This window comes from Microbacterium sp. IEGM 1404, assembly GCF_030056775.1.
GTDB lineage: Bacteria > Actinomycetota > Actinomycetes > Actinomycetales > Microbacteriaceae > Microbacterium.
Map to the genome: position 1 here is coordinate 718,338 of NZ_JASHKP010000002.1, position 224,208 is coordinate 942,545.

221 protein-coding genes, 1 tRNA gene, 1 pseudogene and 2 riboswitches (2 of these 225 running past the window's edge) are annotated in these 224,208 nt (G+C 71.1%); of the genes and pseudogenes, 103 read left to right on the forward strand and 120 right to left on the reverse strand.

The genetic code is table 11. The features are described from left to right. Together QM517_RS08995 and QM517_RS09000 are read left to right on the forward strand one after the other, a co-directional pair. Positions 1–736, forward strand: partial view of a family 1 glycosylhydrolase gene (locus tag QM517_RS08995; protein ID WP_283286779.1) — the 3' portion only. Its footprint begins 503 nt before the window's first position; only the last 736 of its 1,239 coding nucleotides appear in the window; its start codon lies beyond the left edge, outside the window; its stop codon occupies positions 734–736. Between the two features lie 197 nt (positions 737–933). Beyond that, positions 934–3,030, forward strand: coding sequence for an RICIN domain-containing protein (locus tag QM517_RS09000; RefSeq protein ID WP_283286782.1), 2,097 nt, complete (start codon positions 934–936; stop codon positions 3,028–3,030). Positions 3,031–3,085: 55 nt separating this feature from the next. On the opposite strand, the gene QM517_RS09005 is transcribed toward QM517_RS09000, so the two are convergent. The 3 genes from QM517_RS09005 to QM517_RS09015 form a co-directional block, all read right to left on the reverse strand. Further along, positions 3,086–4,099, reverse strand: coding sequence for a LacI family DNA-binding transcriptional regulator (locus QM517_RS09005; protein WP_283286784.1), 1,014 nt, complete (start codon positions 4,097–4,099; stop codon positions 3,086–3,088). Between the two features lie 104 nt (positions 4,100–4,203). Next, positions 4,204–5,214, reverse strand: a complete 1,011-nt coding sequence (locus tag QM517_RS09010) for a LacI family DNA-binding transcriptional regulator (protein ID WP_283286787.1) — start codon at positions 5,212–5,214, stop codon at positions 4,204–4,206. A 475-nt stretch (positions 5,215–5,689) separates the two neighbouring features. After that, positions 5,690–9,301, reverse strand: coding sequence for a proline dehydrogenase family protein (locus QM517_RS09015; protein ID WP_283286789.1), 3,612 nt, complete (start codon positions 9,299–9,301; stop codon positions 5,690–5,692). Positions 9,302–9,502: 201 nt separating this feature from the next. On the opposite strand from QM517_RS09015, the gene QM517_RS09020 reads away from it, so the two are divergent. Further along, positions 9,503–10,492 (forward strand): acetylxylan esterase, encoded by a 990-nt coding sequence (locus QM517_RS09020; protein ID WP_283286791.1) that lies wholly within the window; start codon positions 9,503–9,505, stop codon positions 10,490–10,492. 68 nt (positions 10,493–10,560) lie between these two features. Here the strand turns inward: QM517_RS09020 and QM517_RS09025 are convergent, their stop codons facing one another. Then, entirely contained in the window at positions 10,561–11,121 is a 561-nt protein-coding gene (locus QM517_RS09025) for an acyl-CoA thioesterase (RefSeq protein WP_283286794.1), read from the reverse strand. Between the two features lie 23 nt (positions 11,122–11,144). After that, on the reverse strand, positions 11,145–12,044 hold the full coding sequence (locus QM517_RS09030; protein ID WP_283286796.1) for a DUF817 domain-containing protein: 900 nt from the start codon (positions 12,042–12,044) through the stop codon (positions 11,145–11,147). Between the two features lie 108 nt (positions 12,045–12,152). On the opposite strand from QM517_RS09030, the gene QM517_RS09035 reads away from it, so the two are divergent. Together QM517_RS09035 and cofE are read left to right on the forward strand one after the other, a co-directional pair. Further along, a complete protein-coding gene (locus tag QM517_RS09035; protein WP_077049759.1) occupies positions 12,153–12,659 on the forward strand; it encodes a GNAT family N-acetyltransferase in 507 nt (168 codons plus the stop codon). 1 nt (position 12,660) lies between these two features. Further along, positions 12,661–13,428, forward strand: a complete 768-nt coding sequence (gene cofE / locus QM517_RS09040; protein WP_283286798.1) for a coenzyme F420-0:L-glutamate ligase — start codon at positions 12,661–12,663, stop codon at positions 13,426–13,428. 310 nt (positions 13,429–13,738) lie between these two features. Here the strand turns inward: cofE and QM517_RS09045 are convergent, their stop codons facing one another. The 5 genes from QM517_RS09045 to QM517_RS09065 are packed head-to-tail and all read right to left on the reverse strand — an operon-like array spanning position 13,739 to position 17,822. Further along, the gene (locus QM517_RS09045; protein WP_283286799.1) at positions 13,739–14,335 is read right to left on the reverse strand and encodes an energy-coupling factor transporter transmembrane component T family protein; all 597 of its coding nucleotides are present in this window, start codon (positions 14,333–14,335) and stop codon (positions 13,739–13,741) included. After that, positions 14,329–15,018: an energy-coupling factor ABC transporter ATP-binding protein gene (locus QM517_RS09050; RefSeq protein WP_283286802.1), complete on the reverse strand. Its 690-nt coding sequence runs from the start codon at positions 15,016–15,018 to the stop codon at positions 14,329–14,331. Before QM517_RS09050 ends, QM517_RS09045 begins: the two co-directional genes overlap by 7 nt. Continuing rightward, positions 15,015–16,115 carry a thiolase family protein gene (locus tag QM517_RS09055; protein ID WP_283286804.1) on the reverse strand — a complete coding sequence of 367 codons (1,101 nt, stop codon included), beginning with the start codon at positions 16,113–16,115 and terminating at the stop codon, positions 15,015–15,017. Before QM517_RS09055 ends, QM517_RS09050 begins: the two co-directional genes overlap by 4 nt. Next, on the reverse strand, positions 16,108–17,226 hold the full coding sequence (locus tag QM517_RS09060; RefSeq protein ID WP_283286807.1) for a class I adenylate-forming enzyme family protein: 1,119 nt from the start codon (positions 17,224–17,226) through the stop codon (positions 16,108–16,110). Before QM517_RS09060 ends, QM517_RS09055 begins: the two co-directional genes overlap by 8 nt. Beyond that, positions 17,223–17,822 carry a biotin transporter BioY gene (locus QM517_RS09065; protein WP_077049764.1) on the reverse strand — a complete coding sequence of 200 codons (600 nt, stop codon included), beginning with the start codon at positions 17,820–17,822 and terminating at the stop codon, positions 17,223–17,225. The genes QM517_RS09060 and QM517_RS09065 overlap by 4 nt, the downstream gene beginning before the upstream one ends. Positions 17,823–17,877: 55 nt before the next feature. On the opposite strand from QM517_RS09065, the gene QM517_RS09070 reads away from it, so the two are divergent. Further along, positions 17,878–18,453 (forward strand): TetR/AcrR family transcriptional regulator C-terminal domain-containing protein, encoded by a 576-nt coding sequence (locus tag QM517_RS09070; RefSeq protein ID WP_283286812.1) that lies wholly within the window; start codon positions 17,878–17,880, stop codon positions 18,451–18,453. Between the two features lie 615 nt (positions 18,454–19,068). On the opposite strand, the gene QM517_RS09075 is transcribed toward QM517_RS09070, so the two are convergent. After that, a complete protein-coding gene (locus tag QM517_RS09075) occupies positions 19,069–20,034 on the reverse strand; it encodes a cytochrome b/b6 domain-containing protein (RefSeq protein ID WP_283286816.1) in 966 nt (321 codons plus the stop codon). A 136-nt stretch (positions 20,035–20,170) separates the two neighbouring features. Here QM517_RS09075 and QM517_RS09080 point away from each other — a divergent pair, with 136 nt between their 5' ends. Then, positions 20,171–20,698, forward strand: a complete 528-nt coding sequence (locus QM517_RS09080; protein WP_283286818.1) for a MarR family winged helix-turn-helix transcriptional regulator — start codon at positions 20,171–20,173, stop codon at positions 20,696–20,698. Positions 20,699–20,704: 6 nt separating this feature from the next. Here the strand turns inward: QM517_RS09080 and QM517_RS09085 are convergent, their stop codons facing one another. The 3 genes from QM517_RS09085 to QM517_RS09095 all read right to left on the reverse strand — a co-directional run bounded on the left by QM517_RS09085 (position 20,705) and on the right by QM517_RS09095 (position 23,532). After that, positions 20,705–21,493, reverse strand: a complete 789-nt coding sequence (locus QM517_RS09085) for an enoyl-CoA hydratase-related protein (protein ID WP_283286819.1) — start codon at positions 21,491–21,493, stop codon at positions 20,705–20,707. A 71-nt stretch (positions 21,494–21,564) separates the two neighbouring features. Next, positions 21,565–22,728, reverse strand: coding sequence for an acyl-CoA dehydrogenase family protein (locus QM517_RS09090; protein WP_283286821.1), 1,164 nt, complete (start codon positions 22,726–22,728; stop codon positions 21,565–21,567). Between the two features lie 81 nt (positions 22,729–22,809). Then, complete coding sequence (locus QM517_RS09095) at positions 22,810–23,532, reverse strand: VIT1/CCC1 transporter family protein (protein ID WP_077049769.1); 723 nt, start codon at positions 23,530–23,532, stop codon at positions 22,810–22,812. Positions 23,533–23,699: 167 nt separating this feature from the next. Here QM517_RS09095 and QM517_RS09100 point away from each other — a divergent pair, with 167 nt between their 5' ends. Next, complete coding sequence (locus QM517_RS09100) at positions 23,700–27,191, forward strand: choice-of-anchor I family protein (protein WP_283286825.1); 3,492 nt, start codon at positions 23,700–23,702, stop codon at positions 27,189–27,191. Between the two features lie 119 nt (positions 27,192–27,310). Here QM517_RS09100 and QM517_RS09105 read toward each other — a convergent pair whose 3' ends face one another. Beyond that, positions 27,311–28,501 carry a thiolase family protein gene (locus tag QM517_RS09105; protein ID WP_283286827.1) on the reverse strand — a complete coding sequence of 397 codons (1,191 nt, stop codon included), beginning with the start codon at positions 28,499–28,501 and terminating at the stop codon, positions 27,311–27,313. Between the two features lie 65 nt (positions 28,502–28,566). Between QM517_RS09105 and QM517_RS09110 the strand changes: the two genes are divergently transcribed. Together QM517_RS09110 and QM517_RS09115 are read left to right on the forward strand one after the other, a co-directional pair. Then, entirely contained in the window at positions 28,567–29,460 is an 894-nt protein-coding gene (locus QM517_RS09110) for an ABC transporter ATP-binding protein (RefSeq protein WP_283286830.1), read from the forward strand. Then, complete coding sequence (locus tag QM517_RS09115; RefSeq protein WP_283286833.1) at positions 29,457–31,079, forward strand: ABC transporter permease; 1,623 nt, start codon at positions 29,457–29,459, stop codon at positions 31,077–31,079. The genes QM517_RS09110 and QM517_RS09115 overlap by 4 nt, the downstream gene beginning before the upstream one ends. 4 nt (positions 31,080–31,083) lie before the next feature. Here QM517_RS09115 and QM517_RS09120 read toward each other — a convergent pair whose 3' ends face one another. Then, positions 31,084–31,662: a TetR/AcrR family transcriptional regulator gene (locus QM517_RS09120; protein ID WP_283286835.1), complete on the reverse strand. Its 579-nt coding sequence runs from the start codon at positions 31,660–31,662 to the stop codon at positions 31,084–31,086. Between the two features lie 69 nt (positions 31,663–31,731). Between QM517_RS09120 and QM517_RS09125 the strand changes: the two genes are divergently transcribed. Next, entirely contained in the window at positions 31,732–32,706 is a 975-nt protein-coding gene (locus QM517_RS09125) for a zinc-binding dehydrogenase (protein WP_283286838.1), read from the forward strand. 105 nt (positions 32,707–32,811) lie between these two features. On the opposite strand, the gene QM517_RS09130 is transcribed toward QM517_RS09125, so the two are convergent. From QM517_RS09130 to rlmN, 6 genes are all read right to left on the reverse strand, one after another. Continuing rightward, positions 32,812–33,276 carry an NUDIX domain-containing protein gene (locus QM517_RS09130; RefSeq protein WP_283286841.1) on the reverse strand — a complete coding sequence of 155 codons (465 nt, stop codon included), beginning with the start codon at positions 33,274–33,276 and terminating at the stop codon, positions 32,812–32,814. Beyond that, on the reverse strand, positions 33,276–34,922 hold the full coding sequence (locus QM517_RS09135) for a DUF4407 domain-containing protein (RefSeq protein WP_283286843.1): 1,647 nt from the start codon (positions 34,920–34,922) through the stop codon (positions 33,276–33,278). The genes QM517_RS09130 and QM517_RS09135 overlap by 1 nt, the downstream gene beginning before the upstream one ends. 112 nt (positions 34,923–35,034) lie before the next feature. Next, complete coding sequence (locus QM517_RS09140) at positions 35,035–36,048, reverse strand: aldo/keto reductase family protein (RefSeq protein WP_077049776.1); 1,014 nt, start codon at positions 36,046–36,048, stop codon at positions 35,035–35,037. A 60-nt stretch (positions 36,049–36,108) separates the two neighbouring features. Beyond that, positions 36,109–36,630, reverse strand: coding sequence for a hypothetical protein (locus tag QM517_RS09145; protein ID WP_283286847.1), 522 nt, complete (start codon positions 36,628–36,630; stop codon positions 36,109–36,111). Further along, complete coding sequence (locus QM517_RS09150; protein WP_077049778.1) at positions 36,627–36,854, reverse strand: hypothetical protein; 228 nt, start codon at positions 36,852–36,854, stop codon at positions 36,627–36,629. The genes QM517_RS09145 and QM517_RS09150 overlap by 4 nt, the downstream gene beginning before the upstream one ends. After that, on the reverse strand, positions 36,854–38,152 hold the full coding sequence (gene rlmN, locus QM517_RS09155) for a 23S rRNA (adenine(2503)-C(2))-methyltransferase RlmN (RefSeq protein ID WP_175627539.1): 1,299 nt from the start codon (positions 38,150–38,152) through the stop codon (positions 36,854–36,856). Before rlmN ends, QM517_RS09150 begins: the two co-directional genes overlap by 1 nt. Before the next feature lie 157 nt (positions 38,153–38,309). Between rlmN and QM517_RS09160 the strand changes: the two genes are divergently transcribed. Next, positions 38,310–39,155 carry a Cof-type HAD-IIB family hydrolase gene (locus QM517_RS09160; protein WP_283286853.1) on the forward strand — a complete coding sequence of 282 codons (846 nt, stop codon included), beginning with the start codon at positions 38,310–38,312 and terminating at the stop codon, positions 39,153–39,155. Positions 39,156–39,294: 139 nt separating this feature from the next. On the opposite strand, the gene QM517_RS09165 is transcribed toward QM517_RS09160, so the two are convergent. From QM517_RS09165 to QM517_RS09180, 4 genes are read right to left on the reverse strand one after another with little or no spacing between them, the layout of a single operon-like run. Then, positions 39,295–40,128, reverse strand: coding sequence for an SDR family oxidoreductase (locus tag QM517_RS09165; RefSeq protein ID WP_283286854.1), 834 nt, complete (start codon positions 40,126–40,128; stop codon positions 39,295–39,297). After that, positions 40,125–40,901, reverse strand: coding sequence for an enoyl-CoA hydratase/isomerase family protein (locus QM517_RS09170; RefSeq protein ID WP_283286857.1), 777 nt, complete (start codon positions 40,899–40,901; stop codon positions 40,125–40,127). Before QM517_RS09170 ends, QM517_RS09165 begins: the two co-directional genes overlap by 4 nt. Then, positions 40,898–41,659 carry an SDR family NAD(P)-dependent oxidoreductase gene (locus tag QM517_RS09175; protein ID WP_283286860.1) on the reverse strand — a complete coding sequence of 254 codons (762 nt, stop codon included), beginning with the start codon at positions 41,657–41,659 and terminating at the stop codon, positions 40,898–40,900. Before QM517_RS09175 ends, QM517_RS09170 begins: the two co-directional genes overlap by 4 nt. A gap of 45 nt (positions 41,660–41,704) precedes the next feature. Beyond that, the gene (locus QM517_RS09180; RefSeq protein ID WP_283286863.1) at positions 41,705–42,673 is read right to left on the reverse strand and encodes a hypothetical protein; all 969 of its coding nucleotides are present in this window, start codon (positions 42,671–42,673) and stop codon (positions 41,705–41,707) included. Between the two features lie 133 nt (positions 42,674–42,806). On the opposite strand from QM517_RS09180, the gene QM517_RS09185 reads away from it, so the two are divergent. Both QM517_RS09185 and QM517_RS09190 read left to right on the forward strand, forming a co-directional pair. Next, entirely contained in the window at positions 42,807–43,292 is a 486-nt protein-coding gene (locus QM517_RS09185; protein ID WP_283286866.1) for a GNAT family N-acetyltransferase, read from the forward strand. Next, positions 43,289–44,023, forward strand: a complete 735-nt coding sequence (locus QM517_RS09190) for an aminoglycoside 3'-phosphotransferase (protein WP_283286869.1) — start codon at positions 43,289–43,291, stop codon at positions 44,021–44,023. Before QM517_RS09185 ends, QM517_RS09190 begins: the two co-directional genes overlap by 4 nt. A 10-nt stretch (positions 44,024–44,033) precedes the next feature. Here the strand turns inward: QM517_RS09190 and QM517_RS09195 are convergent, their stop codons facing one another. The 3 genes from QM517_RS09195 to QM517_RS09205 form a co-directional block, all read right to left on the reverse strand. Continuing rightward, positions 44,034–44,822, reverse strand: a complete 789-nt coding sequence (locus QM517_RS09195; RefSeq protein WP_283286871.1) for an energy-coupling factor transporter transmembrane component T family protein — start codon at positions 44,820–44,822, stop codon at positions 44,034–44,036. Beyond that, a complete protein-coding gene (locus tag QM517_RS09200; RefSeq protein WP_283286874.1) occupies positions 44,819–46,270 on the reverse strand; it encodes an ABC transporter ATP-binding protein in 1,452 nt (483 codons plus the stop codon). The genes QM517_RS09195 and QM517_RS09200 overlap by 4 nt, the downstream gene beginning before the upstream one ends. Further along, the gene (locus QM517_RS09205; protein ID WP_283286876.1) at positions 46,270–46,899 is read right to left on the reverse strand and encodes an ECF transporter S component; all 630 of its coding nucleotides are present in this window, start codon (positions 46,897–46,899) and stop codon (positions 46,270–46,272) included. Before QM517_RS09205 ends, QM517_RS09200 begins: the two co-directional genes overlap by 1 nt. Then, positions 46,890–47,001: riboswitch (TPP riboswitch) on the reverse strand. It overlaps the preceding gene by 10 nt. Positions 47,002–47,038: 37 nt before the next feature. Here QM517_RS09205 and QM517_RS09210 point away from each other — a divergent pair. The 6 genes from QM517_RS09210 to QM517_RS09235 all read left to right on the forward strand — a co-directional run bounded on the left by QM517_RS09210 (position 47,039) and on the right by QM517_RS09235 (position 53,783). Continuing rightward, entirely contained in the window at positions 47,039–48,577 is a 1,539-nt protein-coding gene (locus QM517_RS09210; protein WP_283286880.1) for a D-alanyl-D-alanine carboxypeptidase family protein, read from the forward strand. Between the two features lie 143 nt (positions 48,578–48,720). Further along, positions 48,721–50,058, forward strand: coding sequence for an HNH endonuclease (locus QM517_RS09215; protein ID WP_283286882.1), 1,338 nt, complete (start codon positions 48,721–48,723; stop codon positions 50,056–50,058). A 69-nt stretch (positions 50,059–50,127) separates the two neighbouring features. Beyond that, positions 50,128–50,793, forward strand: a complete 666-nt coding sequence (locus QM517_RS09220) for an SDR family oxidoreductase (protein ID WP_283286884.1) — start codon at positions 50,128–50,130, stop codon at positions 50,791–50,793. Between the two features lie 38 nt (positions 50,794–50,831). Further along, positions 50,832–50,923, forward strand: a riboswitch (TPP riboswitch). Continuing rightward, a complete protein-coding gene (thiM, locus tag QM517_RS09225; protein ID WP_283286886.1) occupies positions 50,915–51,697 on the forward strand; it encodes a hydroxyethylthiazole kinase in 783 nt (260 codons plus the stop codon). It overlaps the preceding riboswitch by 9 nt. Then, positions 51,694–52,335: a thiamine phosphate synthase gene (gene thiE, locus QM517_RS09230; RefSeq protein ID WP_283286888.1), complete on the forward strand. Its 642-nt coding sequence runs from the start codon at positions 51,694–51,696 to the stop codon at positions 52,333–52,335. Before thiM ends, thiE begins: the two co-directional genes overlap by 4 nt. Beyond that, positions 52,332–53,783, forward strand: coding sequence for a bifunctional hydroxymethylpyrimidine kinase/phosphomethylpyrimidine kinase (locus QM517_RS09235; protein WP_283286890.1), 1,452 nt, complete (start codon positions 52,332–52,334; stop codon positions 53,781–53,783). Before thiE ends, QM517_RS09235 begins: the two co-directional genes overlap by 4 nt. Before the next feature lie 79 nt (positions 53,784–53,862). On the opposite strand, the gene QM517_RS09240 is transcribed toward QM517_RS09235, so the two are convergent. From QM517_RS09240 to QM517_RS09265, 6 genes are all read right to left on the reverse strand, one after another. After that, the gene (locus QM517_RS09240) at positions 53,863–54,045 is read right to left on the reverse strand and encodes a DUF5302 domain-containing protein (protein ID WP_076493352.1); all 183 of its coding nucleotides are present in this window, start codon (positions 54,043–54,045) and stop codon (positions 53,863–53,865) included. 56 nt (positions 54,046–54,101) lie between these two features. Beyond that, positions 54,102–55,619 carry an SPFH domain-containing protein gene (locus tag QM517_RS09245; RefSeq protein WP_283286893.1) on the reverse strand — a complete coding sequence of 506 codons (1,518 nt, stop codon included), beginning with the start codon at positions 55,617–55,619 and terminating at the stop codon, positions 54,102–54,104. A 103-nt stretch (positions 55,620–55,722) separates the two neighbouring features. Further along, a complete protein-coding gene (locus QM517_RS09250; protein WP_283286895.1) occupies positions 55,723–56,646 on the reverse strand; it encodes a DnaJ domain-containing protein in 924 nt (307 codons plus the stop codon). Positions 56,647–56,758: 112 nt separating this feature from the next. Further along, a complete protein-coding gene (locus tag QM517_RS09255) occupies positions 56,759–57,280 on the reverse strand; it encodes a hypothetical protein (protein WP_077049810.1) in 522 nt (173 codons plus the stop codon). Beyond that, entirely contained in the window at positions 57,277–58,119 is an 843-nt protein-coding gene (locus QM517_RS09260; RefSeq protein WP_077049811.1) for an LssY C-terminal domain-containing protein, read from the reverse strand. The genes QM517_RS09255 and QM517_RS09260 overlap by 4 nt, the downstream gene beginning before the upstream one ends. Before the next feature lie 7 nt (positions 58,120–58,126). Then, positions 58,127–59,191, reverse strand: a complete 1,065-nt coding sequence (locus tag QM517_RS09265; RefSeq protein WP_283286898.1) for an enoyl-CoA hydratase/isomerase family protein — start codon at positions 59,189–59,191, stop codon at positions 58,127–58,129. Positions 59,192–59,278: 87 nt separating this feature from the next. Here QM517_RS09265 and QM517_RS09270 point away from each other — a divergent pair, with 87 nt between their 5' ends. Together QM517_RS09270 and QM517_RS09275 are read left to right on the forward strand one after the other, a co-directional pair. Next, positions 59,279–60,442, forward strand: a complete 1,164-nt coding sequence (locus QM517_RS09270; protein WP_303655467.1) for an ABC transporter ATP-binding protein — start codon at positions 59,279–59,281, stop codon at positions 60,440–60,442. Continuing rightward, on the forward strand, positions 60,439–61,257 hold the full coding sequence (locus tag QM517_RS09275) for an ABC transporter permease (RefSeq protein ID WP_303655468.1): 819 nt from the start codon (positions 60,439–60,441) through the stop codon (positions 61,255–61,257). The genes QM517_RS09270 and QM517_RS09275 overlap by 4 nt, the downstream gene beginning before the upstream one ends. A 22-nt stretch (positions 61,258–61,279) precedes the next feature. Here the strand turns inward: QM517_RS09275 and QM517_RS09280 are convergent, their stop codons facing one another. Next, a complete protein-coding gene (locus QM517_RS09280) occupies positions 61,280–61,669 on the reverse strand; it encodes a hypothetical protein (RefSeq protein ID WP_077049815.1) in 390 nt (129 codons plus the stop codon). Positions 61,670–61,786: 117 nt separating this feature from the next. Here QM517_RS09280 and cofG point away from each other — a divergent pair, with 117 nt between their 5' ends. The 6 genes from cofG to QM517_RS09310 all read left to right on the forward strand — a co-directional run bounded on the left by cofG (position 61,787) and on the right by QM517_RS09310 (position 69,248). After that, positions 61,787–64,279 carry a 7,8-didemethyl-8-hydroxy-5-deazariboflavin synthase CofG gene (cofG, locus tag QM517_RS09285; protein WP_283286902.1) on the forward strand — a complete coding sequence of 831 codons (2,493 nt, stop codon included), beginning with the start codon at positions 61,787–61,789 and terminating at the stop codon, positions 64,277–64,279. Further along, the gene (locus QM517_RS09290; RefSeq protein WP_139340579.1) at positions 64,276–65,766 is read left to right on the forward strand and encodes a flavin-containing monooxygenase; all 1,491 of its coding nucleotides are present in this window, start codon (positions 64,276–64,278) and stop codon (positions 65,764–65,766) included. The genes cofG and QM517_RS09290 overlap by 4 nt, the downstream gene beginning before the upstream one ends. Then, positions 65,763–66,773: a glucose-6-phosphate dehydrogenase (coenzyme-F420) gene (gene fgd, locus QM517_RS09295; RefSeq protein WP_283286905.1), complete on the forward strand. Its 1,011-nt coding sequence runs from the start codon at positions 65,763–65,765 to the stop codon at positions 66,771–66,773. Before QM517_RS09290 ends, fgd begins: the two co-directional genes overlap by 4 nt. A 115-nt stretch (positions 66,774–66,888) precedes the next feature. Beyond that, complete coding sequence (gene cofC / locus QM517_RS09300) at positions 66,889–67,527, forward strand: 2-phospho-L-lactate guanylyltransferase (RefSeq protein WP_077049817.1); 639 nt, start codon at positions 66,889–66,891, stop codon at positions 67,525–67,527. Positions 67,528–67,606: 79 nt separating this feature from the next. Then, the gene (locus QM517_RS09305; RefSeq protein WP_238592325.1) at positions 67,607–68,188 is read left to right on the forward strand and encodes an RNA polymerase sigma factor; all 582 of its coding nucleotides are present in this window, start codon (positions 67,607–67,609) and stop codon (positions 68,186–68,188) included. Next, positions 68,181–69,248, forward strand: coding sequence for a CU044_5270 family protein (locus QM517_RS09310; RefSeq protein WP_283286908.1), 1,068 nt, complete (start codon positions 68,181–68,183; stop codon positions 69,246–69,248). The genes QM517_RS09305 and QM517_RS09310 overlap by 8 nt, the downstream gene beginning before the upstream one ends. A gap of 58 nt (positions 69,249–69,306) precedes the next feature. On the opposite strand, the gene cofD is transcribed toward QM517_RS09310, so the two are convergent. The 12 genes from cofD to hemE all read right to left on the reverse strand — a co-directional run bounded on the left by cofD (position 69,307) and on the right by hemE (position 79,931). Then, a complete protein-coding gene (gene cofD / locus QM517_RS09315; protein ID WP_283286909.1) occupies positions 69,307–70,272 on the reverse strand; it encodes a 2-phospho-L-lactate transferase in 966 nt (321 codons plus the stop codon). Positions 70,273–70,310: 38 nt separating this feature from the next. Next, the gene (locus QM517_RS09320) at positions 70,311–70,787 is read right to left on the reverse strand and encodes a DUF2231 domain-containing protein (protein ID WP_283286912.1); all 477 of its coding nucleotides are present in this window, start codon (positions 70,785–70,787) and stop codon (positions 70,311–70,313) included. 263 nt (positions 70,788–71,050) lie between these two features. After that, positions 71,051–72,391: a glutamate-1-semialdehyde 2,1-aminomutase gene (hemL, locus tag QM517_RS09325; RefSeq protein ID WP_283286914.1), complete on the reverse strand. Its 1,341-nt coding sequence runs from the start codon at positions 72,389–72,391 to the stop codon at positions 71,051–71,053. Between the two features lie 140 nt (positions 72,392–72,531). Continuing rightward, positions 72,532–73,515, reverse strand: coding sequence for a porphobilinogen synthase (gene hemB / locus QM517_RS09330; RefSeq protein WP_283286917.1), 984 nt, complete (start codon positions 73,513–73,515; stop codon positions 72,532–72,534). After that, entirely contained in the window at positions 73,512–74,315 is an 804-nt protein-coding gene (locus QM517_RS09335; RefSeq protein WP_077049823.1) for a uroporphyrinogen-III synthase, read from the reverse strand. Before QM517_RS09335 ends, hemB begins: the two co-directional genes overlap by 4 nt. Then, positions 74,312–75,310, reverse strand: coding sequence for a hydroxymethylbilane synthase (hemC, locus tag QM517_RS09340; RefSeq protein WP_283286919.1), 999 nt, complete (start codon positions 75,308–75,310; stop codon positions 74,312–74,314). Before hemC ends, QM517_RS09335 begins: the two co-directional genes overlap by 4 nt. Next, the gene (hemQ, locus tag QM517_RS09345; protein ID WP_283286921.1) at positions 75,307–75,978 is read right to left on the reverse strand and encodes a hydrogen peroxide-dependent heme synthase; all 672 of its coding nucleotides are present in this window, start codon (positions 75,976–75,978) and stop codon (positions 75,307–75,309) included. Before hemQ ends, hemC begins: the two co-directional genes overlap by 4 nt. Positions 75,979–76,190: 212 nt before the next feature. Beyond that, entirely contained in the window at positions 76,191–76,469 is a 279-nt protein-coding gene (locus tag QM517_RS09350) for a hypothetical protein (protein WP_077049826.1), read from the reverse strand. After that, complete coding sequence (locus QM517_RS09355; protein WP_077049827.1) at positions 76,459–76,869, reverse strand: phage holin family protein; 411 nt, start codon at positions 76,867–76,869, stop codon at positions 76,459–76,461. The genes QM517_RS09350 and QM517_RS09355 overlap by 11 nt, the downstream gene beginning before the upstream one ends. A gap of 3 nt (positions 76,870–76,872) precedes the next feature. Further along, complete coding sequence (locus QM517_RS09360; protein ID WP_077049828.1) at positions 76,873–77,274, reverse strand: hypothetical protein; 402 nt, start codon at positions 77,272–77,274, stop codon at positions 76,873–76,875. A gap of 117 nt (positions 77,275–77,391) precedes the next feature. After that, the gene (gene hemG, locus QM517_RS09365; protein ID WP_283286925.1) at positions 77,392–78,897 is read right to left on the reverse strand and encodes a protoporphyrinogen oxidase; all 1,506 of its coding nucleotides are present in this window, start codon (positions 78,895–78,897) and stop codon (positions 77,392–77,394) included. Further along, positions 78,894–79,931: a uroporphyrinogen decarboxylase gene (gene hemE / locus QM517_RS09370; RefSeq protein WP_303655469.1), complete on the reverse strand. Its 1,038-nt coding sequence runs from the start codon at positions 79,929–79,931 to the stop codon at positions 78,894–78,896. Before hemE ends, hemG begins: the two co-directional genes overlap by 4 nt. A gap of 100 nt (positions 79,932–80,031) precedes the next feature. On the opposite strand from hemE, the gene QM517_RS09375 reads away from it, so the two are divergent. The 9 genes from QM517_RS09375 to QM517_RS09415 all read left to right on the forward strand — a co-directional run bounded on the left by QM517_RS09375 (position 80,032) and on the right by QM517_RS09415 (position 88,261). Beyond that, complete coding sequence (locus QM517_RS09375) at positions 80,032–81,354, forward strand: glutamyl-tRNA reductase (RefSeq protein ID WP_283286929.1); 1,323 nt, start codon at positions 80,032–80,034, stop codon at positions 81,352–81,354. A gap of 190 nt (positions 81,355–81,544) precedes the next feature. Then, entirely contained in the window at positions 81,545–81,826 is a 282-nt protein-coding gene (locus tag QM517_RS09380; RefSeq protein WP_077049832.1) for a hypothetical protein, read from the forward strand. Between the two features lie 19 nt (positions 81,827–81,845). Continuing rightward, a complete protein-coding gene (locus QM517_RS09385; protein ID WP_077049833.1) occupies positions 81,846–82,418 on the forward strand; it encodes an HhH-GPD-type base excision DNA repair protein in 573 nt (190 codons plus the stop codon). A gap of 122 nt (positions 82,419–82,540) precedes the next feature. Next, positions 82,541–82,879 (forward strand): hypothetical protein, encoded by a 339-nt coding sequence (locus QM517_RS09390; RefSeq protein ID WP_283286932.1) that lies wholly within the window; start codon positions 82,541–82,543, stop codon positions 82,877–82,879. Between the two features lie 14 nt (positions 82,880–82,893). Beyond that, positions 82,894–83,205, forward strand: coding sequence for a pore-forming ESAT-6 family protein (locus QM517_RS09395; protein ID WP_076493299.1), 312 nt, complete (start codon positions 82,894–82,896; stop codon positions 83,203–83,205). Positions 83,206–83,301: 96 nt separating this feature from the next. After that, on the forward strand, positions 83,302–83,646 hold the full coding sequence (locus tag QM517_RS09400; RefSeq protein ID WP_077049835.1) for a DUF6507 family protein: 345 nt from the start codon (positions 83,302–83,304) through the stop codon (positions 83,644–83,646). Next, the gene (locus tag QM517_RS09405; RefSeq protein WP_283286935.1) at positions 83,646–87,347 is read left to right on the forward strand and encodes a glycohydrolase toxin TNT-related protein; all 3,702 of its coding nucleotides are present in this window, start codon (positions 83,646–83,648) and stop codon (positions 87,345–87,347) included. The genes QM517_RS09400 and QM517_RS09405 overlap by 1 nt, the downstream gene beginning before the upstream one ends. Continuing rightward, on the forward strand, positions 87,344–87,910 hold the full coding sequence (locus QM517_RS09410) for a hypothetical protein (protein WP_283286937.1): 567 nt from the start codon (positions 87,344–87,346) through the stop codon (positions 87,908–87,910). The genes QM517_RS09405 and QM517_RS09410 overlap by 4 nt, the downstream gene beginning before the upstream one ends. Before the next feature lie 69 nt (positions 87,911–87,979). Then, on the forward strand, positions 87,980–88,261 hold the full coding sequence (locus QM517_RS09415) for a YrhB domain-containing protein (protein WP_283286938.1): 282 nt from the start codon (positions 87,980–87,982) through the stop codon (positions 88,259–88,261). On the opposite strand, the gene QM517_RS09420 is transcribed toward QM517_RS09415, so the two are convergent. After that, the gene (locus tag QM517_RS09420; protein ID WP_283286939.1) at positions 88,258–88,692 is read right to left on the reverse strand and encodes a hypothetical protein; all 435 of its coding nucleotides are present in this window, start codon (positions 88,690–88,692) and stop codon (positions 88,258–88,260) included. The genes QM517_RS09415 and QM517_RS09420 overlap by 4 nt on opposite strands. Positions 88,693–88,751: 59 nt before the next feature. On the opposite strand from QM517_RS09420, the gene QM517_RS09425 reads away from it, so the two are divergent. The 8 genes from QM517_RS09425 to QM517_RS09460 all read left to right on the forward strand — a co-directional run bounded on the left by QM517_RS09425 (position 88,752) and on the right by QM517_RS09460 (position 93,071). Further along, positions 88,752–89,396 (forward strand): TNT domain-containing protein, encoded by a 645-nt coding sequence (locus QM517_RS09425; protein WP_283286941.1) that lies wholly within the window; start codon positions 88,752–88,754, stop codon positions 89,394–89,396. A 35-nt stretch (positions 89,397–89,431) separates the two neighbouring features. Beyond that, on the forward strand, positions 89,432–90,034 hold the full coding sequence (locus QM517_RS09430) for an SseB family protein (RefSeq protein WP_283286942.1): 603 nt from the start codon (positions 89,432–89,434) through the stop codon (positions 90,032–90,034). Positions 90,035–90,296: 262 nt separating this feature from the next. Further along, the gene (locus QM517_RS09435; RefSeq protein ID WP_283286944.1) at positions 90,297–90,698 is read left to right on the forward strand and encodes a hypothetical protein; all 402 of its coding nucleotides are present in this window, start codon (positions 90,297–90,299) and stop codon (positions 90,696–90,698) included. Continuing rightward, the gene (locus QM517_RS09440; RefSeq protein ID WP_077051325.1) at positions 90,695–91,006 is read left to right on the forward strand and encodes a YrhB domain-containing protein; all 312 of its coding nucleotides are present in this window, start codon (positions 90,695–90,697) and stop codon (positions 91,004–91,006) included. The genes QM517_RS09435 and QM517_RS09440 overlap by 4 nt, the downstream gene beginning before the upstream one ends. Beyond that, positions 90,993–91,253: a hypothetical protein gene (locus QM517_RS09445; RefSeq protein ID WP_283286946.1), complete on the forward strand. Its 261-nt coding sequence runs from the start codon at positions 90,993–90,995 to the stop codon at positions 91,251–91,253. Before QM517_RS09440 ends, QM517_RS09445 begins: the two co-directional genes overlap by 14 nt. Continuing rightward, complete coding sequence (locus QM517_RS09450; protein WP_283286948.1) at positions 91,250–91,684, forward strand: hypothetical protein; 435 nt, start codon at positions 91,250–91,252, stop codon at positions 91,682–91,684. The genes QM517_RS09445 and QM517_RS09450 overlap by 4 nt, the downstream gene beginning before the upstream one ends. Before the next feature lie 587 nt (positions 91,685–92,271). Beyond that, positions 92,272–92,886, forward strand: a complete 615-nt coding sequence (locus tag QM517_RS09455) for a hypothetical protein (protein ID WP_283286949.1) — start codon at positions 92,272–92,274, stop codon at positions 92,884–92,886. Beyond that, positions 92,883–93,071, forward strand: coding sequence for a hypothetical protein (locus tag QM517_RS09460; protein ID WP_283286951.1), 189 nt, complete (start codon positions 92,883–92,885; stop codon positions 93,069–93,071). The genes QM517_RS09455 and QM517_RS09460 overlap by 4 nt, the downstream gene beginning before the upstream one ends. An 8-nt stretch (positions 93,072–93,079) precedes the next feature. Here the strand turns inward: QM517_RS09460 and QM517_RS09465 are convergent, their stop codons facing one another. Next, positions 93,080–93,511: a hypothetical protein gene (locus tag QM517_RS09465; protein ID WP_283286953.1), complete on the reverse strand. Its 432-nt coding sequence runs from the start codon at positions 93,509–93,511 to the stop codon at positions 93,080–93,082. 9 nt (positions 93,512–93,520) lie between these two features. On the opposite strand from QM517_RS09465, the gene QM517_RS09470 reads away from it, so the two are divergent. The 8 genes from QM517_RS09470 (at position 93,521) to QM517_RS09505 (ending at position 102,626) form a co-directional block, all read left to right on the forward strand. Continuing rightward, positions 93,521–93,748: a hypothetical protein gene (locus QM517_RS09470; RefSeq protein ID WP_283286955.1), complete on the forward strand. Its 228-nt coding sequence runs from the start codon at positions 93,521–93,523 to the stop codon at positions 93,746–93,748. Between the two features lie 95 nt (positions 93,749–93,843). Continuing rightward, a complete protein-coding gene (locus tag QM517_RS09475; protein WP_077051321.1) occupies positions 93,844–94,614 on the forward strand; it encodes an FHA domain-containing protein in 771 nt (256 codons plus the stop codon). After that, positions 94,611–95,684 (forward strand): DUF6177 family protein, encoded by a 1,074-nt coding sequence (locus tag QM517_RS09480; RefSeq protein ID WP_283286957.1) that lies wholly within the window; start codon positions 94,611–94,613, stop codon positions 95,682–95,684. Before QM517_RS09475 ends, QM517_RS09480 begins: the two co-directional genes overlap by 4 nt. Continuing rightward, complete coding sequence (locus tag QM517_RS09485) at positions 95,684–95,950, forward strand: hypothetical protein (protein ID WP_077051319.1); 267 nt, start codon at positions 95,684–95,686, stop codon at positions 95,948–95,950. Before QM517_RS09480 ends, QM517_RS09485 begins: the two co-directional genes overlap by 1 nt. Further along, the gene (locus QM517_RS09490) at positions 95,947–97,296 is read left to right on the forward strand and encodes an EsaB/YukD family protein (RefSeq protein WP_283286960.1); all 1,350 of its coding nucleotides are present in this window, start codon (positions 95,947–95,949) and stop codon (positions 97,294–97,296) included. The genes QM517_RS09485 and QM517_RS09490 overlap by 4 nt, the downstream gene beginning before the upstream one ends. Then, positions 97,293–98,117 carry a hypothetical protein gene (locus tag QM517_RS09495; RefSeq protein WP_283286962.1) on the forward strand — a complete coding sequence of 275 codons (825 nt, stop codon included), beginning with the start codon at positions 97,293–97,295 and terminating at the stop codon, positions 98,115–98,117. The genes QM517_RS09490 and QM517_RS09495 overlap by 4 nt, the downstream gene beginning before the upstream one ends. Next, positions 98,114–102,274 carry a type VII secretion protein EccCa gene (gene eccCa, locus QM517_RS09500; RefSeq protein WP_283286963.1) on the forward strand — a complete coding sequence of 1,387 codons (4,161 nt, stop codon included), beginning with the start codon at positions 98,114–98,116 and terminating at the stop codon, positions 102,272–102,274. The genes QM517_RS09495 and eccCa overlap by 4 nt, the downstream gene beginning before the upstream one ends. Next, on the forward strand, positions 102,264–102,626 hold the full coding sequence (locus QM517_RS09505) for a hypothetical protein (RefSeq protein WP_283286964.1): 363 nt from the start codon (positions 102,264–102,266) through the stop codon (positions 102,624–102,626). Before eccCa ends, QM517_RS09505 begins: the two co-directional genes overlap by 11 nt. 161 nt (positions 102,627–102,787) lie before the next feature. Here QM517_RS09505 and QM517_RS09510 read toward each other — a convergent pair whose 3' ends face one another. Both QM517_RS09510 and QM517_RS09515 read right to left on the reverse strand, forming a co-directional pair. After that, positions 102,788–104,479, reverse strand: coding sequence for an amidase (locus QM517_RS09510; RefSeq protein WP_283286966.1), 1,692 nt, complete (start codon positions 104,477–104,479; stop codon positions 102,788–102,790). Then, positions 104,476–105,510, reverse strand: coding sequence for an agmatine deiminase family protein (locus QM517_RS09515; RefSeq protein WP_283286968.1), 1,035 nt, complete (start codon positions 105,508–105,510; stop codon positions 104,476–104,478). The genes QM517_RS09510 and QM517_RS09515 overlap by 4 nt, the downstream gene beginning before the upstream one ends. 200 nt (positions 105,511–105,710) lie before the next feature. Here QM517_RS09515 and QM517_RS09520 point away from each other — a divergent pair, with 200 nt between their 5' ends. Beyond that, on the forward strand, positions 105,711–106,742 hold the full coding sequence (locus QM517_RS09520; protein WP_283286970.1) for a LacI family DNA-binding transcriptional regulator: 1,032 nt from the start codon (positions 105,711–105,713) through the stop codon (positions 106,740–106,742). Between the two features lie 127 nt (positions 106,743–106,869). Continuing rightward, positions 106,870–109,701 (forward strand): ATP-binding protein, encoded by a 2,832-nt coding sequence (locus tag QM517_RS09525; RefSeq protein ID WP_283286972.1) that lies wholly within the window; start codon positions 106,870–106,872, stop codon positions 109,699–109,701. On the opposite strand, the gene QM517_RS09530 is transcribed toward QM517_RS09525, so the two are convergent. The 6 genes from QM517_RS09530 to QM517_RS09555 form a co-directional block, all read right to left on the reverse strand. Beyond that, entirely contained in the window at positions 109,698–110,501 is an 804-nt protein-coding gene (locus QM517_RS09530) for an ABC transporter permease (protein ID WP_283286974.1), read from the reverse strand. The two genes, QM517_RS09525 and QM517_RS09530, sit on opposite strands and share 4 nt — an antisense overlap. Further along, positions 110,498–111,508: an ATP-binding cassette domain-containing protein gene (locus QM517_RS09535; protein WP_283286976.1), complete on the reverse strand. Its 1,011-nt coding sequence runs from the start codon at positions 111,506–111,508 to the stop codon at positions 110,498–110,500. Before QM517_RS09535 ends, QM517_RS09530 begins: the two co-directional genes overlap by 4 nt. A gap of 68 nt (positions 111,509–111,576) precedes the next feature. Beyond that, the gene (locus QM517_RS09540; protein WP_283286978.1) at positions 111,577–112,701 is read right to left on the reverse strand and encodes an Imm61 family immunity protein; all 1,125 of its coding nucleotides are present in this window, start codon (positions 112,699–112,701) and stop codon (positions 111,577–111,579) included. 229 nt (positions 112,702–112,930) lie between these two features. Beyond that, positions 112,931–113,518 carry a hypothetical protein gene (locus QM517_RS09545; protein WP_283286980.1) on the reverse strand — a complete coding sequence of 196 codons (588 nt, stop codon included), beginning with the start codon at positions 113,516–113,518 and terminating at the stop codon, positions 112,931–112,933. A gap of 83 nt (positions 113,519–113,601) precedes the next feature. Next, entirely contained in the window at positions 113,602–114,402 is an 801-nt protein-coding gene (locus QM517_RS09550; protein WP_283286982.1) for a hypothetical protein, read from the reverse strand. Between the two features lie 451 nt (positions 114,403–114,853). Then, positions 114,854–115,363 carry a hypothetical protein gene (locus QM517_RS09555; protein ID WP_283286983.1) on the reverse strand — a complete coding sequence of 170 codons (510 nt, stop codon included), beginning with the start codon at positions 115,361–115,363 and terminating at the stop codon, positions 114,854–114,856. Between the two features lie 75 nt (positions 115,364–115,438). Here QM517_RS09555 and QM517_RS09560 point away from each other — a divergent pair, with 75 nt between their 5' ends. Together QM517_RS09560 and QM517_RS09565 are read left to right on the forward strand one after the other, a co-directional pair. Continuing rightward, a complete protein-coding gene (locus tag QM517_RS09560; RefSeq protein ID WP_283287315.1) occupies positions 115,439–116,026 on the forward strand; it encodes a DUF6177 family protein in 588 nt (195 codons plus the stop codon). Then, positions 116,026–116,379: a hypothetical protein gene (locus tag QM517_RS09565; RefSeq protein ID WP_283286985.1), complete on the forward strand. Its 354-nt coding sequence runs from the start codon at positions 116,026–116,028 to the stop codon at positions 116,377–116,379. The genes QM517_RS09560 and QM517_RS09565 overlap by 1 nt, the downstream gene beginning before the upstream one ends. Before the next feature lie 9 nt (positions 116,380–116,388). Here the strand turns inward: QM517_RS09565 and QM517_RS09570 are convergent, their stop codons facing one another. Genes QM517_RS09570 through menC form a run of 5 tightly spaced genes read right to left on the reverse strand, consistent with a single transcriptional unit; the run spans position 116,389 to position 122,011 of the window. Continuing rightward, entirely contained in the window at positions 116,389–117,438 is a 1,050-nt protein-coding gene (locus QM517_RS09570; RefSeq protein ID WP_283286986.1) for a tetratricopeptide repeat protein, read from the reverse strand. A 1-nt stretch (position 117,439) separates the two neighbouring features. Further along, on the reverse strand, positions 117,440–118,729 hold the full coding sequence (locus QM517_RS18655) for an ATP-binding protein (RefSeq protein WP_283286987.1): 1,290 nt from the start codon (positions 118,727–118,729) through the stop codon (positions 117,440–117,442). Between the two features lie 4 nt (positions 118,730–118,733). Then, complete coding sequence (locus tag QM517_RS09580; RefSeq protein WP_077051303.1) at positions 118,734–120,122, reverse strand: glycine--tRNA ligase; 1,389 nt, start codon at positions 120,120–120,122, stop codon at positions 118,734–118,736. A gap of 57 nt (positions 120,123–120,179) precedes the next feature. After that, positions 120,180–120,881 (reverse strand): hypothetical protein, encoded by a 702-nt coding sequence (locus QM517_RS09585; RefSeq protein ID WP_283286989.1) that lies wholly within the window; start codon positions 120,879–120,881, stop codon positions 120,180–120,182. Beyond that, positions 120,878–122,011, reverse strand: coding sequence for an o-succinylbenzoate synthase (menC, locus tag QM517_RS09590; RefSeq protein ID WP_283286991.1), 1,134 nt, complete (start codon positions 122,009–122,011; stop codon positions 120,878–120,880). The genes QM517_RS09585 and menC overlap by 4 nt, the downstream gene beginning before the upstream one ends. Before the next feature lie 153 nt (positions 122,012–122,164). Here menC and QM517_RS09595 point away from each other — a divergent pair, with 153 nt between their 5' ends. Beyond that, positions 122,165–122,974 carry an SDR family oxidoreductase gene (locus tag QM517_RS09595; protein WP_283286993.1) on the forward strand — a complete coding sequence of 270 codons (810 nt, stop codon included), beginning with the start codon at positions 122,165–122,167 and terminating at the stop codon, positions 122,972–122,974. A gap of 4 nt (positions 122,975–122,978) precedes the next feature. Beyond that, on the forward strand, positions 122,979–123,188 hold the full coding sequence (locus QM517_RS09600) for a multidrug transporter (RefSeq protein ID WP_077051299.1): 210 nt from the start codon (positions 122,979–122,981) through the stop codon (positions 123,186–123,188). Position 123,189: 1 nt separating this feature from the next. Here the strand turns inward: QM517_RS09600 and QM517_RS09605 are convergent, their stop codons facing one another. After that, a complete protein-coding gene (locus tag QM517_RS09605) occupies positions 123,190–123,882 on the reverse strand; it encodes a GNAT family N-acetyltransferase (RefSeq protein ID WP_283286996.1) in 693 nt (230 codons plus the stop codon). A gap of 255 nt (positions 123,883–124,137) precedes the next feature. Here QM517_RS09605 and QM517_RS09610 point away from each other — a divergent pair, with 255 nt between their 5' ends. Next, the gene (locus QM517_RS09610; RefSeq protein ID WP_283286998.1) at positions 124,138–124,542 is read left to right on the forward strand and encodes a hypothetical protein; all 405 of its coding nucleotides are present in this window, start codon (positions 124,138–124,140) and stop codon (positions 124,540–124,542) included. 9 nt (positions 124,543–124,551) lie between these two features. Here the strand turns inward: QM517_RS09610 and QM517_RS09615 are convergent, their stop codons facing one another. Continuing rightward, positions 124,552–125,868, reverse strand: coding sequence for an MFS transporter (locus tag QM517_RS09615; RefSeq protein ID WP_278102925.1), 1,317 nt, complete (start codon positions 125,866–125,868; stop codon positions 124,552–124,554). A 158-nt stretch (positions 125,869–126,026) separates the two neighbouring features. Here QM517_RS09615 and purU point away from each other — a divergent pair, with 158 nt between their 5' ends. Next, a complete protein-coding gene (purU, locus tag QM517_RS09620) occupies positions 126,027–126,914 on the forward strand; it encodes a formyltetrahydrofolate deformylase (RefSeq protein ID WP_077051419.1) in 888 nt (295 codons plus the stop codon). Between the two features lie 166 nt (positions 126,915–127,080). On the opposite strand, the gene QM517_RS09625 is transcribed toward purU, so the two are convergent. From QM517_RS09625 to QM517_RS09645, 5 genes are all read right to left on the reverse strand, one after another. Then, positions 127,081–127,968, reverse strand: coding sequence for an FHA domain-containing protein (locus QM517_RS09625; RefSeq protein ID WP_283287001.1), 888 nt, complete (start codon positions 127,966–127,968; stop codon positions 127,081–127,083). A 14-nt stretch (positions 127,969–127,982) separates the two neighbouring features. Then, the gene (locus QM517_RS09630; protein ID WP_077051292.1) at positions 127,983–128,258 is read right to left on the reverse strand and encodes a hypothetical protein; all 276 of its coding nucleotides are present in this window, start codon (positions 128,256–128,258) and stop codon (positions 127,983–127,985) included. A gap of 102 nt (positions 128,259–128,360) precedes the next feature. Then, complete coding sequence (locus tag QM517_RS09635; RefSeq protein WP_283287003.1) at positions 128,361–129,302, reverse strand: 3-hydroxyacyl-CoA dehydrogenase; 942 nt, start codon at positions 129,300–129,302, stop codon at positions 128,361–128,363. Continuing rightward, positions 129,299–130,570, reverse strand: coding sequence for an iron-containing alcohol dehydrogenase (locus tag QM517_RS09640; RefSeq protein ID WP_283287005.1), 1,272 nt, complete (start codon positions 130,568–130,570; stop codon positions 129,299–129,301). The genes QM517_RS09635 and QM517_RS09640 overlap by 4 nt, the downstream gene beginning before the upstream one ends. Beyond that, positions 130,567–132,060 carry an NAD-dependent succinate-semialdehyde dehydrogenase gene (locus QM517_RS09645; protein ID WP_283287007.1) on the reverse strand — a complete coding sequence of 498 codons (1,494 nt, stop codon included), beginning with the start codon at positions 132,058–132,060 and terminating at the stop codon, positions 130,567–130,569. The genes QM517_RS09640 and QM517_RS09645 overlap by 4 nt, the downstream gene beginning before the upstream one ends. A gap of 107 nt (positions 132,061–132,167) precedes the next feature. Here QM517_RS09645 and QM517_RS09650 point away from each other — a divergent pair, with 107 nt between their 5' ends. Next, positions 132,168–132,875 (forward strand): GntR family transcriptional regulator, encoded by a 708-nt coding sequence (locus tag QM517_RS09650; RefSeq protein ID WP_283287009.1) that lies wholly within the window; start codon positions 132,168–132,170, stop codon positions 132,873–132,875. 133 nt (positions 132,876–133,008) lie between these two features. Further along, positions 133,009–134,730, forward strand: coding sequence for a sigma-54-dependent Fis family transcriptional regulator (locus QM517_RS09655; RefSeq protein WP_283287011.1), 1,722 nt, complete (start codon positions 133,009–133,011; stop codon positions 134,728–134,730). 180 nt (positions 134,731–134,910) lie between these two features. On the opposite strand, the gene QM517_RS09660 is transcribed toward QM517_RS09655, so the two are convergent. The 4 genes from QM517_RS09660 to QM517_RS09675 form a co-directional block, all read right to left on the reverse strand. After that, a complete protein-coding gene (locus QM517_RS09660; RefSeq protein ID WP_283287013.1) occupies positions 134,911–135,969 on the reverse strand; it encodes an ABC transporter permease in 1,059 nt (352 codons plus the stop codon). Continuing rightward, entirely contained in the window at positions 135,966–138,533 is a 2,568-nt protein-coding gene (locus QM517_RS09665; protein WP_283287015.1) for an ATP-binding cassette domain-containing protein, read from the reverse strand. The genes QM517_RS09660 and QM517_RS09665 overlap by 4 nt, the downstream gene beginning before the upstream one ends. 24 nt (positions 138,534–138,557) lie before the next feature. Beyond that, positions 138,558–139,277, reverse strand: coding sequence for an SDR family NAD(P)-dependent oxidoreductase (locus tag QM517_RS09670; protein ID WP_283287017.1), 720 nt, complete (start codon positions 139,275–139,277; stop codon positions 138,558–138,560). Positions 139,278–139,346: 69 nt separating this feature from the next. After that, positions 139,347–140,507 (reverse strand): ABC transporter substrate-binding protein, encoded by a 1,161-nt coding sequence (locus tag QM517_RS09675; protein WP_283287019.1) that lies wholly within the window; start codon positions 140,505–140,507, stop codon positions 139,347–139,349. 250 nt (positions 140,508–140,757) lie between these two features. On the opposite strand from QM517_RS09675, the gene QM517_RS09680 reads away from it, so the two are divergent. The 4 genes from QM517_RS09680 to QM517_RS09695 all read left to right on the forward strand — a co-directional run bounded on the left by QM517_RS09680 (position 140,758) and on the right by QM517_RS09695 (position 144,429). Beyond that, positions 140,758–141,681, forward strand: a complete 924-nt coding sequence (locus QM517_RS09680) for an alpha/beta hydrolase (RefSeq protein WP_283287022.1) — start codon at positions 140,758–140,760, stop codon at positions 141,679–141,681. Positions 141,682–141,707: 26 nt separating this feature from the next. Continuing rightward, positions 141,708–143,366 carry a flavin-containing monooxygenase gene (locus QM517_RS09685; protein ID WP_283287023.1) on the forward strand — a complete coding sequence of 553 codons (1,659 nt, stop codon included), beginning with the start codon at positions 141,708–141,710 and terminating at the stop codon, positions 143,364–143,366. A gap of 62 nt (positions 143,367–143,428) precedes the next feature. Next, positions 143,429–144,199 (forward strand): SDR family NAD(P)-dependent oxidoreductase, encoded by a 771-nt coding sequence (locus QM517_RS09690; RefSeq protein ID WP_283287025.1) that lies wholly within the window; start codon positions 143,429–143,431, stop codon positions 144,197–144,199. After that, positions 144,196–144,429, forward strand: a complete 234-nt coding sequence (locus QM517_RS09695; protein ID WP_283287027.1) for a glutaredoxin family protein — start codon at positions 144,196–144,198, stop codon at positions 144,427–144,429. Before QM517_RS09690 ends, QM517_RS09695 begins: the two co-directional genes overlap by 4 nt. A gap of 3 nt (positions 144,430–144,432) precedes the next feature. Here QM517_RS09695 and QM517_RS09700 read toward each other — a convergent pair whose 3' ends face one another. Both QM517_RS09700 and QM517_RS09705 read right to left on the reverse strand, forming a co-directional pair. Then, complete coding sequence (locus tag QM517_RS09700) at positions 144,433–145,395, reverse strand: serine hydrolase (protein ID WP_077051291.1); 963 nt, start codon at positions 145,393–145,395, stop codon at positions 144,433–144,435. 48 nt (positions 145,396–145,443) lie between these two features. Then, the gene (locus QM517_RS09705) at positions 145,444–147,417 is read right to left on the reverse strand and encodes a M13 family metallopeptidase (protein WP_283287030.1); all 1,974 of its coding nucleotides are present in this window, start codon (positions 147,415–147,417) and stop codon (positions 145,444–145,446) included. Between the two features lie 73 nt (positions 147,418–147,490). Here QM517_RS09705 and QM517_RS09710 point away from each other — a divergent pair, with 73 nt between their 5' ends. From QM517_RS09710 to QM517_RS09720, 3 genes are read left to right on the forward strand one after another with little or no spacing between them, the layout of a single operon-like run. Then, positions 147,491–148,819 carry an MATE family efflux transporter gene (locus tag QM517_RS09710; protein WP_283287032.1) on the forward strand — a complete coding sequence of 443 codons (1,329 nt, stop codon included), beginning with the start codon at positions 147,491–147,493 and terminating at the stop codon, positions 148,817–148,819. A 42-nt stretch (positions 148,820–148,861) separates the two neighbouring features. Beyond that, positions 148,862–149,404, forward strand: a complete 543-nt coding sequence (locus QM517_RS09715; RefSeq protein ID WP_283287034.1) for a hypothetical protein — start codon at positions 148,862–148,864, stop codon at positions 149,402–149,404. 49 nt (positions 149,405–149,453) lie between these two features. Next, on the forward strand, positions 149,454–149,798 hold the full coding sequence (locus tag QM517_RS09720; RefSeq protein ID WP_283287035.1) for a hypothetical protein: 345 nt from the start codon (positions 149,454–149,456) through the stop codon (positions 149,796–149,798). On the opposite strand, the gene QM517_RS09725 is transcribed toward QM517_RS09720, so the two are convergent. Continuing rightward, positions 149,779–150,828, reverse strand: coding sequence for a hypothetical protein (locus QM517_RS09725; protein ID WP_283287038.1), 1,050 nt, complete (start codon positions 150,826–150,828; stop codon positions 149,779–149,781). The genes QM517_RS09720 and QM517_RS09725 overlap by 20 nt on opposite strands. A gap of 98 nt (positions 150,829–150,926) precedes the next feature. Beyond that, entirely contained in the window at positions 150,927–151,577 is a 651-nt protein-coding gene (locus tag QM517_RS09730; protein WP_077051285.1) for a TrmH family RNA methyltransferase, read from the reverse strand. Positions 151,578–151,652: 75 nt separating this feature from the next. Here QM517_RS09730 and QM517_RS09735 point away from each other — a divergent pair, with 75 nt between their 5' ends. The 3 genes from QM517_RS09735 (at position 151,653) to QM517_RS09745 (ending at position 154,082) form a co-directional block, all read left to right on the forward strand. Next, positions 151,653–152,930 (forward strand): Nramp family divalent metal transporter, encoded by a 1,278-nt coding sequence (locus tag QM517_RS09735; protein ID WP_283287040.1) that lies wholly within the window; start codon positions 151,653–151,655, stop codon positions 152,928–152,930. Between the two features lie 9 nt (positions 152,931–152,939). Further along, positions 152,940–153,575, forward strand: a complete 636-nt coding sequence (locus QM517_RS09740) for a metal-dependent transcriptional regulator (RefSeq protein WP_283287042.1) — start codon at positions 152,940–152,942, stop codon at positions 153,573–153,575. Between the two features lie 75 nt (positions 153,576–153,650). Beyond that, positions 153,651–154,082, forward strand: a complete 432-nt coding sequence (locus QM517_RS09745; RefSeq protein WP_283287044.1) for a hypothetical protein — start codon at positions 153,651–153,653, stop codon at positions 154,080–154,082. Here QM517_RS09745 and QM517_RS09750 read toward each other — a convergent pair. Further along, entirely contained in the window at positions 154,031–156,523 is a 2,493-nt protein-coding gene (locus tag QM517_RS09750) for an HAD-IC family P-type ATPase (RefSeq protein WP_283287045.1), read from the reverse strand. The two genes, QM517_RS09745 and QM517_RS09750, sit on opposite strands and share 52 nt — an antisense overlap. Before the next feature lie 42 nt (positions 156,524–156,565). Continuing rightward, positions 156,566–157,513 (reverse strand): SDR family NAD(P)-dependent oxidoreductase, encoded by a 948-nt coding sequence (locus QM517_RS09755; protein ID WP_283287046.1) that lies wholly within the window; start codon positions 157,511–157,513, stop codon positions 156,566–156,568. 188 nt (positions 157,514–157,701) lie between these two features. On the opposite strand from QM517_RS09755, the gene QM517_RS09760 reads away from it, so the two are divergent. The 4 genes from QM517_RS09760 to QM517_RS09775 all read left to right on the forward strand — a co-directional run bounded on the left by QM517_RS09760 (position 157,702) and on the right by QM517_RS09775 (position 159,529). After that, positions 157,702–157,872 (forward strand): CsbD family protein, encoded by a 171-nt coding sequence (locus QM517_RS09760; RefSeq protein WP_077051280.1) that lies wholly within the window; start codon positions 157,702–157,704, stop codon positions 157,870–157,872. Between the two features lie 96 nt (positions 157,873–157,968). After that, complete coding sequence (locus tag QM517_RS09765) at positions 157,969–158,799, forward strand: HAD-IIA family hydrolase (RefSeq protein ID WP_077051279.1); 831 nt, start codon at positions 157,969–157,971, stop codon at positions 158,797–158,799. A gap of 1 nt (position 158,800) precedes the next feature. Next, positions 158,801–159,376: a YdeI/OmpD-associated family protein gene (locus QM517_RS09770; protein ID WP_077051278.1), complete on the forward strand. Its 576-nt coding sequence runs from the start codon at positions 158,801–158,803 to the stop codon at positions 159,374–159,376. Positions 159,377–159,388: 12 nt separating this feature from the next. After that, positions 159,389–159,529 (forward strand): hypothetical protein, encoded by a 141-nt coding sequence (locus QM517_RS09775; protein WP_283287050.1) that lies wholly within the window; start codon positions 159,389–159,391, stop codon positions 159,527–159,529. 229 nt (positions 159,530–159,758) lie between these two features. Here the strand turns inward: QM517_RS09775 and pyrE are convergent, their stop codons facing one another. After that, complete coding sequence (gene pyrE, locus QM517_RS09780; protein ID WP_076493192.1) at positions 159,759–160,337, reverse strand: orotate phosphoribosyltransferase; 579 nt, start codon at positions 160,335–160,337, stop codon at positions 159,759–159,761. Positions 160,338–160,444: 107 nt separating this feature from the next. On the opposite strand from pyrE, the gene QM517_RS09785 reads away from it, so the two are divergent. The 4 genes from QM517_RS09785 to QM517_RS09800 all read left to right on the forward strand — a co-directional run bounded on the left by QM517_RS09785 (position 160,445) and on the right by QM517_RS09800 (position 163,402). Continuing rightward, positions 160,445–161,290 (forward strand): exodeoxyribonuclease III, encoded by an 846-nt coding sequence (locus QM517_RS09785; protein ID WP_283287053.1) that lies wholly within the window; start codon positions 160,445–160,447, stop codon positions 161,288–161,290. Between the two features lie 82 nt (positions 161,291–161,372). After that, a complete protein-coding gene (locus tag QM517_RS09790) occupies positions 161,373–161,606 on the forward strand; it encodes a hypothetical protein (protein ID WP_283287055.1) in 234 nt (77 codons plus the stop codon). Between the two features lie 132 nt (positions 161,607–161,738). Next, positions 161,739–162,167 carry a YciI family protein gene (locus QM517_RS09795; RefSeq protein ID WP_022878177.1) on the forward strand — a complete coding sequence of 143 codons (429 nt, stop codon included), beginning with the start codon at positions 161,739–161,741 and terminating at the stop codon, positions 162,165–162,167. After that, the gene (locus QM517_RS09800; RefSeq protein ID WP_283287058.1) at positions 162,164–163,402 is read left to right on the forward strand and encodes an RNA polymerase sigma factor; all 1,239 of its coding nucleotides are present in this window, start codon (positions 162,164–162,166) and stop codon (positions 163,400–163,402) included. The genes QM517_RS09795 and QM517_RS09800 overlap by 4 nt, the downstream gene beginning before the upstream one ends. Before the next feature lie 129 nt (positions 163,403–163,531). Here the strand turns inward: QM517_RS09800 and QM517_RS09805 are convergent, their stop codons facing one another. Beyond that, positions 163,532–164,104 carry an NADPH-dependent FMN reductase gene (locus QM517_RS09805; RefSeq protein ID WP_283287059.1) on the reverse strand — a complete coding sequence of 191 codons (573 nt, stop codon included), beginning with the start codon at positions 164,102–164,104 and terminating at the stop codon, positions 163,532–163,534. A gap of 144 nt (positions 164,105–164,248) precedes the next feature. Here QM517_RS09805 and QM517_RS09810 point away from each other — a divergent pair, with 144 nt between their 5' ends. Both QM517_RS09810 and QM517_RS09815 read left to right on the forward strand, forming a co-directional pair. Continuing rightward, the gene (locus tag QM517_RS09810; protein WP_283287060.1) at positions 164,249–165,520 is read left to right on the forward strand and encodes a sensor histidine kinase; all 1,272 of its coding nucleotides are present in this window, start codon (positions 164,249–164,251) and stop codon (positions 165,518–165,520) included. Further along, a complete protein-coding gene (locus QM517_RS09815) occupies positions 165,513–166,184 on the forward strand; it encodes a response regulator (RefSeq protein ID WP_283287062.1) in 672 nt (223 codons plus the stop codon). Before QM517_RS09810 ends, QM517_RS09815 begins: the two co-directional genes overlap by 8 nt. A gap of 323 nt (positions 166,185–166,507) precedes the next feature. Here QM517_RS09815 and QM517_RS09820 read toward each other — a convergent pair whose 3' ends face one another. Beyond that, positions 166,508–166,960, reverse strand: coding sequence for a hypothetical protein (locus tag QM517_RS09820; RefSeq protein ID WP_283287063.1), 453 nt, complete (start codon positions 166,958–166,960; stop codon positions 166,508–166,510). A gap of 244 nt (positions 166,961–167,204) precedes the next feature. On the opposite strand from QM517_RS09820, the gene QM517_RS09825 reads away from it, so the two are divergent. Together QM517_RS09825 and QM517_RS09830 are read left to right on the forward strand one after the other, a co-directional pair. Then, positions 167,205–168,089 carry an ABC transporter ATP-binding protein gene (locus QM517_RS09825; protein ID WP_077051269.1) on the forward strand — a complete coding sequence of 295 codons (885 nt, stop codon included), beginning with the start codon at positions 167,205–167,207 and terminating at the stop codon, positions 168,087–168,089. Beyond that, complete coding sequence (locus QM517_RS09830; protein WP_283287064.1) at positions 168,086–169,204, forward strand: ABC transporter permease; 1,119 nt, start codon at positions 168,086–168,088, stop codon at positions 169,202–169,204. Before QM517_RS09825 ends, QM517_RS09830 begins: the two co-directional genes overlap by 4 nt. 84 nt (positions 169,205–169,288) lie before the next feature. On the opposite strand, the gene QM517_RS09835 is transcribed toward QM517_RS09830, so the two are convergent. Genes QM517_RS09835 through QM517_RS09850 form a run of 4 tightly spaced genes read right to left on the reverse strand, consistent with a single transcriptional unit; the run spans position 169,289 to position 172,926 of the window. Further along, positions 169,289–169,669, reverse strand: coding sequence for a VOC family protein (locus QM517_RS09835; RefSeq protein ID WP_077051267.1), 381 nt, complete (start codon positions 169,667–169,669; stop codon positions 169,289–169,291). Positions 169,670–169,684: 15 nt separating this feature from the next. After that, a complete protein-coding gene (locus QM517_RS09840) occupies positions 169,685–170,365 on the reverse strand; it encodes a hypothetical protein (protein WP_283287065.1) in 681 nt (226 codons plus the stop codon). Positions 170,366–170,404: 39 nt separating this feature from the next. Then, the gene (locus QM517_RS09845; RefSeq protein ID WP_283287066.1) at positions 170,405–171,115 is read right to left on the reverse strand and encodes a hypothetical protein; all 711 of its coding nucleotides are present in this window, start codon (positions 171,113–171,115) and stop codon (positions 170,405–170,407) included. A gap of 41 nt (positions 171,116–171,156) precedes the next feature. Next, positions 171,157–172,926, reverse strand: a complete 1,770-nt coding sequence (locus QM517_RS09850) for a glycoside hydrolase family 15 protein (protein WP_283287067.1) — start codon at positions 172,924–172,926, stop codon at positions 171,157–171,159. Positions 172,927–173,040: 114 nt separating this feature from the next. On the opposite strand from QM517_RS09850, the gene QM517_RS09855 reads away from it, so the two are divergent. Together QM517_RS09855 and QM517_RS09860 are read left to right on the forward strand one after the other, a co-directional pair. Further along, the gene (locus QM517_RS09855) at positions 173,041–174,408 is read left to right on the forward strand and encodes a glucose-6-phosphate dehydrogenase (protein ID WP_283287068.1); all 1,368 of its coding nucleotides are present in this window, start codon (positions 173,041–173,043) and stop codon (positions 174,406–174,408) included. A gap of 98 nt (positions 174,409–174,506) precedes the next feature. Beyond that, the gene (locus tag QM517_RS09860; RefSeq protein WP_077051263.1) at positions 174,507–175,091 is read left to right on the forward strand and encodes a nitroreductase family protein; all 585 of its coding nucleotides are present in this window, start codon (positions 174,507–174,509) and stop codon (positions 175,089–175,091) included. Positions 175,092–175,245: 154 nt separating this feature from the next. Here the strand turns inward: QM517_RS09860 and QM517_RS09865 are convergent, their stop codons facing one another. From QM517_RS09865 to QM517_RS09875, 3 genes are all read right to left on the reverse strand, one after another. After that, a complete protein-coding gene (locus QM517_RS09865) occupies positions 175,246–176,538 on the reverse strand; it encodes a cation:proton antiporter domain-containing protein (RefSeq protein ID WP_283287069.1) in 1,293 nt (430 codons plus the stop codon). A gap of 13 nt (positions 176,539–176,551) precedes the next feature. After that, positions 176,552–177,019 (reverse strand): ribonuclease E activity regulator RraA, encoded by a 468-nt coding sequence (gene rraA / locus QM517_RS09870; RefSeq protein WP_283287070.1) that lies wholly within the window; start codon positions 177,017–177,019, stop codon positions 176,552–176,554. A gap of 370 nt (positions 177,020–177,389) precedes the next feature. After that, positions 177,390–179,591 (reverse strand): ATP-dependent Clp protease ATP-binding subunit, encoded by a 2,202-nt coding sequence (locus QM517_RS09875; protein WP_303655471.1) that lies wholly within the window; start codon positions 179,589–179,591, stop codon positions 177,390–177,392. Positions 179,592–179,719: 128 nt separating this feature from the next. Here QM517_RS09875 and QM517_RS09880 point away from each other — a divergent pair, with 128 nt between their 5' ends. Continuing rightward, positions 179,720–181,096: a DUF2252 domain-containing protein gene (locus QM517_RS09880; RefSeq protein WP_283287071.1), complete on the forward strand. Its 1,377-nt coding sequence runs from the start codon at positions 179,720–179,722 to the stop codon at positions 181,094–181,096. A gap of 20 nt (positions 181,097–181,116) precedes the next feature. On the opposite strand, the gene QM517_RS09885 is transcribed toward QM517_RS09880, so the two are convergent. Continuing rightward, complete coding sequence (locus QM517_RS09885; RefSeq protein WP_283287072.1) at positions 181,117–182,103, reverse strand: GlxA family transcriptional regulator; 987 nt, start codon at positions 182,101–182,103, stop codon at positions 181,117–181,119. An 85-nt stretch (positions 182,104–182,188) separates the two neighbouring features. Here QM517_RS09885 and QM517_RS09890 point away from each other — a divergent pair, with 85 nt between their 5' ends. After that, positions 182,189–182,464, forward strand: coding sequence for a hypothetical protein (locus tag QM517_RS09890; protein WP_283287073.1), 276 nt, complete (start codon positions 182,189–182,191; stop codon positions 182,462–182,464). Here the strand turns inward: QM517_RS09890 and QM517_RS09895 are convergent. The 4 genes from QM517_RS09895 to QM517_RS09910 form a co-directional block, all read right to left on the reverse strand. Then, positions 182,437–183,669, reverse strand: a complete 1,233-nt coding sequence (locus tag QM517_RS09895) for a glycosyltransferase family 4 protein (protein WP_283287074.1) — start codon at positions 183,667–183,669, stop codon at positions 182,437–182,439. The genes QM517_RS09890 and QM517_RS09895 overlap by 28 nt on opposite strands. A gap of 4 nt (positions 183,670–183,673) precedes the next feature. Continuing rightward, positions 183,674–184,882, reverse strand: coding sequence for a glycosyltransferase (locus tag QM517_RS09900; protein ID WP_283287075.1), 1,209 nt, complete (start codon positions 184,880–184,882; stop codon positions 183,674–183,676). Between the two features lie 233 nt (positions 184,883–185,115). Next, complete coding sequence (locus QM517_RS09905) at positions 185,116–187,140, reverse strand: ABC transporter ATP-binding protein (RefSeq protein ID WP_283287076.1); 2,025 nt, start codon at positions 187,138–187,140, stop codon at positions 185,116–185,118. Beyond that, positions 187,137–188,864 carry an ABC transporter ATP-binding protein gene (locus QM517_RS09910; protein WP_283287317.1) on the reverse strand — a complete coding sequence of 576 codons (1,728 nt, stop codon included), beginning with the start codon at positions 188,862–188,864 and terminating at the stop codon, positions 187,137–187,139. Before QM517_RS09910 ends, QM517_RS09905 begins: the two co-directional genes overlap by 4 nt. Positions 188,865–189,005: 141 nt before the next feature. On the opposite strand from QM517_RS09910, the gene QM517_RS09915 reads away from it, so the two are divergent. Further along, positions 189,006–189,599 (forward strand): hypothetical protein, encoded by a 594-nt coding sequence (locus QM517_RS09915; protein WP_077051254.1) that lies wholly within the window; start codon positions 189,006–189,008, stop codon positions 189,597–189,599. A gap of 37 nt (positions 189,600–189,636) precedes the next feature. Here the strand turns inward: QM517_RS09915 and QM517_RS09920 are convergent, their stop codons facing one another. Then, positions 189,637–190,359, reverse strand: a complete 723-nt coding sequence (locus QM517_RS09920) for a potassium channel family protein (RefSeq protein ID WP_283287078.1) — start codon at positions 190,357–190,359, stop codon at positions 189,637–189,639. A 179-nt stretch (positions 190,360–190,538) separates the two neighbouring features. On the opposite strand from QM517_RS09920, the gene QM517_RS09925 reads away from it, so the two are divergent. Beyond that, a complete protein-coding gene (locus QM517_RS09925; protein WP_160897629.1) occupies positions 190,539–191,546 on the forward strand; it encodes a GlxA family transcriptional regulator in 1,008 nt (335 codons plus the stop codon). Positions 191,547–191,553: 7 nt separating this feature from the next. Here the strand turns inward: QM517_RS09925 and QM517_RS09930 are convergent, their stop codons facing one another. After that, a complete protein-coding gene (locus QM517_RS09930; protein ID WP_077051251.1) occupies positions 191,554–192,450 on the reverse strand; it encodes a helix-turn-helix transcriptional regulator in 897 nt (298 codons plus the stop codon). Positions 192,451–192,592: 142 nt separating this feature from the next. Here QM517_RS09930 and QM517_RS09935 point away from each other — a divergent pair, with 142 nt between their 5' ends. Then, a complete protein-coding gene (locus tag QM517_RS09935; protein WP_283287081.1) occupies positions 192,593–193,189 on the forward strand; it encodes a TetR/AcrR family transcriptional regulator in 597 nt (198 codons plus the stop codon). Between the two features lie 25 nt (positions 193,190–193,214). Here QM517_RS09935 and QM517_RS09940 read toward each other — a convergent pair whose 3' ends face one another. The 7 genes from QM517_RS09940 to QM517_RS09970 all read right to left on the reverse strand — a co-directional run bounded on the left by QM517_RS09940 (position 193,215) and on the right by QM517_RS09970 (position 201,503). Continuing rightward, the gene (locus QM517_RS09940) at positions 193,215–194,261 is read right to left on the reverse strand and encodes a helix-turn-helix domain-containing protein (RefSeq protein WP_283287082.1); all 1,047 of its coding nucleotides are present in this window, start codon (positions 194,259–194,261) and stop codon (positions 193,215–193,217) included. Positions 194,262–194,405: 144 nt separating this feature from the next. After that, the gene (locus tag QM517_RS09945) at positions 194,406–195,242 is read right to left on the reverse strand and encodes an alpha/beta fold hydrolase (RefSeq protein ID WP_077051415.1); all 837 of its coding nucleotides are present in this window, start codon (positions 195,240–195,242) and stop codon (positions 194,406–194,408) included. Positions 195,243–195,434: 192 nt separating this feature from the next. Then, positions 195,435–195,878, reverse strand: a complete 444-nt coding sequence (locus QM517_RS09950; protein WP_077051248.1) for a heat shock protein transcriptional repressor HspR — start codon at positions 195,876–195,878, stop codon at positions 195,435–195,437. Positions 195,879–195,945: 67 nt separating this feature from the next. Further along, positions 195,946–196,938 (reverse strand): DnaJ C-terminal domain-containing protein, encoded by a 993-nt coding sequence (locus QM517_RS09955; RefSeq protein ID WP_077051247.1) that lies wholly within the window; start codon positions 196,936–196,938, stop codon positions 195,946–195,948. An 8-nt stretch (positions 196,939–196,946) separates the two neighbouring features. Beyond that, a complete protein-coding gene (gene grpE / locus QM517_RS09960) occupies positions 196,947–197,555 on the reverse strand; it encodes a nucleotide exchange factor GrpE (protein ID WP_077051246.1) in 609 nt (202 codons plus the stop codon). A 12-nt stretch (positions 197,556–197,567) separates the two neighbouring features. After that, positions 197,568–199,436, reverse strand: coding sequence for a molecular chaperone DnaK (gene dnaK, locus QM517_RS09965; RefSeq protein WP_283287084.1), 1,869 nt, complete (start codon positions 199,434–199,436; stop codon positions 197,568–197,570). 321 nt (positions 199,437–199,757) lie between these two features. Then, positions 199,758–201,503, reverse strand: a complete 1,746-nt coding sequence (locus QM517_RS09970; RefSeq protein WP_077051244.1) for a DEAD/DEAH box helicase — start codon at positions 201,501–201,503, stop codon at positions 199,758–199,760. 138 nt (positions 201,504–201,641) lie between these two features. Between QM517_RS09970 and QM517_RS09975 the strand changes: the two genes are divergently transcribed. Next, positions 201,642–203,024 (forward strand): MFS transporter, encoded by a 1,383-nt coding sequence (locus tag QM517_RS09975; protein WP_283287087.1) that lies wholly within the window; start codon positions 201,642–201,644, stop codon positions 203,022–203,024. 171 nt (positions 203,025–203,195) lie between these two features. On the opposite strand, the gene QM517_RS09980 is transcribed toward QM517_RS09975, so the two are convergent. Beyond that, complete coding sequence (locus tag QM517_RS09980) at positions 203,196–203,711, reverse strand: MarR family winged helix-turn-helix transcriptional regulator (RefSeq protein WP_283287088.1); 516 nt, start codon at positions 203,709–203,711, stop codon at positions 203,196–203,198. Between the two features lie 111 nt (positions 203,712–203,822). Here QM517_RS09980 and QM517_RS09985 point away from each other — a divergent pair, with 111 nt between their 5' ends. Further along, positions 203,823–204,593: a MarR family winged helix-turn-helix transcriptional regulator gene (locus QM517_RS09985; protein WP_283287089.1), complete on the forward strand. Its 771-nt coding sequence runs from the start codon at positions 203,823–203,825 to the stop codon at positions 204,591–204,593. 201 nt (positions 204,594–204,794) lie between these two features. On the opposite strand, the gene dcd is transcribed toward QM517_RS09985, so the two are convergent. After that, positions 204,795–205,400 carry a dCTP deaminase gene (dcd, locus tag QM517_RS09990; RefSeq protein ID WP_283287091.1) on the reverse strand — a complete coding sequence of 202 codons (606 nt, stop codon included), beginning with the start codon at positions 205,398–205,400 and terminating at the stop codon, positions 204,795–204,797. A 181-nt stretch (positions 205,401–205,581) separates the two neighbouring features. Here dcd and QM517_RS09995 point away from each other — a divergent pair. From QM517_RS09995 to QM517_RS10005, 3 genes are all read left to right on the forward strand, one after another. Further along, a tRNA-Gly gene (locus QM517_RS09995) sits at positions 205,582–205,655 on the forward strand. 244 nt (positions 205,656–205,899) lie between these two features. Continuing rightward, positions 205,900–206,628, forward strand: coding sequence for a hypothetical protein (locus QM517_RS10000; RefSeq protein ID WP_283287093.1), 729 nt, complete (start codon positions 205,900–205,902; stop codon positions 206,626–206,628). Further along, on the forward strand, positions 206,625–207,500 hold the full coding sequence (locus QM517_RS10005) for a DNA-processing protein DprA (RefSeq protein ID WP_283287095.1): 876 nt from the start codon (positions 206,625–206,627) through the stop codon (positions 207,498–207,500). Before QM517_RS10000 ends, QM517_RS10005 begins: the two co-directional genes overlap by 4 nt. Here the strand turns inward: QM517_RS10005 and QM517_RS10010 are convergent. The 4 genes and pseudogenes from QM517_RS10010 to QM517_RS18785 all read right to left on the reverse strand — a co-directional run. Then, entirely contained in the window at positions 207,472–208,620 is a 1,149-nt protein-coding gene (locus QM517_RS10010; RefSeq protein ID WP_283287097.1) for a tyrosine-type recombinase/integrase, read from the reverse strand. The genes QM517_RS10005 and QM517_RS10010 overlap by 29 nt on opposite strands. A 148-nt stretch (positions 208,621–208,768) precedes the next feature. Further along, positions 208,769–209,344 carry a recombinase family protein gene (locus QM517_RS10015; RefSeq protein WP_283287099.1) on the reverse strand — a complete coding sequence of 192 codons (576 nt, stop codon included), beginning with the start codon at positions 209,342–209,344 and terminating at the stop codon, positions 208,769–208,771. Positions 209,345–209,835: 491 nt separating this feature from the next. Beyond that, entirely contained in the window at positions 209,836–209,991 is a 156-nt protein-coding gene (locus tag QM517_RS10020) for a hypothetical protein (protein ID WP_156496150.1), read from the reverse strand. A gap of 288 nt (positions 209,992–210,279) precedes the next feature. Next, positions 210,280–210,381: pseudogene (locus QM517_RS18785) on the reverse strand (DUF2510 domain-containing protein); the annotation flags it as partial. A gap of 87 nt (positions 210,382–210,468) precedes the next feature. Between QM517_RS18785 and QM517_RS18790 the strand changes: the two are divergent. Both QM517_RS18790 and QM517_RS10025 read left to right on the forward strand, forming a co-directional pair. Next, positions 210,469–210,762: a helix-turn-helix transcriptional regulator gene (locus tag QM517_RS18790; RefSeq protein WP_063259101.1), complete on the forward strand. Its 294-nt coding sequence runs from the start codon at positions 210,469–210,471 to the stop codon at positions 210,760–210,762. A 425-nt stretch (positions 210,763–211,187) separates the two neighbouring features. Beyond that, positions 211,188–211,361, forward strand: coding sequence for a hypothetical protein (locus QM517_RS10025; RefSeq protein WP_197462679.1), 174 nt, complete (start codon positions 211,188–211,190; stop codon positions 211,359–211,361). Positions 211,362–211,631: 270 nt separating this feature from the next. On the opposite strand, the gene QM517_RS10030 is transcribed toward QM517_RS10025, so the two are convergent. From QM517_RS10030 to QM517_RS10050, 5 genes are all read right to left on the reverse strand, one after another. Further along, entirely contained in the window at positions 211,632–211,979 is a 348-nt protein-coding gene (locus tag QM517_RS10030) for a hypothetical protein (protein ID WP_283287104.1), read from the reverse strand. Between the two features lie 41 nt (positions 211,980–212,020). Then, complete coding sequence (locus tag QM517_RS10035; protein ID WP_283287105.1) at positions 212,021–212,503, reverse strand: hypothetical protein; 483 nt, start codon at positions 212,501–212,503, stop codon at positions 212,021–212,023. 15 nt (positions 212,504–212,518) lie between these two features. Next, on the reverse strand, positions 212,519–213,121 hold the full coding sequence (locus QM517_RS10040; protein WP_283287107.1) for a hypothetical protein: 603 nt from the start codon (positions 213,119–213,121) through the stop codon (positions 212,519–212,521). Between the two features lie 337 nt (positions 213,122–213,458). After that, the gene (locus QM517_RS10045) at positions 213,459–213,731 is read right to left on the reverse strand and encodes a hypothetical protein (RefSeq protein WP_283287108.1); all 273 of its coding nucleotides are present in this window, start codon (positions 213,729–213,731) and stop codon (positions 213,459–213,461) included. Between the two features lie 275 nt (positions 213,732–214,006). Next, positions 214,007–214,222 (reverse strand): helix-turn-helix domain-containing protein, encoded by a 216-nt coding sequence (locus QM517_RS10050; protein WP_283287110.1) that lies wholly within the window; start codon positions 214,220–214,222, stop codon positions 214,007–214,009. A 243-nt stretch (positions 214,223–214,465) separates the two neighbouring features. Here QM517_RS10050 and QM517_RS10055 point away from each other — a divergent pair, with 243 nt between their 5' ends. Continuing rightward, entirely contained in the window at positions 214,466–215,146 is a 681-nt protein-coding gene (locus QM517_RS10055; protein WP_283287111.1) for an SGNH/GDSL hydrolase family protein, read from the forward strand. Between the two features lie 24 nt (positions 215,147–215,170). On the opposite strand, the gene QM517_RS10060 is transcribed toward QM517_RS10055, so the two are convergent. The 5 genes from QM517_RS10060 to QM517_RS10080 are packed head-to-tail and all read right to left on the reverse strand — an operon-like array spanning position 215,171 to position 221,567. Continuing rightward, a complete protein-coding gene (locus QM517_RS10060; protein ID WP_283287112.1) occupies positions 215,171–216,433 on the reverse strand; it encodes a metal-dependent hydrolase family protein in 1,263 nt (420 codons plus the stop codon). Next, complete coding sequence (locus tag QM517_RS10065) at positions 216,433–217,230, reverse strand: ABC transporter ATP-binding protein (protein WP_283287114.1); 798 nt, start codon at positions 217,228–217,230, stop codon at positions 216,433–216,435. The genes QM517_RS10060 and QM517_RS10065 overlap by 1 nt, the downstream gene beginning before the upstream one ends. After that, positions 217,227–218,924, reverse strand: coding sequence for a dipeptide/oligopeptide/nickel ABC transporter permease/ATP-binding protein (locus QM517_RS10070; RefSeq protein WP_283287116.1), 1,698 nt, complete (start codon positions 218,922–218,924; stop codon positions 217,227–217,229). The genes QM517_RS10065 and QM517_RS10070 overlap by 4 nt, the downstream gene beginning before the upstream one ends. Further along, positions 218,911–219,939, reverse strand: a complete 1,029-nt coding sequence (locus QM517_RS10075) for an ABC transporter permease (RefSeq protein WP_283287118.1) — start codon at positions 219,937–219,939, stop codon at positions 218,911–218,913. The genes QM517_RS10070 and QM517_RS10075 overlap by 14 nt, the downstream gene beginning before the upstream one ends. A 17-nt stretch (positions 219,940–219,956) precedes the next feature. Beyond that, entirely contained in the window at positions 219,957–221,567 is a 1,611-nt protein-coding gene (locus QM517_RS10080) for an ABC transporter substrate-binding protein (protein WP_283287120.1), read from the reverse strand. A gap of 76 nt (positions 221,568–221,643) precedes the next feature. Here QM517_RS10080 and QM517_RS10085 point away from each other — a divergent pair, with 76 nt between their 5' ends. From QM517_RS10085 to QM517_RS10095, 3 genes are all read left to right on the forward strand, one after another. Then, positions 221,644–222,666 (forward strand): Lrp/AsnC family transcriptional regulator, encoded by a 1,023-nt coding sequence (locus QM517_RS10085; protein ID WP_283287122.1) that lies wholly within the window; start codon positions 221,644–221,646, stop codon positions 222,664–222,666. A gap of 115 nt (positions 222,667–222,781) precedes the next feature. Next, on the forward strand, positions 222,782–223,090 hold the full coding sequence (locus tag QM517_RS10090; protein ID WP_283287124.1) for a helix-turn-helix domain-containing protein: 309 nt from the start codon (positions 222,782–222,784) through the stop codon (positions 223,088–223,090). Further along, positions 223,083–224,208, forward strand: the 5' portion of a protein-coding gene (locus tag QM517_RS10095) for a type II toxin-antitoxin system HipA family toxin (protein WP_283287125.1). 59 nt of this gene lie beyond the right edge of the window; the window shows 1,126 of its 1,185 coding nt (coding positions 1–1,126); its start codon is at positions 223,083–223,085; its stop codon lies off the right edge, out of view. Before QM517_RS10090 ends, QM517_RS10095 begins: the two co-directional genes overlap by 8 nt.

Here is a 224,208-nt window from a genome sequence, read left to right on the forward strand (position 1 = left end):
CCTCCGTGGGATCACCCGCGGCATCGTCGAGACCCAGACGGCGATCGCTCAGACCGTCGCGGACGCCGACTTCCTGCACGTGGAGGCGTCGTTCCGTTTCGCGGGCGACGTCGAGGCCCATGCCGAGACCCACCGACACCTCCAAGACAGGAGATTCCTGATCCAGGACCTGGTGATGGGGCGAGTCGGCGAGGAGCACCCGCTCGTCCCGTACCTGCGCGAGCACGGGTTCCGCGACGACGACCTGGACTGGGCGCGTACCCACACCGCGCAGCCGGACGTCGTCGGGGTGAACTACTATCCGCAGCACTCGACCGAGGTGTTCGAGCGCGGGGTCACGCGCTCCGGGGGGCCGCGCGACCTTCGACCGCGCCTCGATGCGGGAGTCGAGGGGATGAAGGACGTCCTGCGATCCTTCGCGGAGCGCTACGGCAAGCCCGTCTTCCTGACCGAGACGAGCTACACCGGCACGGTGGAGCAGCGGATCTCGTGGATGCAGCGTTCCGCCGCGGGGGTCCGGGAGTTGCGAGCCGAGGGAGTCGACGTCGTCGGCTACACCTGGTGGTGCATCACCGACATGATCGAGTGGACCTACCGCACCGGTGACAAGTCGGCGATGGAGTACCTGCTGCCGATGGGCCTGTGGGCACTGGAAGAGGACCCCGACGGGACGCTCCGCCGCGTGAGGACACCCGTGGCGGACGCCTTCCGCGAGCTCGCGACGGGACACATCTGAGTCCTCGGGATCGGCACTGTGGAGCATGCACTCGCTCTGTTTGTACAACGTTGTATATCTACCAATCCGCTTGAAAGGACGCAATGATGCGACACACCCACACCCACTCCGCCGCCGGTAGACGGGCGGGCACCCTCGCGCTGGCGACGACTCTGATCCTCCTGGGGTCAGCTCTGACAGCCGCACCTGCGCACGCGGTGACCACCGGGAACGGATCGCTCGTCTACGCGCCGCCCGATGGATCGTCGTTCAATGACGAAGGCGGCGACGCGACCGGCACGGCGTATGCCAAGATCGTCGCGCTCAAGCACAGCGGGTCGGCCAACGGCACGCTCGTCGTGACCTTCGACGACGGCCGGCTGATCAAGGACGTCAGCCCGAGTTCCAACCCGACCACTGACACCCAGGCATGCCTGGCTACCCCGAGTCTCCCCTGCCATCAGGAATGGCCGATCTTCCGTAGCTCCGATGGAGGCGCGTCGTGGACGAAGATCGCCGCGGTGAATCCTGGGCTGCAGTTCCCCGGGATCCCGGGTCAGGAGGATCTGACTCAGCTCGACCGCCTCGCCCAGCCGTTCCTGTACGAACTTCCCCAAGCCACCGGCGGTCTCGCCGCCGGCACCCTGTTGCTCACGGGCCAGATCCGCCCCGCAGACCGCGACGACCCGGCCTCGATCACCAAATTGGTCGTCTACAAGAGCACCGACCAAGGGGCGAACTGGACCTATCTGAGCACGATCGACAGTGGCGGCCCGGCCGTGTACGACCCGTCATCCTCGTCGACGACGACGACGGTGTGGGAACCCACGCTGATCGTTGACGGAAACGGAGGGCTGACCGCCTACTTCTCAGACGAGCGGCAGAAAGCGAACAACGTCCTCCAGGCGGTTTCGTATCGACGCTCGACAGACGGCGGGCTGACCTGGGGTGCACTGTCCAACGTGTCGGCTCCGACAGACAAGCGGCACCGCCCCGGCATGATCACTGTGACAAAGCTTCCCGACAACAGCTATCTCGCGACCTATGAGGTCGTGAATGCCGCCGGCTACGCGTTCGCCAATGCCTCCCCCGTCTTCTACAAGAAGTCGCCGGACGGGTTGAACTGGGGCACGACGACGTCGTTGGGTACGCCGGTCGAGTTGGCCGACGGGCGCGGGATCGGGTCTTCCCCCACCGTGACCTGGGTCCCCACGGGCGGCCCTCAGGGCATGGTCGTCGTGGCGTCGAAGTGGGGGCTCGACCCCGCCGGCAACCTGACCAGCGGTCAGAACTTCTTCGTCAACTACAACCTGGGAGTGGGGCCGTGGGAACGACTCCCATTCGCCACGACGTTCGACGGCCAAAGTTCGATCACGGGGTTCGCTCAAGGCATCGACTACAGTCCGGACGGTCGAACCCTCTATCAGGCGACGAACGTCGACAACTACCGGCCCGGCAATCTCTACAACGACATCCGCGTGGGCACCATCCCCCTCAATGCCACGACCTATGAGGCGGAGAACGCCACCCGGGTGAATGCGTCGCTCGTGACGCACGCGGATGCCACGAATGGGTCGAAGGTCGGCAACATCAACTACTCGAACAGCACCGTCACGTTCACCGTCAGGGTTCCCGCTGCCGGCACCTACACGATGAACGTCCGTTATGCGAACGGCACGACCGGCACCAGCGCTCACGACGTTTCAGTGAACGGAGCATCCGCGACGTCCATCAGTTACCCGCGGACGGCGGACTGGGGTCGCTATCTCTGGGCGCAGAAGAGCGTCTCATTGAACGCCGGCACCAACACCATCCGGTTCTCCTACACGGGAACGTACGCCGAGCTCGATGCGATCCAGGTGTTCGACGCGTCGACCACTCCTGCCCCTGAGTTCCGAATCGTGAACCGGAGCAGTGGGAAGCTGCTCGAGATCTTCTCCGCGGCGACCGCCGACGGGGCAGCCGCCGGGCAGTGGGGACCGACGGGCAACCCCACCCAGATCTGGCAGGTCACGACGGCTGCGGGAGGGACCTTCTCACTGATCAACAAGAACAGCGGCAAGCTGTTGGAGATCCCCAGCGCCTCTCTGGCCGACGGCACCGATGCGGTCCAGTGGGGACCGACCGGCAATGCAACGCAGAGGTGGAATCTCACCCCCAACGCGGCCGGGTACTGGGCGATCACGAACGCCAACAGCGGGAAATACCTCGAGATCGCGTCCTGCGCCAGCGCCGACGGGGCCGTCGCTCAGCAGTGGGGTCCGACGAGCGGACTGTGCCAGCAGTGGCGACTGGTCAAGGAGGGTATCCAGTAGCGGATGCCGTCGGGGCGGGCCGTCATCGGCGCCCGCCCCGACGCCACGCGCCACGCTAGGCCGGAGTCGACTCGCGCACGACCAGATCGAAGGAAGCCGTCTCCGTCGCGGGCCGAGACGGCCTGCTCTTTCCCGACTCGATCCGCTGAACGAGCAGATCGACAGCCCGCTGGGCGATCTGGTCCCTCCCGGGATCGATCGTCGTCAGGCTCGGCACCGCGTATTGCGCTTCCTCGATGTTGTCGAAGCCGACCACCGCGACATCCACCGGAATCCGTAAGCCCGCCTCCTGCAGGGACCGCATCGCCCCCAGGGTGAGCGCGTCATTGAGACCGAAGAGGGCATCGAACACCACTCCCTCGTCGATCATCTCGCGGGTGGCGTCCGCACCGTTCGCTCGATGCCACAGGGTGGTCGCTCTCACGAGCGCCCGATCAACGTCGATACCCGCGGTCTCCAGAGCCTCCTCGTAGCCTCGAAGACGGAGCGCTGCCGAGCCGAGTTCCTCGTCCGGATGGGCGCCGATCAAAGCGATCCGGCGGCGACCCGAAGCCAGCAGGAAATCCGTGGCAGCGCGGGCGGCCTCCACGTTGCGCATCGTCACGTGGTCCACGGGCCCGTCGAAGATCCGCTCTCCGAGGAGAACGAGAGGGAAGTCCACCTCGAGCAGAGCGGCATCCTCCTGCCCCATTCCCAGCGGGCTGAAGATCACACCATCCGTCATCCTCATCCGGGGACTGGAGAGCGCGGCGAGCTCCCGCGCGCGGTCCGCGCCGGTCCGCTCGACGATGACGACCAACCCGTGGCTCTCGGCGCGGGTGATGACGGCGTCCGCGAGCTCCGCGAAGTAGCTCAGACTGAGCTCGGGGAGAACGAGACCGATGACACCGCTACGACCCGAGCGGAGACTACGGGCGGAGAGGTTGGGCTGGTACCCCAGCCGGTCGATGGCCGCTTGCACGCGCTCACGCGTGGCCGGGCGCACGTGAGGGTAATCGTTCACGACGTTCGATACGGTCTTGATCGAAACGCCCGCCAGCCGGGCCACGTCATGGAGCGTCGCAGCCATGGACCCCCCTCTCCGCCGACGACGCCTCACACTACAACCGCAACGGCGATCCACGGCGACAGATCACGCGCTCCCTCTCCCGCCCTGCGCCGACGAGTCGCGATTCACGACCGCGTCGACTCGCGCTCCACGAGGTGGAAATCGGCCAGGAACTCCCGCGGAGCGATCTCGCCGGCACCCGTGATGCGTTCGACGAGAAGGTCCACCGCCACTCGGGCGATCTCCGACCGCCCGGGGTCGATCGTCGTCAACGCGGGCAGCGAATACCGCGTCTCGTCGAGGTCGTCGAAGCCGATGATCGCCACCTCTTCGGGAATGCGCACCCCGCGCTCCAACAGCACCCTCATCGCGCCGAGGGCGAGGGAATCGTTGAAGCCGACGACCCCGTCGAACTGCACCCCCGAATCCAGGACGGCACGCATGGCCTCCGCGCCGTCGATCCGGTGCCATCGGTCCACCGGCACGACGAGCCTCGGGTCGAGCTCGCGCCCCGCCTCGGCCAGGGCCGCTTCGTAACCGCGAAGACGCAGCCCCGCCGAGCCGACGACCTCACCAGGGTGCGACCCCAGCGCGAGGATGCGTCGGCGTCCGGTCGCGATCAAATGAGCCGTCGCGGCGTACGCGGCTTCGGTGTTCCGCATGGTGACGTGGTCGTGCGCGGAGTGGAAGATCCGCTCCCCCAGCAGCACCATCGGCATCCCGACCTCGTCCAAGAGAGCCGCATCGTCCTCACCGAGCGAGAGCACCGAGTAGAGCACGCCGTCAAGGCCTCGGCGTCGCGCGCCGCGCAGGGCCGCGAGCTCGCTGTCGCGCTCCGCGTCGAACTGCTCGATGAGCACGGAGAAGCCGTGCGCGCGCGCCGCGCGCATGACGTCGTCCGCCAATTCGGCGAAGTAGGGGTTCCGCAGATCCGGGACGATGAGCCCGATCATGTCGGCCCGGCCCGACCGGAGGCTCCGCGCCGCCTGGTTCGGGCGGTACTGCAGTTCGTCGATCGCGGCCTCGACCCGCTCGCGGGTCGCCGACCGCACGTGCGGATAGTTGTTGATCACGTTCGAGACCGTCTTGATCGACACCCCGGCCGCGCGTGCCACATCGTGCAGCGTTGCGCTCATGGCATCCCTCCCCCACCTCTGTGCGCCGACTCTACAACGTTGCAGACGCGGGCGCCCGCGCCGCCGTGCGCCCAGATCACGCGACCTGGCCGAGATCACCCGGTGCAAACGCGCCACGGCGGGTGCGCTCGCCCAGATCACGCGACCTGGATGCCGGCCCGGCGGCCCGGGCCCGCCGAGCGCACACGATCCGGCCGAGCGCGCACGTTCCGGACGCCCGGATCATGTGCGTTCGACCGGATCGTGTGCGCTCGGCGACGGGCAGGCGGTCGGGGGCGGGCGCGCGCGAGGGGCGCGAGATCACGCGACCTGGCCGAGATCAGCCGGCGCAAGCGCGCCACGGCGGGTGCGCTCGCCCAGATCACGTGAACTGGATGCCGCGATGCACCGGCCACGGCGCCGCCCGCGCCGACACCGGCCACGGCGCCGCTCACACCGGCCGCCACCCGCGCCGCCCCGCCCCGCCCCGCGGGCGTCAGATGACCTCGGCGCTCCAGGGGTCGGGGCGGCCGAAGCGGAACGCCTCGATCGAGATCGCCTGCTCGCGCAGGAACGGCAGCAGCTCGATGCGGCCCGCGGTGGTGACCTCGCCGGAGTACATCGTCAGGGACGGGTCGCCGCCGAGCGCTTCGACCAGCGCGACGCGCAGAGTCTCCGCCGTATCGGCCGTGCCGACGAGCCGCACGCGCGACGGTCGCGGCGGAGGGGAGATCACCGCATCGCCGGCAGGCTCGGCATCCGGGATGCCACCCGCCATACGCTGCAGCCACTCCTCGTCGGTCTCGACCGAGACGGGCACCGCGCTCTCGCCGAGCAGGTGCCGTACCGCGGCGGGGAGCCCCACCGGCGTACTGAGGCTGAAGTCGGAACCCGAGCGCACGGCCGCGACGAGCACGCGGAGCACCGCCTGCCACGGGGCGTCGGCGGTGGCGCGGATCGCGACGTCGGTGGGGCGGTAGCGCAGCAGGTTCCGCTCGAGGCCGAGGCGCGAGGCGTCCTTCACCCGTGCGAAGTCGCGGTCCCACGCGACGGCGTCCGACAGCGCGCCGCGCCGCAGCCACTCGAACGCGGCGTAGTCGAGCGTCGGCTGCGCCGCTTCGATGAGCGACGAGATACGCGTGTCGAGGCCGCGCAGATGCAGCGTCGACGACGCCGGACCCCCCGACGACGGCCGCCACGACCCGAGCGCGACGAGTCGGTTCGGGCCGCCCGACATCGCACCGGGGCCCACGCCCGAAACACCCCGACCGCCGAGGGGCTCGCGCTGCACGACCCCGCCCGTCGTGGGGCGGTTGACCCGCAGCACGGCGGCATCGACGGTGTCGAGCCAGAGGTCGAGGTCGGCGGCGTCGCGGGTGTGGAGGCCCGCCACGAACCCGGACCCGACGACGTTCTGCAGTTCGATCGCCCGGCCCAGGGTCGGCGCGTGCAGGATGCCGAGCACCGGCGCCGCCACAGCGGTGCGGGTCAGGTGCGAACCGGCGTGGACGCCCGTGCGGACGCCCGGGGTCCAGAAGCGGCCCGCCGTCTCGGGACCGAGGTCGAGTTCGCGCGGCTCGACGAGCCAGCGCTCCCCGTCGGCGAGGACGGTGAGGGCGCGGCGCACGTCGCCCTGCGGCTCCTCGACGAGCGGTCCGACGTCGGAGAGCGGGTCGTCGGCGGGACCCACGCGCAGCGACGCCACGGCATCCTTCAGCTGTTCCAGGAAGCGTGTCGACCGCGCCGCAGCGCCGACGAGGATCACCAGTGACGATGCGGTCGCGGCCTGCCCCGCTCGGGCGAAGGCCCCGGCCACGATGTCGGCGACGGCGCGGTCGAGGTCGGCCGACGGGGCGACGACCACCGCGTTGCGGCCGGCCGTCAGCGCCTGCAGGGGCAGGCTGGGGCGCCATTCGAGGAACCGTTCGGCGGTCGCCCGCGCGCCCGCGAGCAGCACTCGGTCGACGCCGGGGTGCACGAGGAGCGCCCGACCGGATGCCTCCTCGTTCAGATCGACGTAAGCGAAGGCGTCCCGCGGAACCCCCGCCGCCCAGAGCGCCTCGGCCACGACCGCGCCCGCCCGCCGCGCGCGCGGCGACGGCGTGAGGATGACACCCGAGCCGGCGGCGAGCGCCGCGAGCGTCTCGGCGGCGCAGAGACCCACCGATGAGTTCCACCGGGGGGCGACGACCGTGAGACGGTCCGGCACGAACACCGCACCGGCGACCCGGTCGAGCTCCTTCACGGTCAGCGCGTAGTACGCGGCTGCGTCGACGGCCTCGTCGACCTCGGCGTCCGCCTCGGTGAACAGCGCACCGCCCTCCGACGCGAGCACCTCGACCAGCTCGGCGCGGCGTTCGGCGAGCGCGCGGGATGCCGCCTCGATCACCGCTGCGCGCTCGGTCGCCGCGCGGCTCCCCCACTCCTCCGCGGCCTCGCGGACGCGCGAGACGACGGCATCCAGGCCGGCCTCGTCGTCGATGCGACCGGCCGCGGCCGTCGCGTCTCCAGCGGTGGAGCGGCTCACCGCGGCGAGGACGTCATGGGCCCAGGCCCGGTCCGCGGCGACGGTGGGATCGGCGGCCGAGGTGTTGCGGAACCCGGGGGCGGCTCCCGAGAGCTCGGCGGTCTCGCGCACCGAGAACACCGCGGTGTCGACGAACGCCTGCCCGCCGAAGAGCATCTGCTGGACGTCGGGGCCGAGGGCCTGCGTGTCGCCGGGGGCCGCGTCGCGGGCGATGCCGAGGACGGCCTGCGTCAGACCGGGCTCGGGTGAGTCGTCGGCGGCGGGCTCGCGCAGGATCGGGGGCGTCGGGACGGTTCCGCGCTGCGGCTCGCGCGGCGGGGCCGGTGAGAGCTCGGGCGTCGCGAGGGCCGTCGTCACCCGGGCGTGGACGTCGTCATCGGACGCGCGTCGCTCCGCCGCCTGCGCGGCGAGCGGTGCCACCACGGCATCCGCGTCGTCCGGGTGCACCACGGGTGCGAGCACGATGTGGGCACCCTCCACGCTCCAGGCCACGCCGAGCGGCAGGGCGAGGTCGATCGGGACGTCGGCGGTGTCGGCCAGGACCCGCACGATCGCCGCCCGTACCGGATCGCCCGTCGCGAAAGCGACGCGCAGCCCTTCGGCGGCCCGGCGGCCGAGGGCCTCGCGCACGGCGGCGACGGCGAGCGCGTCGAGGTCGGCGGTCGCGGTGACGGCGGGGGCGCGCCAGCCGTGCCGCGCGGCGCGGAGCGCGTCGTCGGTGGCCGGGATCGCGTCGTCGAGGCGCACCGCGAGGGGCGCTCCCCCGGCGGCGACCCGCACCCGCGCCCAGGCGGCGAGCTCGCGCAGGGCGCCGAGCGCCTCGGGGACGGCGATCGGCAGCGCGATGCCGGCGTCGGCGGCCGACAGGCTCGACTCCTCGAGCACACGGGTCAGAACGGCGACGGTGAGGTCGAGGTCGTCGCGCCCCTCGGCGACGAGCGTGACGCGCGTGCCCGCGCCGGCGGCATCCCGGAAGAGCGGCAGCAGCCGCTCCGCGGCGTGCTCGACATCCGCCTCGAACGCCCACCGCGAGAGCCCGGTGACGACCTCGCGCACCGCGACCGAGACCCGGGCGACGTCGTCGCGGGCGGCGAGGGCGCGGATGCCGTCGAGCCGGTGCCGTGCGGCCGACTCGCCCCGGACGGTCGGTGCCGTGAGCCGCAGGTCGGCGACGGCATCGGCACCGAGCCCGGCGAGCGCGGGGCCGAGACGATCGGTGCGCGCGTCGAGGGACAGGGGCGAGAGCGCATCCGAGAGGGCACGGCGGGCGAACGGCACCGCCGGGCTCGGGAGCACGGGAGCGATCGCACCGCCCAGCTGGACCGCACCACGCACCCTCCACGGGAGCGCCGCCGGGACGTCGCCGGCGAGGCGGTGCAGTGCGGCCGCGGGCGCCGTCGTGCCCTCCGGTCGCAGCACGCCGTCCGCGGCGCGCGCGAGGAAGTCCAGGGCCTCGGGGGACGCGACGGGCGACGAGAGGGTCGGGGTGGAGGCGGCGAAGATCGCGGCCAGGGCCGTGGCGCGCTCGACCGCGTCGGCGGAGAGCAGGGGACCGTGCGCGTGCGGGTCGTTCTCGCTCATGCTCCACAGCCTAGGCACGGCACCCGCGAGCCCCGGGCGGCCCCGCCGCGCGGCCCCGAATCGACACGGAAAGGGGCCGGCCGCGCGTCATGCCGTGGGACCCATGTCCCACCGTGTCACGGTGGCCCCGCGCCCCATTCCTCGCGCGAGCGCTCTTTCGCTACTGTCGATTCGCCCCGACACCTGGAGGACCCCGTGGCCGTGAACTTCACCGACATGCCCCTCGAGCTTCTGCGCGAGTACCGCCCGGAGCTCGTCGAGCCCGACGGGTTGGACGCGTTCTGGTCCGACACGCTGGCCGAAGCCCGTGCCGCCGCGCGGCCCGCGACGCTGACGCGCGTCGACGGACCGGTGCGCGCTCTCTCGATCCAGGACCTCACGTTCACCGGATTCGCCGGCGACGAGATCCGCGGCTGGGTCGTGCGCCCGCACGGCGGCGAACAGCTCCCGGCCGTCGTCGAGTTCATCGGCTACGGCGGCGGTCGCGGGCTCCCCGGCGACAAGATCGCCTGGGCGGCCGCCGGCTACGTGCACGTCATCATGGACACGCGCGGCCAGGGATCCGGCTGGAGCATCGGCGACACCCCCGACCCCCACGGCTCCACCGCCGCCTACCCCGGCGTGATGACCCGCGGCATCCACGACCCGCACGAGTACTACTACCGCCGTCTCTTCGCCGACGCCGCGCGTCTGGTCGACGTGGTCCGCGAGCTCTCCGGGGTGGATGCCACGCGCATCGCCGTCACCGGGGGCAGCCAGGGCGGTGCGCTCGCGATCGCCGCCGCGGCACTGTCGGGCGACGCGGTGGCCGCGGTCCTCCCGGACGTGCCGTTCCTGTGCGACATCCCGAACGCCATCGTGCGCACGCCCTCCGCCCCGTTCACCGAGATCACGCGATGGCTGTCCATCCACCGCGACGACACCGCCGCGGCGCTGCACACGCTGTCGCACATCGACGGGGCGATCCTCGCCCGCCGCATCCAGGCGCCGGCGTTCTTCTCGGTCGCGCTGATGGATGACATCGTGCTGCCGTCGGGGGTGTTCGCGGCGTTCCACGCCCTGGCATCCGAGGATGCCGCGATCGAGGTCTACCCGTACAACGGCCACGAGGGCGGGGGCACGCGCCACTGGGCGCGTCAGGTCGCGTGGCTCGACGCGCGCTTCGGCGTTTCGGACGCCCCGAACGCGTGAGTCGCCACGATTTGTCGCCTGGCCGTGGCCCGAGGCGACAAATCTTGGCGACTCACGCAACAGGCGGCTCAGCGCCAGTCGCTGGGCGCAGGGCGCTTCGTCGAGGGCAGCGCGGAGGCCGCGGCCCAGTCGTGCACCCACGGCTCGACGTCGGGCACGCCCTCGGGGCGCCCGACCGCGGCGAACAGCTCCTCGTGCGGCACGGTTCCGCCCGAGCGCCGCAGGATGCGCGCGCGGATGATCGCCCGCGCGAAGATCTCGCCGTCGACCACCGCGCGGTGTTCGAGGTAGACGGCGCGATCGTCGTGTCCGAGCAGCCGCGTCTCGAGCTCGAACCGCTGCCACAGCTCCAGCGAACGGCGGAACGTGATCGTCTCGGCGGCCACCACGGCGTACCAGCCGTGCGAGGTCATCGCACCCGCGATCCCGGTGCGCGTCAGCAGATCCCATCGCCCCAGATCGAACAGCGACAGGTAGCGCCCGTTGTTGAGGTGGCGGAGCAGGTCGATGTCGGTGGGGAGGACGCGCAGTCGCATCCGCCCGACCGCGTTCGGATCGAGGGGGCCTTCGCGACGCAGTCGCCGCCGCGCGCGGAAGAGGACCAGCAGGGTGCGCCACAGAACGTTCACGACCGGCGAGCGTAGTGATCTTCCTATGGAACGACGATTTGTTTGTCCCCTGCCGACAATGCGACGGCGTCCGGCTCGCGCGGCGGATACACCCAGGTCACCAGGACGACCGAGACGATCATCAGCAGGAACCACGACGACAGCTTCGACGCGTCGACCGGCTGCCACCCGCCCACCTGCGACGGGTAGAGCCACGCCCCGGCGTACGTGGCGATGTTCTCGGCGAGCCAGATGAACACCGCGACGCCCGCGAACGCCAGGAGGAGCGGCATCCGGAACGTCCCCCGGAAGAAGCGGAACCGCATCGTCGTGCGCCCCCAGAGGACCACGACCGCCACCACCAGCGCCCAGCGGAGGTCGACGATCCAGTGGTGGGTAAAGAAGTTCGCGTAGATCGCGGCGGCCACGATCGCGGTGAGCCACCGCCGCGGATAGCGCGAGAACCGCAGGTCGAACAGGCGGTACACCCGCACCATGTAGCTGCCGACCGCGGCGTACATGAAGCCGCTGTAGAGCGGGACGCCCCCGATCCGCAGCACTCCGTCGGCCGCGTACATCCAGGAGCCGACGTCGGTCTTGAACAGCTCCATGACCGTGCCGACGACGTGGAACAGCACGACCACGCGCAGTTCGCGCAGCGTCTCGAGCCGCCCGGCCACCATGACGACCTGGATCACCACGGCGGCGATCGTCAGCGCATCGTTGCGGGCCAGTGCGGCGTCGTCGGGGTACCAGAGCTTCGCGGCGACCACGACAGCGAGGAACGTCGCCCCGAAGACGCACGCCCACGCCTGCTTCAGCACGAACACGGCGAACTCCACCAGGCGCGCCCGCGTCCCGGTCGCCGGCGCCGAGCGGAGGAGGCGGTTCGCGAAAGCGTCGATGCGCGCCTCGACCGAGGTGAGGGCGGGGCGCGCGATCATGCCCGGGATCGTGGCACGCGACCCTGGCAGGATGCCGGGGTCCTACCGCATCGCCGGGTCGTCCGAGGTCGATTTCCCGGTGGCGGAAGGGCCGCGTAGAGTCGCGCCATGACTGCGGAAACCCGAACCGACATCGTCGTCCGTCCGGTGCGAGATGTGGATGCCGAGGCCCTCGGCCGCGTGCACGCGACGTGCTGGCACGAGACGTACGACCACCTGATCAGCACGGCCGCCCTCGAGGCGGTCTCCCCCAAGCGCATGGCCGAGCTCTGGACCCACTGGGCCGCCCAGGGCGATGACTACCGCATGAGTGCGGCCCTCGTCGACGGCGAGATCGTCGGCTTCGTCGGCTCGGGCCCTGCCCGCGACGAGGACGCCCCGCGCCCGCGCGAGCTCTACTTCATCTACCTGCTCGACCAGTTCCACGGCACGGGCATCGGGCAGCAGCTCTTCGACGCCGCCGTCGAAGGCGACGAAGGCCTGTACCTGTGGGTCGCCGAGGACAACCCCCGCGCGCACCGCTTCTACGCGCGCAACGGGTTCGCGCTCGACGGCGCCTCGCACGTGGAGCCCTTCCTCGGTGAAGAACTCACCGAGGTGCGTTTCGTCCGCTGACGTGCTGCAGATCTGGGCCCTCGCCGGCATCGGTGAGATCTCGCCGGGCGCAGACCTGGTCGAGGTGATCGCGGATGCCGCCGGAGACACCCTGCGCGACGGCGACATCGTCGTCGTCACCAGCAAGATCGTGTCCAAGGCCGAGGGCCGCATCCTCCGCGCCGACGACCGCGAAGACGCGATCACGCGCGAGACCGTGCGGCTCGTGGCATCCCGCACCTCCCCCGCCGGACACGTGACCCGCATCGTCGAGAACCGCCTCGGCATCGTGGCGGCCGCGGCCGGAGTCGACGCCAGCAACACCCCCGAGGGCACGGTGCTGCTGCTGCCCGAGGATCCCGACGCGTCGGCGCGCGCGATCGCCTCCGGGCTCCGCCTCGCCACCGGCGCGCACGTCGGCGTGCTCATCACCGACACGCTCGGCCGCGCCTGGCGCGAGGGCCAGACCGACCACGCGATCGGCGCCGCGGGCGTGCACGTGTTCGAAGATCTGCGCGGAACGACGGATGCCGAGGGCCGCCCCCTCGTCGTGACCCTGCCGTGCGTCGCCGACGAACTGGCGGCGGCCACCGACCTCGTAAAAGGCAAGGCGGCGCGTTTGCCCGTCGCGATCGTGCGCGGCCGTGCCGACCTGGTGGGCGACCTCGACCTCCCCGGCGCCCGCTCGATCGTGCGCCCCGCGGAGCGCGACATGTTCGCCCTCGGGTCCGACGAGGCGTATGCCGCCGGGTTCGCCGCGGGCCGCGCGGCCGGCGACTCCGCCGGCTGAGCGGTGGCGTCCCCTCGTCCCACTTGTGGCGGCGCATGTCCCAGTACTGGCTGTTCAGGCGGCCGCTGAGCGACAAGAAGTGGGACATGGTTCTCAGCGGCGGCGCGCGGCCTCGCGATTGGAGAGCCTCGGCAGTCAGCGGCGCAGCGCACCCTCGTCCCACTTGTGGCGGCCTGCGTCCCAGTAGTTGCTGGCGAGAGGGCCTCTGAACGACCCGAAGTGGGACATGGTCGCGCCTCGTGGACACGGTCGCGCCTCGTGGCCGTGGCGCGCTTCGCAGCCGTGGCGCACGGGACACAGGACCCCGCGCTCAGCGGACGCCGCGGGCCGCGAGCGCCTCGCCCAGCTGGTCGGCGTGGCGGAGCGACAGCACGACGAACGGGATGATCCCCGCGCGCAGCGACGGGCGGGCACCCCGGGCGCGCTGCGCCTCGCGCACCTCGGCGGCCAGTCGCGCGAGGACGGGGATCGTCGTGATCGTCACCGCCAGCAGGAGCGCGGCGCGCTCGGCATCCACCCCGATCCTCCGGAGCGGCCCGAGGCCGCGTTCGAGAGCGTCGAGCATGTCGTCCACGCGGGTGGTGAGCGGGAGCAGGGCGGCGACGAGGAGCGCCGCCGCGACGCGCGCCGTGTTCGCCAGGGCGGGTTCGGGGCCGAGGAAGACGAGCTGGCCGATCACGGTGATCGCGAGGATCCAGCGGAGCCCCCATGCCTGCCGCCCCAGCTCGCGCACGCCGATGCCCGACACGACGTAAGCGAGGAGCACGGCCACCCCGCAGACGGCCGCCACCCACGCGGCGGTCGGCAGCGCCGCCAGCCCGACCGCGACGACCGCGAGCAGCAGCATCTTGGGGCCCGCCGGCATCCGGTGCAGGAGCCCGTCACCGGGGCGGTACAGGGTCAGCACCGCAGGGCCCGTTCGTAGGCGTCGACGACGTCGGATGCCGCACCCGCGGCGCTCACCACACCGTCGGCGAACAGCACGGCGGCGTCGCAGCGCCGCGCGAGGGCGAGGTCGTGCGTCACGAGGAGGAGCGCGTGGCCGGTGTCGGCGAGGAGGTGGTCCGCGACGCGGCGCGCGTTGCGCGCGTCGAGGTACGCCGTGGGCTCGTCGGCGACGACGAGGTCGGGGGCGCGGACGAACGCCCCGCACAGGGCCAGCAGCTGCTTCTGCCCGCCGGAGAGGTCGTGCGCCGGCCGCTCGGCGAGCTCGGTGAGCCCGAACCGATCGAGGGCGCGCGCCACCCGCTCGGCACGCTCCGCTCTGGGCAGACGCTCCGCGCGCAGCGAGAATCCGACGTCGTCGCCGACCACCGGCATCACGATCTGCGCGTCGGGGTTGCTGAGCACCAGGGCGACGCGACGCCGGAGATCCGCGGCATCCCGGTCGGGGTCGAGGCCCAGAACCTCGACGTCGCCGGCGTCTCGACGGACGAGACCGGCGACGACCCGCGCGAACGTCGACTTGCCCGACCCGTTGTCACCGATCACCGCGATGGTGCGAGCGTCCAGGTCGAGATCGACCCCGCTCAGCACGGCGCGTCCATCGAGCCGCACGGTCAGGTCGCGGCAGCGGAGCACTCCGGTCATCGGACCACCTCCACGAGCGCGGCGACCCCCATACCCCCGCCGATGGATGCCGCGGCGACACCCATCGTCCCCGCCGGCGCCCCGCCGCGCACCAGGCGCGAGAACAGGCGCACCACCGCGACGGCGCCGCTCGCTCCCCACGGGTGGCCGAGCGCCAGGGCCCCGCCGTCCGCGCACACGCGCGGGTCGTCGTCGGCGATCCCCAGCCGCGAGAGCACAGCGATGCTCTGGGCGGCGAACGCCTCGACGAGCTCGATCGCGGCGATGTCGTGGATCGAGGCCCCCGCCGCAGCCAGGACGGCCTCGATCGCCGGCGCGGCACCGATGCCCGGGAGCGCCGGATCGACCCCCACCACGGCGCCCGCGCGGATCGCGAGTCCGGGCCCGGCCGCGGCCACGACGACCGCGGCGGCGCCGTCGCCGATGCGGGTCGACGTCCCGGCGGTGACCGTGCCCCCGGCGAACAGTGCGGGCAGCCGTTCCCGCACGGCCGCGTTCGGTGCGATCGCGTCGTCGCGGCGCGCGGCGCCGATCGCCACGATCTCGGCGTCGAAGCGTCCGGCCGCGACCGCGGCCGCGGCGCGGAGGTGGCTGCGGGCCGCGTGCGCGTCCTGGCGCGCGCGGTCGATCCCGTCGCGGGCGGCGAGGTCCTCCGCCGCGCGGAGCATGTCGGGGTCGGCGAAGCCGGGCGGGGTGAACGGCGCACGCGTGTAGGCGACGCCGTCGCGCGAACGCTCGGGCGCCGTGGATGCGCTCTCGACTCCCCCGGCCACGCGCGGCCTCCCGTCGGCGCGGACGGACGCCGCGGCATCCAGGATCGCCGCCAGCCCGCTGCCGCACTGGCGGTCGACCGTGCCGCCGGGCACCGCGGGTCCGAGCCCGGCGGCGAGCGCGGCGATGCGTCCGGGGTTGCCGCCCGGCCCCACGCAGTTGCCGAGCACCACGTCGGCGATGGCACCGCCGTGCGCGAGACCGGCATCGGCGACGACCGCGGCCACGACCGCACCCCCGAGCACCCCGACGTCGGCACCGGCGAGCGCCCGTCCGCGCAGCGCGAGGGGCGTACGCCGGGCGGCGACGATCACCGGATCAGGCATGACGGGTCCCTCGGTCGAGGATCTCGGTCGCGAGACGCACCGCGTCGGCGCGGGCGGGCTTTCCAGACGGCGTGCGCGGCAGCGCACCCGTCACCCAGCGACGGGGTCGATGCGCGGGTCCGAGCCCGCGCGCGACCGCGGCGCGCAGCGGCTCCGGGACAGTACCGCTCGTCGGCACGCCGCCGACGGAGGAGTCGTCCAACTCGACGAACGCGGCGACGAGGGCTCCGACCCCGGGATGCGGCATCCCGAAGACGACCGCGTCGCGCACACCGGGGATCGATCGCAGCGCGCGCTCCACCTCGTCGGGGATGACGGTCGCCGACGCGGTGAGGATCGCGTCATCGGCGCGCCCGCGCAGGACGAGGCGGCCGTCGCGCACCTCCGCGCGGTCGCCGACGCTCGCCCACGCGCCGTCCCGTCGCAGGGGTCCTCCGTCGCCCAGATACCCGGATGCCACGAACCCCGACCGCACCCACACCTCACCGTCGCGCACCTCGACGTCGACGCCGGGGAACGCGCGCAGTCCGTCTCCCTCGTCGACCGCGACGAACGAGAGTTCCGCGGCCCCGTAGTACGACACGACCCGGATGCCGGCGGACTCGGCGCGGGCGCGCAGTGCCGGGCCGAGGTGCGATCCGCCCACGAGCGCGGTGCGCAGGGCGGGCGGGGCTCCGCGATCGAGGAGCGCGTGCAGAGCCTCGGGCGTGCCGTGGAAGCAGGTCGCGTCCGAGAAGTCGTCGCGGGCGGGGCGCGGACCGCCCGCGAGGGCGTGAGCCAGCGAGAACAGCGTGATGGACGCGGCGGGCGGGGCGGGGAGCGCGACGACGGCGCCCGGACCGGCGCCGAGGAACCCGGCGACCGCGGCGAAGGATTCCGCCCAGGAGGCGGCAGACCGCAGCACGATCCGCGGCGCGCCGCTGCTGCCGGAGGTGAGCGCCGCCCACGCCGTGTCGTCGGGCACCTCGGCCCGCCCGGCCGTCCGCCGAACGGCCGCGAGCTGCTCGGCCGACCACCGCGGATCGGTCACGAGCGGTACGGCACCCGCGGTCCGCAGCTCGGCCAGGTGCGCAAGCAGGTCGGGCCGGTCGCCGTCGACGACCGCGATCACGCGGAGACGGTGGCCGGTTCCGCGGCGGGCGCCCGCCACTGGCGGCGGAAGCCGCGCGGATACGACCGCACCAGCAGCGTCACCACGATCGTCGCGATCGCCGCCTTGATGAGGTCTCCCGGGACGAACACGAGGCTCGTCAGCGCGGTCTCGGCGAGCGGCAGACGCGTCACGAGACTCTGGACCGGGATGCCGAGCGCGTAGATCGCCACGATCCCTCCCGCGACCATCGCGATCGCCGTGCGCCACCACACGGGGCGTCGATTGCCGGCGTGCACGATGAGGCCGATGACGATCGCGCCGAGGATCCACCCGATCGCGTACCCCGCCGACGGGCCGAGGAACACCGCGAAGCCGCCGCGCCCGCCGGCAAGGAGCGGCAGCCCGACGGCGACCAGAACGAGCAGGACCGTCACCGACAGCGCACCGAGCCACGGACCGAGGATCGCACCCGCGAGCATGACGCCGAGCGTCTGCGCGGTGATGGGCACGCCGCCGAAGAGCGAGAATCCGCCGGGCAGGCCGAGCACCGCGATCAGTGCGGCGAAGACGGCCACGCGTGCGAGGTCGGTGGCATCCGGAGTGCGAGCGGTCATGTCGATCCTTACCTGAACAGCGTTCACCTGAACGGTGTTCACTATAGTCAGAACCGTGACTCCTCCCGCACGCGGCCGCGGCCACTCCGCCGACGACGTCGCGCGGACCGCCCTGCGCATCCTCGACGACGACGGCCTCGCCGACCTCACCATGCGTCGGCTCGCGACGCGGCTCGACGTGCAACCGAGCGCGCTCTACTGGCACTTCCCGAACAAGCAGTCGCTGCTCGCCGAGCTCTCCGACCGGATCGTCGGGGGAGCGGCATCCCTCCTGCACGGGTCGGGGGTGGTCGCCGAAGCACGCGCGCTGCGCGACGCCCTGCTCGCCTACCGCGATGGCGCCGAGGTGGTCTCCAGCACCCTCGCGCTCGGCCTCGGCTCGCCCGCGGCACTCGACCGCCTGACCGCCGCGGTGGCCGCCGAGGGATTTTCGCCCGACGTCGCGACCCGCGCGGGGACGACGCTGCTGCACTTCGTCCTGGGGCACGTGTGGCACGAGCAGCAGCGACTGCAGTACGACAGCGTCGGTGTCGTCGCCCCGGGCGCGACCCCTGTCTCCGATGCCGACTTCGCCTTCGGCGTCGACCTCATCCACCGCGGGCTGCACGCGTCCGCCTCGCGCCCGACGTAGGCCGCGGCGCGTCCGGCGTAGGCCGCGGCGTCCGGCGTAGGCCGCGGCATCCTGCGCCATTTCACGTGATCTGGCCGAGCGCGCACAATCCGGCCGAGAGCACACGTTGGGGACGACCGCAGCGTGTGCGTTCGACCGGATCGTGTGCGCTCGGCGGCAGCGGGGCTCGGCGGGCGCGGCACCGAGCGCTCGGCGGGCAGCGGGCGTCGGGTCGCGGCCCGAACATGGGACGGCACGGTCGCGACGGCCCGAGAGGCGGGACCGCGGCCGTTGGGACCGCGGCGGCAGCCCGGCGTAGGCCGCGGCATCCTGCGCCATTTCACGTGATCTGACCGAGCGCACACGATCCGGCCGAGAGCACACGTTCGGGACAACCGCAGCGTGTGCGTTCGACCGGATCGTGTGATCTCGACGCCCGCGGGGCTCAGCGGGCGCGGCGCCGGGCTCGGGCGGACACGGCGGCGGACACTGCGCCGGGCGCTCGGCGGGCAGCCCGGCGCCGGGCGCTCGGCGGGCAGCCCGACGCCGGGCGCTCGGCGGGCAGCCCGACGCCGGGCGCTCGGCGGGCAGCACGGCGGCGGCGCGGGCACGGCGCCGGGCGCGGGCAGACCCGCGTCAGCGCTGCTTCACGTCGCCGAAGAGGCGCGCCACCGGAATGAGCAGGCTCGGGCGCGCGGCGATCCACGCGGCCGCCATCACCAGCAGGGATGCCGCGAACAGCAGCAGCCCGGTCGGGTCGGCGGCGAAGGCGTCGGGGTCGACCGAGCCACGGGCCGCGTACATGTGATTGAGGTTGCGCAGCGCCCCCGTGGCGAGCACGAGGAACACGTGCACGGCGATGAACGCGACGAAGAACAGCATCACCGGGAAGTGGATGCGACGCGCCCACTCCGCGGGGAACGCGCGGTTCAGGCGCGCGGCGTCCTTCGGCCAGACCCCCGACAGCCGCACGCCCGTGACGATCGCGAGGGGGGCGGCGACGAACGTGATCGCGAAGTACGACAGCTGCTGCAGGCTGTTGTAGTTGACCCAGCCGTTCTCGGTCGGCCAGTCGAGCGCGGCGTACTGCAGCGCCGCGGACACCGCGTTCGGGAACACGTCCCACGATGTCGGCACGACCCGCGTCCACTGCCCCGTCGCGAACAGCAGCACGATGTAGATCACGCCGTTGGCGATCCAGAGCACGTCGATCGCCTGGTGGAACCACAGCGCCAGGCTGATGCGGCGCCGCTTGTTGCCCCGCGGCGACCAGAAGGCATCCGGTCGCTTCTGACGACGGAACTGCAGCCCCGAGCGGATGACGAGCAGCAGGAACAGGCTGTTGAGGAAATGCTGCCAACCGAGCCACGCCGGGATGCCGACGGGCGCCGCCGCGGGCAGCTCGGACGACCCGGGGTAGACGTCGAGGAAGCCCCGGACGGGCCCGAGCGACACGAGCACCCGTGCGATCAGCACGATGAAGACCGCCAGCACGAGCGCCGCGAAGCCCAGCAGCAGCACGGAGCCGAGCCATTGCGCGGGAGTCAGCGCGCCGAAGAGGCGCGACGACCCGCGCTGCGGGGTGCGGGGTGTGGACGCCATCAACTTCTTCGGGCCGGAGCGAGGACTGACCTCCCGACGATACCGAAACCGGCTGTCCTTCGACCGCGCGCACCACGCGCTTGGTCGACGACCCGCAGGATGGTAAGCCCGGTACGGTGAGGCGGGAGGAGGACGGATGCCGAGACGCCTACCGGTCGACCCGATCGCCGAAGCCAAGCGCCAGTGGATCGCGCACGGCTGGGACGACGCCGCCGATGGCATGACCGTGGTGACGTCGGTGATCCGCGCCCACCAGTTGCTCACGGCATCCATCGAGCACGCTCTCAAGCCGCTGGACCTGTCGTTCTCGCGCTTCGAAATGCTGCGGCTGCTGGCATTCACCCGGGAGGGACGGATGCCGATGGCCAGCGCCATCGCCCGACTCCAGGTTCACCCCACCAGCGTCACGAACACGGTCGAACGTCTCGCTCGCGACGGTCTGCTGTCGCGCGAACCCCACCCGACCGACGGGCGCGCCGCACTGCTCGTGCTGACGGAGGCCGGCCGCCGTCGCGTCGACGACGCCACGGACGCGCTGAACGCCGTCTTCCGCGACCCGGGGCTCGCCGCCGACGACGCGACCGAACTCGTGCGGATCATCGCCCGATTCCGCAAGGCCGCAGGCGACTTCGCCGACCCGTCGCCGACGCCCGAGCCGCTGTGACGCGACTCAGCGGTTCGTGAAGTTCGGCGGCCGCTTCTCGCGGAACGCCGCCATGCCCTCTTTCTGGTCGGCGGTGTCGAACAGCGCGAAGAACGCCTGCCGCTCGAATCGGAGCCCTTCGGCGAGCGTCGACTCGAGTGCGACATCGAGCGCCGCCTTCGCCGCGTACAGCGCGGGAAGGGGCTTCTCGGCGATCGTCCGGGCCACGGCATCCGCCTCGTCGAGGAGGTCGGCGGCGGGCACCACGCGTGAGACGAGTCCTACCCGCTCGGCCTCGGCCGCGTCGATCATGCGTCCGGTGAGCACCAGCTCGGCGGCTTTGTAGTACCCGAGCGCCCGCACGAGGCGCTGCGTGCCGCCCATGCCGGGGATGACCCCGAGCTGGATCTCGGGCTGCCCGAACTTCGCGCGATCGGAGGCCAGGATGATGTCGCACATGAGGGCGAGCTCGCACCCGCCGCCGAGGGCGTACCCCGACACCGCGGCTATCACGGGCGTCCGCACCGCGGCGAAGCGGCCCCACGCCCCGAAATGGTCGGAGAGCGACATCTCGAGCCCGGACTTGCTCTCCATCTCTTTGATGTCGGCCCCCGCGGCGAACGCTTTCTCGGAGCCCGTGACCACGATCGCCCCGACGTCGGGGGCGTCGTCGAACGCCGTCGCCGCGGCCACGACCTCGGTCATGGACCGCGTGTTCAGCGCGTTGAGCGCCTCGGGCCGGTCGAGGGTGATCCACCCCACCCGCCCGCGCTGCTCGACCCGGATCGTCTCGTACTCGACGGCGTGATCGGCCATGCCGCTCCCCTCGTGGTGTCCTTCCAGCATCGTCGCACGCGTCCCCGACATCGCCGAGGGGGTTCCGGGCCTCAGGCCGCCAGCACGCTCCGCCCGACGATGAGCCGCATGATCTCGTTCGTGCCCTCGAGGATCTGGTGGACGCGCAGGTCGCGCACGACCTTCTCGATGCCGTACTCCTGCAGGTACCCGTAGCCGCCGTGCAGCTGCAGCGCCTCGTTCGCGACGCGGAAGCCGACGTCGGTCGCGAAACGCTTGGCCATGGCGCAGCGGGTCGCGGCGTCGGGGGCTTTGGCATCCAGGTGCTCCGCCGCCGAGTGCACGAGGAGCCGCGCCGCCTCCAGCTCGGTGGCCATGTCGGCGACGGCGAACACGACCGACTGCTTCTCGGCGAGCGGTTCGCCGAACGTGAAGCGCTCATGTACGTACGCGACCGCGCGTTCCATGGCCCAGCGCGCCCCGCCGAGCGAGCACGCGGCGATGTTGAGGCGACCGCCGTTGAGCGCCGCCATCGCGATCCCGAAACCGCGGCCCTCGCCGCCGAGCAGGTTCTCGGCAGGCACGCGCACCTCGTCGAGCACGACCTGCCGCGTGGGCTGGGCGTTCCAGCCCATCTTCTTCTCGTTCGGCCCGAACGACAGTCCCGCAGCGTCCGCCGGAACGAGGAATGCACTGATCCCCCGCGCCCCGGGCTCGCCCGTCCGTGCCATGACGACATAGACGGATGCCTCGCCGGCACCCGAGATGAACTGCTTGACGCCCGTGAGCACGAACGTGTCGCCGTGCCGGATGGCCGAGGTGGTGATCGCCGCGGCATCCGATCCGGCGCCCGGCTCGGTGAGGCAGTAGGCGCCGAGCTGCTCCATGGCGGTGAGCCCCGGGAGCCACCGCTCGCGCTGGGCGTCGTCGCCGTACGCGTCGATCATCCACGCGACCATGTTGTGGATCGTCAGGTACGCGGTGACCGTCGGGTCGCCCGCGGCGAGCTCCTCGAAGATCTCGACGGCGAAACGGCGAGGGAAGCCGGCGCCGCCGGACTCCTCGCGGACGCACATGCCCCCGAGGCCCAGCTCACCGGCGCGACGCAGGACGTCGCGCGGGAAGTGCTTCGCGGCATCCCACTCCAGGGCGTGGGGGGTCAGCTCGGTCGCGGCGAACTCGCGGACGGCGTCGAGGATGGCGGCGCGGTCGTCAGCGGTCAGAGCGTCGAGCGCGGGGGCAGGGGTGGCGTCCATGCGGCTCTCCATTTCGGCGACGTCGTCGTCGCGAGAGCGATTTTAGTTGGACGTCCTTGTAATTACTAGGATGCCGAAGAATCAGCCCGCCGCGACCCCGAACAACGCACCCACCGCGTACGTCGCGCCGAGCGCGAGCGCACCGCCGATCACGGTCCGCAGGATCGCGCGACCGCGGCGCGCGCCCCCGATCCACGCCGCGAGATACCCGGTGACGGCGAGCGCGATGAGCACCGCGACGAAGGTGAGCGGCACGCGCACCTCGACCGGCGCGAGCAGGATCGTCAGCATCGGCAGGATCGCGCCGACCGTGAACGCCACGGCCGAGGCGAGTGCCGCCGCCCACGGGCTGACCACGTCGTCGGCGTCGATGTTGAGCTCGACGGCGAGGTGGGCCTTGAGGGCGTCGGATGCGGTGAGCTCGGTCGCCACGCGCGTCGCGGTGTCGCGGCTGAGCCCCTGCGCCTCGTACAGCCCGACGAGTTCGGCGAGCTCCGCCTCGGGGTCCTCCGCGAGCTCGCGCCGCTCCTTCTGAATGAGCGCGTGCTCGCTGTCGCGCTGGCTGGACACCGAGACGTACTCCCCCAGCGCCATGGAGATCGCGCCACCGACGAGAGCGGCCAACCCGGCGATGAGCACGGGTCCGACCTCGCTCGTCGCCCCCGCGACACCGACGACCACGGCGGCGGTCGACACGATGCCGTCGTTCGCGCCGAGCACGCCGGCGCGCAGCCAGTTCAAGCGCTGGGCGAGTCCCTGGCGGTGCGGTTCATCGGGGTGGGCTCCGGCGGGCGAATCGGTCACGCCGCAAGGTTAGCCCCGTGCGCGGGGGGACGGATCGCCAGGTGAGATCGGCGACACAGCACCCCGTGTCTTCCCACCCCGTTCACCGGACCGTCACCGCCGATCGACAGAGTGGCGGGGATCCGCGCCCCCGCACGGATCCTCTCCCGACACCCGAGGACACAGCCATGCCTTCGTCGTTCCTTCGCCGCGCCGCTGCGTTCACCGCGACGACCGCGGCGGTGTGCGCGCTCGCCCTCACGAGCGCGACGGCGGCTTCCGCCGCCATCGTCCCCACGCCCGTCTCCGACAGCGCGCCCGGCGCGGCCATCGGCCTCACCCCGGTGGGCTCCTACGACACGAACGTGTACAAGGAGTCCGCCGCGGAGATCGTGCAGGCGTACCGCGACCGCCTGTTCGTCGTCAACGCACAGGCAGGCACCGTGACGGTGCTCGACAACAGCGACCCGAAGAACCCGACGAAGCTGTTCGAGATCGCCTCGGACGGCGTGGCGAACTCGGTGGCGGTGCGCGACGACGGCCTGGGCGTCGTGGCCTTCGAGGCGGAGGACAAGACCTCCGCCGGCCACCTCGTGTTCTTCGACGCCAATAAGGACGACGCGGCGAGCGCCACCCTCGGCGAGGTCACGGTCGGAGCACTGCCCGACATGGTCACGTTCTCCAAGGACGGCACCTACGCCGTCGTCGCCAACGAGGGCGAGCCGAACGACGCCTTCACCGTCGACCCCGAGGGTTCGGTGAGCGTCGTCACGCTGGCATCCACTGTCTCGGCTCCGGCGCAGACCGCCGTCAAGACCGCCGGGTTCCGCGCGTTCGAGCAGGGCGGTTCGAAGACGCTCGACCCGAAGGTGCGCGTGTTCGGCCCCGACGTCGCCGCGCCCGACCAGGGCTCCACGCCCCTGTCGGCCAACCGCGTCTCGCGCAACCTCGAACCCGAGTACATCACCGTCGACGGGACGGTCGCGTATGTCGCGCTGCAGGAGGCCAACGCCATCGCGACGGTCGACCTGACCAAGGCCGAGGTCACCGGCATCCTCCCCCTCGGCTACAAGGACTGGGGCGCGAGCGCGCTGGACACCAGCGACAAGGACGGCGGGATCAACATCCGCAGCGTCGCCGGCCTGAAGGGCCTGTACATGCCCGACGGCATCGCGTCGTACTCGGCGAGCGTCGCCGGCAAGGCCACGACCTACCTCGTCACCGCGAACGAGGGCGACGGCCGCGAGTGGGGCTCGTTCATCGACGAGGCCCGCATCAAGGACCTCGGCAAGAAGGACCTGGCCCCGATCTGCGAGACCTCGCCGCTCGCGGGTCGCTCGGCGGATGCCGACCTCGGACGCCTCAAGGTCGTCACCGACCTCGGCACGACCGCCGACGGCTGCTACAGCGAGCTCTATGCCTACGGCGGCCGCTCGTTCTCGATCTGGGACACCAAGGGCGCGCTCGTCTTCGACTCCGGCGACGACTTCGAGCAGAAGCTCAAGGAGGTCGCCCCCGAGCTGTTCAACGTCTCGAACGACAACAACACCGTCGACGACCGCAGCGATGACAAGGGCCCCGAGCCCGAGGGCGTGGCCATCGGCGTGGTCGACGGCCGCACCTACGCCTTCATCGGCCTCGAGCGGGCCGGCGGCGTGATGGTCTACGACATCACCGAGCCGACCAACGCGACGTACGTCACGTACGTGAACAACCGCGACGCCTCCGCCGACGTCAAGACGGTCGCCGCGGGCGACCTCGGCCCGGAGGGCATCACGTTCGTCTCGGCGCTGCGTTCGCCCACCGGCATCCCGCTGCTGATCACCGGCAACGAGGTCTCGGGCTCGACCACCGTCTTCGAGGTGCGTCCGACGCAGCCGAAGACCCCTGACCTGCAGATCCTGACGATCAACGACTTCCACGGGCGCCTGCTGCAGGAGTCCGGCGGCGTGGCGGGCGCGGGCGTGCTCGCCGGTGCGGTCGAGAAGTACCGCCAGCAGAACCCGAACACGCTGTTCGTCTCGGCCGGCGACAACATCGGTGCGAGCGCGTTCGAGTCGTTCATCGACCAGGACACCCCGACGATCAAGGCCCTCACGGCCGCGACGCTCGACGTCAGCACGGTCGGCAACCACGAGTTCGACCGCGGCTTCGCCGATCTGACCGACCGTGTCATCCCCGAGTACGAGGGCGACCCGGATGCCGACCAGTTCAGCGACTTCGCACTCGGCGCCAACGTGTACGAGAAGGGCACGAAGACCCCCGCCCTGAAGCCGTACACGATCAAGGACGTCAACGGCACGAAGGTCGCTTTCGTCGGCACCGTCACGGAGCAGACGGCCGGAATGGTCGACCCGTCGAAGATCACGTCGATCGAGTTCGGCGACCAGGTCGAGGCGGCCAACCGCGAGGCGAAGAACGCCCGGGCGGCCGGCGCCGACATCGTCATCCTCCTCGCCCACGAGGGTTCGGAGGGCACCGACTGCACGAAGATCGCCACGGAGTCGGGAGACTTCGGCGACCTCGTCCGCAACGCCTCGAGCGACGTGGATGCCATCGTCTCGGCGCACACGCACCAGAAGTACGCGTGCGAGATCGGCGGACGCTCCGTCATCCAGACCGGCCAGTACGGCACGAACCTCGGCACGCTCGACATCGACCTCGACGGAGCCGGAAAGCTCGTCTCGATCACGCCGGGCGTGCGTGCGCTGTACGACTCGACCGTCTCCCAGTGGGTCGCGTACCCGCAGACGCAGGTCGCGAAGATCGTGGCGGATGCCAAGGCAACCGCCGACGTCAAGGGTCAGGTCGAGGTCGGCACGATCACGACCGACATCAAGCGCGCCGTCAACGGTTCGGGCGGCGAGGACCGCGGCGCCTACTCGACGCTCGGCAACACCGTCGCCGACGTGTACCTGTGGGCCGCGAGCGAGAACCCCTCGTTCAACGGTGAGGACGCGCAGATCGCGTTCATGAACCCCGGCGGACTGCGCGCCGACCTGCTGTACGGCACCGACGACGGCTCGGTCTCGTACCGCGAGGCGGCGAACGTGCAGCCGTTCGGCAACACGCTCGTGACGCTTTCGCTCACGGGTGCGCAGCTGAAGTCGGTGCTCGAGGAGCAGTGGCAGCCCGCGGAGGCGTCGCGTCCGGTGCTCGCGCTCGGTGTGTCGAAGGGCTTCACCTTCGAGTACGACCCGACGGCGGCGAAGGGTTCGCGCATCGGCGCCATCGCGCTGAACGGTACGCCGATCGACCCGGCCGCGACCTACCGCGTCGTGACCAACTCGTTCCTCGCGGCGGGCGGAGACAACTTCTTCACCTTCGCGCAGGGCACGGGCAAGGCCGACTCGGGCCAGATCGACCTGCAGGCCACGGCGGAGTTCTTCGCCGCGAAGGGCACGGTCGCACCGTCGCCGCTCGGCCGTGCGTACCTGAAGGGCACGCAGCCGGTCGACGAGGGCACCGGCCCCACGCCGACGCCCACCCCGACGCCGACCCCGACCGCGACGCCGACCGAAACGCCGGTCCCTGCGCCGTCGTCGAGCGCGGGCGCCGGGTCGCAGGGAGCACTGGCCACGACGGGTACCGAGGTTCCGTGGGGCCTCGCCCTCGGCGGCGCGTTCCTGCTGGTCGCCGGTGGTCTGGCCTTCGCTCTGCGCAAGCGCCGCACGGTCTGACCCTCCGCCCCGGCAACGGCCCTCACCCTTTCGGGTGGGGGCCGTTGCCTTTCGCGTGAGATGCCAGGACTTGTCGCTCGGAGACGGCCCGAGGCGACAATTCCTGGCGACTCACGCGGCTAGAAGCGCCGCAGCAGCGCGGCCAGCGCCTGTCCGCCGCCGATGCACATCGTCACCACGGCGTACTCGAGGTCGCGGCGTTGCAGGTCGAGGGCGGCGCGGACGGTCAGGATCGCGCCCGTCGCCCCGACCGGGTGCCCGAGCGCGATCGCGCCGCCGTACGGGTTGACCCTCTCGGGGTCGAGGCCGGCGTCGCGGATCACGGCGACGGCCTGCGCCGCGAACGCCTCGTTCAGCTCGACGACGTCGACGTCGGCCGGCGTCAGCCCGGTCCGCTCCCAGAGCCGTTGCAGCGCGAGGACGGGGGCGTACCCCATGATCTCGGGGTCGACACCCGCGGTCGTCACGGCTTCGAGGGTGGCGAGGCCGGTGAGCCCGCGCTCGCGCACGTCCTCCTCCCGCATGAGGACGGTCGCGGCGGCGCCGTCGTTGATCCCCGAGGAGTTGCCGGCCGTGACGGACCCCTCTGCGGCGAACGCGGGACGCAGCCCGGCGAGCACCTCGAGCGTCGTGCCGGGACGCGGGTGCTCGTCGACCGACACCTCGATCGGTCGCTTGCCGCCGGTGGTCACGGGCACGATCTCCTCCGCGAACGCCGCACGGCTGGCATCCAGGGCGGCCCTGCGCTGACTCTCGACGGCGAAGGCATCCTGCTCGGCCCGGGAGACGGAGTACCGGGATGCCACGGTCTCGGCGGTCGTGCCCATGTGCCGGCCGCTGAACGGGTCGGTGAGGATCGCGAGCGTGCCGTCGAGGAGCGTCCGGTCGCCGAGCCGGGCGTTGCCGCGCGCGCCGTAGTCGAGGAACGGCGTGCGCGACATGCTCTCGTCGCCGCCCGCGACGACGACGTCGACGCCGCCCCAGCGGAGCTCCTGAGCGCCCGACCAGATGGCCTGGAGCCCCGACCCGCACAGGCGGTTCACGGTGAAGGCAGGGACCCGGGTCGGCAGCCCCGCGGCGAGCGCGACGCGGCGGGCGTTGTACGCGTCGGGTCCGTTCTGCGCGATGCAGCCCATGACGACTTCGTCCACGGCATCCTTCGGCACGCCCGCGCGCTCGAGGGCGGCTGAGACGGCGACGGCGCCGAGTTCGTGCGCGTCGACGCTCGACAGCGCGCCGCCGAAGGAGCCGATCGGGGTGCGCGCGCCCGCGACCAGGACGATGCGGGACTGTGCCGGGGCGACCGTCATGGGGATCCTCCAGGGGTGGAACGGAAGGGTGGCAACGGTACGCCGCGGGGCGTAATCTCCGCCACATGGACGCGGTGATCCGCACGGTGGGGCTGCGCAAGTCCTACGGTCGCACGAATGCCCTCGACGGCCTCGACCTCGAGGTCGGGCCGGGCGAGATCCACGGCTTCCTCGGCCCGAACGGCGCCGGGAAGTCGACGACGATCCGCATCCTCCTCGGGCTCGCGCGGTCCACCGGGGGGACGGCCGCGGTGTTCGGCGCCGATCCGTGGCGCGACGCGGCGCGGCTGCACCGGCGGATCGCCTACGTCCCGGGCGACGTGAACCTGTGGCCCGGCCTCTCGGGCGGGGAGGCGATCGACCTGCTCGCGCGCCTCCGCGGGGGCGGGCGGACCGTCGCGTATCGCGCGGAGCGTGCGCGGCTCCTCGAGGCGTTCGAACTCGATCCGCGCAAGAAGGGCCGCTCGTATTCGAAGGGCAACCGGCAGAAGGTGGCGCTGGTCGCGGCGTTGTCCGTCCCGGCCGATCTGCTCGTGCTCGACGAGCCGACGAGCGGCCTCGACCCGCTCATGGAGGTCGTCTTCCAGCGCGAGGTGCGACGCGCCCGCGACCGCGGTGCGGCCGTGCTGCTGTCCAGCCACATCCTGTCCGAGGTCGAGCAGGTGTGCGACCGAGTGAGCATCATCCGCGCCGGTCGCATCGTCGACGACGGCACCCTCGACGACCTCCGGCACCTCACCCGCACCCAGGTCTCGTTCGCCGACCCCGGCGGCGACCTCCCCGTGCTCCCCGGCGCGCACGAGGTCGAACGCCGCGACGGGCGCGTGCACCTCACCGTCGACACCGCCGAGGTGGCATCCCTCCTCCCCGCGCTCGGCGCCGCGCGCGTCACGTCGCTCCGGATCGAACCGGCCTCGCTCGAGGAACTGTTCCTCCGGCACTACGGAACGCAGCCGTGAGCGGCTTCGGGCCCGTCCTGCGGGCGCGATGGCGACGGGATGCCGTGCAGCTGACGATCTGGATCGTCGGCGCCCTGCTGCTCGCCGCCTCGGCGGTCACGGGGGTGCGGGGGACGTTCCCGACCGAGACCGACCGCGCGACGCTGCTCGCGACGGCCGTGGCGAATCCGGTGGTGCTGCTCTTCCGCGGCCTGCCGTCGGGGACGGACGAAGCAGCGTTCACCGCGTTCCTCATCCTCCCGTTCGTCGCGCTGCTGGCCGCGCTCATGAGCACGTTCCTCGCCGTGCGGCACACCCGCGGCGACGAGGATTCCGGGCGCGCCGAGCTCATCGCCGCCACCCCCGCGGCGCGGACCGTTCCACTGGCCGCGACGGTGGTGCACGGCATCCTGGCCAACGCCGTCCTCGGCGCGCTCGTGATACTGACGTACGTCGCGATCGGGTTCCCCCCGACCGGGAGCGTCCTGATGGGCGCCGCTTCGGCGCTGACGGGCATCGCTTTCCTCGGCGTCGGACTCGTCGCCGCGCAGCTGGCGGCATCCGCGCGGACGGCGAACGCGATCGGCGTTTGGGCCGTGCTGCTCACCTACCTCGCGTGCGGGCTCGGCAACGCCCTCGGAACGCCCAGCGCGGACCTGCGACGGATGACGAGTGCGCCCCTGGCGTGGGTGTCGCCGTTCGGGTGGGCCGAGAACACGCGCCCGTACGACTCGGATGCGGCGGGCACACTGGTCCCGTTCGCCGGACTGATCGTCGTCACCCTCGTGCTCGCGTTCGTCCTCTCGGGCGCGCGGGACGTGGGCGGCTCACTCCTGCCCGCACGCCGCGGGCGAGCCGTCGCGAGCGTCGCCCTCTCTGGGCCGATCGGACTCGTCTGGCGCGAGGCCCGAGGATCCCTCCTCGGGTGGGCGGTGGGCGGAGCGATCGTCGGCGTGATGTCGACGCGCCTCGCCGCGGCGATCTCACAGATCGGCGACACGATCCCCTCGGTGCAGGCCCTGCTGCAGTCCCTCGCGTCTCAGGGGTCGCTCGCGCAGGGAGCCATCGAGGTGTTCTTCACCCTGGCCGGGGTGCTCGCCGCGTGCGCCGGCATCCAGACCGTCCTTCGCGCGCGGCAGGACGAGGCCGCCGGCCTCGCCGAACCCGTGCGCGCGGCGGGAGTCGGCCCGGTGCGCTGGGTGGGGGCGTACCTGGTCGTGGCCGTGGGGGCCGTGCTCGCGTGCCTCGCCGCCGCGACGGCGGGGGCGACCGCCGGCCAGCTCGCGACCGATTCGTCGAAGACGGACCTCATCCGGGATGCCGCGGTGGCGGCGGCCGGGCAGGCGGTCGCCGCCGTGACGCTCGTGGTCATCGCGACGCTGGTCGTCGTGATCGCGCCCCGACTGTCGCTGCCCGTCGGGTGGGCCCTCGTCGGCGTCGCGACCGTCGTCGGATTGTTCGGCCCGTTGCTCGGACTCTCGGATGCCGCCGTCCACGTCTCGCCGTTCGCGTCGGCGCCGCGCATCGACGGCGATGCCCTCGACCTGCGCGGCGGCGTGTGGCTCGTGGTCGCGGTCGCCGCCGCCGCCGCGCTCGCCGGCGTGGCGGCACGGCGCCGCGAGCTCGCGCCGGAGCGCTGAGGCCCTACCCCCAGGACTCCAGCGTCGCCGGGACGGATGCCAGCGTGGCCACAGCCGCGTCCCGATCGGCGCGGGCGAGGGTCAGCGCCGCCACCACGAGCGATGCGCACACCGCGGACAGGGAGTCCACGGCATCCGGGGCGAGATCCGGCCGCCGGTCGGCCACGGCCGCGCGGATGGCGGCGCGCATCTCGGCGGCGTAGCCCGACACCAGGCTGCGCACGTCGGCGTCGTCCGACGCGAGCGGGGACGATCCGGCGTTCAGCAGCAGACAGCCGAGACGGGCACGGGGGCTGTCGGCCGCGATGGCGGCGCGCATGTCTTCGACGTACGCCTCGAGAGCGCTCGGGTCGCCGCCGCCGAGGGGGCGGAGGCGCGTGCGCACGATGTCGTCGAGATACTGCGCGAGCACCGCGTCGAAGAGCCCGCGCTTGCTGCCGAACGCGTTGTAGAGGCTCGAACGGGTGAGTCCGGTGGCCTCCTCCAGCTCGGTGATGCCCGCCTCGGCGTACCCGCGCTGCCAGAACACGTCACGAGCGGCGTCGACGACGGCGCGGCGGTCGAACGTCGGCATCCTGCCCATGGGTTTCCTTCTTCCCGGTCCAGGACTATATTAGACCGGTCGTTACAAAATAACCACGCAAGGAGAGACATGCGCGCGATCGTGCACCCCCGATTCGGCGAACCGACCGACGTCCTCGACGTCGCCGAGGTCGAGACCCCCGAGCCCGGCCCCGGCCAGGTGCGGCTGCGCATCCTCCTGTCGCCGATCCACAACCACGACCTGTGGACCATCCGCGGCACCTACGGCTTCAAGCCCGAACTCCCCGCCCGCGCCGGAACCGAGGCCGTCGGCGTCATCGACGCGCTCGGCGAGGGCGTCGAGGGGCTCGAGGTCGGCCAGCGCGTCGCCACCGGCGGAACCTTCGGCGTGTGGGCCGAGTACGTCGTCACCCCCGCCGCGGGTCTCATCCCCGTCGCCGACGCGCTCCCCGACGAGATGGCCTCGCAGCTCGTCTCCATGCCGTTCAGCGCCATCAGCCTGCTGCACTCGCTCGACCTGCAGGCCGGCGACTGGCTCGTGCAGAACACCGCCAACGGCGCCGTGGGACGCATGGTCGCGCAGATCGCGAAGGCCCGTGGCATCCACGTCCTGGGTCTGGTCCGTCGTCAGAGCGCCGTCGACGAGCTCGCGCAGCAGGGCATCACGAACGTCGTGTCGACCGACAGCAGCGACTGGCGCGAGAAGGCCCTCGCGATCATCGACGGCGGACGCGTCGTCGCCGGCGTCGACTCGGTCGGCGGATCGGCAGCGAACGATGTGCTGTCGCTGCTCTCCGAGAACGGCACGCTCGTCATCTTCGGCTCGATGGGCGACGCCAAGCTCGAGCTGTCGGCGGGCGACATCATCTTCCGCCAGGCGACCGTGAAGGGATTCTGGGGCAGCGTCGTCAGCAAGACGATGGATGCCGAGACCCGCGGCGCCCTCTTCGGCGAGCTGTCCCGCTACCTCGCCGACGGCACCGTGACCCTTCCCGTCGCCGCGACCTTCGCCCTCGAGGACGTTCGCAACGCCGCCGCCGCGAGCTTCTCGCCGCGCGTCGGCAAGGTGCTGCTGCGCCCGTAAGCCCCTCCCGCTCAAGTGTCCAAGACACGCCGTTGCGCCCCACCCGCATGCGGCGTGTCTTGGCCACTCGGCGTTTCGGGGCGGGGGCAGCGAGGCGGCGCAGCCTCAGGCGAGCAGGCGCTCCAGCGCGTCGAGCACGGGGCGCTGACCCTTCACGAGGCGTTCGCGGGCGGTATCCAGGTCCGTCCACTCGGCCCGGTCGACCTCGGGGAACGCGGCCGTGCGACCCGACCGCGGCGGCCATTCCATCTCGAACTCGCCGAACACGAATCCGGATGCCTCGAACCCGGTGCCGTCGCCGGCGAACACGACGAGCTTCTTGCTCGAGGTCGCCGCGAACGTCCCGAGCTCGGCCCACTCGCCCGTCGGGGGTTCGAGCCCGAGCTCCTCGACGAACTCGCGACGGGCGGCGTCGCGCGGCTCCTCGGCGCCCGGCTCGAACTCGCCCTTCGGGATCGACCATGCGCCGGAGTCCTTGCGGGCCCAGAACGGTCCGCCCATGTGCGCGATGAGCACCTCGAGCGCGGGATGCCGCCGGTACAGCAGCAGTCCCGCACTCCAGGCGACCATCAGGCGCTCGCCGGGACGCGCGCGGCTTCGTCGGCGATCACGTCGGCGCGCTTGCGGAACGTGCGGGCGGTGACCCGGTCGAGCGCGATCTGACCGCGCATGCGCTCGGCCTTCTCGTACAACGAGGGGCCGCCGAACCCGGTGAGCACCTTCACGAGCACCGGCAGCAGCTCGATCATGAAGAACAGCGCCGCGATGAGCCAGTGGGCCCAGCGGAGCGTCGGCTCACGCTCGGACAGCCGCTCGAGCGCCGAGATCTGGCTCAGCAGACCGACCGCTCCCGCGTTGCCGTCGGCCACGGAAGCGGCGCGTTCGTTGTAGGCCGCGAGCGCCGCCTCGTACTGGGCGCGGGCCGCGGGAAGCTGGTCCTCGGCCTGCTGCTTGTTCTGGTCGGCCGACGCAGCGGCGGCGTCGGCGCCGGCGGAGTTGGCCGCGGCCAGCGACGACTGCGCCTGCTGCAGCTGCGCCGCGAGCGCGTCGTACGACGACTGCGCCTGCGCGAGCTGCGCCTGCGCGGCCTCGGAGCTCGCACCGTCGCCGGCGACCCCGGTGCATCCGGCGACCTCCCCGGCGCCCTGGCCGGTCAATTCGCACTGGTACACCGCGCGTGCCTGGTCGATGACGGCCTGCTGGGCGGCGAGCTGCTGCGTCAGCTGATCGACGGTCTGCTGGGCGGCTGCGGCTTCGGCCGACGTCGACGAGGTTCCGGCCACGATCCCGGTGGCCGCCTGGTTCTCGAGGGCCGCGACCTGAGCGCTCGCGGCATCCAGGGCCTGCTTCTCGGGACCGTTCGTCACGGCATCCTGATCGGTGAGCGCCTGCGTGACGTTGGTGGAATTCACCTCGCGGTTGATGTCGTTCTGGAACACCTGCAGCACGAGCGGCTCGGCCACGACGATGCCGATGAGCGCCGCCATGATGATGCGGGGGAAGGCCAGACCGAGCAGCCGGAAGATGTTCTTCGTCGACCGCATCGTGGATGTCAGGAAGCGGTCCAGGTTGAAGATGATGAGGCCCCACACCAGCGCGAGCGGGATCGCCAGGAAGATGCTGATCCGCACACCCGTGAGCAGCGCGAACATCATCGACAGCGCCGAGACGAGCGCCGTGCCGGCCAGCACGAGGAACATCTGAACGAAGCGCGGCACCTCTTCGGGCACCTCGTCGAGGACGTCGTTGTCGGCGCCGCCGAGCACGGCCAGGCGCCGCACGAGCGACAGGCTGGGGCGCCGGGGGTCGGCACGTCGCAGCCGGGGCGGACGGGGATCGGATGCCACGGGCGCGGGGAACGGCGCGGCTTCGGGCACCACGCGCTCGGGCTCGGGCTCCGGGGCGGGCTCGGGCTCCGGCTCGGGCTGCGGCTCGGCGGAAGCCTCGGGCTCCGGGGCGGGCTCGGGCTCCGGGGCGGGCTCGGGCTCGAGGTTCTCGGGCCACTCGAACGGAGCGGTGTCGTCATCACCGGCGGGCGGTGCACCCCAGGGCTCGGTGGGGTCGTCGAGCGTCACGGCGTCGGCCGACGCGTCGGCGTCGTCACGCTGCTGGGCGAGGATGTCGTCGAGGTATTGAGGCTCGCGATCGTCGTCCGTCGTGAACTCGATACGGCCGTCGGAGCCGAAGCGACCCGGCCGGTGAGCGGAAAAAGACATTCGCACAGGGTACGACGTGAGTCCTACCCGCTCCTGAGCGGGGCCTGTGGCCTGGCCGAGGCCCCGCTCAGCGCCGGCCTGTGGCCTGGCCGAGGCCCCGCTCAGCGCCGGATCAGACCAGACGTGCCTTCGGCGACACCTCGTAGGTGTTCTCGGGGTCGGAGAAGACCGCGTCGCCGAGAGCCGTGTCGATCGCGGCGAGCGTGTCGGCATCGAGCGTCACACCGGACGCCTTGACGGTGTCGGCGAGCTGCTCCGGACGCGACGCGCCCACGAGCGCGGCCGCGATGTTCGGGTTCTGCAGCACCCACGCGATCGCGAGCTGCGGCATGCTCAGCCCCGCCTCTTCGGCGATCGGCTTCAGTCGCTGGACGGCCTCGAGCACGTCGTCGCGGAGGAACCGCTTGATGAAGTTCGCCCCGCTCTTCTCGTCGGTCGCGCGCGAACCGTCGGGCACCGGCTGACCCGGCAGGTACTTGCCGCTGAGCACGCCCTGCGCCATCGGCGACCAGACGATCTGCGAGATGCCGAGCTCCTCGCTGGTCGGCACGACCTTGCCCTCGATGACGCGCCACAGCATCGAGTACTGCGGCTGGTTCGAGATGAGCTGGATGCCGAGCTGCTTCGCGAGCGCGTGTCCTTCGCGCAGCTGCTCGGCGGTCCACTCGGAGACGCCGATGTAGAGCGCCTTGCCCTGGCGCACGATGTCGGCGAACGCCTGGAAGGTCTCTTCGAGCGGGGTCTCGTAGTCGAAGCGGTGCGCCTGGTACAGGTCGACGTAGTCGGTGCCGAGGCGCTTCAGGGAGCCGTTGATCGAGTCGAGGATGTGCTTCCGGCTGAGACCGGTGTCGTTGGGGCCCATGGGGCCGGTGGGGAAGTAGACCTTGGTGAAGATCTCGAGCGACTCGCGCCGCTGCCCCTCGAGGGCCTTGCCCAGCACCGTCTCGGCCGCCGTGTTGGCGTACGTGTCGGCGGTGTCGAACGTCGTGATGCCCGCGTCGAGCGCGGCGTGCACGGTTTGGATCGCGGCGTCGTCACCGACCTGCGAGCCGTGGGTCACCCAGTTGCCGAGGGTGATCTCCGAGATCTTGAATCCACTGTTTCCGAGGTAGCGATAACCGACCATGACTCAACGCTATCGGCGGCATCCGACATCGAGGGCCGCTCGGGTCGGACGACCCACCCGTCAGACGTCGGTGGGGCGGCCCTCCGCGAGGGCCCGGTCCAGGAGCGCGATGGAGCGGCGCACCATGGACTGCGCGGACCCGAATTCGCGTGCGCTCCACGCGGGGGCGCCATCGGCATCCGCGAACGCCCAGGGCACCGCCGCGGCGACGAACCGGCGGTACGCCCCCCGATGGGCACCCACGCGTGGATCCCATGACCGACCGGTCGAGGCGGCGACGTCGATGGCCATGTTGACCACGCCGAGGGCCTCGGCGAGATCGATCGTCGGTGTCGCGCGGTCTAGCCACGGGCGCACGGCATCCAGGTCGACGACCTCGGTCTCGGCCCGCTCGTCGCGCGACGAACCGGCTTCGCCCGCCCACGCCAGGCACGACTCCGGCGACGCGAACAGGAGCACCCGCGACTCCACGGCCGCGACCCGGTCCATGCCCTCGGCACCGGGTCCCCACCACACGAACGCCGTCGCGCCCCGCGAGCGGATCCCCTGCGGCGAACCGACGGGGATCCGAGGAACGCTCACGCGTCCTCGGTGAGGTGGTCCAGGCATCCGTCGTCCGGGTGGTGACGGAATCGCAGCTCGGTCGCCAGGGCGTTGACCGTGCGCTGCAACGCGGTGGGAGCCTGCTGTCCGAGCTCACCGAACTCCAGCCAGCCCTCTTCCGCGGCCTGCTCGACGACCTCGTGCGCGAGCGTCTCGATCAGACGCAGGTACTCGATCTCGGTCGGACGCCGGGGAGCGGACATCAGCCGACCGGCGTCTCCGCGGCGGCCGCTTCGTCTTCCTCGGTCGCGACGAGCTGACCGCACGCCCCGTCGATCTCCTTGCCGCGGGTGTCGCGGAGCGTCGTCGGGATGCCGGCGTCGTTGAGGCGACGCACGAACTCGTTCTGCACGGGCACCTCCGACGCCGTCCAGATCGAGCCGGGCGTCGGGTTCAGCGGGATGGGGTTCACGTGCACCCAGCCGCGGCCGCGGGCGTTGAGCTTCTCGGCCAGCAGGTCGGCGCGCCACGCGTGGTCGTTCATGTCCTTGATCAGCGCGTATTCGATGGAGACGCGGCGTCCGGTCTTGTCGAAGTAGGCGCGGGCGGCATCCAGGGCCTCATCGACCTTCCAGCGGGAGTTCACCGGGATCAGCTCGTCGCGCAGGCCGTCGTCGGGCGCGTGCAGCGACAGCGCGAAGGTCACGGGGATGTCCTCGTTCGACAGCTTCGTGATCGCCGGGACGAGCCCCACCGTCGACACCGTGATGCCGCGGGCGCTCATGCCGAGGCCGTGCTCCTTGTCGACCATGACGCGCACGGCCTGCATGAGTCGGGCGTAGTTGGCGAGCGGCTCGCCCATGCCCATGAACACGATGTTCGAGACGCGGTCGAGCGAGTGATCGTCGCGCTTCTTGCCTCCGAGGCCACCGGCGGCGATGAGGGCGTTGGCCCGCACGACCTGCTCGATGATCTCGGCGGCCGACATGTTGCGGGTGAGGCCGGCCTGCCCGGTCGCGCAGAACGGGCAGTTCATGCCGCAGCCGGCCTGGCTCGACACGCACAGGGTGATGCGCCCGGGGTAGCGCATGAGGACCGACTCGACGAGCGCGCCGTCGTGCAGCTTCCACAGGAACTTGATCGTGTCGCCGCGGTCGGTCTCGAGACGGCGCACCTCGGTCAGCAGCGGCGGGAGGAGTCCCGCGACGAGCTCTTCACGACCGGATGCCGGCAGGTCGGTCATCGCGGCCGCGTCCGACGTGTAGTGGGTGAAGTAGTGCTTCTCGAGCTGCTTCGCTCGGAAGCCGGGGAGCCCCAGCTCCTTCACCTTGGCGACGCGCTCCTCGGCGGTGAGGTCGGCGAGATGCACGGGCGGCTTGCCCCGCTTGGGGCTGGCGAACTGCAGCAGCGGACGCCCGGTCTCGTCCTTGGCCTGCTGCCAGCCCTCGGTCTTCGGCCGCACCTGGCGGGGCTTCGTCTCGCGGATGCCGGTGTCGGCCGGGGCCCCCGCGGGACGCACCTGCCGGGGCTTGGTCTCGCGCACGGGGGTCTGATCGGTCATGGGTTCCAGGGTACCGGCGGCCGCCTGCGGCGAGGCTGGACGCCCTCCCGCGCGCGAGTCGCAGATCCGCGACCGATACGGTGGCTGGGTACCGACGGCGCTGCACCGATCCGCCGATCCTCTGACCCGCAGGTCCGGCGCCGACCCACGGAGAACCATGACCCGCATCGCCTTCCTCGACGTCGACGGCACCATCGCCGAGCACGGCTCCGTCATCGCCCCCTCGACCGTCGACGCCGTCCGCCGCGCCCGCGCCAACGGCCACCTCGTGTGGTTGTGCACGGGCCGGGCCGACGGCGACATCCACCCCGACGTGCGCGCGATCGGGTTCGACGGCGCGATCAGCAACGCCGGCGCCTACGCGACCCGCGGTGACGAGCTCGTGCTGCAGCACCCGATGCGCCGCGACGACGTGGCGGCGATCGAGGCGTACTTCCAGGCGCACGGCATCCACTATTTCCTGCAATCTCACGAGGCGGTCTTCGCCTCCGCGGGCATCGAGCCGATGATGCGCGAGTTCGTGCGCGAGCGTCTCGCGAAGCGCGCGGCCGAGATCGCTGCCCTCGGGCTCGACGTCGTACCGACGACGCCGATCCCCCGCGCGCTACCCCTCGCCGAGCTCGATCGCGACCGGGTCGCCAAGGCCGTGTTCGTCAGCCCGTCCCCCGACACCGTCGCCCACGCCGGAGCCGAGCTCGGCGAGCGGTTCCACGTGATCCCGGGGTCGATCCCGCTTCCGGGCGGGTCGAACGGCGAGATCGGGCTCGCGGGCGTGACGAAGGGGTCGGCGATCCTCGAGGTGCTCGCGCTGCTCGACCTCGATCCGGCGGATGCCATCGGCATCGGCGACTCCTGGAACGACGTCGAGATGTTCGAGGTCGTCGGCACCCCCGTCGCGATGGGCAACGCGGTGCCCGAGCTGCAGCGTCTCGCCGGCCGTGTCACCACCGCGGTGCTGGAGGACGGAGTGCACAACGCCTTCGCCGAGCTCGGCCTGATCTGACGCGGCGCCCCGCACGCCGATAAACGGCATCGGCGGAGAGAAACGGCGCGACAACGCGTTTCTTACCGTGAATGCCGTTTATCGCTGAAGGGAGCCGCGGCCACACGCATCGCCCACAGCCCCGGGCAACAGCCCCGCCTCAGTCCAGGAAGATGTCGGGGTACAGCGCGGCGTCGGGGGTGCCGGGGACCGCGGCGTAACCGGAGAAGTCCGTCACACCGGCGGCCTCGAGGACGTCCTCGACGATCAGCGTCCGCCCCGTCAGCTCGCGCGACGGGGACGTCAGCACCTCGTAGGCGGCATCCGCGTAGATCTCGGGCGTCCGCGAGACCCGCATGAGCCGGTCGCCGCCGATGACGTTCTGCACCGCCGCGGTCGCGATCGTCGTGCGCGGCCACAGGGTGTTGGCCGCGATCCCGGCGTCGGCGAATTCCGCGGCGAGACCGAGGGTCGCCATCGTCATGCCGAACTTCGCGAGGCTGTACCCGGTGTGCGCCCCAAGCCACTTCGGCGTGACGTTCAGCGGCGGCGAGAGCGACAGGATGTGCGGGTTCTCGGCGTCCTTCAAGACGGGCACGGCGGCGCGCGAGAGCAGGAACGTCCCGCGGACGTTGACGTCCTGCATGAGGTCGTACTTCTTCGTCGCGAGGTCGAGCGATCCCGACAGGTCGATGACGCTGGCGTTGTTGACCACGATGTCGACGCCACCGAACTCCCCCACCGTGCGGAGGACGGCCTCGGTGATCGATTCCTCGTCGCGGACGTCGCCGACGATCGGCAGCGCCTGCCCGCCCGCGGCACGGATCGCATCGGCCGCCGTGTGGACGGTCCCCTCGAGCTTCGGGTGCGGGGTGTCGGTCTTTGCCAGCAGGGCGACGTTCGCGCCGTCGCGCGCGGCCCGCAGCGCGATCGCGAGGCCGATGCCGCGGCTGCCGCCCGACATCAGGATGGTCTTACCGGCGAGCGTGGTCATGAGCGTCCTTTCGCGGAGGCGGCGGCGAACGCCGCGACCCGGGCGCGCGCGTCCGGGGTCTCGAACGCGGCGCCGATCGTGGCGGCCTCGTCGGCGAGGTTTTCGGCGAACGTGCGGCCCGCGCCGACGCGCACGAGACGCGTCGCCTGGCCGAACGCGGCGGTCGCACCGGCCAGCCAGAACCGGGCGATCTCCTCGACCCGCGGCGCCAGATCGGTGGATGCCACGACCTCGGCGACGAGACCCCACTCGAGGGCCTCCGCGGCGTCGATCATGCGATCCTGCAGCAGCAGCTGCAGGGCACGTCGCTGCCCGATCGCGGCCGGGAGCAGCGTCGAGACGCCGAGGTCGGGCGTGAGACCGATGTTCGCGTAGCGGCTGACGAAGCGGGCGTTCTCGCTCGCGACGACGTAGTCGGCGGTGAGCATGAGGCCGAGCCCGCCGCCCGCGACCGCACCCTGGACGGCCGCGACCATCGGCAGGGGCGCTTCGACGAAGGTGCGGATGCCGTCGTGGATGGCCGTCGCGGTCTCGGTCACGTCCGCGCCCGACGCCCCGGTCGTCGCCATCGCCACGACGTCGCCGCCGGCGCAGAACGCGGGGCCCGTGGCATCCAGGATGACGGCTCCGACGGAGGCGTCGGAGGTGACCTCGTGCGCGACCTCGCGCCAGCGGCGGGCCATCGGGAAGTCCATCGCGTTGAGCGACGCCGGGCGGTCGAACGTGACGCGGGCGAGCCCCGCGTCGATCGAGAGCAGGATGCCGTCGGTCATTTCGGTGCCATCCGGATCGCGCCGTCGAGGCGGATCGTCTCGCCGTTCAGGTAGCCGTTGTCGACGATCGCGAGGACGAGTCGCGCGTACTCGTCGGGGGCGCCGAGGCGCGAGGGGTAGGGCACCTGCTGCCCGAGCGAGTCCTGCGCCGCCTGCGGCAGACCCTTGAGCATGGGCGTCTCCATGATGCCGGGGGCGATCGTGACGACCCGGATGCCGTGGCGGGCGAGCTCGCGCGCGATCGGCAGGGTCATCGCGTGGACGCCGCCCTTGCTCGCGGAGTAGGCGGGCTGACCGATCTGCCCGTCGAACGCCGCGACGCTGGCGGTGTTCACGATGACGCCGCGGTCGCCGCCCGCGGCCGGCTCGGACGCGGCCATGATCGCCGAGGCCTGCGCGATCACGTTGTACGTGCCCACGAGGTTGATGCGGACGAGCCGCTCGAAGTCCGCCAGCGGCGTCGGCTTCAGATCCCGGTCGAGGACCTTCGCGGGCGGTGCGATGCCGGCGCAGTTCACGACGACACGGAGCGGCCCCGCCTCGGCGGCGCGGGCTGCGGCGGCGGCGACCTGCGCGGGGTCGGTGACGTCCGCGGCCGCGAACGTGCCGCCGAACTCGGCCACGACGGCCGCACCCGCGGAGGACGGCAGATCGATGATCGTCACGTGGGCGCCGGCGGCCGCGAGGCGACGCGCGGTGGCGAGACCGAGCCCCGAGGCCCCTCCGGTGACGAGGGCGGATGCACCCGCGATGTCCATGCGTTCTCCTTCGAAGCAGAAACTCAGTGTCACTCTACCCGGGACTCAGGTTCGGGGTGGACGGACGCGAGGGGGGCGCGAGGAGCGCAGGATCGGAAGTCGCACAGTGCCCGTCGGGACGGCGTCCGACAGGAGCGCGACCTCGTCGGGGTTCCATCCGTACGCGTCGCGCACGCGGGCTCCGAGGGTGGCGACGGGCGAGGGCAGGACGACCTCGACGCCCCGGGGCACACCGACGGCGTTCGGATCGAGATCCCGCGCCGCCGCCTGGAGCTGGACGACGAGCATGCGGACGCGCTCCTGACCGTAGGCGGCGGTCGCCAACCGCCAGTCGCCGACGACCACGAGGGTGCCGGCCGAGCGGCGGCGTGCCGCGTCCAGGCGCGCGCGGGCGACGATCAGCCAGCCCGCGCACGCGGTGACGACGGCCGCGGCCACGACACCGGTGATCATCGCGGGGACGAAGAAGAACCCCGCCAGGACGGTGGCCGAGTCCCACCCCGCGCCCACCCCGATCAGCATCCGCACGATCGAGTAGACCGCGTACCCGGCACTGACGATCGCGATGACGAGGAGTGGCCGCGTGGGTTCCGCCGGTGCTCGCAGAGCCGCCCAGGCGCAGGCGGTGCAGGCCACCGCGACCGCGACGCCCTTCACCGCCAACGGCGTCGGCTGGGGCACGGTCGTGGACACGACCGCGACGGTCACCGTCAGGGCGAACGCCAGCACACCGGGCTCGAGGGCGCGACGTTCGGTGAGCACGCACAGGCCGACGAACAGCAGTGAGGGGGCGAGGACCATCGCCGTGTCACCGACGATCTGGAAGACCACGCCGCCCCCGGCGCGCGAGATCACGTAGAGCACGCAGGCGCTCACGGCGCAGACCAGGAAAGCGAGCGTGAACCGGAGGAAGAGCCGCATCGTGCTCGGCCCTCCGAGGTGGGGGATGGCGACGAGGAGGACGCTCGCGACGACGGCGATGCTGATCGCGAGCAGCGTCACCGAAAGAGCCACGGCACCCTCACCCCCCTGTGTCGCCGTCCGGACCGAGGCGAGGATTCAGCGTAGCCCGCACGATGGACGCTCACGTGCCGCTCGCCCGGGTCTTGACCTGGGTCGCCCGCGCTGTTCGCTCTACGCTCGTCGGATGGACTTCACGCTCGAACGGGTCGAGGTCGACGATCCGCGGGCCGTCGCCCTGCGCGGCATCCTCGATATCGATCTGGACGACCGCTACCGCGACGCGGATGCCGACGATCCCCCCGGAATGGCCGAGGAGCGCGCCGAGGCCCTCGCCGTTCACGAGGACCAGGTGGTCGCGACCTTCCTGGCGCTGGATGCCGACGGCACCGCGCTCGGCCACGTGATGCTGCGTCGCCTCGGCGAGGAGTGGGAGCTCAAGCGACTGATCGTCACGACGGCCGCGCGCCGACGGGGCGTGGGCCGCGCGCTCACCGGAGCGGTCGTCGCGCGGGCGCGGGAGGGCGGCGCTCGGCGGGTCATCCTCCAGAGCGGGCGGATGCAACCGGAGTCGCTCGCACTGTATGCGGGAGCGGGCTTCACACCGATCCCCGTGTACGAGCCCTACGTCGCGACGATGCCCGACTCCCTGTGCTTCGAGCGGGTGCTGTGAGCATTCCCGACACCCGTTTCGAGGCACCCGACGTCGTCCGTCGCCTCGCCGGGACCGCCGACCTCGAAGCGGTGTGGGTGAACAAGATCGGCGGGGTGACCTTCCGCGCGACCGGCGCCGACGGCATCCGTTTCGTCAAATGGGGGCCGCTGAACGCCGAGACGTCCATGCGCGCAGAGGCCGAGCGGCTGCGGTGGGCCGCTCCGTACACGCCGGTGCCCGTGGTGCGGGACGAGGGGCGGGATGCCGCGCACGAGTGGCTCGTCACCGACGGCCTCCCGGGCCGCTCGGCGGTGGATCCTCGCTGGGTCGCCGATCCGGCCCGGGCGGTGATCGCCCTCGGCCGCGGGCTCCGCGCGCTGCACGAGACCCTCCCGGTCGACCGGTGCCCCTTCGCGTGGGGAGTGCCCGAGCGGGTCGAGAACGCCGCCGTCCGCGGCATCCGCGTGCCGGAGGCGCTGCGAGCCGCGCCGCCGATCGACCGTGCGGTCGTATGTCACGGCGACGCCTGCGCCCCGAACACCCTCGTGGACGACGACGGGGAGTGGACCGCGCACGTCGACCTCGGCGCGCTCGGCGTAGCCGATCGGTGGGCGGACATCGCCGTGACCGCGATGTCGCTGGCGTGGAACTACGGACCGGGGTGGGAGTCCCCGTTCCTCGACGCGTACGGCGTCGCCCCGGATCCCGTGCGCCAGGCGTTCTACCGCGACCTGTGGAACGCGACCTGACCGACCCTCCTCAGCCCCCCACGAAACGGAACGCGCCGGTCGCCACGGCGATGGTGAGCGCGGCGGCGATCAGTGCGATCGCTCCGGCGAGCGCGGCGCCGTCCCGCGGGTGAAGGCGCGACGGCCGCGACCACGTGCGGTCGACCGGGGCGCCGAAGCCGCGGGCCTCCATCGCGGTCGCGAGGGTCGTCCCGCGGCGGACCGCGAAGACCAGCAGCACGAAGGCCATGCCGAGGAAGCGCCGCACGGCTCCCCGGTCGCCGAGGCCGCGGGCGCGGCGGGCGAGGGTCATCGTGCGCCAGTCGTCGACGAACAGGCCGACGGTGCGCGCACCGGCGAGCACGCCGAGCACGAACCGGCTGGGGAGCTTGGCGACCTGCGCGAGCGCGTCGGCGAGCTCGGTCGGGTCGGTGCGGCCGAACAACAGGATGGTGGGCAGCCCCAGGGCGAGCACGCGCAGCATGACCGCGAGCGACAGCGCGATCGAGTCGTCGCTCACGGTGGCGAACAGGAACCGGCCGTAGACGGTTCCTCCCGGCTTCGCGTAGAGCAGCATGCTGAGCCCGGCGACGGGGGCGAACACGGCCACGGGCACGAGCCGCCGCAGGACCGTCGCGACCGAGAGTCCGGTCAGGGGCACGCACGCGAGTTCGAGCACGATCGCGACCGACGCGCTCACGGGGTCCAGCGTCGCGAAGAGCGGTACCGACAGCACCAGGGCGATGAGGATCTTCGTGACCGGGTTGACCCCGTCCAGCCACGCCGCGGTCCGTCCGGCCACGGACACCGCCGCGCTCATGCGGCCCCCCGCAGTTCGATACGGTGCTGCCCGAGGTGGCGCACGACGTCGGCGTCGTGCGTGACGGCCACGACCGTCCGTCCGCGTGCGATCTCCCGCTGCAGCAGGGAGACCAGCTCGCTCCAGCCGCGGCGGTCCTGACCGAAGGTCGGCTCGTCGAGCACGATCACCGCGGGCGCGGATGCCAGGACCGTCGCGACCGACAGCCGCCGCTTCTGTCCGCCCGAGAGCGTGAACGGGTGGGCTTCGGCGAGGGGGGCCAGGTCGAGCCGCTCGAGCAGTTCGTCGACGGTCGCGTCGACCTCGGCCTCCGGCATCCGGAGGGCCCGGGGTCCGACGGCGAGCTCTGCGCGCAGCGTCGAGGCGAGGAACTGGTGCTCGGGCTCCTGGAACACGGTGCCGATGCGCGTGAGGAGCTCCGTCGACCGCCAGCGCGAGGGACGGCGGACGCCGCGCGTGGCCAGCGCGGGAGCGGCGACGACCTCCCCCGCGACCTCCGGCAGGAGCCCCGCGAGGGTTAGGGCGAGCGTCGACTTGCCCGCGCCGTTCGGGCCCGTGACGACCGTGCCCGCCCCCTCCGGAACGACGACGTCGAGCCCCGCGAGCACGGGCGTGCGGCGGTCGCGGCCGATCGTGAGACCGGATGCCGAGAGCACGGCGTCCATCGACGGGGAAGCGGGAGCGAGCACAGGCAGGTCGACCGGACGCCCCGGCACCCACACGCCCGCAGCGGCGAGCGCCTCACCGTGCTCGGCGAACACCCACGCGGGCGGGCCGTCGGCGAGCAGCCCGCCGCCCGGCGCCAGGACGATCACCCGCGTGACGAGGTCGGCCCACACCGCGGTGCGGTGCTCGATGAGGACGAGGGTCGTCTCGTCGCGGGAGACGACGCGTTCCACCGCGGCGCGCACTTCGCGCACGCCGTCGGGGTCGAGGTTCGCGGTGGGTTCGTCCAGCAGCAGCAGTCCCGGGCGCATCGCCAGCACCCCGGCGAGCGCGAGTCGCTGCTTCTGCCCTCCCGACAACGCCTTCGTGGGGCGATCGAGCGGCACATCCAGACCCACGGATGCCAGCGCCCCGGCGACGCGCGGGGGGATGGCATCCGCCGGCAGCCCGAGGTTCTCGCAGCCGAAGGCGACGTCGTCGCCGACCTTCGACAGCACGACCCCCGACTCCGGATCCTGGAGGACGAGGCCGATGCGGCCGCGCTGCGCTTCGGGCGGATGCCCGTCGACGAGGATGCGGCCGGTGGCCTCGCCCTCGTCGCTGCCCCCGAGGAGGCCGGCGAGCCCGGCGAGCAGCGTCGACTTCCCCGCCCCGGACGCACCGAGGAGCAGCACCCGCTCCCCCGGCTCGATGGTGAGCTCGACGTCGCGGGTCGCGGGCAGGCGGCGACCGGCGTAGCGCCACCCCCAGCCGTCGATCTCGACGCGGGCCGGATGCGGCATCAGACCTCGCGACGGCGTTCGCGTCCCGCGGCGAAGCGGCTGAGCGCACCGCTCGCGGCAAGAGCGCGCACGAGCAGCCACCCCACGACGCCGCCGAGCACCGCGCCCGAGACGATGAGCGTGCCGAGGTAGAGGAGGTTGAACTCCGCGGTCTTGACGATGTTGCCGGTGAAGAACTCCAGCACCCACGCGCCGACACCGGCGCCGGCGCCGGCGAGCATCGCGACCGGGAGCGAGAAGCGGAGGTAGAGGAACGCGAGGAAGATCAGCTCGGCACCGAGTCCCTGCGCGAGGCCTGAGTAGATCGTGCTGATCCCCCACGCGTTGCCGATGAGGGCCGACACGACCGCGGCGATCACTTCGACGAGGAGCGCCGCACCGGGCTTGCGGATGATCAGGCCGCCGACGACACCGCCGAGCAGCCAGATGCCGACGGCGATCCCGCCGAGACCGGGCGTGAGCCCGTCCATCGCGGCGAACCACAGGCCGCCGATGGTGTTCCAGCCCCAGAAGACGAGGCCGATCGCGACACCGAGGACGGCGGCGACGACGATGTCGACGACGCGCCAGCGGAAGCGGTCGGACGTGGCGACGACCGGGGTCGTCCGGGCAGACGTGGACGTGTGCATTTCTACTCCTCCCTGCGCCGGCATGATCCGGATCAGGTTCGACGGTCGAAGCGTGGATCGCTTCCTCTCAGCCCGGCTCACCGGACTCCCGTGGTTGTGGTTCCCGAGTATAGGCCGGTGCCCGAGGTAGCGTGGGCGAGTGCACGACCAGACACCGGCCACACGGCGCGAGCTGCGTGACCGGGTCGATCCGCCCGACGAAGCGGATGCCGCGGACGCGGCGCCCTCGGCATCCATCGACGACGAGGTCGCCACCGACGCAGCCCCGCCTACCGATGCATCCCCACCCGCCGACGCAGCGGCGCCGGACGCACCGGCCACCCCGGCACCCGAGCGCGTCCTGATCGGCGCCCCGATCGCGCTGGGCTGGGTCGACCCCGCGTCGGCGACCGTCCCGCGGCCCGCGCCGGAGTTCGCGCTGACCCCGGCGGGACCGCGCCCACCCGACCTCCTCGCCGGCCGCCGCCGACGGGCCCTCCGCCCGGGCACGGTCGTCCCGCCGCTGCTCCTGCTGCTGCTCGTCGCGGTGTACGCCGCCGTCACGCTGCTGTGGCCGTTGAACGCGGTGACACCGCGCGTCACCCCGCTCGTGGTGCAGCCCGTCGCCGCACCGGCGGCCTCCCCCGCGTGGCCCGCTCAGGGCGAAGCCGCCGTCGCCGTGCAGGGGATGCCCGACGTGCTGTCGTCGGCCGAAGCCCCCGAGTCGATCGCGAGCATCACCAAGGTCGTGACGGCGCTGCTCGTGCTCGAGCGGCTGCCGCTGGCTCCCGGCGAGCAGGGCCCGACCTACGCGTTCACGCAGGCCGACAGCGACGACTACTGGCAGTACCGTTTCCGCGGCGAGTCCTCGCTCGACGTGCCCGTCGACGGCACCCTCACCGAGCTGCAGATGCTCCAGGGCATGCTCATCGCCTCGGCCAACAACTACGCCCAGCGGCTGGCATCCGATCTCTGGCCCTCGAACGCCGATTTCGCCGCGGCGGCGAACCGCTACCTGAGCGACCGGGGCATCTCGGGCGTGACGATCGTCAACCCCACCGGAATCGAGGCCGGCAACACCGCGACACCCGCGGCTCTCATCGCCCTCGCCGAGAAGGCGCTGCAGAATCCCGTGATCGCCGACATCGTGCGCACCACCGAGATGTCGCTGCCGGGCGCCGGAACGTTCAAGAACGGCAACCCCCTCCTCGCCGACCCCGGGGTCGTCGGGATCAAGACCGGCACCCTGGATGCCTGGAACCTGCTGTCGGCGAAAGACCTCACGGTCGGCGGAGTCACGGTGCGCACGTACGCGGCGGTGCTCGGACAGCCCGGCCCCGACGAGCGCGATCAGGCCAGCCGCGACCTGTACACGCGTCTGGCCGAAGAGGTGCAGCTGCGCACCTCGGTTCCGGCGGGGACCGTCGTGGGCAAGGTCTCGACGCTGTGGGGCGAGGACGTCTCGCTCGTCACGGCGGCGGACGCGAAGAACGTCCTGTGGAACGGCGCGAGCGCGACGCCCGGCACGTCGTTCACGCTCGGCGACGCGCGCGACGAGGGCGAGACCGTCGGAGAGCTCATCACGACCGGACCCCTGGATGCCGCCACCGTCGACGTGCAATTGCAGACCGACATCGAACCGCCGAGCCCCTGGTGGCGGCTGACCCACCCGCTCGATCTGTTCGGCCTCAACGACTGACCGATCGCCCCCGCCCGGTGGCAAGGGTTCGCGAGTGCGGGCGCGGGGGCGCCCCTCCTCCACACCCCTCGTGCGGTGGGATCCCTCCCCGGATACGCCCGCGGGATCGGCGCGATGTCGGAGGCCCTCGCTAGCATGCACACATGTCCTCCGACAGCTCCCCGGCAGCCCCTACGGGCGGGCCGCCCGCCCTGCGTGCGGTGCTCGACGAGGTGCTGCGTACCGGTGCCGCGCTCGCCTCGGTGGAGGTGGCGCGCACGCGCGCTCTGGCCGCGGCGGGACACCTCGCACTCGATGTCCTGACCGATCGGGGCGCGACCGGTCGAGCCTCGGAGATGGCGCTGCGCGAGGTCGCCTCCGAACTCGCGGCCGCCGAGAACCTCTCCGACCGCTCGGTCCAGGCGCAGATCGGTCGCGCCATGACCCTCGTCGACGACTATCCGCAGACCCTCGCCGCGTGGGAGGCGGGGGTCATCACGCGGGCCCACGTCCACGCGATCGTCGACGTCGGGTCCCCGCTCCCCCTCGACGCGCGCGCGGAATTCGATCTGCTCGCCGTCGCGACCGCCGAGGGGCTCAGCCCCGGCCGACTGCGGTCGCGACTCGCCGCCCTCGCCGAACGTCTGCAGCCGACCACCCTGACCGAACGGCACCGGCGCGGTCGCGATGCACGGTGCGTCCGCGTCGTGACCGGGCAGGACGGCATGTCCGACCTGGTCGCGACTCTGCCGACGGTCCTCGCCGTCGGCATCCACGACCGCCTCACTCAGCAGGCGCACGCGGTCGTCGACGCGCGCGACGAGACTCCCGAGACGGGCACGGACGAGCGCACCACCGCCCAACTGCGCGCCGACATCCTCGCCGACCTGCTGCTGACCGCCGCTCCCGATGCCGACCCCACCCGCGTCGATGACGGCCCGGGCACCCTGGGCGCGATCCGCGCCCGGGTGCAGGTCGTCGTGCCGGCGTTGACGATGCTGCGGCCGGGTGAGGAGAACCGCGACCCCGCCGAGCTCGTCGGCCACGGCCCCATCGACGCCGACACCGCCCGCGCCCTCGCCGAGACGACCCCGCTCCCGTGGGACCGGGTCGTCACCCACCCCGTCACCGGCGCGGTGCTGCACACCGATGTCTACGCCCGCACCGCCGCGATCGACCGGTACCTCCGCGCCCGCGACCGCCACTGCCGCTGGCCGGGCTGCACCGTTCCCGCGATCCGCGCCGAGGTGGACCATACCCGCGACCATGCCCTCGGCGGCGCGACCCACGTCGCGAACCTCGCCCACCTCTGCCAACGGCACCACACGCAGAAGCAGTTCACCCGCTGGAGGGTGGATCAGCTCCCCGGCGGTCTCCTCCGCTGGACCAGTCCGACCGGTCGCACCTACACCGACGAGCCGCTCCCGTACTCGCCCGCCGTCCGCTTCCTCCCCGACGACCCGCCTCCGCCCGAGCCGGACGACTCACCGCCACCGTTCTGATGACCACGACCCTCCCCCTGCCGAATCGCCGTCCGGCGTGGACGCACGCGCGCCGCGTAGCCTCGACGCATGCCCCAGGTCCTCGTCACCGGCGCCGAGCGCCCGAACAGCATCGCCGCCGCGATCATCCCCCGGCTGGAAGCAGACGGCTGGGACGTCGTCACCAGCGAGCTGCGCTCCGGCGACTACCCCTGCGACCTCGCGAGCCCCACCGCCCCGACCGAACTCGTCGAACGTGTCTCCCGCGACCGCGGACCGATCCACGCTCTCGTCCTGAGCCACGCGCACGACGAGGAGTCCGGCATCCTCGACACCACCGCCGAGAGCTTCGATCGCCACCTCGCCGTCAACGCCCGCGCGACCCTGCTCCTGATCTCGGCGTTCGCCCGACAGGTCGACGAGCCGGGCGGCGCGATCGTCGCGTTCACGAGCGACCACACCACCGGCAATCTCCCCTACGGCGCGTCGAAGGGCGCCCTCGACCGCATCGTCATCTCGGCCGCCCGAGAACTCGGACCGCGGGGCATCTCGGCCAACGTCGTGAATCCGGGTCCGATCGACACCGGGTGGATGGATGCCGAGACCCGCGAGTCCCTGACCGCGCACCACCCGCTCGGTCGGTTGGGCACACCGCGCGACATCGCCGGGATCACGGCGTTCCTCCTCTCGGACGAGGGCCGCTGGGTCAGCGGACAGCTCCTCCATACCGACGGCGGCTTCTCCGCGCGCTACTGAGGGCGCGGCGCGCCGACGTCCGTCGTGCTAGCGTCACCCGCAGTGACACGGGGTGCCCCACGGGGCTGAGAACACACCCGTCGAACCTGATCTAGTTCGTACTAGCGAAGGGATGTCGCGAATGGTCGTTCGCACGTCGTCGTCTCCGTCCACCGTCCTCGCCGACCTGCGGGGAGCGCCGCCGCTCGTGCAGTGCATCACCAACGCGGTGGTGACGAACTTCACCGCCAACGCGCTGCTGGCCCTCGGCGCCTCCCCCGCGATGTGCGACATCCCCGGCGAGGCCGGGCTCTTCGCGGGCATCGCCGGCGGCGTGCTGGTGAACCTCGGCACCCCGACCGCCGAGCAACGCGACGCCGCCCGTGAGGCCGTCGCCGCGGGCACGCCGTGGGTGCTCGACCCGGTCGCGGTGGGCGCGCTGCCCGTGCGCACCGCCCTGGCCCACGAGCTCCTCGAGGCGCGGCCCGCGGTCGTCCGCGGCAACGCCTCAGAGATCCTCGCGCTCGCCGGGGCCGGTGCCGGGGGTCGCGGCGTCGACTCGACCGATTCCCCGGAAGCCGCGCTCGACGCCGCCCGCGCGCTCGCGATCCGCACGGGCGGGACGGTCGCCGTCTCCGGCCCGGTCGACCTGATCGTGGATGCCGACCGTGTCGCGCGCGTGTCCGGCGGCAGCGTCCTCCTCACCCGCGTCACGGGCGGCGGCTGCGCCCTCGGCGCCGCGATGGCGGCCCTGCTGTCCGTGGCCGACGGCTTCGAGGCCGCGACGACGGCGAGCGCGATCTGGGCCGTGGCATCCGAGCGGGCCGAGGCCGCCTCGAGCGGACCGGGATCGTTCGCCGTGGCGTTCCTCGACGCCCTCGCCGCGATCGAACCGGCGGATCTCGACGGCCGGGTCGACGCATGAGCGCGCACGACCTGTCACTGCACCTCGTCACCGACCACCGGATGCCGTTCGCCGACGTCGTCGACATCGTGGACGCCGCCGCGGGTTCCGGGGCGAGCATCGTGCAGTTCCGCGACAAGGACGCGAGCGGCCACGATCTCTTCGATCGCGTGACGGCCCTCGCCGACGTCATCGCGGGGCGCGCGGCCTTCGTCGTCGACGACCGCGTCGACGTGGCCCTCGCGGCGCGGGCTGCCGGCGCGCGCGTCGACGGCGTCCACCTCGGGCAGAGCGACCTCCCCGTGGTCGCGGCACGGCGGCTGCTCGGACCCGACGCGCTGATCGGCTGGACCGCGAACACCCCGGCGCACTTCGCCGCCGCGGCAGCCCTGCCGGAGGGCACCGTGGACTACCTCGGCGTGGGGGTGATCCGCGCGACCGCGACGAAGCCCGACCACCCGCAGCCCCTCGGGGTGGACGGGTTCGCCGGGCTCGTGGCATCCGCTCCCCTGCCGTGCGTCGCGATCGGCGGGATCGAGGTGGGCGACGTCGCCGCGCTCCGCCGCGCGGGGGCCGCGGGTGTGGCCGTCGTGTCGGCGGTGAGCGCTGCCGAGGATCCCGCGGCGGCGACCCGCACGCTGCGGGAGGCGTGGGCATGATCCCCCGCGTGCTGAGCATCGCCGGGACCGACCCGACCGGGGGTGCCGGCATCCAGGGCGATCTGAAGAGCATCTCGGCGTTCGGCGGGTACGGCATGGCGGCCGTGACCGCGCTCGTCGCGCAGAACACCCTCGGCGTCCGCGAGGTGCACGTGCCGCCGACCGAGTTCCTGTCGGCGCAGCTGCGGGCGGTCAGCGACGACGTCGAGATCGACGCGGTCAAGATCGGGATGCTGGGGTCGGCCGAGGTCGGCGACATCGTGTCCGCGTGGCTCGCCGACGTCCGGCCGCCGGCCGTCGTGCTCGACCCCGTGATGATCGCGACGAGCGGCGACCGCCTGCTGGACGCCGACGCCGAAGCGGCCGTCCGCGGCCTGTGCCGCTACGCCGACCTCGTGACCCCGAACCTGCCGGAGCTGGCCGTGCTGGTGGACGAACCGGTCGCCCACGACTGGGACACCGCGGTCGCGCAGGCGCGCACGCTCGCCGCGCGCGCCGACACCGCGGTTCTGCTGAAGGGCGGGCACCTGCGGGGGCCGGAGAGTCCGGATGCCATCGTCGACACGGTTGGCATCCACCCGGTGTCGGGCCGCCGCGTCGACACCCCGCACACGCACGGCACGGGATGCTCGCTGTCGTCCGCGATGGCGACCCTCGCCGCGCACGGGCTCGCGTGGCCCGCCGCACTCGAGCGCGCGAAGCCGTGGCTCACTGGCGCTCTCGAGCACGCCGGCGACCTGCGGGTGGGACGCGGCAACGGCCCCATCGACCATCTCCACGAGCTGCGTCCGCATCTCGACGTCGGACCGGCGTGGAGCACCGCCGCGTGGGCCGAGGCGGCGCCGGTGCGCGCCGACGTCGACGCCTGCGCGTTCGTGCGCGGGCTGGCATCCGGCGACCTGGATCGCGCCGCGTTCACCTGGTACCTCGAGCAGGACCTGCTGTACCTGCGCGAGTACGCCCGCGTGCTCGCCCGCGCCGCCGCTCTCGCCCCCACCACCGAGGAGCAGCGTTTCTGGGCGGCCGCGTCCGCGTCCTGCCTGGTCGAAGAGGCACGTCTGCACGAGAGCCACGTGGATGCCACCGGCCTCGAGCACGCGCCCGACACCGCCGCCTACACCGACCACCTGCACGCCGTGTCGGCGGGCGGCTCGTACGCGGTGCTGGTCGCGGCCGTTCTGCCGTGCTTCGTGCTCTACACCGACATCGGCGCGCGCTGGCGCGGCACGTTCGCCCCCGACCATGCGTACGCCGACTGGCTCACGGCCTACGGCGACGAGGTGTTCGCCGCGTCATCCGCCGAGGCCTCCCGGATCGCGGATGCCGCAGCCCGATCGGCCTCCCCCGCCGTCCGCGCCGCGATGTCGGCCGCGTACGCCCGGTCGATGCGGTGGGAGAGGGCGTTCTTCGAGGCACCGCTGCGGCGGCGAGGTGAGCCGAACTCTTGAGGATCGGGCGTTGCGGGCGTCGCAGCGCGCTGAAATGCCCGCGAAAAGCCCGAATCTCAGGAGTCCGGCCCGCGGGATCTCAGCCGCTCTTGCGGCGGAACTCGCGCTTCGTCACGGCTCCGTGGGTGCCCTGCACGGCCGAGTGGCCGTCCAGGTGAGCCTGACCCGACCGCTGCTGCCCGTTCTTCTTCGCCAGGGCTTCCTTGAACTTGCGCTTCATGTCGTCGGATGCCGTGGCATCCGGGGTCTCGTCGGTACTCATGCCCCCACCCTAGGCACGTCCGGGCCGCCGCGCGCGGTGCGGACGCCGACGCCCGCTCATCGCGTCGGAGCGGGCTGTCCGTCGTCGGCTGCGTGGTGACCGTTCGCGGCGTCACTGACGGACGCGACGCCGCGACCGAACGCCTGTCCCTGCAGGATGGCGCCCAGGTCGACGCCGGTCGCCGACTTGACGCTATGGAACGTCGCGGCGAGGCCCGCGGCCTGCTCGCGGGCGATGTGGGTGCCGGCCGTGTCGCCTCCGACGAGCGTGACGCTCCCCACGTTCTGGTAGCCCTTGGCGAACTCGGCCATGAGGGCGGGGAGCTGACCGATGAGCTCGCGCCCCAGGATGGCCTCCTGGTTCTCGCGCAGAGCTTCGGCTTCGGCCTTGATCGCCGCGGCGCTGGCCTCACCCTTCGCGCGGATCGCTTCGGCCTCGGCGACGGCCTTCGCGCGCAGGGCTTCCGCCTCCGCCCCGGACTGGGCGCGCAACGCTTCCGCTTCGGCCTCGGCACGTGCGCGCACGGCCGCGGCCTCCGCCGCGGCGGACGCCTGCCGCGCCTCGGCCTGACGCTGCACGGCGTAGGCCTCGGCATCCGACTCCTGCTGCGCGACCTGACGGTCGGTCTCGGCCTTCTTCTGCCGCGCGTACGACTCGGCATCCGCCTCGGTCTGCTTGCGGTACTTCTCCGCATCCGCGACGCGCTTGACGTCGGCGTCGAGTTCGGCCTGGCGGTTCTCGGCGCGCTGCACGAGGACCGCCTGCTCGCGTTCGGCTCGGGCGAGGTTCTCGGCCTGCTCCGCCTCGGCGTTCGCGCGTCCGATCTGCGACTTCGACGCCGCCGTGTTCTTGTCGAACGCCGTCTGCTCGACGAGGTTCGCCTCCTCGGTGGCGAGCTGGCGGGCCTTCACCTCGCGGGCGGCCTCGATCCGCGCGACCTCGGCCTCGCGCTTGACGCGCTCGACCTCCTGCGCGCCGAGGGCGTCGATGTACCCGTTGCGGTCGGTGACGCCCTGGATGGCGAAGGAGTCTAGCACCAGGCCCTGCGCGAGCAAGTCGCCCTTGATGCCCTCGGCGATCTCGTCGCCGAGCTTCTGGCGGTCCTGCATGACCTCTTCGACGTTGAGCTTGGCCACGACCCCGCGCAGTGCTCCCTCGAGCTGCTCGGTGGTGAAGACGTCGATCGCCTGGTCCTGCGAGGCGAACCGCTCGGCGGCCGCGCGCACCTGATCGGGCAGCGACCCGATCTTCACGAGCGCGACCCCGGCGAGATGGATCGTCACGCCGTTCTTGGTCTGCGCGACGGGCTCCATCTTGATCTGCCGCGAGCGCAACGAGATCCGATCGGACCGCTGCGTCAGCTTGTTGACGAACGCGCCCCCGCCGGTGATCACCGTCATGTTCGAGGTGAGGCCGTCGGCGCCCCGCTGCTTCTTACCGACGATGACGATCGCCTCGTCGGCCTGCGGCACCTGATACCAGGCGCGGAAGATGAAGAAGCCGATCACGAGGACCGCCAGAATCACCCCGATCAGGACGACCAGACCGGCAATCCCCCAAATGTCACTTTCCACCACAGCCCCCAAGCACCGGGTTCGCAGGCCCCCATCGAGCCCCCTGCGAACACGTTATCGGGCGGGAGGGCGTCGCCGCGCGGGCGGCGAGGCCAAGCCCGCGTCAGACGTGCCGGACCCGCTGCTGCAACCGGGTGCGGATGTCGAACAGCTCGGTGCCACCGACCTCGCGCGCCCCCGGGATGCCGCGGCGGAGCAGCGTCGTGAGGGCACTGCGCTGCACCAGCACGACCGGGGTTCCGCGGACCTTGCCGAGGTCGGTGACCGCGTCGAGGATCGCGTCGTCGGGCAGCACCACCATCGCGCCGCTGAAGCGCACCCCCGCGGCGCGCGCGATCACGCGCGCCCGCGAGACGAGCTGGGTGACCGGGGAGCCGATGACGTTCGGACCGCTGATCTCACCGCGGCGGACCCCCACCGGGCCGCCGAAGTCCTCGCTGAGCATCGCGTACAGGCCGCTGGGTCCGAGCACGAGGTGGTCGATCTTCTGCTCGGGGTCGACTCCGTCGCGGTCGGCGAACACGTCGTGCCACACGGTGTACCCCATGCCGAGGTCGGCGACCAGGCGCGCGGTCTCCTCCTCGGCGAGCGCATCGGCGAGGATGTGCCGGATCTCCGGCGGCGCCGACCGCACCAGCGCGGGGTCGTACGGATCGCCGACGTCGACGCCGCGCCCCACCCACTCGCGGATCAGCGACAGGTAGCGCTCGCGCCGCCAGCCGCCGGGCTGGCCGTACGCGCGGGCGCGGGGCCGCGTGTCGGGACGGGGAGGAGCGGATGCCGCCGCCTCGCCGCCCCACTCGGCCGACGCGTGTCCGCGACCGCGGTCGTAGGCGGCCCGGGCCTCGGGCGTACCGACGAGCTCCCACGCGCGCTGCACCTGGACGAAGAGGGCGGCGTCACCGCCGGTGTCGGGGTGCGTCTCGCGCAGTCGGACGCGGTACGCACGGCGGAGGCCTTCGTCGTCGACGTCGACATCGACGCGGAGCACCTCGTAGGCCGAAACCGACATGGGGCTGTCGAACACGTCCGTCATCCGTTCCGCCGCTCGGGTGCGGCACCTTTCAGGCTATCCGCCGCCGTCTGTGCAACCCCCGGGATCCGCCCGAGGTTTCGCTGACGGCGGCACGGCTCCCGCGTCAGCGGCGCTCGTTGCGGCGGGCGTAGGCGGCGGCATCCCGGCTCGAGAGGGCGAGGAGCACCAGGATGTCGAGGCTGACCGTGACGAGGGTCGTGCCGACGGTGATCTCCTGCCCCAGCTCCCACCACCCGGCGAACGCCGTGGCGATCGACATCGTCGACACGATCATGACGATCACACGGGCGACGTTGCTTCCGCGCAGGAGCAGGATGCCGAAGACCGCCTGGACGAGGGTGATGGCCCCCAGGACGCCGAAGAAGATCCCGGCGTCGAGGCCGAGGTCGGAGAGGGTCAGGGTCGACTCTTCGCCGGAGCCGTCCGCCGCGCCCGCCACCGCCTGCAGCCACGGCGGCAGGGGGAAGACGACCGTGAGGGTCCAGACGATGCCCGCGACCGCGCGGAGGAGCACGAGGACCCCACCGGCGACGGTCGCGGCGGGACGGCGCATCGCGGAGTCGCGGACGACCGGTGCGGCGATCGGTTCGAACGCCGCCCTCTTGCGGGGATGCCTCTCGCTCACGACCGGCCCTCCGCTCGGGCGCCGGCCGCCGTGGCATCCGGGACCCCGCGCACGTCGAGGATCGGCAGGTCGCCGTCGGTGGTGATGCTGTCGCCCCCGCCGTTGCGCGCGTGGTAGCCGGTCGAGAAGTCGCGGATGACGTCGACCGCGACACCGGGCAGCTCCTGCACGGTCGCGACGATGTGGTCGCGCTCGATGTCGGTGTCGGCGTCGATGCGGTGCGTGACCTGGAGCGTGAACAGCGAGAGTCCGACGGCGCGGTCGAACGTGCCGGCGGCGAGCCAGTCGACCCGTCGTCCACCGGGGAGCAGCCACCCGTCGGGGCAGCGCCAGAGTCGCACGTGGTGGCGCTGTGCCGGGGATCCCGCGACCTCCTGCTGGTAGGCGAGGTCCTGCATCCGGCCGAACAGGAACAGGGGGCTGACCGGCGCGGTCGGGTAGCTGCGACGGCGAAGCGTCGACGTGACGATGCGCCACGACGAGCCGAGGCCGACGGGGTCGGCGGGGATCCACCCGGCCGCGGCCATCACGGCCTCGACCTGCGCACGCTCGCCCTGGAAGGCGAGGTTCACCGGGTCGCCGAGCAGTCCGTCGGACGTGCGGGTGCGTCCCATGAAGTAGTCGGGCACGTAGACGGCGGTCAGGATGCGATGCAGCCGCGGGAGCACCAGGTAGGCGAGGAGCCCCCAGAAGAAGATCGCCATGACGATCCCCGCCCAGCCGAGAGTGAACGTCTGGGTGAAGCTCAGGTACGCGAGCCACACGGCGGCGAGCCCGGCGAAGACGAAGAAGAACCCGTCGAGCAACCGCCCGAACGACCAGCGCCTCCGCCCGCCCATGCCGCCGCTACCAGAGAGCCGGTTCGGGCTGGTGGGCGAACGCCTCGGCGACGCGGCCCGGGGGCAGCTCGAACCGATGCGCGGGCGACCAGGACGGCGACCGGTCCTTGTCGACCAGCTGCGCGCGGATCCCCTCGGCCAGGTCGGGCTGCGTCGTGGCGAACCACATGACCAGCCCGTACTCCTGCTGCAGCGCCGCCCGCAGCGAGGGCAGCGTCCGCGCACGACGCACGGCTTCGAGCGTCACCGACACCGCCGTCGGGGCGGAGGACTCGAGCAGGTCGGCGGTCGCGTGCGCCTCCGGCTCCCAGCGCTGGCGGAGCCGGTGCAGGATGCCGTCGAGATCGTCGGCCGAGAAGGCGTCGTCGATCCACGGACGCCAGGTCTCGAGGTTCGATCGCTCGGGGCTCTCGTCGAACAGCAGCACCAGTTCCGTGGGGCTCGAGGGGTCGGCGCGATACTCCAGCGCTTCGTGGAGCGCCGAGAGGTGGGCGACGGGGACGAGATGGTCGGCGAAGCCCGCGTACAGCGCGTCCGCGGCATCCATCGTGGCCCCGGTGAGACCGAGGTACTCGCCCAGCCGGCCGGGCGCGCGACCGAGCAGCCACGATCCGCCCACGTCGGGGGTGAACCCGATGCGCGTCTCGGGCATCGCGAGCTGCGAACGTTCGGTGACGATGCGGATGCGCGCGTGTCCGGCCAGCCCGATCCCGCCGCCCATCGTCACCCCGTCGGCGATCGCGACGATCGGCTTCGGGTACGTAGCGATGCGGTGGTTGAGGGCGTACTCCTCGCGGAAGAAGGTGTGGACCTCGTCGACGCGTCCCTGGACGACGAAGTCGTAGAGCGCCCGCACGTCGCCGCCGGCGCAGAACCCGCGCTCCCCCGCGCCGTCGAGCAGCACCAGGTCGACGTCGGTGTCGCGCTCCCAGCGGTCGAGGGCGGCCGAGAGCAGCCGGATCATGCCGAGGTCGAGCGCGTTGATCGCGCGGGGACGGTTGAGCGTCAGGTGCCCCACTCCGCGCCAGGCTCGCGCGAAGACCGCGTCGTCGTCGGATCGCTGTGCGTTCACGCTGCCACGTTACACAGGGCGCGAGATGTGTTTTCGGCCTCGGATCGGGGAAGATGGGGAGAACGCCCGCCGAACGAGAGGTACTCGATGCCCCAAGGACAGGTGCTGGAATTCTCCGGGCTGACCAAGCGCTTCGGCGCGGTGTCGGCCGTCGACGGCCTGACCGCTCGCGTGGAGCCGGGTCTGGTGACGGGATTCCTCGGCCCCAACGGTGCGGGCAAGACCACGTCGCTGCGCATGCTGCTGGGCCTCGTGCGCCCGACGTCCGGATCCGCGACGATCGGCGGCCGCCGCTACGCCGACATCGACCGTCCGCTGCAGACCGTGGGCGCCGCTCTGGAGGCATCCAGCTTCCACCCGGGACGCTCGGCGGCGAACCATCTGAAGGCCTACGCCCGCGCGGCGCGGCTGCCCCTGTCGCGCATCGACGAGGTGCTCGGGCTCGTGGGTCTGGCCGACGTCGCGGGACGCCGGGTCGGCGGTTACTCGCTCGGCATGCGTCAGCGACTGGGCCTGGCGACGGCCCTGCTCGGCGACCCCGGCGTCCTCGTGCTCGACGAGCCGTCGAACGGACTCGACCCCGAGGGCATCCGATGGATGCGTTCGCTGCTGCGTCACCTCGCCGAGGAGGGCCGCACCGTGCTCATCTCGTCGCACCTGCTGGCCGAGGTGCAGCAGACGGTCGACGCGCTGCTGATCATCTCGCGCGGCACGCTCGTCTTCCAGGGCGGCACCGAAGACCTCGCCGACCCCGACGAGTACTCCACCGTCGTGGACTCCCCCGACCGCGAGGCACTGTCTCGGCTGCTCGAGGAACGCGGCATCGCCTTCCAGCTGCTGCGCAACGGCTTCACGATCCGGCACGTCGAACCGCTCGAGATCGGCACCCTCGCCGCCGGCGCCGGCATCGCGCTGTCGCACCTGCAGAGCAAGGGCGCGAGCTTGGAGGACATCTTCCTCGAGCTCGTCAGCGGCGTGCGGACGCACGCGAGCGCAGCCGGCTCGGTCGTCGCCGCGCCCCCCGCCGCGCCGGCGGAAGCGGAGACGGTGGATGCCGAGGCCCCCGCGCCCGCGCCGGAACCCGCACCGTCGACCGATCTCGTCCCCGTCCTCGCCGCCCCGCGGCGCGCCGCCGCTCCGGTGGAGCCCGACCCCGAGCCCCGCTCCTCGTACGCGGTCGCCTCGACGGGGGTCATCGACATCGTGCCCATCGACGACGCCCGCGCCGCAGACACGGAGGTGCCGCGATGAGCCTGGTGGCATCCACTCGCTCCGAGTACACGAAGCAGTTCAGCACCGCCGGATGGTGGGTGCTGGGCATCGTGCTCATCGTCTACGTCGGCTTCACGGCGGGCGTGCTCGCACTGGCGTTCGGGGGCGTGGCATCCGGCAAGCTGCCGGGCGCCTCCGGACCGGCGCTGCCCACGGACGGTCTCGCCGCCCTGGTCTACAGCTCGGCGAGCGCCGTGGGGTACGTCTTCCCGCTGCTGGCCGGGACGCTCATGGTCACGACCGAGTTCCGGCACAAGACCCTGACCCCGACGTTCCTGGCCACACCCCGCCGCGGCGTGGTGCTCGTCGGGAAGTTCGCGATCGGCATCCTCGTCGGCCTCCTGTACGGCGTGCTCGGGTCGATCGCGGCGATCGGCGCGGGGGCCGGCGTCTTCGCGGCGTTCGGACTCGGCACCGAGCTCGGTTCATCGGACACGTGGGTGCTCGTGGGCCGCATGCTGCTGGCCTTCGCCCTGTGGGCGGTCGTCGGGATCGGCGTGGGCACCGTGGTGCGCAACCAGGTCGCCGCGATCGTGATCGTGCTGGCGGTGACCCTGTTCGTCGAGCCGATCGTGCGCACGATCGCCGGTGTCGTCGACGGCCTCGGCGAGGTCGCGCGGTGGTTCCCGAGCGCCGTGAGCGACGCGCTCGTCGGCAAGACGATCTTCGGCGCCGTGGGGGCGGGCGGTGCCGAGCCTCTGGAGTGGTGGCTCGGCGGCCTCGTGCTGCTCGGCTACGCCGTGGTGCTGGTGCTCATCGGCCTCGCCACGACCTGGCGCCGCGACATCGACTGACGCGGGGCGGGGTTCCGCGACGTCAGGACACGAGGTCGGCGACGTCCTCGGGCTCGGATGCCACCTCGAGGCGCAGCGCCTTGAGCAGGGCCACACCGTGCTTGGTCGTCAGCACCAGCCGCTCGAACTCGTCGTGGCCGCTGAGGTCGATGACGACGCTGGACTTGCGGCGACGGATGACGACGAAGTCATTGCCGCCGGCCGACTTCCACGTGCCCGCGGCGACGACGACGGGGAGGTTCGTGCCCGGGTTCGGGACGCCGCGGAGCCACGTCCACGCGTCATCGGTCAACTGCACGCGGTCGATCGTCGCGCGCGGCACGACGATGTTGCGCTTGCGGAACGACAGCGCACGCTCGGTCGGCGAGAGCACGACCTCGAGCTGCGCCTGATCGAGCAGCAGGGTCACCATGGCATCCATCCTGCCAGCGCGTATGGATGCCGACCGCCCCGGCGCCTCACGAGAGCGCAACGATCCGGGGCGACGCAGCTCGGCCCGCGTGTCGGAGCGGAGGGATAGCCTGGAGCGATGAGTACGGGCAGCGCTGCGCCGCAGGCCGCACCGGCCCGGGGCGACTCGATCGACGACCTCCTCGCCCGCGTGCGCGACGGACACCGGCCCGATGTCAACGAGACCGAGCGGCTGCTGCATGCCCCGCTCGACGTGCTGTCCCGCGCTGCCGGTCGGCTCCGTGACGAGGGTCTCGAGCGCGCCGGCCGACCGCGCGTCATCACGTACTCGCGCAAGGTCTTCGTACCGCTCACGACGCTCTGCCGCGACCGCTGCCACTACTGCATCTTCGTCGACACCCCCGGCCAGCTCGCGCTCCTCCGCAAGCCCGCCTACATGAGCCCCGAGCAGGTGCTCACGGTCGTGCGGCAGGGACAGGCGCTCGGCTGCAAGGAGGCGCTGCTGACCCTCGGCGACCGCCCCGAGGAACGCTGGCCCGAAGCCCGCGCGTGGCTCGACGAGCACGGCTTCGCCTCCACGATCGACTACGTCGCGCACATCGCCCGCCTCATCACCGCCGAGACCGGCATGCTCGTGCATGCCAACCCCGGCGTGATGCACCCCGACGAGCTCGCCGCGCTGCGCCCGGTCTCCCCGTCGATGGGCATGATGCTCGAGACCACCTCGCGCCGCCTGTACGAGGAGCCCGGTCAGGTGCACTTCGGGTCGCCCGACAAAGACCCCGACCTGCGTCTGCGCGTCATCGACGACGCGGGAGCCGCCGGCATCCCGTTCACGACCGGCATCCTGGTCGGCATCGGCGAGACCTTCCGCGACCGCGCCGAGTCGCTGATCGCCCTGCGCGACCTCGACGATCGGCACGGTCACGTGCAAGAGGTCATCGTGCAGAACTTCCGCGCGAAGCCCCGCACTGCCATGCAGGGAGCCCCGGATGCCGACATGCACGAGTACCTCGCCACGGTCGCCGTCGCGCGACTCGTGTTCGGGCCCGACATGCGCATCCAGGTTCCGCCGAACCTCTCCGACCCGCGCGAGCTCGGGCTGCTGATCGCCGCGGGGATCGATGACTGGGGCGGGGTCTCGCCGCTCACGGCTGACCACGTGAACCCCGAGCGTCCGTGGCCGCACATCGACGACCTCGCCGCGTCCACCGCGGCGCACGGCTACACCCTGCGCGATCGCCTGACCGCGCACCCGGAGTTCGTTCGGGATGCCGAGACCTGGATCGACCTGGCCCTCCACGCCCCCGTCCGGGCTCTGGCGGATGCCGAGGGGCTCGCGGCCGAGGTCGTGCCGAGCGATCACCGGGTCCCGGGTGACGCCGGCCGCACGGACGCCCTCGACGACGACCCGATCGACCGCACGGCGACCTCCTCACTCGTGACGACAGGAGGGCGCGCCGACGCGTCCGCCCCGAGGGGCTCGACCACCGCCGACCCCGGCATCCGTCGCCTGGCCGAGACGGCGGCATCCGCCCCCCTCTCCCTCGACGACGCCGATTGGACGCGCCTGCTTCACGCCACGGGGGCGGAGCTCGACGAGCTCACCGCCGTCGCCGACGACGCGCGCCGCTACACCGTCGGCGAACCGGTCACGCTCGTGCAGAACCGCAACCTCACCTCGACCGGCCTCCGCCGCGCCGGCCGCACGGCCCCGGGCGAGTTCGACCTCGACGACGCCGCGGCGATCGCGACGGATGCCGTCGACCTCGGCGCCACCGAGATCTGCATCCAGGGTGCGCTGCCCGCCGGCGAAGACCCCGCCGGGTATCTCGACCTCGTGCGCGCCGTGAAGCGGGCCGCCCCCGGCATCCACGTGCACGCCTACCGCCCGCTCGACGTGCGCGACCTCGCCGATCGTGGCGGGCTCGGTCTCGGTGGCGCCCTCGCCGCGATGCACCACGCGGGAGTCGACACGGTGCCCGGCACGGGCGTCAAGGTGCTCAGCGAGCGCGTGCGCGCCCTGGTCGCGCCGGGCGACCTCGAGATCGACGCGTGGATCGAAACCATCACGGCCGCCCACCTGACCGGCTTCCGCTCGACCTCGGTGCTGTTCTACGGCCACGTCGAGACGGCCGGGGAGCGCATCGCCCACCTGCGGCGGCTGCGCCGGATCCAGGATCAGACCCGTGGTTTCGCCGAGTTCGTGCCGATCCCCCTCCCCGGCGGCGACGTGCCGCTGGTGGCGGGGCGCGCACCGATCGACGAGCACCGGGCGATGGTCGCGGTGTCGCGGCTGCTGCTGTCGGGCAGCATCGCGCACGTGCAGATCCCCTGGACCCGCGTGGGCCGCGAGACCGCGGCGGTGCTGCTGCGCTCCGGCGGCGACGACCTGGGCGGCACGCTCTACGACGGACGGGTGCTCCCCGACACAGGGATCGAGCAGGGCCTCGAGCTGCCCGTCCCCGCCGCCGAGCGGCTCGCCCGCAGCCTGATGCGGCCGTTCCGACTGCGCACGACCGACTATCGCGTCACCGATGCCCCGGCCCCGTACATCGAGACCAGCGGCGGCACCCGGTTCCCGCTCCCCGCCGACGGAGCGCGCGCGTGAGGGTGATCGACGTCGCCATCGTCGGCGCCGGTTTCGCGGGCCTCGCCATGGCCGGGGCCCTGCGGCGCGCCGGCCGCGACGACATCGTGGTGCTCGAACGCGCAGCCGACGTCGGCGGCACATGGCGCGACAACACCTACCCCGGTGTCGCGTGCGACGTGCCCGCGCACCTCTACAGCCTCGCCGCGCACCCCCACCCGCACTGGACGCGGACGTTCGCGCCGGGCGGCGAGATCCAGCAGTATCTGCGCGAGGTCGCCGTGCGTGAGAACCTCGGCGACCGCTTGCGGCTGCGCACCCCGCTCCTCGGGGCGCGGTGGGATGCTGATGGCGCGCTCTGGCAGCTCGACACGGGCGCCGAGCCCCTCGCCGCCCGTTCCCTCGTGCTCGCCTGCGGACGCCTGACCGAGCCGTACGTCCCCGCGATCGACGGCCTCGAGTCGTTCTCCGGCCCCCTGTTCCACTCCGCGCGGTGGGACCACGACGTCGACCTCACGGGTAAACGCGTCGCCGTGGTGGGAACCGGCGCGAGCGCCGTGCAGCTCGTCCCCGAGCTCGCCCGCCGAGCCGCCCACGTGACGCTGTTCCAGCGCACGCCCGCGTGGATCGTTCCGCGCGGGGGCGGGGAGATCCCCCTCGCCGAGCGCGAGCGTCTCGCCGCGCACCCCGGCGATCTCGCGCGGTTGCGGGCCGACCTCTACGCCGAGGGCGAGCGGCGTTTCGCCTCCCGCTCGGGCGAGGCCGCGGCATCCGCCGCCGCCCGGAAGATCGCGCTCGACCACCTGCACGCCCAGGTCGCCGACCCCGCGCTGCGCGAGGCGCTCACACCCGACTACGCCTTCGGGTGCAAGCGCGTGCTGCTGTCCGACGCGTTCTATCCCGCCGTGGCCTCGGATGCCGTGACCCTCGAACCCACGGCCCTGGTCGCAGTAGAGGGCTCGGGGCTGACCGCCGCGAGCGGAGCGCGCCACGAGGCCGATGCGCTCGTGCTGGCGACCGGCTTCGCCTCGGCCCAGCAGCCCTACGCCGACCTCGTGCACGGCGAGGAGGGCACGCTGGCGGCGCACTGGTCCGACGGCATGACGTCGTTCGGGTCCACGGTCGTGGCCGGGTTCCCCAACCTGTTCGTGCTGAACGGTCCCAACGCGAGCCTCGGTCACAACTCGGCCGTGCTCATGGCCGAGGAGCAGGCCGCCTACGTCGTCCGTGCGCTCTCCGAGCGCGACCGGCGCCCCGATCACGTGCTGCGGGTGCGCCCGGATGCGGAGGCGGCGTACACCGAGGAGATCGCCGCGGCCGCGGCATCCACCCCCTGGCTCACCGGCGGATGCCGCAACTGGTACGTCGACCCCCGATCGGGGCGTCTGACGCTGTTGTGGCCCGGCACGGTGCAGGCGTTCCATGAGCGACTCGTCGCCACCGACGGGTCGGAGTTCGAACCCGCGCACACCCCCGTGCGCGGTTGCGAGGTCGGAGGAGAGAAATGACCATTCCCCTGCGTTTCGGATACAAGGCCTCGAGCGAGCAGTTCGGGCCGAACGAGCTGCTCGACTTCAGCGTGCTGGCCGAGGAGGTCGGGTTCGACTCGGTCTTCCTCTCCGACCACCTGCAGCCGTGGCGGCACGAGGGCGGGCACGCCCCGAACGCCCTGCCGTGGCTCGGTGCGCTCGGAGCCCGGACGCAGCGCGTGATCCTCGGGACGTCGGTGCTGACCCCCACCTTCCGCTACCACCCGGGCGTCATCGCGCAGGTGTTCGCCACGCTCGGCGTGATGTTCCCCGGACGCGTCGCGCTGGGCGTCGGCACCGGCGAGGCCCTCAACGAGGTCACCCTCGGCCTCGAGTGGCCCGAGCCCCCCGAGCGCTTCCAGCGACTGAAAGAGGCGATCACCCTCATCGACAAGCTCTGGACCGAAGACCGGGTCACGTACGAGGGCACCTACTACTCGGTGAAGGATGCCACGATCTACGACCGCCCCGAGCAGAAGGTGCCGATCTACATCGGCGCCTCGGGTCCCGCGGCGACGCGGCTCGCCGGACGCATCGCGGAGGGGTACATCACCACGAGCGGCAAAGACCCCTCCCTCTACACGGACACGCTGCTGCCGGCGCTCGACGAGGGCCTCGCCAAGGAGGGGCGCACGCGCGACGACATCGACACGCTCATGGAGGTGAAGGTCTCGTACCACCCCGACCGCGAGACCGCGCTCGAGAAGACCCGCTTCTGGGCACCGCTCGCGCTCTCGGCGGAAGAGAAGATGAGCGTGCACGACCCCCTCGAGATGGCGCGTCTCGCCGATGAACTGCCGATCGAGCGGGCGGCGTCCCGGTTCATCGTGTCGACCGACATCGACGAGCACGTCGAGCGCATCGCGCACTACGTCGATCTGGGCTTCCGGCACCTCGTGTTCCACGACCCCGGCCACGACCAGGAGGAGTTCCTCCGCACGTACGGCGCCGAGGTCCTGCCGCGGCTGCGGGCGCGGTTCAGCTGAGGCCTCGCGGACCCGCGGGCCGCGCTCCGGATGCTCTTCGTCTTCGCAGCACGATTCGCGGGCGCACCGCTACCCCCGGACGGAAATGTCCGGAGTCCGGCACACAATGGAGCCGATGAGCATTCCTGAGATCCGTGACGGCTGGACGATCGTCGTGCCGGTGAAGCCCGCTGCGCTCGGCAAGACGCGGTTGACCGCCGTGACCGCCGATCGCGAGGCCTTGGCGCGGGCGATCGCGCTCGACACGATCGCGGCCGTCGCCGCGACCCCGCGCGTGTCGCACGTGCTGGTGGTGACCGACGACGCCGAGGTGTCCGCGCTCGTGTCGCAGTGGCCCGCGGTCGACGTGATCGCCGAGGGCGACGTGCGCGGCCTCGATGCCGCCATCGCCCTGGGCGCCGACGCGGCGGGCCAGGGGGCGCCCCGCGCGGCGCTGCTGGGTGACGTCCCCGCGCTCACGCCGCAGGACCTCGACGCCGCACTGAAGCTCGCGGGCGAGGTCGAGCGGGGCCTGGTCCCGGATGCCGAGGGCACCGGCTCCACCCTCGTCACCGCGCGTCCGGGCGCGGTGTGGGTGTCGGCCTTCGGCGCCGACTCCGCGGCCCGGCACCGGCTCCTGGGGTGCACCGACCTCGCCGTTCCGCGGGGGTCGTCCCTCCGCCGCGACGTCGACACCGCCGCGCAGCTCGCCGAGGCCGTGGCCCTCGGCGTGGGCCCGCGGACCGCGGCGGTACTGGCGGCCGCGGCGGCCTGACGCGGCGCGGGGCGAAACGCGCGACCCGACGTATTTCCGGCATCCGAGAACTTTTTCCGCGGATCGGACAATACCCAGTGTGAGCACGAACGACGGCGACATCATCGTCCGGTCCTTGACCCACAGGGCGGCGTTCGCCGAGCTCTACGACCGCCACGAACGCATCGTCCACCGGTACGCCAGTCGCCGTCTCGGCTCCGCACACGCGGAGGACATCACCTCCGAGACGTTCCTCGTCGCGTTCTCCCGCCGTTCGTCGTTCCTCGGGGGCGTCGACGCACGCCCGTGGCTCCTCGGCATCGCCACGGTGCTGATGCAGAAGCACACGCGCCTCGAGGCGCGAGCCTGGCGCGGCATGCAGGCCGCCGACCTCGCACGTATCGACATCGACGACATCGCCGACGCCGACGAGCGGCTGGATGCCGACGGCCTCGCGACTCCGCTGGGCACCGCACTCGCCGACCTCTCACGTGGCGACCGCGACGTGCTGCTCCTCCACACGTTCGGCGACCTCGACTACGCGGGGATCGCCGAGGCCCTCGGCATCCCGCTGGGGACCGTCCGCTCCCGCCTCAGCCGTGCACGACGCAGAGTGCGCGCGGCTCTCGCCCCGCACGTCCACCCGGCCCCGCGCCGAGAAAGAGAGACCTCGCATGGATGACCTCGCCCTCCTCACCCGCCTCCGCGAGGACGTGCCCGGCCGCTCCCCGGCCGACGTCGTGCGGGGCCGCGCCGCCCTGCTGCGCGCCATCGGGACACCTTCCGCCCGCCCGGCTCGCACGCGGCGTTCGTGGATCTGGATCGGCTCGGCGGCCGCGGCGACCTGCGGCCTCGCGGGTGCCCTCGTCGTCGCCGGCCTCCCCGGCACTCCCGGCAGCGCCGATCCGGCCGCCGCGGCGGTGCTGACCTCCGCCGCGACGGCGGCGCGCACCGTGACCGACCCGGTCGTGGGCCCGGGCCAGTACCTGGAGGTGCGGACGGATGCCGTGTACGGGGCGACCGGCACGACCGAAGCCGACGCCGAAGTGGCCCGGCGGGAACGCGATGGCAATGTGATCGCGGAGGACGAGACGTCGTACCTCGAGAGCGAAGTCAGCGCCGTCTGGGTGCCCTCGGACCATGCAGGAGACTGGATGTACGTGTCCTGCGCGCGCACCCCGGTCCAGACCTTCGGGCCGAGATCAGAGACGTTCGCCGCCGAGTCGGCCGGAATCGGTGACGATATCCGCCGCGTGCTGCCCGGCGGGCGCTGGTACGACGGGACCCCGTTCGGGATGTTGAGCGAGGATGACCTCGCGGCCCTTCCCCGCGACCCCGCCCAACTGCTGCAGGAGATCTACCGCCAGAACGGCAACGCCGGCCCGTCCCGCGACGGCGAGGCGCTCGTGTGGATCGCCGACCGGTTGCGCTCGGGCGCTCTGTCTGCCGACATCCGCTCGCTGTTCTACGACACCGCGGCGTTGATCCCCGGCGTCACCATCACGGAGGAGCAGGCCACTCTGAACGGCCGCACGGGCACGGCGATCGGCCGCGACGAGGAGAACAACGGCTTCCGCCAGGACATCATCATCGACGCCACGACCGGTGCCTTCATCGGTGAGCGTGAGGTACTGCTGCGCCCCAGCGCCGACATGCCGGCCGGCACCGCCATCGGCTCGACGTCGGTGACGACGACGGTCGTGGACGCTGTCCCCGAAGGAACCTCGCTGTGCGCGGGGTGACCGGGTGCGGCCCCGCCGACCTCGTGCTTCCGCCGACGCGGAGCGTGACGGTGACCGCCTACGCCCCGAGCGCCACCTCGGCGATCGCGGCCGATGCCTCTTCGTCGCGCATCCACAGCGGTGCGACGACGGCGCGGATCCCGGCGGCCTCCACGTCGGGAGCTGCGGCGGCATCCTCCTCGGCGAGCAGCCACGCGTCGAGCAGACCCTCGGCCGACCGCGCGCCGTAGTGCCGGGCGACGGCCGCGGCCGACGTCTCGACGCCGATCGCCGTCAGGCACACGTCGGCCATCCCGCGCACGACCCGGCCACCGATGATCGGTGACACACCGACCACCCGCGCCGAGGTCGCACGAAGCGCCTCCCGGATGCCGGGAACCGCGAGGATCGGGCCGATCGACACGACCGGGTTCGACGGGGCCAGCAGCACCACGTCGGCCTGCGCGATCGCCTCCACGACGCCCGGGGCGGGGCTGGCATCCACGATTCCGGGGTTCTCGAACCGCGTCGGAGTCAGGGCGGCGCGGTAGCGCGTCCACCACTCCTGGAAATGCAGGCGCCGCCCGTCCTCGACGTGCACGTGCGTGTCGACCTCGCTGTCGGTCATCGGAAGCAGATGGATGCCGAGCGGCCACCGCTCCGCCATCCGACCGAGGACCTCGGTCGGGGTGAGACCCTCGCGCAGCCATCCAGTGCGCGCAAGGTGCGTCCCGAGGTCGAGGTCGCCGAGCGTGAACCACGGCCACCCGGCGCCCCAGGCCTGCAGTTCCTCGTTCACTCGTTCGGTGTCGCCCGCGCGACCCCAGCCGCGAACGGTGTCATTCACTCCGGCGAGCGCGTATGTGATCGAGTCGACGTCGGGCTGGAGCCTCACGCCCGAGAGCCACAGGTCGTCGCCGGTGTTGACGACGACGGTCGCCTCGGGCGCCCCGAGCCGCCGCAGAGCGGCGCGGACGCCGAGGGTGAACTTCGATCCGCCGACACCGCCGGCGAGCACGACGACGCGGGGCTGAGGATTCGGCATCCGTCCAGTCTTCCACCGCGGCGGGGCGGCGCGATGCGTCAGGCGCCGCCGAGTGCGGACCACACCGCGCGGGCACCGCTGTCGCCCACGAGCACGAGGTCGACGGTCGTGCCGATCGCCACCGCGACGGCGACGACGGCGATGACGGCCGTGATGATTCGCGCACCGCCGATGGGGCGGTCAGCGCGCCGAGCGCGCCACCAGAACCACGCCCACTGCGCGACAGCGACCACGATCAGAAAGAACGCCCAGATCACGGGACCGTCGCCCATCTCGGTGTGCGCCTCCACGAGCGCTGTTTCCGGCACCTGGCGTTCCAGCGCCTCGCCCGCCTCCTTCGCCAGCAGCGCGAACCCGCCGCCGACGATCGCGACGATCGGGGTCAGGATGCCGAGCCGCCGACGCGCCGCCGGCCAGACGCTGCCGACGATGAGCATGAGCGCCGCGAGGGGCAGCAGCACGACGACGCCGTGGACGAGGAGGGGGTGAAGCGGGAGGCCCGCGAACTGCCACATGCGCCGATCACAGCACATCCGCGGCATCCGGGTCCAGGCAGGCCATGCTGCCCTTCCCCCGTGGGAGAATCCGGCGGCGCGCATGCGGCACGGTGCGCGGCGATTCCGCCTGCATGAACGCGATCCACGCGCATAAACAGGTGCACGCCGCGTTTCTGCGCGCCGATCGTGTTTATGCAGGGCTGCACCAGGGGCCGCCGCCCCGGCACACGCAGCCCCGACGCCGCGCCCCGCGACAGCGCGAACGGCCCCGCCCGCCCCGCCTACTGCGCGAGCAGCGTCGGGTCCGCCGCCCCGGCCGCGGCACGCGCGGCGCCGGGCAGCGCCTCGAGCACGCGCTCGAGCGCGGAGTCGTCGTGGGCGGCGGTGAGGAACCACGCCTCGAAGACGCTCGGGGGCAGGGAGACGCCGGCATCCAGCATCGCGTGGAAGAACGGTGCGTAGCGCCACGACTGCTGCGTCAGCGCCGTTGCGTAGTCGCGCGGCACCTCGGGGAGGAACGCGACGCCGAACAGGGAACCGGCACGCGGAACGGCGTGCACGACGCCCTCCGCGGTCAGGGCGTCGTCGAGGGCATCGGCGATGCGGGATGCCGACGCGTCGACCGCGGCGTACACCTCGGGCGTCGCGAGCCGCAGCGTCGCCAGGCCCGCGGCGACCGACAGCGGGTTCCCCGACAGCGTGCCCGCCTGGTACACCGGGCCGAGGGGCGCGAGCTGGTCCATGACGTCGGCGCGGCCACCGAGGGCGGCGAGTGGCATCCCTCCGCCGACGACCTTGCCGAACGTGAGCATGTCGGGCAGGTACGTCTCTCCGTGGGACGCCTGCAGGCCCCAGAATCCGGCGGGATGCACGCGGAATCCGGTGAGCACCTCGTCCATGATGAGCAGCGCGCCGTGACTGTGCGCGATGTCGGCGAGGGCCGCGTTGAAGCCGGGCAGCGGCGGGACGACACCCATGTTCGCGGATGCCGCCTCGACGATGATCGCGGCGATGTTCTCGCCGTGCACCGCGAACGCCTCGCGCACCGCGTCGAGGTCGTTGTAGGGCAGCACGAGCGTCTGCGCGGCGATCGGCGCCGGCACACCGGCGGAGCCGGGGAGCGCGAGCGTCGCGACGCCCGACCCGGCGGCCGCCAGCAGCCCGTCGGAGTGCCCGTGGTAGTGACCGGCGAACTTGATCAGCAGGTCGCGGCCGGTCGCGCCGCGCGCGAGACGGATCGCCGTCATCGTCGCCTCGGTGCCCGTCGACACGAGGCGCACCTTCTCGACGGGCGCCAGATCCCCGACGCGCACGCGGTGGGCGATCAGGTCGGCGAGCTCCACCTCGGCTCCGGTCGGCGCGCCGAAGGACAGCCCCCTGGATGCCGCCGACTGCACGGCCCCGATCACCTCGGGGTGCGCGTGGCCGAGGAGCGCCGGGCCCCATGAGGCGACGAGGTCGACGTACTCGCGGCCCGTGGCATCCGTGATCCGGGCGCCCGCGGCGGACTGCACGAACCGCGGCGTCCCGCCGACGGATCCGTACGCCCGCACGGGCGAGTTCACGCCGCCCGGGATGACGTCCTTCGCGCGCGCGAACCACTGGTCGTTGAGGTCAGTCATGTCTTCCATTCTCCCGTCCCTACGTGCGCGAGTCGCCAAGATTTGTCGCCAACAGGGCGGCCGTAGCGACAAATTCTGGCGACTCACGCCACCGCGCGGGACGCGCGGGCGCACGGCAACCACGCGGGCGGAACGCGGGGTTACAGGTCGGCGCGCAGCCAGTGCGCGGCCTCGAGGGCCCAGTACGTCAGGATCGCATCGGCGCCGGCGCGACGGATGCCGAGCAGGCTCTCGAGCACGGCTCCGCGGCGGTCGATCCAGCCGTGGGCCGCGGCGGCCTCGACCATCGCGTACTCGCCCGACACCTGGTACGCCCACACCGGCACGTCGACGGCCGCGCGGACGTCGGCGAGCACGTCGAGGTACGGCAGCGCCGGCTTGACCATCACGACGTCGGCGCCCTCCTCGACGTCGAGCAGCGCTTCGCGCACGCCCTCGCGTCCGTTGCCGGGGTCGAGCTGGTACGAGCGGCGGTCGCCCTTCAGCTGCGAGTCCACGGCCTCGCGGAACGGACCGTAGAACGCCCCCGCGTACTTCGCGGAGTACGCCAGGATCAGCGTGTCGGTGAGACCCTCGGCATCCAGCGCCTGACGCACCGCGCCGACCTGGCCGTCCATCATCCCCGAGAGGCCCAACATCGCCGAGCCCGCCCGTGCCTGCGCGAGTCCCATCGCGGTGTACCGCTCGAGGGTGGCGTCGTTGTCGACGGTGCCGTCGGCGCTCAGCACGCCGCAGTGCCCGTGGTCGGTGAACTCGTCGAGGCACAGATCGGTCTGCACGACCAGGGCGTCGCCGACCTCGGAGATCACCGTCTCGGTCGCGACGTTCAGGATGCCGTTCGGGTCGTCGGCGCCGGACCCGACCGCGTCGCGGTGCTCGGGGACGCCGAAGAGCATGACACCGCCGATGCGGGCCGCCGCGGCCTCGGCGACGACCCGCCGCAGCGAGTCGAGCGAGTGCTGCACGACGCCCGGCATCGAACCGATGGGAACCTGCTCGCTGATGCCCTCGCGGACGAACAGCGGCAGAACCAGCTGCGACGGCACGAGATGCGTCTCGCGGGCGAGGCGTCGGATGGCGGGGGTGCGGCGCAGGCGCCGCGGGTGGTACTCGGGGAAGCTCATGCGGGGGTCTCGGACTCCGGGGGGAGGGTGAAGCGGGCGACGGCGTCGATCAGGGAGTCGACGGTCTGCCGTTCGGCGACGACGTCGACGGTGAGTCCCGCACGCTTGGCATCCTTCGCCGTGCGCGGACCGATCGCGGCGATGACGGTGGATGCCGGGATCTCGGGGAACTGCTCCACGACCTGTTCGGCGACCGAACCGCTCGTGATCAGGATGGCGTTGATGCGACCCGAGTGGACGTCGGTGGCGATCTTCTCGGTGACGGGGACGCCGACGGTGCGATACGCCACGACGCTGCGCACGTGGTGCCCCGCCTCGATGAGCAGCCGGGTCAGCACGGGCTTGGCGATCTCGCTGCGCAGGGTGAGGACGCTGCGCGGCTCGGACTCGAGGTCGATCATCTGCTCGGCCATGCCCTGCGCGGAGTTGTCGCGCTCGGGCACGAGGTCGACGCGGTAGCCGACGGCCTGCATCGCCGCCGCCGTGGTCTCACCGACAGCGGCGACCTTCGTCGTCGCCGGGATCACGGCACGGTAGGCGTAGAGCACGTCGACGGTGGTCGCACTCGTGAGGGTGAGCCAGTCGAACGCGCCGGCGGCGAGGTCGGCGAGCGCCTGCTCGAGGGTCGCCTGGTCGTTCGTGGGGGCGAAGTTGATCAGCGGCGCGATGACCGGGACGGCTCCGCGCTGACGAAGGCTCGCGGCGACACCGTCGCCCCACGGGCCGCCGCGGGGCACGAGGACGCGCCGGCCGGCGAGCGGCTTCTCTGGGGTCGGCGTGTGCCGATGGCCTTCATTCATGTGGTCGACTCTCGTGGTACCAGGTCGGCCGCCCCGCGTTCGAGCAACCGACGCGCGGCTTCTTGGCCCGCACGCGTCGCACGCGCGATGGGTCCCCCGTCGTCGGCAGCATTCGCACCGTTGCCACTGCCAGGTTCCCCACCATACCCCGGCTCCACGCGCACGGTCCGATCGATACCGATCCGATGCGAGCCGTCGAGCGCGTACACGATGGCCCGCAGGCGCAGGTCACCGCCGTGGAGGGCGGCGTGCGTGGCGACGGGGGCGTGGCATCCGGCATCCAGGACGGAGAGGACCGTGCGCTCAGCCGTGATCGCGACGCGGGTGTCGACGTCGTCGAGCGTGACGAGGGCCGCGAGGATCGCAGGGTCGATGTCGGCGCGCGTCTCGATCGCGAGCGACCCCTGACCCGGGGCCGTGGGCCATTCCGCGAGTCCCAGGTACTCGGCCTCGAGACCGCCCAGGTCGCCGCCGAGCCGCGAGATGCCCGCGGCGGCGAGGATCACGGCATCCAGGTCTCCGTCACGGACGCGTGCCAGACGCGAGTCGACGTTGCCCCGGATGTCGCGGACGTCCAGGCCCGGATTCTTCCGCAGGACCTGGGCGATGCGACGCGGCGACCCGGTGCCGACGCGCGCCCCGGCGGGGAGGGCCGAGAGGGCGGTGCCGTCGCGCGTGACGACGACGTCGCGGGCGTCCTCGCGGGACGGTGTCGCGGCGATCACGAGACCGTCGGGCTGCACCGTGGGCAGGTCCTTGAGCGAATGCACGAGGAAGTCGCAGCGGTCGGCCGCCAGCGCCTCGCGCAGACCGTTGGCGAACACGCCGCGACCGCCGAGCTGCGACAGCGACGCGCGGTTGACGTCACCCTCGGACACGATCGGCACGAGCTCGACCGGACGACCGGATGCCGCGGCCACCGCATCGGCGACCATCTGCGACTGCGCCATCGCCAGCGCGCTGCGCCGCGTGCCCAGGCGCAGAGCGGCGCTCACTGGAGGATCTCGGGGATCTCGTCGAGGGTGACGAGACGCCCGGTGTAGAAGGGCACCTCTTCGCGGACGTGGCGACGCGCCTCGGTGTAGCGGAGGTCGCGCATCATGTCGACGAGGTCGGTGAGGTCGTCCGCCTCCATCGGGAGCAGCCACTCGTAGTCACCCAGAGCGAAGGATGCCACGGTGTTGGCGATCACGCCCTTGTACTGGGAGCCCTTATTGCCGTGCTCGATGAGCATCTCGCGGCGCTCGGCCTCGGGCAGCAGGTACCACTCGTAGCTGCGCACGAACGGGTACAGGCAGAGCCAGTCCTTGGCGTCGATTCCGCGCAGGAAGCCGGGGACGTGCGACCGGTTGAACTCGGCATCCCGGTGCACGCCCATGGCGTTCCACGTCGGGAGGAGGTTCTTCAGCAGCTCGGTGCGGCGCAGGCGCCGCAGGTCGCGCTGCAGGGCCTGGGGGTCGGCGCCGTGCAGCCAGACCATGAGGTCGGCGTCGGCGCGCAGGCCGCTGACGTCGTAGAACCCGCGGACGGTCACGCCGTCCGCCTCGATCAGATCGACGAGGTCGGAGAGCTCGGTGGCATCGGCCTCGGTGACGGGGTTCTCGGGGTCGCGGCGGAGGACCGCCCACAGGGTGTAGATGGAGGAGGAGTCATCGTGGGCCATGCGTCAAGTCTCGTCCTCCCGGCGCGCCCCTCCAAACCGGTTGACTCGCCGCCGAATCACCCGCGGCGTCCGGGCTGCGCGAGTCGAACGCACACGTTCGGGTCGAACGCGTACCTTCCGCACGATCGCAACGTGTGCGCTCGCGCGGAACGTACGCTCTCGGCACCACGCGTCGCCGACCGTCTGGAGGGACGCCGCGACGGACGTGGAGGTCAGCGCGTGTAGGCGCGGACCAGGGCCCACACCGTGAGCCCCACGACGGCGGCGACACCGGCGACCGCGGCGGCGGCCGCAGCGGGGTTGCGCCGCGCGGACTCCCGCACTTCGGCGACGCGCACGTCGACGGCGTCGCTCAGCCGGCGCGGGACGTTGGCCTTGACCTCGATCGCGGCCAGCGCCGCCTTCAGCTCGGCGCGGGCCTGCTCGACGGGATCGGCGATGCCGAGCGGCACGGCGGTCTTCGGCACGGGAACGGGACGATCAATACTCATCGCCGGCCTCCTTCACGATGCGGACGTCCTGGGCGATGGCCTGCCCGGGGTTCTCGCGGCCCGAGAGCTTTTTGAAACGCAGGTAGCCCAGCAGCGCCAGGATCGCGGTGATCACGATCATGACCCCGAAGACGACCAGCGCCGACAGCCACACGGGCCACCACGACGACAGCCCGGCGATGACGAACGCGAAGAACACCGGGACGGCCCAGAAGACGACGATCAGGGCGCCGACGAACCAGCCCGCGCCGATTCCGGCATCCTTCGCGGTCTTCGCCGCCCACGCCTTCGCCCCGTTGATCTCGGCGATGACGAGGTTGCGGACGAGCTCGGGGATGTCACCCAGGAGGGTGAACAGGCTGTCATCAGCGCGGTCACGGAAACCGCGGGGAGTGGTCATGCGTCAGCTCTCCGACGACGTGGAGCTGCTCTTGTTCGCCTTGGCCCGCGCGGTGGCGCGCTTCTCGGCGTGCTCGGCGTCATCGACGGAATCCTCGACGGCGTCGGCGACCTCGTGCGCCGAGGCCTTCGCAGCACGGCCGGCGCGCTCGGCGCGCTCGGAGACCGTGCCCGACTGCGATGCGGCGCCGGTGACCGACTTCGCGCCCTTCCACACCACGCCGGGTACGGACTTCAGGGCGGACACACCGAACGCCTTCACCTTCTCGACCTGCCCCTGGACGACGGGCTGGTCCCAGACCTTCTCGGCCTGCGCCTTGATCTGCTCGTACCGTTCGCGGCCCGCGCGTGCTCCGAGCACGTAGCCCGCCACGAGTCCGACGACGAGTGCTGCTTTGCCCCTCATGGGGTCTCCTCACGCTCGATCAGTGCTGGTCGGATCTCACGATAGCGATGTATTCCTGTTCCGGCATCCACCCTTGACAGGATCGCGCTCGGCGCCGACGATCCGGGTCCGAGCGACTCAGCCGCGACGCCACAGGGCGGCGCTGCGCACCCGGTCGGCCTCGGCCCGGGCGTCGGGAATCACCTGCGCCAGCCCTGTTCCCGACAACCATGCGCCCGTGGCCCCGAGCCCCGGAACGGCGTGGACCGCGGCGCGCGCGGCGGCGGTCTGCGCGGCGCGTCCGATCGCTGCTCCGGGCTGGGACTGCACGTAGCGCACGCGGTGGGCGGCGCGCAGCGCGGACGGGGCGAGCACGACCCCGAGCAGAGCCGCCGCTTCCGACAGCGCGAGGGCCGCCGCGGCACCGTCGTCGAGCGTCGCCGTCGCGGGCTCTTCACCCTGAGCTCCGAACGAGACCCGGATGACATGGATGCCGGGCTCGGTGGCATCCCGGACCCAATCCCACTTGGCGGTCGAGTGCGTCAGCGCCTTCGCGACGTGGCTGCCCGGGACGGTCAGGACGCCGGTGCCGCGCGGCGCCGCGTCCAGGGCGGGTGCGTGCACGACGAGCGTCACGACCTCGACGACGGGCGCGATCGGATCGGTGCGGTCGAGGTTCGGAACGACCGGAGCCAGCAGGTCGCGGGCCGCCCCTTCGGGCAGGGCCACGATGACGGCGTCCGCGTGGAGGCCGTCGCCGTCGGTGCGGACGTCCCAGCCGTTCCCCTCGCGGGAGAGGCCTTCGACCGAGACACCGGTGCGCAGTTCCGCACCGAGGTCGCCGAGACGCGCGACGAGCGCGTCGACGAGCCGCGACATCCCGCCGACGATGCCCTCGACCGCGCCGCCGGGCGCCGGGGTGCGGGGAGCGGCACCGGAGACGACCGGGACATCGGATGCCGGAGCGTCCGCCGGTGCGGGGGTCGCGCGCGACGCGCGCAGTTCCGCGACGGCACCGCTCAGCGAACCCGTCCGCGTCAGCGCGGCGTTCAAGCCCGGTGCGGCGAGGTCGACGTCGATGTCGTCCGGTCGGGCGGAGTAGACGCCGCTCGTGACGGGTGCGACGAGCCGGTCGAGCACCCGCGCACCCATGCGCGAGCGCACCAGGGCGCCGAGGCTGTGCTGGTGGCCGATCGTCAGCGGCGGCCGGAGCCGGTCGACGTACGCCCGCCAGGCACCCGCCCAGCCGATGACCCGCCGCACATCCGGAGCCCACGGATTGTCCGGGATGCCGAGCACCCCACCCTTCGGCAACGGGGCGGCCCCGACGCCGGGCACGCCCGCCACCCACGCTCCCGCGGCGTTCGGGGCCACGACCTGGTCGGCGAGGCCGAGCTCTGCGAGCAGCCCGCGGACGATCCCGCCCCGCGTCGCGAAGCTCTCCGCGCCGACGTCGAGCGTGAGCCCGTCGACCTCCGCGGAGCGCACGACGCCCCCGAAGGCATCCGAGGCTTCGAGCACGGTCACTCGGATGCCGACCTTGGCGCACTCCAGCGCCGCGACGAGCCCCGAGACGCCACCGCCGACGACGACGACACGGCTCTCGTGCGCGTGCTCGGCGAGGCGTTCGAGCGGATCGCTCATTCCCCCTCCCCGTGCGCGCGGGCGACGATGCGCGTGAGCACCGTCGGGTCGGTGTCGGGAGGCACGCCGTGGCCGAGGTTCAGCACGTGGGCGCGCGCGGCGCGTCCGCGGGAGAGCACGTCGTCGACGTGCGCGGCGAGCACCGGCCAGGGCGCGCCGAGGAGGGCCGGGTCGATGTTCCCCTGCAGCGTGGTGTCGGGGCCGACGATCGCGGCCGCTTCGTCCAGCGGCATCCGCCAGTCCACGCCGACCGCGTCGGCGATCCCGCCGAGGCGCATGTCGGCGAGGAACGGGCCGGTACCGACACCGAAGTGGATGCGAGGGACCTCGACGCCCTCGAGGGCCGTCCGCGAGTGGGGGGCGACGTACTCCAGGAACGCCGAGCGCGAGAGCGAACCGGCCCACGAGTCGAAGAGCTGCACGGCCTGCGCGCCCCCGTCGATCTGCGCGGCGAGGAACGCACGCGACACCTCGGCGAGCCAGCCCGCGAGGCGGTGCCACGACTCGGGGTCGGCGTGCATCATTCCGCGGGCCCGGAGGTGCTCCTTCGACGGACCGCCCTCGACGAGGTAGGCGGCGAGGGTGAACGGGGCCCCGGCGAAGCCGATCAGCGGCACCGCGTCGTCGAGTTCGGCGGTGACCAGCCGCACGGCCTCGCGGATCGGCTCGGCGGCGGCGGCCACCTCGGCGGGATCGATCGAGGTGACCCGCGCGACGTCGTCGGCGGTGCGCACCGGCTCGGCGAACACCGGGCCGCGGCCCGGCTCGATCTCGACAGCGACCCCGGCGAGCCGCAGCGGCACGACGATGTCGCTGAAGAAGATCGCGGCATCCACGCCGTGTCGACGGATGGGCTGGAGCGTGACCTCGGCGGCCAGGTCGGGCGTGAGGCACGCGTCGAGCATGCGGGTGCCCACGCGCAGTTCGCGGTACTCCGGCAGCGAGCGCCCCGCCTGCCGCATGAACCACACCGGCTGCCGCTCGGGGCGGTCGCCACGGAGGGCGCGGAGAAGGGGAGCATCGGGAGAGGCCATGGCATCCATCCTCCCATTGGCCTTCTGGGAGAGAGGGGGATGCCTCGACGTCGAGAGGCGACTCGGAATACTCGGAGAGGGTCGGGCGTAGAATCTCTTCGTGCTGCTCTGCGTGAGCGCGAGTCACAAGACCGCGTCCTTCGACCTCCTCGAGCGGCTCAGCGTACCCACCACCCCCGTCGCCCCCCTGATCGCCGCGCACGACGAATGCGTGCAGGGAGCGGTCGTCGTGGCCACCTGCAACCGCTTCGAGGCCTACGTCGACATGGACGAGCCCGTCACGGCCGCCGTCGCGGTGGGCGTGGAAGCCACGCTGAGCGCCATCGAGGCGGCCACCGGCGTGCCCGCGAGCGAGCTCGAAGGCTCGTACACCGTGCTGGGCGGCGGCGACGTCGCCGAACACCTGTTCTCGGTGGCATCCGGTCTCGAATCCGTCGTCGTCGGCGAGGGCGAGATCGCCGGGCAGGTGCGCCGCGCGCTCACCGAATCCCGGCAGCTCGGCACCACGTCCGGAGAGCTCGAGCGCCTGTTCCAGCGCGCGTCCGAGGCGCAGCGCGGCGTCAAGAACTCCACCGCCATCGGCCGCGCCGGCCGCTCGCTCGTGCGCCTCGGCCTCGAGCTGGCCGACAGCCGCATCGCCGACTGGTCGACGCAGCGCGTGCTGCTGGTGGGCACGGGCGCCTACGCGGCCGCGACGGTCGCGGCCCTGCGCGATCAGGGCGCCGAGGACATCTCGGTCTACTCCCCCTCGGGGCGCGCCGCGAAGTTCGCCGCCAAGCACGGGCTGCGCGCCGTGTCCGCCGAGACGTTCCCCGCCGCCGTGGCCCATGCCGACCTCGTGATCACGTGCACCACGAGCGAGACCCACGTGGTGAGCGCCGCGACGTTCGCGGCGGGTCGCACGGCCGCTGAAGCCGCCGCCCCGGCGTCCGTCGGCTGCCCCGTCGACCACTCCGGCCGTCGCCTCGTCATCGACCTCGGCCTTCCCCGCAACGTCGATCCCGACGTCGCCACCGTTCCCGGCGTCGACCTGCTCGACCTCGAGACCATCCGCCTCCACGCCCCGCTGGAGGAGCTCCAGGCGACGGATGCCGCGCGCGACCTGGTCCGCGACGCCGCCCGCCGGTTCGCCTCGGTCGGGGAGCGCAAGAACATCACCCCCGCCGTCGTCGCGCTGCGCGCCCACGTGTTCGGCGTCCTCGACGCCGAGGTGGAGCGCGTGCGCGCCCGCGGCGACGAGGGCGGGCAGACCGAGCAGGCTCTGCGCCACCTCGTCGGCGTGCTCCTGCATACCCCCACGACCCGCGCGCACGAGCTGGCGGAGTCCGGTCGCGGCGACGAATACGTCTCGGCCCTGTCGGCGCTGTTCGGCATCGAGGTCGCGCCGGAGACGCCCGCGTCCCGCATCGCCGACGCCGGCTGAGCCCGCGCGGCTGACCGCGCGCGAGCGGAGGCGATTCCGCGAGCGGAGGACCCGCGCCCCGGCATCCGTCCTCCCTCCGCCGAATCCCCTCCCGCCGACGCGGCACAGGCGCACCACCCCGCGGCACAGACGCCCCACCCCGCGGGGCGAACCGACGGCGTAGGACTCGACGGCCGGGCAGGATGTGCGCATGAGCACTCCCGCATCCGAGGTGTACCGCGTCGCCGGCGAGGATCGCCCCCGCAACGGCCTGCGTTGGGCGGCCACCATCGTGATGGGCCTGCTCGACTCGCGTTCGGATGCGCCGTCGACGAGCGAGGTCGTGATCCGGAGGGTCGACGGGTCGGTCGTGACGCGTCTGAAGCCCGGTAGCGTCGAGGACTTCGAGCGGCAGCTCACCGAGGTGACCGACGATCTGCACTATCTCGCCGCGGTGTCGTTCGCCGAGAAGTGGATCGCTCCGCGCGCGTGACCCGCGCGAGAATGGACGGATGAGCCTGCACATCACCGACGACCCGGCCGCCGACGAGCTGCTGTCGACGAATCCCCTCGCGCTGCTGATCGGCATGCTGCTCGACCAGCAGGTCGCGATGGAGACGGCTTTCGCAGGGCCGCTGAAGATCCGGGAGCGGATCGGATCAGTGGATGCCGAGACCCTGGCGCACGAGGACCCCGAGGCGTTCGCAGCGGCGTTCTCCCAGTCCCCGGCGGTGCACCGCTTCCCCGGGTCCATGGCGAAGCGCGTGCAGTCGCTGTGCACCGCGATCGAGGAGGACTGGGGCGGGGATGCCGCAGAGCTGTGGACCCGCGACGACCCCGACGGTGCGACGGTGCTGAAGCGGCTCAAGGCGCTCCCGGGCTTCGGCGAGCAGAAGGCGAAGATCTTCCTCGCACTGCTCGGCAAGCAGTACGGCTACGACGGGGCGGGATGGCGTGCGGCGTCGGCACCGTACGGCGAGGACGGGTCGTTCCGGTCGGTCGCCGACATCACGAGCCCCGACTCGCTGGCGAAGGTCCGCGAGCACAAGCGCGCGGCGAAAGCCGCGGCCAAAGCGGGCTCCTGACCCCTCCTACACCATGTGAGAGAAAAAGGAGAGTTCTCTCATCTTCGTTCCGCGACGGCTGCCCCGTGGTTAGGGTTTCAAAGTTCGTTGCAGGTTTATTCGCGATCGAAGGGTGGGCTCTCGTGAAGTTCGCAATGGGTTCGGACACTCTGGGTGTGCTGGGTAAGGCCACCTCGGGGTCGAGTGATGAGCTGTCGCTGCTGGTTCGCCAGCTGCTCGAGGCGGCCGAGCCGCTCGAGGGACAGTTCCAGGGCGCGGGACGTGCCGCGTTCGACCGTTTCAAGTCGCGCACCGACGCGATCTCCTCCGAGTTGAAGCTGGCCCTCGACGGCGTGCTCGGCGGAATCTCGGGCATGGACCGCTCCTTCCAGGAGGGCGAGTCGTCCATGGTCGACCAGACCACGAGCCTCGAAGCCGGATCGTCGTTCGACGCCGCCCGCTTCGGCGGCCGCGGAGATTAGGAAGGGACTGACTCATGGTGAACCAGGGAGACCGTCGCGACTACTCGATCGCGGCCTCGCAGAACGCTCAGGACAACTTCAACCGCGTCGCCGCGCAGCTCGAGTCGTTGATCGACCAGCGCGACCGCGACGTCCAGGCCGCGATGGCGGACTACTCCGCCGACGGCGTGTCCGAGGACTACCGCGGCAAGGAGACCCGCTGGAAGAACGCCGCCGCCGAGGTGCGCGGCATCATCCAGACGCTCCGCTCGTCGCTGGAGCGCAACGACGAGTCCGCCCAGACCGCGCTGAGCAAGGCTCGCGCGGCGGTGGAGTCGATCGGCTGACGATCGCCGCTGGATGCCGGGTGCGCTCTGCACCCGGCATCGATGGCGCCCGCGCGCGGGGCCGCGCGGGTCTGACGACATGAAGGGGGACGGGCGATGACGAGCTGGAGCATTCAGCCATCGGGCGTCGTAGCCGTGCTGCAGGACGTCAACGTGGATGCCGAGGCCCTCGGCACCGCGCTGAACTCGTTGAGTCCTGCGCTCGAGGGGGCCGTGACGGCGACCAACTCCGGCGCGATCTCGGAAGCCGTGCAGGCCTACTTCCAGCAGGAGGAAGGCCCCCGCATCCAGGGCATGAGTGCCCGCATCGGCGCGGCGGCGCAGGGCGTCGTCAGCGCCACCGAAGCCTACGTCGCGGGTGACATGGAGATGGCGGCGAACGCGCAGACCGCGGCCGTCTCCGCCGTGTACCCGCCCTCTCTGCCGCACGGGGTGATGTGATGCCGGACGCGATCAAGGTCGGTGAGATCCCGGGTGACGAGATCAAGCCGGAGGTCATCGAGGAGAACGCCCGCACGATCGGGACGATCTCGGGTCAGGTGTCCGAGCACGGCTCGAACGTTCACTTCAAGTGGCAGGGCATGGCCGGGGTCTATGAGGCTCCGGAATCGCCGACGCTGCTGGGGTTGATGGCGCCGGTGTCGTCGCAGGCGACCCAGGTCAGCGACAATCTGGCCGAGGTGTCGGCCGCGCTGGTCGCGTTCGCTGCGGACGTGCGCCCGATCAAGGCGGAGCTGGACTCGCTGCGTGTGCAGGCGCAGGCCTTCGTCGACTCGATCCAGGGCGGCGTGCAGGTCCGCGAGATCAACCCCGCCTGGACCGCGGCGCAGTCGCCGTACGGCGGAGCGACCGCGATGCCGACGTATCAGGGTTCGTGGGGCTCGTCGACAACGGGGTCGTCGAGCGCTGCGGCGCCGGAGCAGTACCGCACGGTCACGAAGGAGTGGCACGAGTCGCAGGACCACGTCGACCGCAACAACGAGCTGATCGCGGCGGTCAACGCGCAACAGGTCAAGCTGTGGGAGGCCGAACGCGCCTGCGCCAACCGCATCCGCGCCCTCTACGGCGCCCAACCGCTGCACGCCGCCACGTCCGAGGACGACGCTCTCGGATACGGCATCTCCGAGATCCCCGAGGGCACCGACATGCCCTGGGGCGCTGAGGTGGAGCGCACCGAGGGCTGTGGCGAAGCGACGGCGAACTTCGTCTTCAAGGACTTCCTCTGGGAAGGCATCATCGTCGGTGGCGTCTGGGGCACGGTCACGGGTCTCGGCACTCTCGTGCTCGGCTACAACCCCGAGACCGGCGAGTTCTTCTCCGGCGACGCCTACGGGGCCGCCTGGGGCAACCTCGGACTGATCGCGGTCTCCGGTCTGGCGAACTCGCCGATGCTCGGTCCCCTCTTCTGGACGGACAGCCTGGCCCAGGCCACCGGCATGGGCGGCTTCCTGCCGCAAGAGGTGCGCGACTTCAAGGCCAAGGCCGACGAAGCCGCCCTGAACACCGGCAAGGCGCTCATTGCGTGGGACAAGTGGCAGGACGACCCGGGCACCGCACTCGGCGAGTCGGTGTTCAATGTCGGCACCGCCTTGATCCCCGTCGGCGGCGCGGCCGTCGCGGGCGTGAAGACGGCGTCGACCGCGGCATCCGTCATCTCGAAGATGGCGCGGGTCGCCGACTTCGTCGACCCCGCTGCCCTCGCCATGAACGGGGCCCTGCGCCTCGGTGGTGCCGGCATCGGCAGCCTCGACAGCATCATCGGTCGCCTCGGGTCGAATGCCACCGACGGCTTCCACCTCAACACTCCCGACATGCCTCTCGTCGCCGACGATGCGGCCTCCGCGCTGCGCGCCCTCGACGACGCCGGAGTGGACCTCAACAGCATCACGGCACGCATCGAAGACGGTGTGCCGGTGTACGAGTTCCCGCCGACGGATGCCATCCCCTCGGGTCGCATCGAGATGCCCGCGGGCTCGTTCGACGGCGTGCGCGGCGGCGACGTCCCGGTACGCACCGACGGCGGAGCGGATGCGGGTGTGGCGGCGCCCGCGCGCGAGCCCGAGCTGGTCTCGGCCGGCGGTGTCCGAGGCGAGGCCGGCCCCGGCGCCGTGAACTCGATCGTCCAGGATGCGCCGGTTCGTACGGAGACCGGTGGCGCGGGTGAGTCGACGGTCGTGCGGGAGCCCTCCACCGAGACCGGTGGCGGCAGCAGCAACGCCGGCGGGCAGGGCGGTTCGGAGACCGGAAACGGCGGCGGTCTGGGCCGTGGCGGCGACGATGCGAACGGCGGCGGACGCGGCGACGACGCGAACGGGGGCCAACGCGGCGAAGACGCGAACGCGGACCGCGGCGGCGACGACGCCAATACGGGTCGGGGCGATGACGGCGCGGATACGGGCCGTGGCGATGACAGCACTGGATCCGGCAACGCAGATGACGGCGCGAGCCACCACGGCATCGACGACGGTGACACCGGGTCGGGCCGTCTCGGCGACGACGTCGCGGGCGATCCGGAGAACGCCGGGGCCGTCCCGCCGAAGGATCCCGACGCCCCGGCCTGGCAGAGCACGGAACAGAGCGATCTCTTCCTGTCCGCCCCCGAGAAGGTCGCGGTCGACGATTTCCTCGCCGACTCCCGAGCCGCGGAGCCCCGGATCACAGACGACCTCGTCCGTATCGTGGGCGACCAGCCGGGCGCCCGTCTCGAAGGGCTCGAGTTCCGCCTCAAGGGCGACGATTCGATGTATCGCAAGGTGTCGGCCGACCTCGGGTACGGCGACCTTCCGGGCGTCCGAGGCGATGTGGACTCCGTCCTCGGCAACATGAAGGACTCGGTCCGCTACACCGTGATCGTGCCTACCGAGAGCTACGCAGCCGGCACGCGCACGGTCATCGACAGCCTCGCCTCGGACGGGTACCAGCCGTACGGAACCTTCAAGAACACCTGGGGCGCTGACGGGTACCAAGGGATCAACAGCAACTGGGTCGATCCCGCCTCCGGCCGCGTCATCGAGGTGCAGTTCCACACCGAGGAGAGCTTCGCGGCGAAGATGCAGACGCACACGCTCTACGAGATGGAGCGTCTGCCCGGCAACACCCCCGAGACCCTGGCCGACCTCCGGGCGCAGCAGCAGGAGATCTTCTCGCAGATTCCGCGGCCCTCCGACGCTCCGTCTCTCGGTTGGCCGCAGGGCGTCGACATCGTCGACCCGTCCGCTGCGAAGACCGCTGTCGACGATGGCCTCGGTTCTCCGGCAGGAGCGCATCCGCACGACGGAACCGACCTCGCCGGCTCCCCGCGGCACGCGGACGATGGCGGGGGCACTCCGCGATCGGGCTCCGAGACGCAGTTCGCCCTCCCCGATCAGGACGTGCGACCGGCGGACGGCATCGACTCGGCGACCGGTCCGGTCGACCCGTCCGACACCCACCGTCTCCAGACCGATCCGGGATCGGATTCGCCGAGCGGAGTCGCGGATGGACACGCCCCCGCGCTCGTCGATGCCAATGGACGAGACCTCAGCGCCGTCGTCGGCCGGAGCGACCTCGACGCCCAGCAACTCGACGAGTATCTCCGTGCCGACCGCCCCCAGGATTACGCGACCTATGAGCAGACGGGCGTGTGGCCTGCAGACGTCCAGATCCCCCGCGGCCCCGAGGTACTCGCCCCCAACCACAGGGTCGACTGGAGCCAGGTCCCGCACGACGGATTCGCGACGCGCACGGGGAGCGACGGTGAGGTCATCGTCATCCGCGAGGACGGCCACCCGGCCGCCGGCACCCTCGTCGACCGCTACGGTCCGGGCGGTCGTTTCACCTCGCCGATCGGCGAGGATGGGCCGGCGGACTACGCGTCGCGGTCTCTCCCCTACGTGGAAGACCCCGCGCACTATCACCAGTACGAGGTCACCGGCGATCTGAGTGACATCCCTGCGGCGGTTCGCAACCACCCCGATGCGGAGTTGCGCCAGGAGATCGGCAACCTCATGAACGCGTACCAGCTGTCCTTCGAAGACCTGCGCGTGCAGGTGGGTCCGATCGCGCCGGGCTTCGGCCAGCGCGGCGGCGGGACGCAATACCTGTTCCCGCTCAGTACCGACATGATGGAGAGGCTCGGGTTGATCAAGGAGGTCCGTCAGTGACGTTGACACGCGAAGAGGTCCTCGACGCCATCCGCACCGAGGGTCTGACCGGATACCGCTGGTTCGAGGACGCGACGAACGAGACCGACGTCATCGCGATCCAGCGGACCTCCGACGGATGGGTCGTCTTCGCGACCGACGAGCGCGCGACCCCGATCGGACGCCGCGAGTTCTCGTCGGAGGAACCCGCCCTCGAGAACTTCCTTTCTCGCCTGCGCTCGCTCAACAGCGTGTCCGCCTGGCACGAGAAGAATCGCCAGAAGAAGGCTGCGGAACACCAGGCCCAGACCCCTGCGGACTCACCGCGGTACTTCGTGCGTGAGCTGCGGATCGATGGCGAGCTCGTGCCCGCTCGCCTCTTCCGCCGACGCACCGACTCGACCGGCACGGTCGACGAGTACCTCGTCGACGTCGACACGTGGGCTCCCGACACCCGGGGGGTGCTCGACCGCGCTATCCGCTTCTCACTCGACTCCGATCTGGAGGAGATCTCCGACGACGCGGCCCAAGACATCTTCGACATGGTCGCCAGCCGCACGTATGTCCCGCTTCGCCGCCGCTGAGGACGCATCCCACGGCATCCACTCCCCGATACACCAGCACCGGTCTGAACGTCACGAGGCGAGGCTGAGATGATCGACGCGGCGGCCGCCCGTGAGCTCGTGCGTCAGGCCCTCCGTCACGCCGCGGACCGCGGCGGCGTGCGGTGCGTCCTTGTGGGAGAGACCCTCGACTACGGCGCGTGGTGGGTGCAGGGCTATCAATCCGAGGCGTTCGCCGTTCACGGCGATGTCTTCCAGGCGCTGGCCGGCAACGGCCCCTATGTCATCCCGAAGAACGGGGACGCCGTTTTCACGCTGTCGAGCGCAGAACCCGTCGATGCGCAGATGGCTCGCCTCGCCGCAGCCGGTTAGCTCATGAGGCGTGCGCTGATGAGGGCGAGCGATTCGTCGACGACATGGCTGTATCGGATCGCCTGGCGTTTACCCGCGATCGCGGCGCGCCGACCGTTCCACCGGACCGAGTACACGGAGCCTTCTTCGGTGATCACGACGCTGGGATCAGCCCGGGCGGGGAAACAGTCCTCGAGTCCCTGCTCGAGTCGCCAGAGCACCCCGAACCGCATGAGGAGGAAACGATTCGCGTCCTCCTCCGTTTCGAGGACCGCCTCCGTCGTCCGAGAGCCGCGATTCTCGGTGTCCACGTGCCACGTGGAATCGGCGGTGCGGCGAACCGCCAACGCGGTCTCCGGGTTCCACCACCCTCGTGTGGCCTCACCGGGGCGCAGCGGTGTGGGGAATCCGGCCCGGTGCGCCCACATCTCGAGGGTCTCGCTACCGTCCATCGATCCATCATCCCCCGCGGCGCCGGAACACCTCGCGCTGTCGACCGAGAGGCACGCCCATGACCGTTGACTGGCACCACGTCCGTCTGAGGCTCGATGAAGCAGCCATCCCCGCGGAGTCCGTCGTGCTCCCCGGAGACGAGACGTCGCCGTGGGAGGGGGCTCTCCGCGTCGTCGAGACTCCCGGGCACGGCTGGGTTCTCGACACGCTCGACTACGGCCAAGCGCGCCCGTTGCTGGCACGTGCAACTGCTGAGGAGATCCAGTCGGCGCTGTACGCGTACCTCCTCAGCCCCCTCCCCCCGGCAACGGTCATCGTTGCGGACGAGCGCGAACGTCTCCTGGACTGGGCGGCGCCCCACGTGCTCGACCTGCTGGCGCGTGCCGAGAATCCTCTCGTGATCGATGCCCCCGCGGGTCTCCTCCTCGACCGCATCGGGGCACTCGACGGCTTCCTTCTCTTCCCCGCAGGAACGTCCTTCGAGGCACGCTCACTGCCCGTGTCGGCGCTGAATCAACCCCTCCACGAGTTCGTGACCGCGACGACGATTCGGTTCGAGGTGCAGCGAGTCGCCCCGTGGTTCGGACGCCCGGGCGGCGGCCTTCGCTTCGCCGTCATCGAGCCCGGGGTCGGCATTCGTGACCTCGTGCGGGAGGGGCGACTCACCCGGCTCACCGCTCCGACGGACGCGCCGTCGACGTGAACGACCAACGGCCCGACAATGAGCTCGAATCGATCATGCTCCGGGCGCAGGCCGGCGAGGTCGCCTCGGAACAGGTGGCATCACTCCTCATCCGGTCTGACCTCGTCGCCCTGGTTGACGGCGAAGCCGGCGCGGCGTCCATCGAACCTCTCGTCGTCCATCGTGGTGACGCGACGTTCCTCGCCGTATTCACCGCGGCCGACAAGGTCCCGGCAGAACTCGGTACCGGCCGAACCGCGGTCGTGATTCCCGCGCGCACCTTGGTGGGCGGCGCCGCCGACGGTGTGGGGATCGTCGTGAACCCCGGCGCCCCGGATGCGATGGAGATCCCACCGACCGCGCTCGCCGCGCTGCGCGACCTCCTTGCCCCGCCATCGACCCGATACTTCGTGCGAGAACAGGTCATCGAGGGAAAGCTCGTTCCGGTCTCGGTCTTCCGCCGCAGGATGGATGCAGAGGGTCCCGTCGACGAGCGTCTCCTCGACGTGGATTCCTGGACGGAGGACAAGTTCCGCACGGTCGAAAAGGCCATCCGCTTCCCTCTCGAAGCGGACATCGAAGAGATCTCCGTCGAAGCAGCACAAGAGGTGTTCGAGATGGTCGCGCGTAGGACCTACACGCCGCTTCGGCGCCGCTGAGAAATGAAGAGCGCAGAACGCGACGCCGGCGACTGATCGAGAGGGAGTGACGTGATGACGGGGCCCAGAGGAGTACCGACCGTGACGCGACCGCAGCCCGACGCCCTCATCTCCGTGGCCGTCGTCGCGTACCACGCGTGGGGCCGCGTGGCGATGCCCAGCGCCGACGAGCCGGCGGTGGCCGACCTCGCCCAGCGCGCCGGCGTCGATCCCGCCGCCCTGCTCCGCGGGGTCCACGACTCGCATCGGAAAGGAACATGGCATGGGCGAACGACAGACGGTCGACTCGATGGAGCAGTTGGCGCGCCGACTCGTCCTGGAGTTGCGTTCCCGCGGAGATGTCGCGGACGGCGCCGCGGTCACAGAGATCCGGGACAGCCCGACCCCCTGGCTCACGTTGGAATTCACTCTGTACGACTTCTTGCCGGTTGCTTTCTTCTACGACCGCGGATGGGGCGGCTTCAGCGTCGACTACGGGTCTCGCCGCGCTTCGCTCCTCACACTCACGGACGTGCATTTCGACCACGGCCGCGTCCGGGTCGCGAAGGCGGTCGACGACGTCCTCACGGCGGCTCGCCTGCGAATCCCGGACAAGTTCCTGGCTGCTCGCGGCTGGTCTGCTCAACAGCGGCAGACCGAATCATCGACTGAGGGGGAAGTATGACTCCGGACGGCAAGACGCCGCCGCTCACCGCCGAGGAAGCGGAAGCAGTCGCGATTCGCTTCCTCGCCCGTTCGACCGAGGATGACGGCATCCCGCGGGTCATTCTCGGCCCCGCGGTCGAAGCAGGGCCGAATTGGGTGTTCTACTACCAAGGCCGCGGCTACGTCGAGCGCGGCGATCTCGACGAGATGCTCGTGGGGAACATGCCGATCGTCGTCCCCCGCGATCATCGCCCGCCACACGCCCTCAGCGCCTTAGAGGATGTCGATACTCAGATACGACGGATGGCGGACGATGCAGATCGATGAGTTCCACGACATCGTCGACTCCGAGCGTCTCCGCAAATTCCTGAACGAAGGCGCGCCCGAAGGATCGACATCGAGCAAGGTCTGTGTGTTCAAGAACGGCGCACGGTGGGTGACGTTGCACACCGACGAGAGGGCTGCGGTGATCACCAGAACCCGCAGAACGTTCGACACTCGGGCAGAGGCTCTCGAAGATGCCGTGGACGGTCTTCGTCTCCTCCGGGACCTCGAGGAGTTTCGGCCCGCATGACAAAGGTGCCCGTCAGCATGACGTTGTTCGAGTATCGCGGCAAGCGGTACCCACGCCACTCCGGGGGCGACGACTACGTCCGCCTCCAGACGGACGGCCCACCGTCGCACGAGATCTTTCCGGACGCGATCGAGTTCAATGACGACCCCTCCGACCCGTGGGTGAAGCTCCCGCGCAGCGCCATCTCCGGGCGATACGCACAGGAGGTGACCGCCACGTGGCACGGCGTTCCCGTCACCATCGATGAGCGCGTCAGGCACGGCCTCAGCCGTGGAATGGTGACGATCCGGTACGAAGGCGTCGAACCGGCCACCGCTCGCGCGGCGGGGCTTACGGGTAATCAGAACGACGGATGGTCGGCACTGGTGTCGCCGGACGAGGTTGAGAGGGTGCACGTGGAAACGACACGACTTCCCCCGGTGCGGGAATGACGGAACCGTCGTCGACCCCCGGAAATGTCATGCGCGGGTCCAACGGTAGGGTGACGGCGTTGACGATCCCCGTTACAGGAACGCTCCTCGAATACCGCGGTCAACGGTATTCATTGCACTCGGGGGGAGACGGTTTCGTTCGACTGGCGACCGCCACTCCCCCACGGAATGAGGACTTTCCCGACGCTCTAGAGGTGAGCGACGACCCACTGGACCCGTGGGTGAAGTTGTCCCCTCACACCTTGACTGCTCGCTTCTCACAGGTGGTGACCGGCACATGGCACGGGGTACCCGTGAAGGTGGGCGAGCGGGTGAGGAGGGGATTGAATCGAGGAATGATCATCGTTCGGTACAACGGTCGCGAACCTGCCGAAGCCCTTTCCGCGGGACTCAGGGGAAACCAGAACGATGGGTGGTCGGCGACGGTAGGGCCCGAGGAGATTGAGAACTTGACCGTGGAAATGACACGACTCCCCCTGGTGAACGCATGAGAACCGTTCCGCAGAAGCTGCTGCATCCCGGACCGAGTAAACGGCCCCTTCTTCGCTGACGACTACGCCGGGATCAGCGAAGGCGGGGAGACAGTCATGAGATCCCTGCTCGAGTCGCTAGATCACTCCCAGGCACATCAGGAGGAAGCGATTCGCGTCCTGCTCCGTTTCGAGGACCGCCTCCGTCGTCCGGGTGCCGCGATTCTCGATGCGCGCACATCTCGAGAATCTCGTTCATCCTCCCCGCAGCCGCGAAGCGTCCTCGCCGTGGTTCGACCCACCGTGCTGTCCGTGTCGGAGAGAAGATGGGGCATGGACGAAGGGCAGACCGTCGATTCGATGGAGCAATTGGCACGCAGCCTCGCCTTGGAGCTGCGTTCGCGAGGAGATGTAGCGGATGACGCCGCGGTCACCGAGATTCGGGATAGGCCGACACCGTGGCTCACGCTCGAGTTCACGCTTTACGACTTCCTGCCGATCGCCTTCGTCTATGACCGTGGACGAGCGGGCTTCAGCGTCGACTACGGGTCTCGCAGCGTTCCGCTCCTCAAACTCACGAATCTGCATTTCGACCACGGCCGCGTCCGGGTCGCGAAGGCGGTCGACGACCTCCTCACCGCGGCTCGCCTGCGAGTCCCGGACGAGTTCCTGGCTGCTCACGGCTGGTCTGCTCCACAGCCGACCGACTCGTCGATCGAGGGGGACGCATGATGCCCGAAGGCGAGACGCCGCCTCTCAGCGCCGAGGAAGCGGAGGCAGTCGCGATTCGCTTCCTCGCCCGTTCGACCGAGGATGACGGCAGCCCGCGGGTCATTCTCGGACCCGCGGTCGAAGCCCTCGACGCGCTCGACGACGTCGACGGCCGGATCGCACGCCTGACGGGGAGCGAGCGCTGACCGCGGCGTCAGAGGGTCGTCATCAGTGCAGCGATATCGTCGTGGGGTCGATCGGCGACGTGCGTGAAGACGCGGGCATCCTCTTCACGTCGGAAGACCCCCTGTTCCCCGTTCACCTGGGCGAGATGCCCCTCGGCAACGGGGCTGACCCGCGAGCCAGCCGCACGCCCCGCCGGGAAGGGATCATGCAGACCGTCGAAAGATCGCCAGAGCTGACCGAATCGTGCGAGGAGCATCGCGACGGCCGAGTCTCGCGACGACGTGGCGCCATCCACGACCCAATGCCCACGGTTGACAGAAATGACCTCGAAGCAGTCACCCTTTTCTCGTATCCCGAAAGCGACTTCGAAGTCGCCCCAGGCCATCTGGGCCTCGGGACGGCATTGAGGTGCCAGGCCCGCACGCGCGGCCCACTGGTCGAGCAACTGAGTATCGATCACCGTTCCATCATGGGTGCGCGCATGAGGCGCGGCCTCAGCCGTGGAATGGTGATGATCCGGTACGACGGCATCGAGCCTTCGACCGCGATCGCGGGACCTCGGGATGATCAGAACGGCGGATGGTCGGCGCTGGTGTCGCCGGACGAGGTCGAGAGGGTGCACGCCCTGTCGCGGCTTCGCTCGAGCAGCAACGTCCGGACGTGGCAGAAGCCCACTGACCCGCCGGTGAGCGGATAATTCTGCCGCCCCGCGGGTTATCCACGCAAGAGAGGGCCCGAACGGGCGCCGTCGGACCGACCCGCATAGGGTGGAAGGTCGAGGGAGGGGGCCCGATGACGAGCACGCACGATCCACTGCGCCTGGCCGACGTCGATCCGCTCGTGTTCACCGAGCGCGCCCGCGGGGGTCAGATCGTCGGAGCCGTGGCACTGGATGTCGTCATGCCCGTGGCGCTGCTGACGGCCGGGATCATCGTCATCGTCGCCGGACAACCCGCCCTCGGCTGGGTCTTCGTCCTCGCGGCGCTGGCACTGCTCGCGGTCGCGGTGTGGCTGCTCGGCCGAACCGGTCGCACGGTCGGCGTGGCCACCGTCGACGCGCGGATCGTCCGCCGCACGACCGGGGCGGCTGCGGGTGCCGGAGCGCTGTGGGCCCTGGCATCCGGCAAGCTCGCCATGTTCGACGTGCGGCGCGGCCGAGACCCGTTCGCCCCGGCGATCGCGGCGTTCCAGTTCCCCGAGGCCGTCGCCCCGGCGCCGAGCCGCGCGCGCCGCGGCATGGTGCCGACGCTGCTGCTCGACTCGGGCGAGCGCCTCACGCTCGACACCGCGCTGGTCCTCGGCCGCGACCCGTCGGCTCCGGCCGATGCGCCGGCCGAGGTGTACCGCTGGGCCGACATGTCGCGCACGCTCTCGAAGTCGCACGTGCGCCTCGAGTGGGACGGACGCCAGATGTGGGTCACCGACCTCGGCTCGACCAACGGCACGTTCGTCCGCGGCGCGGGCGCCTCTACTCCTCTTCTTCCCCACCAGCGCACGCCCGTGCCCACCGATGTCGTCCTCGAGATCGGTGACCGCACCCTGACCGTCCGGGATGCCGCATGAGCACCGTTGCACACCCCCTCCTCGACGCGGCCGGCCCCGGGTGGGCCGGCACCGAGACGCGTACGCCGATCGTCGCGCTCACCACGGCGATGAGCGACTTCCTGCACAAGACCGCGAGTCAGGGGCTGCGACCGATCATCGTGTCGAGCGAGTTCTCGCGCATGACCCAGCCGCTCGCGCAGGTGCTGTCGGCCGTCCAGGGCCGCTGGGTCGTGCGCACGCGCACCGACGGCTTGTACGACGCCCGCACCGGTGTTCGCCTGGACGCCCCCGCCGATGCGCTCACCACCGTGTCGCCGACCACCGACAACGTCCATCCGCTCTTCGTCCGGGCGCAGGTGGCATCCACTCTGCAGGTCGTGGCGACGGTGTCGACGCGGCACCGGGTGACGCGTCCGGTCCGCCTCGGCGGCGTCGCCGAAGCCGCGATCGCCCTCTTCAGCGGCGCCGAGCCGACGGCGTGGGGTGCGGTCGAGCCTCTGCTCGCGCCGTGGGACCGCGACGACCTGACCGAGCGGTCGCGGCGGCGCGTCCCGCTCGACAGCCACTGGGTCGCCGTCGGCGGCGGGGACCGCGCGGTGCTCTCGACCGTCCAGGTCGGCCGCACGAGCGAGGGTCTGGAAGAGACCACGCGCGTGTGGGCGGCGGTGCCGGGTGTCGGGCGCGAGTCCGGGGCGACGGCCACGGCGGAGGCGCGCGAACTCCTGGCCCGCGCCGCGACCGTCGGCCTCCCCCTCATCGGCATCTCCTTCGCCGCGATCGGGGCTCCCGACCTGGCGCGGCGGGCCACGGCATCCCCCCAGCCCGAACCGCTCGCGTTGCTCATCGGGCCCGTCGGCATCCGCGCGCTGGGCATCGACGCGAAGCGGTGGATCGATGAGGTCGGCGGCACCACGGTCGGCAGCCCGCGGCTTCCCGGGGTCCTACTGCCGCTCGGCTCGACGGACGGCGGCGGGTGGGGGCGCCTCAACGACGTCCTGTCGACCCTCGACCCCGAACGCCTCGGCGAGCTGCTGAACCTCGCCCCGCACGTGCGCGCGCAGCTGCGCGTCACGGAAGGAGTGCGCTGATGCCCGACCAGCGGGACACCGTCCTCATCGAGCAGGCGAAGATCCAGCGCATGCGCCTGGGCGCCGCGCTCGTCTACGGCCACATCGGCGAGCGCCGCACCGTCAACGACCACATGAAGCGTCTGATGGGCTCGATCGTCGTCGCCGCGATCGCGTGCGCCGCGTGCGTCGGCGTCTCGTTCGTCTCGCAGCTGCTGACCGAACGCGCGCAGCAGGCGGCCACGACCTCGACCGTCCAGACCCCCACCGGAGCCGTGACCCCGTGAGCATCTACACCCGTCTGACCGTCGCGGGATCCGAACGCCGGGCCGAGGTCGTCGTCCCGAGCGGCGAGCCCGTGGGCGCCGCGATCCCGCGTCTGCTCGACCTCCTCGGCGAGACCGCCGGCACGGTGGCGCGCCCGCTCGCCGTGATCGCGCCCGACGGCGAGCAGATCGACATCGCGCTCACCCCGCAGCAGCTCGACCTGTCCGACGGCACGCTGGTGCGCCTGGTCCGCCTGGATGCCGCACCCCCGCCGCCCGTGGTGATCGACGTCACCGACGCCGCCGCCGACGCGCACGACGCCCGCCCCGACCGTTGGGACGACCGGGCGCGCACGATCGCCGGTGCTACGGGGATCGCCGGGGCGTTCGCGGTCGCCGGGTGGCTGTCGCCGTGGTCGTCGCCGGCTCTCGCCGCGTTCGCGCTGCTCGCGACCGCCGTGGTGCTCGCCGCGATCGCGACGGGTCTGGGGCTGGGCGGCCTCCGTCGGCTGTCCACGTGCGTGGCGGCGGCTGCCGCCGGTCTCTCCCTCCCCGTAGGCAGCGCGACGATCGGCGCCCTGTCGTCGACGGGTCACGCGACCGACGCGTCGATCCTCGCCGGTATCGCCGCAGCCCTCGCGACCGGAGCCACGGTCGCCCTGCTCGGCGTCGGCGTCGCGCACCGCCGTCGCGGCGCCGCGGCGGGCGGAGCCCTCGGCGCGGTGCTCGCCTCGATCCTCCTCGGGCTTCTCCTGGCGGGGGTGGATGCCGTCTCGGCCTCGGCCGTCGCCGGCGTCGTCGCCGCGTTCGCCACCGGCCCGCTGCCCTGGATCGCCCTGTCGTCGGCGGGGCTGACCGACCTCGACCAGCGCGCGGCCGCGGGCTCGCCGCCCGCCCGGCCACGGGCGTTCGCCGCGATCGACGAGGCCTACGCGTCGCTGACGTGGAGCGTGGGGGCGGTGGCATCCGTCCTGGGTGTGACCGGTGTCGTGCTCGCACTGGCGGGGACGATCTGGACCGAGCTGCTGGCTCTGGCGTTCTTCCTGGTCGCCGCGCTCCGCACCCGGGCGTTCCCGCTGCGCTGGCAGGGCTGGCTGCTGTGGGCGGCGGCCGGCGCGATCGCCGCCGCGGGGCTCACCGTGCTGCTCGTGGGCGGTGGCGGCTGGATCGGCGCGGGCGTCGCGGTCGTCGTCGCCGCGCTGATCGCGACGATGGTGCTGGTGCGGCCGCGGCCGCACGTCCGCGCGCGCCTGCGGGGGCTCGGCAACGTCCTCGAGACGCTCGCGGTGGTGGCGCTGCTGCCACTGCTCGTGGGCACCCTCGGCATCTACGCCGAGCTGCTCGGCATGTTCGGCGGCCGGTCGTGACCGTGCTCGACCTGCGGGCGCTGTCGACCGCGGTGTTCGGGAGCGGCGCGAACGCCCGCACCGAGCTCACCTCGTGGGATGCCGCGATCCGCGGCGGCCTGTCGACGACGCGCCGTGTCGGCGTGGTGTCGCTCTCGCCCGGCGCCGGGACGAGCACGGTCGCCCATCAGTTGGTGCGCGCGGTCGCCGCGCGCCGCAGCGAACCGGTGCTCGCGGTGGACGTCTCCTCGGGCGCGCCCGGTCTCGCCGAGCGACTCGGCGCCGGGTCGGTTCCGCCGGACGACACCCGCGCGTCGGCTCGTACGACGGCGGAGGCGCTCTCCGGTCTCGAGGTGCGCGACGGCGTCGTGGCGCTGCGTCCGCGCGACGCCGACGATGCCGTGGGCGCGTGGCTCGGCGAAGCAGCGCCCATCGCCCGGTTCTTCGACGTGTCGGTCACGGATTTCGGGGCGCGGCATCCGCTGGTCGACCTCGCCGCGTGCGCCGCACTGTGCGACGTCGTCTGCCTCGTGGGCGACGCCCGCCGTTCCCCGGCCGAGCACGCGCGTTCCGTGGTGGACGCGATCGCGGGGCTGCCCGAATCGCCGTCGGTCGTGCTGGCGCTGGTGGATCACGCGCGGGAGGGTGACGGGGTCGCCCGCGCCCTGGCGACCGGCTCCGACCACCCGGTCGTGGCGGTGCCGTTCGATGCGGGCCTCGCCGCCGGGGGCCACGCGCGCCGCTCGGCGACGCAGCTCGCCGTGGTGCAGCTGGCCGCCGCGCTCGTCGCCGCCGGCGGTAGCGCCGCGCGGGCACGCGCCGCCACGGGGAGGACCGCATGACCGTCCGCATCGTCCACCGTCCCGCGCGCATCAGCGAGGCCGTCGAGCCCGCGGCCGACGTGATCCTCGCGCCGCCGCCACCGATCGGCGAAGGCGCGACGGGCTTCCCGCTGCAGTCGCTGCTGCCGATCGTGGGCAGCCTGTCGTCGATCACGATGATCGTGCTGCTGCGCAACAACCCGATCATGGTCGTGGTGGGCGCCGTCATCCTCGTCGTCGCCCTCGTCGGCGGCCTCGGAATGGCCCTCACCCAGCGCGGCAACGCCGCCCGTCAGCGCCGCGTGCAGCGCGAGCGCTACCTCGACTACCTCGAGGAGACACGCGAAGCCGTCCGACAGACCGCCGACGCGCAGCGCACCGCCGCGCTCGCCCTGCACCCCTCCCCCGGCACGCTCGTCGAGATCGCCGCCGACCCCGCCCGCCGGTGGGAGAGACGACCGGGGGATGCCGATTTCCTCCGCGTCCGCATCGGCACCGGCGACCTGCGCGCGGTCGAGGTGGCGCTCCCTCCGGAGCAGAACCCCGTGCAGCCGTTCGACCCGGTGATGCGCGAGTCCGCCGAGCGCATGGTGCGCCTGGCCGGCATCGCGCAGGGCATGCCCGCGACCGTCGACCTCGAACGCGGCGGTCAGGTCTCGCTCGTCGGCGCGCGCGGCGACACCCTGCGCGTCGCGCGGGCGCTGGCTGCGCAGATCGCGGCGTTCCACTCCCCCGACGACGTGCACATCGCCGCGGCCATCGCGCCCGCCCAGCGCGACGACTGGCACGGCCTCGACCTGCTGCCCCACCTGTCCGGAGACGCCCCGCCCGCCGGTGCGGTCACCGCCCGACGTATCGCGCCGAGCCTCCCCGAGCTGCTGTCGCTGCTGCGCGACGAGCTCCGCGACCGCGTCGCGACCGCCGCCGCCTCGCGCCGCGCGGGTCGTAAGACCAAGCCCGGACGCCTGGTGATCTTCGTCGACGAGGCCGATCACGCCGCGTCCCCCGTCCCCCGCTTGGATGCCGCCCTCGACCTCGCCGCCCTGGGCGTCACGGTCGTGCACCTCGTCGACGACCGTCTGAAGGAGCCCACGTCGGTCGCCGTCCGCGTGACCGTCGAGAACGGCACTGCGACGGTGGAGACCCCGGGAACGGGTGAGGCGGCGGTGAGCGGCATCCGGATCGATCCCGTCACGCCCGCAGCGCTCGACGTGGTGGCGCGCCCGCTCGCGGGGCTCCGGCTCACGCGCACCTCCGCGCAGGACTCCGGCACCGCGCTCGCCCCCGACGTGACGCAGCTCCTCGGCGTCGCCGACGTGGATGCCATCGACACCTCGGCCGCGTGGCGCACGCGCAGTGCCGCGGAGTTCCTGCGCGTGCCGATCGGTGTGGACGACCAGGGCGGCCCCGTGCTGCTCGACCTGAAGGAGTCCGCGCAGCTCGGCATGGGCCCGCACGGCATCTGCATCGGCGCGACCGGTTCGGGCAAGAGCGAGCTGCTGCGCACGCTCATCCTGGGCCTCGCGCTCACGCACGCGCCCGACGACCTCAGCATGATCCTCGTCGACTACAAGGGCGGTGCGGCGTTCGCGCCGTTCTCCCGGCTCCCGCACGTCGCGGGCATCATCGACAACCTCGCCGACGACCCGCAGCTGACCGAGCGCGCCCGCGCGAGCATCCAGGGCGAGGTCGTGCGCCGGCAGCGCCTGTTGAAGGATGCCGGGAACGCGGCATCCATCGGTCACTACCGGCAGATGCGCCGCGATCGCCCCGAGCTGCCCGCGCTGCCGCACCTGTTCCTCGTGATCGACGAGTTCGGCGAGCTGCTGACGGCCGAGCCCGACTTCGTGGAGTTGCTGCTGACGATCGGGCGCATCGGCCGCTCGATCGGCGTGCACCTGCTGCTGTCGAGCCAGCGGATCGAGGGCGGACGCCTCCGCGGACTCGACACGTACCTGTCGTACCGGATCGGCCTCCGCACGTTCTCCGAGTCGGAGTCGGCCGTGGTGCTCGACACCCCCGACGCCTTCCACCTGCCGGCGATCCCCGGGTTCGGGTACCTCAAGGTCGACACGTCGGTCTACACGCGGTTCCGCGCCGGGTACGTGTCGGGCCCGGTGCCCGACCCGGTCGAGTCCGGCCCACGGCACGACGATGCCCCGCCGGTGCTGCGCCTGCCTGCGTACGACCTGCCCGAAGACTCGCCCGAGGCCGAGCAGCTCGACAGCGCCGAGCCCGAGACCCCGACCACCGGCCGCACGCTCGTGCAGGCGGCGACCTCGCGGCTCGCGCGCGGCATCGCCCGCACCCGCCCGGTGTGGCTGCCGCCGCTCCCGCCCGTGCTGACCCTCGGCGGCGTCCTGCCGCAGGCCGACGGCGCCGGCACGCTCCGGGCGCCGATGGGCCTCCTCGACGACCCGTCGAAGCAGACGCAGTCGCCGTGGATGCTCGACCTCACGCGCTCGGGCGGCCACGTGTCGATCACCGGTGCGCCGCAGTCGGGGCGCTCGATGTTCCTGCGCACGCTCGCGGCATCCCTGTCGTTCACGCACTCGCCGCGCCAGGTGAGCATCTACGGCATGGACCTCACCGGCGGCGGGCTCGCCCGCATCGAGCCGTTCCCGCACGTCGGTGGTGTCGCGACGCGCGGCAACCGCGAGCGGCTCACGCGTCTGCTCGAGGAGCTCACCGGCATGCTCGCCGTCCGCGAGCGGGTGTTCCGCGACCAGGGCCTCGACTCGCTCGCCGACATGCGCCGCCAGCACGCCGACGGGCGTCTCCCCGATCTCCCCAGCGCCGACGTCGTGCTGCTCGTCGACGGGCTCGGAGCCCTGCGGCAGGACTTCGAAGACCTCGAGACACCGCTCGGGCAGCTGCTCGAACGCGGCGGCAGCTTCGGCATCCACGTCGTCGTCGCCCTCTCGCGCTGGAACGAACTGCGCATGAACCTGCAGGGACTCATCGGCACGCGCCTCGAACTGAAGCTCAACGATCCCGCCGACTCGCAGATCGCGCGCAAGCTCTCGCAGACGCTCCGTGCCGACGAGCCCGGCCGCGTGCTGACCGACGAGAAGCTGTTCGCGCAGATCGCGCTGCCGCTGCTCGAAGAGGTCGACGACGGCGACACCGGCGAGGCGCTCGAACAGCTCGCGCGCGAGAGCGCGGCCCGTTGGGGCGGTCAGGGCGCGGCGCCCATCCGGCTGCTGCCCGAGGTGCTGTCGCCGTCCGAGCTGCCCGACGCGATCGACGAACCGGATGCCGTGCCCCTGGGCCTGCGCCAGGACACGATGCAGCCCGTGTCGCTCGACCTCGTCACGCGCGACCCGCACCTGCTCGTGCTCGGCGACAGCCGCTGCGGCAAGACGACGCTGCTGCGCGGCATCGTGCAGGGCGCGATCGACCGGCACTCGGCGGAAGAGCTGGTCGTCGCGCTGATGGACGCGCGCGGCGAGCTGGCGGCGGAGATCCCGGATGCCTACCTCGGCGGCCACGCGTCGTCGGGTCGGCAGGGGCGGCTGCTGGCCGAATCGATCGCGGTCGAGCTCGAGAAGCGCGCGAACGATCGCGACGCGGGTCCGCGGATCCTCGTGATCGCGGACGACTTCGACATCCTCGCCGCCGGCGGCACCGAGCCGCTGCGCCCGCTGCTGCCGTACCTGGCGTCGGCGCGCGACCTGCGCCTGAACGTCGTCGTCAGCCGCCCGGTCGCCGGCGCCTCGCGCGCGATGTTCGACGTGGCACTGCAGGGCATCCGCGACACCGGCGGCACCGCGCTGATCATGTCGGGCGACCGCTCCGAGGGCGCGCTGCTGCCCAAGCTCTACGCCGAGCCGATGATCGCCGGCCGCGGCCGGTTGGCCCGCCGCGGCGAGCGTCCGACCCTCGTGCAGGTGGCGAACTTCGTCGCGGGCGAGGGTGATGGCGCGGGTGCTTCGACGGTGGGCGCGCCGGCGGAGGCCGAGCCCGTGGTGGATGCCGACGCGACCGGGGCCGTGGACGAGACGACGCGCGAGGTGGCACCTTCGGGCGCTGCTTCCGCACCGGCTGCCGCCACGCCGCCGAGTGACGACGTCGACGAGGCGACCCGCGAGGTGGTCGCCGCGCGGGGTCCCGCGGCAGCATCGAGCGGCGAGGACCAGCCGCTGACCCGACGGAGGAGAGACAACCGTGCCCCGTAGCAGCGTCGCGTTCACGCGCGAACCGGTCGACATCGAGGCACTCGCCGAGGCCGTCTCCACGGTTCTGACGCCCGAGGAACTCGCGGCGACCGCGGTCGAGATCCGCCAGCTGGACGACGGCGCCGCCGCCCAGGTGGTCGTGGCTGAGCGCGTGGTTCTCACCGTTCTCCGCCCCCGGCTGACGCCTCCCCCCGCGGAACTCGCCCGGGTCTACGGCGCGGTCGAGGTGTCACCGGACGCGCGCTGGTCGACGGACTGCTTCGTGACGTGGGAGCCCGAGGGTGTCATCGGCGTACGGCTGCTCGAAGCCGCGGCCGCGGCGCGCGGGGGTGTGGCGGCGCACCTGGGCTGAGCTTCACCCACAGGGCTCGCCGCACGGGCTCGACGCACACGGTTTGGGGCGCATTCCGCGCTTTGGGGCGCGCGATTCACGCCCCAATGCGCGAATCGCGCCCCAAACCCGACAACGCCGCCGAACGCGGCACCCCTCGGCCGCGTCGGCCCCGCCCGCCGCTACCCCAGTGCCGGAGTCCGCGGGGGCACCGTCCGCCGCGGACGCAGCGCCTCGAACGCCGCGGCCATCGACAGCAGCGCCGCGTCGTCGTACGCGCGACCCGCGAACGTCACACCCGCCGGCATCCCGATGTCGGGCATCGTCCCGAGCGGCACGGTCACCGTCGGCACACCGCAGTGGCGGATCGCGAGGTTGCCCGTCGCGACCCACACGCCGTTGCGCCACGCGATGTCGGCCGACGCCTCGTTCACGTCGGCGTCGGCGGGCGCCACGTCGCTGAGCGTCGGGAAGACCACGGCGGCGAAGCCGTTGGCATCCATCCACTCCTCCAGATCCTGACGCCGGGTCTCCTCGAGACCGCGCACCCCCTCGGCGAGCGCCGGGATCTCGGAGAACGAACCGACCGGATGCTCGCGAACGTGAGAGGGGTAGAAAGGGATGTCGTCGTCGAAGCCGGTGTACCGTTCGGGCAGCGCTCCCTCGGGGTGCGGGAAGATCGCCGCGCCGTCCACCGTGGCCAGACCGGGGTGGCCGGTGCCGCGGAGGAAGTCGTCCCACGCCCACGCCGACAGGTCGACGATCTCGCGGTGCAGGAACTCGTCCGACACCAGACCGCGCGTCCGGATCGTCGATGCACCGGCACGATCGCCCTCGTAGTTGCTCACGAGCGGGAAGTCGCAGTCGACCACGATCGCGCCCGCGGCTTCGAGATCCGCGCGGGCGATGTCGAACAGCTCGCGCAGCGACGGGCGCAGCTCGATCGGCTCACCGGTCGGCCCGCCGACGCCGCGGGGACCGGTCCCCGCCAGCGGATCGTCGCCGACGAACATGCGCGGGATGCCGATGCGCTTGCCCTTCAGCGACGGGCGGCCGGCGAGCGCGGCGAACGACGGCGGGCGTACCTCGTCCACCGTGGGGAGCGCAACCCACGGCTGAGCGCGCCAGAAGTCGCCGCGCGTCTCGGGGTCGTCGGCGACGATCACGTCGAGCACGGCGAGCAGGTCGGCCATCGAGCGGGTGTGCGGCACGACGACGTCCATGGTCGGCACGAGCGGCCAGTTGCCGCGCACCGAGATCATGCCGCGCGACGGCGTGTACGCGCACAGCCCGTTGCACGCCGCCGGCGCGCGGCCGCTCGACCACGTCTCCTCGCCCAGACCGAAGACGCCGAACGACGCCGCGGTCGCCGTGCCCGAGCCGTTGGACGATCCGGAGGCGAACGCCGACGTCAGGAAATCGGCGTTGTATGGGCTCTCGGCCCGGCCGTACACCCCGCGTTGCATGCCGCCGTTGGCCATCGGGGGCATGTTCGTGAGTCCCAGGCAGATGGCACCGGCCTCGCGCAGCCGCGCGATCGTGAACGCGTCGTCGGTCGCGACGAGGTCGGCGAACGCCGGGCTTCCAGCCGCGACCGTGAGCCCGCGCACCATGTAGCTGTCCTTGGCGGTGTATGGGATGCCGTCCAGCAGCCCCCGCGCCTGGCCCGCGGCGCGGCGTGCATCCGACGCCTGCGCCTCGGCGAGCGCGTCGGGGTTTCGGACCACGACGGCGTTGAGCTTCGTCTCGGTGTCGGGGCCGTCGTACGCGTCGATGCGCGCGAGGTGCGCCTCGACCAGCTCGACGGCGGTGGTGCGTCCCTCGGCGAGGGCGGCGGCGAGATCGGCGATGGATGCCTCGACCACATCGATCATGCGGACACCTCTGGCTGCTGCTGGGTGATGCAGTGGATGCCACCGCCGCGCGCGAAGATCTCGCGGGCGTCGACGGTCACGACCCGGCGACCCGGATAGACCTCCTCGAGGATGCCACGAGCCGTGGCATCCGCTTCCTCCTCGCCGAAACCGCAGGCGATCACGCCGCCGTTGACCACGAGGTGGTTCACGTAGCTCCAGTCCGTGTCGCCGTCGGCGTCGCGGACGGTGGCCGGCGCGGGCAGGTCGCGGATGTCGAACGGGCGGCCCGTGGCATCCGTCTGCGTCTCGAGGAAGGCGCGCAACTCGCGGGTGACCGCGTGGTCGGGGTGCGCGGCGTTGCGCTGGTCGTGGAGGAGCACCACGCCGGGCGAGGGGAGCGTCGCGACGATGTCGACGTGTCCGCTGGTGCCGAAGTCTCCGTAGTCGCGGGTGAGGCCGCGCGGGAGCCACACGGCGTGCGTCGCGCCGAGCGTGCGGAGCATCTCGGCCTCGACCCGCTCCCGGGTCGCGTACCGGTTGCGGCGCGGATCGAGCTGCACGGTCTCGGTGAGCAGGACGGTGCCCTCACCGTCGACGTGGATGCCGCCGCCCTCGTTCACGAGCAGCGACGGGACGAGCTCGGCGCCGGTCGCTTCGGCGATGATCCGGCCGTGGTGCGCAGCCTTCTGCCACACCGACCAGTCGTGGTCGCCCCAGCCGTTGAAGATCCAGTCCACGGCCCCGAGGGCGCCGGGGCGCTCCGGATCGACGACGAACGTCGGACCGGAGTCCCGCATCCAGAACTCGTCGACCGGCGCCTCGACGACCTCGATCTCGCTCGACAGCAGGCGGCGGGCGCGGGCGAGCTCGGTGGGGTCGACGAGCATCGTCACGGGTTCGAACTCGGCGACGGCGTGGGCGACCGCGGTCCACGCGTCGTAGCCCGCTTCGCGCTCGGCATCCGTCTCGCCGAGGGTCGGACCCTTACTCGGGAACGCCATCCATGTGCGGGTGTGCGGGGCCGTCTCGGACGGCATGCGCCAGGTCATCGGGTGTCCTCTCGTGGGTCGTCGTGGCCGTTTGGGGCGGGTTCTTCGCTTTGGGGCGGAAGAACCGCGCCCCAACAGGAGTAACGCGCCCCAAAGCCCGGGGAGGGCACCGCGGGGTCGCGGCCTCTCCGTCGCGTCACACATTAAACGTTTAAGTGAATCCCTTGCAAGACCCGATCCATCGGGTATCGTCGGCCTGCGTGACCCCCCGCAAGCCGACGCTCCACGACGTGGCCGCCGCCGCGGGCGTGTCGATCGCGGCGGTGTCCTTCGCCCTGCGCGACAAGCCGGGCGTCTCGACCGAGACGAAGGACCGGGTGCTCGCCGCCGCGAGCGAACTCGGGTACACGGTCAACGTCCCCGCGCGCAGCCTCCGCACCTCCCGGTACGGCGCGATCGGTCTGTACCTGCCGCCCGGATCGACCCGGCTGCCGTACTACACCGAGTTCGCCTTCGGCGTCGTGGATGCCGCCGACCGCCTCGGATTCTCCGTCATCCTGCTGCCCCACCGCGACACCGACGACGCCTCCCCGCCGACCGCCTTCGTCGACGGGTACATCGTCGTGGATGCCACGACCGAGGATGCCGGCATCCGGGGCATCCTCGACGCGGGGCGACCGGTCGTGAGCGGCGAGCACGTGCTCGGCGGTGACGAACGGGTCAGCGGCAGCGTCGTCTACGACCACGTCACGGCGACGACCCGGCTGCTCGACCATCTTGCCGCCGCCGGCGCGCACCGGATCGCCGCCGTGCTGCCGCCGGACGGAACCGTGTGGAGCCGGGACGTGGCGGACGCGTACGTCGCGTGGACCGCGGGGCGCGGCGACGAACCGCTGTCGCGCCGCATCGGATTCATCCCCACGGCGGCCGAGGTCACGGCGGCCGTCGGCGACCTGCTGACCGTCGCGGAGGTCGACGCGATCGTCGTCGTCCCGAGCGGATCTGCGGCTCCGGCCCTGGACTCCGCCCTGCGCGCGGGCCGGCGCGTCGGGGAAGACCTGCTCCTGGCCGCGTACGTCGACGAGCCCGTGCACGGATTGCTCACGCCCAGCGTCACGTCGTTCGACCTCGAGCCCCGCGACGTCGGCGCCGCCTGCGTCGCGCTGCTCGCGGAGGTGTGGGATGCCGACCCCCACGACCGCGTCCGCGCCGTCCAGCCGCGACTCCTCGTGCGCGACAGCACCTCGCGGGGCGGTCCCGGTCGCCGCATCGCCGAGACTGCATCCGGCTGACAAAGCCACGGCACGCTGCAGTGGGTTCGTCACGCGGATGCAGTCTCGCGGGCCGGACGCCCCGCCGCGCGCCCCGGCACCCCGGCGCGCGCCCGGCCGCGCAGCCGCGCGACCTAGAGTGAACACCGTGCAGGTGAGGTTCTTCGGCGGCCTCTCCGTGTCGTCGGGCGCGGACGAGGGAGCGATCCCCGGACGCGGGCAGCAGGCGCTGCTGCTGCGTCTCGCCGTCGACGCCGGGACCACCGTCGGATACCGGGCCCTCGCCGACGACGTGTGGCCCGCCGACTCCCCGGATGATCCCCGCGCCGCTCTGCAGTCGCTGGCATCCCGCCTGCGTCGGGCCCTCCCCGACGGGATGCTCGCGTCGGTTCCGGGCGGCTACCGGCTCGACCTCGCGCGCGACGCCGTCGACATCACACGGTTCCAGGATCTCGTCGCCGCGGCGCGCGCGGACGGCGACTCCGCCCTCGCCCGCGACGCGCTCGCGCTGTGGACCGGCGACCCGTGGATCCCGCACGGAGGCTTCGACTGGCTCGTGCGCGATCTCTGGCAGGACCGCGGCCACGCGGAACGTCTGGTGGTGGCATCCCCTCCCCCCGCCCCGGAGGCCGCGAGGGTCCCCGCCGCGATCGCCGGGCTCGTCGGTCGCGCGGCCGAGCTGGGGGCGATCCGCGACCGCCTCGGCACCGACCGCCTCGTCACGATCATCGGACCGGGTGGCGCCGGCAAGACCACGCTCGCGCTCGAGACCGTGCGCGCCACCCCCGACGTCCTGGTCGTCGAGCTCGCGCCGGCCGCCGCCGGAGAGGTTTGGGGCGCTCTCGCGGGCGCTGTCGGACACGGCATCCGGCTGAACGAGACGACCACGACCCCGCCGATGTCGCCGCGCGAGCGCGTGCTCGAGGCCGTCGCCGGGCGCGACGTGGTCGTCGTCCTCGACAACTGCGAGCACGTGATCCGCGAGGCCGCCGAAGTCGCACAGACGCTGCTCCTCCGCACGCCGGGCCTGCGGATCCTCGCGACGAGCCGCGAACCGCTGGGCGTCGTCGGCGAAGCGTTCGTCGACCTCGGCCCCCTGCCCGCCCTCGACGCCGACGAGCTGTTCGCCCGGCGCGTCCGCTCGGCGCGCGGCATCCCGCCCTCCCCCGACGAGCGCGAGACAGCGACGAGCATCGTGCAGCGCCTCGACGGCCTCCCCCTCGCGATCGAGTTGGCCGCGGCCCGTGCGCGCACCCTCACGCTCGCCGAGATCGACGCGGGCCTCAGCGACCGCTTCGCGCTGCTCGCGAACGGTCCGCGCCTCAGCCCCGGCCGCCACCGCACGCTCCGCGCCCTCATCGACTGGAGCTGGGACACGCTCACCGACGCCGAGCGGGTGGCCCTGCGCGCGTCGTCGGTGTTCCCCGACGGGATCGGCAGCGGTGACGCCGACGCGATCGCCGACGCCTTCGGGGTGGATGCCACGGTGTTCGACGCCCTGGTGGACCGCTCCCTGCTCGTGCGGCGCGACGGACGGTTCCGGCTGCTCGAAACGGTCCGCGAGTACGGTCTCGACCGGCTGCGCGCCGAGGGCGCCGAGACCGCGTTCCGCGAGCGGGCGGCCGACGTGCTCACCGTCCTCGCCGCCGAGCGCGAGCGCACGATGCGCGGACCGGGTCTGCGGACCGGGCTCGCGTGGTTCGACGCCAACGAGGAGAACCTGTCTTCCGCGCTGCGCACGCGCACGGACGTCCCGGACCGGCGACCGGGCCGGCGGCTGCTGCGCGCGCTGCTCTGGGCGTGGGCGGTGCGCGAACGCGTCGAGGAACTGCGCCCCGCCCTCGCGGCCTTCGCCGATCCGGACGCACCGCTCGACGACGAGCCGGGCGTCGTGATCGAGTCGCTCGCGCTGTTCTCCGATGCGTTCCCCGAGCCGGGCGAGACTCCGACGTTCGACCCCGCGCGATTCCGGGCCCGGCGCCTCGCGCTCGAACAGGCGGCATCGCGTCATCCCTCCGAGATCACCGTCCTGGTGGCCCCGCTCCTCCGCCTCGCCGAGACCGTGCTGCAGGCGCACGGCTCACCGGCCGGCCGCGCGTGGCACGTCGACGTCACGGACGACGAGATCACGTCGGCGCCCCCGTGGTCGCGCGCGACGCTCCACATGCTGCGCGCCGGCGCCGCGCAGAACGCCGGCGACGCAGCGGCCCTCGGCGTCGAGAGCGAGCGAGCGCTGCGCCTCTTCACCGAGGTGGGAGACCCGTGGGGCACGGGCATCGCCAGTCAGCTGCGGTCCGAGTGGCTCATCCTCGCGGGTCGACTCGTGGATGCGCTGGTCGTGAGCGACGACGCCGCCCGGATCGTGGACGGCCTGTCGTCGGTGTCCGACCTCCTGCAGATGCGAGCCCAGTCCGTCGGCATCCTGCTCCGGCTCGGCCGGCTCGACGACGCACGCACGCGCGCGGCCGAAATGGAGGCGGTCGCCGCCGCCGACGGCTCGGTCCGCGCCCTCTCCCAGGCGCGGATGGCCGCGGCCCAGGTCGAGATCTCGGCGGGAGACGGCGCGGCGGCTCTGCGCCAGTCGCAGGCGATCCGCCTCGAACCGGGGTTCCCCGACCAGATCACGGCGTGGGCGGGCGCACAGCGCGCGCAGGCGCTCATCCTCCTCGACCGCCTCGATGAAGCCCGCGCCGCCCTCCGGGAAGCGCTGCCCCTCGCGGTCCGGTCGCACGACCACCCGATCGTCGCGTCCGTCCTCGTCGCCGTCGCCGGATGGAGCGCCGCGTCGGGCCGCCCCGACATCGCGCGCGAAGCGCTAGCCCGGGCCGAAGCCGTCCGCGGCGCGGCGGACGAACGCGATCCGTTCCGGCGCTGGGTCGACGAACGCCTCGGCGCGGACACCCGAGAGGCTCCGGCATCCGCGCCCGGCATCCCTCTGGGAGAAGTGGATGCCGACCTGCTCCTAGCGCTGCTCGACTAGGCCTTCCGCATGTAGGCGCGCACCGTCAGGGGCGCGAAGACGGCCACGATGACGGCCGCACCGACCAGCGACAGGACGGCGTCCGAGCCGAGCGTCCCGGAGTTCACGAGGTCGCGGACCGCGGTGACCAGGTGCGAGACCGGGTTGATGTCGACGAACCACTGCAGCCAGGAGGGCATGGTGTTCGAGGGCACGAAGGCGTTCGAGAGGAACGTCAGCGGGAACAGGATCAGGATCGACACGCCCTGCACGCTCGACGCGGTCCGCGCGATCACGCCGAAGAACGCGAAGATCCAGCTGATCGCCCACGAACAGACGATGACCAGGATGCCGGCGAGCACGACCGCACCCAGGCCGCCCTCGGGACGGAAGCCCATGATGAAGCCCATCGTGAACGTCAGCGTCGTGGCGATCGCGTAGCGGACCGTGTCGGCGAGCAGCGCGCCCGACAGCGGCGCGATACGCGCGATCGGCAGCGAGCGGAACCGGTCGAACACGCCCTTGTCCATGTCTTCGCGCAGCTGCACGCCCGTCACGACCGAGGTCGTGATGACGGTCTGCACGAGGATGCCGGGGATGATGATCGGCAGGTAGCTCGCGACATCGCCGGCGATCGCGCCACCGAAGATGTACGTGAACATCAGGGTGAAGAGGATCGGCTGCACCGTGACGTCGATGAGCTGCTCGGGGGTGCGGCGGATCTTCAACAGTCCACGCCAGGCCATGGTGAGGGTGTTGCGGAACGTCTGACCCAGCCCCGCGGTGCGGGGCAGATCGCGGGCGATCGTGATCGCGGTCATGAGCGGACTCCTTCCAGGGCGGCGGCGTTTTCGCGCGCCGCGTCGTCGTCGGCCGGCACTCCGCTGCCGGTGAGCGTGAGGAACACCTCGTCGAGGGTGGGCTGCTGCACGCTGAACTCGCTCAGGTGCACGCCGGCCGCGCGGAACGCGACGAGCAGATCGGTGACCTCGTCGGGGTCGGACATCGGCACCGTGAGGCGCGCCGCCTCCGGAGAAACGACGGCCGTGGCATCCAGGACCCGCGCGATGGTGGCGCGGGCGACCTCGAGGTCGGACCCCGGCTGCAGGCGCAGCACGAGCGACGCCTGACCCACGGATGCTTTGAGCTCGAGCGCCGTGCCCTCGGCGACGACGCGTCCGCGGTCGATCACGGCGATGCGGTCGGCGAGCTGGTCGGCCTCGTCGAGGTACTGCGTGGTGAGCACGACGGTGGAGCCGGTCGAGACCAGCCGCCGGATCGTGTCCCACATCTGTCCGCGGGTGCGGGGGTCGAGGCCCGTCGTCGGCTCGTCGAGGAAGATGAGCGGCGGTTGGGCGATGAGGGATGCCGCGAGGTCGAGCCGGCGCCGCATGCCGCCGGAGAACTTCGCCAGCGGACGGGATGCCGCCTCGGTGAGACCGAACTCCTCGAGGAGCTCGGTGGACTTGCGGCGGGCATCGGCCCGCGACAGGCCGAGCAGGCGCGCGAAGATGATGAGGTTCTCGGTGGCCGAGAGCTTCTCGTCGACCGAGGCGAACTGCCCCGTGAGGCCGATGAGCTGCCGGACGATGTGCGCGTCCTTGACGACGTCGTGGCCGAAGATCTCGGCCCGCCCGCCGTCGGGACGCAGCAGCGTCGTGAGCATGCTGATGGTGGTGGTCTTGCCGGCACCGTTGGGGCCGAGAACGCCGTAGACGGTCCCGGCTTCGACGACGAGGTCGACGCCGTCGACGGCCCTGTTCGAGCCGAACGTCTTGACGAGCCCTTCGGCTCGCACCGCGGGAACGCGGGTGGATGAGGTGGTCATGACGACAGGATGCGCCGCGGGCTCTGTCGCGCCGCTGTCACGGCGGGGGTGGTGCTGTCACGGCGCTGTCAAGGCCGCTCGACAGGCGCCGTCCTCACGAACACCGTGAGCAGGGGTGCTCCGTCGGGGGCGGAGAAAGAGTCGATCACCTCGCGCAGCGAACCCCCGAGAAGGTGGGAGTATCCGATCACCGGATGCAGGATGTCCCGGTCGACGAGGCGCACCGGAAGCGCGACCCCGTCGCGACGCAGTCCCGTCCATCGCCCCTCCGCGCGAAACGGCTCGAAGCCGTCCGCGGCCTCGTCCCAACCGTGAGGCAGCGATATACGCGGCAACCGACGATGCCTGATGCTCGGCGACATGAGCTCGACGAGGAACACTTCGACGAAGCTCAACGTCGCCGCCCACATGAGCTCTTCCGGCTCCCCCGCCCGGTCCGCCCGGGTAAGGAGGTACCCGTCCGGCACCGCCGCGACGGTGTATCTGATCTCGCCGCCCGCGTTGGCAAGAGTGAGGGACGTGACGTCGTGGTGAGGGCGGTAACCCGCCTGAGCCGCGAAGGTGATCAGGGCCGGATCGAGCACGATCTCGGATGCCACCGGCTCCGCCCATCCGTGGGATTCGAGGAATCCGTACGGGATGCGTGATCTGATCTCTCGGTCGAGGTGTCTCAGCACGAGGGGGAGTTCCGAAAAGGGCGGCCAGTGCCCGCCCGCGGGTGTGATGGACACCCCGCGCTCGCCGTGGACGATGGCGAATCCGAAACTGCCGCGATCGTAGTTGAACCGGACCGGGAAGTAGTTGTAGATCTCGAAGACGACCGAGAACTCGACGTGACCATCGCTGTCGACGAGGTCCTGGACGGTGAGACGACTGACCCGTGTTCCGAGGATGTCACGCAGGGCGCGCACGACCCGGTGGGCATGTTCTGCCGCACCCTTTCCCGCCGAGCCGTCGATTCGAGGGGCGTCACCCGCCTCGCGCGCCGCGAGGTACTTGTCGGGGATTCGGAGCCGCACTCGCTCATCCAGTTCATGGAAGAGGCGCTCGAGGTCGTCGAGTCGCAGAGTATCCGTGGGGCCGAGAAGCAGAGACACGGAGGAGTCACGGAATGGGATACCGAAGCCGAAGATCCCGCGCTCAGAGGAGAAGTCGATCTCCCAGAAGTCGTACAGCACGAATGTGGCTCGCAAAGACGGGCGCTCACCCTCTACGAGTTCGCGGAAGATCAACCCCTCTTGATCCTTCTCGAACACCGCGGTGAGTGCTCTACTGAACTCGGCAGCAAGCCTCCCCATCGGCCCGAGATCCGGCACTCTCATCCCATTCCCTCTGCATTGCAGGCCATTGCAGGCTCACTCGACGAAGAAGCGGCCCGGGCTCGGTAGCTTCGCGGGGGCGTCCTCCGGACGCCCGAGACCATCAGTCACGGTTGAACTCCTCATACACTTCCCGCAGGCGCGGGGTCCCCAGCGACTCCGCATCACTGATGAGAGCCGCGCCCTCCGCAGAACGCGCACAGGTCCACGGCCCGGGTTCGTCGGGACGCTGAGCGACCCAGTGCAGCGCACGACCGTCCCCTATATCAACGATCGGGCCCCGCCTCAGGCCCACACGTCGAAGTTCGTCCACCCACCGTTGACCCCAGCGGCTCCAGCCGAGACCAGCGATGATCGCGACGCTGAAACCGGGACGCAAGGCCGCCTCCCAGACATCGTCTCCGGAGATAGACACCGTCACCTCACCCAGCCCGAATCTCGCTACCACCTCATTCGACACGCTCACCGTCGCGGAGCCCTGATAGATGACGAGGCTGTTCATCGCCTTCGGCGGGAGTTCGGCGAGCTCCCACGAGATTCGGGTCGACCACGACCGCCGCGCCCCGTCGTCGTCGGACTCTCCCAGGAACTTCGCAATACTCACGCCGCCCCCGTAACTTGCGAGGAGTTCGGAGCTCATCGAGTCGTATAGGGCGATTGCGACGTCGTCGACATATTGCGAAGAGTTCATTGTGCTCCTGGAGTAGGGATCTCACGCAGACGCCCGAGACCATCGGTCATGGTTCAACTCCTCACACACTTCGCGCAGCGGTCTCACCCGCGCGGGAGCTCCCGCTGGATCGCTTGGATGTCGCTCACCTCGTCGCTCGGGACGAGGTGCCAGAACACGCCGGGCTCGAGGATTGTCGCACCGACCTCTGCGGCCGTGGCCGCATCGGTCGAGAGCAGGACAGCCGTGTCTTCGTTGTTCGACTGCAGCAGCACGCACTCGACATCGCCCCATCGGGCGGTGAACCCCAGTTCGAACATGCGTGTGCAAGACGAGGCGTCGACCACGCGGCTGTAGACGTATGGTCGCGTCTGCACGCATCCTTCGATGGGCACATCACTCAGAGTCACCAGCTCCACCTGAGCGTCATCGACCCACGAGACGTGCCACTCCCGACCACCCCATTCCGCTCGAGGGCCGACGAGCATAGTGGGCGGAGCAAAGACGGTGCTGCCGCGCCAACCGATGGCGGGTCCGCCGTAGGAGGCCACGAGGTCCTGGTGTCCGTCGGCGAAGATCCGCCAGATCTCCGCGTCGCGCGGCACCACCGTCGCCGCAATGTCCCAGACGGGCACGAGGCCCGTGCGGAGGTAACCCGTGGCGTAGCCGGCGACCGATGTGGGGTCTCCGACCCGCGGGATGGACACGCGAGTCAGGGGCGTCGGCGCGAATCGGAGGACATCGACGAACGGCGTTGCCGGGTCCGATATGCCGTATGCCGCAAGCACTTGGCCGGGCGTGCGCCAGTGAACCGCGTCGCCGATACGAACCGCAGGACCGACGAGAAGAGAGTCCCCGTGCTCCAGATAGGCTTTCTCAGCCGCTGGCCAGATGAGCTTCTGCATCGGCGTCACTGAGTGGTCCCGGCCTCTCCCGCCGCAGTGACAACCGGTTGCCATCGCGACTCCACCTCGACGTCATCGATGTTCACCCAGCGATGCCAGCCGTCTCTCACGTTCCCCTCCCACGAGGGATCAGACGATGCTGCGGAAGGCCCGGCCTGGATGAGGAGTTGCCCCTCGCGAACGTTTCCCACCCAGCACCACTCGCCGTCGAACAGGGCGTACCAGTCCCAGAGGCGCACATCACGCACCGATGAGCGCCGGATCCTGACGTTTGGCGCCCCCGGCACATCGTCGGCAGGTAGCGGCGCCCATCCGGGGGGCAGACATACGCGGGGAATGGTCACCCAATCCACCGGGGTACCTCCTGTTCCCGCGCTTCCCGACCCGATGATCGGCACCTCGACATCGTCGACGAAAGCGAACATCCCACGCTGATGCAATTCGCGCACCATCACGGGAGGTCCGGCTTCCATCCACCTACCGAGACCCATCCTCCGGTGAGGTCATCGAGGATTGCGAGCATCCCGTATGTCCCTCCTGGTGTCACTTCCCACATCTCCGCCCCCGTCTGCATCCGCGTGCCGCGGGAGGCATAGAACTCGGGGATGAGATCTCCATCGCGAATCGGTATCCCAGACGCTGTATACCCCTTACCCGTGAACGGGTCCAGGTCGGTGAAACCCGTGGGGTGACCGGCGACACATTCATCGAAGGGTACTTCGAGAGTGCCCGCTTCCCGCCGATATCGAATCATCTGGATCGGGCCGTCGAGAAGCGAATGGAACGGAGACGATTGGTAGTCAAGGCGGAGACCGCTGAAAACAGCCTGCGAATGCCGAAGATGAGCGACATCCTGCAATCGAGCAACAAAACCGCCCACGGAGTCCGATGGGAACGCGTACGGCCCGCGAACTCTTGCCGCGGCCTCACCGGGCGCGATGACCTTCTGAAAGACAGTCATGTCATCCCACGGGATCTGCCCGCGTACGCCAAGTATCAGGTGGCTATCGGCCGCGCTGACCGGCCCGCTCGGTTCATGCACGAGGGCGGCGAAATCATCTGCATTGCTCCCTGTTTCGCGAGAACCCGGATGCCGAGCGACACCCGCCTCATCGCAATCGGGGATTCCGCGCGCCCCGTGGTCGCGACGCTTACCGCCCGCCGCACGGCGCGCGGGGTCGAGGAGGTGACCGAGGCGCTCGTCTCGCTCGGCAGCCTGGACGACCCGGCTACCGATGCGCGCGCCGACGCCGCGGTGGAGGCGCTCGACGAACTCGCCGTCGCCCCCTGGCCCCTCATGGCGGCGCTTTTCACGCGCCCCGGTCGTGCCGACCTGACGACCTCGGCGTTCGTCGCCCCCACGGCGAGACCGCTCGCGCTGTTGATCGGGGCTCCCGCGGTGCGCGACCTCGCGCTCGACCCGGCGACCTGGGGTCGGCGATTCGGCGCCCGCATCGCCGGCCGACCGCGCACGCCCGCGCTCGTGATCCCGCTGCGACGGTCGGAAGAGCCGGCCGAGACCGCGTGGAACCGGCTCGTCGAGATCACCGAGACCCTCGGGGTCGAGCGCGTCGCGGAACTGACGGGGTACCGCCTCGATGTCGACGAGTGGCGGAGCCGCTGATGCCTCACGAGTACGTCCTTCTCACGCCGCGGGTGATCGGCCTGCGCGAGGTCGCCCACGCCGTCGCCGCCACCGAACCGACGCTGACGTACCGCATGGACGCGGGCGGAATGCAGATCGTGCTCGTCGACGAGGATGTCGACGTGCTGACGATCGTGCACCGGGTCCCCGCCCGACAGGTCGAGGTCCGACGCCTCCTCGGCGACGACGCCCCGGCCGATGCGGAGCCGCGGTGGTGGGTCGATCTCGTCGCGCCGTGGGAGAGCGAGCAGCGCGCCGCGCGCGTGATCGCCGCCCTGGCCGCGGTCTCGGGTGGCGTTGCCCACGACCTCGCGCCCGACGGACGCGGCTGACGCCGCGCCTCAGCGAGGCGTCGGCATCCGCAATCCGTTGAGCTTCACCTCGTGGACGGTCCAGACCACCAGGGAGACCAGGGGCGCGAGTCCCAGAGGAGCGAGAAGGCCCGTCACCGCTGTCACGATGTAGCCGAGGAAGATGACGACGACGGTGGCGGCAGAGACGACTTCGATCCTCCGTCGCCGTGCGAACAGCCATACCGCGCGAGCCGTCGCACGATCACGGAGCGGCCCTAGCACGACCGCAGTCAGAACGCCGATGGCGAACGCGCCGATCGCGGCGGCCACGCGTGGACCGATCTGCCCGAGATACGGCTCGCTCAGACTCCCCAGCCCGAACCCGGCGGTGAGGACCGCGACGACGGCGACACAGCCGAGAAGTCGGCGTAGGAGCATCGCGACTGACAGCTGCGCCAGATAGGGCGGCAACCGTGCGAGCGGATTCTCGCGGAGCACCCGCAACGCGGTCGCCGCGGCCTCGGCTCGCCGCCCGGCCACCATCTGAGCGGTGGCGAGCAACTGCGTCGCGAGCGCATCGGTCGGGTCGATCCGGACCGCGTCCTGCGCGACGAGCAGCGCCTCACCGTACCGCCCAGGGTCACGCACCGCGATCGACCCTGCGGTGATCAGCGCCTGCAGGCGTTCCTCCGGAGACACCGCGGTCATCAGCCCGGCGTCGGCTTGTTCTCTCGCCTCCGCCAGCGCACCGCGCTCGCGGAGCACGCGGGCGAGCACGAGGCGGTGCTCCGACCGCGACGGTTCCAGGTTCACGGCCTCGACGGCCCAGGTCACCGCTTCATCGAGATCACGCGTCGCGATGATCTGTGCGAGTGCCGAGGCGGCTTCCGCCCGCAGTTCGGGGTGGGCAAGCGCCAGTCGCGCGTCGCGCTCGGCCGCCGCGAGATCTCCGAGCTCCACACGCACGTAGGACATGACGAGAAGGGCCGGCCCGTAGTCCGGATGCTGCGACAGCACGAGCTCGAGAATGAGCCGCGCTTTGTGCGGTTCCCCGAGAACGAGGTACCGCCGCGCTTCCGCGAGGGGATGGGATGCCATGTCAGATGCGGTGACGTTTGAGGTAGGTGCGCAGCTGGCCGAAGGTTCCGTCATCGACGCCGTACTCGAGCACCGGCTTGATCTGCTCGAACCACTCGCGGGTGGACGGGATGATGCGCGCGGCGGCGCGCTCCAGATCGGCCGTCCCGATCATCCGCGGCACGCCGCTGGCCACCGACTCCGTGAACGCGGTCTCGACGGCCTGATCGACGATGTACGCGATGTCGGCCCCGGAGAACTCGGTGGTGCGCCGCGCGAGATCGCCCGCGTCGACGGATGCCGCGGGCTTGTCGCGCAGAGCGATCTCGATGATCGCGCGCCGCGCAGGCTCGTCGGGCGGGAGCACGAGGACGGTGCGGTCGACGCGACCCGGGCGGCGCAGGGCGGGATCGATGTCCCACGGGCGGTTCGTCGCCGCGAGGATGTAGACGCCGTCGTTGTCGGCATCCACCCCGTCGAACTCCTCGAGGAGCTGACTGGTGAACATGCGCAACGACTGGGCCGAGGAACTGCCGGACGAACGTCGCCCGCCGATGGCGTCGAACTCGTCGATGAACACCACGCAGGGGCGGGCGGCACGTGCGGCCTCGAACAACGAGTGGATGGCCTGCTCGGTCTCGCCGAAGTGCGGCCGCACGATGTCGGCGAGCGTGGCGTGGACGAAGTTGGCATCCAACTCGCCGGCGATCGCGCGCGCGATGAAGGTCTTGCCGCATCCGGGCGGGCCGTACATCAACAGGCTGCCTCGCGGAGCCTTGCCGAACATGCGCGCCATCTCGGGATTGCGCATCGGCAGGAGGAACGAGCCGTTGATGTGGGCCTTGACCTCCTCGAGCCCGGCGACGTCGGCGAGCGTGACGGCGGGGCGCTCGACGTCCCACACCGGCTTCTCGTCGGGCTCGGCCTGCACCGGTACGCGCAGCGGGTCGCCCGGATCGGTCGCCGGGCGGACGGATGCCACGGGCGCGGGCGGGCCGGCGGGCGGCGGCGGGGCCGCGGGCACACCGGCAGGCGGCGCGGGCGGCTCCGGCGCGGAGGGTTCCGCGGACACCGGGGGCGCGGCATCCGGAACCTGACCCGCCCGCAGACGCGCCGCCGCCAGCCGCGCCCTCAGCACGAGCACGGTGGCCGCGTTCGCTCCGATCGATGAGAGCTGTTCGATCTCGGCCGCGGCCTCGTCGAGGCGGTCCTGCAGAAGCAGCTCGACGAGGTCGACGCGCAGACCGACGTTGCCCGGGTCGGCCTCGACGGCCGCCCGGATGATCTCGACGAAGTCCTCGGAGCCCGTCACGATCTCAGGCGCCGCGCAGGCGCTCGGAGAGGTAGGCGTGCAGGCCGTCGAGCGGGATGCGCTCCTGGCCCATCGTGTCGCGGTCGCGGACGGTCACGGCGTTGTCGTCGAGCGAGTCGAAGTCGATCGTGACGCAGTACGGCGTGCCGATCTCGTCCTGACGGCGGTAGCGGCGGCCGATCGCCCCGGCGTCGTCGAAGTCGACGTTCCAGCCGGCCGCGCGCAGAGTGTCGGCGACCTCGCGCGCCAGCGGCGACAGACGCTCGTTGCGCGACAGGGGGAGGACGGCGGCCTTCACGGGCGCGAGGCGCGGGTCGAGCTTCAGCACCGTGCGGGTGTCGGTGCCGCCCTTCGCGTTGGGCACCTCTTCCTCGCGGTACGCGTCGACGAGGAACGCCATCATCGCGCGCGTCAGACCGAACGACGGCTCGATGACGTACGGGGTGTACTTCTCACCCGAGGCCTGGTCGAAGTACGTGAGGCTCGAGCCCGAGGCATCCGAGTGGCTCTTCAGGTCGTAATCGGTGCGGTTCGCGACGCCCATGAGCTCGCCCCACTCCTTGCCCGGGAAGCCGAAGCGGTACTCGACGTCGATCGTGCCGGCGGAGTAGTGCGCGCGGTCGTCTTCGGGGACGTCGAACCGCTTCATGTTCTCGGGGTCGATCCCCAGGTCGACGAACCAGTTCCAGCACGCCTCGACCCAGTGCTCGAACCACTCCTGCGCCTCGGCCGGGGGCGTGAAGTACTCGATCTCCATCTGCTCGAACTCGCGCGTGCGGAAGATGAAGTTGCCGGGGGTGATCTCGTTGCGGAACGCCTTGCCCACCTGGCCGACGCCGAACGGGGGCTTGCGACGGGATGCCGTGAGCACGTTGGAGAAGTTCACGAAGATGCCCTGCGCGGTCTCGGGACGCAGGAAGTACAGGCCCGACTCGTCGTCGACGACGCCGAGGTACGTCTTCACGAGACCCGAGAACGCCTTCGGCTCGGTGTACTGCCCCTTCGTACCGCAGTTGGGGCACGGGATGTCGGCGAGGCCGTTCTCCGCCTTGCGGCCCTTGCGGGCCTCGAAGTCCTCGATGAGGTTGTCGGAGCGGAAGCGCTTGTGGCAGTGCAGGCACTCGACCAGCGGGTCGGTGAAGGTCGCGACGTGGCCCGACGCCTCCCAGACGCGCTTGGGCAGGATGATGCTCGAGTCGAGGCCCACCATGTCGCCGCGGCCGCGCACGAACGTCTGCCACCACTGGCGACGGATGTTCTCCTTCAGCTCGGTGCCGAGGGGGCCGTAGTCCCACGCCGAACGCGAACCGCCGTAGATCTCACCGGCCTGGAACACGAACCCGCGGTGGCGAGCGAGCGAGATGACCTTGTCGAGGCGGGACTGTTCGGCCACGGTGGCTCCAATGGTCGGGAAAGCTGTGGGTGCGAGCGCGAGTGCGCGGCATCCAGTTTATCGAAGCGATCCCGCCGCGCCGGGCCCGCCGTCTCGGGCGTCGTCGCGCTCGCGGATCCAGTTCTGCAGATAGGGCATCGCGACGTTCGTGGCGTGGGCGGCCAGGGTGGCGCGGGCGGCGTCCGAGAGGGAGCCGAGCGCCGGCGCTGCGGGGTCGACGACGTGCGCGATCGGATACGGGAAGCGGTTGCGGAACATGTCCATCCACAGCAGCACGAGATCGCCCTCGTGCGCGAGCATCGCGTGGCTGAACGAGCCGCGCTCGTGCCGCTCGATCTCCCACCCCTGCCGCGCGGGCCGCGCGGCGTAGTCGGGATCCCCGCCCCAGGACCACCCACCCCGACCACGGACGGGCACGCCGTAGCCGAAGCCGTCGAGCGCCGACGCGAGCGCCTCGGGCGTCCACGGGGCCGGGAAGAAGGTCGACAGGCTGACCCGCAGCGCCAGCGGCGACAGGTGCGTCGGAGCCTCGCCCGAGATCCGCGGGAGCTCCGCTTCGAGCGCGGCGGCCAGCGCGATCGTCGCGGCCGACGGCTCGCCCCGGTCGAGCAGCAGCAGGAACGTCTGGAGGGCACGAAGGTAGGTGCGGTGCTCCGCGGCATCCGCGAAGGGCGGGATCGGGATGCTCGCGACGGGCGCCCGCCCACAGGGCACGTCGTCGCGGTCGGTCTCCGAGAGTCCCGACCGCGCGCTGCTCATCGGGTGATCCGCTCGCGGTGCACGGTGAACTCCTCGAGCGCCGCCTCGTCGATCTCGACGCCGAGCCCCGGCCCCGTCGGGACGCGCACGTGCCCGTCCTCGATCACCGCGGGCTCGGTGACGATGTCACGGTCGTAGAAGCGGGCGGATGCCGAGATGTCACCGGGCAGCAGGAACCCGGGGAGAGCCGCGAGCGCCGCGTTGGCGGCCCGCCCGATGCCCGTCTCGAGCATGCCGCCGCACCACACGGGGACCCCGGCGGCGCGGCACCGGTCGTGGATCGCGAGGGCTTCGAGGTAGCCGCCGACGCGGCCGGCCTTGATGTTGATGATCGCCGCGGCACCGAGCTGCAGTGCGTCGGCCGCGGCCTTGTCCGACACGATCGACTCGTCCAGGCACACCGGTGTGGTCAGGCGCCGGGCGAGGGTCGCGTGGTCGACGAGGTCGTCCTCCTGCAGCGGCTGCTCGATGAGGAGGAGGTCGAAGGCGTCGAGGCCCTGGAGCGTGTCGGCATCCGCGAGGGTGTAGGCGGAGTTGGCATCCACCTGAAGAGGAATGCCGCCAAACGTCGCCCGCACGGCGGCGGTGTCGTCGATGTCGCGTCCGGGCTTGATCTTGATCTTGATGCGGACGTAGCCCTCGTCGAGGTACCCGCCGACGGTGTGGACGAGCGCGGCGGGATCGCGCTGGATGCCGACTGAGACGCCCGAGGGCACGCGGTCCTTCTCGGCGCCGAGGTACGCGCCGAAGCTCCGGCCCTCGGCGCGGAGCGCCACGTCGATCACGGCGAGCTCGAGTCCGGCCTTGGCCATGCGATGACCGACGACCGGGGCCAGGATGCCGGCGACCTCCTCCGGCGCGACCGTGCGGCGCTCGAGCAGGGCCGGCGCGAGGAAGCGGGTCAGGACATCCCACGCGCCCTGCGTGTACTCGCTGGAGTACGACGGCTCGGCCTGCGTGACCACCTCGCCCCACCCGCGCCCGTCGGGTGTCTCGGCGGTGACGACGATGACCTCGCGCACCGTCTCGGTGCCGAAGGACGTCGTGAACGGCGACACCAGCGGGATCTGCAGGACGCGAAGCTCCACGGCATCCAGGGCGACGGGGGTGGCGGGGGTGCGGGGCGGCATGAGGGCAGGGTATCGGGCGACCGCAGCCGTCCTCGACGAGACCCGGATGCCGCGGCACCGCCGGTTCTGCCGGAGTCCTGCCCGCCGTAACCCCTCGCACGCGGCGTGGCAAGGCCGGTGTCGGGGCCGAACCCGCCGCGTAGCGTCGCGGGCATGAGCGACTTCACTCCCCGCCACGCGATCGTCACCGGTTCGGACTCGGGCATCGGCGCGGCCACCGCGCTCGCGCTCGCCGAGGCCGGCCTCGACGTCGCCATCACGTACCACTCCGACAAGGACGGCGCCGAGGAGACGGCCGAGGGCGTGCGCGCCCGCGGCGGCCGCGCCGTCGTCTCGCAGTTCGACGCCACCGACTTCGGCTCGGTCCCCGGTGCGGTGAACGCCATGGCCGATGAGCTCGGCGGCCTCGACGTCTTCGTCAACAACGCCGGCGGTGGCATCGGCGGGCCCTTCCTCGACCTCGACCTCGACACGTGGCGCACCGACATCGCCCTGAACCTCGACGGCGCGTTCCTCGCCCTGCACACCGCAGCGAAGCGCATGGTCGCGGCCGGGAACGGCGGGCGACTCATCGCCGTGTCCAGCGTGCACGAGCACCAGCCGCGCGTCGGCTCGGCGCCGTACGTCGCGGCGAAGCACGGGCTCGGCGGCCTCATCAAGACGATGGCGCTCGAGCTCGGGCAGTACGGCATCACCGCGAACGCCGTCGCGCCGGGCGAGATCGCCACCCCCATCAACGACATGGATGCCGAGGATGCCGACCGCATCCACCGTCCCGGCATCCCCCTCGGTCGCCCAGGCAAGCCGGACGAGGTCGCCGACGTGATCCGGTTCCTCGCATCGCCGTCGGGCTCGTACGTGACGGGCGCGAGCTGGGTCGTGGATGGCGGCATGCTGCAGATGGGCCCGCAGGCGGGATCGCACATGGAGTCGGACGCGTGGCGTTCGGCCGGAAAGGAGTGACGCGATGAGCGACGAGAAGAGCTTCGAGGAGAACCGTCACGATCAGCTGACGAGCGCTCCGAAGGCGACGGAGGCCGACGCGGCCCCGCGCATCGACGTCACGAAGCACGACGGCGTCACCCGCATCGACGTGCGCGACGACGCCGCCGTTCGTCCGGGTCCCGGCCAGGGCGACCCCGCCGCGGAGAAGGACGTGCCCGTCTCGGGCGACTGACTCAGACGAGCAGGTACCCGCGGGCGTCGACGCCGCCGATGCGGAGACCGGATGCCAGGTGCCCCCGGAGCTCGTCGCGGACGCGGTACCGCCACTCGGCGGCTGCGGCCGGGTCGCTGCGGCGGAGCGCCTCGATGTCATCCGGGATCTCGACGACCGCCCGCACCGCATCGCCGGCGGGCGTGGGGGCGGGCGGCTCGGCCACGGCCCACGACACCATCAGCCGGTCGGACTCATCGCCGCGATTGACGTCGTCGGGCATCTCGCCGTACTGGTTCACCAGGTACTCGGTGGCGCTCGCGCCGAGGACGGCGAGGTTGAAGTGCGCGTTGCGGCGGATCAACGGGTCGAACGTCCAGGTGATGCGGCCGATCGCGCGCTCGAGCGCCCACTCGCGCTGGTGCACCTTGAGCTGACGCCCGAGACCGCGCCCCTGATACCCGGGCAGGATGCCGGTGATGTGGGAGTGCATCGTGCGCTCCGCTGGCGGTCCGAAGAACGCCGCGGACGCCCCGATCATCCGGTCACCGTCGTACAGGCCGACGACGTAGTTGCCGGAGTGCTCGAGCGCCCGCAGGATGTTCGCCGGCATCGTCGCGCGATCACCGACCCAGACGTCGTCGAACAGCTGCGCCCCGGCGACGATGGCCTCGAGGGTGTCGAGCGGGCGGATGTCGATGCCGGACGTGCTCATGGTCCGAGTCTGGCATCCGCCGCCCGCGCGTGCCTCGCCCCGTTTGCCCACGGAACACGCAGCACCCCCTCGTCCCACTTCTGGCGGATCATGTCCCCCTTCTTGCTGCTCCCGCACGCCGAAACCCGCATGAAGTGGGACGAGGATGCCGCGCCGAGCCACGCGGGATCGCACCGCGGCGTGACGAAGCACCCGCGCACACCGTCCTATCCGTGAAGCCCCGGATCGCCCGGGCCCGGACGAGAGGACGACACGATGAGAGCCGGACGCATCACGACCGCCCGCCGACCACGCGGAGTCCTCGTGACGGCGGGGATCGGGACCGTTCTCGTCGTCGTGATCGCGGCGGGACTGTTCCTGCCGCTCGTGGGGTTCCTCGCCGGGGCCACCGCATCCACGGTCGGGCTCGTCCCCTTCCCGGCGGCGAGCGTGACCCTCGTGGCACTGGCCGGGGTCGTCGTCTGCGCGGGACTCCTCCTCGCTGCCCTGACCCGCCGCCGCACCGCGACCGCGATCGTGTGGACCGTCCCGGCCGTGGTGGTCGCACTGGCGGTGACGGCGTTCCCGCTGGTCGCCGTGGCCACCGGGTCTGCGGAACGCGCGTCCGACCTGGCGCCCATCGTCGGCGACCTGTGGGGCCGCCTCACCGGGCAGGGCTGAGCGGGCGGGTCAGCGCGGGGGCATCCCGCCGACGTGACGGATCGTGCGACCGCGCTCGACGACGATCGCGATGCCCCCGAGCAGCCACAGCGGCACCTGGGTGAGGAACGCCAGGCGGAAGGCATCCAGAGAGTAGGTGTCGGGGGTGCCCGCGCCCTGCACGTCCATCGCGATACCGATGAAGAGGATCGCGAGGAGCGCGGCGAGGAAGCCGCCGCCGTTCACGATGCCGGTCGCGGTGCTCAGGCGGTGGCTGGGCGTGAAGGTGCGCGCGTGGTCGAACGCGATCATCGACGCCGGGCCACCGGTCGCGAGCGCGAACATCAGCACGATCAGCAGCCACAGGGGCGCCGGTCCCGGCCAGGCCGCGACGACGATCCAGACGAGCGCCTGGAACACCACGGTGGGCAGCACGAGCCAGCGCGACCGGCGACGCGGATGCCGGCTGGACAGGGCTCCGATCACCGGCCCGCTCACGATGCCGAACAGCACGAAGAGCGTCATGATGCCGGACGCGGTCGCGGGAGGCAGCCCCTCACCGGCGGTGAGGAAGGGGAAGCCCCACAGCAGCATGAACGCCGTGCCGGCGAAGGGCGTGGCGAAGTGCGACCAGAATCCGAGACGGGTGCCGGGGTGCGCCCACGACTCCCGGAAACCCTGCCGCAGATCGGCTGCCGAGGTGACGACGCGGATCGTGCCGGTCTGGGTGTCGACCGACGTGTCGACCGCATCGTCGCGCCGTTCGGGCGGACGGTTGCGGATGATCGCGTACGTGAGGACGGCGAACAGCACGCCGAGCCCCGCGACGCTGCCGAAGGCGACGCTCCAGCTCGTCGCGTGCAGGAGCGCGGCGAGCGGCACCACGGCGACGATCTGGCCGAGCTGACCGATGATCCCCGTCAGCTGCACGAGCACCGGCGCACGTTGCGCCGGGAACCACGTCGCGATCACGCGCAGGACGCTCGGGAAGATCATCGCGTCGCCCGCGCCGATGAGGACGCGGGCGAGGATGCCGATCCCCACCGCGTCCGCGAACGCCATGACCAACTGGCCCGCCGCCATGAGCAGCATGCCGATCGCGATCATCGGTCGTGCGCCGAAGCGGTCGAGCAGCAGTCCGACGGGGATCTGCATCGCGCCGTAGACGAACAGCTGGATCACCGCGAACATCGACAGCGCCGACGCGTCGGCCTGGAACCGGGTGGCGGCATCCACGCCCACCGCCGACAGCGACGTGCGGTTGACGATCGACACGACGTAGGCGAGGACGCCCACGCCCCACAGCGTCCACGTCCGCCAGCCGGGGCGTTCGAGGCTGCTGATCACGGTGGTTCCTGGGAGAAGAGGGGAGGGGATGCCGCACACAGCGGCATCCACCAGGCTAGTCGCGGGCGCCGACACCGCGGTCCGCGCGGCCGCGCGCGAGTCGGCTGAGGGCGGAGGCGGTGGTCATCGCCGTCACCGGGGCACGGCAGAATGGTCCGATGGTCTCCGCGAGCCCCCACCTGCAGCCCGATCACGCGTGCCTCATCGTCCACGGCAGCGACACCCCCGGCATCATCGCCGCGGTCTCGGCTCTCATCGCCCGTCAGGGCGGCAACATCGTCGCCTTCGACCAGTACTCCGACGGCACGCGCGGTGGGGCGTACTTCCAGCGCGTGGTGTTCCACCGCCCCGACCTCGCGGCATCCCTGCCCGAGATCCAGGCGGATCTCCACCGCACGCTCCGCGACGGGTTCGAGCTCGAGTGGAAGCTCACCGACCTCGCCACCCCGAAGCGCATGGCGATCCTCGCGTCCAAGCAGGACCACTGCCTGCTCGACCTGCTGTGGCGCCACCGCCGCGGCGACCTGCCCGTGAGCATCCCCATGGTCGTGTCCAACCACACGACCTCGGCGGAGGACGTCCGCTCGTTCGGCGTGCCGTTCTTCCACGTCCCCTCGACCCCCGGCCCCGACAAGTCGGCATCCGAGGCCCGCATCCTCGAGCTGCTCGTCGGCAACGTCGACTTCGTCGTGCTCGCGCGGTACATGCAGATCCTCTCGCCCGACTTCCTCGAGAAGATCGGGGTGCCGGTGATCAACATCCACCACTCCTTCCTGCCCGCCTTCATCGGCGCGGAGCCGTACAAGAAGGCCAAGGAACGCGGCGTCAAGCTCATCGGCGCGACCTCGCACTACGTCACCGGCGACCTCGACGAGGGTCCGATCATCGAGCAGGACACGATCCGCGTCACCCACGCCGACTCGGCCGCCGAGCTCGCGCGCCGCGGTGCCGACGTCGAGCGTCAGGTGCTCTCGCGAGCCGTGCTGTGGCACGCCGAGGACCGCATCATCCGCAGCGGCAACCACACCATCGTCTTCACGTCCTGAGGCCGGGCGCCCGCAGCTGGGCACGGCGTCCGGCGTCGGCGAACGGCGTCACACACCGAGACTGCATGCGCGTGACATCTGCATTGCAGCCTGCAGTGGGGTTGTCACGCGGATGCAGTCTCGCGGCCGGGGCGACGCGGCCCCGGCGCGGCGTGCGCGGGTCGACTCAGTCGGGGTCGGATGCCGCGGCCAGGGGGCCCGTGCCTCCCCGCGGCGGTTGCTTGCGCTGACGCGCGAGCTCGCCGCCGACACGACCGCCGTACGGACGGCCGTGATCGGCCCACTCCGCGCGGAAGTACGCCAGGCGCCAGTCGCCGAGCTCGATCCGCGCGCCCGTGCGCAGGATGCGGCCGTTACCGCGACGACCCTCGACCGCGGCACCGCCGCCGCCGACGACGTCGAATCCGTACAAGACGTACTCGTCGTCGCCCTCGTGCCGGATCTCGGCGTGGACGGGCGCGAGGCCGGGCAGACGCAGGTCGGCCTCGTCGCCGGACCCGATCACGGTCTTCGTCGGGAGCAGGTCGAACTCGCGCGGGCGCGACCCGTCCCACGATGACGAGCCGACGGCGAAGATCAGGCGCGGCCGGCCCGACCCGGGGGTGTAGTGCGTCGTCGTGATCCGGCGCGGAACGAACCGGTTGACGGTCGGCACGAGCGGCAGCGGCGTCCCCGGCGGCACCGGGAACGTGAGCGCCTGGCCCCCGTTGCGGCGGGTGAGCAACGGCGCCAACGCCGCGACGGAGCCGAGCCGGATGTGCGGCGAGCCGGTCACGACCCGCTGCAGCAAGCTGCTCTTGACCTCGCCCAGGTGCAGAATCGGGCCGTCCGGCCCCTCCACGCGCACCGAGATTCCGCGCGCGGCGAGCGCGTCGGCGACCGTGGAGAGCTCGCCGAGGGTTCGGCGACCGTTGCCGGGCAGCCGCGACGGGTCGCTGATGGTCACGCGCACCTCGGAACCCGCGGCGGTGATCGTTCCCTCGAACGGGGGGAGCGCGGCATCCGTCCCCGTCTCCTCCTCGGAGAAGGCCAGGTCGATGTCGAGGCGCACCATGACGGCGCCCGCTCTCAGTTGCCGCGGTACGGGTCGGAGCCCGGCGCGGTGTCGTCGCTCGTGGTGACGCGGAGGGTGCCGTTGAGCTTCCACGTCGCGCGGGGGGCGTCGGGGCCGATGTCGCGGGGCACCTCGACGGTCATGTCGACGAACGAGTAGTTGACCGCGGCGCCGCGGCCGGTGAGGTACGACCACATCTCGCGACCGAGGTCGGTCCAATCGGTGATCGAGTGCCCCTCGGGGCCGGCGGAGTCGGCGAACGGGTCGGTGGATGCGGTGGTGTCGGACATCGTCCCAGTCCTTTCTGGTGTTCGGGGCACCAGATTCCCACCGGGCCGCATTGCGCACGGAGGGATTGCGTTCCGGGGCGAGTTGCGGGATAACCCGCCGTCTCAGTGCACCGCGTCCCAGAGCGGCGTCAGCGCCATGAGCTGGGCGTCGCGCCAGCGCACACGGGCGTCCCAGTCCTCGAGGGGCAGTGCCGCGCGACGCTCCGCGGCGACGCGGGCGACGAGGTCGGGCGTCCACGGGTCGTGCTGTCCGCGCTCGGCGCCCATGCGGGCGTACGACTCCCCCATCCGCTCGGCGTGGGCGGTGATGCCGCCGCGCACGTTGAGGTCGCTCGTCTCGAACGGGCCGATGATGCTCCACCGGCGGCCCAGGCCGCTGCGGACGACCTCGTCGACGTCGGCGGCATCCACGATCCCGTCCCGCACCAGGCAGTAGGCCTCGCGCAGCAGCGCGCCCTGCAGCCGGTTGAACACGAAGCCCTCGATCTCACGCCGCAACACGACCGGACGCAGCCCCACGGAGCGGTAGATCGCGGCGGCCCGATCGACGGTTCCGGATGCCGCGACGGGGGCGGGGACGACCTCGATCACGGGCAGCAGGTACGGGGGGTTGCCTGGATGCCCCACGACCACGCGCGCGGCGACGTCGGGCGCGAGGCCCTCGGCGAGCACCGAGGGAGCGATCGCCGACGTCGAGCTTGCGAGGACGGCGTCCTGCGGAGCGACCGCCGCGAACCGCGCCAGCACGTCGCGCTTGAGGTCGGCCCGTTCGGGGGCGCACTCCTGCACGAGCTCCGCGTCGCGCGCGGCCGCCGCGGCATCCGTGTGCCATCCGATCCGCGCCGCGACGACGGGCGGCTCCTCGCCGAGGAGGCCCGCGTCGGCGAGAAGGCGCAGCCGCGCGTCGATGTCGGCGCGACCCCGGTCGAGCGCGGCGTCGTCGATGTCGTAGACCTCGGCCGTGCGGCCGGCCCGGGCGAACAGCACCGCGAAGGCGACGCCGATCGCCCCCGAGCCGACGATGGCGATCGGGCGGGTGCTCACTCGCCCCACCAGTCGTGGTCGGCGGCATGTCCGCGACGCAGGATCTCGAGCACGGCCTCCCGGGTCAGCTCGCGCGGGTTGTTCGCGGTGAGCCGCGTCGCGAGCATCGCCTGGTCGGCGACGAAGCCGAAGTCCTCCGGCGAGAGCCCGAGCGTGGCGAGGTCGGTCGGGGCGCCCACCGCTTCCAGCAGGCGCTCGACCGCCCGGATGCCGTCCCTCGCCTGCACCTCGTCGCTCGCGGACGCGTCCCCCGCACCGAGGAGGCGCGCGATCTCGGCGAACTCCGCGACGCGGGCCGGCAGGTTGTACCGCATGACCCAGGGCAGCAGCGCGGCCACTCCGAATCCGTGGGGCGTGTGGGTGAGGTTGCCGATGGGCGACTGGATGGCGTGCGCCCCGGCTGTGCCCGCGGTGTTGATCGCCATGCCCGCGCAGTAGGAGGCGAACATCGTGTCGGTGCGGGCGGAGAGATCGGACGGATCCGCGGCGACGGCCGGCAGGGAGCGGCCCAGCAGCGACAGTCCCTGTCGCGCGTAGACGTCGGTGAGGACGTTCTTGCCCGCGTAGAGCTTGGTCGCGATCTCTTCCGACGTCGGGTTCTTCGCACGTCCGGTGAACGCTTCGACGAGATGCGAGAGGGCGTCGGCACCGGTCGCGGCGGTGAGCCCGGGCGGGCAGGTCAGTGTCAGCTCGGGATCGATGACGGCCACCGTGGCCTCGAGGTGGGGACTCGCGACGCCGACCTTCATTCCGCGCTCGCCGTCGAAGACGACGGAGATGCAGGTGACCTCCGCGCCCGTCCCGCCCGTGGTCGGCACGGTCACGACCGGGACGCCGGGCCCCGGGACGAGGAACTCGCCGTAGTAGTCGCGCACGTCGCCGCCGTTGGCGAGCACGACGGCGGACACCTTTGCGAGGTCGAGACACGATCCGCCGCCGATCCCGACGATGACGTCGATCGGCAGGTCGCGGAAGCTCTCGGCGACCTCCATCACGTTCTCGCGCGGCAGCTCGGGCTCGGTGCGGTCGAACACCTCGACCTCGACGCCCGCGGCACGCAATCCCTCCGCGATCTCGCGGAACTCGGCACTGGATGCCATCCGCTCGTCGGTGACGAGGAGGGCGTGCCGACCGATCTCGCCGACCACGTGCGGCAGCTGACGCCGCTGGCCGGGACCGAACAGGACCGAGCGCGGCTGCCGGAGCAGTCCGAGCGCGAGATCGTTGTCGGTGCGCACGGGCGCGGGCAGGACGGGGGTGTCGCTCACGAGAGGGCTCCTTCTTCGTCGACGGTGACGGCCAGGTACTTCGGCTCGAGGAATTCGTAGATGCCGTCCTGCCCGCCTTCTCGGCCCAGGCCGGACGCCTTCACGCCGCCGAACGCGGCAGCGGGATCGGCCATGATCCCGCGGTTGATGCCCACCATGCCGAAGTCGAGCCGCTCGGCGACGGCGAACGCCCGGGACAGGTCGCGCGTGAACACGTACGCGGCCAGACCATACCGGGTGTCGTTGGCGAAGCGGATGGCATCCGCGGTGCTCTCTGCGCGGTAGATCGCGGCGATCGGGGCGAACAGCTCGCGGTGGCAGACGTCGCTCTCGCGGTCGTGCACCTCGAAGACGGTGGGTTCGAAGAAGTAGCCGTCGCCGTCGATCGCCCGACCGCCCGCGAGCAGGGTCGCGTCGATCCGCTCGAACTCCGCGACCAGGTCGGCCACGCCGTCGCGCTGGCGGGCCGAGATGATGGGGCCGACGTCGGTCCCCGCCTCGAATCCGCTGCCGACCCGCAGCGCCTTCGCGAGGGCCACGAACCGTTCGATGAACGCGTCGGCGACCTTCTCGTGCACGATGATCCGGTTCGCGGCGACGCACGCCTGCCCGGCGTTGCGGAACTTCGCCACGATCGCCTGCGCGGCCGCGGCCTCGACGTCGGCGTCGTCGAGCACCACGAACGGGCCGTCGCCGCCGAGTTCCATCGAGGCGTTGACGATGCCGGGGGCTGCCTGCCGAAGCAGGGTCGAGCCGACCTCGGTCGAGCCGGTGAAGCTCACCTTCCGAAGCCGCGGGTCGGCCATCACTTCGGCCGAGATCGTCGACGACGACGTCGTGTGCACGAGGTTGACGACCCCGGGCGGGAAGCCGGCCTCGGTCAGCACCGAGACGAACAGCGCGCACGTGAGCGGCGTCTCGCGCGCGGTCTTCACGACGGTCGTGCACCCGGCGGCGAGCGCCGCACCGGCCTTGCGCGCGATCATCAGCAGCGGGAAGTTCCACGGCGTGATCAGCAGCGTCGGACCCACCGGCTGGTGGGTCGTGACGATGCGGTACCCGCCGCGCGATCCGTGGGCGAACGAGCCATGGAGGTGCGCGATCTGCTCGGTGTACCAGAGGAAGAAGTCGGCGCTGAGCTGGAACTCCGCCCGCGACTCGGCGAGGGGCTTGCCGCTCTCGAGCGTCATGATCTCGGCGATCGCGTCCCCCCGCTCGAGGAGCAGCCGGTGCGCGCGGGAGAACAGGTCGGCCCGGTCGCGCGGGGGGACGGCGGCCCACGCGGCTTGCGCGGCGGCCGCGGCATCCAGGGCCGCCTTCCCGTCCGCGGCGGTGCCGTCGGCGACGCGCGCGATCTCGATTCCGGATGCCGGGTCGTAGACGGCGAAGTCTCCGTCACCCGCGCGCCACTCGCCGTCGATGAACAGGTCGAGGGGCACGGAGTGCCCGCGCAGGGTCGCCGTTCGCGACGGCGGAGCGAGAGTGGTCATCGTTGATCCTTTCCGGAATCGTCATCTCGTATTACGGTAATAGCGACACCCGCCGAGGACCGGCGAGTGTCTCGATGTGAGACAGCTTCCGAAAGGCCGGTGGCCCCATGCCCGTCATCGAACGGCACGCCGCTCCCCTGCGTCAGCAGGTGCTGCTCCTCCTGCGCGACGAGATCCTCGAGGGGCGCCGCGCGCCCGGTGAGCGGCTCCGCGAGAACGACCTGTGCGCCGCGTACGGCGTCTCCCGCACGGTCATCCGCGAGGTGCTGCGCCAGCTCGAGAGCGAGAGCCTGATCTCGGTGCTCCCGGGTCGCGGCCCCATCGTCGCGGTGCTCACCAAGCGCGAGATCGAGTCGCTGTACGAGGTCCGCGCCACCCTCGAGGGCCTCGCCGCGGCCCTGTTCGCGCGGCGCGCGAGCCCCGCCGACTGCGCCCGCCTCATCGACCACCACGCCGCAATGACCGCGGAATACCTGCACGGCACGCTCGCGAGCCGGGAAGAGAGCAAGTCGCAGTTCTACCGGATCCTGCTGGCCGGAGCCGACAACGACGTCCTCTCCGACCAGCTGGCCGGAGTCCACACCCGCATCGGCCTCTTCCGGCGCTACGCCTTCCTCGACGACGCCCGCGTGGCGCAGTCGTTCGACGAGCTGACCGCGATCGTCCGGGCCGCCGCCGTCGACCGCGACCCCGTCGCCGCCCGCGCCACGAGCGAGCACCACATCGAGCTCGCGGGACGCCTCGCCGTGCTCGAGTACGAGCGCCGCGTCACCCCCGACGGCGGACTCGTGCACCTCGACGAGGTCGCGGTATGAGCGACCGGAGCCCCATTCCCCCACGAACGCGGGTGGGGTACTCTCAGCGCACCCGACAGCCCGCCCATAGCATCCGGATCCTCTGATCCGCATCGACGGGCGAGCGAGCCCGTCCTCGACGAAGGAGTCGAAGATGACCACAGCCTCTGCACGCCTCATCGAGCAGGCGAAGAACGAAATCCTCAGCGCCTCGTCCGCCACGGCCGCCCTCCGCCCCGACCTCGTGACCTCGTGGCAGCGGTCGAAGGAGGCGCTCGGGTCGCCCGATCGCATCCGCGATGTCCCGCAGGTCGGCGTCGACCTCCTCGATCGCCACCTCCTGGAGATGTTCCAGGCTCCGCTCGCGCGCGTCTCCGACGAACTCGACGGCACGGGCCTCGGCCTGTTGTTGGCCGACTCCGAGGGGCGCATCCTGCAGCGTTGGACGCACGACCGCGCCGCGGCCGAACACCTCGACCGTCTCGGCACGGTGCGCGGAGCCGTGCTGTCGGAAGAGACCGTCGGCACGAACGGCGTCGGCACGGTGGCCGCCACCGGCCGCAGCGTGCAGATCACCGGCAACGAGCACTTCGCCGAGTTCTACCGCTCGGCGGTGTGCACCGGCAGCCCCGTCCGCCACCCGCTCACCGGACGGCTGCTCGCGGTGATCACGCTGTCGACGCACATCACCGAACGCCCCGAACTCCTCCGCCCCCTCACCCACTCGATCGCCACGCAGCTCGGCCAGCACGTGATGGATGCCGAGCGCCCGGCCGCCCGCACCATGCTCGCCGCGTTCCTCGCCGCCTCCCGCGTCCAGCAGGGGCCGGTCGTGGCGCTCGGCCCCGACGGGCTGCTGATGCAGAACCAGCGCGCATCCCGACTCTCCACCGCCGACATGGCGCTCGTGCGGCGCCTGTGCGCCGAGGAGGCGCGCGGCGGTCGCGTCAACGTCGAGCTGTCGTCCGGCTACGCCGACGTGCAGGTCACCCGCCTGCAGGACGGAGCGGGCAGCGTCGCCGTGGTGAACGTCGGCGAGCGGCCCGTGACCCACGGCGGCTTCGGTCCGCTGCGCCCGGCGCTCGCGGGGAGGTCGACCGAGTGGCTCGCCGTCGCGCAGACCGTCGCCCGCCACCGCGAGGCGCGCACGCCCCTGCTGATCGCGGGCGAACCCGGCACCGGCAAGACCTCGCTCGCCTTGGGCCTGCCCCACCGCCCCGGCGCGGCCCGCGCCGCCACCGTCGTCGACGCGGCCGAGCGCCACGTCCTCGGGTCGCGGCGCTGGCTCCAGCGTCTGTCCGAGCGGCTCGCCGCCGGAGCGCCCGTGGTGGTCAAAGGCATCCAGACCCTCGAACCCGGGTCGCTCTCGGGCATGGTGTCGCTCATCGATTCGACGCCGTCGCGCGGAGCCGTTCTGCTGACGCTGTCGGCCGCCGATCGCGCGGAGGCAGGTTCGTTCGCGACGCGCGTGGGCTTCCCGACGACCTGGGTGCCGCCTCTGCGGGAACGGGCCGGCGACGTGGGTCCGCTGTGGCGCGCGCTCGCCGACCACGCCGCGGCTTCCGCGCACCTCGAACCCACGCGCGACGCGCTCGCCGCGCTCGAGGCCCACGCGTGGCCCGGCAACATCGTCGAGCTGCGCAACGTCATCGAGCAGCTCGCCCTGAGCGGCCGGAGAGGCGCGATCGGCGCGGCCGACCTCCCCATGTCCGTGCGGGGGGCGCGCTCGATGACGATGATCGAGCGCGCCGAACTCGAGGCCATCCAGCGCGCACTGCAGGAGGCCGGCGGCAACCGCTCGCGCGCCGCCGAGATCCTCGGCCTCTCCCGCGCCACGGTCTACCGGAAGATGAAGACGTACCGACTGAGCGCCTGACGGCCGGCATCCGGCATCCGGCATCCGCGAGACTGCATCCCGCTGACAACCCCACTGCAGCCTGCAGTGGAGTCGTCACGCGGATGCCGTCTCGACGAAACGGCCCCGCCCGCACGAACAGAACACGGAAGGGCGGAGGCGCCCGACACGCCTCCGCCCCGTCCCGTCACCCGTACCGGGTCAGGACTCCCGCGCCATCCGCCGCACGGCCCTGCGCCGCACGAGCACCGGCACGAACTCGCGGATGACCACGACCAGCACGAGCACGATCGCCTGCGTCAGCAGCTGCAGCGCGTCGGGCCAGCCGACCGACCGAAGCAGCTGACCGAGCTGCGTGAGGAACAGTGCAGCGACGGCGGTGGCGGCGATCGACGCGATGCCGCCGGTGAGCGCCGTGCCGCCGAGCACCACCGCGGCGACCGTCGGCAGCAGGTACTGGTCGCCGAGGAACAGCGCCGGGGTCTTGGTGTACCCGGCGAGCAGCACGCCGGCGGCGCCGTAGCAGAGACCCGCGAAGCCGTACGCCGCGATCTGGTACGCCCGCACCCGCACGCCGACGACGGCCGCGGCGGGTTCGCTGACCCCGACCGCCGTGAGACGCCGGCCGATGATCGAGCGCTGCGTGACCACGGCCGCGACGGCGATCACGACGATCGCGATCAACGCGGTGTTCGGGATGCCGAGCGTGCGGGCCAGCGCGAAGCGATTCAGCTCGTCGGCCGCGCCCGAGGGCGTGCCGTTCGCGATCGAGAAGACCGTGCCCAGCAGCACGGCGTTCATGCCGAGGGTCGCGACGAGCGGCATGATCCGCAGGCCCGCCACGATCGCGCCGTTGAGCAGCCCGAAGACGCCCGGCAGCACCACCGCCGCCACGACCGCCGGCCACACGCCCCAGCCGTACTGCTGCGGCAGGGCCGTGGCGAGCACCGCGGCCAGCGCGATCATGCCCGGCACCGACAGGTCGAGACCGCGCTGCTGCACGATGAGCGTCTGTCCGGCTGCGGCGATGGCGAGCACGGACGCGAACGGCAGCATCGACAGCAGGGGCGCGGCATCCAGGCTTCCGGGCGCGATGACCGGGCTCACGAGGAACAGCGCCACGGTCGCCACGGTGATCGGCACCCAACTGCCCGCGAGCGCCCGGCGCCAGACCGCCTCGGCCGAGCGACCGGTCGGCGGGACGGGGAGCGACGTGGTCGTGGTCTCCGGCGCGGAGCGCGGAGCGTCGATCTGGGTCATGAGACACCTCCGGGAGAAGCGATGGCGGCGCCCCGCGGGCGACGCCGACGTCGGCCGCTCCCGCGCAGCGCGGCGTAGAGCCCCGCGGCGGCGAGCGTGACGAGACCGGGCAGCCAGTACGACCAGGCCTGCGACAGCCCGAGGAACGGCGAGACGTTGAGGATCTGCTGCACGAGGAACGCCGCGGCGATGACCGCGATGAACGATCCGCGCCCGCCGAAGATGCTCGTGCCGGCCAGGACCACGACGGTGACGGATGCCAGCGTGTACGACAACGACGGCCGCCCGTCGCCGATCCCGATCTGGGCCATGAGGATCACGGCGGCCGGGAGCACCAGCAGCGAGCAGAGAACGTACGAGAGGAACCGCACCCATCCGACGCGGATGCCGAGACGGGCCGCGGCCGCGTCGTGCGACCCCACGGCCCGCAGCTGCACTCCCCAGCGCGTGCGGCGCAGGGCGATCTCGAGCAGGACGAGCACCACGATGCCCGCGATCGTCGCGATCGGCACCAGGCCGACGCGGGACTGGATCATGTCGGAGACCCCGGCGAAGATCACCCCTCCGGGCGTGGACCGCAGCAGCAGATACAGGCCCTGCAGCGCCATGAACATCGCGAGCGTCGCGACGACCGGACTGATCGCGAACCGGGTGACGAGCAGCCCGTTGATGACACCGACACCGATGGCGCCGGCCACCATGAGGGCGAGGCCGACGTAGAGGTTGCCGCCGTCGACGATCCAGAACGACGAGAGGACGACGAGGAACCCCATGAGCGGCCCGACCGACAGGTCGAATCCCGACCCGAGCACCACGACCTGCTGCGCTGCTCCGACGAACAGCAGCGGCGCGATCATGAAGAGCAGGTTGTTGAGGTTGAACGGCGAGAAGTAGGCGCCGTTCGTGGTCGCGACCGCGATGGCGAGCGCCACGAAGACCGCGGCGAGGGCGACGGCGGGAGCGTGGTCGCCGCGCAGCCATGCGCGGAGGCGGTGCCGACGGCCGTCGGTCTCCTCGCGGGCGCGCACGGTCGTGGACGTCAGAGCGGCGCGGGCGATCGCGGTCTCGGTGACCTCGTCCCCGGAGAGCTCCTGCACGACCTCGCCGCGCGAGAGGATCAGCACGCGGTCGCAGAGTCCCTCCAGCTCGACACCGTCGGAGGACAGCACGACCACCGCGGCACCCTCGTCGGCGGCCTCGCGGAGGATCCGGTAGATGTCGACGCGGGCCCCGGCATCGACTCCCTGGGTCGGCTCCTCGGCGAGGAGGACGCGGGGCCGGGCGAGGAGTGTCCGCGCCAGAACGACCTTCTGCTGGTTGCCGCCCGACAGGGACGAGACCGCGGTGCGGGGGCTCGGCGTCTTGATGGACAGGCGTCCGATCATCTCCTTCGCCCGCGCCACCATCCGCCGGTCGCTGACGAAGCCCGCGGCGGATGCTTCCGGCAGGGTGCCGGCCGACACGTTCTCTGCGACCGACAGCGGAAGGAACACGCCCTCGCGATGCCGGTCGGCGGGCACGTAGACGACCCCCGCGGCCGCCGCACCGGCAGACCCTCCGCTCACGCGACGGCCGTCCACGGTCACTTCGCCGGAGGATGCCTCGAGGCCCGCGAGCGCGCGGATCAGCGCCGCCTGGCCGTTCCCCTGGACACCGGCGAGACCGACGATCTCGCCGGAGCGGACGGTGAGCGAGACGTCGTGGAAGTGATCGCCGCTCAGCGCGCGGACCGCGAGCCGATCGGCATCCCGGATGGTGCCGGCGCTGCTGCCCTTCTCCGGGAAGACGGCCTCGAGCTTGCGGCCGATGGCACGTTCGATGATCTGCGCCTCGTCCACGTCGGCCGCGGGGAAGGTGCCGCGCACCTTGCCGTCGCGGAGCACCGTGATGCGGTCGGAGATCTGCTTGACCTCGGGGATGCGGTGCGAGATGTAGACCACCGCGGCACCACCGGCGACGACCTCGCGCACCCGCGCGAACAGCTTCTGCACCTCTTCGAGACTGAGGTGCTCGGTGGGCTCGTCGAGGATGAGCACGCGCGGGTCGAGCGCGAGCGCCTTCGCGATCTCGACGACGAACCGCTGCTCGACCGAGAGGTCGGCGACGCGGGTCCGCGGGTCGATGCCCATGGCCCACGGTGCGAGCTGCTCGGCGGCCCAGCCGACGGCGCGCCCGAGTCCACCGACCCGGCGGATGCCGACTCCCACCGCCATGTTCTCGGCGACGGTGAGGTCGGGCAGGAGCGCGGGATCCTGACGCACGATGCCGAGGCCGAGACGCCGCGCCTCCTGCGGGTCGGCGGAGGTCAGCTCGGTTCCGGCGATCCACACCGATCCCTCGTCGGCGGCGAGCGCGCCGGAGGCGACCGCCATGAGCGTGGACTTTCCGGCGCCGTTCTCGCCGACGAGGGCGTGGATCTCGCCGGCGCGCACGTCCAGGTGCACGTCGGTGAGGGCGCGGACGCCGGGGAAGGTCTTGGTGATGCCGTCCAGTCGCAGGAGCGAGGAGACCTCCGCGCCCGTCCCCGGCGGCGCAGGGGCCGTTCCGATGTCGATGTCAGTCATGGCGAATCCGTTCTGTGGGGTGCATCACTGGGCGAGGTAGCCGCCGTCGATGACGAGCTCGGAGCCCGTGACGAAGCTCGCTTCGTCACTGGCGAGGAACACGACGCCGGCCGCGATCTCGCGCGGCTGCCCCGCGCGCCCCATGGGCGTCTGCGAGACGACGTACGCGTTGACCTCGGCCGCCTGTGCGTCGGTGAGGGGCGTCTCGATGAACCCCGGGTGGAGGGAGTTCACGCGGACGTTCTGGGTCGCGTAGGTGATCGCGGCGTTCTTGGACATGTTGCGAACAGCGCCCTTGGTCGCGTGGTACGCGTGCGCGCCGCCGACGGCGGCCGAGCCCCAGATCGACGAGATGTTGATGATCGAACCGCCGCCCTGCGTGATCATGTGCGGGATGACCTCGCGCATGCCGAGCCACACGCCGGTCTGATTGGTGGCGACGACGCTCTGCCAGTCGTCCATGGACAGTTCGTGGAGCGGGTCGTAGGCGATGATGCCGGCGTTGTTCACCAGCACATCGATGTGGCCGTGCGCGTCGAGCACGTCGCCGATGACGCGACGCCAGTCGTCTTCGGATGCCACGTCCAACGGCGCGTAGGCGATGGGGCCGAACGTGGGGTCGGCCGAGGAACGCGAGGTGGCGACGGTCGTCGCCCCCTCCTCGTGCAGGGCTTCGGCGATCGCGCGACCGATGCCGCGGCCGGCGCCCGTGACGACGGCGACTTTGCCGGTGAGACGGTTCATGAGGGGTTTCTCCTCCTGGAGTGGGACGGGGTGCCGGGGCCGCAGCGACGCTGCGACCCCGGCGGGGGATCACTGGAACAGCTGCTTCAGCTGGTCGACCGACAGGCCGGAGGAGAGGATCGCGTCGGCGGGCAGGCTGCTCTCGCACTTCGGCTGCTTCGACGAGTCCGTGGAGTCCTCGATGATCTCGAGGTTGTAGGTGGACGGCTCGTCGTTGGGCAGACCGTTCGCCGCGGCGAGCGCCTTGTGCAGGGCGACGGTGACGATCCAGTTGCGGGAGGACTCGGTCGCGATCTGGTACGTCGGCTGCGTGTCCTTGTACTCGTACCAGAGGCACGCGAACTCGTTGCTGTCGTTGGCGGACCACACCGGGAACGGCTTGCCTGCGGCCTCGAAGGCACGGATGCCACCGACCGAGCCCCCGCCGTAGTCGGCGACGATGCCGTTGATGTCGCCGTACTTCGTGATGAGACCGGCCACGACCTGCTGCGTCTTGCCCGGCTCCCAGTCGGTGGCGACGGGACCGTCGGTGTTGAGCAGCGTCACACCGGGGTTCGCCTTGACGGCCTCGAGGACGCCCTCGTAGACGCCCTGCGAGTACGAGTTGCCGGCGATGCCGCCGAGCATCACGAGGTTGCCCTTGCCGCCCATGGTCTTGATGGTCCAGTCGGCGAGGTTCTTGCCGTAGGTGGTGATGTCCTCCGACACGAAGTCGACGTAGTCCTTGCCGGGCGTCCCGCCGGGCGACCCAACGAAGGGCACGACCTTGACGCCCGCCGCGGTCGCCTTCTGGATCGTCGGGAGCAGCGCTTCGCCGCCGTCGACGAAGGTCACGATGACGTTGACGCCCTGCGCGACGAGCGAGTTGATGTCGCTGATCGCCTTCTGGGTGTCGCCCTGCGCGTCGGTGTAGAGGACCTTCTTGATGTTGGGGCACTTGGCCGCCTCGGCCTCGAAGATCGCCCGGGTGATCTTGCGCCAGGAGTTGCCGCCGAAGCCGTCGGCGAGGGCGACGGTGATGTCCTTGTCGCCGCAGAAGTTCGAGATGTCCTGGATGTCGCCCTGGACGCCGACGGTGCCGGTGGTGACCTGACTGTCGGTCGCGCCCGCGGACGCGTCGTCGCCGGAACCGGCCGAGGACAACGATCCGGTGGAACAGGCCGAGGTGAGCAGGAGTGCGCCGACGGCGGCGAAGATCGCCGCGGTGCGCAGCGCGGTGCTGTGTCGCATGTGCGTGCCAACTTTCTCGTCATTGAGAGCCGGCCGGAGGGGTGGGTCCCCCGCTGTGGATGCCGGCATGGATGTGGTGGTGTCCAGCAGTCTGCGGCGGCGGGCGGGGGGCTGATCGCGTCACGGTGAGACGCGGGTGACTCATTCTGCGACACCCCGTCGCGACGGCCGGAGGGCGGTTCATCCTGGGGTCACCGGGGCGCTCCGATGCCCCGAACGACCTGGAATCCACGATGAGGAGGATCCGCGAATGGCCGAGAACAGGCCCACCGACCCCCTGGGGGAGATCTACGCCGAGTGGACCGTCGAGTTCACCGCCGCCCCCGACATGTCGCTCCCCGTCCTTCGATGGGTCTTCGAGGACTGGCAGCGCGCGACGGCCGAACCGGAGGACGTGACGTACCGTTCGACGAGCATCGGCGGCGTCCCCGGCATCCTGGTCACTCCGCTGGGAGCCGACCGCGATCGCATCCTGCTCGTGCTGCACGGTGGCGGCTTCGCCCTCGGTTCGTCCGCCAGCCACCGCAAGATGGCCGGACACCTCGCCAAGGCCGCCGGTTCGTCCGCGTTCGTCGCCGACTTCCGCCTCGCCCCCGAGCACCCGTACCCCGCGCAGCTGGACGACGCGGATGCCGTGATCGACGCGCTGGTCGCCGACGGCTACGCCCCCGAGGCGATCACACCCGTCGGCGACAGCGCGGGCGCGAGCATCGCGATCGCGACCGTGCTGCGCCGACTGCAGCGGGGCGCCGCGCTCCCCGGCCGTGTCGCGACCATCTCGCCCTGGGTGGACATGGAGAACTCGGGCGCGACGATCGAGACCAACGACGCGACCGACTTCCTGATCGCCCGTGAGGGGTTGCAGGGCAACATCGACCGCTACCTCTCCGGCGGCGCCTCTCCCATCGACCCGCTGGTGAACCCGCTGTACGCGGACTTCACGGGCTTCCCGCCGCTGTTCATCACCGCCAGCGACGCCGAGTCCCTGTACGCCGACGCCGTGCGTCTGGCCGAGCGCGCCGCGAGCGCCGGCGTCGACGTCACGTTCGAGACCGTCTCGGGCGAACAGCACGTCTGGCCCCTTCAGGCGGGGCGGCACGTCCCCGCCGACACCTCCATCCGCCGAATCGCCGACTGGGTGCGCACGACGAGCTCGTCGCGCGTCTCGGCATGACCCCCTCCACCGAAAGGACCCCCGCCATGAGCACCACCCCTGCACGCGGTACCGGCGACCGCGACTACGACGCCATCGTCATCGGCGCCGGATTCTCCGGCCTGGCGATGCTGCACCACCTGCGCGAGATCGGCCTGCGCACGATCGCCGTCGACGGCGAGGACGGCATCGGCGGCACCTGGTGGGTGAACCGGTACCCCGGCGTGCGCACCGACAGCGAGTACTCGTACTACTCGTTCTCCTTCTCGAAGGAGGTGCGCGACGAGTGGACCTGGACCGAGCGCTACCCGTCCGGCGAAGAGGTGCTGTCCTACCTCAACTTCGTCGCCGACCGCCTCGACCTCCGCCGCGACATCCGGCTCAACACGCGGGTCGAATCCGCCGTCTACGACGAGGATGCCAACACCTGGACGGTCCACCTCGTCGGCGGCGGCACCCTCACCACGAAGTACCTGATCAGCGGCATGGGCGTGCTCTCGCAGCCGATCTTCCCCGAGATCCCCGGGATCGAGACGTTCCGCGGCGAGAAGTACCACACGGCCCAGTGGCCGCGGGAAGGCGTCGACCTGTCGGGTAAGCGCGTCGGACTCATCGGCCTGGGGGCCTCCGGCATCCAGATCGTGCCCGTCATCGCCGGGCAGGTGGACGAGTTCTTCGTCTTCCAGCGCACGCCGAACTTCATCGTCGAGACCAACAACGACAAGGTCTCGGAAGAAGACATGGCGTGGCTCCGCGAGAACTACGACCTCGTCTACGAGAAGGCGGCGAACCACCCGTTCGGCGTCGCGATGGAACCCGCCGAGCACAGCGCGCTCGAGGTCTCGGAGGACGAGCGTCGCCGCATCTTCGAGAGCAAGTGGAACGAGGGCGGCTTCCACTTCGCGAACGAGTGCTTCAACGACCTCGCGACGAACCACGAGGCCAGCGAGCTGGCATCCGAGTTCATCCGCACGAAGATCGCCGAGATCGTGAAGGACCCCGACACGGCCGAGCTCCTCTCGCCGCGCACCTACTCGTTCAACGGAAAGCGCGTCCCGACCGGCCACGGCTACTACGCCGCTTTCAACCACGATCACGTCCACCTCATCGACACCGCCGAGACGCCGATCACGGCCATCACCGAGAAGGGCGTGAAGGTCGGCGACACCGAGTACGAGCTCGACGTGCTGATCTTCGCCACCGGCTTCGACGCCATGACCGGCACGCTCACCCACATCGACATCGTCGGTCGCGGGGGTCGCACGCTGCGCGAGAAGTGGGCCGAGGACGGCCTGAAGTCGAACCTCGGCATCAACGCGCACGGATTCCCGAACTTCTTCATGTCGCTCGGACCGCAGACTCCGTACTCGAACCTCATCGTTCCGATCCAGCTCGGCGCGCAGTGGCTCCAGCGGGCACTGAAGTGGGCGGAGGAGCACGGGATCGAGTACTTCGAGGCGACGCCCGAGTCCGAAGACTGGTGGCGCGCGGAGACCGAGAAGACCGGCCGCCAGACCGTCATGTACACGGAGGGCAAGAAGGCCAAGGCCTGGTTCCTCGGCGAGAACATCCCCGGCAAGCCGGAGGAGTTCCAGGTGTACATGGGCGGCGGGCAGGTCTACCAGCGGTACTGCCGCGAGCTCGAGGAGTCCGGCTACGCCACGCTCCTCCACCGCACGGACGCCAAGCAGCCCGTCGACGCCTGACCGATACCCCCCCTCCGGCGGGGACGCGCCCGCGCGTCCCCGCCGTCACGAAAGGACCCCCCATGGCACGACTGCAGGGCAAGCGCGCGGTGATCACCGGCGCCGCCTCCGGAATGGGCCGCGCGACGGCCGAGCTCTTCGCCGCGGAGGGCGCGCGCGTCGCGCTCCTGGACGCGCAGCCCGAGGCCGGCGAGGCGGTGGCCGCCGGCATCCGCGACTCGGGAGGCGACGCGGTGTACACGCGCGCCGACGTCACGAACGAGGCCGATGTGCGCGCCGCCGTCGACGGAGCTGCGGCGACGTTCGGCGGGCTCGACGTGCTGATCAACTGCGCCGGGATCATCGGTGCCGACAAGCCCACGCACGAGGTCACCGAGCAGGAGTGGGATGCCGTCTTCGCCGTCGACGTGAAGGGGGTCTTCTTCGCGACGAAAGCCGCCGTCCCGCACTTCCTCGAGGCCGGGAAGGGCGCCATCGTCAACTTCTCGTCGATCTACGGGATCCTCGGCAACGACGAATTCACGCCGTACCACGTGGCCAAGGGCGCGGTGAACATGCAGACGAAACAGGATGCCGCCAGCTACGGCCGGCACCGGATCCGCGTCAACGCCGTGAACCCGTCCACCGTGCTCACGCCTCTCGTCGAGGGAATCGCGGCGGAGTACCCGGGCGGGATGCCGGCATACGAGGAGATGATGACCGCGCACCAGTCGATCCGACGGCTCGGCCGCCCCATCGACGTCGCGTACGCGGTGCTGTTCCTGGCCTCCGACGAGGCCGACTGGATCACCGGCGTGACCCTGCCGGTCGACGGCGGGTACACGGCCCGATGAGCGCCGAGATCGTGGTCTACGGGAAGCAGGAGTGCACCGACACGCTCCGCACCCGCGCGCTGCTGCACGACGTCGGCGCGGAGTACACGTTCATCGACGTCGGGGCGTCGGCGGACGACGCCGCCCGCGCGGCGGACCTCGGCGGCAGCACGAAGGTGCCGGTGGTCGTGCTGCCGGACGGCACGGTCCTCGTCGAGCCGTCCGACGACGAGGTCCGCGCGCACCTCTGACCGTCAGTACACGTACTCCATCAGCTCCACGCCCAGCACGCGGAACGCGTCGTGCGCGCGCAGACGGTGCGCGATCGAGAGGTCGTCGAAGTTCGCGATGAGCGCGTAGGCGACGCCCGCGCGCGGGCCGCCGAGCACGCCCGCTTCGGCGCGCACGCCCTCGGATCGGCCGGTCTTGTTGACGAACAGCAGACCGTGGCGGTCGTTCTCGTGGGCGAACGGGTCGAGACCGGTCGCGGATGCCACCAACGACAGGTCGTGGTTCAGGCTCAGCCATTCCGCGACCTGGGCGCTGACCCCCGGCGACACGACCGTGGAGTTGACGAGTCCGGCGAACACGGAGGCCATCTCGCGCGCGGTCGACAGCGCGACGTGCGGAGCGTCGTCGGGTCCGCGGTCGTCGCGGAAGCGGTCGAGGAGGGCGGTGCGCCGCAGCCCCAGCTGCTCGATGCGCGCGCGGACCGCGGGCAGCCCCACCCGTTGCAGGAGCGCGTTCGCCGCCAGCGCGTCACCGGCGGACGCGGCGAGCACCGCCACGTCCGCCAGCGGCAGCGCCGGGGCCTTCAGGTGCTGCCACACTCCCCCGGCCGACGCGGTGTGGACCGTGGCGCGGTCGATGATCTCGAGAGCCTCGACACGGCCGGCCTCAATCGCCGCGGCCACCTCGACCAGCAGCGGGACGACGCCCAGTCCGGCGACCGGCAGCGTGACGAAATCGTCGCCCTCGAGCACCGCGGAGCCGCCGTCGAGGTCGTCGATGCGCACCGACACCTTCGCCCCGGACGCCGCGAGCTCGTCGAGCGCGCGAAGCGTCGCCGTGAACGACCGGCGACCGGCGGCCGCCCGTCGCGGCAGGCGTCGAGGTCCCTTCCGCGCCGAACCCCGGAGGGCCGGGGCGTCGCGTCGCGACGATTCCACGGACCCTCCGGAAGGCTCGGGTGCGGCAGGCTCGGGAACCGGTGGCATGCCCACGAGCGTGGCTCCTTCCGGGTCAGGAGAGCAACAAACGCGACCTCACCAAATGGTGACGCGCTGGTCCGCGTCGAGCCACAGGGCATCGCCCTCGGTGACCTCGAACGCGTCGTAGAACGCATCGATGTTGCGCACGATCTGGTTGCAACGGAATTCGTTCGGCGAGTGCGGGTCGATCGTCAGCAGGCGGATGGTCTCGGCATCCCGGCCCTTCTGCTGCCAGATCTGCGCCCAGCTGAGCAGGAGCCTCTGGATGCCGCTGTACCCGTCGACCTCGGGACCGTCGGCGGGCTCGTCCGCACCGAGCGACAGCCGGTAGGCGCGGAGCGCGATGCCCAGGCCGCCGAGGTCGCCGATGTTCTCGCCGATCGTGAGGGCGCCGTTGACGTGGTGCTCCTCGCTCAGCCCCTCGGGGACGAGCGCCTCATACTGGGCGATGAGCGCCTTGGTGCGGTCCTCGAACGCCGAGCGGTCGGCATCCGTCCACCAGTCGCGCAGCGACCCGTCGCCGTCGAAGCGACTGCCCTGGTCGTCGAACCCATGGCCGATCTCGTGGCCGATGACCGCGCCGATCCCGCCGTAGTTGGCGGCCGCGTCGCGGTCGGCGTCGAAGAACGGGTACTGCAGGATCGCCGCGGGGAACACGATCTCGTTCATCAGCGGGTTGTAGTACGCGTTGACGGTCTGCGGGGTCATGTACCACTCGTCGCGGTCGATCGGCTGACCGACCTTCGCGAGCTGCCGGTCGTGCTCCCACACGTGGGCGCGGCGGACGTTCCCGACGAGGTCGCCGGCCTCGATGTCGAGGTCGGAGTAGTCCTTCCACTTCACCGGGTAGCCGATCTTGGGCGTGAACGCGTCGAGCTTCGCGAGCGCGCGCTCCCGGGTCTCGGGCGTCATCCACTCCAGCGCGGTGATCGACTCGCGGTAGGCCTCGATCAGGTTCTTCACGAGGACGTCCATGGCATCCTTCGCCGCGGGAGGGAAGTGCCGCTCGACGTACACCTTGCCGACGGCTTCGCCGAGCGCCGCCTCGACGAGGCCGACGCCGCGCTTCCAACGCTCGCGGTTCACCGGCACACCGGTGAGCTGCGTGCCGTAGAACGCGAAGTTCTCGGCCACGAACTCCTCCGACAGGAACGCCGCGGCGGAGTGCACGACGGCGAACCGCAGCCACGCCTTCCAGTCCTCGAGGCGCTCGTCGACCAGCAGTGCGCCAAGGGACTCGATGAAGCTCGGCTGGTAGACGACGACCTCGGCGAAGGCGTCCTCGTGCCCCGGGGCGACACCCGCGCGCCACGGCACGAGGTCGAGGCCGGCGAGGCCGACCATCTCGTCCCACGAGCGCAGGTTGTAGGTCTTCACGGCGTCGCGGCTGTCTTCGCGCGACCAGTGGTGCGTCGCGAGCTCGGTCTCGAGGGCGAAGACACGATCGGCGGATGCCGCCGGCTCGGCGACCCCGGCCAGCTCGAACATGCGCTGGATGTGCGCGCGGTAGGCGGCGCGCGTCTCGGCGAAGTTCTCGAGCCGGTAGTAGCTCTCATCGGGGAGCGACAGGCCGCCCTGGTAGATCACGGGGACGTAGCGGGTGGGGTCGCCCGGGTCGGGCTCGACGAACAGGGTCAGCAGGCCGCTCACGCCGTCGCGCTCGAGCTCTCCGACGAGACGGAGGAAGCCGGGCACGTCGGTCACGGCGTCGACGCGGGCGAGCTGATCCGCCAGTGGCGCCGCTCCCGCCTCCTCGATGCGGTCGGTGTCCAGGAAGCTCGCGAACAGGTCGCCGATCTTGCGGGCTTCGCTGCCCGGCTCGGCCTGCTGCGACTCCTCCACGATGGTGCGGACGTCCTTCTCCGCCTGTTCGGCGATGAGATGGAAGCTGCCCCATCGGGCTTTGTCGTCGGGGATCTCGGTGCGCTCCAGCCAGCGGCCGTTCACGTGGCGGAACAGGTCGTCCTGGGGGCGGATCTCGTCGCTCAGTTCGTCGAGCGCGAGACCGGATCGGGGGGTCTGGGTCATGGAGACAGGATAAATCCCTCCGCTCCACGCGGGCTCAGCATGTCGTGTCGGGGGGCGGCCGTAGGCTCGAACGGTGACCACCCCCGCACCGGCGACGCTGAACCGCGCGATCGTGCGGTTGGCCGTGCCGGCCCTGGGCGCGCTGATCGCCGAGCCGCTGTTCCTCATCGTCGACGGCGCCATGGTGGGCCACCTCGGCGTGGCGCCGCTCGCCGGGCTGGGGATCGCCAGCGCGGTCCTGCAGACGGTGGTCGGGCTGATGGTGTTCCTGGCGTACGCGACCACACCCGCCGTGGCGCGTCGGTTCGGTGCCGGCGAGCTGGGTCGTGCGGTGTCCGTCGGCATCGACGGCATGTGGTTCGCGCTGACGATCGGCGCCGTCCTCGCCGCCGCGGGCGTCCTCGCCACCCCGGCGCTGGTCGACGTGTTCGGCGCGGCACCCGATGTGGCCGAGAACGCCCGCGTGTACCTGTCGATCTCGATGTGGGGACTCCCCGCGATGCTCGTCGTGTTCGCCGCGACCGGGCTGTTGCGCGGGATGCAGGACACCGTGACCCCCCTGTGGATCGCCGGTCTCGGCTTCGGCGCCAACGCGCTTCTGAACTTCCTCTTCATCTACGGCTTCGGCTGGGGCATCGCCGGTTCCGCGATCGGCACCGTCGTCGCGCAGTGGGGCATGGTGGGCGCCTACGTCGTCATCGCCACGCGCCTGGCCCGCACGCACGCGGCGTCGCTGCGCCCCGAGCCCGGCGGGCTCCGCGGCACGGCGCGCTCGGGCGGCTGGCTGTTCCTGCGCACGCTGAGCCTGCGCGCCGCGTTCCTCGCGACGGTGGCGGTGGCCACCGGCCTCGGGTCGGCCGAGCTGGCAGGTTGGCAGATCGCCTTCACGATCTTCTCGACCGCGGCCTTCGCGCTGGACGCGCTCGCGATCGCGGCGCAGGCGCTCGTCGGCAAATCGCTCGGCGCGGGCGACGTCGCCGGGGCGCGGCACGTGCTCTCGCGCACGGTGGCGTGGGGCCTGTGGTTCGGCGTCGCCGTCGGGGCGCTCGTGGCCGCGGCATCCGGGGTCCTCGGTCTGGTGTTCACGGGCGATCCCGAGATCGCCGCCCTGATCCAGCCGGCGCTCCTCGTCCTCGCCGTCGCGCAGCCGCTCGCGTCGTTCGTGTTCGTGCTCGACGGCGTCCTGATCGGCGCCGGCGACGCGCGCTACCTCGCGATCGCGGGGCTGCTCAACCTCGTGCCGTACGTTCCAGCGCTCGTGCTCGTGGCCGTGTTCGCGGGCGGTGGCCCGGCGGGTCTGGCCTGGCTCGCCGCCGCGTTCTTCGGGGTCTACATGCTGGCCCGCGCCACGACGCTGGGACTCCGCGTGCGCGGCAGGGCGTGGATGACCGCGGGCGCCTGAGATGCCCACGCGACTCCCAGGACTCGCGCGTACCGTGCCGTCATGAGGTCGAACCCCCCGGCCCGCGCGGCCCTCCCCGCCCTGCTGTTCCCTGCGCTGATCCTGCTCGCGGGATGCACGTCGACGGACGCGGCGTCGCCCGCTCCCTCGACGTCGACCCCGCCTCCCTCCACGCCGTCGCTCTCCCCGTCGGCACCGACCCCCGGCGAAGCGCTGCCGAGCGACGCCGCGACGCTGGAACAGTGGGCCGCGACCGCGCTGCCCGAGAACGGTCTCGGCGGCAGCACCGCCGTCGCCCGCGGCACCGGCGAGGTCGGATCGGCCGGGGCGAGCGTCGACCTCCAGCCCGTCGGCGGATCGTGGGATGTCGTCGTCGCGTGCGAGAGCGCCACGGGCGCGCCCCTCACCGTCCAGATCGGCGGCGTCGACGGCACGTCGGCCGACGTCGCGTGCGGTCTCCCCGGCCAGCCCGGTGCCGCGCCGACGACCCTCCGATGGGATGCCGCCACCTCCGCCACCCTGCGCGTCGACTCGAAGACGCAGGCCGTGTTCGTTTACGAAGTGCATCCGCGCGCGGGAACCTGATTCCCGCCGATTTCACACGCCCGACACTTGCGATCCCTATCCTGGTCGCATGCGGGGGCATGTGGCGGGAACGCTGATCGTGGCCGTCGCGCTGATCGTGGCCATGGTCATCTTCTGCGCGGGCGGCTATTACTACGTCGAGTATCAGGCGTGGGATGCCGCGTCGTCGACGTGGGTGTACCGCAACAGACCCTTCTCGGGCGCGGTATTCGCCGTCTCGGTGCTGGTGAGCGCGGGCGTGCTCTTCGGAGCGGCGCTCCTGCTGCTTCGGACGGGCCGCGTCCACGGCCGGCCCGTCGTCGACGAGTGCCCGCAGCTCTCCGGGAGGGCGGGGCGCTCCGATGCGGTCGAGCCCGATGCCGGGTCGCCTTCGCTCAGCTCTGGGGGCCGTTGACGTAGCTTCGCGACAGGGCGCGCTGATCGGGGTCGTTGGGGACGGCCGCGCTGTAGCCGATCTGCGGCGACGATCCCACTTGCGGCGTCGCGCCGGTCGGATCCGAGTAGGACAGCGCGAAGGTGACGACGTCACCGGAGGCCAGCGGCGACGTCAGCGAGAACAGCACCGACCGGAAGGCGCCGGAGACGGTGTTGCTCTGCTCGGACACCAGGTCGGGCGCGGGCGTTCCGTTGAGGGCGACGCCCTCGAGGGAGGCGAGGTCGCCGAGTGCCGCATCGAAGGTGACGCGGACGGTGTCTCCCACCGCGGTGGGATTGGGCCCCACTGACGTCAGGGTCGCCTGCGTCGGTCGATACGCGGAGCCCGAGCCCGAGGTGACCTGCGCGAAGTCCGCCGTCACGGTCGCGCCGAACGGTGAGGACTCCTCCGTGGCCCCGGGGCCGTTGACGTGGACGTTGTCGGAGGCGTCGAGGTCGGCCGCTTCGACGAGTGTCCAGGTGCTGACCGAATCGGCCGGCTCGAGAGTGTCATCCGGGTAGTCGCCGAGGAACGTCAGGTCCGGACGAACGAGGATCCCCGTGTACGGATCGGCGTTCGGGACGACCGTCGCGGCGAACGTGGCGGTGTAGACGGCGCGGTCGCCCGTGACCGAGGGACCGCTGAAGCCGGCGCTCCGAGCTCCCTCACCGTCGCGGGCGTCGTACGTGAAGCCGGTCACGTCCCAGAGTCGGCGATCGACCTCCAGCCGGAGGATGACCGGGCCGGTGTAGACCTGTCCCGTCGTGTTGCCGACCACGACGCCCACGGGCTCGCTGGCGACGTAGCGTTCGGTGAGGGCGGGAGTGAACAGGGGCACCCCGCTGCCGAACTGCGGGGGGAGAAGGGCGAGGTTCGCCGTCGTGCTGGCGCTCACCGCGGGGGCCGCCACCGCGACCGCGACCACCGGGACGGACCACGCCCCCGCCTTCAGGACGGAGCGACGCGCGACACCGCGCGGCGAACGGGTCGTTTCAGGGGAATCGGACATGGCGAGGGGATCCATCCGTCGAAGGGGGGAGTTCGAACAGCAGGGGTAGTCTGCGACACCCAGGGGCGTTTCTCACCCTCTCCCGGATGAGAAAGCTCTCATGCCCAGCGGCGACACCACTCGTACATGACCACGGCCGCGGCCGACGCGGCGTTGATGGATCGCGTCGAACCGTACTGCGTGATCTCGACGACGCCGGTCGCAGCGGCGAGCGCCTCGGGTGACAGCCCTGGACCCTCCTGACCGAAGAGGAGTACGCACGCCTCGGGCAGCTCGGCGCGGTCGACGGGCACCGATCCGTCGACGTTGTCGATCGCGAGGACGGGCAGATCCTCTCCCTGCGCCCATTCCACGAACGCGGCGACGTCCTCGTGGTGTCGGACGTGCTGGTACCGGTCGGTCACCATCGCGCCGCGGCGGTTCCAGCGGCGCTTGCCGATGATGTGCACCTCCGCAGCGAGGAACGCGTTGGCGCTGCGGACGATCGAACCGATGTTGAGGTCGTGCTGCCAGTTCTCGATCGCCACGTGGAACGGATGCCGCCGGGCGTCGAGATCGGCGACGATGGCCTCCATCGTCCAGTAGCGGTACGGGTCGACGACGTTGCGCCGATCGCCCTCGGCGAGCAGTTCGCGGTCGTAGCGCGGGTCGTCGGGCCAGGCGTCCGGCCCGCCGGGCCACGGACCCACGCCGTGCGTGGGGACGGGCGGAGCGTCCTCGGAGTCCGGGGTCGCGTCGCCGTGGGTCACTCCCCCAGGCTATCCGCCGGGACCCGAGCGGCGTCCGCTGTTTTCGGTCGCCCGAAATATCGCTAGGGTTTCGGCATGCCGAAAAATTTGGATGCCACGCTCCCGCGCCGCACCACCGGCCGCGCGGCCTGGCTCCTCGGCCCGGCGATGGTCGCGGGAGTCGCCTACCTCGACCCCGGCAACGTCGCCAGCAACATGACGGCCGGGGCGGTGTTCGGCTACCTCCTCGTGTGGGTCGTGGTGCTGGGCAACGTGATGGCCTGGCTCATCCAGTACCTCTCGGCGAAGCTCGGCATCGTGACCGGCGAGAGCCTGCCCCAGCTGCTCGGCCGGCGGATCCGCCGCCCCTGGGCCCGCCGGGCGTACTGGCTGCAGGCCGAGCTGGTGGCCATGGCCACCGACGTCGCCGAGGTGATCGGCGGCGCCGTCGCCCTCAACCTGCTGTTCGGCATCCCCCTGCTGTGGGGCGGGGTGATCACGGGGGTGGTGTCGATCGCGCTGCTCCTGGTGCAGTCGCGCCGCGGGGCCCGTGCGTTCGAGACCGTCGTGATCGGCCTCCTCATCATCATCGCGGTGGGGTTCACCGCGGGACTCTTCTTCGCCCCGCCCGACGCGGCCGCCGTGGTCGGAGGACTCGTTCCCCGATTCGACGGGGCCACCTCCGTGCTGCTGGCCGCGTCGATCCTCGGCGCCACGATCATGCCCCACGCGATCTACGCCCACTCCGCACTGACCCGTGACCGCTTCGCGCCCGCCGTGCCGACCGCCGCCGCCGATCTCGAAGCGGCGCGGGGCCTGTCGACTCCGCGGCTGCTCCGCGCGACCCGGTGGGACGTGACGATCGCCCTCGCCGTCGCCGGCACCGTGAACCTCGCGATCCTGCTGCTCGCCGCCGCGAACCTCACCGGCGTCGAGGGGACGGACAGTCTCGAGGGCGCCTATGCGGCCTTGCGCGACGGACTCGGCCCTCTCGTCGCGACCCTCTTCGCGATCGGGCTGCTCGCGAGCGGGCTCGCCTCCACGTCGGTCGGGGCGTATGCGGGCGCCGAGATCATGCACAGCCTGCTGCGGGTCCGCGTCCCGCTTCTCGCGCGCCGTCTGGTGACCCTGATCCCGGCGCTGCTGATCCTGGGGGCCGGCATCGACCCGACGCTGGCCCTCGTCCTGAGTCAGGTCGTGCTGTCGTTCGGCATCCCGTTCGCCCTCATCCCGCTCGTGGTCCTCACCGCCCGGCGCGACGTGCTCGGCGTGCACCGCAACCGCACCCTCACGACGGTGGCGGGGGTGGCGGCATCCGTGTTCCTGGTCGCGCTGAACGCCGTTCTCCTGTGGCTGGTGTTCAGCGGCGGTTAGGCTGAGCCCGTGGAATCGCCCGTGGCCGACGACTATCTCAAGGCGATCTACCACCACACCGAGTGGCAGGACGACCCCATCACGCCCTCGCAGCTGGCCGCGGTGCTGAGCCTCGCACCCTCGAGCGTCACCGAGATGGTGAAGAAGCTCGCGGCGCAGGGACTTGTGAGCCACCGCCCGTACGGTCCCGTGTCGCTGACGCCTGCGGGCGCGCGGCGCGCGGCGTCGGTGATCCGCCGGCACCGCCTCATCGAGACGTGGCTGGTCCGCGAGTTCCACTATTCGTGGGACGAGGTGCACGACGAGGCCGAGGTCCTCGAGCATTCGCTCAGCGACCGGCTCCTCGAGGGCATCGACGAGCGGCTCGGTCGTCCGCGGTTCGACCCGCATGGCGACGCGATCCCGGATGCCACGGGCGCGGTGCACCGCGCACCCTTCGTACTGCTGCGGGACGCGGCATCCGGTCACTCCGGGCGCGTCCTGCGCGTGAGCGACCGCGACCCGGAGCTCCTGCGCGCCCTGGTGGAACGCCGGATCGACGTGGGCCACGAGCTCGAGGTCGTCTCGGAAGACGTCGTCCGCGCCGACGGCGTCGAGGTGACGCTGCCCGAGGGCGCCGGCGGTTCGGTGTGGCTCACGCGCTGACCCGGGCCCCGCGTCACCCGCTCCCCGGTTACGCTGACCCCATCGGCTCCCGGAGCCGCCGAGCGTGAGGCAGCCATGACCAGCACCGTCGAGGTCCGTCGACCCGTCCCCGTCACCGTCGCGGTCGTGCTCGTCTACGTGGGCGGGTTCGCCAACACCGCGCTCGGGGTGCTCGTCCTGCTGTCGCGATATCAGGTGGATGCCGACGACGTGCTGCCGGTGTCGTTGGTGGGCGCCGCGACGATCCTGCTGGGGCTGCTCACCGTGGCCGGCGGATCGTCGCTTGCCCGGGGCAGCCGACTGGCACGCACGCTCCTGACCGCGTATCTGTCGCTGCTGGTCATCCTGCAGGGCCTGGCGCTGGCGCTCACGGAGCTCGATCCCACGATCATCACCGCGCTCCTCGCGGCACTCGCGGTGATCGCGGCGATCTGGATCCCCCCAACGGCGCGACGCTACTTCCGCCGCGCGGCGCCCTCCGCGGGGGAACCCTCGCCGATGCTCTGAGTCGGACGCGCGTCGCGGGGTCCCGCCGGCGGCATCCGGAGCATCCGCCGCACGAAGCGCCGATGCGCGAACCGCACGATCTCGATCGCGCCGACGGCGACGATCACGACCCCGGTGATGAGCCAGGCGCCGTCTTCGCCCGGGTCCTGCAGCTGGAAGAACTGCCCCAGCGGCGGGATCGTGAAGATCGCGGTGAGCGCGATGAACATCGCCCCGATGACGAGCACTTTCACGCGGGTCACGGGGCGGGAGAGCACCGTCAGCACCCAGATCGCCACGATCGCGAGGATGATGGTGGCCCCGGTCCGCAGCTGCTCGACGCTCAGCCCCATCGCCATCGCGGCACGCGTGTAGAGCGTGAGCGCGATCGCGATCACGAGGCCCGCCGGGATCGCGAAGCTCAGCGACCGACGGAGGAAACCGGGGACGTAGCGCTGCGTGTTCGGCAGCAGCGCGAGGAAGAAGGCCGGGATGCCGATGGTCAGGCCGTCGGTGATCGACAGCTGTCGCGGCAGGAACGGGAACTCCATGACGAGGGCGCCGAAGAGCACGGCGAGGCCCGTGGCGTAGACCGTCTTGGTGAGGAAGAGCATCGAGACGCGCTCGATGTTGGCGATCACCTGGCGCCCCTCCGCGACGACCGATGGGAGGTGCGAGAAGCGCCCGTCGAGCAGCACGAGCCGCGCCACCGCCTTGGTCGCCGCGGCCCCCGAGTTCATCGCGATACCGATGTCGGCGGTCTTGATCGCCAACGCGTCGTTGACGCCGTCGCCGGTCATCGCCACGACGTGTCCGCGCGCCTGGAGGGCCGTCACCATGCGCTTCTTCTGGTCGGGGGTGACGCGACCGAACACCGTGTGGTCCTCGAGGATGCGTCCGAGCTCGACGTCGTCGTCGGGGAGGCTGCGCGCGTCGTAGCCCTCGTCGACCTCGAGGCCGACCTCGCGGGCGATCGCCGCGACCGTGCGCGGGTTGTCGCCCGAGATCACCCGGACGCCCACGCCCTGCGCGCGGAAGTAGGCGAGCGCCTCGGCGGCGTCGGGGCGCACCGCCTCGACGAAGGTCAGGACGGCGACGGGGACGGCGCCGCCGGGGAACCGTTCCGCGGCGACATCGGCGTCGCCGAGCGGGTCGGCGGTGTGGGCGAGCACGAGCGTGCGGCGGCCGGACGAGGCCAGTCGCGTCACCGCCGCACCCAGTTCGCTCGTCACGTCGGCCGCGGTATCACCGAAGACCATCTCGGGCGCCCCGAGCACCCAGGTTCCGGGCGCGGAGCCCTCGAACGACACGGCGCTCCATTTGCGCGCCGACGAGAACGGGATCCGGTGCGCCACCGCCAGCGGCGCCGTGACAGGGAAGGGGTCGCGCAGGCACTGGGCGGTGGCGTTGGCGTCGTCGGCCGCTCCGTACCAGGCGAGCACGTCGCGCCAGCCGTCGGCCGGCTGCATCTCGAGAGCCGCGTCGAAGCGGATCTCCCCCGCGGTGAGCGTGCCCGTCTTGTCGAGGCAGATGACGTCGACGCGAGCGAGCCCCTCGACCGCGGGCAGCTCGTTGACCAGCACCTTCTTGCCCGCGAGCCGGGCGGCTCCGACGGCGAAGGCGATCGAGGTCATGAGCACGAGGCCGAGCGGGATCATCGCGGTCAGCGCCGCGATCGTGTTGACGACGGCCTGCGACCACGTGCCCTGCCGCCACGCCTCGACCCAGCCGCCCGCCACCATCATCTGCGCGTTCAGCACCAGGAGGCCGATCGGCCCGACCCCCCACCCGACCCACCGGAGCACGCGGTCGATCGAGGTGCGCAGCTCGCTCGAGACGAGCTGGAAGCGCTTGGCCTCGGCCGCGAACGCGTTGGCGTACGACTCGGCGCCGACGCGCGTGACGCGGGCCGTCCCCTCGCCGGCGACGACGATCGACCCCGACAACGCCTCGTCGCCCGGCCTCTTGTCGACGGCATCCGATTCGCCCGTCAGCATCGACTCGTCGATCTGCAGCGCACGCGACGCGGCGACGACGGCGTCGGCGGGCACCTGATCGCCCGCGCGCAGCACGAGCAGATCGTCGCGGACCACCTCGGCCGGGGCGATCTCGGCGTCGACACCGTCGCGGCGCACACGCGCACGCGGCGCGTTGAGCAGCGCGAGCCGGTCGAGCGCGGCTTTCGCCCGGAACTCCTGCACGCATCCGATGACGGCGTTGGAGAGCGCCGCGACGCCGAACAGCGCGTCCTGCCACCGGCCGAGCAGGAGGAGCACGAGGAAGCATGCGCCCACGATCCCGTTGAACAGCGTGAAGACGTTGGCCCGGACGATGTTCCACGCCGACCGGCTGCTGTCGGCGACGAAGGCGTTCGTCTGCCCGGCGGCGACCCGCTCGGCGACCTCGGCCTCGGTCAGCCCGCGATCGTCGGCCACGGTCTCGATGGCGGTGGGGGGCTCCATGCGATCACTGTAGGCGCACGCCGCGACATCGCGGCGGAGGATTCAGGATGCCGTGCGGCGCACCCGCTCGAACGGCCACCGGACGTGCGTCGCGGTCTCGCACGCGCGCCACAGGTCGGCGCTGAGGCCGCCGTCGCGCGTGAGACGGGCGGGAGTCGCCCGGCGCGGCGTGCCGCGGACGATCCGTGCGGGGCCGTACATCGCGCCGCCCTCAGCGAGCGGATCGATCAGCGCGCGCACGAGGGCCCAGGCCCCTTCGTCCTTCGACTGGGTGATCGGGGCCTGCAGGTTGTCGACGAAGCGCGTCAGCCGCGTGGGTTCGTTCACGCCCCGGATGCCACGGGTCCGGCCGCTCGTGGAGTATCCGGGGTGGGCGACGAGGCTGTCGACCGGCACGCTGTGCGCTTTCAGCCGTCGGTCCGCCTCGAGCGCGAGCATCGTGGTCGCGGCCTTGGACTGCACGTAGGCGCGCCACGGCGAGTACCCCTCGACGAGCTCGGGGTCGGTGGGGACGTGCTTCCAGAGCGAGGTCGACATGCTGCCCACCCAGACCATCCGACCGCGCGCCGTCGCGAGAGGAGTCAGGAGCTCGCCGGCGAGGGCGAAGTGTCCGAGCACGTTCGTGGCGAAGACCTTCTCGTGGCCGCCCGCCAGTTCGCGCGTTTTGGGAGGGTGCACGATCCCTGCGTTCATCAGCAGGCCGTGCAGCCGTCCGCGCGCGCGGACCGTCGCCGCGGCGGCGCGCACCGAGCCCAGGTTGCTGGTGTCGAGGAGGAGCGTCTCGATCGAGGCATCCGGATGCGTCCGCCGGACGGCCTCCTTCGCCAGGACGAGGCGATTGGGGTTGCGGCCGGTGAGCAGGACGTGCGCGCCCGCGCCCGCCAGCTGCTCGCACGCGAAATAGCCGAGCCCGCGGGTCGCGCCGGTGACGAGGTACGCGCGCCCCGAGAGGTCGGGAAGGTTCCGGGGGTCCCACTCGTCGCGCGCCACCCTTCGACCCTAACGAGATCGCTCGGCCCCGTCACCGGTGCATTCCGGATCGGGAATACCGATCTCGTGAACTTTTTCGCTCCCCCGCGTGACGAATCGCGCTGTCGCTGCGTCTGAGTAGTGAGCGCACCGGCTCCGCCGCCGCCAGCACCCGGCGCGACGTCTTCATTCAAGGGAAGGAACCCCTCATGGGTCTCGACGACAAGATCAAGAACGCCGCCCAGGACATCGTGGGCAAGGCGAAGGAAGCCATCGGCAACGCCACCGACAACGACAAGCTCGCCGCTGAGGGCAAGGCCGACCAGGTCAAGGCCGACGCGAAGAAGGCCGGCGAGAACGTCAAGGACTCGTTCAAGTAATCCGCGACGCTCGCACGGGCCGTCAGCCTCCGGGCGGGCGGCCCGTGCGTCGTTTTGCCCGGTGGCCGTGTCCGACCCCGGGGATAGGCTGAACCCATGCGAACCCGTGGCGACGTGGAGTGCTGGCTCACCGACATGGACGGCGTGCTCGTCCATGAGAACACCCCCGTCCCCGGCGCCTCCGAACTGCTCGCGCAGTGGCGGGCCGAGGGCACCCCGTTCCTCGTTCTGACGAACAACTCGATCTTCACGCCCCGCGACCTCAGCGCCCGGCTGCGGTCGTCGGGGCTCGTGGTGCCCGAGTCCTCGATTTGGACCTCCGCGCTCGCGACCGCCGATTTCCTGCGATCGCAGATGCCGGGCGGCTCCGCCTTCGTCATCGGCGAGGCCGGGCTCACGACCGCTCTGCACGAGGCCGGTTTCATCATGACCGAGACCCACCCCGACTACGTCGTGGTGGGCGAGACGCGCAACTACTCCTTCGAGGCGATCACGAAGGCCATCCGCTTCATCCGCGACGGTGCCCGTTTCATCGCCACGAACCCGGATGCCACGGGCCCCTCGACCGAGGGCGTGCTGCCCGCGACGGGCGCGATCGCCGCCCTCATCACGAAGGCCACGGGCAAGGAGCCCTATATCGTCGGCAAGCCCAACCCGATGATGTTCCGCTCCGCCCTCAACCGGATCGGCGCGCACTCCGAGAACACCGGCATGATCGGCGACCGCATGGACACCGACATCGTGGCCGGCATCGAGGCCGGCCTCCACACCGTTCTGGTGATGACGGGCATCAGCGATCAGAACGAGATCGAGAAGTACCCGTTCCGGCCCGACGAGATCCTGGCATCCGTCGCCGATCTCGTCCGCGACGAGCCGGTCGAGACCGACCTCGCCGACGGCGAAGAGGGCCTGGCCGAAGGCCTGTGACGTGGGCGCGCTCGACGACGGGGTGAAGGTCGCGGCGGTCGACGCCGCCGAGTGGGGCCGCTGGCTCGACGAGAACCACACCGTGTTGAAGGGCGCGTGGCTGCTGCGCGGTCGGGGCGAACACACCGGTCGCTACGTCGAATACGAAGAGGCGATCTGCGAGGCGCTGTGCTTCGGCTGGATCGACGGCCCGGTGCGCGTGTTCGACGAGGTCAGCTCGGGCCTGTGGTTCGCGCCGCGTCGGGCGACCAGCGGCTGGGCGGCGACGAACAAGGCGCGCATCGCCCGCCTCGAGGCCGAGGGGCGCCTCCGGCCGGCCGGCATCCGCGCGCTCGAGGTCGCCCGAGCCAACGGTGCGTGGGAGATCCTCGACGGGCCCGAGGCGGGAATCGAACCGCCCGAGCTCACCGCCGCCCTCGACGCGGTGCCCGCCGCCCGCGCCAACTGGGACGCGTTCCCGCCGTCGGTCCGCAAGTTCGGGCTCACGCAGATCGCGATGGCCGTCCGGCCGCAGACCCGCGAGGCGCGGGTCGCGAAGATCGTGGCCGACGCCGCCGCGGGCAAGCGCCCCGTCTGATCAGGAGACCCCATGGACGACCGCACACTCTGGCTCCTCACCGCGTTCCTGATCACGGCGGGCACGCTCGTCGCCTTCATCGTGCAGTGGCGCCGGTCACGGAAGGGCGACCGCCGCGACCCGTTCGACGGTCCGGGCGACGGCGGGCAATGATTCGTCGACCGAGGTTCGCGGCATCCGGGCCTGAAGGCTGCAGCTGACACGCGCCGCCCGGTGGGTGGCATCCGGTCCGTGTCGCGCAGCGCGGTGACGGTTCGCACGCGCGACGCAGCGGCATCCGGTCCGTGTCGTGGAAACAGGCGATGTCTCCGGAGCAGGGCGATCCGCGCCGAAACGGCCTGTTTCCGGCGCGGCGCCTGTTCTCGGAACGGCCGCGAGCGGATTACTGCGGCTGCAGGCCCAGGTCGTCGAGGTCGATGGATGCCAGCCACTGCAGGCCCTCGGCCTCGATCGCGGCCTGCGCGCCGGTCTTGCGGTCGACGATCACCGCGACGGCGACGACCTCGGCGCCCTCGCGGCGCAGCGCCTCGACGGCCTTGAGCGCGGACTGACCGGTGGTCGAGGTGTCTTCGACGACGACGACGCGCTTACCCTTGACGTCGGCTCCCTCAATCTGGCGCCCGCGGCCGTGGTCCTTGGGCTCCTTGCGCACGACGAAGGCGTCGAGCGGGTGGCCCGCGTGCACCGACTCGTGCATCACAGCGTTGGCGATTGGGTCGGCGCCGAGCGTGAGCCCACCGACGGCCACGACACCGTCGAGGTCCTTCACGAGGTCGAGCACGAGACGGCCGATCGCGGGGGCCGCACGGTGGTCGAGCGTGAGCTTGCGCATGTCGACGTAGTACGTCGCCTTCTTGCCGCTTGAGAGCGTGAAGTCGCCGTGGAACACCGCCTCGGCGTTGATGAGGCCGATGAGGGCCTGGCGGTCGGCTTCGAGCTCGGGAGTGGAGGCGGCAGTCACGGCGTCGAGTTTATGTGCTCATGTGGATCACGTCGGTCGTGATCAGAGAAGATCAGCCTCCGCTGCCGCGCCCGGCGATGTCCCTGCCCGAAAGTAGGCTGGATGCCATGCGCCTGGCCACCTGGAACGTCAACTCCGTCCGCGCCCGCGTCGCCCGTACCGTCGAGTTCGCCGTGCGCGAGCACATCGACGTTCTGGCGATGCAGGAGATCAAGTGCAAGACGGAGCAGTTCCCGTACGCGGCGTTCGAAGAGGCCGGGTATCACGTCGTCGCACACGGGCTGAACCAGTGGAACGGCGTCGCGATCGCGAGCCGTGAGCCGATCGAAGACGTCCAGATCGGCTTTCCCGGCATGCCCGGGTTCGAGAAGGGCAAGGAAGGACCTGACCTCCCGAAGGAGGCGCGCGCGATCGGCGCGACGATCGACGGCGTGCAGGTGTGGAGCCTGTACGTCCCGAACGGCCGCGGGCTCGACGACCCGCACTACCACTACAAGCTCGACTGGCTCGAGGCGCTCCGCCGCCACACCGAAGACACCCTGGCCGCGAACCCCGGGCTGCCCCTGGCCCTGACCGGCGACTTCAACATCGCCCCGACGGATGCCGACAACGGCGACCCCACGGTGATCGAGGGCGTGACCACGCACGTGTCGCCGCCCGAGCGCGCCGCGTTCGCCGCGTTCGAGTCCGCGGGGCTCACCGACGTCGTGCGTCCGCTCATCCCCACCGGTTACACCTACTGGGACTACAAGCAGCTGCGCTTCCCCCGCAACGAGGGGCTGCGCATCGACTTCATCCTCGGCTCGACGGCGTTCGCCGACGCCGTACAGGGCGCCGAGATCCACCGCAACGAGCGCAAGGGCGAGGCGCCCAGCGACCATGTGCCCGTCGTCGCCGACCTCGACTTCTCCCACGGCGAGGACGACGACGACCTCCCGATGATCTTCGGCTGACGGCATCCTTCTTCTCCGTCGGGTGGGGGAGGCGCGGGCGCCGGGGCTGCTCGTAGGCTCCGATCAGCGAAGGAGGAGCTCCATGGCATCCACGAAGGATCCGCAGGGATCGACTGCCGTCTGGTATTTCGTCGCGGCGGTGTTCGTTCTGGTCCTCCCGAACCTGCTCTTCCCCGATGTGAACCTCGTGCTGCGAATCGTGATCCTCGGCGCCGGCGTCGCCCTCATGGCCGCGGGCTTCGTGCACCTTCGCCGAGAGACATCGGCCAAGAACGGGCCCGCCGAAGATGATGGCTCGAGCCGGGACGACACCTGATCCGCTCCGCCTGACGGCATCCGGGAACTTTTCTCCGACGCTCTGTCGATTCCGCGCGTCGCCGTTCGACGCGATAGTAGGGGCAGGCATCCGCTCCCCCGGAACGAACGACAGCAGGGAAGAGAAGAGACCATGACGAAGTACATGCTGATCATGCGCGGCACCGACGAGGCGTACGCGGCGTACAAGCAGATCCCGTTCGAGCAGATCATCAACGACATGGGCGCATACAACGAGTCGATGATCACCGCGGGCGTGCTCGTCGCCGGCGACGGCCTCGCCGAAGACATGAGCCAGAACTTCGTCGTCGAGTTCGGCGGCGAGGAGCCGGTGGTCACCGACGGCCCGTACGGCGAGACGCACGAGCTGTTCAACGGCTTCTGGATCATCGAGGTGTCGTCGCGCGACGAGGCGATCGAATGGGCGCGGCGCGCGCCGCTCATCGCCGGCAACAAGCTCGAGGTGCGCCGGGTGACCGACGAGACCGACTTCGCGGCGTTCGCCGACAACGAGTACATCCAGAAGGAGGAGGGCTGGCGCGAGGAGCTCTCCGGGCGGTGACCCCCGACCCCGACCTCTCGCGCCGCGTCGCGGCGATCTGGCGCATCGAGGGCGCCCGGATCGTCGCGGCGCTGGCCCGCGTGGTCGGCGACCTCGGCACCGCGGAAGACCTCGCGCAGGACGCGCTGGTCGAAGCCGTCGAACAGTGGGCCCGCGACGGCGTCCCACGGAACCCCGGGGCGTGGCTGACGGCGGTGGCGAAGCGTCGCGCGATCGACGGCTGGCGGCGCGAGCAGCGCCTCGGCGAGAAGTACCGCCTCCTCGCCGCCGACCTCGACGAGGTGGCCGACGACGTCTGGGAACCCATCGACGACGACGTCCTGCGGCTCGTCTTCGCCGCCTGTCATCCCGTGCTCTCGCGTGAGGCGCAGGTGGCTCTGACGCTGAAGGTCGTCGGAGGCCTCGACACCGAGGCGATCGCGCGGCTCTTCCTCGTCCCGGTGCCGACGATGCAGCAGCGGATCGTCCGTGCGAAGAAGGCGCTGAGCGCGGCGCGCGTCCCCTTCGCCGTCCCCGAGCCGGCCGAGTGGCCCGCGCGGCGCACGGCGGTGCTCACCGTCGTGTACCTCGTCTTCACCGAGGGCTACGTCGCGAGCACGGGCGATGCGGTCCTCCGCACCGAGCTGGCGCACGAGGCCCTGCGCCTTGGCCGGGTCCTCGACCGGCTGATGCCCCGCGAGCCCGAGGTGCTGGGACTCTCCGCACTGATGGAGTTCCAGGCATCCCGCTTCGCCGCCCGCGTCGACGGGAACGGGGATGCCGTGCTGCTGGCCGACCAGGACCGTCGCCGCTGGGACCACTCGGCGATCGCCCGCGGCCGCGCGCTCCTCGACCGGGCCGACGCCCTCGGCAAGGGCCGCGGCCCGTACCAGCTGCAGGCCGCGATCGCGCTGTGTCACGCCGAGGCCGCGAGCGTCGACGCCACCGACTGGGACCGCATCGTCCTCCTGTACGAGATGCTCGGCCGGATCACCGCGAACCCGGTCGTCGAGCTCAATCGCGCGGTCGCCGTGTCGATGGCATCCGGTCCGGAAGAGGGGCTCGCGGTCATCGACGGGATGGATGCCACGCCCCTGCGCGGCTCGCACCTCCTGCCCTCGGTGCGCGGCGAACTGCTCGCGCGCCTGGGCCGCACCGAAGATGCCCGCACGCAGCTGCTCGAGGCCGCGGGCCTCACCCGCAACGAGCGCGAGGCGGCGCTGCTGCGCCGGAAGGCCGAGGCGCTGGGTCGCTGAGGCAGCGCGGGGCGCGGCGCGCGGGTGGCTCCCGCGCGGGTGTCACGGGTTTGGGGCGCGTTCTGTGCGTTGGGGCGTGAATTGCACGCCCCGAAGCACGAAACGCGCCCCGAACCGAGAAGCGGTGCGTCAGGCCGCCGGAACCACCGCGGGAGCGGTGCGCTCGGCGAGCGTCACGAGCGCCTCGATGATCGAGCGGAGGAACGCCGCGGTGCCCTCGTCGTTGACGGTGCCGTCCTCGTCGAACAGGCCGGGCGTCGACTGGATGTACCCCTCGGGCTGTCCGAGCACGAGAGCGTTGTAGTGCAGGAGGACCGAGCGCAGGTGCTGCTGACCGGCAGCGGTCGCGATGCCGCCCTGCGAGGTGCCGATGACCGCGGTGGGCTTGTCGTTGAACGACGCCTCACCGTAGGGACGCGCCGACCAGTCCAGCGCGTTCTTGAGCACGCCCGGGATCGACCGGCTGTACTCGGGGGTCACGATGAAGACCGCGTCGGCATCCTCGATCGCGTTCTTGAAGTCCGTTGCGACCTGCGGGAAGTTCCCGTCGTAGTCGGGCGAGTAGAACGGGAGGTCCTTGATCGGGATCTCCTTCAGCGTCACGCCCTCGGGTGCCACCTTCTCGAGCGCCTTCGCGAGGCGACGGTTGATCGACGTGCTGGAGATGCTTCCGACGATGTAGCCGATGGTGTGGTCGGTCACGATGATCCTTCCTGTGTCGTGGGGACGCCGAGACGTCCGAATACATTCACGTGCAAGCTTTGCGTTCCGCGGACTATTCCCCGTCGGGGTTGACTCCGTCGGACGGGGGATGCCGAACGTCGGGGGTCCCCCTACCGTGGAAGGATGCCGAACCTCACGCGCGCGCAGTGGCGGAGCGACATCGTGCTCGCCGCGGTGCTGTTCGTCGGCGGACTGCTCAGCGCCGTGCTCTCCGCGGTCGCGGGGATCTACGGCGACCAGCAGGCCGAATTCATCCTCGCGGTCGTGTACGTCACGGTGCTGGCCGTGCCCCTGGCGTTCCGGCGCCGGTGGCCGTCCATCGTGGCCGTGATCGTGTCGGTGGCGTACTTCTTGGCCGTGACGCTCCGGGTCCCCGAGGTCTACGCGGGCAACATCGCCATGTTCATCGCCATCTACACGGTCGGGGCGTGGTCCACGAACCGGCGCCGGGCCACGATCGTGCGGGTGGCGATCATCCTCGGCATGTTCGCGTGGCTGTTCGTCGTGATGTTCCAGGATGCGACGATGCCGGTCGATCAGGTGCCGGAAGGCTTCCCCTCCCGCACGGGCGCGTTCTCTCCCTTCGTCGCCTCGCAGCTGCTCGGCCTGGGTTTGAACGCCCTGTTCTTCGGCGGGGCGTACTTCTTCGGCGAGCGTTCGCACCAGCAGCGGCTGCAGCGCATCGCGCTGGAGGAGCGCACCGCCGAACTCGAGGCCGAGCGCGAGATCACCGCGTCGCAGGCGGTCGCGCTCGACCGGGTGCGCATCGCCCGCGAGCTGCACGATGTCGTCGCCCACCACGTCTCACTGATGGGCGTCCAGGCCGGAGTCGCCCGGTCGGTGATGGACCGCGACCCGGCGAAGTCCCGCGAGGTGCTGAGCGGGATCGAGGAGTCCGCGCGCACCTCCCTGCGCGAGCTCCGGCAGCTGCTCGAGACCCTTCGAACCCCGGATGCCGCCGGCGGCGACCCACCCGGCACCGATACCGCCCCGACGACTCACGGTCTGGCATCCATCCCGGCCCTCGTTGACGAGGCATCCGCTGCGGGGCTTCCGACGACGTTCGCCGTGATCGGCGAGCCGGCGATCGAGCCACCGCCGCTGGTCCAGGTGAACCTGTTCCGGATCGCGCAGGAGGCGCTGACGAACGCCCGCCGGCACGCGGGACCGGATGCCACGGCCGATGTGCGCGTGCGGTTCGACGACACGTCGGTCGAGCTCGAGGTGACCAACACCGGCCGGCGCGGGACATCGACCCCGGGGCTCGGGCAGCTCGGAATGCGGGAGCGCGCCGCGGTGTCCGGCGGCACCATCGAGATGGGTCCGCGTTCCCGCGGCGGGTATCTCGTGCGGGTTCGAGTTCCGCTGGTCGAGGTCGAGGTGGCGCATGCCTGACCTGCGTGTACTGCTCGTCGACGACCACGCCATGATGCGGGCGGGATTCCGCACGATCCTGTCGCTCGAGGACGACATCGAGGTGGTCGGGGAAGCGGGCACGGGCGTCGAGGCGATCGCTGCGGCAGCGGCGCTCCGACCTGACGTGATCTGCATGGACGTCCAGATGCCCGACATGGACGGGCTCGAGGCGACGCGGCGCATCGTCGCCGATCCCGAATCGGACGCGGCGGTGCTCATCGTCACGACGTTCGACCGCGACGACTACCTCTTCGATGCGCTCGGGGCGGGGGCGAGTGGGTTCCTCTTGAAGAACGCGGGGCCCGAAGAGCTCGTGGGCGCGGTGCGGGTGGTCGGCGCGGGCGATGCGCTCCTCGCGCCGGAGGTGACGCGCCGCGTCATCTCACGGTTCGCCGGGCACGGGGGCGATGTCGCAGCGCCGTCGCCCGCGGTGGAGCCCCTCGTCCTCGCGGAACCCCTCACGGACCGTGAGGCCGAGGTGCTGAGGCTCGTCGCCGAAGCCCTGAGCAACGCCGAGATCGCCGCGCGCCTGTTCATCGGCGAGGCCACGGTCAAGACGCACGTGTCGAACGTGCTGCAGAAGCTCGGCGCCCGCGACCGCGTCCAGGCCGTCGTGCTCGCGCATCGGCACGGCCTGACCTAGGGGATGGCTCGGGGCGCTCGGTCCCCGAGCCACAGCCTGAACCCGTCGGTCTGTGGGGTAGACGATCTCGCCCGCTTGATCGAACAGTACGTTGACATACGTGGCTCCCGGCACCTCCGACGCGCCGTAGATGTACAGCGCGAGGACGTTAGGTGCCTCGCCCGCGTACTCCAAGGCCAGCGAGACCCACTTCGAGACCAGATCCGTCAACACGCCCTGCTCGCTCACCCGCAAGCCCCCGCTCCGCGAAAACTCGAATCCACTCCCGAGGCGCAGCCGCGAAGCCCCGGGGGCCTCAGCATGCCACCCGGGCCGATCTCTTGTCAGAGTTTCGGGGCGCGGTCCCCGAGCCACAGGGTGAAGCCGTCCACTGAGGGAGCCTTGCCCGTACCGCGATAAATGATCTCGCGCGAGAGCTGAACGTCCAGCTTTCGTGTCCCGATCTCGAAATACACGCGGTACTCCGTAGGCGGCGGAACACCAGTCTCCTCGAAGCTGTGTCGCGCTTCTGCTAGATCTTCGAATAGCAGTTTGATCAAGTGAGCAGACAGATTCGTCGCCTGAGAGCCACCTCCACGCGCCCGCGCAGGATATTGAATCTCACCATCCTTATCGAATGCGATACCCACGTACGTCGAGCCCGGCACCTCGTTGGCCGCGTAGATGTAGATGGCCCGGACACCCTCCGTGCCGCTGATGTACTCGAGGCCCAAAGAGATCCATTTCGAGATCAAGTCACGGAGAATCTCCTGTTCGACCTCGGCGGATGCCGCCATGGAAAATCTCCCTACTGACTCAGGACACGGTTGACGTTTTCACACTCAGTCTGGCTCGACCACCACAGGTAGCACAGCCCCCCTCGGCATCGTCGGCATTGCCCTCGACCGAGACAGCGGCGGTCGGGGTCAGTACGTCCAGGCCCTCCCCCGCGCGGCGGAGTCCCCGAACCCTCCCCCGGACGGATGCCGCGCCCCCACCCGTGTCCGTAGCGTGGATGCCATCACCAGAAAGGGGTGGAGCGTGCTCGAACTGAACGGCATCACCAAGAGCTACGGCGGACGCCGCGTGCTCGACGACGTGACCTTCACCGTGGCCCCGGGACGACTGACGGGATTCGTCGGCGGCAACGGCGCGGGAAAGACCACGACCATGCGGATCGCGCTCGGCGTGCTCGGGAAGGATGCCGGCACGGTCTCGCTCGACGGCGCCGAGCTGACCGCCGCCGACCGGCGTCGCTTCGGGTACATGCCCGAAGAACGCGGGCTGTACCCGAAGATGAAGGTCGTCGAGCACATCGCCTACCTCGCCCGGCTGCACGGCTTCGGCAAGGCCGAGGCCACCGCGAAGGCGACGGCGCTGCTCGAGCGCCTCGGTCTCGGCGAGCGCCTGAACGATCTCGTCGAGACGCTCTCGCTCGGCAACCAGCAGCGCGCGCAGATCGCCGCGTCGCTCGTGCACGAGCCCGACGTCCTCATCCTCGACGAACCGTTCTCCGGTCTCGACCCGCTCGCGGTCGACGTCGTCGCGGGCGTCCTCCAGGAGAAGGCCGCCACCGGCGCGGCGGTGCTGTTCTCGTCGCACCAGCTCGACGTGGTCGAGCGACTCTGCGACGACCTCGTGATCATCGCCGGCGGGACGATCCGCGCGGCCGGCAGTCGCGACGCGCTCCGCGCCGAGCATGCGACGCACCGCTACGAGCTCCTCTCCGGCGGCGACGCGGGGTGGCTCCGCGACCAGCCCGGCATCACGGTGCTCGACTTCGACGGTGGGTACGCCGTCTTCGACGCGGCCGACGACGCCGCGGCCCAATCCGTTCTGCGCGCGGCGGTCGCCCGCGGCGACGTCGCGAGCTTCGCGCCGCAGCGCCCGACCCTCGCCGACATCTTCAAGGAGGTCATCCAGTGAGCACCGCGACGACGCGACGGGCCTCGGGCCCGAGCGAACTGCAGAGCATCTGGCTGGTGGCCGAGCGCGAGATCGGCTCGAAGCTGCGCAGCAAGGTCTTCGTCATCTCGACGGCGATCCTCGTGCTCGCCGCCCTCGCGTCGGTCCTGTGGGGCGGTTTCGCCGCCCGTGACGCCGGGGGCAGCGGCATCCCGGTCGCCGTCACGAGCCAGACGCAGTCGGCGCTGTCGGGGGTCGAGGGCGTGGACGCGACCGTCGCCGATTCCGACGCGACCGCCCGCGCGCTGGTCGAGGACGGGACGGTGGATGCCGCCCTGGTGTCGGGATCGTCGAACCCCGCGTTCGACTACACCGTCGTGGTGAAGGACTCGGTCCCGCCCGCGCTCCTGCAGATGCTGAGCGAGACCCCGGAGGTCGAGACCATCGAGCCCGGCGCCGGGGCGGCCGATGCGCTCCGCTACTTCATCGCCCTGGGCTTCGGCATCGTGTTCCTGATCGCCGCGAGCACGTTCGGCGGAACCATCGCCCAGAGCGTCGTGGAGGAGAAGCAGACGCGCGTCGTCGAGATCCTCATCTCCGCCATCCCGGTGCGGGCGCTGCTGGCCGGCAAGGTGCTGGGCAACACGATCCTCGCGATGGCGCAGATCGTCCTCCTCGCCGCCGTGGCGGTGATCGGGCTCGCCGTGACCGACCAGGTGGGCGTGCTCGGGGCGCTCGGCGCACCGATCGCCTGGTTCGCGATCTTCTTCCTGTTCGGATTCGAGCTGCTGGCGTCGCTCTTCGCCGCTGCCGCGGCGATGGTGTCGCGCCAGGAGGACATCGGCGCGACGACCACGCCCATCACGATGCTGGTGATGGCGCCGTACTTCCTCGTGATCTTCTTCAACGACAACCCCGTCGTGCTGACGATCATGTCGTACGTGCCGTTCTCGGCACCGGTCGGGATGCCGCTGCGCCTCTACCTCGGTGACGCCCAGTGGTGGGAGCCGGTGCTGTCGCTCGTGATCCTCATGGCATCCTGCGTCGCTGCCATCGCGATCGCCGCCCGGATCTACCAGAACTCCCTGCTGCGCATGGGGGCCCGCGTCAAGCTGGCAGAAGCGCTGCGGGGCTGACCGGCTCGGGCCCGGTCACCGGCGGGATGGATGCCACGGCTTCTGGCATCCATCCCGCTTCTCGCGTCCGGCCGCGGGACGCCGTCACTCGTCCAGGACGGCCAGGACGTTGCCGGCGGGATCGCGGAACCACGCGATCAACGGACCGCCCTCGCGCATGATGCCGCGGGAGTCGGTGGGGAAGTCCGCGTCGTCGTAGATCTTCGTCTCGACACCGCGTGAGCGGAGGTCGTCGACGGCGGCCTCGACGTCGGAGACGGGGAAGTTCAGCACCGTGAACGTCGCCGGCACGTGGTGCGGTTTGCCGTAGACGAGCACGCTCCCCCCGGATGCCAGATGGAGGCGGAGGAACCCGGACCCTTCGAGCACCTCCACGCGGATGCCGAGCGTGTCGGCGTAGAAGCGGTGGGCGGCGTCGAGGTCGTCGACGGCGAACCCGGAGAACGCCCCGTCGGAGTGGAACATGGTCGTGCCCTTTCCCTAGTTCGGCCTCACGTAGGCCGTGACGCTCTCGGACAGTCGGATCGGCGTGCCCGCGACGGTGTCGTCGGCCGGGTCGCCGATGGCGACGGACAGGTTCTCGTCCACCCCGAAGACCGCCGCGCCGGGCTCCCCACCGCTCGCGCACCCCGCCGACCACGGCCGGTTGTCGGTGGAGGTGAAGACCGCGATGCACCGGCCGTCACCGTCGTCGGGGACGGCGAGGTAGATGCGGAAGTCGCGGATCGTGGCGATGTAGCGGATGCTGGCCGGGTCGATGCCGCTGTCCGACAGGATGTCGGCGGAGATCACATCCTCGGAGGTCTGGACGAAGGCCAGTTCGGGGAGGAGTGGCGCCAACGTGTCGGCCGGGGTGGGAACGTGGGCCAGCGCGAAGCCGATCGCGCCCCCGAGTCCGAGGAGCGCCACGGCGCCGAGGGCCGTGAGCACACGTCGGGCGACGGGACGGGTGGGGGCGCGGGGAACGGCGGGTTGGTCCGGGGGCTGCGCGTCGTCGGCGGGCGCCTCGGTGTCGGGGTCGGGCACGGTCGGAGCGGCACCGGCACGCGCGCGATCCTCGAGGGCGGCGAGCCGCGCGATCTCGGCCTCGGTGGGCGCACTCCCGCGTCCGCCGTACACGCGCTCGCGCAGGTGGACCAGCTCGACGTCGACGTCGCCCATGCCACGACTCTAGGCGTGTCGCACGGGCTCGCCGCCGCCTCACTCGACGACGTACGCCGTGACCGACTCCGACAGCCGCACGGGGGCGCCGCGGATCGACATGCGGGACGTGTCGCCGAGGCCGATGCTCAGGTGCTGGTCGATGCCGAAGACGGCGCCGTCATCGAAGGGTCCTCCGGTCGTGCATCCCGCCGACCACGGCTGGTCGTTCACCGCGATGAGCGTCACGACGCACACCCCCTCGCCGCGCTCGGCCTGAGCGAGGAACACCCGGAACCCGCGCATGACGGCGATGTACCGGGTCGTGGCGGGATCGATTCCGCTGTCGTCGATGATGCTCGCCGAGATGACGTCGTCCTCGGTCTGCGGGAACGCCAGCTCGGGATACCGCGTCGACGGCGTCGGCGAGGGCGTGGCGGACGCGCCGACGAAGGCGGGCGAGGCCACGCCCGCGGCGTATCCCGCCCCCAGCAGCACTCCCGCCGCCGTGACCGCGGCGATGACCGCGAGGGCTCGGTGGCGGGGAGGCGCGGCATCCACGGGGGTGTGCTCGACGGTGTCGGCCGGCGCGGTGACGGCCGGCGCGGTGACGGCCGGTGCGCGCTCGGGCGCGGGCGTCGGCGCGCGCCGCGCGCGGGCATCCTCCTCGAGGGCGGCGAGGCGCGCGATCTCCACCGGTGTCGCCGGAGTCGCGGTGGCGCCGTATACGCGCTCGCGCAGATGGTTCAGCTCGACGTCATCGTCGCTCATGCCCCGACTCTAGAACCGCCCGGGGGCGGGTGGGGCGGTCGTCAGCGAGCCGTGGCGCCCAGGGCGTCGGCGGCCCCCACGAGGGCGAGGTGCGAGAGCGCCTGCGGGGTGTTGCCGGCCTGCCGCCCGCCGCGCGGGTCGTACTCCTCGGACAACAGGCCGACGTCGTTGGCGACCGCGGTCAGCCGCCGCATCAGTGCGACGGCATCGTCGCGGCGACCCGTGCGCGCGTACTGGCCGACGAGCCAGAACGAGCACGCGAGGAACGGGTGCTCGTCTCCCGCGAGTCCGTCGACACCCGTGGTGCGGTACCGCAGGAGCCAGCCGTCGGGCATGAGCGTCTGCTCCATACGCTCGACCGTGGCGAGCATGCGCGGGTCGTCGTAGGCGCAGAACCCGACCTGGGGCAGGATCAGCAGCGATGCGTCGACCTCGTCGGTGTCGGCGTGCTGCGTGAACCAGCCGCCGGCGTGCACGCCGTGCGCGTCGATATCGGCCCGCACGCGGTCGCGCAGCTGCCGCCACGTGTCGACCTCGCCGTCGAGTCCGTTCTCCTCGACCGCCCGGATGCCGCGATCGAACGCCGCCCACACCATCGCGCGGGAGTGGGTGAAGAAGTGCGGGTCTCCGCGCATCTCCCAGATGCCGTTGTCGGGACGGTCGACCCACTCCACGAGCTGGTCGAGCAGCGCGCGCTGCAACGCCCACGAGAACGTGGTCTCCGCCACACCCGCGGCGCGCGCGGCTTCGAGCGCGACCATGACCTCGCCGATCACGTCGGCCTGGTACTGGTCCACCGCCCCGTTGCCGATGCGGACGGGCCGCGCCCCGTCGTACCCGGGGAGGCTCGTGATCTCGCGCTCGGGGAGGTCGCGCTCCCCCGCGATGCCGTACATGATCTGCACGTCGGCGGGGTCTCCGGCGATCGCGCGCAGCAGCCACGTGCGCCAGCGGTGCGCGGCGTCGAGGTAGCCGTGGTCGATGTAGGCGACGAGAGTGAGGGCCGCGTCGCGCAGCCAGACGTAGCGGTAGTCCCAGTTGCGTCCGCCGCCGAAGGCCTCGGGGAGCGACGTGGTGGCCGCGGCGACGATGCCGCCCGTCTCGGCGTGCGTCAGCGCCCGGAGGACCAGGAGCGAACGCGTGACGAGGTCCGCGTGCTCGCCGGCCGCCTGCACGCGTTCCGCCCATGAGGCCCACCATTCAATGGTGCGTTTCAGGGTGGCATCCACGTCGATCGGGGCGGGCGGCTCCTGCCACGACGGCCCCCACGACAGCACCGAGTCGACGCTCTCGCCCGCGACGGTGGTCCACAGGGCGCGGTGCGCGGTGTCGACCGCGATCAGGCGCGGACCGCGGAGCACCACGGCATCCGGGCCCGCCACCGCGAGGATCGCGTGCTCGCGACCGGTGCCGATCTGCCGCACCCACGGCACCGCACGGGCGTAGTCGAACCGGAAGCGCACCTCGCTGACGAAGTCGACTTCGCCCGAGATCCCGACGACGCGACGCACCACGGCCTCGACGCCCTCGTCGATGGGCATCGCATCGTGCACTTCGGCGACCCCGGTCGGCGTCTCCCAGCGCGTGACCAGCACGAACGTGTCGGCGTCGTAGTGGCGGGTGACCGTGGCATCCGGATCGCTCGGACGCAACGACCACGCCCCGTGCGACTCGTCACCCAGGAGCGCTCCGAACATCGATCCGCTGTCATACCGGGGCAGGCAGAGCCAGTCGATGCTCCCCCAGCGGGACACCAGGGCGGCGGATCGACAGTTGCTGAGGACGGCGTAGTCCTCGATCGCGGTGCTCACCCTCGTGATTGTGGCAGGGGATGCCGACACCGTGGCCGTGCATCTCGATAGTGGCATCCGTGGGCCGGCTGCAAGCGACCCGTCGGTGTCGGACCGGGACGCTACGGTGGCCCCATGCCGGCGGACACCACCCTCATCATCCTGGGCGCTTCGGGCGACCTCACCTCGCGTCTCCTGCTGCCCGCCCTCGGGCAGCTGCTCACGCGCGAGCCGAACCGCTCGGTGCGGCTGCACGGCGCGGGCATGGAGGACTGGACCGACGAGAAGTGGCGCGACACCGTGCGCGCCTCGTTCGCGACGATGGGCGCCGAGAAGGCCTTCGACAAGGTCGCCGAGACCACCTACAGCCAGGCCGACATCACGAAGGCGTCCGATCTGCAGGAGCTCCTGGATGCCGCGGAGGGCCGGCCGGCGCTGTACTTCGCCGTCCCGCCGGCCGTCGCCGAGAAGGCGTGCGTGGCACTGGCTGACGTGACCATCCCCGAGGGCACGATCCTCGCGCTCGAGAAGCCGTTCGGCACCGACGAGGCCAGCGCCCACGCGCTCAACCAGCAGGTCGCGAAGCTCGTCCCCGAGAACCAGGTGTTCCGCATCGACCACTTCCTCGGCCGGTCGACGGTGCTCAACCTCCTCGGCGTCCGCTTCGCCAACCGGCTCATCGAGAGCGTGTGGTCGGCCGACGACATCGCCGCGATCACGGTCGACTTCCCCGAAAAGCTCGGGCTCGAGGGCCGCGCGGGGTACTACGACCACGCCGGCGCCCTCGTCGACATGATCCAGAGCCACCTGCTGCAGGTCATGGCGTTCGTGACGATGGAGCCGCCGTCCTCCCTCGACCAGCTCGACCTCCGGGATGCCACCTCCGCGGTGCTGCGCGCGACCCACGTGTGGGGCGACGACCCGGTGAAGAGCTCCCGCCGCGCCCGGTACACCGAGGGCACGATCGGCGACCGCCACTTCACGTCGTACGCCGACGAGCCCGGCGTTGACCCCGCGCGGCAGACCGAGACCCTCGCCGAGATGACGGTCGAGGTGCGCACCGCGCGCTGGCAGGGCGTGCCGATCGTGCTGCGGTCGGGCAAGGCCCTGGGCCCGGATGCCGGCGACCCGGCGGTGACGGTGACCTTCAAGCCCGTGCGGCACCTGCCCGACGGGTTCGTCGGCGAGAGCGACCCTTCCGTGCTCACGTTCTCGCTCGGCCCCGACACGATGAGCCTCGGCCTGAACGTCAACGGCGCCGACGACCCGCTCGAGCTCGAGCGCGTGACCCTCGCGGCCGACCTCGGCGAAGGCGGCCTGAAGGCGTACGGCGAGGTGCTCTCCGGCATCCTGGACGGCGACGCCATGCTCGCCGTGCGCGGCGACGCCGCCGAGCAGTGCTGGCGCATCGTGCAGCCGGTCATCGACGCGTGGCGTGCCGGACAGGTGCCGCTCGACGAGTACCCGGCGGGCACGGCCGGACCGGCGTCCTGGGGGCTGTGACTTTCTCCGTCACACGGGAACATCCGGCGGCTGGACCGCGTTCCATGGATCGGGTCGACGGAGCCCCGGCATCGTTCTCACCCCCGAGGAGTACCCCCATGTCCCACGTTCTCGACCGCACCGCGCAGACCGACGTCCCGATCCTCGACGTCCTGGCCGAGCGCTGGAGCACCCGCGTCTTCGACGCCGACGCCCCCATCGACGAAGAGGCACTGCGCGCCGCCCTCGAGGCCGCCCGCTGGTCACCCTCGGCCAACAACACCCAGCCGTGGCGCTTCCTGCTCGCCCGTCGCGGGACCGAAGCGCACGCGAAGGTCGTCGAGTCGCTCGTCGGGTTCAACCAGGGCTGGGCTCCGTCCGCCGGCGCGCTGCTCGTCGTCCTCGCCGAGACCGTCGACGACGAGGGCAATGCCCGCCCCTGGGCCGTCTACGACGCCGGCCAGTCCGCCGCGTTCTTCACGGTCGAGGCTCACGCCCGCGGCCTCGCCACCCACACCATGGGCGGCTTCTCCCCCGACGACCTGCGCGCCGCGTTCGACATCGACGCCCGCTTCACGCCCGTGACCGTGATCGCGGTCGGCGCCTTCGGAGACCCGGATGCCGCCGACGAGGCCGTCCGCGCCCGTGAGTCCGCGCCCCGCACGCGCCGTCCCCTCGCCGAGTCGCTGCTGCTCGACGCCTGACGCCCCGCCGGTCCCCGGCATCCCTCCGCCCCCGTACCCGCACTCGCGGCACGGGGGCGGAGGCGTCTGCGGCGGGTCCTGGGTGGAGCCACATCACGTGATCTGGGCGAGGCCACCCGCCGTGGCGCGCACACGCCGGGTCACCTCGGCGACATCACGTGATCTGGCGCCCCGACGCCTCGGGAAGCAACCGCCGCACCGCGAACGGGGTCACCACCCCGTGGAACAGGATGCTGAGCACCACCGTGAACACCATGGTCGACAGCACGACGTCGCCCGTGTCCTCGGGGAGGCGGTTGTACGCGAGGAGCCCGAACACGATGGTCGCCGTCCCACGCGGACCGACGAACCCGATCAGCGCGCGGTCGCGCCACGAGATCGGCGAGCGCAGCAGGGCGATGCCGACCGGGATCGCCCGCAGCACCGTGACCGCGAGCGCCGCGAAGATCACCACGCGCAGATCGACGCCGTTGAGGATCACGACCGTCAGCACCGCCCCCATGACGAACCAGATGATGTTGGCCGCGAGGGTCCCCGCCTCCTCGACGAGGAGCGTCTCGGCATGGGGGACGTTGCGCCCCTCGAGGTCCTTCGCGCGCGTGAGTCGATAGACGATGCCCGCCACGAACGCGGCGACGAAACCGTTCGCGGCGACGTCGCTGAGGGTTGCGATCCCGTAGGCGAGCAGCGGTGTCAGGAGCATGACGTACCGGATGCCACTGGCATCCGCCCATCTGCGCGCCACGGTCCAGCGGGCGAGGATGCCGATCGCACCACCGACGGCCCCGCCGATCACGATCGCCGCGATCGTGGCGGGGGCCGCACCGAAGAAGGCGTCGAACATGTCCTCGAGGTTCTTCACGAGCTCGGGCTGCGCGTCGAGGTCGGCTCCCGACTCGGCGGCGTCGAGGAGCGCGGGGAGCGCGACGGCCGCCGCGAGGAACACGCCGAAGATCGGCGACACGAGGCCGTCGTTGTAGCCGCTCTCGACGGTGAGGATCCGCCGGACGCGCTCGGGGATGCGCGGTGAGCGCAGCAGCATCGCCGCGGGGGCGAAGTCCGTGGGCATCACGACGCACGCGATCACCACGAGGACGAGGACGTTCACATCGGGCAGCAGCGCGAACCCCGCGAGCACGGCGAGGATCAGCGCGAGCGGCAGGGCGATCAGCACGAGCCGCGCGAGCGCACGCCCCACCCCGCCGAACACGCCGCCGCGGACGTCGCACGCGTCGACGAAGAGCAGCACCGCCAGCACGAGTTCGACGACGCGCTCGGCCTCCGGCCCCGCCAGAGCCGACGAGAAGCCATCCGGGTCGGCGAAGACCAGCACCGCCCCGGCCAGCGCGAGGAACGCGGGGCCCAGCGCACCGATTCGTTCGAAGCGGTGCGCGACCAGCGACCACAGCAGGATGACGGCGATGCCGACGAGGAAGAAGACGGGCACCGGATGCCGCGTCTCAGCGCTCGACGAGCACGCCGTCGGCGTCGGCCCAGACGTGCCGACCGGGGGTGAAGACGACGCCCGCGATCGTCACGGGCACGTCGATCTCGCCGACGCCGTCCTTCGCGCTCTTGCGCGGATTCGAACCGAGCGCCTTCACACCGAGGGGCAGCCCGGCCAAGGCGGCGCGGTCGCGGATCGCGCCGTTCACGATGATCCCCGCCCAGCCGTTCTCGACGGCGGACGCGGCGATGAGGTCGCCGACCAGCGCCGACTCGAGCGAACCGCCGCCGTCGATCACCAGCACCGCACCCTCGCCCGGCGTGGCCAGGACCTGCTTGACCAGGGCGTTGTCGCGGTGGCATAGCACCGTGCGGATCGGGCCCGCGAACGCGACGCGGCCACCGAGGTCGAGCAGCTGCAGCGCGAGCGAGTCGAGGTCTTCACAGCGCTCGTCGTAGAGGTCGGCCGTCGCGATCGTCATGCGGCCAGGGTAGCGGCGGGCGGGGGTCCGGGGCGCCGCGGCATCCCCCGCGACGCCGGCTCCCGGCATCCCGCGCGGCGCCGGCTCCCGGCATCCACCCGACGCGACGCCGGCTCCCGGCCTCCCACCCCACGCGCCACCGGCTCCCGGCATCCACCCCACGCATAAACGCGATCCACGACGAGAAACACGGGGAGAGCGCGTTTCTACGCGTGGATCGCGTTTATGCCGGAGCCGGGGGCCGAAGCCGGGGGACCGAGCCGGGCGCCGAAGCCGGGTGCCGAGCGGGAGCCCGGGGCCGGGAGCCGAAGCCGGGGACCGAGCCGGAGCCGGAGCCGAAGCCCGGGGGCCCGGGGACCCGACTACCGGGTTACTCGATGATCTCGGCCTCGATCACGTCGTCGTCGTCGGACACGGGGTCGGCGGCGGGACCGGCGCTGGCCAGCACCAGCGACTCGCCGTCGCTCGCGACATCGACCTTCACCAGGTCGCCGTCGTGCACCCCGCCGGCGAGGATCGCCATCGCGAGGCGGTCCTGCACCTCGGACTGGATCAGGCGGCGGAGCGGACGCGCGCCGTACACCGGGTCGTATCCGCGCTCGGCGAGCCACGACCGGGCGTCGGGCGTGACCGCGAGCGTCAGGCGACGTTCGCGGAGCCGCTTGTGCAGCGCGTCGACCGCGAGCTCCACGATCTGGGCGAGGTCGTCCTCGGTGAGCGCCTGGAAGATCACGATGTCGTCGAGACGGTTCACGAACTCGGGCTTGAACGCCTGGCGCACCAGTGCCTGCACCTGCTCGCGCTTGGTCTCGATCGACAGCGTCGGGTCGATGAGGATCGGCGAGCCGAGGTTCGACGTCAGGATCAGGATGACGTTGGTGAAATCGACCGTGCGGCCCTGGCCGTCGGTCAACCGGCCGTCGTCCATCACCTGCAGCAGGATGTCGAACACCTCGGGGTGCGCCTTCTCGACCTCGTCGAGCAGCACGACGCTGTACGGGCGCCGACGCACGGCCTCGGTCAGCTGACCGCCCTGCTCGTAGCCGATGTACCCCGGAGGGGCACCGACGAGCCGCGCGACGGAGTGCTTCTCGCCGTACTCCGACATGTCGATGCGCACCATGGCGTGCTCGTCGTCGAAGAGGAAGTCGGCGAGCGCCTTCGCGAGCTCGGTCTTGCCGACGCCCGTGGGGCCGAGGAACAGGAACGAGCCGACCGGGCGGTTCGGGTCGCTGATGCCGGCGCGCGAGCGCCGCACCGCGTCGGACACCGCCTTCACGGCATCCTTCTGCCCGATCAGGCGCTTGCCGAGCTCGCGCTCGAGGTGGAGCAGCTTCTCGGTCTCGCCCTGCAGGAGACGACCGACGGGGATGCCGGTCCACGCCGCGATGACCGCCGCGATGTCTTCGTCGGTGACCTGCTCGTTGACCATGCGGTCGCCCGCGGGCTCCTCGCGCTCGGCGGTCATCAGCTCGCGCTCGAGCGCCGGGATGTCGGCGTACAGCAGGCGCGACGCGCGCTCCAGGTTGCCCTCGCGCTGCGCGCGCTCGGCATCCACGCGGGCGGCGTCGAGACGCGTCTTCAGGTCGCCGACGCGGTTGAGCGACGCGCGCTCGCGCTCCCAGCGGGCCTGCAGCTCGTCGAGCTTCGCCTGCTCGGCCGCGAGGGTCTCGCGGAGGGTCGCCAGGCGCTCCTTCGAGGCGGCGTCCTTCTCTTTCTTCAGCGCGAGCTCTTCGAGCTTGAGGCGGTCGACGTGGCGACGCAGCTCGTCGATCTCGAGCGGGGCCGAGTCGATCTCCATGCGCAGGCGCGACGCGGCTTCGTCGATGAGGTCGATGGCCTTGTCGGGCAGCTGCCGTGACGGGATGTAGCGGTTGGACAGGGATGCCGCGGCCACCAGAGCCGCGTCGGCGATCGCGACCTTGTGGTGCGCCTCGTACCGCTCCTTGAGGCCGCGGAGGATGGCGATCGTGTCTTCGACGCTGGGCTCGCCGACGTACACCTGCTGGAAGCGGCGTTCGAGGGCGGCATCCTTCTCGATGAACTCGCGGTACTCGTCGAGGGTGGTCGCACCGATCAGGCGCAGTTCTCCGCGGGCGAGCATGGGCTTGAGCATGTTGGATGCCGCGACGGAGCCCTCGCCGCCACCCGCGCCCATGAGCACGTGCAGCTCGTCGATGAAGGTGATGATGCGACCGTCGGACTCGGTGATCTCTTTGAGGACGCTCTTCAGGCGCTCCTCGAACTGGCCGCGGTACATCGCACCGGCGACGAGCGCCGAGATGTCCAGGGCGACGAGCTCTTTGTTCTTGAGGCTCTCGGCGACGTCGCCCGCGACGATGCGCTGAGCGAGCCCCTCGACGACGGCGGTCTTGCCGACGCCGGGTTCGCCGATGAGGACGGGGTTGTTCTTCGTGCGTCGCGTGAGCACCTGGCTGACCCGGCGGATCTCGCTGTCGCGCCCGATGACGGGGTCGAGCTTGCCCTGCCGGGCCCGGTCGGTGAGGTTGATGCCGAACTGCTCGAGGGCGCTCCGCGCGTCCCCCTGTCCGGGCTGTTGTGTGGCGTTCATGGTGTCTCCTGGAAATCTTTCGCAAACTTGAGTTGCGTTGACTCAAGTTTAGCAGCGGCCGGTCGGAAGGGCAATGGATGCCGGGACACCCACCACCGCTGCGGCATCGGCGGGTCTATGGTGAGCGCGTGAGCACAGGTACGGCCACCGCGCCCCGCCCCGACATCCCGTGGAACCCGCCGCCCTCGTCGACCGAGCGCCGCGCTCAGGGTCGCGAGATGCGGAAGCGATTGCCGCGGCGCGATCTCGCACGCCTCACCGTCGAGGGCCGCGATCCGCTCGGCATCCTGGATGCGCAGAATGCGACCCGCATCCCCGAACTCGTGCCGTTGCGCATCGAGCGGATGTCGGCGAACCCGTTCGCCTTCTACCGCGGCTCCGCGGCCGTCATGGCCGCCGACCTCGCGCGCGACCCGTCCACCCCGTTCCACGTCGCCTCGTGCGGCGACGCCCACGTGGCGAACTTCGGCTTCTACGCCTCACCGCAGCGCACCCTCGTCTTCGACCTCAACGACTTCGACGAGGCGGCCTGGGCGCCGTGGGAATGGGACCTCAAGAGGCTCCTCACCAGCGTCGTCCTCGCCGGCGCGGAGACCGGACGCGACGAGTCCGTCGTCCGGGATGCCGTCGAGGCGACGGTCGGCTCCTACATCCGCGCGATCCGCGCGCTGGCGCAGCGCGACCCGATCGAGCGCTACTTCGAGCACTTCGGGCCGCGGGACGTCCTCGACTCGCTGGACCGCGCGTCCCGTTCCGTGCTGAAGAACGCCATGGCCGATGCGGAACGGCGGACCGGCGCCCGCGCCGTCCGCCGCCTCACCACCGACGTGGGGGCGGGACGCCTCGCGTTCGTGCGCCAGCCGCCGCTCATGACCCCCGTCGACTCGGAGCTCGCCGCGCGCGTCCTCGCCGTCGACGGCGCCTACCGGACGTCGGCGAACGTCGACGTGCGCCTGACCCTCGAGCAGTACAGCATCACCGACGTCGCGCGTCGCGTGGTGGGCGTGGGCAGCGTCGGAACCCGCTGCTACCTCCTGCTCCTGCAGGACGGGGACGCTCACGCCTTCGTCCTCCAGGGGAAGCAGGCCGGCGCCAGCGTGCTGCAGCAGTTCGGCGGCATCCGTCAGCCGGAATCGCTGGTCGCGCTCATCGCGTCCGACGGGGAGGGGGCGCGGGTCGTGTCGCTGCAGCGCGTTCTCCAGGGCGTGTCCGACCCGTTCCTCGGGCACGTCCGGGGCGCCGAGGCCGACTACTACGTGCGCCAGTTCCACGACATGAAGGGCGGCATCGAGATGGTGGAGCTCGCCGACCAGCCGTTCCGCCGATACGCCCAGGCGTGCGGGGTCACCCTGGCACGCGCGCACGCACAGTCTCCGGATGCCGCCGCCGTGGCGGGCTACGTCGGCTCCGGTCGCGCGGTGACCGAGGCACTGGCGTCCTGGGCGTTCGCGTACGCCGACGTGTCGCGCGCGGACCACGCCGCGTTCGTCGCCGCGCACGCCTGAGGCGGGGCGGTCCGGCGAGCTCAGGCCGGAACCGCCTCCCGGGGCACGGCCACGTCGTCGGAGCACGAGAAGCGGGCGCGGTAAGCGGTGGGGGTGAGCCCCATCGTGCGGGCGAAGTTCTGCCGCAGCACCGCCGCCGAGCCGAAGCCGCACTCCGACGCGATGCGATCGATGCCGAGGTCGGTCTCCTCGAGGAGCCGCTGGGCGTGCAGCAGCCGCTGCCGCGCCAACCACGCGGCCGGCGTCGCACCGAAGTCGGCCTTGAAGCGGCGCGCGAACGTCCGCGGCGACATGTGCGCGCGGGCCGCGAGCCGCTCGACCGACAGGTCGGCGTGCAGGTTCTGCATCATCCACTCGGTGACGGGGGCGAGCGACAGCGACGTGTCGACCGGGATCGGGGCCGCGATGAACTGCGCCTGCCCGCCGTCGCGCTGCGGCGCGACGACCATCCGCCGGGCGATGCGGTTGGCGAGTTCGGCTCCCAGTTCCTGCCGGAGCAGGTGCAGGCATGCGTCGAGCCCCGCCGCGGTACCGGCGCTCGTGATGATGTTGCCCGACTGGACGTACAGCACGTCGGGGTCGACCTCGATCTCGGGATACATGCGGGCCATCGTGTGGGCGTAGCGCCAGTGGGTCGTGGCGCGACGCCCGTCGAGGACGCCCGCGGCGGCGAGGACGAACGAGCCGCTGCACACGCTCAGCAGCCACGCGCCGCGGGCGTCGGCGCGGCGCACGAGGTCGATCACGCGTTCGTCGACGTGCTCCCACTGCGCGCGGGGGATCGGGGCCAGGACGAGGATGTCGACGTCGTCGGCGGCGTCGAGACCATGCTCGACGTTGATGGAGAACCCGATGTTCGACGGGACCACGCCCGGGTCGGGGCTCACGATACGGAAGTCGAAGTTCGGGATGCCGTCATCGCTACGGTCGAGTCCGAACGCCTCGCACGCGAGGCCGAACTCGAACGGGGCGAAGCCGGGTTGGACGACGACGGCGACGGAACGCATGGATCCTCCGGGTGGCAGAAATACATCGAACGTCGTCCATCATGCCACTCGCAGGCATGATTCGTACAGACGTAGTTTCTCTGCCATGGCATACTTCATCGCTTTCGGCCTCCTCGCCCTGATCGGGATCGGCGCCTCCGTCTGGCTGATCCGCACCGACGGCTACCGCCACGTCCCCACCGACCCGCGCCGCCTCCCCGGCGGCAGCGAGCTCCGCGCACCGCGCGACAAAGCCGCAACGCCCGCCGCGTCCGCCGCAGCCGCGACCGGGGCCGCCGCACCCGAGGCCGCCGACGCGTCGCGGCGCGCGACCCCCGGCCGCGTCCAGCGCGCTCAGCGCGGCGCGACGGCCCGGGCGTAGACCTCGACCATCGCCGCCGTGCGCGACGACTGCCGGAACCGCTCCCCGATCGTCGGATCCACCGCGACCGGGGAGCCCGCGGCGATGTCGGCCGCCGCGCGGCGCAGAGTCTCGGCGAGCGCCGCGACCGTGGCATCCGCGACGCTCCAGACGCCCCCGCCGAGCTCCGCGGCGATGTCGGGGTCGCTGACGACGGCGGGAGTCCCGAGCGATGCGGCCTCGAACACCGTCATGCCCTGCGTCTCGAAGCCGATCGAGGTCTGCACGACGGCGTCCGCCGCGGCGAGACGCGCGAGCGTCCGGGCGTACGGCATCCTCCCCGCGAAGCGGATGGATGCCACCGGCCGCGTGCGCTCCACGAGGCGACGGGCCGCGCGCAGCTGCGCTCCCCCGCCGATGACCTCGACCTCGGCGTCGATGCCCGCTGCCGCCACGGCCTCGAGGAAGGGCAGAAGCCGCTTCTCCGGGCTCATGCGACCGATCCAGACGAACCGGGGGCGGCCGGGGCGGCGCTCGGTGGATCCCGCCGCGAGGGCGGCATCCAGGATGTCGTCGTCGATGCCGTTCCACACGACGTCGACGCGGGCCGTGTCCTCAGCGCCTCGGACGATGTCGCCGGGGACCGCGCCGTGCGCCTCGAGCCGCCGCGCGAAGTGCGCCGACGGCGCCGTGACCGCGGCCGACAACAGTGCGAGGCGGCGCAGGTAGGCCCAGCCGTCGGGCTCGTGCCGGGGTTCCCGGCCGCGCAGCGCGGGCCGAAGCGCCCGGCGCGCCCACGCGTTGAGCACCCGCATCACGAGCCCCGGGAACGGGGCGGTTGCCTCGATGCCGACGTCGACGCGGTTGTGCATCGTGTGCACGACCGGGAGCCCCTGCCGTGCCGCGTACCGGTGGCCGATGAACGCGCCCCAGAAATCCGCCTGCACGTGCACGACGTCGACGGGCGCGCGGCCGGCCAGCGCGGCATCCACGAGACGATCCGTCCGGCGACCCGGCCACGAGAGCGCGTACTCGCGGTCGAGGGTGACCGGGATCGACGGGAGGTCGACGTACGCGGTGTCGGTGGGGGCTCGGCGATGCATCCGAGGCGCGACGATCGTCACGGTGTGGCCTGCGCGCTCGAGGAACCGCCGCTGCAACCGCATCGACACCTGCGCACCGCCCAGCGACTCCACGTGCTGGTCGGCGAACATCACCACGTGCACGGGGTCACTCCGGAATCGGCCGTCCGCGGTAGAGCGCCTCGAACGTGTCGAGCGTGCGGCCGATGTCGTGGACCCGCACCCCGTCGAGCGACGCCTGCTGCATGCGGCGACGCTCGTCGGGCTCGGCGGTCAGCACGTCGGTGAGGCGCGCGGCGAGCTCGTCGGCGTCACCCGGCTCGAAGAGGTAGCCGTTCTCGCCGTCGTGCACGAGGTGCGGGAGGGCGACGGCGTTCGCCGCGACGATCGGCAGACCGGATGCCATCGCCTCCATCGTCGCGATCGACTGCAGTTCGGCGATCGAGGCGATCGCGAACACGCTCGCCCGCGTGTAGAGGGAGCGGAGGTCTTCCTCGGACGCGTGCCCGTGGAACGTCACCCGGTCGGCGACGCCGAGCTGTGCGGCGAGCTGCTCGAGGTTGCGGCGCTGGTCGCCGCCGCCGACGACGTCGAACGTGGCGTTCAGGGCCGGGTCGAGTTGCGCGAGCGCGCGCAGGACGACGTCGATGCCCTTCTCGCTCGTGAGGCGTCCGACGAAGAGGATGCGGTTCGCGTCGCGCGGCTCGAGGTCGGCGGTGTAGTTCGACCGGTCGATGCCGCACGAGACCGGGATGACGCCGTGGATGTCGATCGTCGACTCGAGGAAGTCCGCCGCACGGCGCGTGGGTGTGGTCACCGCGCGCGTGAGGGCGAACGTGCGCTTCGCGTCGGCCCAGGCGAGCTTGACGAAGATGCGGTCGAGGAAGTCGGGCAGCGTCGTGAAGTCGAGGATGTTCTCGGCCATCACGTGGTTCGTGGCGATGAGCGGGATGCCGCGCTTCTTGGCTTCGCGCGCGAGGCCGCGCCCGATGATGATGTGCGACTGGATGTGCACCACGTCGGGCTTCACGTCGTCGAGCACCCGTCGGGCGTAGTGCTTCGCCCGCCACGGCAGGACGAACGTCAGCCAGTCGTGCGGCAGGAAGCGCCACGACGGAAGACGGTGCATGGTCATCGGTTCGCCCTCGATGACCTCGGTGAACACACCGGTGTTGCGGTGCCCGTCGCTCGGCGCCATGACGTGGACGTCGTGTCCGCGCGCCACGAGACCGGCGGCGAGCCGCTCGGCGAAGCGCGCCGCGCCGTTGACGTGCGGGAGGAAGGTGTCGGCGCCGATCAGGACCCTGAGCGGGCGGTCGGGGGAGGGTGAGGGGGCGGGCGTCGCAGGAGTGGTCACGGGTGGTGAGGCCTATCTGTGCGGCGGAACGGGTCGCACGGTGCGGTGCATGCGCGTCACAACTGTACCCGAGCGGTTTTGGAGGACCCCGGATGCCGCCCGCGCGCGGGGGCCGTCGGCTGTCCGCACGTTCCCGTTCCGCGTTCCTCCGTTTGGGGCGGGTTCCTCCGTTTGGGGCGCGGGAATCTCGCCCCAAACGGCAGAACGCGCCCCAAACGCTGCGGGCGGCGGCGTCAGCCGCGCGCGGCGCTCGGGTCGAGCACGGGCGCGCCGTCGTCGGCCGCGCTCTCGAACTGCGACTGGTAGAGGCGCCAGTAAGCGCCGTGCGCGGAGATCAGTTCGTCGTGCGATCCCTGCTCGACGATGTCGCCGTGCTCCATCACGAGGATGAGGTCGGCGTCGCGGATGGTCGACAGGCGGTGCGCGATGACGAACGATGTGCGCCCCTCGCGGAGGGCCGCCATCGCCTGCTGCAGCAGCAGTTCCGTTCGCGTGTCGACCGACGACGTCGCTTCGTCGAGGATCAGCACGGACGGCCGCGCGACGAACGCGCGCGCGATCGTGATGAGCTGCTTCTCACCGGCCGAGACGTTCGCGGCATCCTCGTCGAGGACCGTGTCGTACCCCTCGGGCAGGGAGTGGACGAACTGGTCGACGCGCGTCGCGACGGCGGCCTCGACGATCTCTTCGTCGGTGGCCGACTCGCGCCCGTACCGGATGTTGTCGCGGATCGTGCCGGCGAACAGCCACGGATCCTGCAGCACCATGCCGGTGCGCGAGCGCACGTCGTCGCGGCGGAGGTCGGCGATGTCCTGCCCGTCGAGGAGGATGCGGCCTCCGTCGAGCTCGTAGAACCGCATGATGAGGTTCACGAGCGTCGTCTTGCCCGCGCCGGTCGGGCCGACGATCGCCACCGTCTGGCCGGGCTCGACGCGGAACGACAGGTCGCGGATGAGCGGCCGGTCGGGCGTGTACGAGAACCGCACCGACTGGAACTCGATGACACCGCGGCCCTCGACATGGGCCGGGGCGTCGTCGGCATCCGGGTCCTGCTCGTCGGCGTCGAGCAGCGCGAACACGCGCTCGGCCGAGGCGGTGCCCGACTGCACGACGGCGGCCATGCCGCCCAGCTGCGACAGCGGCTGAGTGAACTGCTGCGAGTACTGGATGAAGGCCTGCACGTCACCGAGGCGGATCTGGCCGCCCGCGACCATCAGGCCGCCCAGCACCGCGATGCCCACGTAGGTGAGGTTTCCGACGAACATCATGCCGGGCATGATCATGCCGGAGAGGAACTGCGCCTTGAAGCTCGCCTCGAACAGCTCGTCGTTCTCGACCTCGAACTTCTCGCGCGCGTCCTTCTCGCGGCCGTACACCTTCACGAGCGCGTGTCCCGAGAACGACTCCTCGATGCGGGCGTTGAGGCGGCCGACCTTCTTCCACTGCTCGCCGAAGGCCTTCTGCGACTGGGGTCCGATGACGCCGAAGATCACCGCCATGAGCGGCAGCGAGACGAGGGCGACGAGGGCCAGCTGCCACGAGATGCTGAACATCATGATGAGCACGCCGACCACCGTCAGCACCGAGGTGAGAGCGCTGGAGAGCGATTGCTGCATCGTCTGCGTGATGTTGTCGATGTCGTTGGTCACGCGCGAGATGAGCTCGCCGCGCTGCACCTTGTCGAAGTACGACAGCGGCAGGCGGTTGATCTTGGCCTCGACGTCTTCGCGCAGACGCCACATGGTGCGCACCATGATCACGTTGATGACGTAGCCCTGGATCCACGACAGCAGCGACGAGCCGACGTAGATCGCGAGGACGGTGACGATGACGATGCGGAGCGCGTCGAAGTCGACCCCGGCCCCGACCTGGAAGTTGTCCATGGCGGAGACGATGTTGGCGACGTCGCCCTGCCCGGCGGAGCGGAGCGCCTCGACGACGGTGTCCTTCGGGGTGCCCTCGGGAAAGCCCTGGGCCAGGGACTTCGAGACGACGCCCTCGAAGATGATGTTCGTGGCGTTGCCGAGGACGCGCGGGGCGAGCACCGCGAGCACCACGCCGATGGCCCCGAGGAACGAGACGAAGGCGAAGGCCCACGCGTAGGGCCGCAGCAGACCGATGAGACGGCGGAAGCTCGGGCCGAAGGCCGCGGCCTTGCCCGGTGCGACGCTGTTCCAGTCGCCGGAACCCTGGCGGGCCTGCTCGGCGAGTTCGAGCTCGGCGCGTTCTTCCTCGGTGAGGGCGTCGGGCGTGCTCATGCTTCCACCCCCAGCTGCGACTCGACGATCTCGCGGTACGTGGCACTGGTCTGGAGCAGCTCGTCGTGGCTGCCGAGCCCGACCATGCGCCCGTCTTCGAGCACCACGATGCGGTCGGCTCCGGTGATCGTCGAGACGCGCTGCGCGACGACGATCTTCGTCACGTCCGGCAGTTCCTCCCACAGGGCTCTGCGCAATCGCGCGTCGGTGGTGAGGTCGAGGGCCGAGAACGAGTCGTCGAAGACCAGGATGCGCGGGCGGTGCACGATCGCGCGGGCGATGGCCAGGCGCTGGCGCTGCCCGCCGGACACGTTCGTGCCGCCCTGGGCGATGCGGGCTTCGAGGCCGCCCTCCATCTCTTGCACGAAGTCGCGGCCCTGCGCGATCTCGAGCGCCCGCCACAGCTCGTCGTCGGTCGCCTCTTCCCGACCGAATCGCAGGTTCGAGGCGACCGTGCCGCTGAAGAGGAACGGACGCTGCGGCACGAGCCCGATGCCGCGCCACAGCTCGTCGAGGTCGGCCTCCCGCACGTCGACGCCGCCGACGCGCACGGAACCGTCGGTCACGTCGAACAGACGCGGGATGAGCGAGACGAGCGTCGTCTTCCCCGCCCCCGTGGATCCGACGATCGCGACGGTCTCGCCGGGAGCCGCAGTGAAGCTGATGCCCGAGACGACCGGCGACTCGGCCCCCGGGTACGCGAACGCCACGTCGTCGAAGACGACCTCGCCCGGAGCGGGGAAGGCTGCGACGGGGTTCTCGGGTCGACGGAGGGTGGAGGTGCTGTCGAGCACCTCGGTGATGCGCTCGGCCGAGACCGCGGCGCGCGGGATCATCACCGTCATGAAGCTGGCCATGAGCACGCCGCCGAGGATCTGGGCGACGTATTGGATGAAGGCGAAGAGCGTGCCGATCTCGACCCCGCCGGCGTCGACCTGGATGCCGCCGAACCAGATGACCCCGACCACGGTGACGTTCAGCACGAGCATCGCGAGCGGGAACAGCAGGACGAAGAGCGAGCCGACCTTGCGACCCACGACGAGGATGTCGGTGTTCGCTCCGCGGAAGCGCTCTTCTTCAATGCGCTCGCGCACGAACGCGCGCACCACGCGCACGCCGGTGAGCTGCTCGCGCATGATGCGGTTCACCGCGTCGAGCTTGGTCTGATAGCTCCGGAAGAGCGGCACCATCCGCGCGATGATCAGCGCGACCAGGACCAGCAGCACCGGCACCGCGACGCCGATCAGCCAGCTGAGGCCCACGTCTTGCTGCAGGGCCATGATGATGCCGCCGATCGCGAGGAGCGGGGCGCTGACGAGCATCGTCGCGCCCATCATCGCGAGCATCTGCACCTGCTGCACGTCGTTCGTGTTGCGCGTGATGAGCGATCCGGCACCGAACTGCGAGAGCTCCCGCTCCGAGAATCCGCTCACGCGCTCGAAGACGTCGCGACGGATGTCGCGCCCGGCGGCCATCGCCGCACGCGCGGCGAAGTACGTGGCGATGACGGATGCCGTGATCTGCCCGAGCGAGATGACGAGCATGATCGCGCCGCGCGACCAGATGTATCCGGTGTCGCCCTGGGCGACGCCGAGGTTGATGATGTCGGCGTTCAGGCGGGGCAGGTACAGCGTCGCGACAGCGGACGCGGCCTGGAACGCCAGGATGGCGACGAGGAGCCAGCGGTATCTCGAGAGATACCGGATGAGGAGCTTTCCGAGCACGACGTTCTCCGGGAGTCCGATCGGGGCGGCACGACCACCGCGGATCAAGAGTGGCACGAACCTCCGACATCGCGGGAGCGCTTCCGCCGTGGGCGTACGACGACCCCGGCATCGTGGCATCCGGACTCGTAGGCTGGAGCCATGCCCCGACTCCAGGCAGACGCCCCCACCGACCTCTGGGTGCCCGTCACCGGCTCGCTCGGGCTGCGCGGCAGACGGCATCGCAAGGCCGCGATCCGGATGCTGCTGACGCAGGCGAACCGCGCGGTCGGCGCGACCGAGCGCCCGGGCAGCGGGCTTTTCGCCTGGGTGGCGAGTCAGGCCGCGCCGCTCCTCATGCGCCGCGCGGCCGGCCGCGTGCTGGTGTGGGTGTGGCGCAGCGACCCCGACCTGCTCGTCGTCATGGCGCAGCTGCAGGAGGCGACGTCGCAGCTGCGCGCCGCGCGCGCGATGATGCCCATGGAGTACGACGACACCGAGTCGTTCCCCAACCCGCACCTCGGGGTCGGCGAGAAGCTCGCGATGCCGCTGCCCGCCGACCCGCGCACGCCTCCGTTCGCGACCTACACGTGGGACACGGGCGCGCACTTCGTCACGGTCACCGCCGTGTGCGCCGACCGGGAACGGTTCGGCACCGTGATCGCGGCCGTCGACGACGTCGCGCGGACGCTCCGGGTCGTGGACGACCTGCGCGTGGGCGAATCGGCCACGGTGCTGCGGCTCGGTCCGGCCTGACGACGCGACCCCGTCCGACGGTGCGGACCGCGGGCCCTCACCGGTCGGGGTGCGCGCGATCGACCGCGTCGTCGGGCTGAACCCGACGCCGGTCGTGCGCGTGGGCGACGCGCTCGCTCGCCCACGACGAGATCGTCGCGACGATGAGACCGACGAGCACCACTCCCCCGGCCATGAGCACGACGGCGGCGAGCCGACCGACGACCGTGACGGGCGCGTAGTCGCCGTAACCGACCGTCGTCACGGTGCAGACGGCCCACCACAGGGCGTCGCCGAACGTCCGGATGCTCGCCCCCGGGGCGTGCCGTTCGGCCTGCAGCACCACGAGGGCGACCTGCCAGATGAGCAGCAGCACGCTGCCGAGACCGTAGATGATCAGCTGCGCGCGTACCGAACTGCCGGCCGTGCGGGTGAAGCTCGTCAGCCGGGTCAGGGCACCGAGCAGCCGCACCGGCCGGAGGATCGGCACGAACACCACGGCGAGATCGAGCAGATGGCTCCGGAACCAGACCCCTCGCGGCCGCGCCCACAGCAGTCGCACGAGGTAGTCGCCGGCGAAGACGATCTGCACCGCGAGCATGAACGTGAAGGCGATGCCCTCCCAGCTCCCGCGGATGTCGCCGATCACCTGCGCGGTGTAGACGACCACCCACAGCAGGGCGAGGACGGTGAGCGGCCAGTAGGTCCAGGCCTCCCACCGCCGCGTCGCAGCGCTCTCGCCGCGCTGGCCCACCGGGGGAGGAACGGTTGCGAGCGTCATGCTCGCACTCTAGGACCGGCGATCACGCGCTGGCGAGGAGCGCCGGGCGCGCCCCCACCGAGCGTGAGCGCCTCAAGCGGCCGCTGCGACACCTGTCGGAGGAGATCGCCGTGTGCCGGAGCCCGATCGGTGGAAGGGTGGGGGCATCCCTCGCCCGTGCATCACCCGGAGGACACGACATGGATGCCGAACGCCGCCGCATCGGCTTCCTCCTGTTCGACGGGGTGAAGGCGTTGGACTTCGTCGGCCCGGCCGAGGTGTTCTCCGAGGCGAATCTCGCGACCGACGCGTACGAGATCCTGTTCTTCTCGCCCACCGGCGAAGGCGTCGAGGCGTTCATGGGGCTGCGCCTGGGCGTCGATGGCGCGGCCGCGGACAGCGGGCCGCTCGACACGGTGATCATCCCGGGCAGCGAGCTGGCTCCCGCCGTCTTCGACGACCCCGAATTGCGCGCGGCGATCCTGTCGCTCTCGCAGAGATCGCGGCGGGTCGCCTCGATCTGCAGCGGCGCGTTCGGACTGGCGGCGACGGGCCTGCTCGACGGCTTCCCCGCGACCACGCACTGGAAGTTCGCCGACATGCTCGCCGACCGGTACCCGCTCGTCGCGGTGGACTCGGAGCGCATCTACACGCGGCAGGGCGACATCTACACGTCGGCGGGCGTGGCCGCCGGGATCGACCTCGCGCTCGCCCTGCTCGAGGAGGATCTCGGCACCGACGTCGCGCGCAGCGTCGCGCAGCACCTCCTGGTGTACATGCGCCGCTCGGCGGGGCAGTCGCAGTTCTCCGCGGCGCTGAAGCTCCCGGCTCCGCGGACGCCCCTCGCGCAGGCGGTGGCCGAGTACGTCTCGAACGATCCGACCCGGCCGACGACCGTGACCGGACTGGCCGCGCACGTGAATGTCAGCCCGCGGCATCTGACCCGTGTCATCCGCGAAGAACTCGGCGTCACGCCGAGCGCCTACATCGCGTCGCTGCGGCTCGAGCTCGCCGTGAACCAGCTCGAGAACGGGCGGACGGTCGCCGAGTCCGCCGCGGCGGCGGGATTCTCGTCCGCCGCCGCGCTCCGCCGCGCGTTCGTGGACCGGTATCGGACGACACCGTCGGCGTATCAGCGGCGGTTCCGCGCATCGAGCGTCACGGACGCACCGTCCCCCGTGGAGGACGACCTCCCGTCCCCCGCCTGACCCGGGGTCAGAGCGCCTGCCGCCGGGGCACCCCGGACGCGGACGCGAGGGACGGGGATGCCACGTACTCGGCATCCCCCTCTTCCTCCGCCCGCGCGCGGGCGACGAGGTCGCGAAGAGCCGCGACGCCCGGGGTGCGCGGTTCTGCGAAGAAGACCGTGACGGTGTAGCCGGACGTGCCGGGGACGGCGAGGGTCTCGCTGCGGAGGTGCACCCAGCCGTGCGGCTCGATGTGCACCATCGGCCGTGAGCTGCGGTGCGGGCGGATCTCGCACCGGCTCCAGATCTCCGCGAAGCGCGGGTCGCTCGCCGAGAGCCCCGCCACGAGCTTCCGCAGGCGCGGGCTCCGGGGATCGGCGTAGTACCGCAGAGCAGCGGCGAGCGTCTCGGCCGTCCGACGCCAGTCCGGCTCGGAGTGCGGGTCGGGGAAATGCTCGAACACCGAGACCAGGAGGTTGGAACCGACGCGCAGCTGGTCGGGTGCGAGCAACCGGCCGGGGGCGTTCACGGCGACGACGTCGAGGGTGCCGTTGAGGGCGTAGGCGGGGGTGTCGGCGTACAGGTCGACGAGCGTCGCCACGCCCTCCGGGAGGTCGTCCTCCTCGGCCGACGGTCGGCCCTCGCCGGAAAGATCGGCGATGCGGTGGAGATACTCCTCGCCGGGGCCGTCGAGGAGCAGCGCACGGCCGAGCGCCGACAGCACCTGCCGTGACGGCTGGTGCCCGCGGCCCTGCTCGAGCCGCAGGTAATAGTCGCTGCTGATGCCGGCGAGATCGGCCACCTCGGTGCGCCGCAGGCCCCGCACGCGTCGGCGCGGCTCCCGCGCGATCCCCACTTGCTCGGGCGTCAACGACTCGCGGCGGTCGCGAAGGAACACGGCCAACGGCCCCGCGGTGTCGTTCACATCAGCCTCCGGCGAGTAGTGGAATGCTCCCTCCAATTCTCCGTGGGAGCGGTTCCTCTCGTGCTGCACGAACGGACACGAGTACGTCGCAACCGGACGAGTGCATTGAGGGCCCCCGGGGGCGACGGGATAGCGTTGGCTCATGGGTCGGCCTCGGCAGTACGACGAGCAGAATCTGCTCGACACGGCGCAGGAGCTGTTCTGGACGCGCGGGTACGACCGGACCTCGCTCGAGGAGGTCGCCCGTGCGTCCGGCGTCGGCACGAGCAGCCTCTACGCCCGCTACGGCAGCAAGCTCGGACTCTTCCTCCGGGTCTTCGGCCGCTACTGCGCGGCCCGCGTCGAGCTCGCCTCGGGCGGTCCGGCGGGACCCAGCGCCGACCTCGAAGCCGCCGCCTCCGAGTACCTCGACCGCGTCGTCTCCGACTGCCTCTCCTACGCGGACCGACGTGGATGCCTCATGCTCAACAGCATCGCCGAGCTCGGCGAGCGGTTCCCCGAGGTCCTCGCGGTGGCGGACGCCGCGATCGACGAGATGGAGTCCGCGCTCACCGCACGGCTGTGCGAGACCGCTGCCGCCCACCGCATCGCCCTCTCGCCCGCAGACGCACGGCGCGCGGCCGAGACCACGGTGCTCGCCTCCCAGGGCATCGTGCAGCTCAGCCGCCTGCGCGTGCCGCCCCGACGGTTGCGCGAGCTCGCGGCGCGTTCGTCGCGACTGGTCGCACGCCCGGCCTGACGCCCGGGCGCCCGGGCCGTCGGTTCTACGCCAACAGACGCTCCGCAGTGCGCTCGCGCGGCAGCGGCACCGGCGTCACCGCGGCCGGCTCCTCGCGGCGCAGCTCCTCGTCCCACAACCGCAGGAGCTTGAGGGTCAGGTGCAGCGTGCTCCGCTGCAGGCCGTCGGCCAGGGCCTCGCGGACGACCTCCGGCATCTGCTCGAGCCGGTAGTACAGCGTCGTGCGGTGGATGTGCAGGCGCTGGCAGGCGACGGAGGCGCGCCCCGCGGCATCCAGGTACGCCTCGACGGTGTCGCGCTGCGTCGAGTCCTCCGACGACGCCAGCACGAAGGCCGCCGGGCACGCCTGCACGAGGAGCGAGCGCGAGCGGGGCAGCGTCTGCACGAGCGCCCAGCCGCCGAGGTCCTCGGCGCGCACCGAGGTCACCTGGTCGGGGAGGGTCGCGCGCAGGTGCGCGGATCGAATGGCGCGCGAGACCGCGTCATCCACGTCGCCGTCGTCGGGCGACCCCGCCGCCAGCGCGAACCCCCGGGCGGTCATGCCCTGCGCGGCGGCCTCGGCATCCACCGTCCTGTTCAGGGCGTCGAGGTCGAGGGTGCGGGATGCCACGAAGATCGCGGCTCCTCGGTGGACGCCGACGAACTGCACGGCACCGTGGAGGACGGTCGCCAGGCGGCGCCCGAACACGACGATGCCCAGTTCCGGTACCGGGTCGAGCACCACGGCGAGCAGCTCGATGCCGTCGGCGCGTCCGTCGATCCAGCGGCGGGAACGGAGCTCCCACAGCGCATCGCGACGCACGCTCGAGTCGTCGTCGATGAGGTTCGCGAACACGCGGTCACGGCGCGCCGCGGGACTCGCGCCGGAGGCCGTCTCGAGCAGGTGAACCGCGGCGTCGACCACGGCCCACTCGCGCGGCGAGAGGTCGGCGCGCGCCGTCCCGCCGATGCGCAGCGCACCACCGCCGAACGCGATGTCGGCGTCGGCATCCGCGGGCTCGTCGGCGCGGCGGAGGGTCACGCGTCGCGCGAGGGCGTGGGACAACTGATCGATGATCTGCGACGGGTGCATCGTGCGGCTCCTCACGTGCGGTCCGGGGTGGGTACGGCCCACGGTACGGACGCCCGCCGCGACGCGCGTGGCCCTCTGAGACCCACGGTGGAACGACGACGGCGCGCCCCGGGTGGGAGCGCGCCGTCGGATGCGGAGGACCGATCACTCCTGGATGAACGCCAGGATGTCGGGGTTGATCACGTCGGCGTGCGTCGTGAGCATGCCGTGCGGGTAGCCCTCGTAGATCTTGAGGGTCGAGTTCTGCAGCAGCTCGTGCTGCAGAAGCGCGGCGGCCTTGTACGGCACGACCTGGTCGTCGTCGCCCTGGAGCACCAGCACCGGGACCGTGATGGCCTTGAGGTCTTCGGTCTGGTCGGTCTCGGAGAACGCCTTGATGCCGAGGTAGTGCGCCTGCGCGCTGCCGGTCATGCCCTGACGCCACCAGTTGTCGATGACGGGCTGCGAGGGGGTGACGCCCTCGCGGTTGAAGCCGTAGAAGGGGCCGGATGCCACGGCCTCGAAGAACTCCGCACGGTTGGCGGCGAGCGCCTCGCGGAACCCGTCGAACACCGACAGCGGGGTGCCCTCGGGGTTGGTGTCGCTCTGCAGCATGATCGGCGGCACGGCGGCGACGAGCACGGCCTTGGCGACGCGACCCTGCGGCTGACCGTACTGCGCGACGTAGCGGGCGACCTGGCCGCCACCGGTCGAGTGACCGATGTGGATGGCGTTGTGCAGGTCGAGGTGCTCGACGACGGCGCTGACGTCGCTGGCGTAGTGGTCCATGTCGTGGCCGGTGCCGATCTGCGACGAGCGGCCGTGACCGCGGCGGTCGCTGGCGATGACGCGGTAGCCCTTGTCGAGGAAGTACAGCAGCTGGGCGTCCCAGTCGTCGGACGACAGCGGCCATCCGTGGTGGAAGACGATGGGCTGGGCGTCGGTGCTGCCCCAGTCCTTATAGAAGATCTCGGCGCCGTCGGTCGTGGTCACAAATGGCATGTCAGCCTCCGCTCGGATGTTCGACGAGCGCCCTCCGGGGGTGTGTTCCGGGGCGTCGCCGGTGAACACGCCTCACTGTAGGAGCGGATGGGGGAACCGGCATCCGACAATCGTCCGAGAATCGTCCGACCGGCGGCGAGACGCGGGTCACGCGTCGCCGCGCACCCTCAGCGCGTCCCGGCGCGCCGGCCGTCAGTCCTCGTCGTCGAGCAACCCGCCCGGGCGCCACAGCACCACGTCGGTCGCCCGCCGCACGCGCGCCCCGTGGCGCAGCGTCACCACCGAACCCGTGGCCCCCGCGGCGAAGACCCGGGCGCCCGGACGCGACTGGCGCTCGGCCATCAGCTGACGCTCCAGGTCGGTGACGCGCCGCGCGAGTTCGTGCACCCGCTCCTCGAGCGCCAGCAGACGCGCGATCGCGGGGAGGCTCATCCCCTCGCTCGACAGGCGCGCGACCTCGCGCAACTGCTGCACGTGGCGGCTGGAGTACCGCCGCGATCCGCCCTGCGTGCGGGCGGGCACGACCAGGCCGAGCCGGTCGTACTGCCGCAGCGTCTGCGGGTGCATGTTCGACAGCTCGGCGGCCACGGCGATCGCGAAGATCGGCGCATCCTCATCGAGTTCCTTGTCGGACACGGCCTCTCCTCTCTCGTGGATCGCGTGCTCCTGGCATCCGATTGTGGCGGATGCCAGGAGCACGGCGTCACTGACGCGCCTTGGCCATCAGGTCGGCGCGGGGATTCTCTTTCGGTTCGAGCGCGTGGAAGCGCTCGAGGGCCTCGCGGGCTTCGTCGCTGAGGTGCTGCGGAACGGCCACCTGGACTTCGGCGAGCAGGTCGCCGGTGCCCTTGGACGAATGGATGCCGCGCCCCTTGACCCGCAGGACGCGCCCGGAGGGGGTGCCCGGTGCGACACGCAGCCGCACGGGCTCGCCCCCGAGGGTGGGCACCTCGATCGTGGCGCCGAGGGCCGCCTCGGTGAAGGTCACGGGGACCGTCAGCCGCAGGTTGAGCCCCTCGCGCGAGAACACCGGGTGGGGCCGGACCGCGACCGTCACGACGATGTCGCCGTTCTCGCCGCCGTCCGGAGACGGACGGCCGCGACCGCGCAGTCGGATCTTCTGGCCGTCGGCGACCCCCGCGGGGATCTTCACCTTGAACGGGACACCGTCCTCGCCCTGCAGGGTGATCGTCTCGCCCTTGGCGGCGGTGACGAAGTCCAGCGTCGTCCGGGCGGTGACGTCGGCTCCGCGCTGCGGTCCGCCGAAGCCGCGGTAGCCACCCGTGGTCTGACCGAACCGGCCGGAGCCGAAGCCGCCGCCCTGCTGGTCGAACATGGAGAAGAAGTCCTCGAAGCCGCCGCCGGGAGCGGACGCGCCTCCGCGCTGCTGCCCGAATCGGCTGAAGACGTCGTCGAAACCGCCGCCCCCGCCGGCCCCGGGTGCCGAGAAGCGCGCCCCCGAGCCCATGGCCCGGATCTGGTCGTACTCCTCGCGCTGCTCGGGGTCGTTGAGCACCGCGTAGGCCTCGCTGATCTCCTTGAACTTCGCCTCGGCCTTGGCATCACCCGGGTTCGAGTCGGGGTGGTACTGGCGCGCGAGCTTGCGGTACGTCTTCTTCAGATCGGCAGCGCTCACGCCCTTGTCGACACCGAGGACCTTGTAGAAGTCCTTGTCGAACCAGTCCTGACTCGCCATGTGTCCTCCTACTCGACCGGCACGGCGACGACGACCTTGGCCGGTCGCAGCTCGACGGAGCCGAGGCGGTACCCCACCTCGACGACCTCGAGCACCGTCGCCTGGGTCACGCCCGGGGTGGGCGCTTGGAAGATCGCCTCGTGCTGCTGCGGGTCGAAGGGCTCGCCGGCGGTGCCGTACGAGACCACGCCGAGTCGCTCGGCCACGGCCCGCACCTTGTCGCCGATCGCCGCGAAGGGCGTGCCCTCGACGAGGTCGCCGTGCTTCTCAGCACGGTCGAGGTCGTCCATGACGGGCAGGAGGCCCTTCACGGCCTCGCCCTTCGCGCGTTCGATCTCGCGCTCGCGCTGCTCCTCGGTGCGCCGACGGTAGTTGGCGTACTCGGCCTGCAGGCGCTTGAGGTCGATCAGGAGCGAGGCCTCCTTGTCGGAGGACGCCCCCTCTGCGGCGGCCTCGGGGGTCTGCTCGGCGCCGAGGATGTCCTCGATCGTGAGGCCCTCGGCATCCGGGGTCTGCTCGCCCGACGGCGCGGGGCCGGAGGTGTTCTCCTCCGGCCCCGTCGTCTCGTCAGGACCGGCGCCCGAGCCCTGGGGCTGTTCGTCGTCCTTGTGTGCCATCAGTTCTGTCGCTTACTTCTTCTCGTCGGTCTCGTCGTCGACGACTTCGGCGTCGATGACGTCTTCCTCGGGGTTCGGCGTCTCACCGTTGCCGGGCTGGCCGACGTTCGGGTCGGCCTGCTCGCCCTGGGCCTGCGACGACGCGTAGATCGCCTCGCCGAGCTTGCCCTGGCTCGCGTTGAGCTTGTCGAACGCGGTCTTGACCGCGTCGTCGTCGTCACCGGCGAGCGCCGTCTTGAGGGCGTCGACGTCGGCCTGGACCTCGGTCTTGACCTCTTCGGGCAGCTTGTCCTCGTTGTCCTTGATCAGCTTCTCGATCGAGTACGACAGGGTCTCGGCCTGGTTGCGGGTCTCGGCGGACTCGCGGCGCTTCTTGTCCTCCGCCGCGTTCTCCTCGGCCTCGCGCACCATGCGCTCGATGTCCTCCTTGGGCAGCGACGAGCCGCCCGTGATGGTCATCGACTGCTCCTTGCCCGTGCCCTTGTCCTTCGCGGACACGTGCACGATGCCGTTGGCGTCGATGTCGAAGGTGACCTCGACCTGCGGGATGCCACGGGGAGCCGGGGCGATGCCGGTGAGCTCGAAGGTGCCCAGCGGCTTGTTGTCGCGGGTGAACTCGCGCTCGCCCTGGAAGACCTGGATCGCGACCGACGGCTGGTTGTCGTCGGCGGTGGTGAAGGTCTCGCTGCGCTTGGTCGGGATGGCGGTGTTGCGCTCGATGAGCTTGGTCATGATGCCGCCCTTGGTCTCGATGCCGAGGCTCAGGGGGGTGACGTCGATGAGCAGCACGTCCTTGCGCTCACCCTTGAGGACACCGGCCTGGAGCGCTGCGCCCACGGCCACGACCTCGTCGGGGTTGACGCCCTTGTTCGCGTCGCGACCGGTCTCCTTCTTCACCAGCTCGGCGACCGCGGGCATGCGGGTCGAGCCACCGACGAGCACCACGTGCGCGATGTCGTCGACCTTGACGCCTGCCTCACGGATGACGTCCGAGAAGGGCTTGCGGGTGCGGTCGAGGAGGTCCTTGGTGAGGTCCTCGAACTTCGCGCGGGTGAGCGTCTCGGACAGCGAAACGGGGCCCGAGTCGGTCAGCGAGAGGTAGGGCAGGTTGATGGAGGTCGAGGTCGAGCTCGACAGCTCCTTCTTCGCCTGCTCCGCGGCCTCCTTGAGGCGCTGGAGGGCGATCTTGTCACCCGAGACGTCGACACCGGTGGTGTCCTTGAACTGCTTGATGAGGTAGTCGACGACGCGCTGGTCCCAATCGTCTCCACCGAGGCGGTTGTCACCGGCGGTGGCGCGCACCTGGATGGTCGAGAAGTCGTCGTCCTTGCCCACCTCGAGCAGCGACACGTCGAACGTTCCGCCACCGAGGTCGAAGACGAGGATGAGCTCGTCCTCCTTGCCCTTGTCGAGGCCGTACGCGAGAGCGGCGGCGGTGGGCTCGTTGATGATGCGCAGGACGTTCAGGCCCGCGATCTCGCCGGCCTCCTTCGTCGCCTGGCGCTCGGCGTCGTTGAAGTACGCGGGCACCGTGATGACGGCATCCGTCACGCTGTCGCCCAGGTACTCCTCGGCGTCGCGCTTGAGCTTCTGGAGGATGCGCGCGGAGATCTCCTGCGGCGTCCACTTCTTGCCGTCGACGTCGAACGTCCAGTTCGTGCCCATGTGGCGCTTGACGGACGAAACGGTGCGGTCGACGTTGGTGACGGCCTGGCGCTTGGCGGTCTCACCGACGAGCACCTCGCCGTCCTTGGTGAAAGCGACGACCGAGGGGGTCGTGCGGAAGCCCTCGGCGTTGGCGATGACCTTGGGCTCGCCACCCTCGAGCACGCTCACGACGGAGTTGGTCGTCCCGAGGTCGATTCCCACTGCACGTGGCATATGTGTCTCCTTGATCATGAGCCGGGCGGATGCCACGACTCGGGGTTTCGTGAAGTCTGCTGCGCGGGTTGAGCCGCGATGACTCAAGGCTAACGCAGGTGTCTCGAGGCGTCAAGCAGACTTGATATGAATTGGCTCAACTTCTGCACTGGCGGGTCGGGACGCCTGGAGCCGGCATCCACGGGTTTGGGGCGCGTTTGTGCGGTTGGGGCGCGAAAATCCACGCCCCGAACGCACAAACGCGCCCCAAAGCGGCCGCGAACCACGACGCCCCCGCGACCAGGCAGGTCGCGAGGGCGTCGAAGAAGGGATGCCGCGGGCTCAGTCGCGATCGTACGAGCGCCGCTGCGGACGCTCGGTGCGCTTCGCGGACCGGCCGCCCTGATCCAGGCGCAGGTCGATGAGGACGCCCGAGATGCGGGTGTCGGTCAGCCGGTTGAGGGTGTCGCGCGAGAGGTCGGCCGGAAGCTCCACGAGCGAGAAGTCCTGGCGGATCTGGATGGCGCCGAAGTCGTTGCGGCGGAGGCCCCCCTCGTTCGCGAGCGCCCCGACGATCTGGCGCGGCTCGACCCGCTGCCGACGCCCGACGGCGATCCGGTACGTGGCGAACCGGCCGTCGCTGTCACGGCGTTCGCGGCGCTCCCCGCCCTCGCGGGGCGCGCGGTCGCGGTCGCGATCCCGGTCGAAGCGCGGCTGCGAGATCGTCTCCTCCTCCATCAGCAGCGGCGTGTCACCCTGCGCGACCACGGCGAGCGCCGCGGCCACGTCGGCCTCGGGCACGTCGTGGTGCGCGACGTAGTGGGCGACCACGTCGCGGAAGGTCGCAATCGCGGCGGTGTCCTCGAGCGCGGTGGTGATCGCGTCGTCGAACCGGGTGAGGCGCGTGGCGTTGACGTCGTCGACGCTCGGCAGCGACATCTCCGTCAGCGGCTGGCGGGTGGCCTTCTCGATCGCGGTCAGCATGCGACGCTCGCGCGGGGTCACGAAGCTGATGGCATCCCCGGTTCGTCCGGCACGTCCGGTGCGGCCGATGCGGTGCACGTACGACTCGGTGTCGATCGGGAGGTCGTAGTTGACGACGTGGCTGATGCGCTCGACGTCGAGGCCGCGCGCGGCGACGTCGGTCGCGACGAGGATGTCGAGCTTGCCCGACTTCAGCTGGTTGACCGTGCGCTCGCGCTGCACCTGCGCGACGTCACCGTTGATGGCGGCGGCGGTGTAGCCGCGGGCACGCAGCTTCTCGGCGACCGTCTCGGTCTCGTTCTTCGTGCGGGTGAAGACGATCATGCCCTCGAAGTTCTCGACCTCGAGGATGCGGGTCAGCGCATCGATCTTCTGCTGGTACGACACGACGAGGTACCGCTGCGTGATGTTCGCCGAGGTCGTGGTCTTGGTCTTGACCGTGATCTCTTCGGGGTCATTGAGGTACTGCGCCGAGATGCGGCGGATCTGCGCCGGCATCGTCGCCGAGAACAGCGCGACCTGCTTGGTGGACGGGGTGTCGGCGAGGATCGTCTCGACGTCCTCTGCAAAGCCCATCTTCAGCATCTCGTCGGCCTCGTCGAGCACGAGGTACTTCAGCTCGCTGAGGTCGAGGGTGCCCTTGTCGAGGTGGTCCATGATGCGACCGGGCGTACCCACGACGATGTCGACGCCGCGGCGGAGCGCCGACAGCTGCTGACCGTAGCCCTGACCGCCGTACACGGGGAGCACCGAGACGCCCTTGATGTGCGCGGCGTACTTCTCGAACGCCTCGCACACCTGCAGCGCGAGCTCGCGGGTCGGGGCGAGCACGAGGGCCTGCGGGTTCTTGTGCCCGGTCTCCATCTGCGACAGCACCGGGAGGGCGAACGCGGCGGTCTTGCCGGTACCGGTCTGGGCGAGGCCGACGACGTCGCGGCCCTGCAGGAGGACGGGGATCGTGGCGGCCTGGATGGCCGACGGGGTCTCGTAGCCGACGTCCTTGAGGGCCTTGAGCACGGCGGCATCCAGTCCCAGGTCGGCGAAGGTGAGCTGCTCGGGGGCGGTGTCCGCCTCTTCGGAGGGGACGGGGTTTTCGGATGCCATGACTCCACGGTAGTGCGCCACCCCGGGAAACCCCCGTTCGAGGCCGCACGAGGGTCTACCCTGAGCCCACGCGCCGCCGACGGCGCGTCCGCGCCGAACGTCTCCGCGCGTTCACCGAAGGGTCCTAGCGTGAGCGACATGTCCACTCCCGGCGCCGCCCCCGCGGCATCCCTCCCCTCCACCGACGGCAAGCGCCCCGTCCTGGCCTGGGCGCTGTGGGACTGGGGTTCGGCGGCGTTCAACGCGGTCGTCACGACCTTCGTCTTCAGCACCTACCTGTCGAGCTCGCTGTTCGTGGACCCCGCGATCGTCGCGGCCGCCGGCGACGACGACCGCAACCCCGCGCTGGTGAAGGCGCTGGCCGAGAACGCGAGCCTCGTCGGCACCGCGCTGATGATCGCGGGCATCGCGGTCGCGCTCCTCGCCCCGGTGCTCGGTCAGCGCAGCGACGGCTCGGGTCGGCGCAAGCTCTGGCTCGCCGTCAACACCGGCGTCATCGTGCTGGCGATGGCGGCGATGGTGTTCGTCGAGGGCACTCCGCAGTACCTGATCCTCGGGGCGACGCTGCTGGCCGTCGGCAACGTCTTCTTCGAGTTCGCGAGCGTCAACTACTACGCGATGCTGTCGCAGGTCTCCACGCGCGAGAACATCGGCCGCGTCTCGGGCTTCGGCTGGGGCATGGGTTACGTCGGCGGGATCGTGCTCCTCCTCCTGCTGCTGATCCTGTTCATCCAGGGGTTCGGGAACCCGGATGCCGCGGGCCTGCTCGCCGTGCCGAAGGACGGCGGCCTCAACGTGCGGCTGGCGGTGCTGGCATCCGCGGTGTGGTTCGCGGCGTTCGCGATCCCGGTGCTCGTGCGCGTGCCCGAGATCCCGGCGCAGAACCGGAAGGTGCGGGTGGGCTTCTTCCAGTCGTACGTGCTGCTGTGGGGGACGCTGCGCTCGCTCTGGCGCGACAGCCGCCCGGTGCTGCTGTTCCTCATCGCCAGCGCGATCTTCCGCGACGGCCTGGCCGGCGTGTTCACGTTCGGCGCGATCATCGCGGCGCAGGTGTTCGGGTTCTCGTCGACCGAGGTGCTGTATTTCGCCGTCGCCGCGAACGTCGTCGCCGGCATCAGCACGATGTTCGCCGGACGCCTCGACGACCGCTTCGGCCCGAAACGCGTCATCGTCGTCTCGCTCGCCGGACTCATCGTGCTGGGCTGCGCGATGCTGCTGATCGGCACCTCGCAACCGCTGTTCTGGGTCGTGGGCCTCGGCCTCGGACTCTTCGTCGGCCCCGTCCAGTCGGCGAGCCGCACCTATCTCTCGCGGGCGACGCCGGAGGGCCGCGAGGGTGAGATCTTCGGCCTCTACGCCACGACCGGCCGCGCGGTGTCGTTCCTCGCGCCCGGGCTGTTCGCGCTGTTCGTCGGACTCACCGGCGACACCCGCCTCGGCATCGTGGGGATCGTGCTGATCCTCGCCGTGGGCCTGGCGCTGATGATTCCCGTGCAGAACCGCGGCGCCGAGATCCGCTGACACGCGGCCTGCGGGCGGCCTGGGTTTGGGCGTCGGCTTCGGCGTCGGCGTCGGCGTCGGCGTCGGCGTCGGCGCCACGAGAACAGGCCATGCGCCGAGAACAGGGCGATTCCGTCGAGATCGGCCTGTTCCGGCGGCATCCCCTGTTCTGGTGTCTGGGATGCCGCGGCGTCAGTCCTGCGGCCAGGCGTCGGCGAATTTCGCCAGGAGGCGGGCGAAGTCGGCGCGCTCGGCGTCGGTGAAGGACTCGAGCGCGGAGCGCACGGCATCCCGCCGCCTCCCCCGGAGGCTCGAGACGAGGCGCTCGCCCTCGGCGGTGAGCCGCACGCGCGTGCGGCGGGCGTCGTCGGGGTCGGGCTCGCGCTCGACGAGGCGCATCTGCACGCCCTGCTGCACGAGGCGTGACGCGCGGGGCTGATCGACGCCGACCGCGTCAGCGATCCCGCTGACCGACAACGGACCGGATGCCGAGACGAGGGCGTCGAGCATCCGCAGGCGAGCGACGCCGGCGAACCGCCCCTGGCCGGGGTCGGCCCACGGCGGGCCGCCGTGGAACGGGTGCGGACCGTGGCCCCGGTGTTCGTGGGCGTGGGGGCCGCCGAAGCCTCCGGCGAACGGGGGGCGCGGCCGCCGACCGCGGAGTTTGGCGAGGGCAGCGGCGATCTCGTCGGCGGGGTCGGCGGTCATGGACTCGATTTTACATGTCGCTTGACAAGCATCCGGAATACATGTCACAGTACATCCGTTGTCACATGACATGTAACCGGCGGATCTCCCGCCACACGAAAGGACCACCCCATGAACACCTCCACACCTTTGGACCCCCGCAGCCTCGCCCATCGCCTCACCACGGTCGGGCACGCGCTGCACCACCGCCTGTTCGCGCAGCTGCGCGACAGCGACCTGCACCCCAAGACCGTCCTCGTACTGCGCGCGATCGACGGCCGCATCGACGCTCCCTGGATCGCCGAGCGCCTCGCCCGCGGCGGCAAGCGCGTCACCGCCCTCGCTGAGCGGGGGTGGATCGAGCGCACCGACGACGGCTGGTCTCTGACCACCGAGGGTCGCGAGATCCTCGACCGCCTGGATGCCGACCGCTCGGCGCTCCTCGCCGACGTCCCCGCCGAAGAGCTCGAACGTCTCGTCGCCGCCCTCAACACGGTGTCGGCGGCGCTCGGCCTCGACGACTCGGACGCGGCGCCGTTCGGCCCCCGCGGACGCGGGGGTCGCGGCCCCGGCATGCGCGGCTTCGGCCCGTTCGGGCGCGGCTTCGGCCCGGGCTTCGGCCCCGGCTTCGGCCCCGGCCCGCGCGGCCCCCGCCCCGACGCGGACGGCTTCGGCCCCCGCGAGCGCGGCACCGAAGAGCACGACCGTCCCCACCACGGACGCGGATGCGACCCCCGCCACGGCGGGCACGCGCACCACGGACGGCACGGGCACGACGACCGGGGCCACCGGGCGGCGCAGCGCGCCTACGAGCGCGGCTTCGACGCCGGGTTCAGCCGCGGCCGCGAAGGTTCGGCATCCGCTGAGCCCGCGGCATCCGGTGAGCCCTCGGCATCCGAGTGAACCGGCGGCATCCGGTCAGCCCGCGGCATCCGCGTGATCGGCGATAAACGCCCTCCGCGACGAGAAACACGTGGACGTCGCGTTTCTGCGCGGGAATCGCGTTTATCGCCGCGCACGGCGCCGCGCGCACTAACCGCGCCGCGCCAACACGACAGAACAGCCCCGTCGAGGTCACCTCGACGGGGCTGTTCTGCGTGCGGTTCAGCGTCCGGCGGAGCCGGCGTCGGTCGTGCCGACGTTCGTGCGGTGGAAGTTCAGAGCCGAGCGCGAGGCCGTCGGGCCGCGCTGGCCCTGGTAGCGGTTGCCGTAGGGCCCCGAACCGTACGGGTTCTCGGCGGGGGAGGTCAGGCGGAAGTAGCAGACCTGCCCGATCTTCATGCCCGGCCAGAGCTTGATCGGCAGGGTCGCGACGTTGGAGAGCTCGAGCGTGACGTGCCCCGAGAATCCCGGGTCGATGAATCCGGCGGTCGAGTGGGTGAGCAGCCCCAGGCGTCCGAGCGACGACTTGCCCTCGAGACGCGCGGCGACGTCGTCCGGCAGCGTGACGCGCTCGAATGTCGAGCCCAGCGCGAACTCGCCCGGGTGCAGGATGAACGGCTCGTCCGGCTCGACCTCGATGAGACGCGTGAGCTCGGGCTGATCCTCGGCGGGGTCGATGAACGGGTACTTGTGGTTGTCGAACAGCCGGAAGTACCGGTCGAGGCGCACGTCGACGCTCGACGGCTGCACCATGGCCGGATCGAAGGGGTCGAGCCCCAGGCGTCCGTCGGCGAGTTCGGCTCGGATGTCGCGGTCGGAGAGCAGCACGCGCCCAGCCTAGGGCGTGGGGTCGGCGCGCACCGTCGAGAGCACACGTTCCGTGCGAACGCACACGTCCCGTGCGACCCCGACGTGTGCTCTCGCACGGATCGTGTGCGCTCGACGCCGAACCCCGACCCGGATGCCACGGAAGACGCTGTTATGCTGGCGGAAGTGCCTCACGGCGCTCGGGGCTGTAGTTCAATGGCAGAACTTCTGCTTCCCAAGCAGACAGCGCGGGTTCGATTCCCGTCAGCCCCTCCAGTACCTCTTCCCAGCTCTCTCTAGAGGAGACCGCCCGGCGGGCGGCGTCTGACAGGCCGCGTGCCATTAGCGTGCCAGATCCGGCAGAGCCGATCCGGGCCCGTGTCGGACGTTCGATGTAACCTTCGCGAAAAGGCTCAACGATGCCGCCCGGGGGGGAACCATGTCGATCTTTAGTATTGACCGCCACAGCTACAAGTGGGACACGCGAGGGTCGAAGCTCGAAAGGTATGAGCTTCGCGACGTGAGCACGGGCCAGGTGCTCGTCGTCGAGTGCCCGCCGTGGATTGCAGAGCAGATCGACATGACCTACGGCCACCTCGGTCGTAGTGGCCCACTTAAGGAAGAGACTGCGAAGAAGTACAGCCACGGCTGGGGTTTCGCGGGCGAAGCCCCCGACGGAGTCGAGGACTTTCTGGAGATGCTCACACTTGTCCTGAGCATCCCGAATCCCGAACACGTGGATCTCACCATCGCCCTCGACTGGTACTACCAGCCGGACGACGAGGACGAGCTGAAGCGCACGACGGCGGGGTATTGGATCAACACAACGAAGCACGCGTCGCAGCCGACGTGGAGCAACTCCATGAACTCGCGGCGCCTGATGATCAAGGCCCTCGTGCTCTTCATCAATACTCACCCGCTGTACCGCAATGCAACGGCCATCATCACGGCACCGGGCCACAAGGCCGACGGGCAGAGCTTTGGCGAAGTCCTGGCGCGCGAGGTGGCGGCCAAGGTCGGCATTCCCTTCGTTGAGACAACCTCCCCCGGCCCGCGCGCACAGCAGAAGGAATCGCCGCAGGACCTTACCGACATGTTCACCGTCCAGGGACAACTCAGCGGAGATGTGATCGTGTTGGACGACGTATTTCACACAGGGGGCAGCGCCTCGGGCGCCGCCGCCGCAGCCAAGAGAGCCGGTGCCGACCGGGTATTCGCGCTCACGGTAGCTAGAACAATCAGGCGATGACAGTCGACGTATCCGTTCACACACTCGAGCTCGCTCTGGCGGCCTTCGAGCAGATTCGCACGCCCGCGCGCATCACTGGTGCGCTCCGTTCCGATGGGCTCGACGCGTTCGCCAAGGCATTCGAGTCCATGAGCGAGGAGTCGCGCATGGACGTACAGCGGAAGGCGATCGCGCTTCGCAACGACGGGATTGGTGTCGTCATCTTCGGGCAGGAGGACTTTCCTACCGCGCTCGTTCAAGATGGCAAGCCGCTCATGCCCGTCATCTTCTACAAGGGCAACAAGGCGCTGCTCTATGAGGACGGCGTCGGCATGTGCGGATCTCGTAACGTCAGCGCCGCTGGCCTGAACGCGGCCGACAAGTGCGGTGCGACTGTGAGCAGCATGGGCCTCACAGTGGTGTCGGGTTACGCCAAGGGCGTCGACACTGCAACGCACTTGGCGGCGCTCAAGAACGGCGGCAACACTGTCATCGTGCTCGCTGAGGGCTTCGACTACTTCCGTATCAAGCGCGACTTCGCGAAGGACTTCGACCTCAGCAGGACACTGGTTCTCTCGCAGTTCGCACCTAGCCAGACTTGGCAGGCACATGCCGCAATGGCCCGAAACGCCATCATCTACGGTCTGTCCAAGTCGCTACTTGTAATTGAAGCCGGGGAGCGTGGCGGAACGCTCGCGGCGGGCGAAGGCGCACTGAACCTGGGGCGCCCCGTGTTCGTTGTCGACTTCGGCGATCAGACGCCGGAAGGCAATCGCATCCTTCTGAGGAAGGGGGCTCACCCCGTCAGGACCTCGGCTCAGCTGGGGGAAGCGCTGAGCACTGTTCCTCCGCTGGCCCCGCAGATCACGTCCGAGCCGCCCGCTCTGTTCTGAGCGCGCGCGTGGACCGGTCCTTCGAGAGCGCGCGCGCAAATGCGTCGGACGCCGATCGCTTCATTGACTCCGCGCGGTGCTGGTAATTGAGAGAGGCGACTGAGGTCGAGTGTCCCGCTCGCGCCATCAGTTCCTTGATGGGCAAGCCCTCGTAGGACAGAACCGTCAACCCGGTGTGGCGCATGTCGTGGAACCAGGCCCCGGGCAGTCCTGCCTCCTCGCGCGCCCGCGCCCAGGCTCTGGCAACGTGCCACTCCCGCATCTCCGACCCATCAGCCCGAACGAAGACCCGAGCGCTCTCACCTCGACGCATGGACCCGAGGAGCTCGATCGTCTCGTCGTCAAGCGTGATGGTTCGGGTTCGCTTCGATTTGGTTGGCACCTCCGAGCCGTTGGCCGCGAGGGTACGCCGAATGAAAAGGGTGCCGGCCTCCAGGTCGACGTTGCTCCATCGAAGCGCGAGCAACTCCCCACGCCGCGCCTGTGTGTGGAGCGCCACGTCTGCAATCGCCCTCTCGGGCGCAGGCATGAGAGCGATGATCGACTCCGCCTGGGACAGGGAGAGCAGCGGGCGCTCCTCGTACGTGTTGGCGCTCCCAGCTCCGCGAACCCGACACGGGTTCTTACGAATCAACTCCTCCTCGACTGCCATCGCCAGGACGGTGTGGAGGAGCGAGTACACCGCCCTCGAATGCGAAGGGCTATGCGGGAGTTGGGCGTGCCAACGCTTGACCGCAGGCAGAGTGATCGCGTCGAGCCGGAGGTGACCGAATGCGGGAAGAATGTAGTTTCGGAACTGGCCGTCCGAGAGCACGCGGGTAGAGGGCTTTACCGGGGCACCGTCGCGGGTGCGTCGAACGAGGTTGAAGTGTTCGACATAGGCGGCAAGCGTAGGGACGCGCTTCGGATCGACCCAAGCGCCGTCTTCGACTTCGACCCGCGTCCGGTTCAGGGCAGACTCAGCCTCCGTGCGCGTCGCGAACGTGCCCTTGATCGCCCGCAACGTACCGTCCTCGGGCGAGGTATAGCGGGCAAGGAAGCGACCGGAGGGGAGTTGCTTCACATTCCCCCATTTGCGGCGGGCTCGGCGCGTTCCTTTGGCGACCAGCTCTGTGGTCATTCGTGCTCCTCCTTCGAGGGCGCGGCTTTCGCACCCCTTGTCTGTACAGGTGAGCGGGGTCGAGCGTCCGCCTTGGCGAACGATTCACAGGCTGCGTTTACCCGGCGCTACCTTGTGGTCGCTTCGCTTCCCCGCTTGAGCGCCCGGTTCAGTGGGCGAGGGTCTTGGCGGTGTCGAAGGCCCGGTAGACGGTGGCGCGGCTGACCTTGAGCGTCGCTGCGATCTCAGAGGGCGTGAAACCTGCTTCGCGGAGGGACCAGGCTTGGCGGACCTTCGCCTCATCCAGTGCTCGGGGGCGTCCGGTCTGCTTGCCGCGTAGGCGGGCTGCCTCTCGGGCCGCCTCGGCTCGTTCTCGGATGAGGGCGCGCTCGTATTCGGCGAGGCTGGCGAAGATTCCGGCGAGCATTCGACCGACGGGCTGGGTGAAGTCGACTCCCTCGCGTAGCGAGCGAATCAGGATGCCCCTGGCCTGTAGCTCCTCAATGGTGAGGATGACGTGCGTCATGGAGCGGCCCAGGCGGTCGAGTGCGACAACGGTGATGGTGTCGCCCTCTCGGGCGTACTCAAGGAGGGCTTTCAAGCCGGGACGGTCTGAGCGTGCGCCGCTCATCACGTCTTCGAAGATCCGGGTGACTCCGGCCGCTTCGAGGGCGTCGCGCTGCTGGTCGGTGGTCTGCTTGCTCGTGCTGACTCGGACGTAGCCGATGCTCTGGTGGTTGCTCACGTCCAATTATACCCTAGGGGGGTATCAGAAGTCAGGAAAACCCCAGATGAGACGGCAATACTTTGGATACAGGATTTAGATACGCGGGTGCACCTCGGACGGTTGCGAGAAAGGCCGATGACGGCCGTTCTCAAAAGCAAGGATTAGGACGCCCGCATTAGTACGGTCCACGGGATAGAAGCGCGACCATCGCCAAAGTCACGACCAGCGCCGCCCCAGCTAGGCCGGCTACTACCAACCAGGAGACGAGAGCGGCCCCAAGGCCGGGACCCCAACGACCGAATGGGCCTCGAATGGCTGGCACCCATACTGGAAGCTGCGATCGGCCAGACCCCACAAGAACCCATGCGCGGCGACATTCGTCGCACCGCCAGACTGTGCCGAAGGGCTCGCCGTCGGGAGCATTGCAGCGATGAGCCGGCGGACGAGCGGGTTCTGGCCTCTGAATCACTCCCACAGGCGCACGGTAACGACTGGGGGTTAACACGAAGTCACCGATAGTTCGCGTCCTCGACCAAGCGACGGAGCCTGACAACGTCGACCACCCACCAGGGGAATACGACCAGCGGAGCGACGACGACGAGGAAGAGGAGTTCCTCGATCTCGAACGTGACCACCAGGAACGGAATCAGCCAGATAGCGAGCATCAGTAGGCCCGTTCCGATCCGACCGAGATACATGCGGTGCGAGCCCATCATGAAGGGCACGAGAATCGCAGCGGCGGCGAAGGCCCATGCGCTATTCAGAGTCTTGACCTTGGGGGGCAGAGAGGGACGGGGCCCCTCCGGACCCTCGTGCCAGAAGGCCTGAGATCCCTGCGCCGGCGTTCCTGGGACCGCACGCGGGGCCGGTGGGGCGGGCGGCGAGAGGTAGGCCTGCGTCTGCGGATGCGGCGCACTCACCGACGTGCGAGCTTGGGGCAGGGGTGGCTTGGGAGCAACCGGCCCCCAGGTGGAACCATCCCACCAGCGAAGCGTGTCTGGCTGCTCGGGATTCAGGTACCAGCCTTCGGGAGGACCTGGTGTTACGCCTGACATGAGGCTCCTTCGGATCAGGATGACTAGACATCATTTCTGATGACTAGACATAACACAGCGGGGCCCGGGTGTCAGTTGAGTGAATAGGTGCCAAGCGATGGTCCGATTCCCGAACCCGACCTCGCTGCACTTCGCGTTCATCTAGCTCAGCTACGACGCAGCCGCGGCATGTCCTACGACGCTCTCGCAGCCGCTGCCGGGGTGGGTCGCGCAACGCTGGTGGCGTTGGAGTCGGGCAAGCCGAGGATTGGCCCAGGCAGAGACCCGAACAGAGCCGCCACGAGCGGCACATTGATCACTTGGTACCGGCTCGCGATGGCCCTCGAAGTCGACCTCGGCGAGCTACTCAAGCCGATCTATGGAACCGGTGAGGGCCGATAAACGTATTGGAAGCACCCCGCGACACGCCGAAGACACGCCGAGCCAGGTTAATTTTTGGCGATGGGGTCGGCTGACGTCGATCCTGTGGATAACTTCGCGGATCCCAGGCGAGAGAAGGGATCGGGGATGGCGAAGCTGTGAGCGAAGTCGTGGAGAAGTTGTGGAGAACCCGTCTGGGTCATGACCCGAATCACACGAGTGTAACTTCGGTGCCCACTTGTAGCTCTTAACGACAGACCTCGCCGGTAAGCTTTCTCGTACCGAAGCACGACAACCCCGATAGCCGGGGGAACCGGGTTCGGGGTCGAAGGCACCAATACTGTCCAGGTGATGGTTCTTCTACCCTAATACCACCACATGCAGGCGGGTCAATCGACGCGCCGTGGAGGTTCTTGGTGCTCGGCCAAGCAAGAAAGGGTAGTCATATGACCACTCGCAAGCCCAGTTTCCGACCCGGCCAGAGCGTCCCGCAGAGCGGGATCTACGGCCAGTTCCAGGGTGGGCGCCTCACGAACGAGGTGACCAGCGTCCAGGGTGAGCCGTTTCCTCCGGGACAGCGGCCTGGAACGACCTACCAGATCATCCGTCCGACGCGGTAGGTGACGATCATGACGCGCTACATGACGCTCACGTGCCCCCACTGTCGGCGGACCTTCGGCCCGTTCTCTCCTTCGTACCGGCCCGGACTCATCCGGTGTCGGTGCGGGAACGTCGTTCGGCTGACCTGATCTGTTCATAGAGAGAAGAAGGGTGCATCGCCTCCTGGGTGGTGCACCCTTCTTCTATTTCTGCGAAGCGGGGAGCGGCGGCTGGCCTGCGGAGGGCAAAAGGCCAGCCGCCGCTCGAGGAGCTCCTGTCTCCTCTGTCCTTCACTCCGGGATGCCGGTGCCGGGGTGAAGGGGTGGGGGTGCCTCACCGCGGAAGATGCGGGTGAGGACGTGTAGCGGCATGATGGCGTAGCTGTCTTCGACGGGGTACCCGCGCCGGTTCATGATGGCGACGGCCCAGTCGCTCCCGGCCGCGCGGGCGGCGTCGGTGACGTCGGTGACGATCTCGGAGAGCTTTTCGCCGCTCGCAGAGGTGCGGACGTGCACGATCCACGGTGCGAGCCCGGCGATATCTGTGTGGGCGTCCGTGTCGGCAAGGAGGGCGCGGTAGGGCGATTGCTCGTCGTCGGGGACGAGGACTCGGAGATGGCTTTGGAGAAGGTTGATCATCACCTTGAGGCGAAAGGCCTCATTGGTGGAGCGGTTGTTGGTCACTCGGCGTCTCCTGGCAGGTAGCCGAGGTGCCGGCTTGTCTGGGGCGGGGAACCGTACTTGCGGTACAGAGCAGCTCGCGCCTCGTTCCGCCCCTCCTCGGTCGGTAGCTTCCAGGCCTCGGCCCACTCGCGGGCGATCAGGTCGGCTTCCTCCGGTGAGCCGGCCTGGACGCGAGGGAGAGCGTCGGGCCAGGGTCCGCGCGCGTAGCGCACCTTCCCCCACCGCTCGATCTGCGCGTAGGTGTCATCGATGAGGTCGAGCCAGCTCTGCCCGTTGCGGTCCTTGGACAGCTCGTAGATCGCGGCGGTGATCTGTAGCTCGTCACCGAACTCGAACGTGTGTCCCCGCATACCCGTGAGCAGCACGGTCTTGGAGGAGAAGAAGTGCACCGTGAAGGGGAACTCGTGCGGTGCGCTCAGGGTGAGGGGTTCGACGATGGGTGTCGTGCGGAGGGGCGGGAGGTCGTCGGGGTGAATCATGTCTGCTCCTTGGGGTCAGGCGCGCTGGCGGGCGCGGATGCGCTGTTCGAGGTCGTTGGCGACGCGGTGCCCGCCTTCTTCGCGGATCGCGACGGCGAGGAATTCAAGGTCGTTGCCCAGCCCGGCGGCACCAGCTCGCAGAGCACCTCGCACAGTGGCTGTGACCTCGTTCAACATCTGCTCGGCCTCGTGGATGTCGACGCCGAGAGAGGACGCGACTTCGTCTAGCGCCGAGGCCCGGATCTCGATCTCTCGCATTGCACTTTCGAGGGAGCCGTGCTCGGCGGCCACGTCAGCGGCGGCCACCACCTGCGATGCCAGCTTGAGTAGATCAGCCGCGTAGGCCGCGACGGACGGTGCGGACCCGGTGGAGGCGGGCGCGTCCGGTGCGGGGGCGGCCGGGATCGGCGCGGCCTGCGACACCGACGGCACCGACGTGATGAGCGGCTCCGCCGAGAGCACCAGTCCCATGTGGTCCCGCACGTGAAGGTGCGCCGCGTCCAGACTGAACGGCGTATCCGCCGCGACCGTCTCGACGTTCTCGCCCTGCCAGATCCGCTGCTCCCAGACCACGGCCCGGGTGTGGACGCACCAGGGGCAGTTGTTTCTGCGCTGCATCTCAGTCCTTTCCTCACTGGGAACTACGGCAGCGCGGCGCCGGGACCCCGGAAGCCCGCGGGCGGGACGCTCAGGGCTCGGAGGGACTATGGCTCTCTCTCAGGTATCACCCCCGCAGCCGACACATGTCTCATCGGCTGGAGCACGTAGCAACCCCTCCGGACACGCCGAAAACCGGCAAATCAGCTGGTCATACTCACGTGTAACGACGCGTCCGGAGGCGTCTAAGGCGAACTAGGTACGCGCCGGGGGTAGGGCCGCTCAGTACGTGCGCGCTAGGCCAAACTCCGCAGCACCGCCATCACGTGTTCAGCGACCGTGACCATTCCTTCCGCGTTTATTTCCACTCCTCCCAGGGACACTGTTCGCAGGGCCGCCCCCAGCACGAAAGAAAGCGAGCCTCTTCGCCCGTGCTCAGAAGGCAATCCTTGGATGCGTGGCCGCGATTGTTGGCCTGCATCTTCGGCGTGGCCCACCGCAAGTTCCAGTGGTAATAGCCCCGGTCGTTATCGATCCGATCGATGCTCCAGCCTCGGCCCTGGGGACGCGGTCCGATCGTGTTCTCTATGTCCTCGATGAAGATCGTCACGTCGTGCCAGCGCGGATCCATGTCGATCTCATGCTCGACATACTCGCGGCGGTAACCGACTCGCCGCCTCATGTCCTTCCAGTGGTTGTAGAGCGGGTGATACGAGAGCCCATGGGTTTGCCGGTTCTTCCGATTGATGGCCGCTCGCTCCTCCGTCGTCAGACGCGGCGTTCCTCTCCGGGTAAGGGATGGGGGCTCCTCCTCGGTAGGCTGCCCCCCGCCCCCTGCTCCCGGCGATTTCTTGGCCGGAGCAGCCTTCTGCCGCCCCTCCCAAGCCTTTCCGTCGGCCGCGCCTTTCACAGCGCCTCCCGCCGCTGCTGCTCGATGTATTGGGCGAGGTCAGCAGGATGGATCCGGACGGACCTTCCGATCCGGATGATTGCGATCTTTCGATCGCGGATCAACCGACGAATCGTTACGACAGAGAGCCCGTTCAGGATCTGCGAGACGTCGTTGACGGTGAGTAGAGTCACAAGCGAATCGGGCGTGAGTGCCCGCGGTGTCGTTTCCATACTTGTACTACTCGCGAACGCGGGTTCCGTACGCCTCAGCCACCAGTTCGCGGGCGAGGCATGCCAGATCGTGTGCCATTCGTGCCATCTGCATGGCCACTACGGCCGATACCTGATGATCGCTGGAGACAACTCATGATGCAGACGTCACCTGGGCCGGAGCCGCGTGCACCGCTCATCGTGCGATACGCTCCCGAATTCCCAAGCAGACAGCGCGGGTTCGATTCCCGTCAGCCCCTCCACATGCATCGCGTGCTCGGCATCCTTCTCAGTGCATTGCTCGCGCTCGGCCTCACGGCGTGCGGGCCGTCCGCGCAGCCGGAGCCCACGACGGAGCCCGGTGGGACCACCGTCGCGTTCTACGGCGACTCGTACACCCGCGGCACGGGCGCGAGTTCGTCCGACAGGCGCTGGTCCACGATCATCTGCGCGGAGCGCGGCTGGACCGAGATCAACCGCAGCGAGAACGGCCTGGGATTCGTCAACCGGCGCGCGAGCATGGGGCCGGGGCTCGATGACATCCCCGCCCAGATCATCCGCGACGACCCCGACATCGTGTTCGTCACCATGGGACTCAACGACAACTTCAGCTACGACGGCGCCGCCGCCGAGATCCGGGCGACGATCGACAGCGACCTCGACCGGCTGCGCCAGGGCCTTCCCGGCGCGCGCATCGTCGTGGTCGAACCGTTCTGGTACACCGCCGACCGGCCGGCATCCGTCGACGTCATCATCGGGTGGGTGCGCGACGCGGCCGAGCGGATCGGCGCTGACCACATCCCCGGGGCGAGCCACTGGCTCGACGGGCACTACGCCGACGACGCGGACAGCTGGATGGCCGGCGACGGACTCCACCCCGACGACGTCGGCTACGCCCGGATCGCCGAGCGGATGGATGCCGAGCTCCAGGCGCTCGGCCTCTGAAACGGCCGCGGCGCGAGCGGGCCGTCAGGCCCCGACCGGCACGCGCTCGGAAACGAGGAGATCCTTGACGATCCGGCCCGCCTTGGCCACGACGACCACGTTCTCGGGGGAGCCCAGTGCGGACATGTCCGCCAGCGGGTCGACGTCGGCGACGACGAAGTCGGCGATCTTGCCGGCTTCGAGCGTGCCCAGTCGGTCGTCGACGCGAAGGAGCTCGGCCGCGTGCGCCGTGCCCGCGCGCAACGCGTCCATCGGCGACATCCCGAGCTCGACGAGGTGCGAGAGCTCGGCGAGGTTGCGCCCGTGCGCGCAGATCCCCGAGTCGGTGCCCATGGCGAAGCGCGCCCCCCGCTCGATGGCGCGGGCGATGTTCACGCGCGTGATCTCGACCCAGCGCACCTTCTTCTCGTAGTGGAACGGCCGCATGCGCTCCTTCACGAGCGGCGTGAAGACGGTCGAGAGCGTCGGCACGAGGAACGTGCCGTTCTCACCGGCCAGGTCGATCCCCTCGTCGTCGATGCCGTAGGCGTGCTCGACGCTGTCGACGCCGCCGCGCAGCGCCGCGAGGATGCCGGCGGTTCCCTGCGCGTGCGCGGCGATGGGCCGACCGCCATGACGGTCGACCTCGTCGCGGATGGCGCGGATCTCGTCCGCCGTGATCCCCTCGTCGGTCGGCTGGTCGTGAGGACTGGACATCCCGCCCGTCGTGCAGACCTTGATGACGTCCGCACCGTCGCGCAGCAGTCGGCGGGTGGCCGTCCGCACCTCGTCGACGGTGTCGGCGATCTCGTCGGCCGCGGAGACGTGGTACTTCACGTGACCGCCGGGAAGGTGGAAGTCGGAGTGCCCTCCCGTGTGACTCATGATGCGGACGGCCGTGTGCAGGCGCGGCCCCGCCACGAGCCCCTGCTCGACCGCGGCCTTGTGGCCCAGGGTCAGCCCGGCGAGGTCGCGTGCCGTGGTCACCCCCGCGTGGAGGGTCTGCTCGAGTCGCCGCCCGGTCTCGAACACCACCTGCACCGGGTCGGTGGTGAGGTCGTGGAAGGGGCCGTTGCCGGCGTCGAAGCCGAGGTGCACGTGCGCATCGATGAAGCCGGGCAGGAGCGTGCGTCCCCCGAGGTCGCGCGTGACCGTCGCCGCAACGACGGGCGCGTGGGCGGCGGGGCCCGCGAAGAGGATGCGTCCGTCCTCGTCGACGTGCAACTCGGCGTCGGGCACCGGGCCCGCACCGGTGCCGTCGATCAGCCGGGCACCGGTCAGGCGGAGGGAGACGGAGGAGATCGTCATCAGTGGATCCTTTCGAGGGCGGTCTCGAGCGTGAAGTCGGGGGAACCGGGGACGGATGCCAGCAGCTCGCGGGTATAGGGATGCCGCGGTGCCGCGAAGACTTCGCGGACGGGCCCGCTCTCGACGACGTCGCCGGCGCGCATGACCGCGACCTCGTCGCACACGACGTTGACCACCGCGAGGTTGTGGGAGATGAACAGCATCGTCAGCCCCAGGTCGCGTCGGAGTTCCGCGAGCAGGCGCAGCACCTCGGCCTGCACCGAGACGTCCAGTGCCGACGTGACCTCGTCCGCGACGAGGACGCGCGGCTCCACGGCGAGGCCGCGCGCGATGGCGATGCGCTGACGCTGACCCCCGGAGAACTCGTGGGGGTGACGCCCGACGGCGTCGCGCGGGATGCGCACGCGATCCAGCAGTTCGTCGATCCGTGCGCGCGAACCTCGCACCGACGGGCGGACGGGGTCGATCGCCTCGGCGAGGGCCTGGCCAATGGTCCGGCGGGGATTCAGCGACGAGTACGGGTCCTGCGGAATCAGCTGGACGCTCCGGTGCAGCCTCCGGCGGCTCGCGCGATCGGCCGCGCCGACATCGATGCCCGCCACCTCCACGACACCCGACGTGGGGGCGACGGAGCCGACGAGCACTTTGGCGAGCGTCGATTTGCCCGAGCCGGACTCGCCGACGAGACCGACGGCGGAGCCGGGTGCAACGTCGAGATCGACGCCGTGCAGCACTTCGGTACGACCGAACGAGACGCGCAGGTCCCGCGCGCGGACGATGGAGCCGACATCCGTCATGCGGACACCTCCGGGCGGGCGACATCGAACGCAGGGTCGGCCTCGAGCAGGCTTCGCGTGTAGGGGTGGCGGGCGTGCTCCAGGTCGAGATGTCCGGCCGACAGCTCCTCGACGATCTCGCCGTCTTTCATCACGAGCACGCGGTGGCAGAGGGCGCGCACCACGGCGATGTCATGGGAGATGAACAGCAGTGCGCACCCGTTCTCGATGCTCACCCGGCGGAGCTCCCGCAGGATCTCGCGCTGAACGGTCACATCGAGGGCCGTCGTCGGCTCGTCGGCGATGATCAGTTCGGGCGTGACGGTGAGGGCGGACGAGAGCATCGCCCGCTGCCGCATCCCCCCGGACCACTCATGAGGACGTTGGCGCATGCGCCGCGGCGCGTCGGAGACCCGCACCGCCTCCAGGGCTTCCCTCACGGCGGAGTCGGCCTGCGAGCGGCTTCGGCCGAAGTGGGCGCGAAGAACCTGACCCAGTTGAGCGCCCATCCGCAGAGCCGGGTTGAAGGTCGTTCCCGGATCCTGGTACACCAGCGCGATCGCCCGTGCCATGACCGCGGGCGGCTGCCGCCGGAGCAGGTCCTTCTCCCCCAGCGTGAGCCGCCGGGCACTCGCTTCCAGACCGTCGGGGAGGAGGCGGGCCACGGTCAGGGCGGTGAGCGACTTGCCCGACCCCGACTCCCCGACGATGCCGAGCATCTCGCCTCGCCCGATGCTGAACGAGACGCCCTTGACCAGCGCGACGCCGTCCGCGCGCGAGACCACGACGTTCTCGGCGTGCAACAGCGCGTCGCCGGGCGCGTGCAGCTCGGTCGGCCGCACGGGACGGACACGACGCGGCACGGATCGGCGCGGATCCGCGCGAGCGGCGAGGCCGTCGCCGATGAGCATGGCCGCGACACCGGCGAGCACGATGAGCGCCGCGGGACCGACCACCTGGTACGCGCGACCCGCCAGGAGCGAGGGAAGCGCCTCGTTCAGAAGCTTGCCGTAGTCGTAGGCGGGCGATTGGACGCCGAGCCCGACGAAGGACAACGCGGAGATGGCCGTCAACGACGCGGCGAAGGTGGAGGCCGTCAGCACCAGGATCGGCTCCGCGATGTTCGGCAGGACGTGTCGGCGCAGGACGGCGAGCGGCGGTGCACCGAGCAGCCGGGCGGTCTCGACGTAGTCGCGATGCAGGACGGATCCGGCGAGGTTGGCGGCGAGCCGGGCGAAGTACGGGATGCCGGAGACCCCGATCGCGACGACGGCCGAGGGGGCGCTCGCACCGAGGATCGCGGCGACGACGAGAGCGAGCAGAAGGCCCGGGAAGGCGACGAGGCTGTCGATCGCGCGCAGGGCGAGCTCCCGCGGCCGTCCGGGCAGGAGCTGCACGACTCCGCCGAACACCACGCCCCCGACGACGGCGATGAGGGTGGCCCCCGCGGTCATCAGCAGCGTGAGACGGGTCGCCACCAGGCTTCGGGCGAACATGTCGTGCCCCACGGCATCCGTCCCCAGCCAGTGCTCGGGGCTCGGTGGCTGCGACCGCGCACCCAGGGCATCGGCTTGGCTCTGGAGAACGAGGGGAGCGACCACGGCGATGATCAGCAGAATCGTGGCGAGCACGAGCCCGGCGAGGAGTCCGGCGCTGCCGGCACGTCGCCCGGGGGCGCTGCGCGGCGTGGATGCGACAGGGTCAGGAATCTGCATGACGTCCTCCGAGGGTGCGCGGGTCGACGATGCCGAGCAGGACGTCGACGAGCAGGTTGACCAGAGCGGCGACGAGGCCGATGACGAGCACCATCCCCTGGATGACGGGGAAGTCGCGGTTCAGGATGGCCTGGATGATGCCGGTACCGAGGCCCGGAAGCGCGAAGACGCTCTCGATGACGAGGGCGCCCCCGAGCATGCCGCCCAGGATCAGGCCGCTCAGGGTCAGGGTCGAGGTGAGCAGGTTCGGGAGCGCGTTGCGGAGGTACAGCGCGGCGGTGCCCAGACGCCAGCCGCGCGCGGTGCGCATGTAGTCCTCGGCCAGCGCCACCGCCGTCTCCCGGCGCACGAGACGCGACACCATGCAGATCGGCCCGACCGAGAGGGCGAGCACGGGGAGGACGAGCGAGGCGACCGGGGCCGAGGCGAGGTATGCCGGCGGGAGAAGCCACAGGACACCCACCCCGGTGCCGAGGAGCACGACCAGGAGCGTCGCTAAAATATAGCCGGGGAGCGAGTCGAGCAGACCCGTGACCGCACCGAAGCCCGTGTCGAGCCAGGAACGTCGTCCACCCCGGGTGAGCACACCGATCGTCAGACCGAGGGGGATCGAGACGAGCAGCACGAGGACGATGCTCGACAGCGCTATCGCCGCGGTGAAGGGGAGGCGCGCGGCGATCAGCTCCGCGACCGGGCGCCCGTACATGAACGACTGTCCGAGATCGCCCTGGAGGAGTCCGCCGACGTATACGGCGAACTGCTCCCACACCGGCAGGTCGAGTCGCAGCCGCGAGCGGAGCGCCTCGATCTGCGCGGTCGTCGCGTCGGGACCGGCCAGTGCCACGGCGGGGTCGCCGGGGATGAGCTGGACGATGAGGAAGGACACCACGACCAGCACAGCGATGGTCGCCGCCAGGCCCGCCCCGCGGCGTACGGCGAACCCGATCCAGGGTGAGGTCGCGGTCCGACGTGGCGACGGCGCTGTGGCCGGCCGAGCGTGCGCGAGCTGTGCCACGGTGTCCTCCCCCGCCGTCACTTGGTGATGCGCATCGTCGACACGTCGAGGTAGTCACCGAAGGCGCGGATGCTGAATCCATCGGCCATGAAGACGATCCCGGGCGTGCTCACCAGCGGTACGGCGTCGACGCGCTGGAGGATGCTCTCCTGCGCCTCGCCCAGCGCGGCGCACTTCTCGGTGTCGTCGGTGGCGCTCATCGCCCGCAGCAGGGCCGCGTAGCCCGCGTCATTCGCCGCGCCCGTCTTCGAGCGGCCGCCCTCCTCCGTCACCGGACCCATCGCCCGCAGCAGCGACGAGGGCAGCGTGCCCATGATGTTCACGTCGCCCTGCAGCGTCATGTCCCAATCCGACCCGCCCGCACCGGTGGTGGAGGACCAGGTGGCGTTGTCCAGCGCGTTCACCTCGACCGTCGCCCCCTGCGCGCGCAGAACCTCGGCGATGTAGTCGTTGGCCGCGCCGAACCCGGTGGTCCCGATGAGGCGGATGGTGACGCCCGACAGTGTGCCCGTGGCATCCGCGTCGTACACGATCGCGTCCGCCGGGTCGTCGACGACACAGGCCAGGGCGTTCGAGGCAAGCGTGTGCAGCACCTCGCCGCGTCCGTTCGTCACGACGTCGTTGACCGCGCTGGGGTCGATGGCACGGGCCACGGCGAGGCGCAGATCGCGGTTGTCGGCGAAGATCGTGCCGGGGCGCTCGTTGAAGACGAGGTAGCTCGTGGAGTTGGTGTACGTGACCGAACGGAATCCGCTCGCGCCCTCCATGCGGTCCACGGCGTCACCGAAGACCGGTGCGAGGTCGAGCGCTCCCGCCATGAGCTGCGTGGCCACGGTGGCGTCGTCCGCGATGGGCGTGAGCACGACCGTGCCGGCCGGGCGGCCCTCGAGAGGCGTCGCGAACTCCGGCCACTGGTTGTAGCCCTCGCGCAACGCGAAGGTGTACGACACCGCGGGCTGCGCCGCGGCGAGGGTGTACGGGCCTGTGGTCGCTCCGGCGACCGTCCCCGCCGCGAGTCCGTCGAGATCCGCCAGGCCGGGAGCGCACACGATGCCGGCCTGCGGCAGGCTGACCCCCACGGGGAGGTCCGACCAGGGCTCGGATAGCGACACCGTCACCGTACCGGCCGTGTCATCCGCGGTGACCGTCGCCGTCCCGGCGCCGATGGCCAGGCTGCGCGCCGACGAACCCGTCTCGGGGTCCAGGAATCGCGCGAGGGACGCGGCGACCGCATCGGGGGTGAGGGGCGATCCGTCGGAGCAGGTCGCGTCATCGCGCAGCGTGAAGACGTAGTTGCTCGCGTCGACGGCCTCCCACGAGCTCGCGAGCCCGCCCACGAGCACGTTGCCGTCGTCGCGGCGCAGGAGGGTGTCGTAGAGCAGCCGCGCCGTCGTGTAGTCGTCGGTGGCGCGCGAGAGCGCCGGGTCGAAGGTGCTCGGATCGGTGAGCAACGTGGTGCGGATGGTATCCACGTCGCTGCCGCCACCGTTCACCTCCCCGCCGGCCGCGCAGCCGGCGGTCGCGAGCACGCCCACCACGGCCAGGGTGGATGCGAGAAGACGATGCGATCGCGCCACGATTCCTCCAAATTGGATACAAGAATTAGTTTTCGGGATACTTTCGTCCATGATGCGGCATCCGCGCGAATCGGTGACCCCATCGACCAAGACCGCACGAATCGTTCGATCGGAAGGAACCGAGCGCATGGATATCCCCGAGCTCGACGCGCTGGATTACCGCATTGTTAACGCGCTCCAGCTGCACCCGCGCGCCTCGTGGGCCGAGCTGTCGGGAATCCTGTCGTCGGATGCGAGCACGCTGTCGCGCCGCTGGAGCCGCCTGGCCGACTGCGGAGCGGTGTGGTCGAGCTGCTTCTACATGCCGCTCGAGCGACGGAGGCGGCAGCCCCTCGCGTTCGTCGAGGTGCTCTGCCACCCGGCCGGGCTCGACGAGACCGTCGACGCCCTCGCGGTGATCCCCGAGGTCTTCAGCGTGCACGGCACCTCGGGCGACCGGCAGGTCTACGTCACCGTCGGAGCGGCCTCCCTCGCGGAGATCGATCAGTGCGTGCGCACGCGCATCGCCACCGTGCCCGGTGTCGCGACCACGCGCGCGCACTATGTCCGACGGGTCTTCCAAGAAGGCGGGCAGTGGCGCCTCGGTGTGCTCACCGACGCGCAGACCGCGGCGATCGTCGCCCGACGACCACAGCCCGCGTCCGACCTCGCGGCGGAGCCGACCCCGGAGGAATGGAGCGTGCTCGAAGCGCTGGCCGAGGACGTCCGCCGTCCACTCGCCCAGATCCGGGAACGCACCGGCGGCTCACTGGCGGCGGTGTCCCGACGGGTCACGACGCTGCTGGGCGCGGACTGGGCGCATTGGCGCATCGACGTCGCCCACCGCGCGCTCGGTTACGAATGCGCGGTGATGCTGTGGGTGCGCGCTCCCCAGGAGAATCTCGAGCAGATCGCCACGTCCTTCCGGCTCCTGCCGGAATCGCGCCTCATCGCTTCGGTCACCGGACCGGCGAACCTCGCGATCTCCCTCTGGCTGCGGGACCTGGCCGACCTCGACGACCTGGAACAGCGCGTGGCCAAGGTCTACCCCCAGCTGTCGTTCACGGACGTGTGGGTCGTCCCCCGGGTCTACAAGCGCGCGGGCCATGTCCTCGACGCGAACGGGATGCAGGCGCGGCACGTGCCCTTCCGCGAGAACGGCGGGGACTGAGATCCGGCGGCGGAGCGGACTGCCTCAGTGGCACCGCACACCGACGCCGTTTACGGTCTGCAATGACAATTCTTAAAGCCTTTTGGATCTGCAAGCATCGAACTAACATCAGTTCATGTCTACTCCGACTCCGACCCCGGTCACACGCGGCCTGCGAACGATCGGACAGAACGTGGCCGATCAACGGAAACTGATGAATCTCACGGCCAAGATGGTCGCCGAGCGGGCAGGGGTCAGCCCTCAGACGATCAGCAAGCTCGAGAACGGCGAGGGCACGACGCTCGAGATCGCCTTGCGCGTGCTGCGCGTCCTCGGCCTGCTGGATGCCGTCGTCACCGCGACCGATCCCTTCCAGACTCCGCGCGGACGGCTGATGGCCGACGAGAAGCTGCCGCAACGGGTGCGAGTCCGCGGCGATGCCTGACAGCTACACGGTGACGACGACGCTCGGACGGGAAGAGGTCGTCGCCGGGACCCTGTACCGGGCACGCACGTCGGGGACGTTCGTCTACGACACCGACTACCTGCGCCGCCGCGACGCCTTCGCTCTCGTTCCCGCTCTCGGGCTGTTCCCGGGCCCGCAGAGCCTCGGGCCGCCGAACCCGTTCAGCGACTCCGCACCCGACACCTGGGGACGAAAGGTGCAGAATCGAGCCGCGGGCCGGCGCCTCGACGACCTCACACTCATGCTGGGAGTGAACGACGAGGGACGCCAGGGCGCGACACGCTTCTGGCGCGACGGGACGGCCGTCGCCGACGGCGACGGGGTGCCCGCCGAGGCGGACCTCTCCGACATCATCCAGGTTGCCGACCAGATCGAACGCGACGATCCGGACATCGACGAGGTCGCACTGCGGCGCCTGTTCCGGGCGACCGGCTCCCTGGGCGGGGCACGGCCCAAGGCCAATGTCCGACTCGGCGACGAGTTGTGGCTCGCGAAGTTCCCCAAACCTCGCGGCGATGACTGGAATGTCATGGCTTGGGAGGCATCCATGCTCGACGCGATGGGCCGCTGGGGGATCGACGTTCCCGCTCGGAGAACGAAACAGATCACTGTGGAGGGCACCGTCCGGACGATCCTGTTCCTGCGTCGGTTCGATCGGGGGGCCGGCGGGACCCGGATCCCCTACATCTCGGCGATGACGGCGCTCGAGGCCCAGGACGGCGACGGGGGTGATTGGCTCGACCTCACCGATTTCGCGCGCGCCCACGGCGCGGACGTCCGGCAGTTGTGGCGGCGCGCGATCTTCGGCGTCCTGGTCGGCAACCTCGACGATCACCTGCGCAACCACGGCTTCCTCCGTCGAGGGGGCGGTTGGGCGCTCTCACCCGCATTCGACGTGAACCCCGAACCCCTCGGCCACGGAGATGATCATGAGCTCGCTTTGTTCGGCACCACGACCCTGGACGTCAGCGCCTTCCTCACGAAGGAGGCCCTCTCCATGTTCGGGCTGAGCGCCGCCGAGGCTCGAACTCACCTCGCCGCGCTCGTCCCCCTTCTGGGTGCCCTGCCGCGGTCCGCCGAGCATCACGGTGCCGACG

What these genes read in the sequence shown, in the direction of transcription:
- QM517_RS10035 (WP_283287105.1), bottom strand. Translation starts at nt 212,503, where the DNA reads ATGATTCACCCCGACGACCTCCCGCCCCTCCGCACGACACCCATCGTC.
- QM517_RS10070 (WP_283287116.1), bottom strand. Translation starts at nt 218,924, where the DNA reads ATGCAGATTCCTGACCCTGTCGCATCCACGCCGCGCAGCGCCCCCGGG.
- QM517_RS10085 (WP_283287122.1), top strand. Translation starts at nt 221,644, where the DNA reads ATGGATATCCCCGAGCTCGACGCGCTGGATTACCGCATTGTTAACGCG.
- QM517_RS10005 (WP_283287095.1), top strand. Translation starts at nt 206,625, where the DNA reads ATGACAGTCGACGTATCCGTTCACACACTCGAGCTCGCTCTGGCGGCC.
- QM517_RS09100 (WP_283286825.1), top strand. Translation starts at nt 23,700, where the DNA reads ATGCCTTCGTCGTTCCTTCGCCGCGCCGCTGCGTTCACCGCGACGACC.
- grpE (WP_077051246.1), bottom strand. Translation starts at nt 197,555, where the DNA reads ATGGCACACAAGGACGACGAACAGCCCCAGGGCTCGGGCGCCGGTCCT.
- thiE (WP_283286888.1), top strand. Translation starts at nt 51,694, where the DNA reads ATGAGCGCGCACGACCTGTCACTGCACCTCGTCACCGACCACCGGATG.
- purU (WP_077051419.1), top strand. Translation starts at nt 126,027, where the DNA reads ATGGTCTCCGCGAGCCCCCACCTGCAGCCCGATCACGCGTGCCTCATC.
- QM517_RS09565 (WP_283286985.1), top strand. Translation starts at nt 116,026, where the DNA reads ATGCCTCACGAGTACGTCCTTCTCACGCCGCGGGTGATCGGCCTGCGC.
- hemL (WP_283286914.1), bottom strand. Translation starts at nt 72,391, where the DNA reads ATGACTGACCTCAACGACCAGTGGTTCGCGCGCGCGAAGGACGTCATC.
- QM517_RS09260 (WP_077049811.1), bottom strand. Translation starts at nt 58,119, where the DNA reads ATGGGCGGGCGGAGGCGCTGGTCGTTCGGGCGGTTGCTCGACGGGTTC.
- QM517_RS09690 (WP_283287025.1), top strand. Translation starts at nt 143,429, where the DNA reads ATGGCACGACTGCAGGGCAAGCGCGCGGTGATCACCGGCGCCGCCTCC.
- QM517_RS09240 (WP_076493352.1), bottom strand. Translation starts at nt 54,045, where the DNA reads ATGAGTACCGACGAGACCCCGGATGCCACGGCATCCGACGACATGAAG.
- QM517_RS09380 (WP_077049832.1), top strand. Translation starts at nt 81,545, where the DNA reads ATGAGCACTCCCGCATCCGAGGTGTACCGCGTCGCCGGCGAGGATCGC.
- QM517_RS09075 (WP_283286816.1), bottom strand. Translation starts at nt 20,034, where the DNA reads ATGGCGTCCACACCCCGCACCCCGCAGCGCGGGTCGTCGCGCCTCTTC.
- QM517_RS09440 (WP_077051325.1), top strand. Translation starts at nt 90,695, where the DNA reads ATGACTCCGGACGGCAAGACGCCGCCGCTCACCGCCGAGGAAGCGGAA.
- QM517_RS09430 (WP_283286942.1), top strand. Translation starts at nt 89,432, where the DNA reads ATGCTCCGGGCGCAGGCCGGCGAGGTCGCCTCGGAACAGGTGGCATCA.
- QM517_RS09350 (WP_077049826.1), bottom strand. Translation starts at nt 76,469, where the DNA reads ATGAGTATTGATCGTCCCGTTCCCGTGCCGAAGACCGCCGTGCCGCTC.
- QM517_RS09760 (WP_077051280.1), top strand. Translation starts at nt 157,702, where the DNA reads ATGGGTCTCGACGACAAGATCAAGAACGCCGCCCAGGACATCGTGGGC.
- QM517_RS09765 (WP_077051279.1), top strand. Translation starts at nt 157,969, where the DNA reads ATGCGAACCCGTGGCGACGTGGAGTGCTGGCTCACCGACATGGACGGC.
- QM517_RS09120 (WP_283286835.1), bottom strand. Translation starts at nt 31,662, where the DNA reads ATGGGCAGGATGCCGACGTTCGACCGCCGCGCCGTCGTCGACGCCGCT.
- QM517_RS09130 (WP_283286841.1), bottom strand. Translation starts at nt 33,276, where the DNA reads ATGGTCGCCTGGAGTGCGGGACTGCTGCTGTACCGGCGGCATCCCGCG.
- QM517_RS10040 (WP_283287107.1), bottom strand. Translation starts at nt 213,121, where the DNA reads ATGCAGCGCAGAAACAACTGCCCCTGGTGCGTCCACACCCGGGCCGTG.
- QM517_RS09675 (WP_283287019.1), bottom strand. Translation starts at nt 140,507, where the DNA reads ATGCGACACAGCACCGCGCTGCGCACCGCGGCGATCTTCGCCGCCGTC.
- dnaK (WP_283287084.1), bottom strand. Translation starts at nt 199,436, where the DNA reads ATGCCACGTGCAGTGGGAATCGACCTCGGGACGACCAACTCCGTCGTG.
- QM517_RS09415 (WP_283286938.1), top strand. Translation starts at nt 87,980, where the DNA reads ATGATCGACGCGGCGGCCGCCCGTGAGCTCGTGCGTCAGGCCCTCCGT.
- QM517_RS09140 (WP_077049776.1), bottom strand. Translation starts at nt 36,048, where the DNA reads ATGGTCGGTTATCGCTACCTCGGAAACAGTGGATTCAAGATCTCGGAG.
- QM517_RS09385 (WP_077049833.1), top strand. Translation starts at nt 81,846, where the DNA reads ATGAGCCTGCACATCACCGACGACCCGGCCGCCGACGAGCTGCTGTCG.
- QM517_RS09715 (WP_283287034.1), top strand. Translation starts at nt 148,862, where the DNA reads ATGAGGTCGAACCCCCCGGCCCGCGCGGCCCTCCCCGCCCTGCTGTTC.
- QM517_RS09685 (WP_283287023.1), top strand. Translation starts at nt 141,708, where the DNA reads ATGAGCACCACCCCTGCACGCGGTACCGGCGACCGCGACTACGACGCC.
- hemB (WP_283286917.1), bottom strand. Translation starts at nt 73,515, where the DNA reads ATGAGCTTCCCCGAGTACCACCCGCGGCGCCTGCGCCGCACCCCCGCC.
- QM517_RS09630 (WP_077051292.1), bottom strand. Translation starts at nt 128,258, where the DNA reads ATGTCCGACACCACCGCATCCACCGACCCGTTCGCCGACTCCGCCGGC.
- QM517_RS09935 (WP_283287081.1), top strand. Translation starts at nt 192,593, where the DNA reads ATGGGTCGGCCTCGGCAGTACGACGAGCAGAATCTGCTCGACACGGCG.
- QM517_RS09750 (WP_283287045.1), bottom strand. Translation starts at nt 156,523, where the DNA reads ATGGAGCCCCCCACCGCCATCGAGACCGTGGCCGACGATCGCGGGCTG.
- QM517_RS09510 (WP_283286966.1), bottom strand. Translation starts at nt 104,479, where the DNA reads ATGATCGATGTGGTCGAGGCATCCATCGCCGATCTCGCCGCCGCCCTC.
- QM517_RS09595 (WP_283286993.1), top strand. Translation starts at nt 122,165, where the DNA reads ATGAGCGACTTCACTCCCCGCCACGCGATCGTCACCGGTTCGGACTCG.
- QM517_RS09570 (WP_283286986.1), bottom strand. Translation starts at nt 117,438, where the DNA reads ATGGCATCCCATCCCCTCGCGGAAGCGCGGCGGTACCTCGTTCTCGGG.
- QM517_RS09695 (WP_283287027.1), top strand. Translation starts at nt 144,196, where the DNA reads ATGAGCGCCGAGATCGTGGTCTACGGGAAGCAGGAGTGCACCGACACG.
- QM517_RS09085 (WP_283286819.1), bottom strand. Translation starts at nt 21,493, where the DNA reads ATGGCCGATCACGCCGTCGAGTACGAGACGATCCGGGTCGAGCAGCGC.
- QM517_RS09220 (WP_283286884.1), top strand. Translation starts at nt 50,128, where the DNA reads ATGCCCCAGGTCCTCGTCACCGGCGCCGAGCGCCCGAACAGCATCGCC.
- QM517_RS09605 (WP_283286996.1), bottom strand. Translation starts at nt 123,882, where the DNA reads ATGAGCACGTCCGGCATCGACATCCGCCCGCTCGACACCCTCGAGGCC.
- rraA (WP_283287070.1), bottom strand. Translation starts at nt 177,019, where the DNA reads ATGACGATCGCGACGGCCGACCTCTACGACGAGCGCTGTGAAGACCTC.
- QM517_RS09775 (WP_283287050.1), top strand. Translation starts at nt 159,389, where the DNA reads ATGGACGACCGCACACTCTGGCTCCTCACCGCGTTCCTGATCACGGCG.
- QM517_RS10090 (WP_283287124.1), top strand. Translation starts at nt 222,782, where the DNA reads ATGTCTACTCCGACTCCGACCCCGGTCACACGCGGCCTGCGAACGATC.
- cofG (WP_283286902.1), top strand. Translation starts at nt 61,787, where the DNA reads ATGAGTACGGGCAGCGCTGCGCCGCAGGCCGCACCGGCCCGGGGCGAC.
- QM517_RS09840 (WP_283287065.1), bottom strand. Translation starts at nt 170,365, where the DNA reads ATGGGCGACGTCGACGTCGAGCTGGTCCACCTGCGCGAGCGCGTGTAC.
- QM517_RS09205 (WP_283286876.1), bottom strand. Translation starts at nt 46,899, where the DNA reads ATGCACACGTCCACGTCTGCCCGGACGACCCCGGTCGTCGCCACGTCC.
- QM517_RS09955 (WP_077051247.1), bottom strand. Translation starts at nt 196,938, where the DNA reads ATGGCGAGTCAGGACTGGTTCGACAAGGACTTCTACAAGGTCCTCGGT.
- QM517_RS09005 (WP_283286784.1), bottom strand. Translation starts at nt 4,099, where the DNA reads ATGGCTGCGACGCTCCATGACGTGGCCCGGCTGGCGGGCGTTTCGATC.
- QM517_RS10020 (WP_156496150.1), bottom strand. Translation starts at nt 209,991, where the DNA reads ATGCTCGCTATCTGGCTGATTCCGTTCCTGGTGGTCACGTTCGAGATC.
- QM517_RS09125 (WP_283286838.1), top strand. Translation starts at nt 31,732, where the DNA reads ATGCGCGCGATCGTGCACCCCCGATTCGGCGAACCGACCGACGTCCTC.
- QM517_RS09160 (WP_283286853.1), top strand. Translation starts at nt 38,310, where the DNA reads ATGACCCGCATCGCCTTCCTCGACGTCGACGGCACCATCGCCGAGCAC.
- QM517_RS09985 (WP_283287089.1), top strand. Translation starts at nt 203,823, where the DNA reads ATGAACACCTCCACACCTTTGGACCCCCGCAGCCTCGCCCATCGCCTC.
- QM517_RS09875 (WP_303655471.1), bottom strand. Translation starts at nt 179,591, where the DNA reads ATGAACGCCACACAACAGCCCGGACAGGGGGACGCGCGGAGCGCCCTC.
- QM517_RS09435 (WP_283286944.1), top strand. Translation starts at nt 90,297, where the DNA reads ATGGGCGAACGACAGACGGTCGACTCGATGGAGCAGTTGGCGCGCCGA.
- QM517_RS09925 (WP_160897629.1), top strand. Translation starts at nt 190,539, where the DNA reads ATGGATGCCGAACGCCGCCGCATCGGCTTCCTCCTGTTCGACGGGGTG.
- QM517_RS09090 (WP_283286821.1), bottom strand. Translation starts at nt 22,728, where the DNA reads ATGGACGCCACCCCTGCCCCCGCGCTCGACGCTCTGACCGCTGACGAC.
- QM517_RS09460 (WP_283286951.1), top strand. Translation starts at nt 92,883, where the DNA reads ATGATGCCCGAAGGCGAGACGCCGCCTCTCAGCGCCGAGGAAGCGGAG.
- QM517_RS09275 (WP_303655468.1), top strand. Translation starts at nt 60,439, where the DNA reads ATGAGCCTGGTGGCATCCACTCGCTCCGAGTACACGAAGCAGTTCAGC.
- QM517_RS09530 (WP_283286974.1), bottom strand. Translation starts at nt 110,501, where the DNA reads ATGACCGCGATCACGATCGCCCGCGATCTGCCCCGCACCGCGGGGCTG.
- QM517_RS09015 (WP_283286789.1), bottom strand. Translation starts at nt 9,301, where the DNA reads ATGAGCGAGAACGACCCGCACGCGCACGGTCCCCTGCTCTCCGCCGAC.
- QM517_RS09080 (WP_283286818.1), top strand. Translation starts at nt 20,171, where the DNA reads ATGCCGAGACGCCTACCGGTCGACCCGATCGCCGAAGCCAAGCGCCAG.
- QM517_RS09790 (WP_283287055.1), top strand. Translation starts at nt 161,373, where the DNA reads ATGGCATCCACGAAGGATCCGCAGGGATCGACTGCCGTCTGGTATTTC.
- QM517_RS09545 (WP_283286980.1), bottom strand. Translation starts at nt 113,518, where the DNA reads ATGAACTCTTCGCAATATGTCGACGACGTCGCAATCGCCCTATACGAC.
- eccCa (WP_283286963.1), top strand. Translation starts at nt 98,114, where the DNA reads ATGACCGTCCGCATCGTCCACCGTCCCGCGCGCATCAGCGAGGCCGTC.
- QM517_RS09705 (WP_283287030.1), bottom strand. Translation starts at nt 147,417, where the DNA reads ATGACCCAGACCCCCCGATCCGGTCTCGCGCTCGACGAACTGAGCGAC.
- QM517_RS09585 (WP_283286989.1), bottom strand. Translation starts at nt 120,881, where the DNA reads ATGAGCAGCGCGCGGTCGGGACTCTCGGAGACCGACCGCGACGACGTG.
- QM517_RS09395 (WP_076493299.1), top strand. Translation starts at nt 82,894, where the DNA reads ATGGTGAACCAGGGAGACCGTCGCGACTACTCGATCGCGGCCTCGCAG.
- QM517_RS09560 (WP_283287315.1), top strand. Translation starts at nt 115,439, where the DNA reads ATGCACGAGGGCGGCGAAATCATCTGCATTGCTCCCTGTTTCGCGAGA.
- QM517_RS09720 (WP_283287035.1), top strand. Translation starts at nt 149,454, where the DNA reads ATGCGGGGGCATGTGGCGGGAACGCTGATCGTGGCCGTCGCGCTGATC.
- QM517_RS09680 (WP_283287022.1), top strand. Translation starts at nt 140,758, where the DNA reads ATGGCCGAGAACAGGCCCACCGACCCCCTGGGGGAGATCTACGCCGAG.
- QM517_RS09175 (WP_283286860.1), bottom strand. Translation starts at nt 41,659, where the DNA reads ATGGACATCGCGGGTGCATCCGCCCTCGTCACCGGAGGGGCCTCGGGG.
- QM517_RS10025 (WP_197462679.1), top strand. Translation starts at nt 211,188, where the DNA reads ATGACCACTCGCAAGCCCAGTTTCCGACCCGGCCAGAGCGTCCCGCAG.
- QM517_RS09820 (WP_283287063.1), bottom strand. Translation starts at nt 166,960, where the DNA reads ATGGCGGCATCCGCCGAGGTCGAACAGGAGATTCTCCGTGACTTGATC.
- QM517_RS09065 (WP_077049764.1), bottom strand. Translation starts at nt 17,822, where the DNA reads ATGACCGCTCGCACTCCGGATGCCACCGACCTCGCACGCGTGGCCGTC.
- hemE (WP_303655469.1), bottom strand. Translation starts at nt 79,931, where the DNA reads ATGGCCTCTCCCGATGCTCCCCTTCTCCGCGCCCTCCGTGGCGACCGC.
- QM517_RS09945 (WP_077051415.1), bottom strand. Translation starts at nt 195,242, where the DNA reads ATGCCATTTGTGACCACGACCGACGGCGCCGAGATCTTCTATAAGGAC.
- cofC (WP_077049817.1), top strand. Translation starts at nt 66,889, where the DNA reads ATGAGCATTCCTGAGATCCGTGACGGCTGGACGATCGTCGTGCCGGTG.
- QM517_RS09650 (WP_283287009.1), top strand. Translation starts at nt 132,168, where the DNA reads ATGCCCGTCATCGAACGGCACGCCGCTCCCCTGCGTCAGCAGGTGCTG.
- QM517_RS09745 (WP_283287044.1), top strand. Translation starts at nt 153,651, where the DNA reads ATGACCAGCACCGTCGAGGTCCGTCGACCCGTCCCCGTCACCGTCGCG.
- QM517_RS09725 (WP_283287038.1), bottom strand. Translation starts at nt 150,828, where the DNA reads ATGTCCGATTCCCCTGAAACGACCCGTTCGCCGCGCGGTGTCGCGCGT.
- QM517_RS09320 (WP_283286912.1), bottom strand. Translation starts at nt 70,787, where the DNA reads ATGTGGCAGTTCGCGGGCCTCCCGCTTCACCCCCTCCTCGTCCACGGC.
- QM517_RS09170 (WP_283286857.1), bottom strand. Translation starts at nt 40,901, where the DNA reads ATGACCGACGGCATCCTGCTCTCGATCGACGCGGGGCTCGCCCGCGTC.
- QM517_RS09185 (WP_283286866.1), top strand. Translation starts at nt 42,807, where the DNA reads ATGGACTTCACGCTCGAACGGGTCGAGGTCGACGATCCGCGGGCCGTC.
- menC (WP_283286991.1), bottom strand. Translation starts at nt 122,011, where the DNA reads ATGCCGCCCCGCACCCCCGCCACCCCCGTCGCCCTGGATGCCGTGGAG.
- thiM (WP_283286886.1), top strand. Translation starts at nt 50,915, where the DNA reads ATGGTCGTTCGCACGTCGTCGTCTCCGTCCACCGTCCTCGCCGACCTG.
- QM517_RS09835 (WP_077051267.1), bottom strand. Translation starts at nt 169,669, where the DNA reads ATGTTCCACTCCGACGGGGCGTTCTCCGGGTTCGCCGTCGACGACCTC.
- QM517_RS09105 (WP_283286827.1), bottom strand. Translation starts at nt 28,501, where the DNA reads ATGACGGTCGCCCCGGCACAGTCCCGCATCGTCCTGGTCGCGGGCGCG.
- QM517_RS09785 (WP_283287053.1), top strand. Translation starts at nt 160,445, where the DNA reads ATGCGCCTGGCCACCTGGAACGTCAACTCCGTCCGCGCCCGCGTCGCC.
- QM517_RS09355 (WP_077049827.1), bottom strand. Translation starts at nt 76,869, where the DNA reads ATGACCACTCCCCGCGGTTTCCGTGACCGCGCTGATGACAGCCTGTTC.
- QM517_RS09810 (WP_283287060.1), top strand. Translation starts at nt 164,249, where the DNA reads ATGCCGAACCTCACGCGCGCGCAGTGGCGGAGCGACATCGTGCTCGCC.
- QM517_RS09735 (WP_283287040.1), top strand. Translation starts at nt 151,653, where the DNA reads ATGCCGAAAAATTTGGATGCCACGCTCCCGCGCCGCACCACCGGCCGC.
- QM517_RS09610 (WP_283286998.1), top strand. Translation starts at nt 124,138, where the DNA reads ATGAGAGCCGGACGCATCACGACCGCCCGCCGACCACGCGGAGTCCTC.
- QM517_RS09515 (WP_283286968.1), bottom strand. Translation starts at nt 105,510, where the DNA reads ATGACCTGGCGCATGCCGTCCGAGACGGCCCCGCACACCCGCACATGG.
- QM517_RS09970 (WP_077051244.1), bottom strand. Translation starts at nt 201,503, where the DNA reads ATGGCATCCGAAAACCCCGTCCCCTCCGAAGAGGCGGACACCGCCCCC.
- QM517_RS10080 (WP_283287120.1), bottom strand. Translation starts at nt 221,567, where the DNA reads ATGGACGAAAGTATCCCGAAAACTAATTCTTGTATCCAATTTGGAGGA.
- QM517_RS09450 (WP_283286948.1), top strand. Translation starts at nt 91,250, where the DNA reads ATGACAAAGGTGCCCGTCAGCATGACGTTGTTCGAGTATCGCGGCAAG.
- QM517_RS09855 (WP_283287068.1), top strand. Translation starts at nt 173,041, where the DNA reads ATGCCGGCGGACACCACCCTCATCATCCTGGGCGCTTCGGGCGACCTC.
- QM517_RS09010 (WP_283286787.1), bottom strand. Translation starts at nt 5,214, where the DNA reads ATGAGCGCAACGCTGCACGATGTGGCACGCGCGGCCGGGGTGTCGATC.
- QM517_RS09470 (WP_283286955.1), top strand. Translation starts at nt 93,521, where the DNA reads ATGGGTGCGCGCATGAGGCGCGGCCTCAGCCGTGGAATGGTGATGATC.
- QM517_RS09050 (WP_283286802.1), bottom strand. Translation starts at nt 15,018, where the DNA reads ATGACCGGAGTGCTCCGCTGCCGCGACCTGACCGTGCGGCTCGATGGA.
- QM517_RS09405 (WP_283286935.1), top strand. Translation starts at nt 83,646, where the DNA reads ATGCCGGACGCGATCAAGGTCGGTGAGATCCCGGGTGACGAGATCAAG.
- QM517_RS09860 (WP_077051263.1), top strand. Translation starts at nt 174,507, where the DNA reads ATGTCCCACGTTCTCGACCGCACCGCGCAGACCGACGTCCCGATCCTC.
- QM517_RS09625 (WP_283287001.1), bottom strand. Translation starts at nt 127,968, where the DNA reads ATGGTGCGCCTCGACATCGACCTGGCCTTCTCCGAGGAGGAGACGGGG.
- QM517_RS09445 (WP_283286946.1), top strand. Translation starts at nt 90,993, where the DNA reads ATGCAGATCGATGAGTTCCACGACATCGTCGACTCCGAGCGTCTCCGC.
- QM517_RS09420 (WP_283286939.1), bottom strand. Translation starts at nt 88,692, where the DNA reads ATGGACGGTAGCGAGACCCTCGAGATGTGGGCGCACCGGGCCGGATTC.
- QM517_RS09270 (WP_303655467.1), top strand. Translation starts at nt 59,279, where the DNA reads ATGCCCCAAGGACAGGTGCTGGAATTCTCCGGGCTGACCAAGCGCTTC.
- fgd (WP_283286905.1), top strand. Translation starts at nt 65,763, where the DNA reads ATGACCATTCCCCTGCGTTTCGGATACAAGGCCTCGAGCGAGCAGTTC.
- QM517_RS09235 (WP_283286890.1), top strand. Translation starts at nt 52,332, where the DNA reads ATGATCCCCCGCGTGCTGAGCATCGCCGGGACCGACCCGACCGGGGGT.
- QM517_RS10055 (WP_283287111.1), top strand. Translation starts at nt 214,466, where the DNA reads ATGCATCGCGTGCTCGGCATCCTTCTCAGTGCATTGCTCGCGCTCGGC.
- QM517_RS10065 (WP_283287114.1), bottom strand. Translation starts at nt 217,230, where the DNA reads ATGACGGATGTCGGCTCCATCGTCCGCGCGCGGGACCTGCGCGTCTCG.
- QM517_RS09670 (WP_283287017.1), bottom strand. Translation starts at nt 139,277, where the DNA reads ATGAACCGTCTCACCGGCAAAGTCGCCGTCGTCACGGGCGCCGGCCGC.
- QM517_RS09030 (WP_283286796.1), bottom strand. Translation starts at nt 12,044, where the DNA reads ATGATCGCGCGCCCCGCCCTCACCTCGGTCGAGGCGCGCATCGACGCT.
- QM517_RS09660 (WP_283287013.1), bottom strand. Translation starts at nt 135,969, where the DNA reads ATGACCCAGATCGACGCTCCGCGCTCCGCGCCGGAGACCACGACCACG.
- cofD (WP_283286909.1), bottom strand. Translation starts at nt 70,272, where the DNA reads ATGCCGAATCCTCAGCCCCGCGTCGTCGTGCTCGCCGGCGGTGTCGGC.
- QM517_RS09055 (WP_283286804.1), bottom strand. Translation starts at nt 16,115, where the DNA reads ATGCCTGATCCGGTGATCGTCGCCGCCCGGCGTACGCCCCTCGCGCTG.
- QM517_RS09425 (WP_283286941.1), top strand. Translation starts at nt 88,752, where the DNA reads ATGACCGTTGACTGGCACCACGTCCGTCTGAGGCTCGATGAAGCAGCC.
- QM517_RS09940 (WP_283287082.1), bottom strand. Translation starts at nt 194,261, where the DNA reads ATGCACCCGTCGCAGATCATCGATCAGTTGTCCCACGCCCTCGCGCGA.
- QM517_RS09035 (WP_077049759.1), top strand. Translation starts at nt 12,153, where the DNA reads ATGACTGCGGAAACCCGAACCGACATCGTCGTCCGTCCGGTGCGAGAT.
- QM517_RS09915 (WP_077051254.1), top strand. Translation starts at nt 189,006, where the DNA reads ATGCCCCGACTCCAGGCAGACGCCCCCACCGACCTCTGGGTGCCCGTC.
- QM517_RS09110 (WP_283286830.1), top strand. Translation starts at nt 28,567, where the DNA reads ATGGACGCGGTGATCCGCACGGTGGGGCTGCGCAAGTCCTACGGTCGC.
- QM517_RS09885 (WP_283287072.1), bottom strand. Translation starts at nt 182,103, where the DNA reads ATGCGTTCCGTCGCCGTCGTCGTCCAACCCGGCTTCGCCCCGTTCGAG.
- QM517_RS09815 (WP_283287062.1), top strand. Translation starts at nt 165,513, where the DNA reads ATGCCTGACCTGCGTGTACTGCTCGTCGACGACCACGCCATGATGCGG.
- QM517_RS09795 (WP_022878177.1), top strand. Translation starts at nt 161,739, where the DNA reads ATGACGAAGTACATGCTGATCATGCGCGGCACCGACGAGGCGTACGCG.
- hemQ (WP_283286921.1), bottom strand. Translation starts at nt 75,978, where the DNA reads ATGGCCCACGATGACTCCTCCTCCATCTACACCCTGTGGGCGGTCCTC.
- QM517_RS09845 (WP_283287066.1), bottom strand. Translation starts at nt 171,115, where the DNA reads ATGAGCGACGATGACGTCGAGCTGAACCATCTGCGCGAGCGCGTATAC.
- QM517_RS09165 (WP_283286854.1), bottom strand. Translation starts at nt 40,128, where the DNA reads ATGACCACGCTCGCCGGTAAGACCATCCTGATGTCGGGCGGCAGCCGC.
- QM517_RS09700 (WP_077051291.1), bottom strand. Translation starts at nt 145,395, where the DNA reads ATGCCACCGGTTCCCGAGCCTGCCGCACCCGAGCCTTCCGGAGGGTCC.
- QM517_RS09215 (WP_283286882.1), top strand. Translation starts at nt 48,721, where the DNA reads ATGTCCTCCGACAGCTCCCCGGCAGCCCCTACGGGCGGGCCGCCCGCC.
- QM517_RS09905 (WP_283287076.1), bottom strand. Translation starts at nt 187,140, where the DNA reads ATGAGCACGCCCGACGCCCTCACCGAGGAAGAACGCGCCGAGCTCGAA.
- QM517_RS09475 (WP_077051321.1), top strand. Translation starts at nt 93,844, where the DNA reads ATGACGAGCACGCACGATCCACTGCGCCTGGCCGACGTCGATCCGCTC.
- QM517_RS10060 (WP_283287112.1), bottom strand. Translation starts at nt 216,433, where the DNA reads ATGACGATCTCCTCCGTCTCCCTCCGCCTGACCGGTGCCCGGCTGATC.
- QM517_RS10045 (WP_283287108.1), bottom strand. Translation starts at nt 213,731, where the DNA reads ATGGATCCGCGCTGGCACGACGTGACGATCTTCATCGAGGACATAGAG.
- QM517_RS09485 (WP_077051319.1), top strand. Translation starts at nt 95,684, where the DNA reads ATGCCCGACCAGCGGGACACCGTCCTCATCGAGCAGGCGAAGATCCAG.
- QM517_RS09655 (WP_283287011.1), top strand. Translation starts at nt 133,009, where the DNA reads ATGACCACAGCCTCTGCACGCCTCATCGAGCAGGCGAAGAACGAAATC.
- QM517_RS09360 (WP_077049828.1), bottom strand. Translation starts at nt 77,274, where the DNA reads ATGAGGGGCAAAGCAGCACTCGTCGTCGGACTCGTGGCGGGCTACGTG.
- QM517_RS09535 (WP_283286976.1), bottom strand. Translation starts at nt 111,508, where the DNA reads ATGACCACCTCATCCACCCGCGTTCCCGCGGTGCGAGCCGAAGGGCTC.
- QM517_RS09150 (WP_077049778.1), bottom strand. Translation starts at nt 36,854, where the DNA reads ATGTCCGCTCCCCGGCGTCCGACCGAGATCGAGTACCTGCGTCTGATC.
- QM517_RS09600 (WP_077051299.1), top strand. Translation starts at nt 122,979, where the DNA reads ATGAGCGACGAGAAGAGCTTCGAGGAGAACCGTCACGATCAGCTGACG.
- QM517_RS10050 (WP_283287110.1), bottom strand. Translation starts at nt 214,222, where the DNA reads ATGGAAACGACACCGCGGGCACTCACGCCCGATTCGCTTGTGACTCTA.
- QM517_RS09200 (WP_283286874.1), bottom strand. Translation starts at nt 46,270, where the DNA reads ATGCCGCATCCGGCCCGCGTCGAGATCGACGGCTGGGGGTGGCGCTAC.
- QM517_RS09335 (WP_077049823.1), bottom strand. Translation starts at nt 74,315, where the DNA reads ATGAATGAAGGCCATCGGCACACGCCGACCCCAGAGAAGCCGCTCGCC.
- QM517_RS10030 (WP_283287104.1), bottom strand. Translation starts at nt 211,979, where the DNA reads ATGATCAACCTTCTCCAAAGCCATCTCCGAGTCCTCGTCCCCGACGAC.
- QM517_RS09455 (WP_283286949.1), top strand. Translation starts at nt 92,272, where the DNA reads ATGAGATCCCTGCTCGAGTCGCTAGATCACTCCCAGGCACATCAGGAG.
- QM517_RS09135 (WP_283286843.1), bottom strand. Translation starts at nt 34,922, where the DNA reads ATGTCTTTTTCCGCTCACCGGCCGGGTCGCTTCGGCTCCGACGGCCGT.
- rlmN (WP_175627539.1), bottom strand. Translation starts at nt 38,152, where the DNA reads ATGACCGATCAGACCCCCGTGCGCGAGACCAAGCCCCGGCAGGTGCGT.
- hemG (WP_283286925.1), bottom strand. Translation starts at nt 78,897, where the DNA reads ATGAGCGATCCGCTCGAACGCCTCGCCGAGCACGCGCACGAGAGCCGT.
- QM517_RS09975 (WP_283287087.1), top strand. Translation starts at nt 201,642, where the DNA reads ATGTCCACTCCCGGCGCCGCCCCCGCGGCATCCCTCCCCTCCACCGAC.
- QM517_RS09550 (WP_283286982.1), bottom strand. Translation starts at nt 114,402, where the DNA reads ATGCAGAAGCTCATCTGGCCAGCGGCTGAGAAAGCCTATCTGGAGCAC.
- QM517_RS09980 (WP_283287088.1), bottom strand. Translation starts at nt 203,711, where the DNA reads ATGACCGCCGACCCCGCCGACGAGATCGCCGCTGCCCTCGCCAAACTC.
- QM517_RS09400 (WP_077049835.1), top strand. Translation starts at nt 83,302, where the DNA reads ATGACGAGCTGGAGCATTCAGCCATCGGGCGTCGTAGCCGTGCTGCAG.
- QM517_RS09480 (WP_283286957.1), top strand. Translation starts at nt 94,611, where the DNA reads ATGAGCACCGTTGCACACCCCCTCCTCGACGCGGCCGGCCCCGGGTGG.
- QM517_RS09280 (WP_077049815.1), bottom strand. Translation starts at nt 61,669, where the DNA reads ATGGTGACCCTGCTGCTCGATCAGGCGCAGCTCGAGGTCGTGCTCTCG.
- QM517_RS10010 (WP_283287097.1), bottom strand. Translation starts at nt 208,620, where the DNA reads ATGACCACAGAGCTGGTCGCCAAAGGAACGCGCCGAGCCCGCCGCAAA.
- QM517_RS09645 (WP_283287007.1), bottom strand. Translation starts at nt 132,060, where the DNA reads ATGACCACTCTCGCTCCGCCGTCGCGAACGGCGACCCTGCGCGGGCAC.
- QM517_RS09195 (WP_283286871.1), bottom strand. Translation starts at nt 44,822, where the DNA reads ATGAGCGCGGCGGTGTCCGTGGCCGGACGGACCGCGGCGTGGCTGGAC.
- QM517_RS09555 (WP_283286983.1), bottom strand. Translation starts at nt 115,363, where the DNA reads ATGACTGTCTTTCAGAAGGTCATCGCGCCCGGTGAGGCCGCGGCAAGA.
- QM517_RS09920 (WP_283287078.1), bottom strand. Translation starts at nt 190,359, where the DNA reads ATGACGCTCGCAACCGTTCCTCCCCCGGTGGGCCAGCGCGGCGAGAGC.
- QM517_RS09665 (WP_283287015.1), bottom strand. Translation starts at nt 138,533, where the DNA reads ATGACTGACATCGACATCGGAACGGCCCCTGCGCCGCCGGGGACGGGC.
- QM517_RS09310 (WP_283286908.1), top strand. Translation starts at nt 68,181, where the DNA reads ATGGATGACCTCGCCCTCCTCACCCGCCTCCGCGAGGACGTGCCCGGC.
- QM517_RS09890 (WP_283287073.1), top strand. Translation starts at nt 182,189, where the DNA reads ATGGCATACTTCATCGCTTTCGGCCTCCTCGCCCTGATCGGGATCGGC.